Origin of the sequence: Streptomyces aurantiogriseus (assembly GCF_014649375.1) — a bacterium.
GTDB classification, from domain to species: Bacteria; Actinomycetota; Actinomycetes; order Streptomycetales; family Streptomycetaceae; genus Streptomyces; species Streptomyces aurantiogriseus.
In genome coordinates, this window is the sequence record NZ_BMSX01000022.1 from 1 (window position 1) to 194,785 (window position 194,785).

At 72.0% G+C, this 194,785-nt stretch carries 174 protein-coding genes and 3 pseudogenes; 89 read left to right on the forward strand and 88 right to left on the reverse strand.

The annotated features are described in order from the left end of the window. The 4 genes from IE263_RS36135 to IE263_RS36150 all read left to right on the forward strand — a co-directional run. Positions 1-299, forward strand: a 299-nt coding sequence (locus IE263_RS36135) for an alpha-glucosidase C-terminal domain-containing protein (protein ID WP_189942291.1), incomplete at its 5' end; no start/stop codon positions are given. Positions 300-327: 28 nt separating this feature from the next. After that, positions 328-1,689 (forward strand): maltokinase N-terminal cap-like domain-containing protein, encoded by a 1,362-nt coding sequence (locus tag IE263_RS36140; protein WP_189942292.1) that lies wholly within the window; start codon positions 328-330, stop codon positions 1,687-1,689. A gap of 3 nt (positions 1,690-1,692) precedes the next feature. After that, positions 1,693-3,897 (forward strand): 1,4-alpha-glucan branching enzyme, encoded by a 2,205-nt coding sequence (glgB, locus tag IE263_RS36145; protein ID WP_189942293.1) that lies wholly within the window; start codon positions 1,693-1,695, stop codon positions 3,895-3,897. Positions 3,898-3,954: 57 nt separating this feature from the next. After that, positions 3,955-5,043 carry a glutamate--cysteine ligase 2 gene (locus IE263_RS36150; RefSeq protein ID WP_189942294.1) on the forward strand — a complete coding sequence of 363 codons (1,089 nt, stop codon included), beginning with the start codon at positions 3,955-3,957 and terminating at the stop codon, positions 5,041-5,043. Between the two features lie 19 nt (positions 5,044-5,062). On the opposite strand, the gene IE263_RS36155 is transcribed toward IE263_RS36150, so the two are convergent. Next, positions 5,063-5,296 (reverse strand): DUF6480 family protein, encoded by a 234-nt coding sequence (locus tag IE263_RS36155; protein ID WP_189942295.1) that lies wholly within the window; start codon positions 5,294-5,296, stop codon positions 5,063-5,065. A 151-nt stretch (positions 5,297-5,447) separates the two neighbouring features. Between IE263_RS36155 and IE263_RS36160 the strand changes: the two genes are divergently transcribed. Together IE263_RS36160 and IE263_RS36165 are read left to right on the forward strand one after the other, a co-directional pair. Next, complete coding sequence (locus IE263_RS36160; protein ID WP_189942296.1) at positions 5,448-7,349, forward strand: AMP-dependent synthetase/ligase; 1,902 nt, start codon at positions 5,448-5,450, stop codon at positions 7,347-7,349. A 354-nt stretch (positions 7,350-7,703) separates the two neighbouring features. After that, a complete protein-coding gene (locus IE263_RS36165) occupies positions 7,704-8,138 on the forward strand; it encodes an ATP-binding protein (RefSeq protein WP_189942297.1) in 435 nt (144 codons plus the stop codon). A 21-nt stretch (positions 8,139-8,159) separates the two neighbouring features. On the opposite strand, the gene IE263_RS36170 is transcribed toward IE263_RS36165, so the two are convergent. Next, positions 8,160-8,618: an ATP-binding protein gene (locus tag IE263_RS36170; RefSeq protein ID WP_229911354.1), complete on the reverse strand. Its 459-nt coding sequence runs from the start codon at positions 8,616-8,618 to the stop codon at positions 8,160-8,162. Positions 8,619-8,634: 16 nt separating this feature from the next. Beyond that, positions 8,635-9,006, reverse strand: coding sequence for a PRC-barrel domain containing protein (locus IE263_RS36175; RefSeq protein WP_189942298.1), 372 nt, complete (start codon positions 9,004-9,006; stop codon positions 8,635-8,637). 290 nt (positions 9,007-9,296) lie between these two features. Here IE263_RS36175 and IE263_RS36180 point away from each other — a divergent pair, with 290 nt between their 5' ends. The 6 genes from IE263_RS36180 to IE263_RS36205 all read left to right on the forward strand — a co-directional run bounded on the left by IE263_RS36180 (position 9,297) and on the right by IE263_RS36205 (position 14,502). Further along, positions 9,297-9,689 (forward strand): STAS domain-containing protein, encoded by a 393-nt coding sequence (locus IE263_RS36180; RefSeq protein ID WP_189942299.1) that lies wholly within the window; start codon positions 9,297-9,299, stop codon positions 9,687-9,689. A 311-nt stretch (positions 9,690-10,000) separates the two neighbouring features. Next, on the forward strand, positions 10,001-10,900 hold the full coding sequence (locus IE263_RS36185) for an STAS domain-containing protein (protein ID WP_189942300.1): 900 nt from the start codon (positions 10,001-10,003) through the stop codon (positions 10,898-10,900). Next, the gene (locus tag IE263_RS36190; protein ID WP_189942301.1) at positions 10,897-11,313 is read left to right on the forward strand and encodes an STAS domain-containing protein; all 417 of its coding nucleotides are present in this window, start codon (positions 10,897-10,899) and stop codon (positions 11,311-11,313) included. The genes IE263_RS36185 and IE263_RS36190 overlap by 4 nt, the downstream gene beginning before the upstream one ends. Further along, positions 11,310-11,753 (forward strand): anti-sigma regulatory factor, encoded by a 444-nt coding sequence (locus IE263_RS36195; RefSeq protein ID WP_189942302.1) that lies wholly within the window; start codon positions 11,310-11,312, stop codon positions 11,751-11,753. Before IE263_RS36190 ends, IE263_RS36195 begins: the two co-directional genes overlap by 4 nt. Then, positions 11,753-12,796, forward strand: a complete 1,044-nt coding sequence (locus tag IE263_RS36200) for an ATP-binding SpoIIE family protein phosphatase (RefSeq protein WP_189942303.1) — start codon at positions 11,753-11,755, stop codon at positions 12,794-12,796. The genes IE263_RS36195 and IE263_RS36200 overlap by 1 nt, the downstream gene beginning before the upstream one ends. Continuing rightward, a complete protein-coding gene (locus IE263_RS36205; RefSeq protein WP_189942304.1) occupies positions 12,793-14,502 on the forward strand; it encodes a PP2C family protein-serine/threonine phosphatase in 1,710 nt (569 codons plus the stop codon). The genes IE263_RS36200 and IE263_RS36205 overlap by 4 nt, the downstream gene beginning before the upstream one ends. 12 nt (positions 14,503-14,514) lie before the next feature. Here the strand turns inward: IE263_RS36205 and IE263_RS36210 are convergent, their stop codons facing one another. Next, entirely contained in the window at positions 14,515-14,988 is a 474-nt protein-coding gene (locus IE263_RS36210; RefSeq protein ID WP_229911355.1) for a MarR family winged helix-turn-helix transcriptional regulator, read from the reverse strand. 242 nt (positions 14,989-15,230) lie between these two features. On the opposite strand from IE263_RS36210, the gene IE263_RS36215 reads away from it, so the two are divergent. Together IE263_RS36215 and IE263_RS36220 are read left to right on the forward strand one after the other, a co-directional pair. After that, positions 15,231-16,598 carry an NAD(P)/FAD-dependent oxidoreductase gene (locus IE263_RS36215; RefSeq protein ID WP_189942305.1) on the forward strand — a complete coding sequence of 456 codons (1,368 nt, stop codon included), beginning with the start codon at positions 15,231-15,233 and terminating at the stop codon, positions 16,596-16,598. 36 nt (positions 16,599-16,634) lie between these two features. Next, positions 16,635-18,869, forward strand: coding sequence for an FUSC family protein (locus IE263_RS36220; RefSeq protein WP_189942306.1), 2,235 nt, complete (start codon positions 16,635-16,637; stop codon positions 18,867-18,869). 23 nt (positions 18,870-18,892) lie between these two features. Here IE263_RS36220 and IE263_RS36225 read toward each other — a convergent pair whose 3' ends face one another. The 5 genes from IE263_RS36225 to IE263_RS36245 all read right to left on the reverse strand — a co-directional run bounded on the left by IE263_RS36225 (position 18,893) and on the right by IE263_RS36245 (position 22,484). Continuing rightward, on the reverse strand, positions 18,893-19,324 hold the full coding sequence (locus tag IE263_RS36225) for a hypothetical protein (RefSeq protein WP_189942307.1): 432 nt from the start codon (positions 19,322-19,324) through the stop codon (positions 18,893-18,895). Between the two features lie 29 nt (positions 19,325-19,353). Then, positions 19,354-20,193: a DUF1206 domain-containing protein gene (locus IE263_RS36230; protein WP_189942308.1), complete on the reverse strand. Its 840-nt coding sequence runs from the start codon at positions 20,191-20,193 to the stop codon at positions 19,354-19,356. A gap of 402 nt (positions 20,194-20,595) precedes the next feature. Beyond that, positions 20,596-20,838, reverse strand: a complete 243-nt coding sequence (locus tag IE263_RS36235; protein ID WP_189942309.1) for a DUF5133 domain-containing protein — start codon at positions 20,836-20,838, stop codon at positions 20,596-20,598. Between the two features lie 65 nt (positions 20,839-20,903). Further along, a complete protein-coding gene (locus IE263_RS36240; protein ID WP_189942310.1) occupies positions 20,904-21,740 on the reverse strand; it encodes a SigB/SigF/SigG family RNA polymerase sigma factor in 837 nt (278 codons plus the stop codon). Positions 21,741-22,040: 300 nt separating this feature from the next. After that, on the reverse strand, positions 22,041-22,484 hold the full coding sequence (locus tag IE263_RS36245) for an ATP-binding protein (protein ID WP_189942311.1): 444 nt from the start codon (positions 22,482-22,484) through the stop codon (positions 22,041-22,043). Between the two features lie 313 nt (positions 22,485-22,797). On the opposite strand from IE263_RS36245, the gene IE263_RS36250 reads away from it, so the two are divergent. From IE263_RS36250 to IE263_RS36260, 3 genes are all read left to right on the forward strand, one after another. Beyond that, a complete protein-coding gene (locus IE263_RS36250) occupies positions 22,798-23,019 on the forward strand; it encodes a hypothetical protein (RefSeq protein WP_189942312.1) in 222 nt (73 codons plus the stop codon). A 56-nt stretch (positions 23,020-23,075) separates the two neighbouring features. Then, a complete protein-coding gene (locus IE263_RS36255; RefSeq protein WP_189942313.1) occupies positions 23,076-24,554 on the forward strand; it encodes an aminotransferase class I/II-fold pyridoxal phosphate-dependent enzyme in 1,479 nt (492 codons plus the stop codon). 361 nt (positions 24,555-24,915) lie between these two features. After that, positions 24,916-25,371: a cyclic nucleotide-binding domain-containing protein gene (locus IE263_RS36260; protein ID WP_189942314.1), complete on the forward strand. Its 456-nt coding sequence runs from the start codon at positions 24,916-24,918 to the stop codon at positions 25,369-25,371. Positions 25,372-25,445: 74 nt separating this feature from the next. Here IE263_RS36260 and IE263_RS36265 read toward each other — a convergent pair whose 3' ends face one another. Both IE263_RS36265 and IE263_RS36270 read right to left on the reverse strand, forming a co-directional pair. Then, positions 25,446-26,747: an MFS transporter gene (locus IE263_RS36265; RefSeq protein ID WP_189942315.1), complete on the reverse strand. Its 1,302-nt coding sequence runs from the start codon at positions 26,745-26,747 to the stop codon at positions 25,446-25,448. A 117-nt stretch (positions 26,748-26,864) separates the two neighbouring features. Continuing rightward, positions 26,865-27,479, reverse strand: coding sequence for a LysE/ArgO family amino acid transporter (locus IE263_RS36270; protein WP_189942316.1), 615 nt, complete (start codon positions 27,477-27,479; stop codon positions 26,865-26,867). Between the two features lie 69 nt (positions 27,480-27,548). Here IE263_RS36270 and IE263_RS36275 point away from each other — a divergent pair, with 69 nt between their 5' ends. After that, positions 27,549-28,448 (forward strand): LysR family transcriptional regulator ArgP, encoded by a 900-nt coding sequence (locus tag IE263_RS36275; RefSeq protein ID WP_189942449.1) that lies wholly within the window; start codon positions 27,549-27,551, stop codon positions 28,446-28,448. Positions 28,449-28,464: 16 nt separating this feature from the next. On the opposite strand, the gene IE263_RS36280 is transcribed toward IE263_RS36275, so the two are convergent. Continuing rightward, positions 28,465-29,175 (reverse strand): TetR/AcrR family transcriptional regulator, encoded by a 711-nt coding sequence (locus IE263_RS36280; RefSeq protein WP_189942317.1) that lies wholly within the window; start codon positions 29,173-29,175, stop codon positions 28,465-28,467. Between the two features lie 146 nt (positions 29,176-29,321). On the opposite strand from IE263_RS36280, the gene IE263_RS36285 reads away from it, so the two are divergent. Together IE263_RS36285 and IE263_RS36290 are read left to right on the forward strand one after the other, a co-directional pair. Further along, positions 29,322-30,539, forward strand: coding sequence for a saccharopine dehydrogenase family protein (locus IE263_RS36285; RefSeq protein WP_189942318.1), 1,218 nt, complete (start codon positions 29,322-29,324; stop codon positions 30,537-30,539). 129 nt (positions 30,540-30,668) lie between these two features. Continuing rightward, complete coding sequence (locus IE263_RS36290; RefSeq protein ID WP_189942319.1) at positions 30,669-30,917, forward strand: WhiB family transcriptional regulator; 249 nt, start codon at positions 30,669-30,671, stop codon at positions 30,915-30,917. A 42-nt stretch (positions 30,918-30,959) separates the two neighbouring features. Here the strand turns inward: IE263_RS36290 and IE263_RS36295 are convergent, their stop codons facing one another. The 5 genes from IE263_RS36295 to IE263_RS36315 all read right to left on the reverse strand — a co-directional run bounded on the left by IE263_RS36295 (position 30,960) and on the right by IE263_RS36315 (position 36,285). Beyond that, the gene (locus tag IE263_RS36295) at positions 30,960-31,406 is read right to left on the reverse strand and encodes a DUF6098 family protein (protein WP_189942320.1); all 447 of its coding nucleotides are present in this window, start codon (positions 31,404-31,406) and stop codon (positions 30,960-30,962) included. Positions 31,407-31,479: 73 nt separating this feature from the next. Continuing rightward, the gene (locus IE263_RS36300) at positions 31,480-33,315 is read right to left on the reverse strand and encodes a sensor histidine kinase (protein ID WP_229911356.1); all 1,836 of its coding nucleotides are present in this window, start codon (positions 33,313-33,315) and stop codon (positions 31,480-31,482) included. Then, positions 33,312-34,010 (reverse strand): response regulator transcription factor, encoded by a 699-nt coding sequence (locus tag IE263_RS36305; protein ID WP_189942321.1) that lies wholly within the window; start codon positions 34,008-34,010, stop codon positions 33,312-33,314. Before IE263_RS36305 ends, IE263_RS36300 begins: the two co-directional genes overlap by 4 nt. Before the next feature lie 70 nt (positions 34,011-34,080). Next, a complete protein-coding gene (locus IE263_RS36310) occupies positions 34,081-34,845 on the reverse strand; it encodes a L,D-transpeptidase family protein (protein WP_189942322.1) in 765 nt (254 codons plus the stop codon). 42 nt (positions 34,846-34,887) lie between these two features. Further along, the gene (locus tag IE263_RS36315) at positions 34,888-36,285 is read right to left on the reverse strand and encodes a M1 family metallopeptidase (RefSeq protein WP_189942323.1); all 1,398 of its coding nucleotides are present in this window, start codon (positions 36,283-36,285) and stop codon (positions 34,888-34,890) included. 165 nt (positions 36,286-36,450) lie between these two features. On the opposite strand from IE263_RS36315, the gene IE263_RS36320 reads away from it, so the two are divergent. Continuing rightward, positions 36,451-36,798, forward strand: a complete 348-nt coding sequence (locus IE263_RS36320; RefSeq protein ID WP_189942324.1) for a DUF488 domain-containing protein — start codon at positions 36,451-36,453, stop codon at positions 36,796-36,798. 36 nt (positions 36,799-36,834) lie between these two features. Here the strand turns inward: IE263_RS36320 and IE263_RS36325 are convergent, their stop codons facing one another. Beyond that, entirely contained in the window at positions 36,835-38,508 is a 1,674-nt protein-coding gene (locus IE263_RS36325) for an FAD-binding dehydrogenase (protein WP_189942325.1), read from the reverse strand. A 33-nt stretch (positions 38,509-38,541) separates the two neighbouring features. Then, positions 38,542-39,174, reverse strand: a complete 633-nt coding sequence (locus IE263_RS36330) for a TetR/AcrR family transcriptional regulator (protein WP_189942326.1) — start codon at positions 39,172-39,174, stop codon at positions 38,542-38,544. A 124-nt stretch (positions 39,175-39,298) separates the two neighbouring features. On the opposite strand from IE263_RS36330, the gene IE263_RS36335 reads away from it, so the two are divergent. The 4 genes from IE263_RS36335 (at position 39,299) to IE263_RS36350 (ending at position 43,273) form a co-directional block, all read left to right on the forward strand. After that, positions 39,299-39,928: an alpha-ketoglutarate-dependent dioxygenase AlkB gene (locus tag IE263_RS36335; protein WP_189942327.1), complete on the forward strand. Its 630-nt coding sequence runs from the start codon at positions 39,299-39,301 to the stop codon at positions 39,926-39,928. Positions 39,929-40,004: 76 nt separating this feature from the next. Continuing rightward, positions 40,005-41,228 carry an acyltransferase family protein gene (locus IE263_RS36340; RefSeq protein WP_189942328.1) on the forward strand — a complete coding sequence of 408 codons (1,224 nt, stop codon included), beginning with the start codon at positions 40,005-40,007 and terminating at the stop codon, positions 41,226-41,228. 50 nt (positions 41,229-41,278) lie between these two features. After that, positions 41,279-42,028: an MBL fold metallo-hydrolase gene (locus tag IE263_RS36345; protein ID WP_189942329.1), complete on the forward strand. Its 750-nt coding sequence runs from the start codon at positions 41,279-41,281 to the stop codon at positions 42,026-42,028. A gap of 9 nt (positions 42,029-42,037) precedes the next feature. After that, a complete protein-coding gene (locus IE263_RS36350) occupies positions 42,038-43,273 on the forward strand; it encodes a DUF4032 domain-containing protein (RefSeq protein WP_189942330.1) in 1,236 nt (411 codons plus the stop codon). 1 nt (position 43,274) lies between these two features. Here IE263_RS36350 and IE263_RS36355 read toward each other — a convergent pair whose 3' ends face one another. After that, positions 43,275-44,147, reverse strand: coding sequence for a universal stress protein (locus IE263_RS36355; RefSeq protein WP_189942331.1), 873 nt, complete (start codon positions 44,145-44,147; stop codon positions 43,275-43,277). A 67-nt stretch (positions 44,148-44,214) separates the two neighbouring features. Here IE263_RS36355 and IE263_RS36360 point away from each other — a divergent pair, with 67 nt between their 5' ends. The 4 genes from IE263_RS36360 (at position 44,215) to IE263_RS36375 (ending at position 48,228) form a co-directional block, all read left to right on the forward strand. After that, the gene (locus tag IE263_RS36360; protein ID WP_189942332.1) at positions 44,215-44,568 is read left to right on the forward strand and encodes a VOC family protein; all 354 of its coding nucleotides are present in this window, start codon (positions 44,215-44,217) and stop codon (positions 44,566-44,568) included. A 161-nt stretch (positions 44,569-44,729) separates the two neighbouring features. After that, positions 44,730-46,406, forward strand: a complete 1,677-nt coding sequence (locus IE263_RS36365) for an NAD(P)/FAD-dependent oxidoreductase (RefSeq protein ID WP_189942333.1) — start codon at positions 44,730-44,732, stop codon at positions 46,404-46,406. Next, positions 46,403-47,878 carry an ATP-binding protein gene (locus IE263_RS36370; protein WP_189942334.1) on the forward strand — a complete coding sequence of 492 codons (1,476 nt, stop codon included), beginning with the start codon at positions 46,403-46,405 and terminating at the stop codon, positions 47,876-47,878. Before IE263_RS36365 ends, IE263_RS36370 begins: the two co-directional genes overlap by 4 nt. After that, positions 47,875-48,228: a UBP-type zinc finger domain-containing protein gene (locus IE263_RS36375; protein WP_189942335.1), complete on the forward strand. Its 354-nt coding sequence runs from the start codon at positions 47,875-47,877 to the stop codon at positions 48,226-48,228. The genes IE263_RS36370 and IE263_RS36375 overlap by 4 nt, the downstream gene beginning before the upstream one ends. A 98-nt stretch (positions 48,229-48,326) precedes the next feature. On the opposite strand, the gene IE263_RS36380 is transcribed toward IE263_RS36375, so the two are convergent. Then, entirely contained in the window at positions 48,327-50,126 is a 1,800-nt protein-coding gene (locus tag IE263_RS36380) for a M4 family metallopeptidase (protein WP_189942336.1), read from the reverse strand. Between the two features lie 326 nt (positions 50,127-50,452). On the opposite strand from IE263_RS36380, the gene IE263_RS36385 reads away from it, so the two are divergent. The 4 genes from IE263_RS36385 to IE263_RS36400 all read left to right on the forward strand — a co-directional run bounded on the left by IE263_RS36385 (position 50,453) and on the right by IE263_RS36400 (position 56,152). Then, positions 50,453-51,664, forward strand: coding sequence for a serine hydrolase domain-containing protein (locus IE263_RS36385; RefSeq protein WP_189942337.1), 1,212 nt, complete (start codon positions 50,453-50,455; stop codon positions 51,662-51,664). Positions 51,665-51,788: 124 nt separating this feature from the next. Then, positions 51,789-53,132: a CAP domain-containing protein gene (locus IE263_RS36390; RefSeq protein ID WP_189942338.1), complete on the forward strand. Its 1,344-nt coding sequence runs from the start codon at positions 51,789-51,791 to the stop codon at positions 53,130-53,132. 162 nt (positions 53,133-53,294) lie between these two features. Then, complete coding sequence (locus IE263_RS36395) at positions 53,295-54,254, forward strand: threonine/serine dehydratase family protein (RefSeq protein ID WP_189942339.1); 960 nt, start codon at positions 53,295-53,297, stop codon at positions 54,252-54,254. Positions 54,255-54,511: 257 nt separating this feature from the next. Next, positions 54,512-56,152: a serine/threonine protein kinase gene (locus IE263_RS36400; protein WP_189942340.1), complete on the forward strand. Its 1,641-nt coding sequence runs from the start codon at positions 54,512-54,514 to the stop codon at positions 56,150-56,152. On the opposite strand, the gene IE263_RS36405 is transcribed toward IE263_RS36400, so the two are convergent. After that, positions 56,144-57,586 (reverse strand): serine hydrolase domain-containing protein, encoded by a 1,443-nt coding sequence (locus IE263_RS36405; protein ID WP_189942341.1) that lies wholly within the window; start codon positions 57,584-57,586, stop codon positions 56,144-56,146. The two genes, IE263_RS36400 and IE263_RS36405, sit on opposite strands and share 9 nt — an antisense overlap. Before the next feature lie 95 nt (positions 57,587-57,681). On the opposite strand from IE263_RS36405, the gene IE263_RS36410 reads away from it, so the two are divergent. Both IE263_RS36410 and IE263_RS36415 read left to right on the forward strand, forming a co-directional pair. Then, positions 57,682-58,653, forward strand: a complete 972-nt coding sequence (locus tag IE263_RS36410; RefSeq protein ID WP_189942342.1) for an LLM class F420-dependent oxidoreductase — start codon at positions 57,682-57,684, stop codon at positions 58,651-58,653. Positions 58,654-58,775: 122 nt separating this feature from the next. Then, the gene (locus tag IE263_RS36415) at positions 58,776-59,810 is read left to right on the forward strand and encodes a hypothetical protein (protein ID WP_189942343.1); all 1,035 of its coding nucleotides are present in this window, start codon (positions 58,776-58,778) and stop codon (positions 59,808-59,810) included. Between the two features lie 78 nt (positions 59,811-59,888). On the opposite strand, the gene IE263_RS36420 is transcribed toward IE263_RS36415, so the two are convergent. From IE263_RS36420 to IE263_RS36435, 4 genes are all read right to left on the reverse strand, one after another. Further along, positions 59,889-60,314, reverse strand: a complete 426-nt coding sequence (locus IE263_RS36420) for a DUF6328 family protein (protein WP_229911367.1) — start codon at positions 60,312-60,314, stop codon at positions 59,889-59,891. Between the two features lie 161 nt (positions 60,315-60,475). Beyond that, positions 60,476-61,459 carry an aldo/keto reductase gene (locus tag IE263_RS36425; protein WP_189942345.1) on the reverse strand — a complete coding sequence of 328 codons (984 nt, stop codon included), beginning with the start codon at positions 61,457-61,459 and terminating at the stop codon, positions 60,476-60,478. A 162-nt stretch (positions 61,460-61,621) separates the two neighbouring features. Continuing rightward, positions 61,622-63,103 (reverse strand): MFS transporter, encoded by a 1,482-nt coding sequence (locus tag IE263_RS36430; RefSeq protein ID WP_189942346.1) that lies wholly within the window; start codon positions 63,101-63,103, stop codon positions 61,622-61,624. Positions 63,104-63,201: 98 nt separating this feature from the next. Then, positions 63,202-64,413: an FAD-dependent monooxygenase gene (locus IE263_RS36435; RefSeq protein ID WP_189942451.1), complete on the reverse strand. Its 1,212-nt coding sequence runs from the start codon at positions 64,411-64,413 to the stop codon at positions 63,202-63,204. A gap of 354 nt (positions 64,414-64,767) precedes the next feature. Here IE263_RS36435 and melC1 point away from each other — a divergent pair, with 354 nt between their 5' ends. From melC1 to IE263_RS36450, 3 genes are all read left to right on the forward strand, one after another. Next, a complete protein-coding gene (melC1, locus tag IE263_RS36440) occupies positions 64,768-65,202 on the forward strand; it encodes an apotyrosinase chaperone MelC1 (protein ID WP_189942347.1) in 435 nt (144 codons plus the stop codon). Positions 65,203-65,234: 32 nt separating this feature from the next. Next, entirely contained in the window at positions 65,235-66,059 is an 825-nt protein-coding gene (melC2, locus tag IE263_RS36445; protein WP_189942348.1) for a tyrosinase MelC2, read from the forward strand. 74 nt (positions 66,060-66,133) lie between these two features. Then, positions 66,134-66,586 carry an SRPBCC family protein gene (locus IE263_RS36450; RefSeq protein WP_189942349.1) on the forward strand — a complete coding sequence of 151 codons (453 nt, stop codon included), beginning with the start codon at positions 66,134-66,136 and terminating at the stop codon, positions 66,584-66,586. Positions 66,587-66,601: 15 nt separating this feature from the next. On the opposite strand, the gene IE263_RS36455 is transcribed toward IE263_RS36450, so the two are convergent. Next, on the reverse strand, positions 66,602-67,309 hold the full coding sequence (locus IE263_RS36455) for a ribonuclease H family protein (protein ID WP_189942350.1): 708 nt from the start codon (positions 67,307-67,309) through the stop codon (positions 66,602-66,604). 31 nt (positions 67,310-67,340) lie between these two features. Continuing rightward, positions 67,341-68,138: a VOC family protein gene (locus IE263_RS36460; protein ID WP_189942351.1), complete on the reverse strand. Its 798-nt coding sequence runs from the start codon at positions 68,136-68,138 to the stop codon at positions 67,341-67,343. A gap of 214 nt (positions 68,139-68,352) precedes the next feature. On the opposite strand from IE263_RS36460, the gene IE263_RS36465 reads away from it, so the two are divergent. Next, on the forward strand, positions 68,353-69,246 hold the full coding sequence (locus IE263_RS36465; protein WP_189942352.1) for an aminoglycoside phosphotransferase family protein: 894 nt from the start codon (positions 68,353-68,355) through the stop codon (positions 69,244-69,246). Between the two features lie 71 nt (positions 69,247-69,317). Here the strand turns inward: IE263_RS36465 and IE263_RS36470 are convergent, their stop codons facing one another. Further along, positions 69,318-69,800: a VOC family protein gene (locus tag IE263_RS36470; RefSeq protein ID WP_189942353.1), complete on the reverse strand. Its 483-nt coding sequence runs from the start codon at positions 69,798-69,800 to the stop codon at positions 69,318-69,320. Between the two features lie 134 nt (positions 69,801-69,934). Here IE263_RS36470 and IE263_RS36475 point away from each other — a divergent pair, with 134 nt between their 5' ends. The 3 genes from IE263_RS36475 to IE263_RS36485 all read left to right on the forward strand — a co-directional run bounded on the left by IE263_RS36475 (position 69,935) and on the right by IE263_RS36485 (position 72,544). Beyond that, the gene (locus IE263_RS36475) at positions 69,935-71,152 is read left to right on the forward strand and encodes an epoxide hydrolase family protein (protein ID WP_189942354.1); all 1,218 of its coding nucleotides are present in this window, start codon (positions 69,935-69,937) and stop codon (positions 71,150-71,152) included. A 134-nt stretch (positions 71,153-71,286) separates the two neighbouring features. Further along, entirely contained in the window at positions 71,287-71,940 is a 654-nt protein-coding gene (locus IE263_RS36480) for an ATP-dependent Clp protease proteolytic subunit (RefSeq protein WP_189942355.1), read from the forward strand. Between the two features lies 1 nt (position 71,941). Next, complete coding sequence (locus IE263_RS36485; protein ID WP_189942356.1) at positions 71,942-72,544, forward strand: ClpP family protease; 603 nt, start codon at positions 71,942-71,944, stop codon at positions 72,542-72,544. 23 nt (positions 72,545-72,567) lie between these two features. On the opposite strand, the gene IE263_RS36490 is transcribed toward IE263_RS36485, so the two are convergent. Continuing rightward, entirely contained in the window at positions 72,568-72,972 is a 405-nt protein-coding gene (locus tag IE263_RS36490) for a helix-turn-helix domain-containing protein (protein WP_189942357.1), read from the reverse strand. A 129-nt stretch (positions 72,973-73,101) separates the two neighbouring features. On the opposite strand from IE263_RS36490, the gene IE263_RS36495 reads away from it, so the two are divergent. Then, a complete protein-coding gene (locus IE263_RS36495) occupies positions 73,102-73,881 on the forward strand; it encodes a class I SAM-dependent methyltransferase (RefSeq protein ID WP_189942358.1) in 780 nt (259 codons plus the stop codon). 6 nt (positions 73,882-73,887) lie between these two features. On the opposite strand, the pseudogene IE263_RS49815 reads toward IE263_RS36495, so the two are convergent. Then, positions 73,888-74,244, reverse strand: a pseudogene (locus tag IE263_RS49815) (mycothiol transferase); the annotation flags it as partial. Here IE263_RS49815 and IE263_RS36505 point away from each other — a divergent pair. Beyond that, the gene (locus tag IE263_RS36505) at positions 74,172-75,059 is read left to right on the forward strand and encodes an RNA polymerase sigma factor SigF (protein WP_189942359.1); all 888 of its coding nucleotides are present in this window, start codon (positions 74,172-74,174) and stop codon (positions 75,057-75,059) included. The pseudogene IE263_RS49815 and the gene IE263_RS36505 overlap by 73 nt on opposite strands. 41 nt (positions 75,060-75,100) lie before the next feature. On the opposite strand, the gene IE263_RS36510 is transcribed toward IE263_RS36505, so the two are convergent. Together IE263_RS36510 and IE263_RS36515 are read right to left on the reverse strand one after the other, a co-directional pair. Continuing rightward, positions 75,101-75,556, reverse strand: a complete 456-nt coding sequence (locus tag IE263_RS36510; RefSeq protein ID WP_189942360.1) for an ATP-binding protein — start codon at positions 75,554-75,556, stop codon at positions 75,101-75,103. A 108-nt stretch (positions 75,557-75,664) separates the two neighbouring features. Next, the gene (locus IE263_RS36515; RefSeq protein ID WP_229911357.1) at positions 75,665-76,912 is read right to left on the reverse strand and encodes a DUF6777 domain-containing protein; all 1,248 of its coding nucleotides are present in this window, start codon (positions 76,910-76,912) and stop codon (positions 75,665-75,667) included. Positions 76,913-77,070: 158 nt separating this feature from the next. Here IE263_RS36515 and IE263_RS36520 point away from each other — a divergent pair, with 158 nt between their 5' ends. Next, entirely contained in the window at positions 77,071-78,348 is a 1,278-nt protein-coding gene (locus IE263_RS36520) for a streptophobe family protein (RefSeq protein ID WP_189942361.1), read from the forward strand. 129 nt (positions 78,349-78,477) lie between these two features. Here the strand turns inward: IE263_RS36520 and IE263_RS36525 are convergent, their stop codons facing one another. The 5 genes from IE263_RS36525 to mgrA all read right to left on the reverse strand — a co-directional run bounded on the left by IE263_RS36525 (position 78,478) and on the right by mgrA (position 84,265). Continuing rightward, on the reverse strand, positions 78,478-79,470 hold the full coding sequence (locus IE263_RS36525; protein ID WP_189942362.1) for a serine/threonine-protein kinase: 993 nt from the start codon (positions 79,468-79,470) through the stop codon (positions 78,478-78,480). Continuing rightward, on the reverse strand, positions 79,470-80,012 hold the full coding sequence (locus IE263_RS36530) for an SH3 domain-containing protein (protein ID WP_189942363.1): 543 nt from the start codon (positions 80,010-80,012) through the stop codon (positions 79,470-79,472). Before IE263_RS36530 ends, IE263_RS36525 begins: the two co-directional genes overlap by 1 nt. A 5-nt stretch (positions 80,013-80,017) precedes the next feature. Further along, on the reverse strand, positions 80,018-82,357 hold the full coding sequence (locus IE263_RS36535) for an ABC transporter ATP-binding protein/permease (protein WP_189942364.1): 2,340 nt from the start codon (positions 82,355-82,357) through the stop codon (positions 80,018-80,020). A gap of 69 nt (positions 82,358-82,426) precedes the next feature. Further along, positions 82,427-82,837 carry a hypothetical protein gene (locus IE263_RS36540; RefSeq protein ID WP_189942365.1) on the reverse strand — a complete coding sequence of 137 codons (411 nt, stop codon included), beginning with the start codon at positions 82,835-82,837 and terminating at the stop codon, positions 82,427-82,429. A 435-nt stretch (positions 82,838-83,272) separates the two neighbouring features. Next, complete coding sequence (gene mgrA, locus IE263_RS36545) at positions 83,273-84,265, reverse strand: L-glyceraldehyde 3-phosphate reductase (protein WP_308430792.1); 993 nt, start codon at positions 84,263-84,265, stop codon at positions 83,273-83,275. A 125-nt stretch (positions 84,266-84,390) separates the two neighbouring features. Here mgrA and IE263_RS36550 point away from each other — a divergent pair, with 125 nt between their 5' ends. After that, a complete protein-coding gene (locus IE263_RS36550; protein ID WP_189942367.1) occupies positions 84,391-85,275 on the forward strand; it encodes a LysR family transcriptional regulator in 885 nt (294 codons plus the stop codon). Between the two features lie 51 nt (positions 85,276-85,326). Continuing rightward, entirely contained in the window at positions 85,327-85,842 is a 516-nt protein-coding gene (locus tag IE263_RS36555; RefSeq protein ID WP_189942368.1) for a mycothiol transferase, read from the forward strand. Here the strand turns inward: IE263_RS36555 and IE263_RS36560 are convergent. Together IE263_RS36560 and IE263_RS36565 are read right to left on the reverse strand one after the other, a co-directional pair. Next, on the reverse strand, positions 85,824-86,894 hold the full coding sequence (locus IE263_RS36560) for an adenosine deaminase (protein WP_189942369.1): 1,071 nt from the start codon (positions 86,892-86,894) through the stop codon (positions 85,824-85,826). The genes IE263_RS36555 and IE263_RS36560 overlap by 19 nt on opposite strands. Before the next feature lie 52 nt (positions 86,895-86,946). Then, the gene (locus tag IE263_RS36565) at positions 86,947-87,342 is read right to left on the reverse strand and encodes a VOC family protein (protein WP_189942370.1); all 396 of its coding nucleotides are present in this window, start codon (positions 87,340-87,342) and stop codon (positions 86,947-86,949) included. Positions 87,343-87,495: 153 nt separating this feature from the next. Here IE263_RS36565 and IE263_RS36570 point away from each other — a divergent pair, with 153 nt between their 5' ends. Together IE263_RS36570 and IE263_RS36575 are read left to right on the forward strand one after the other, a co-directional pair. Next, entirely contained in the window at positions 87,496-87,975 is a 480-nt protein-coding gene (locus tag IE263_RS36570) for a pyridoxamine 5'-phosphate oxidase family protein (RefSeq protein ID WP_189942371.1), read from the forward strand. A 176-nt stretch (positions 87,976-88,151) separates the two neighbouring features. Continuing rightward, positions 88,152-88,508: a carboxymuconolactone decarboxylase family protein gene (locus IE263_RS36575; protein WP_189942372.1), complete on the forward strand. Its 357-nt coding sequence runs from the start codon at positions 88,152-88,154 to the stop codon at positions 88,506-88,508. 67 nt (positions 88,509-88,575) lie between these two features. Here IE263_RS36575 and IE263_RS36580 read toward each other — a convergent pair whose 3' ends face one another. The 3 genes from IE263_RS36580 to IE263_RS36590 all read right to left on the reverse strand — a co-directional run bounded on the left by IE263_RS36580 (position 88,576) and on the right by IE263_RS36590 (position 90,588). After that, positions 88,576-89,007: an aldo/keto reductase gene (locus tag IE263_RS36580; RefSeq protein ID WP_189942373.1), complete on the reverse strand. Its 432-nt coding sequence runs from the start codon at positions 89,005-89,007 to the stop codon at positions 88,576-88,578. Positions 89,008-89,035: 28 nt separating this feature from the next. Beyond that, on the reverse strand, positions 89,036-89,926 hold the full coding sequence (locus IE263_RS36585; protein ID WP_189942374.1) for a glycoside hydrolase family 19 protein: 891 nt from the start codon (positions 89,924-89,926) through the stop codon (positions 89,036-89,038). 224 nt (positions 89,927-90,150) lie between these two features. Then, positions 90,151-90,588 carry a MarR family winged helix-turn-helix transcriptional regulator gene (locus tag IE263_RS36590; RefSeq protein WP_229911358.1) on the reverse strand — a complete coding sequence of 146 codons (438 nt, stop codon included), beginning with the start codon at positions 90,586-90,588 and terminating at the stop codon, positions 90,151-90,153. A gap of 48 nt (positions 90,589-90,636) precedes the next feature. Here IE263_RS36590 and IE263_RS36595 point away from each other — a divergent pair. The 7 genes and pseudogenes from IE263_RS36595 to IE263_RS36625 all read left to right on the forward strand — a co-directional run. Then, positions 90,637-90,941 (forward strand): annotated as a pseudogene (locus IE263_RS36595) (hypothetical protein); the annotation flags it as partial. 224 nt (positions 90,942-91,165) lie between these two features. Continuing rightward, on the forward strand, positions 91,166-92,425 hold the full coding sequence (urtA, locus tag IE263_RS36600) for an urea ABC transporter substrate-binding protein (protein WP_373312202.1): 1,260 nt from the start codon (positions 91,166-91,168) through the stop codon (positions 92,423-92,425). Positions 92,426-92,489: 64 nt separating this feature from the next. After that, positions 92,490-93,386: an urea ABC transporter permease subunit UrtB gene (gene urtB, locus IE263_RS36605; RefSeq protein WP_189942375.1), complete on the forward strand. Its 897-nt coding sequence runs from the start codon at positions 92,490-92,492 to the stop codon at positions 93,384-93,386. Continuing rightward, positions 93,383-94,474 (forward strand): urea ABC transporter permease subunit UrtC, encoded by a 1,092-nt coding sequence (urtC, locus tag IE263_RS36610; RefSeq protein ID WP_189942376.1) that lies wholly within the window; start codon positions 93,383-93,385, stop codon positions 94,472-94,474. The genes urtB and urtC overlap by 4 nt, the downstream gene beginning before the upstream one ends. Continuing rightward, positions 94,471-95,244 (forward strand): urea ABC transporter ATP-binding protein UrtD, encoded by a 774-nt coding sequence (gene urtD / locus IE263_RS36615; protein WP_189942377.1) that lies wholly within the window; start codon positions 94,471-94,473, stop codon positions 95,242-95,244. The genes urtC and urtD overlap by 4 nt, the downstream gene beginning before the upstream one ends. Continuing rightward, positions 95,244-95,936: an urea ABC transporter ATP-binding subunit UrtE gene (urtE, locus tag IE263_RS36620; RefSeq protein ID WP_189942378.1), complete on the forward strand. Its 693-nt coding sequence runs from the start codon at positions 95,244-95,246 to the stop codon at positions 95,934-95,936. Before urtD ends, urtE begins: the two co-directional genes overlap by 1 nt. Positions 95,937-95,986: 50 nt before the next feature. Next, on the forward strand, positions 95,987-97,027 hold the full coding sequence (locus tag IE263_RS36625) for an acyl-CoA dehydrogenase family protein (protein ID WP_189942379.1): 1,041 nt from the start codon (positions 95,987-95,989) through the stop codon (positions 97,025-97,027). Between the two features lie 92 nt (positions 97,028-97,119). Here IE263_RS36625 and IE263_RS36630 read toward each other — a convergent pair whose 3' ends face one another. From IE263_RS36630 to IE263_RS36640, 4 genes are all read right to left on the reverse strand, one after another. Beyond that, a complete protein-coding gene (locus IE263_RS36630; RefSeq protein ID WP_189942380.1) occupies positions 97,120-98,259 on the reverse strand; it encodes an LLM class flavin-dependent oxidoreductase in 1,140 nt (379 codons plus the stop codon). Between the two features lie 158 nt (positions 98,260-98,417). Further along, the gene (ssuE, locus tag IE263_RS36635) at positions 98,418-98,972 is read right to left on the reverse strand and encodes an NADPH-dependent FMN reductase (protein ID WP_189942381.1); all 555 of its coding nucleotides are present in this window, start codon (positions 98,970-98,972) and stop codon (positions 98,418-98,420) included. A gap of 248 nt (positions 98,973-99,220) precedes the next feature. Next, positions 99,221-99,304, reverse strand: a complete 84-nt coding sequence (locus IE263_RS50165) for a putative leader peptide (protein WP_350284076.1) — start codon at positions 99,302-99,304, stop codon at positions 99,221-99,223. A gap of 246 nt (positions 99,305-99,550) precedes the next feature. Then, positions 99,551-99,718 (reverse strand): DUF8839 family protein, encoded by a 168-nt coding sequence (locus IE263_RS36640; RefSeq protein ID WP_189942382.1) that lies wholly within the window; start codon positions 99,716-99,718, stop codon positions 99,551-99,553. 260 nt (positions 99,719-99,978) lie between these two features. On the opposite strand from IE263_RS36640, the gene IE263_RS36645 reads away from it, so the two are divergent. Beyond that, the gene (locus tag IE263_RS36645) at positions 99,979-101,343 is read left to right on the forward strand and encodes a cryptochrome/photolyase family protein (protein WP_189942383.1); all 1,365 of its coding nucleotides are present in this window, start codon (positions 99,979-99,981) and stop codon (positions 101,341-101,343) included. Here IE263_RS36645 and IE263_RS36650 read toward each other — a convergent pair. Beyond that, on the reverse strand, positions 101,274-102,125 hold the full coding sequence (locus IE263_RS36650; protein ID WP_189942384.1) for an SGNH/GDSL hydrolase family protein: 852 nt from the start codon (positions 102,123-102,125) through the stop codon (positions 101,274-101,276). The two genes, IE263_RS36645 and IE263_RS36650, sit on opposite strands and share 70 nt — an antisense overlap. A gap of 83 nt (positions 102,126-102,208) precedes the next feature. After that, positions 102,209-103,129, reverse strand: coding sequence for a LysR family transcriptional regulator (locus IE263_RS36655; RefSeq protein ID WP_189942385.1), 921 nt, complete (start codon positions 103,127-103,129; stop codon positions 102,209-102,211). A gap of 144 nt (positions 103,130-103,273) precedes the next feature. Here IE263_RS36655 and IE263_RS36660 point away from each other — a divergent pair, with 144 nt between their 5' ends. Further along, positions 103,274-103,969, forward strand: coding sequence for a type 1 glutamine amidotransferase domain-containing protein (locus IE263_RS36660; protein ID WP_189942386.1), 696 nt, complete (start codon positions 103,274-103,276; stop codon positions 103,967-103,969). 160 nt (positions 103,970-104,129) lie between these two features. After that, complete coding sequence (locus IE263_RS36665) at positions 104,130-104,570, forward strand: SPW repeat protein (RefSeq protein ID WP_189942387.1); 441 nt, start codon at positions 104,130-104,132, stop codon at positions 104,568-104,570. Between the two features lie 76 nt (positions 104,571-104,646). Here IE263_RS36665 and IE263_RS36670 read toward each other — a convergent pair whose 3' ends face one another. Then, positions 104,647-105,414 carry an ArsR/SmtB family transcription factor gene (locus IE263_RS36670; RefSeq protein WP_189942455.1) on the reverse strand — a complete coding sequence of 256 codons (768 nt, stop codon included), beginning with the start codon at positions 105,412-105,414 and terminating at the stop codon, positions 104,647-104,649. Between the two features lie 86 nt (positions 105,415-105,500). After that, a complete protein-coding gene (locus IE263_RS36675; protein ID WP_189942388.1) occupies positions 105,501-106,253 on the reverse strand; it encodes a phosphotransferase family protein in 753 nt (250 codons plus the stop codon). A 104-nt stretch (positions 106,254-106,357) separates the two neighbouring features. On the opposite strand from IE263_RS36675, the gene IE263_RS36680 reads away from it, so the two are divergent. Further along, positions 106,358-106,924 (forward strand): nucleoside/nucleotide kinase family protein, encoded by a 567-nt coding sequence (locus IE263_RS36680; protein ID WP_189942389.1) that lies wholly within the window; start codon positions 106,358-106,360, stop codon positions 106,922-106,924. A gap of 85 nt (positions 106,925-107,009) precedes the next feature. Further along, positions 107,010-107,273 carry a GlsB/YeaQ/YmgE family stress response membrane protein gene (locus IE263_RS36685; protein ID WP_189942390.1) on the forward strand — a complete coding sequence of 88 codons (264 nt, stop codon included), beginning with the start codon at positions 107,010-107,012 and terminating at the stop codon, positions 107,271-107,273. 19 nt (positions 107,274-107,292) lie between these two features. On the opposite strand, the gene IE263_RS36690 is transcribed toward IE263_RS36685, so the two are convergent. Then, complete coding sequence (locus IE263_RS36690; protein WP_189942391.1) at positions 107,293-108,069, reverse strand: GNAT family N-acetyltransferase; 777 nt, start codon at positions 108,067-108,069, stop codon at positions 107,293-107,295. Between the two features lie 543 nt (positions 108,070-108,612). Here IE263_RS36690 and IE263_RS36695 point away from each other — a divergent pair. Next, complete coding sequence (locus IE263_RS36695) at positions 108,613-109,089, forward strand: nucleoside deaminase (protein WP_189942392.1); 477 nt, start codon at positions 108,613-108,615, stop codon at positions 109,087-109,089. 64 nt (positions 109,090-109,153) lie between these two features. Here the strand turns inward: IE263_RS36695 and IE263_RS36700 are convergent, their stop codons facing one another. Then, positions 109,154-109,879 carry a chaplin gene (locus IE263_RS36700; RefSeq protein WP_189942393.1) on the reverse strand — a complete coding sequence of 242 codons (726 nt, stop codon included), beginning with the start codon at positions 109,877-109,879 and terminating at the stop codon, positions 109,154-109,156. A 269-nt stretch (positions 109,880-110,148) separates the two neighbouring features. Between IE263_RS36700 and IE263_RS36705 the strand changes: the two genes are divergently transcribed. Together IE263_RS36705 and IE263_RS36710 are read left to right on the forward strand one after the other, a co-directional pair. Further along, entirely contained in the window at positions 110,149-111,744 is a 1,596-nt protein-coding gene (locus IE263_RS36705; protein WP_189942394.1) for an alpha/beta hydrolase, read from the forward strand. Then, the gene (locus tag IE263_RS36710) at positions 111,745-113,214 is read left to right on the forward strand and encodes an FMN-binding glutamate synthase family protein (protein ID WP_189942395.1); all 1,470 of its coding nucleotides are present in this window, start codon (positions 111,745-111,747) and stop codon (positions 113,212-113,214) included. Between the two features lie 6 nt (positions 113,215-113,220). On the opposite strand, the gene IE263_RS36715 is transcribed toward IE263_RS36710, so the two are convergent. The 5 genes from IE263_RS36715 to IE263_RS36740 all read right to left on the reverse strand — a co-directional run bounded on the left by IE263_RS36715 (position 113,221) and on the right by IE263_RS36740 (position 133,529). Then, positions 113,221-113,997, reverse strand: coding sequence for an alpha/beta fold hydrolase (locus IE263_RS36715; RefSeq protein ID WP_189942396.1), 777 nt, complete (start codon positions 113,995-113,997; stop codon positions 113,221-113,223). Between the two features lie 63 nt (positions 113,998-114,060). Next, positions 114,061-115,194 carry an alpha/beta hydrolase gene (locus IE263_RS36720; RefSeq protein WP_189942397.1) on the reverse strand — a complete coding sequence of 378 codons (1,134 nt, stop codon included), beginning with the start codon at positions 115,192-115,194 and terminating at the stop codon, positions 114,061-114,063. Further along, positions 115,191-117,788, reverse strand: coding sequence for a thioester reductase domain-containing protein (locus tag IE263_RS36725; RefSeq protein WP_189942398.1), 2,598 nt, complete (start codon positions 117,786-117,788; stop codon positions 115,191-115,193). Before IE263_RS36725 ends, IE263_RS36720 begins: the two co-directional genes overlap by 4 nt. A 59-nt stretch (positions 117,789-117,847) precedes the next feature. After that, positions 117,848-131,680: a type I polyketide synthase gene (locus IE263_RS36730; RefSeq protein WP_229911360.1), complete on the reverse strand. Its 13,833-nt coding sequence runs from the start codon at positions 131,678-131,680 to the stop codon at positions 117,848-117,850. 139 nt (positions 131,681-131,819) lie between these two features. Then, positions 131,820-133,529 (reverse strand): fatty acyl-AMP ligase, encoded by a 1,710-nt coding sequence (locus IE263_RS36740; protein WP_189942399.1) that lies wholly within the window; start codon positions 133,527-133,529, stop codon positions 131,820-131,822. 350 nt (positions 133,530-133,879) lie between these two features. Between IE263_RS36740 and IE263_RS36745 the strand changes: the two genes are divergently transcribed. Both IE263_RS36745 and IE263_RS36750 read left to right on the forward strand, forming a co-directional pair. Then, positions 133,880-134,974, forward strand: coding sequence for a baeRF3 domain-containing protein (locus tag IE263_RS36745; RefSeq protein ID WP_189942400.1), 1,095 nt, complete (start codon positions 133,880-133,882; stop codon positions 134,972-134,974). 65 nt (positions 134,975-135,039) lie between these two features. Next, complete coding sequence (locus IE263_RS36750; RefSeq protein ID WP_189942401.1) at positions 135,040-136,053, forward strand: Gfo/Idh/MocA family protein; 1,014 nt, start codon at positions 135,040-135,042, stop codon at positions 136,051-136,053. 11 nt (positions 136,054-136,064) lie between these two features. Here IE263_RS36750 and IE263_RS36755 read toward each other — a convergent pair whose 3' ends face one another. After that, the gene (locus tag IE263_RS36755; protein WP_189942402.1) at positions 136,065-136,487 is read right to left on the reverse strand and encodes an SsgA family sporulation/cell division regulator; all 423 of its coding nucleotides are present in this window, start codon (positions 136,485-136,487) and stop codon (positions 136,065-136,067) included. Between the two features lie 419 nt (positions 136,488-136,906). On the opposite strand from IE263_RS36755, the gene IE263_RS36760 reads away from it, so the two are divergent. After that, entirely contained in the window at positions 136,907-138,316 is a 1,410-nt protein-coding gene (locus tag IE263_RS36760; protein ID WP_189942403.1) for a PP2C family protein-serine/threonine phosphatase, read from the forward strand. A 71-nt stretch (positions 138,317-138,387) separates the two neighbouring features. Here IE263_RS36760 and IE263_RS36765 read toward each other — a convergent pair whose 3' ends face one another. Beyond that, positions 138,388-139,887, reverse strand: a complete 1,500-nt coding sequence (locus IE263_RS36765) for a DNA-binding protein NsdB (protein WP_189942404.1) — start codon at positions 139,885-139,887, stop codon at positions 138,388-138,390. A 230-nt stretch (positions 139,888-140,117) separates the two neighbouring features. On the opposite strand from IE263_RS36765, the gene IE263_RS36770 reads away from it, so the two are divergent. Together IE263_RS36770 and IE263_RS36775 are read left to right on the forward strand one after the other, a co-directional pair. Then, complete coding sequence (locus tag IE263_RS36770) at positions 140,118-141,260, forward strand: aminoglycoside phosphotransferase family protein (RefSeq protein ID WP_189942405.1); 1,143 nt, start codon at positions 140,118-140,120, stop codon at positions 141,258-141,260. A 264-nt stretch (positions 141,261-141,524) separates the two neighbouring features. Continuing rightward, positions 141,525-143,489: an N-acetylmuramoyl-L-alanine amidase gene (locus IE263_RS36775; RefSeq protein WP_373312206.1), complete on the forward strand. Its 1,965-nt coding sequence runs from the start codon at positions 141,525-141,527 to the stop codon at positions 143,487-143,489. 5 nt (positions 143,490-143,494) lie between these two features. Here the strand turns inward: IE263_RS36775 and IE263_RS36780 are convergent, their stop codons facing one another. From IE263_RS36780 to IE263_RS36820, 9 genes and pseudogenes are all read right to left on the reverse strand, one after another. Further along, on the reverse strand, positions 143,495-143,992 hold the full coding sequence (locus IE263_RS36780) for a hypothetical protein (protein WP_189942406.1): 498 nt from the start codon (positions 143,990-143,992) through the stop codon (positions 143,495-143,497). Between the two features lie 76 nt (positions 143,993-144,068). Further along, a complete protein-coding gene (locus tag IE263_RS36785; RefSeq protein WP_189942457.1) occupies positions 144,069-144,578 on the reverse strand; it encodes an SMI1/KNR4 family protein in 510 nt (169 codons plus the stop codon). Between the two features lie 123 nt (positions 144,579-144,701). Then, positions 144,702-145,184, reverse strand: a pseudogene (locus IE263_RS36790) (CGNR zinc finger domain-containing protein); the annotation flags it as partial. Between the two features lie 144 nt (positions 145,185-145,328). Continuing rightward, positions 145,329-146,231 (reverse strand): universal stress protein, encoded by a 903-nt coding sequence (locus IE263_RS36795; RefSeq protein WP_189942407.1) that lies wholly within the window; start codon positions 146,229-146,231, stop codon positions 145,329-145,331. Between the two features lie 155 nt (positions 146,232-146,386). Continuing rightward, entirely contained in the window at positions 146,387-146,629 is a 243-nt protein-coding gene (locus IE263_RS36800) for a DUF397 domain-containing protein (protein WP_189942408.1), read from the reverse strand. 82 nt (positions 146,630-146,711) lie between these two features. After that, positions 146,712-147,878, reverse strand: a complete 1,167-nt coding sequence (locus tag IE263_RS36805; RefSeq protein ID WP_189942409.1) for a thiolase family protein — start codon at positions 147,876-147,878, stop codon at positions 146,712-146,714. Further along, complete coding sequence (locus IE263_RS36810; protein ID WP_189942410.1) at positions 147,875-148,924, reverse strand: thiolase family protein; 1,050 nt, start codon at positions 148,922-148,924, stop codon at positions 147,875-147,877. The genes IE263_RS36805 and IE263_RS36810 overlap by 4 nt, the downstream gene beginning before the upstream one ends. Next, on the reverse strand, positions 148,921-149,868 hold the full coding sequence (locus IE263_RS36815; protein WP_189942411.1) for a Zn-ribbon domain-containing OB-fold protein: 948 nt from the start codon (positions 149,866-149,868) through the stop codon (positions 148,921-148,923). The genes IE263_RS36810 and IE263_RS36815 overlap by 4 nt, the downstream gene beginning before the upstream one ends. A 132-nt stretch (positions 149,869-150,000) precedes the next feature. After that, positions 150,001-150,801: a crotonase/enoyl-CoA hydratase family protein gene (locus IE263_RS36820; protein ID WP_189942458.1), complete on the reverse strand. Its 801-nt coding sequence runs from the start codon at positions 150,799-150,801 to the stop codon at positions 150,001-150,003. Positions 150,802-150,987: 186 nt separating this feature from the next. Between IE263_RS36820 and IE263_RS36825 the strand changes: the two genes are divergently transcribed. Further along, positions 150,988-152,598: an acyl-CoA synthetase gene (locus IE263_RS36825; RefSeq protein WP_189942412.1), complete on the forward strand. Its 1,611-nt coding sequence runs from the start codon at positions 150,988-150,990 to the stop codon at positions 152,596-152,598. A gap of 9 nt (positions 152,599-152,607) precedes the next feature. Here the strand turns inward: IE263_RS36825 and IE263_RS36830 are convergent, their stop codons facing one another. Beyond that, positions 152,608-154,119 carry an esterase/lipase family protein gene (locus IE263_RS36830; RefSeq protein ID WP_189942413.1) on the reverse strand — a complete coding sequence of 504 codons (1,512 nt, stop codon included), beginning with the start codon at positions 154,117-154,119 and terminating at the stop codon, positions 152,608-152,610. Positions 154,120-154,205: 86 nt separating this feature from the next. Next, positions 154,206-155,072, reverse strand: a complete 867-nt coding sequence (locus IE263_RS36835) for an alpha/beta fold hydrolase (RefSeq protein WP_189942414.1) — start codon at positions 155,070-155,072, stop codon at positions 154,206-154,208. 166 nt (positions 155,073-155,238) lie between these two features. Between IE263_RS36835 and paaK the strand changes: the two genes are divergently transcribed. Then, positions 155,239-156,537 carry a phenylacetate--CoA ligase PaaK gene (gene paaK, locus IE263_RS36840; RefSeq protein WP_189942415.1) on the forward strand — a complete coding sequence of 433 codons (1,299 nt, stop codon included), beginning with the start codon at positions 155,239-155,241 and terminating at the stop codon, positions 156,535-156,537. 96 nt (positions 156,538-156,633) lie between these two features. Here paaK and IE263_RS36845 read toward each other — a convergent pair whose 3' ends face one another. Both IE263_RS36845 and IE263_RS36850 read right to left on the reverse strand, forming a co-directional pair. Beyond that, positions 156,634-158,127: an acyl-CoA synthetase gene (locus tag IE263_RS36845; protein WP_189942416.1), complete on the reverse strand. Its 1,494-nt coding sequence runs from the start codon at positions 158,125-158,127 to the stop codon at positions 156,634-156,636. 58 nt (positions 158,128-158,185) lie between these two features. Continuing rightward, on the reverse strand, positions 158,186-158,569 hold the full coding sequence (locus tag IE263_RS36850; protein WP_189942417.1) for a hypothetical protein: 384 nt from the start codon (positions 158,567-158,569) through the stop codon (positions 158,186-158,188). Positions 158,570-158,669: 100 nt separating this feature from the next. Here IE263_RS36850 and IE263_RS36855 point away from each other — a divergent pair, with 100 nt between their 5' ends. The 3 genes from IE263_RS36855 (at position 158,670) to IE263_RS36865 (ending at position 162,378) form a co-directional block, all read left to right on the forward strand. Next, a complete protein-coding gene (locus IE263_RS36855; RefSeq protein ID WP_189942418.1) occupies positions 158,670-159,143 on the forward strand; it encodes a MarR family transcriptional regulator in 474 nt (157 codons plus the stop codon). Positions 159,144-159,241: 98 nt separating this feature from the next. After that, the gene (locus tag IE263_RS36860; protein ID WP_189942419.1) at positions 159,242-161,671 is read left to right on the forward strand and encodes a penicillin acylase family protein; all 2,430 of its coding nucleotides are present in this window, start codon (positions 159,242-159,244) and stop codon (positions 161,669-161,671) included. Between the two features lie 140 nt (positions 161,672-161,811). Beyond that, positions 161,812-162,378 (forward strand): antibiotic biosynthesis monooxygenase, encoded by a 567-nt coding sequence (locus IE263_RS36865; protein ID WP_189942420.1) that lies wholly within the window; start codon positions 161,812-161,814, stop codon positions 162,376-162,378. Between the two features lie 158 nt (positions 162,379-162,536). Here IE263_RS36865 and IE263_RS36870 read toward each other — a convergent pair whose 3' ends face one another. From IE263_RS36870 to IE263_RS36895, 6 genes are all read right to left on the reverse strand, one after another. Next, entirely contained in the window at positions 162,537-164,090 is a 1,554-nt protein-coding gene (locus IE263_RS36870; RefSeq protein WP_189942421.1) for an acyl-CoA synthetase, read from the reverse strand. Continuing rightward, positions 164,087-165,196 carry an NAD(P)H-dependent flavin oxidoreductase gene (locus tag IE263_RS36875; protein ID WP_189942422.1) on the reverse strand — a complete coding sequence of 370 codons (1,110 nt, stop codon included), beginning with the start codon at positions 165,194-165,196 and terminating at the stop codon, positions 164,087-164,089. The genes IE263_RS36870 and IE263_RS36875 overlap by 4 nt, the downstream gene beginning before the upstream one ends. 126 nt (positions 165,197-165,322) lie before the next feature. Beyond that, entirely contained in the window at positions 165,323-165,514 is a 192-nt protein-coding gene (locus tag IE263_RS36880; protein WP_189942423.1) for a DUF2795 domain-containing protein, read from the reverse strand. Between the two features lie 75 nt (positions 165,515-165,589). Next, a complete protein-coding gene (locus IE263_RS36885; RefSeq protein WP_229911361.1) occupies positions 165,590-167,194 on the reverse strand; it encodes a phytoene desaturase family protein in 1,605 nt (534 codons plus the stop codon). Positions 167,195-167,260: 66 nt separating this feature from the next. Then, positions 167,261-167,962 (reverse strand): class I SAM-dependent methyltransferase, encoded by a 702-nt coding sequence (locus tag IE263_RS36890; RefSeq protein ID WP_189942424.1) that lies wholly within the window; start codon positions 167,960-167,962, stop codon positions 167,261-167,263. Between the two features lie 105 nt (positions 167,963-168,067). Beyond that, positions 168,068-168,910, reverse strand: a complete 843-nt coding sequence (locus IE263_RS36895) for an oxygenase MpaB family protein (RefSeq protein WP_189942425.1) — start codon at positions 168,908-168,910, stop codon at positions 168,068-168,070. A gap of 317 nt (positions 168,911-169,227) precedes the next feature. Here IE263_RS36895 and IE263_RS36900 point away from each other — a divergent pair, with 317 nt between their 5' ends. Then, on the forward strand, positions 169,228-171,420 hold the full coding sequence (locus IE263_RS36900; protein WP_189942426.1) for an MMPL family transporter: 2,193 nt from the start codon (positions 169,228-169,230) through the stop codon (positions 171,418-171,420). A gap of 836 nt (positions 171,421-172,256) precedes the next feature. Here the strand turns inward: IE263_RS36900 and IE263_RS36905 are convergent. Together IE263_RS36905 and IE263_RS36910 are read right to left on the reverse strand one after the other, a co-directional pair. Beyond that, positions 172,257-173,063, reverse strand: coding sequence for an SGNH/GDSL hydrolase family protein (locus tag IE263_RS36905; RefSeq protein ID WP_189942427.1), 807 nt, complete (start codon positions 173,061-173,063; stop codon positions 172,257-172,259). Between the two features lie 532 nt (positions 173,064-173,595). Further along, the gene (locus IE263_RS36910) at positions 173,596-175,056 is read right to left on the reverse strand and encodes an aldehyde dehydrogenase family protein (protein WP_189942428.1); all 1,461 of its coding nucleotides are present in this window, start codon (positions 175,054-175,056) and stop codon (positions 173,596-173,598) included. Between the two features lie 369 nt (positions 175,057-175,425). Here IE263_RS36910 and IE263_RS36915 point away from each other — a divergent pair, with 369 nt between their 5' ends. Then, positions 175,426-176,370 carry an NHL repeat-containing protein gene (locus tag IE263_RS36915; RefSeq protein WP_189942429.1) on the forward strand — a complete coding sequence of 315 codons (945 nt, stop codon included), beginning with the start codon at positions 175,426-175,428 and terminating at the stop codon, positions 176,368-176,370. A 68-nt stretch (positions 176,371-176,438) separates the two neighbouring features. On the opposite strand, the gene IE263_RS36920 is transcribed toward IE263_RS36915, so the two are convergent. Further along, positions 176,439-177,920 carry an aldehyde dehydrogenase family protein gene (locus IE263_RS36920; protein WP_189942430.1) on the reverse strand — a complete coding sequence of 494 codons (1,482 nt, stop codon included), beginning with the start codon at positions 177,918-177,920 and terminating at the stop codon, positions 176,439-176,441. Between the two features lie 220 nt (positions 177,921-178,140). On the opposite strand from IE263_RS36920, the gene IE263_RS36925 reads away from it, so the two are divergent. Beyond that, positions 178,141-178,932, forward strand: coding sequence for an IclR family transcriptional regulator domain-containing protein (locus IE263_RS36925; protein WP_189942431.1), 792 nt, complete (start codon positions 178,141-178,143; stop codon positions 178,930-178,932). A 54-nt stretch (positions 178,933-178,986) separates the two neighbouring features. On the opposite strand, the gene IE263_RS36930 is transcribed toward IE263_RS36925, so the two are convergent. From IE263_RS36930 to IE263_RS36940, 3 genes are all read right to left on the reverse strand, one after another. Continuing rightward, positions 178,987-179,898, reverse strand: a complete 912-nt coding sequence (locus tag IE263_RS36930) for an SDR family NAD(P)-dependent oxidoreductase (protein WP_189942432.1) — start codon at positions 179,896-179,898, stop codon at positions 178,987-178,989. 145 nt (positions 179,899-180,043) lie between these two features. Next, a complete protein-coding gene (locus tag IE263_RS36935; RefSeq protein WP_229911370.1) occupies positions 180,044-180,730 on the reverse strand; it encodes a response regulator in 687 nt (228 codons plus the stop codon). After that, positions 180,679-182,331, reverse strand: a complete 1,653-nt coding sequence (locus tag IE263_RS36940) for a GAF domain-containing sensor histidine kinase (RefSeq protein WP_189942433.1) — start codon at positions 182,329-182,331, stop codon at positions 180,679-180,681. The genes IE263_RS36935 and IE263_RS36940 overlap by 52 nt, the downstream gene beginning before the upstream one ends. Before the next feature lie 370 nt (positions 182,332-182,701). Here IE263_RS36940 and IE263_RS36945 point away from each other — a divergent pair, with 370 nt between their 5' ends. After that, a complete protein-coding gene (locus tag IE263_RS36945; protein WP_189942434.1) occupies positions 182,702-184,342 on the forward strand; it encodes an AMP-binding protein in 1,641 nt (546 codons plus the stop codon). Between the two features lie 14 nt (positions 184,343-184,356). Here the strand turns inward: IE263_RS36945 and IE263_RS36950 are convergent, their stop codons facing one another. Then, positions 184,357-185,010, reverse strand: coding sequence for a GntR family transcriptional regulator (locus IE263_RS36950; protein WP_229911363.1), 654 nt, complete (start codon positions 185,008-185,010; stop codon positions 184,357-184,359). A 74-nt stretch (positions 185,011-185,084) separates the two neighbouring features. Here IE263_RS36950 and IE263_RS36955 point away from each other — a divergent pair, with 74 nt between their 5' ends. From IE263_RS36955 to IE263_RS36995, 9 genes are all read left to right on the forward strand, one after another. Continuing rightward, positions 185,085-185,660: a PIG-L deacetylase family protein gene (locus IE263_RS36955; protein ID WP_189942435.1), complete on the forward strand. Its 576-nt coding sequence runs from the start codon at positions 185,085-185,087 to the stop codon at positions 185,658-185,660. Positions 185,661-185,731: 71 nt separating this feature from the next. Then, on the forward strand, positions 185,732-185,995 hold the full coding sequence (locus IE263_RS36960; RefSeq protein ID WP_229911364.1) for a hypothetical protein: 264 nt from the start codon (positions 185,732-185,734) through the stop codon (positions 185,993-185,995). Between the two features lie 144 nt (positions 185,996-186,139). Beyond that, complete coding sequence (locus tag IE263_RS36965; protein WP_229911365.1) at positions 186,140-187,177, forward strand: PDR/VanB family oxidoreductase; 1,038 nt, start codon at positions 186,140-186,142, stop codon at positions 187,175-187,177. A 60-nt stretch (positions 187,178-187,237) separates the two neighbouring features. Continuing rightward, a complete protein-coding gene (locus IE263_RS36970; protein WP_189942438.1) occupies positions 187,238-188,284 on the forward strand; it encodes a Rieske 2Fe-2S domain-containing protein in 1,047 nt (348 codons plus the stop codon). Then, a complete protein-coding gene (locus tag IE263_RS36975) occupies positions 188,281-188,997 on the forward strand; it encodes an alpha/beta hydrolase (protein WP_189942439.1) in 717 nt (238 codons plus the stop codon). The genes IE263_RS36970 and IE263_RS36975 overlap by 4 nt, the downstream gene beginning before the upstream one ends. Positions 188,998-189,001: 4 nt before the next feature. Continuing rightward, positions 189,002-189,298, forward strand: a complete 297-nt coding sequence (locus tag IE263_RS36980) for a muconolactone Delta-isomerase family protein (RefSeq protein ID WP_225877192.1) — start codon at positions 189,002-189,004, stop codon at positions 189,296-189,298. Then, positions 189,295-190,038 carry an SDR family NAD(P)-dependent oxidoreductase gene (locus IE263_RS36985; protein WP_189942440.1) on the forward strand — a complete coding sequence of 248 codons (744 nt, stop codon included), beginning with the start codon at positions 189,295-189,297 and terminating at the stop codon, positions 190,036-190,038. Before IE263_RS36980 ends, IE263_RS36985 begins: the two co-directional genes overlap by 4 nt. A gap of 32 nt (positions 190,039-190,070) precedes the next feature. Beyond that, complete coding sequence (gene ligA / locus IE263_RS36990) at positions 190,071-190,427, forward strand: protocatechuate 4,5-dioxygenase subunit alpha (protein WP_189942441.1); 357 nt, start codon at positions 190,071-190,073, stop codon at positions 190,425-190,427. A gap of 1 nt (position 190,428) precedes the next feature. Next, positions 190,429-191,268: a class III extradiol dioxygenase subunit beta gene (locus IE263_RS36995; protein ID WP_229911371.1), complete on the forward strand. Its 840-nt coding sequence runs from the start codon at positions 190,429-190,431 to the stop codon at positions 191,266-191,268. Between the two features lie 7 nt (positions 191,269-191,275). On the opposite strand, the gene IE263_RS37000 is transcribed toward IE263_RS36995, so the two are convergent. Continuing rightward, positions 191,276-192,151: an LLM class F420-dependent oxidoreductase gene (locus tag IE263_RS37000; RefSeq protein WP_189942443.1), complete on the reverse strand. Its 876-nt coding sequence runs from the start codon at positions 192,149-192,151 to the stop codon at positions 191,276-191,278. A gap of 97 nt (positions 192,152-192,248) precedes the next feature. Then, positions 192,249-192,824 (reverse strand): TetR/AcrR family transcriptional regulator, encoded by a 576-nt coding sequence (locus IE263_RS37005; protein WP_189942444.1) that lies wholly within the window; start codon positions 192,822-192,824, stop codon positions 192,249-192,251. Between the two features lie 104 nt (positions 192,825-192,928). Here IE263_RS37005 and IE263_RS37010 point away from each other — a divergent pair, with 104 nt between their 5' ends. After that, positions 192,929-193,894 carry an SDR family NAD(P)-dependent oxidoreductase gene (locus tag IE263_RS37010; RefSeq protein WP_189942445.1) on the forward strand — a complete coding sequence of 322 codons (966 nt, stop codon included), beginning with the start codon at positions 192,929-192,931 and terminating at the stop codon, positions 193,892-193,894. 125 nt (positions 193,895-194,019) lie between these two features. Further along, positions 194,020-194,727, forward strand: a complete 708-nt coding sequence (locus IE263_RS37015) for a YceI family protein (protein WP_189942446.1) — start codon at positions 194,020-194,022, stop codon at positions 194,725-194,727. Positions 194,728-194,785: the final 58 nt, after the last annotated feature.

Sequence of the window (194,785 nt, forward strand, 5' to 3'; positions counted from 1 at the left end):
TCGGCTCCTACACCGAGCTGTCCTCGTCCAACCCGGCCGTGCTCGCCTTCCTGCGCGAGGCCCCCTCGTCAGAGGAAGGAGGGGACGACCTGGTCCTGTGCGTCCACAACTTCTCGCGCTTCGCCCAGCCCACCGAGCTGGACCTGCGCCGCTTCAAGGGCCGCCACCCGGTGGAGTTGTTCGGCGGGGTCCGCTTCCCCGCGATCGGCGAACTGCCGTACCTGCTCACCCTCGCAGGGCACGGCTTCTACTGGTTCCGGCTCGTCCGAGCCGCATCCCGCGTCGGCCGGCGCCTGTGAGCGTGCGCCGAGGAAAGGACGCGTCACCATGCCGAAGACCGCATCTCTGAGCCCCGGCAGTGCCGTCGGCGTCCGCTCCGGCGGGACGCTCAGGGCGCTGCTGCGCGAGTGGCTGCCGCGGCAGCGCTGGTTCGCGGGAAAGGACCGGCCCCTCAACGACCTGCGGCTGCTGTCGATGACGGAGCTGTATCCGGGCTGTCTGCATCTGCTGGCGCACACCGGCCAGTCGGGCGTGCCCTCCCCGGGCGGCACTCCCCCGCCCGGCGACTGCTACCAGTTGCTCCTCGGACTCCAGGAGCATCTGTCGCCGCGTCTGGGCCGGGCCCTGATCGGCAGGGTGGAGGAGGGGCCGCTGGCCGGTCTGGCGGTCCACGACGCGTTGCAGGACCCCCGGTCGGCTCACCTGCTGCTGGAGCGCATGCGGCACCCTGGCCCGCTCGGCCCGCTGTGCTTCGAGTCCGACCCGTCCGCGCATGTGCCGGCCGGGCTGGCGCCACGTCTGCTGGAGGCCGAGCAGTCGAACACGTCCCTGGTGTATGGCGACGCCTTCATCCTGAAGGTGTTCCGGCGCATCCAGCCCGGGGTGAACCCCGACCTGGAGGTGCCGGTCGCGCTGGCCGGGCAGGGGTGTGGACGAGTGCCCGCCCCGGTGGCCTGGTTCCGGACGACGCATCCCCAGGAGGCGACGCTGGGCGTGCTGCAGCCGTTCCTGCCCGACGCCTCGGACGGCTGGACACTGGCGTTGGCAGCCCTCGCCCACGGTGACGACTTCACGACGGAGGCCCATGCGCTGGGCGGTGCCACCGCGGAGGTGCACCTCGCGCTGGCCGCGGCCTTCCCGGTCGGCCCGCGCGGCGACAACGTACGCACGGCGAAGGCGATGACCGAGCGGCTGGAGGCCGCCGCACACCACGTGGCGGCACTGCGCCCGCATGTCTCGGGCCTCACCACGGCCTTCGCCGCGCTCACCACCTGCGATCCGGGCCCGCCGGCCCAGCGCATCCACGGCGACCTGCACCTCGGGCAGGTGCTGCGGGCCGGACGCGAGTGGTTCGTCATCGACTTCGAGGGCGAGCCGTCCCGTCCGCTGGCCGAGCGGCGCAGCACGCACTCCCCGGTCCGGGACATCGCCGGCATGCTGCGTTCCTTCGACTACGCCGCCCGACAGCGCCGGCCCTGGCGGCCGGAGTGGGCGCGCCGTTGCCGGGAGGCGTTCTGCGCCGGCTACGCGGCCCGGGCCGGCTGGGACCCCCGCAAGAAGCACGCCCTGCTGCGTGCCTACGAAACCGACCGGGCGGTGTACGAGGTGCTGTACGAGGCCCGGCACCGCCCCAACTGGCTACCCGTACCCATGGCGGCGATCGAGCGACTCGCCGTCCGAGGAGGCTGACCCATGGCGCCGCGCGACCTTTCTCTGCCCGAGTCGGCCGGCCCTCGCCCGCCCGGGGCACCCGCGCTCGACCCCTCCGACCGGGGCCGTCTGCTGGCGGGCGCCCACCACGACCCGCACGCCCTGCTGGGGGCGCACCCGGTACCGGGCGGGATCGTGTTCCGGGCGCTGCGCCCGTTCGCCCGCTCGGTGGCCGTCGTGGTGGACGGCGAGCGCACCCCGCTCGCGTCGGAGGGCGACGGCCTCTTCTCGGCCGTGCTGCCGCTCGGCGCGATCCCGGTGTACACGCTGCTGGTGGCGTACGACGGTGATGAGCAGGAGGTGCACGACCCGTACCGTTTCCTGCCCGCCCTGGGCGATCTCGATCTGCATCTCATCCGGGAGGGCCGGCACGAGCAGTTGTGGAAGGCGCTCGGTGCGGAGCCGATGACCCACCAGGGCGTGACCGGCACCCGGTTCACCGTGTGGGCGCCGAACGCCCAAGGGGTGCGTCTCGCCACGGACTTCACCTACTGGGACGGGACCGCCTTCCCGATGCGCTCCCTCGGCGCGTGCGGGGTGTGGGAGCTGTTCCTGCCCGGGATCGGCGAGGGCACCCGGTACAAGTTCGAGATCACCTCTCGCTACGGCCACCGCTTCCTCAAGGCCGACCCCATGGCGCGGCGCACGGAGGCCCCGCCGAACACGGCGTCGATCGTGCACGCCTCGCACCACGAGTGGGGCGACGCAGAGTGGATGGCGCACCGGGGTGACGTGCCCGTCCATGCGGCGCCGTTCTCGGTGTACGAGGTCCATCTCCCCTCCTGGCGACCGGGACTGACGTATCGGCAGCTTGCCGAGGAGCTGCCGTCGTACGTGAAGGAGCTGGGCTTCACGCATGTCGAGTTCATGCCGGTCGCCGAGCACCCCTTCGGGGGTTCGTGGGGTTACCAGGTCACCGGGTTCTACGCGCCGACCGCCCGGCTCGGCACGCCGGACGACTTCAAGTACTTGGTGGACGCCCTGCACCGGGCCGGGATCGGCGTGATCATGGACTGGGTGCCGGCGCACTTCCCCAAGGACGACTGGGCGCTGGCGCGGTTCGACGGGGATCCGCTGTACGAGCCCGGGAACTCCCAGCGGGCCGAGCACCCGGACTGGGGGACGTTCGAGTTCGACTTCGGGCGTACCGAGGTGCGCAACTTCCTGGTCGCCAACGCCACGTACTGGTGCGAGGAGTTCCACATCGACGGCCTGCGGGTGGACGCGGTCGCCTCGATGCTGTACCTCGACTACTCGCGGGACTCGGGGCAGTGGACGCCGAACGTGTACGGCGGCCGGGAGGACCTGGACGCGATGGCGTTCCTCCAGGAGATGAACGCGACGGTCTACCGGAGAAACCCGGGTGTGGTGACGATCGCGGAGGAGTCGACGGCCTGGGGCGGGGTGACCCGGCCGACCGACAGCGGCGGTCTGGGCTTCGGGCTGAAGTGGAACATGGGCTGGATGCACGACTCGCTGGAGTACATCGGCAAGGAGCCGGTGCATCGCAAGTACCACCACCACGAGATGACCTTCTCGATGATCTACGCCTACAGCGAGAACTACGTCCTGCCCATCTCCCACGACGAAGTCGTCCACGGGAAGCAGGCGTTGGTGTCGAAGATGCCGGGCGACTGGTGGCAGCGGCGCGCCAACCATCGTGCCTATCTCGGGTTCATGTGGGCGCATCCCGGCAAGCAACTGCTGTTCATGGGCCAGGAGTTCGCCCAGGGCGCGGAGTGGTCCGAGGAACACGGACCGGAGTGGTGGCTCCTCGACCCCGGGTACGTCGCCGCGGGCGACCACCGGGGCGTGCAGGACCTGGTCCGCGACCTCAACACCCTCTACCGGGCGACGCCGGCCCTGTGGCAGCGGGACACCGACCCCGGCGGCTTCCGGTGGGTGCTGTGCGACGCGGCCGACGACAACGTCTTCGCCTTCCTGAGGTACGACGCCGACGGCACACCTCTCCTGGCGGTGAGCAACTTCTCCCCCGTCGTCCGCCACGACTACCGCCTCGGCGTCCCCGACGAGGTCCCCGTCTGGTACCAGGCCCTCAACACCGACGCCGCCCGCTACGGCGGCAGTGACGTCACCCATCTCGACGGGATCAAGCCGGAGAACGGGGGGATCACTCTCACGCTGCCGCCGCTCGCCACGGTGTGGCTGACGCCGTCGTCCGTGTGAAGGGGGCCCGACGGGGCAGTCGGGTGCGTACCACCTGCCAGAGAAAGGCTGCATGCCGTGCGCACCGTCGGAGTGGAGGAGGAACTCCTCCTGGTCGACCCGGAGACCGGAGAACCGCAGGCCCTGTCCGCAGCGGTTCTCGCCCGCGCCACGCGGGAGCTGGCCGAACAGGACGTCTTCGAGAAGGAACTGCACAACCAGATGCTCGAGTTCGCCACCCACCCGCAGTCGGGCATGGACGAGCTCGCCGAGGAGATCGTCCGCATACGCGGGGAGGCGGCCCGGCACGCCGGGGAGATCGGCTGCACGGTGGCGGCGCTGGCCACCTCTCCGCTGCCGGTGCGTCCCTCCATCGGCATGAACCGGCGCTACCAGTGGATGGCGGAGCAATACGGCATCGCCACCCGCGAGCAGCTGGTGTGCGGCTGCCATGTGCATGTGTCCGTCGAGTCCGACGAGGAGGGGGTCGCGGTCGTCGACCGGGTGCGGCCGTGGCTGTCGGTGCTGTCGGCGCTGAGTGCCAACTCGCCGTTCTGGCAGGGAAAGGAGACGGGGTACAACAGCTATCGCAGCCGGGTGTGGCAGCGCTGGCCGTCGGCCGGTCCGACCGAGCTGTTCGGGTCGGCGGAACGCTACCACCAGCGGGTGGCGGCCATGGTGGCCACGGGCACGATCCTCGACGAGGCCATGGTCTACTTCGACGCCCGGCTGTCCGCGCGTTATCCGACCGTGGAGGTCCGGGTCGCGGACGTCTGTCTGCGCGCGGAGACCGCCGTGCTCGTCGCCACGCTGGTGCGCGGGCTCGTCGAGACCGCCGCGCGGGAGTGGAAGGCGGGCGAGGATCCGGTGGACCACAGTGTGAGCCTGCTCAGGCTGGCCGACTGGCGGGCCGCCCGCTCCGGTCTGACCGGGGACCTGCTGCACCCGGCGACCATGCGGCGCACGCCCGCCGAGACGGTGGTGCGGGCGCTGCTGGACCACGTCGAGGAGGCGCTGGCCGACAGCGGGGACCTGGAGCGGGCCCGCGCGGCCTGCGCCGAGCTCCTGCGCCACGGCAACGGGGCGCGGGTCCAGCGTGAGGTGTGGGAGCGTACGGGCAGCCTGCGCTCGGTCGTGACCACCTGCGTCCGGCAAACCCAGAGCTGAGCCCCCGTCGGTCCCCCCGCTAGAGCAGGAGGACCAGGGCGTACGCCAGGAAGAAGGCCGCGACGAGCACGGCGAGGACGAGGATCAGGGTGAGCGGGCCCTTGGCCCAGCCCTTGGGGGGATTGTGCGTCTCCCGGGGTCCGGCCTCGGGCATGCTGCTCTCCGCGGGCGGGGTCTCGCCCGGGGGAACACCGCCGCCCGGTTCCAGGCCGGTGCTGCGTTCCGGTTCGGGATCGGGGCTGATGTGGGTCATGCCCTCCGAGTCCCCCGGACCGGCCGAGATCATCAACGCGGAATACTTATCCGTTCGCGGCCACAGCCGGTCTCACCTGGGCTACATTCGACCACCGTCGATAACAGTCCTCATCGGCGGAGTCACACCCCGTACATGTCAGGAGCAGCGCATGCGCAACGTCGCCCTCGCTCCCCCAGCCGCCTCGCCCCTGACCGGAGGGCTCGCCGACAGCCTCTTCGAGGCAGCCGCCCGCACCCCCGCTCTCCCGGTGCTCGCCCGCCGTTCCGCGGGCTCGGACGGGTGGGAGGAGGTGACGGCCGTCGAGTTGCGCGACGAGGTGGTCGATCTGGCCAAGGGGCTGATCGCGTCGGGGATCTCGCCGGGGCACCGCGTGGCGATCATGGCGCGGACCCGTTACGAGTGGTCGGTGCTCAGCTACGCGCTCTGGGCGGTGGGCGCCGAGGTGGTGCCCGTCTATCCGACGTCCTCACGCGAGCAGGTCGAGTGGATCCTGCGGGACTCGGGCTGTGTGGGGGTCGTCGTCGAGGACGAGCAGAGCGTCATGACGGTGGGCTCGGTGTGCGCGGGCCTGACCTCGCTGCGCCACGTCTGGCAGTTGGACGCCGGCGCGCTCGAGGACCTCGCCCGGCTCGGTGAGCCGATCCCGGTGACGACGGTGGACTCGCTGCGCCGCATCGTGATGCCGGACTCCACCGCGGTGATCGCCTACACCTCCGGCACCTCGGGCCGTCCCCTGGGCTGTGCGCTGAGCCACCGCAGTCTGGCCGCTCCCTGCGACACCCTGCTGGCCGGCTGGAGGCACACGGCGGCGCCCCCGGGGCAGCAGCCGTCCGTCCTCGCCTTCCTGCCGTTCTCCCATGTGTACGGTCTGATGATCCAGGGTCTGTGCATCCGCGGCGGCATCCTCATGGGCCATGAACCCGACCTGAGCGCGGCCGCGCTCGCGGAGGCCCTGCGGACCTTCCGGCCGACGTATCTGTACGCGGTGCCGTCGGTCTTCGAGAAGATCTACAAGAACTTCCTGCGCACGGCCCAGCAGGCGGGCCGGGGCGCGGTGTTCGAGCGGGCGGCGGAGACGGCCCGGGACTTCGCGGCGGCCGTCGAACGGCAGCGGCTCGGCCGGGGCTCGGGTCCCGGCTTCGACCTGCGGCTCCAGCACGCCCTGTTCGAGCGCACGGTCTACCGCAGACTGCGCGCCGCCCTGGGCGGCCGGGTGCACCGCGCCACCTCCGGCGGCTCACCACTCCACCGCGACCTGTCCCTCTTCTACGAGGGCATCGGCATCTACGTCCACGACGGCTACGGCCTGACCGAGACCAGCGGCGGGATCACCATGCAGCCGCTGGGCCGGGAGAAGTCGGGCACCGTCGGTCAGGCGCTGCCGGGCACGGAGATCCGGGTGGCGGACGACGGGGAGATCCTGGTGCGCGGCCCGTCGGTGTTCCAGGGCTACGTCAACGACGACGCCGCCACCCGGGCCGCGCTGCGGGGCGGCTGGCTGGCCACCGGGGACCTCGGATCCCTGGACTCCGACGGCTATCTCACGATCACCGGCCGCAAGAAGGACGTCATCATCACCAGCAGCGGTAAAAGCGTGGCGCCGACGGCGCTGGAGCAGCGGCTGCGGCTGCATCCGCTGGTCCACCAGGCGGTGGTCGTGGGCGACAACCGGCCCTGTGTGGGCGCGCTGATCACCCTGGACCCGGACTTCCTGGCGCACTGGCGCGGAGGGCTGTCCATCCAGGGCGACACGCCGAGCCGGGAGGCGCGCGAGGAGAACGCGCTGCGGGACGAGATCGGGCGGGCGGTGGCGGCGGCCAACAGCTCCGTGTCCCGCTCGGAGTCCATCCGCTGCTTCCGGATCCTGCCGGAGCAGTTCGACCAGTCCAACGGGTTGCTGACCCCGTCGATGAAGCTGCGGCGCGACTCGATCGTCCAGCACTACGCGGCGGAGATCGACGCCATGTACCAGGCGCGGGCGCGTCTGCCCCGGCAGAGCATCCACGAGGAGGTCCTGAGCTGGGACGACGCGGACGACGTGTTCCGGTGAGCACAGCCGCGGGGCGCCGTCAGCCGACGGGTCCCGTGGCCGGCCCCGTCCGTGACGCCGGCCTCCCGCCGGAGGGTGGCGCCGTCGGGCAACGTGGACACGACCTGGGCTGGTTGGTCCCCTTCGGGGCCCAGGAGGGCCACGTGTGCTTCTCCTGCGGCCAGGTCCCGGCCGACAGCTGGTGCGGGCCGGACACGCTGCGTGTCCGGAGGATCGCCCGGCGTATCACGTCCCCGTCGGCATACGCCGGACGCGTAGGCTGCGCGGCCTCGGGAACCCTGAAGAGTGGCGACGCGAGAGTAGCCGCACGAGAAAGGACGACGGCCCCGGCCTCAAGGGGGCCGCACTGACGACATGGCAACCGAGCCCCGTGGTAACGACTCACTGGCCTCCTGGGCGATCCCGAGCCGCACCGCCCGTTTCGCGGGCGAACCGCAGGACGTGACGGGTGCGCGCCTGGCCGCGGAGGAGTTCCTTCGCGACCTCTCACGGGCGTCCCCGCCCTCGGCACCGGAGTACTGGCACGACATCGTGCTGATCGTCACGGAACTGGCCTCCAACGCGGTCCAGTACGCGCCGGGTCCTTTCGCGCTGCACCTGCGCCCCACCTTCGACGGGGTGCACGTGACGCTGCACGACACCAATCCCACCCCGCCGGCTCCCCGGCCGTTCCGCCCCAACAGCGGGGGCGGCGGCATCGGCTGGCATCTGGTCCACACGTTGTGCAGCCAGGTCAGCGTCGTGCCGGACGAGGACGGGAAGGACGTGCACGTCTTCCTGCCCTGGTGAGCGGTCGCCGGCGAGCGGTCGTCAGTGCGGGAGGTGGGTGCCCCGCGCGGGGGCGGTGGTCCGGATCGGTACGAACACGCTGATCGTCTTGCCGCCCGACGGCCGTCTGTCGACGGTGATGTCCCGGGCCAGCCGGATGATCAGCGGCCAGCCGTAGCCGCTGCCGTGGTGGACCCCGGGAGGGGCGCCGGATCCGTACGCCGCGGAGGGGACGACGTCGCTGTGGTCGCGCACGGTCAGGCGGATCCCGTCGTGCAGCGGCACGGCCTCGAACCCGGCAAGGCCGCCGCCGTGCCGGATGGCGTTGGTGACCATCTCCGAGACGACCAGCAGGAGGTCGGTGACGTCCTCCTCGCGCGCCGGCCCTGCGGAAGGGTTCCAGCGGGCGTCCACCATCGCGCGTGCGTGGGCCCGTGCGGACGCGGCGGTCGTCACCGGGGCGACCGCCGGTCCCGAGGGCGCGAGTTCGTCTCCTCTCACGGCTGGGTCCGGCCGGTCAGGCCGGCGTGGTTCCGCGCGGGGTCAGCCGGTGGTAGTGGTCGCCGACGGCCGCCAGATACGCGGGGTCCATGGTCTCGCTGTCGGTCCGGAAGCGGGGTGCCTCCTTGACCTCGTCCCTGGTACAGGCCAGGGATATTCTGCGGCCCGCCTCGTCGACGGCCGTGACGACGCCGACCGGGACGACGGCGCTCCTGCCGAACAGCCAGACGCCCGTGTCGACGACCAGATGCCGCATGCCGTGGTGACCGGCCTCGCGTTCGACGTGCCCCAGGGTGCCGTCGGTCGCCACCACGCTGTACCCCGTCAGGTCCTGCCCGTCGACGTGCCCACTGTGCGGCGCGTAGGACCAGATGCTGTCGATGGTCACGCTGCTCCCTTCTCGCGTTCCACAGCACCAGATACCCTCCCGCCGCGGCCGCATTCGGGACGGGTCGGTCCGTTCCGGCCCGTTGCCCGAAGCGGCATCAGGGGGAAGGGGTTCCGCTCGTCGAGTCCTGGTGCATGGGCGTCGGGTTCGTGGGTATCCGCTGGGCGCGGTGCGAGGGGGAGCGACACCGGGGCGGGGCCGGCCGGACGCCCGCCGTCGTCCGGCCTCGCGTCGCATCGCAGTCGCCCGCCGGGGTACGCAGCCCGGACCGTCAGCTTTCGGAGGTACTCGTGTCCATCGCCCAGAACCCGCTGTCCGTCGAGGTCTCCTTGCCCCGCGAGGACGTGGCCCTGGTCACGGTCGAGGGCCATCTGGATCTCGACACCGCGACCGAGTTCCAGGCCCATCTGGCGAATCAACTCCATCACGGCCGGCAGCACTTCGTCCTGGACCTCTCGGCGGTGCCGTTCATGGACTCGTCCGGGATGAACATCATCCTGCGGGTGTACCAGGAAGCCCGGGACCTGCCCGGCAGCGTGCACGTCGTCAATCCGACGCCTGCGGTGCGCCGGATCCTGGACCTCACCGGGGTCAGCCTCACGGTGCCGGTCTCCGAGAAGGTGGACGACGCCCTGGCGCTCATCGACCGTCAGGAGGCGTCGCCGCAGGACCGGAACGTCTGACGGGGCTCAGCCGCACGCCGCGAATCCGCAGGTGTGCGGCCAACGACCACCCTATAGTTGCCATTTGACAACTGTATGCGCGAGGCAAGAGAGTGAGCGGGCCGGCCGGACCGGAGGGACGGGTTCACCGAACACGCGTTGCCCCTTCGGGTACTTGTCGCGCCGACGCCGCACGAGCGGGTTGCCGGGCCGGAGCGGGGTGTCGTACGAGATCGGCCCGTGGTTAGGGTTGTCGCCCGGCAAGGGTCACCCCGCCCTCCCGTCATCCGCGTCGGGAGCGCGGCGGCAGGACGCAGATGAGGAGTGAGGCAGTGCCGGAGCACGAAGCGGCCGCATCGTACGGAACACCGACGGACGAGGTCGGGGCCTTCCTGAGCCGCCGCCGGGAGCAGATCGCCCAACGCTGGGCCGACGAACCCCTGTTCCGTACCGTGTTCACCGTCTCCCGCGACGAGGCGGTGGAAGCGTGCCGGAGCGTGGTCGACGCCCTCGCCCAAGTCGCCGACTCCGGCCGGGTGGAGGACTCCGACAGCGCCGGATTCACCGTGGTGCGTGAGCAGCTGGCGCGGATGACGGCCGCCCGCTCCCGTTCCGGAATGAGCACCGCCCAGGTGTCCGGCGAGGTGGACGCCCTGCGGGCGCCCGTCGTGAACCTGCTCGTCGCCGATCTGCCGGACGCGCCGCCGGAGCACCTCCGGGAGTGCGCCACGACGTTGACCGTCCTCATGGGCACGCTGCGGCTGGTGGTCATGGAGACCGCGCTGACGGAGGTTCAGGCCCTCATCGACCGGCAGCAGATGCAACTCCTGGAGGTCGCCACGCCCGTCATCCGGCTCTGGGACGGCGTCGTCGCCGTTCCGCTCATCGGCACGCTCGACAGCGCCCGCAGCCAGGTGGTGATGGAGACGCTGCTGCAGGCGGTCGTCGACCAGCAGGCCCGGTACGCGATCCTGGACATCACCGGTGTGCCGACGGTCGACTCGCTGGTCGCGCAGCATCTGATGAAGACGGTCGCCGCCGTGCGGCTGATGGGTGCGGAGTGTGTGGTCTCGGGCATCCGGCCCGCGATCGCCCAGACCATCGTTCATCTCGGCCTGGACCTGGGCACCGTGGTCACCCGGGCCGGCCTCGCCGACGCCCTGGCGTACGCCCTGCACGGGCTGGGTGCCGACATCGTGCACGCGACGCCCGGCGGTGCGGGTCAGCGGTGAACGACGACTTCTCCCGCACCGGCGCGGCCCCCGTGCCGGTCCTCAGGCTCGGCGACATCCTGCTGGTCACGCTGCAGGGGGATCTGCACGACGGCACGGCGGAGCAGCTCCAGCAGGACATCGTGGAAGCCATCGCCCGCAGCCGGGTGACCGGCGTGGTCATCGACATCTCGGGGGTGGAGATCGTCGACTCCTTCCTCGGGCGCGTGCTGGCCGAGATCGGCGCCAACGCCCGGCTGCTCGCCGCGCAGACCGTCGTGGCCGGCATGCGGCCGGCGGTCGCGATCACGATGGTGGAGCTGGGGCTGACCCTGCCGGGGCTGCGGACCGCGCTGAGCACCGAGGCGGCCCTGGAACTCCTTGGACGGCCGGACGCTGCGGCCCCGCGCGCCCCGCGCCAGGAGCCGCGGTGAGCGGGACGGCCGCGGGCGTCGAGGCCCGCCTGCCGATCGGCTCCGACCTGGACCTGGTGTGGGTGCGGCAGCATGTGCGCCAGGCCGCCGCCGCGCTCGGCTTCGGACTGGTCGAGCAGACGAAGCTGGTCACCGCGGCCAGCGAACTGGCCCGCAACACGCTGGTGTACGGCGGGGGCGGGGAGGTGGAGACCGTGCGCGTCTCCGACGGGCGCACCCAGGGGCTGCGGCTGACGTTCACGGACCACGGGCCGGGCATCGCCGACCTCGAGCAGGCGCTGAGCGACGGCTACACCTCGGGGGACGGACTGGGGATGGGCCTGGGCGGGGCACGGCGGCTGGTGCACGAGTTCGCCATCGACAGCACGCCCGGGGCCGGTACGACGGTCACGGTGACCTCGTGGGTGGCCCGGCCTCCCCGGCAGCGCGAGGAGTCCTGATGCCGCGCGTGTGGGACGTCCCGGTGTACGACCCGACGCGGGTGCGCGACGCGCGGGTGGCCGCGGAGGAGGCGGCGGCGCTCGTGGGCCTCGACGACTCGCGTACGGCGGCCGTCGCGCTGGTGGCGACCGAGCTGGCCACCAACCTCCTCAAGCACGCCCGCGGAGGCCAGGTCCTCGTGGACACGGTCGCGCCGCCGAGCGGGCGGGGCGGGCCGGCCGTGCAGATCGCGGCCGTCGACCACGGGCCGGGCATGGCCGACGTCGCGGCCGCGCTCGGCGACGGGTTCTCGACGACGGGCTCGCTGGGGGCCGGGCTGGGGACCTGTCGACGGGTGGCCGACGACTTCGACCTGCACAGCGTCCTGGGGCGTGGCACGGTCGCGCTGGCCCGGGTCGGCGCCGCCGCGAGGACCGCCGCCGCGGAGCCGCTGCCCGCGCGGGCCGGCGGGGTGAACATCCCGTTCGCCGGTGCCGACTGCTCCGGGGACGCCTGGACCTGGGTGTGCGCGGACGACCGGCTGACCCTGTTGCTGGCCGACGGGCTGGGCCACGGCCCGCAGGCAGCCCGGGCCTCGACCGCGGCGGTCGAGGAGCTGCACCGCTCGGCCCGCCTCGCGCCCGCCGAGATGCTGCGCCGCCTGGACGGCGCGCTGCGCGGCACGCGGGGTGCGGCGGTCGCGCTGGCCCAGCTCGATGTGCGGGCGGGGCGGCTGCGGTTCGCCGGGATCGGGAACGTGGGGGCACGGCTGTGGGAGGGCGGCTCCTGGCGTCATCTGCTCTCCCGGCCCGGCATAGTCGGCGTGCACCGCCCGGCGACGCTGCCCGCGACCGAGGTGCCCTGGGGCGCGGACCGGCTGCTGGTCCTGTACAGCGACGGTCTGCCCAGCCGCTGGGTGCCGCCCTCCGACACCCGCCTGTTGGCGGCCGACCCGGCCGTCACCGCCGCGGTGATCGTGCGCGACGCCAGCAGTTCCGCGCGCCCGGTGCGTGACGACACCGCCGTGGCTGTCCTGTCCCCGACCCCGCCGGACCGCCCATGATGCGTACCTGGCAGATCAGCGCCGTCACCGACGCGGCGCGCGCCCGGATCGAGACCGCGCGGCTGGCCGCCGCGTTCGGCGTCACGCCCCTGGAGCGGACGCGGCTGGCGGCCGCGCTCAGCGGCCGTCTGCGCCAGTGTCTGACCAAGGGCGGCACCTGGCGGCTCGCCCTCGAGACGGCCGGTGGCCGCCTGCACGTCGAGGTCGCCCCCTCCCTCACCGCCGGTGAACCGCCGTGGCGCGTCACCGTGGACTGCCCCGAGCCGGTGGCCGCCGCCGTCTCCGCCGGGGTGACCGACGATCCCGGGGTCCTCGCGGAGGCCCTGCTGGGCGCCGACGAGGACACCGCGCTCGTCCTGGACAGGCTGGCCGAGCAGGAGGAACTGGTCACCTTCCACCGGGAGGAGCTGCACCAGACCAACCAGGGCGTCCTGGCGCTGCACGCCGAGCTGGACGCGGCCGGGCGGGCCCAGCGCGAGGCGTTCGCGGCGGAGCGCGCGGCCCGGCAGGAGGCGGAGAGCGCCCGGCGCCGGCTGACGTTCCTGGCCGACGCCAGCGCGGTGCTGACGGCCTCCCTCAACCACGAGGAGATCGTGCGCCGGCTGCCTGAGCTGCTGGTGCCGGAGTACGCCCGCACGGTCGACGTCTGGCTCTTCGACGCCGAGGACGACCGGCACCCGCCCGCCCCGCACCCGGCGGCCGCCGTGGTCGCCGCCCGCACCGGTCGGCCCCAGTACGCGGCCGACCATCCCGGCGGTCTGCCCGGGGTGGACGACCAGCCGCCGTCGGCGCTGCATCCCACCCTGCCGCTGCTGTGCGTCCCGCTGCCGACGCGGCGTGCGCCGCTGGGCGTGCTGACGCTGACGCCGCCGGGCGAGCGCTGGGACCCGGACGACGCCGTCATGCTGATCGAGCTGACCCGGCGGGCCAGCATCGCGCTCGACAACGCACGGCGCTTCGAGCACAACCGGGACATCGCCGAGACGCTCCAGCGCGCCCTGCTGACCGACCTGCCGACGACGCCGGGGCTGCGGCTGGCGGCCCGCTATATGCCCGCGACGTACGGGCTGAACATCGGCGGCGACTGGTACGACGCCTTCCGCCAGCCCGACGGCAGCCTGATCACCGTCATCGGCGACGTCACCGGGCACGGGCTGCACGCGGCGGTGATGATGAGCCAGCTGCGGACCGCGCTGCGGGCGTACGCCGTGGACGGCGGCAGCCCCGGCGTGCTGCTGACCCGGCTGCACACCTTCCTGCACCACCTCCAGCCCGATCTGTACGCGACGGCCGTGATCGCCCGCTTCCAGCCCGGCGAGCCGGTGCTGACGTGGGCGGCAGCGGGCCATCCGCCGCCCGTCCTGCGCGACCCGGACGGGCGGGTGCGGACGCTGGACGCCAAGCCCGGGGCGATGCTGGGCATCCCGCTGCGGCAGGAGATCGCCGACCACACGGTCCCGCTGGTGCCCGGTTCGACGCTGGCGCTGTACACGGACGGGCTGGTCGAGCGACGCGCCCAGGGCATAGACCCGGGCATCGAGCGGCTCGCGGCGGCGCTCGGCGGGTTCCGCACCGAGGAGCTGGACACGGACCTGGACGGCTCGGCGGAGCGCATCCTGGACCCGATGCTGAGCGACTCCGAGCGCGACGACGACGTGTGTCTGCTGCTGTGTCACATCGACAGCCGCACGGCGTCGGCGCCGTGAGGGGCGGTCAGGTCAGTCGTCGGCCCTCGCGGTGTGTGCCTGCTCGAAGGCGCACAGACCGTGCTCCAGGGCGGTGCGCTGCGCCGTGGTCATGCCCTCGAACACGGCTGCCAGCCGTCGTACGCGCCGCTCGGTGACGTCGGCGAGGACGCGCCGGCCGTAGGCGGTCAGGACGAGCTGCACCTCGCGCCGGTTGCGCGGCTGCACGGTCCGCTCCAGCATTCCGGCCGCCTCCAGCCGGTCGCACAGACGGCTCGCGGTGGGCAGACCGATGCCGAGGTGCTCGGCCAGGGCGGTCAGATTGAGCTCCGGCCGGCGCCGGACCGTCCTCAGGGCGAGCAACTGCCGGGCGGGCAGCTGCGGCGTGGTCTCCTCGGCCGCCGCGAGCCAGCCGGCCACCAGGCTCTCCACCGCGTCGACGACCCTCCGGGCCATCGCCTCCCGGCTCTCCCGCCGGCCGTCGTCGGAGCCCTCCGCGCACCCCACGTCACTACCCTCCGGCCACCGCACTTGTCATGTACGTCGGCCTACCCGAAGGTACGGGGGGTACACGGGCCGTTCCACGGGTACGACGGGGATCTCGGAAGAAACGTTCGTCTGCACGCGCCCTCCGGCTGGCGGAACGGCTTCGGTCGCGGTGGGATCGATGGGATGGACCAGGTGCGAAGGCGCCCTCCGGCGGGCACGCGCATGACGTCGAGGCAGACCGCCTGGAGCCGCAGAAAGGGATGGACATCGTGACACGACCCAGGATCCTGGTGGTGGGCGCGGGTTTCGCGGGAGTGGGGTGCGTTCGACGCCTGGAACGCAAACTCTCCTCCGACGAGGCCGACGTCACCCTGGTGACGCCGTTCAGCTACCAGCTCTATCTGCCGCTGCTGCCGCAGGTCGCCTCCGGCGTGCTGACGCCCCAGTCGATCGCTCTGTCGCTGCGCCGCAGCAAGAAGTACCGCACCCGGATCATCCCGGGCGGCGCGATCGGCGTGGACCTCAGGTCGAAGGTCTGCGTGATCCGCACCATCACCGACCGGATCGTCAACGAGCCGTACGACTACATCGTGCTGGCTCCCGGCAGCATCACACGGACCTTCGACATCCCGGGGCTGACCGAGCACGCCTTCGGGATGAAGACGCTCGCGGAGGCCGCCTACATCCGCGACCACGTCATCACCCAGCTCGACCTCGCCGACGCCAGCCAGGACCCCGCCGAGCGGGCCTCCCGGCTGCAGTTCGTGGTCGTCGGCGGCGGCTACGCGGGCACCGAGACCGCCGCCTGTCTGCAACGGCTCACGCACAACGCGGTCAAGCGCTACCCCCGGCTGGACCCGAGGCTGATCAAGTGGCACCTGATCGACATCGCCCCGAAGCTGATGCCGGAGCTCGGCGACAAGCTCGGGCGCAGCGCGCAGGAGGTGCTGCGCAAGCGCGGGATCGAGATCTCGCTGGGCGTCTCCATCGCCAAGGCCGGGCCGGAGGAGGTCACCTTCACGGACGGTCGGGTGATCCCGACCCGCACGCTGATCTGGACCGCGGGCGTCGTCGCGAGCCCGCTGATGGCCACCCTCGGCGCGGAGACGGTCCGCGGGCGCCTGGCCGTCACCTCCTCGATGAACCTGCCCGGCCACGACGGGGTGTTCGCGCTCGGGGACGCCGCCGCGGTGCCCGACGAGGCCAAGGGCGAGGAGGGCGCGGTCTGCCCGCCGACCGCGCAGCACGCGATGCGGCAGGGCAAGGTCGTCGCCGACAACGTCATCGCGACGCTGCGGGGCCAGTCGATGAAGCCGTATGTGCACAAGGATCTCGGGCTGGTCGTCGACCTCGGCGGCACCGACGCCGTCTCCAAGCCGCTCGGCGTCGAGCTGCGGGGGCTGCCCGCGCAGGCCGTGGCCCGTGGCTACCACTGGTCGGCACTGCGCACCAACGTGGCGAAGGCGCGCGTGCTGACGAACTGGACGCTGAACGCGCTGGCGGGCGACGACTTCGTCCGCACCGGCTTCCAGTCGCGCCGGCCCGCCAGGCTGAAGGACTTCGAGTACACCGACAGCTATCTGACGCCGGAGCAGGTGCGGGCACAGGTGGAGGGCGCGGGTTCCTGAGGCCGGGTGAGACGGTCCGGGAGAGGGTACGGCGGCGTGAAGGCGGCGGCACGGTCGTTCCGGACGGGGTGGCGGGACCGGATCGCGGCGTCGGATCCCGGGCTGCTGCGGCTGGCGGCCGGGCTGCGGACGGTGGGGGCGATCGCCCTGACGCTGGCCGTGCTCTCCCTGCTGGGCGCGACCTTGACGCACCTGGTCGCGGGGGCCATCGCGGCGATGGTCGCCACCTTCGCCATCCGGGAGAAGCAGCGCGACCGGCAGGCGGTCACCCTCGCCCTGGGGCTGCCGGTCGCGCTGGCCTCGCTGTCGCTGGCGGCGCTGCTCAGCTCCCGGCTGATCGCCGGTGACGTCTTCTTCGTCGCCCTCATCTTCTGCGCGGTCTACGGCCGGCGGTTCGGCGACCGCGGCATGGCACTCGGCCTGGTCGCCTTCCAGGTCTACTTCCTGGCCCTGTTCGTGGGTGCCAGCAGAGCGACGCTGCCCGGGTTCTGCGGGGCGGTCGCCGTCGCGTTCGTGTGCAGCGCGGTGGCGCGCTTCGCGCTGGTGCCGCAGACCCCGGCGGGGGTCTTCCAGCGGCTGCGGCGGGCCTTCCGGGCGCGGCTCGCGCGGTTGCTCGACGCCCAGCTCGAGCTGTTCGACGCCGGCCCGGACGAGGTGGAGAAGGCGCTGGCACACGTGCGGGAGGGCACCGCCCGGCTGCACGAGACGGCCATGATGATCCAGAGCCGGCTGGCCGAGGGCACCCCGGACGAGGCGACGGCGCGACTGGTGCAGCGCCGGATCGCCGACGCGGAGATCGCCGCCGAGCGGCTCGGTCTGCTGCTGCTCACGGCGCGCAGCGCCGAGCGGGCGGACACCCTGACCCTGCACCTGCCCGGCGCACCGGTTCCGGAGGCCGGGCGGCTGCCGGTGCGGGAGGAGGCGACCGAGGTCCTGCGACGCGACCTGCAGGCGCTGCGTCTGCTCGTGCGGCATCCCGTCGCCGGCGGCAGCGGGCTGGCGCAGCTCCGCAACCGGCTGCTCGGGTACCGGGAGGAGGAGAACCTGCCGGGCGCGTCACCGGCCGTGCAGGACGTCTTCCGGGGCGTCGGTGAGGCGGCCCGGGCGGTGCTCGGGCTGCGGGTCGCGCTCGACGGGCCGCAGGACGAGTCCGACGACAGCCCCGAGACCGCCCGCTCCCGCGAGGAACTGGACGCGGAGGACGCGGCCATCGAGGGGCACGAGACGGAGACGACGGAGGCCACGGGCCTGCGTCGGCCCACGACCCGGGCAGCCGTGCAGGTCGCCGTCGGATCGTCGCTGGCGATCGTCGGCGGCGAGCTGCTCTCCACGCACCGCTGGTACTGGGCGGTGCTGACCTGCTGGATCGTGTTCATCAACACCGCGTCCACCGGCGAGATCATGGTCAAGGGCTACGGGCGGCTGCTCGGGACCGTGCTCGGGGTGGTCGCGGGCATCGGGCTCGCGGGACTGGTGGGCCACCACACGTGGACGGCGTTCGCGGTGGTGCTGCTGTGCGTGTTCGCGATGTTCTACACGGCGCCGCTGTCGCACACACTGATGTCCTTCTTCGTCACCGCGGCGCTGGGCGTGCTGTACACGCTGCTGCACACCTACAGCCTGTCGGTGCTCGTGCTGCGGGTGGAGGAGACGGCGCTGGGGGTGGCCTGCGGAGTCGTGGCGGCGGTGCTGGTGCTGCCGGTGCAGACGGACCGGCGTACGAACGAGCTGCTGACGACCGTCCTGGACCGGCTGGCAGATGTCACCGAGGGTGCCGTGGACCAGCTCAGCGGTGGACCCCCGGCCGATCTGCTGGACCGGGCGCGGGACCTGGACCAGGCGCTGGCCGATCTGCGGGCGGCCACGCAGCCGCTGACCCATCCGGTCACGCCGCTGCGGACCCGGCGGGACACCGCCCGCTACGTGGTCGCCCTGCTGGAGACGTGCGCGTACCACGCACGATCGCTGGCGGCCACGGCCGAGCTGCTGCCGACCCATCCGTCGATCGCGGCGGAACCGCGGCTGCGTGGGGCCGGGCGACGCATCCTGCACAACATCGGCGCGATCGCCGCGCACGTCGCGGACGAGCGCAGCACCGCCCAGGTGCGGACCGGTGCGAGCATCGCCTCGCTGCTGAAGCCCGGCGTGCCCGGGACCCCGCGCTACGACCGGGTCACCGACCGGGTGCTACGGCACCTGCAACGCTTGGACGAGGCGGTGGTCGGTCTGGCCCGGCCGTTGAAGGTTGCGGTGGAGCAGCCGAAGCAGTGAGTGAGGCCGGCCGGCCCACGGCGTCAGAAGTCCGTGGGCAGACCGCTCGCGGCGGCGATGCCGCGCAGTTCCTCGGTGTCGCTCTGGCGTCGGCGGATACAGCCGGCGATCTCGGCGAGGCGCGTCGGGTCGGAGGCGGTGACCGCATCGGTGACCACCCGGACCGGGCCGGTTCCGTCGACGTGGATCTCCACCAACTGGTTGTCGAGCCGGCCGGTCACGGCCGTGGCGATGACCAAGGCGGCCTCGTCGCGGATCTCCTGAGGCAGGTCCTCCGTGTCCTGCGGATCCAGCGCGAAATCGAGGCTCTCGGGGGGTTGTTCGTCGAGGGCACGCAGGGCGGGCGCGACGACCTTGAGCAGCATCTCGTAGTCCTCGCTGTCCATGCGGACGCGGAGGAGGTCGAGGTACATGTCCACGGGTCGTCCGTCCGGCGGGAACTCGGATTCGTTCATTTCCCCCGGGTTCCCCCGCAGCCGGATGTTCAGACCTTGCGCCAGCGGGCCATGGCGAACGAGAACAGCCCGAAGAGCACGAGCCCGGCGGCGACGCAGGCCAGCAGCCCCGGCCCGACGGGGGTGCCGGCGAAGGAGCGGAGGGTGTCGTCGAGGCCCTTGGCCTTGTCCGGCTCGTAGTCGACCGCGGCGCGTACGGCGAAGGCGCCGACGGCGGCGAACACCAGGCCGCGGGCCACGCCGCCGGCGACGCCGGTGACGTCCACGACGCGGCGGACGCGCGAGGACATCTCCCCCAGCCGCAGCTTGTCCCGGTAGGCGCGCATCAGGGCCCGCGCGCCGAGCCAGACGCCCGCGACGACGACGGCGACACCCGCCACCCCGACGATCCACTGGCCGCCGGGTACCTCCAGCAGGCGGGCCGTGACGTCCCGGGACTGCTCGTCGCTGGACCCGCCCCCGCCACCCGAGCCCGCGGCGAACGCGAGGACGGAGTAGGCGACGAAGGAGTAGAAGGCGCACCGGACGAGCGCCAGCAGCCGCTTCTTCGCCGTCCTGCCTTCGGGCCCCACCGAGCCGAAGGCCACCTCGGACAGGCGCCACAGCGCCATGCCGACCAGGCCGACGCCGAGGGCCCACAGCAGGACGGAGCCGAAGGGCTTGGCGGAGAGTTCCGCCAGGGCGCCCTGGCGGTCGGCCTGCTGTTTCTTGTCCTCACCGAAGGCGATCTGCAGGGCCAGCACCCCGACGAGCAGATAGATCACACCGCGCGCGGTCAGCCCCGCCTTGGCGGCCCACCTGGTGCCCGACCCCCGCGCGGCCCGCTCGGCCTCGGCCTTGCCGTTGCTCGCCAGGACACCAGCGTTCATCTCGACCTCCCCTGAAAACTCCCGGAAATCCGAATGCCCCGGCTCGGGCCCGACACACCCGGGCGCGGGGCGACTACCGGACGCGATGGCAGCGGGGGGAGCGGGGTTCTCCGCCGGGCTGGTCGGTCCCGCCTGCCCGCGCGGGGCCTGCCCGCCGGTGCGGGCCGACCCATCGGTGCGGGGCTGGCCCATCGGTGCGGGGCCCGGCCGCCGGTGCGGGCCCTGCCCAGAGCGATCCAGCGTCCGCCGAAGACCCATGCCCCGATCCACAGGACACTGTCGCCGGCCCGGCTACGGCGCGCATTCTCGAACCGGGTCTTCTCCTCCCCCGCGTGTTCGCCTCCCCCACACACGGGCGCCCCACCGCGGTGACCCACCGCGATGGGGCGCCCCCTGCCCCGCTCAGGCGTACACATGAGGCCCTTCGTCCGTACGCGGCCGCGTCCCCGCGTCGGCGTCCGCCGCTGCGGCGAGCCAGCGGTGGGCCACTTCCAGGGCGAGGGTGACGTCACGGGTCCCGGTGGAGACGCACAGGGTGTAGGCGAGGTCCTGTGCCCGGGCGTTCGACTCGACGGATCCGGTCGCCGTCTCGGCCTCGTACTCGTCGATGAGGGTGCGCAGGACGGCAGGGTGGGGCATCAGCATCGGTGTGCTCCTTGTCCGTGACGAAGTCGGTGACGCAGGGGGGCGGGCGGGCGCCGGTCGCGGGCTCAGCTTCGGTCGCCCTGGCGGCCGAGGGCCTCCTCCCGCACCTGGGCGCAGCTGCGGCTGATGAGGCGGGAGACGTGCATCTGGGAGATGCCGAGGCGGTCGGCGATGCGGCTCTGGGTCATGTCCTCGAAGAAGCGCATGTAGAGGATGGCCCGCTCGCGTTCCGGCAGGCGGCGCAGGCTCTCCTTCGCGGACTCGCGGTCGACCACGACGTCGTAGGAGGCGTCGGGGCCGCCGAGAGTGTCGGCGAGGCTGTAGCCGTCGTCGCCGGCGGGGAGTTCGGCGTCCAGCGACAGGGTGCTGAAGCTCTCCAGGGCCTCCAGTCCGGCGCCGACCTCCTCCTCGGTCAGTCCGGTGTGGGCGGCGATGTCGGCGACCGAGGGCTCGGGCGCACCCGGGTTCTGGGCGAGCTCGCGGCGGGCGAGGCGCACCTTGTTGCGGAGTTCCTGCACCCGGCGCGGGACGCGCAGCGCCCACATCCGGTCCCGGAAGTGCCGCTTGATCTCGCCGGTGATGGTGGGGACGGCGTAACTCTCGAAGGCGCCGCGCTCCGGGTCGAAGCGGTCGACGGCCTTCACCAGGCCGAGTGCCGCCACCTGGCGGAGGTCCTCGATCGCCTCACCCCGGTCGCGGAACCGGCCGGCGATGCGGTGGGCCATGGGCAGCCAGGCCGTGACGATCTCGTCGCGTACGGCGTCCCGCTCGGGTCCCTCCTCCAGGGTGATCAGGCGGGCGAAGAGACGTGCGGTGTCGGGAGCGTCGTCGTGGGTCCGGCGCGACTGCGCGGTCGTGGCGGCAGGCGTGGCAGGACGGCTTGTCGACATGTCGATGAGCATGCGGAATCGCTCCTGAACGGTCGTTTCAGGGAATGGCCACGGGAGGGCCGCTGTCGTCCGGGGCATACGGAGCGCCCCGAAGCAGCGATGCCGCTCCCGATGACGCGCCTCCGGTCCGAAGCACGAACCTCCGTCTGCCCTGCCCCCGGAGGAACAAACTCCGCCCGCCGGAAAGGCGTTCACGCCTTCCGGGCAGGCCGTCGCGGCCGGCCGGAACCACGCCACGGCAGCCCTTCGGACGATCGGTCGGAACCACGCAAGGGCAGCCGTTCGGGGCTCGGGGCAAGGGAACGGCGGCCGTCAGAACACGGGGACCACGGCCGTGATCCGCTTGCCGCCGGAGGGCAGGTCGGACACCCGGACGTCCCGGGCCAGTCGGCAGACGATCGGCCAGCCGCGTCCGCCGGTGCGGCGGCGCCCCTCCTCGTCGAGCGGGTCGCCGGCCACCGGCAGCCGGTCGCTGCGGTCGCTGACGGAGACCCGTACGTCCTGGTCGTCGACGTCGACGTCGAAGCCGGTGACGCCGCCGCCGTGGAGGATGGCGTTGGTGGTGAGTTCCGAAGCCACGAGCAGGGCGTCGGAGAGGGCATCCTCGTCGTACGGACAGCCCATGGCCCCGCAGCGCCCGGCGACGGCGCGCCGGATGGCGGTGCGGACGTCGGACGGCCTGCAGGGCCGCTGTCCCCCGCACCGCATCGGGCCGTCCGGTGCGTCGGGGCGGTCGGTCGAGTGGTTGGTACGCATCCTTTCGCTCCCCTGATGCTTTCCCGGCTGGTCGGTGGGCCGACGGGTCGACCGACGACCTGCCACGTGACCGATCGACCCCGGGTGCTGTGAAGAAACGCTGTGAACAAACAAACGCGCTGGACAAGCGCTCCGCCGGGGACGACGGACGGATCCGCCGGTGCTTCTCCCGGCTCGGCGGCCGCGCCCGGCCCTCTCCCTGCCGGACGGCGCGACCCTCTCTGTTTCGGCTGGCCCCCGAACGCCCTGCCAAACCTGCCGATCGGGCATCGCCAGGAGTCATCGAACAGCCCGGCGTGGGTACGCGGGACACATGGCGGATGTCGTGGACTCGGATGAACTGCTGCGCCGCATCCAGCGCGCCAGGGCCTGCGCGCGCGAGGAACTGCGGACCTGGCGAGGCCGGGGCGAGGAACTCGGGCGGACCGACCCGGACGCGGGGCGTGACGCGCATGTGCGGGCTCTGGCCTACGAGGCGGTACTCGACGTCCTGGACGAGGTCCTGACGCCGGGCCACCACCCGGCAGAGCCCTGACCAGGGCTTCTGCCCCCTGCTCGCATGGCGGCCGGGCTCGCGGGAACCCGGCGCGCATGACAGCCGATCACACCTGCGCACCCGTACTGGAAGCCCTCGTCGACTATCACCGCCAGGGGCGGCTGGCGTTCTCGCCGCCGGGGCACAAGCAGGCCCGCGGCGCCGATCCCGAGGTGCGGGCGGTGCTGGGTGACGCGGTCTTCCTGGGTGACCTGCTGGCGTCCGGCGGGCTCGACGACCGGCTGACCCGGGGCCGGGTCCTGGAGCGGGCCGAGGAGCTGATGGCGGACGCGGTCCACGCCGACCACACGTTCTTCTCCACGTGCGGGAGTTCCCTGTCGGTCAAGGCCGCGATGCTGTCCGTGGCCGGTCCGCACGAGAAGCTGCTGATCGGGCGGGACGCGCACAAGTCGGTGGTGTCGGGTCTGATCCTGTCCGGGATCGAGCCCGTCTGGGTCGAGCCGCTCTGGGACGCCGAGCGGCACCTGGCGCATCCGCCGTCCGCCGAGAAGTTCGAGAAGGCCTTCGAGGTCCACCCCGACGCGAAGGGCGCCCTGGTCACGAGCCCGACACCGTACGGCGCCAGCGCGGATCTGCGGGCGATCGCCGAGGTCTGCCACCGCCGTTCGGTCCCGCTGATCGTGGACGAGGCGTGGGGGGCGCATCTGCCCTTCCACCCGGATCTGCCGTCCTGGGCGATGGACGCGGGCGCCGACATCTGTGTGACCAGCATCCACAAGATGGGCAGCGGCCTGGAACAGGGCTCCGTCTTCCATCTGCAGGGCGACCTCGTCCCGGCGGAGCTGCTGAAGACTCGCGCGGACCTGCTGGGCACCACCAGCCCCTCGGTGCTGCTGTACGCCGGGCTCGACGGCTGGCGGCGGCAGATGTGTCTGCACGGCGAGGACCTCATGGGCGCGGCCCTCGACCTCGCGGCCGAGCTGCGGGCCGCCATCGAGCAGATCGACGGGCTGCACGTCAACGACCGGAACGACTTCTGCGGCCCGGGACGGGCCGACGACCTCGACCCGCTGCCGGTCGTCATCGACCTCACGGGGCTCGGCATCTCGGGCTTCCAGGCCGCGGACTGGCTGCACGAGCACCGGGCGCTGGACATGCACCTGTCCGACCACCGCCGTGTCGGCGCGCAGATCACCCACGCCGACGACCGCGAGACGACCGGCGAGCTGCTCGCCGCCCTCAAGGACCTCGCGCACGCAGCGCCGGACCTGCGGCCCGCCCCGCGGATGGAGGTGCCGGCACCGTCCGAACTGCGGCTGGCGCAGGGGCTGTTGCCCCGGGACGCGTTCTTCGGGCCGGCCGAGCACGTGCCGGTGTCCAAGGCGGCCGGCCGGGTCGCCGCCGAGATGATCACGCCGTACCCGCCCGGGATTCCCGCCGTTCTGCCCGGTGAACGGCTGACCGAGCCCGTGCTGCGCTATCTGCGCACCGGCCTGGAGGCGGGCATGAACCTTCCCGATCCGACCGACCCGGAACTCAAGACCATCAGGGTCGTCACGAGAGACGCGGAGTGAGACGGCAGGGACGCGGCGTGAGGCGGCGAGGACGGCCCGACAGCGGAGTGGAAGACGACGGAGTGAAAGACGACGGAGTGAAACCGGTCACGTGACCCGCTTTTGGTTACGTAGAATCGCCGCGAATGGTTTACCGTTCATTCATACGTGGTGGCGGGGTCGAGGGTACTCCTCCGTACACCACCCCTTGACGGCCCTGGCTGGCTTCCCCCGTCCAGCCAGGGCTTTTTCCTGCCGTCCGCGGAAGTCCCGTCCGCCGAGGTGCCCGGGGCGTCCGCAGCGGCTGAAATGGGTGAGAGGGAAAACCCGGAACCCCCTCCGGTCGCACCCCGGAACCCATCGCCGGCGAGGAGCCCGCGCCATGACCAAAGCGACGAAACTGCTGACCGCCCTCCCCCCGCCCCAGCGCCAGCGTCTGATGGCCCTCGCACGGGAGGTGTCCTTCCCGGAGGACACGCGGATCTTCGAGGCGGGCGGCACGGCCGACCGCTTCTGGGTCATCCGCTCCGGCGCCGTCTCGCTCACCCAGCAGGTCACGTCCATACAGCGGGTCACCGTCGCCAGTCTCGGCGCCGGCGACCTGCTCGGCTGGTCCTGGCTGTTCCCGCCGTACCAGTGGGACTTCGGCGCGGAGGCCTTCAGCCCGGTGCGTGCCTACGAGTTCGAGGCGCAGCCGGTGCTCAAGCTGTGCGAGGAGGATGCGGCGCTCGGTCTGTCGCTGGTGCGGATCGTGGCCGAAATCCTCGCCCACCGACTGGAGATGACCCGGGGCAAGCTCATGGAGCAGTACGGGATGCACCGGCGCGGGGTCGTCTAGGGCCTCAGAGGCGGCAACGGCCGCGGGGACATCCAGTGTCCCAGGCAACAGCGGCCGCGGGGACGTCCAAGGCCTCAGACACGGTAGCGGCGCAGGGCCGGCACCGCTGCCGCCAGGCCCAGCATCACGACGACCACCAGCAGGCCGCCGCCCGCGACGGCCGCCCGTGGGCCGAAGGCGGCGCCCGCGGTACCGTGCAGGACGTCGGCCAGGCGCGGGCCGCCCGCGACGACGACGGTGAAGACACCCTGCATGCGGCCGCGCATCTCGTCGGTGGCGGCGGAGAGCAGGATCGCACCGCGGAAGACCATGGAGACCATGTCGGCCACGCCGGCCGCGGCGAGGAAGACGACGGCGAGCCACAGGCTGCCGCTCAGTCCGAAGCCGGTGATCGACGCGCCCCAGGCGACGACCGCGCCGATGACCATCCAGCCGTGCCGACGGGCCCTGGAGAACGTGCCGGAGAACAGCCCGCCCAGCACCGCGCCGATCGGGATCGCCGCGAACAGCAGGCCGAGGGCGAGGCCTTCGCCGTAGGGCGCGTAGGTCTCGGCGGCGAGCTGCGGGAACAGGGCGCGGGGCATGCCGAAGACCATGGCGATGACGTCGGCGAGGAAGGACAGCAGCAGCACCTTGTGCCGGGATATGTAGCGGAAGCCCTCCGCGATCTCCCGGACCCCGGCGCGCCGGACGGTCGAGCCGGCGAGCGGCGGCAGCGCGGGCAGGCGGACGACGGCCCACAGCGTGAGGCACAGGGCGAGGGCGTCGATGAGGTACAGCTCGGGCAGGCCGATGACCGGGATCAGGGCACCCGCCAGCAGCGGTCCGGCGACCAGGCCGACCTGCATGACGGTGGAGCCGAGGGCGTTGGCGGCGGCCAGCTCCTGCGCCGGAACCAGGCGGGCGATGGAGGCGTTGCGGGCGGGCGCGTTGAGCCCGAAGAACGCCTGCTGCGCGGCGAGCAGCACCATCAGCACCGCCACCGAGTCCAGCCCCGAGACGGCCTGGAGCCAGAACAGCACCGAGGTGACGGCGATGCCGGTGTTGGTGATCAATAGCAGTCTGCGCCGGTCCATGGTGTCGGCGACCGCGCCGCCCCACAGGGCGAAGAGCACCATCGGCAGCAGACCGGCGAGGCTGGCGTAGCCGACCCAGGCGGAGGAGCCGGTGATGTCGTAGATCTGCTTGGGGACGGCGACGGCGGTGAGCTGGCTGCCGACGGCCGTGACGATCGTCGAGGACCACAGACGGCGGTAGGCGGGCCGGCGCAGCGGGCGGGTGTCCATCGCCCAGCGGCGCCAGCCGCGTCGGTGGCGTTCCTGCGGATCCGGGTCGGCCTCGGTCTCGGGTGGGGTGCTGCTCTCGCTCGTGTCCACGGGCTTCCTGATTGCTCGTTACATCTTTCGTGTCCGGCGATCACTATCGCAGCACTTTCTGTGCTGCCGCGGACCCCGTGGACAGGCAATCTCAGCTTTCGGACACTTCGCTTCTCCTCAGGCTCCCGCGACGAGGGTGATGCCGAGGGCGATCATCGTGGCGGCGACCAGTCCGTCCAGGACGCGCCAGGCGGCCGGCCGGGTCAGGAAGCGGCTGAGCAGACGGGCGCCGAAGCCGAGCGCGGCGAACCAGCAGAGGCTGGCGAGCACGGCGCCGAGGCCGAAGGTCCAGCGCAGCGGGCCGCGGTCGGCGGCGACGGTGCCGAGCAGGAAGACGGTGTCGAGGTAGACGTGCGGGTTGAGCCAGGTCATGGCCAGACAGGTGAGCACCGCCCGCCGCCGTGAGCCCGTGGCCTCGCCGTCCACCCTCAGGGCCTCGCCCGGTTTCAGCACCCGGCGGGCGGCGAGGGCCCCGTAGCAGAGCAGGAAGGCGCCACCGATCCACGCGACGGCGGTCAGCGCTCCCGGCCAGGCCACCACGAGCGCTCCCACCCCGGCCACACCGAGCGCGATGAGCACGGCGTCGGACAGGGCGCAGATCCCGACGACGGCGAGGACCGCGTCGCGACGGATGCCCTGACGCAGGACGAAGGCGTTCTGGGCGCCGATGGCGACGATGAGCGACAGGCCGGTGCCGAATCCGGCGGCCGCGGCGGTGAGGGTGGGCGTCATGGCGTCCACGCTAGGGAGCGGATCACTGCAGGTACAGCTAAAGGTTCTTACGTATCATTAGCCCTCGTGATGACAGATCTTCCGCTCGACCAGGTGCGCACGCTGCTCGCGGTGGTCGACGAGGGCACCTTCGACGCGGCGGCCGCCGCCCTGCATGTGACGCCGTCGGCGGTGAGTCAGCGGGTGAAGGCGCTGGAGCAGCGCACGGGCCGGGTCCTGCTGCTGCGCACCAAGCCGGTGCGGCCCACGGAGTCGGGCGAGATCGTCGTCCGGTTCGCCCGCCAGCTGGCCCGGCTGGAGCGCGACACGCGGTCCGAGCTGGGCATGAGCGGCGCCGGGGAGCCGACACGCGTGACCGTCGCGGTGAACGCGGACTCCCTCGCCACCTGGTTCCTGCCGGCCCTGAGCCGCGTACCGCAGGAGCCGGGGCTCTGCTTCGAGCTGCACCGCGAGGACGAGAGGCGGACGGCGGAGCTGCTGCGGGAGGGGCTGGTGATGGCCGCGGTGACCTCCTCGCCCGACCCGGTGACCGGGTGCTCCGTGCGCCGGCTCGGCCGGATGCGCTACCTGGCTGCGGCCGCCCCCGGCTTCGCCGCCCGGCACCTGGCGGGCCGCCCCCTTCGTGAGGTCCTGGCCGAGGCGCCCTTGGTGACCTTCGACCGGGGCGACGATCTCCAGGACGCGTTCGTACGCCGGCTGCGGCGCGGTGCGGGCGGCGCGGGTCCCGTACGACACGCCGTGCCGACCTCGGAGGGTTTCCTCGACGCGGTGGTGGCCGGGCTCGGTTGGGGGATGGTGCCCGAGGTGCAGGCCGGTCCCCTGTTCGCGGCCGGACGTCTGACGTCCCTCGCGCCCGAGCGGCCGCTGGACGTACCGCTCCACTGGCAGCAGTGGAAGCTCGATTCGCCCGCGCTGGCGGCGGTGGCGGACGCGGTCGTCGCAACGGCCGCGGAGGCCCTGCGCGGCTGATGTCCGCGTGTGATGTCTACGCGGCCTCGAGCGCCGTCAGTCGTGCCGCCGCGCTGTCCAGCAGCATCTCCAGGGCCGTCGGATAGGCGCTGGTGACCATGCGCGTCGACAGCAGCGGGGCCGCCTCGGCGATCCGGGGGTGGGTGGTGGCGGGCAGACGGGCGTAGGTCGAGCGCCATATGGCGTCGTCGGCGCGCTGCGAGGCGCGCGGCAGGGCCAGGGACGCCGCGTCCAGGGCGGCGAAGGCCAGCGTCTGGTCGATGAAGGCGTGGTAGATCCGCACGGTGTCCGGCACCGGGAACCCGGCCCTGCGCAGGACGTCCAGGACGGCCTCGTCGGCGGCCAGTTCGTTCGCCCGGCCGGTGACACGGCTCGCGGTGAGCTGGGCGGCCTGCGGGTGGGCGACGTAGGCCTCGTGAATGCGCAGTCCGATGCCGTGCAGGTCCGCTCGCCACTCCCCCGTCGGCTCCCAGCCCCGCAGGGCCTGCCCGATCAGCGCGTCGCCGATGGCGAGGGTGAGGTCGTCCATGCCCCGGAAGTACCGGTAGAGGGTGCTGGGGTCGCAGTCGAGGGCCAGGCCGAGACGGCGGGCGGTGAGCCCGGCACTGCCGTGCTCGTGCAGCAGGCGCAGCGCGGTCTCGACGATGAGCCGCTCGGACAGGACGGTGCCGCTCTTGGTGGGCCGACGCCGCCGCCGCCTCTCCTCGGGTACGACCTGTTTCGGCACGATGTCTCCCCCTGTCTCCCGTTCTTATGCCAACGCCATTGACCTTAAGCGGGCGGACGGCGTTGGATCCAGGGCAAGCGCGCTGACCGACAGACCCATTCATCGACTTATCGACTTGATCGACCTATCGACAGGGAGTTCCCGTCATGCGTGTACTGCTCGTGGGGGCCGGCGGTGTGGGCACCGCGATCACCCGGATCGCGGCCCGGCGTCCGTTCTTCGACGCGATGGTCGTCGCCGACTACGACCCGGAGCGCGCCGCCACCGCGGTCGCGGCCCTCGACGGCGACGAGCGGTTCCTCGCCGAGCGAGTCGACGCGAGCGACGAGGCCGCGGTGGCCCGGCTGCTCGCCCACCACCGCTGCGACGTCCTGCTCAACGCCACCGACCCGCGCTTCGTGATGCCCCTCTTCCAGGCGGCCCGCACGGCCGGCGCCACCTATGTCGACATGGCGATGTCCCTCTCGCGCCCCCATCCGGAGCGCCCGTACGAGCAGTGCGGGGTCAAGCTCGGCGACGCGCAGTTCACGCAGGCCTCCGACTGGGAGAAGGCAGGTGCGCTGGCCCTCGTCGGCATGGGGGTGGAGCCCGGCCTGTCGGACGTCTTCGCGCGGTACGCCGCGGACGAACTCTTCGACGAGATCGAGGAGATCGGCGTCCGCGACGGCGCGAACCTCACCGTCGAGGGCCATGACTTCGCGCCCTCCTTCAACATCTGGACCACGATCGAGGAGTGCCTGAACCCGCCGGTGGTCTACGAGGCCGACCGCGGCTGGTTCACCACCGAGCCGTTCAGCGAGCCCGAGGTGTTCGACTTCCCGGAGGGCATCGGCCCCGTCGAGTGCGTGAACGTGGAGCACGAGGAGGTGCTGCTCATGCCGCGCTGGGTCGACGCGCGCCGGGTCACCTTCAAGTACGGCCTGGGCCGTGAGTTCGTCGAGACGCTGCGGACACTGCACCGGCTGGAACTGGACCGCACCGCCCCGGTGACGGTGCCGAGCGCGGCGGGCCCGGTGCCGGTCTCGCCCCGGGACGTCGTCGCCGCCTGTCTGCCCGACCCGGCGTCGCTGGGCGAGCGCATGCACGGCAAGACGTGCGCCGGGACATGGGTGCGGGGCGTGAAGGACGGCGCGCCGCGTGAGGTGTACCTGTACCACGTGGTCGACAACCAGTGGTCGATGGCCGAGTACGGCAGCCAGGCCGTGGTGTGGCAGACGGCCGTCAACCCGGTCGTCGCCCTCGAACTGCTCGCCACGGGCGCGTGGTCCGGCGCGGGCGTGCTGGGCCCGGAGGCGTTCCCGGCCGGCCCCTTCCTCGACCTGCTGACGGCGTACGGCTCGCCGTGGGGCATGCGGGAGCAGTGAACGACCCCGCCGGCGCTGTGAACGCCTTCCGGGGCCGGCGTTGTTTCACTCCCGCCCCGGCGGTGACCCGACCGGGAGCAACCGACGTATCCGGAAAAGCACATACGACTTCGATCGCAGGTGACTTCGATGGACGACTGGCGACAGCATGCCGCGTGCCGCCACGAGGACCCGGACCTCTTCTTCCCGATCGGCACCTCGGGGCCGGCACTGCTGCAGACGGAACAGGCGAAGGCGGTCTGCCGGCGCTGCCCGGTGCGGGAGGCGTGCCTGGAGTGGGCGCTGGAGACGGACCAGACCCTCGGGGTCTGGGGCGGGACGAGCGAGACGGAGCGACGTGCCCTCAAGCGGCGCATCAAGGCGCGACGGAGTTCCTGACCCCGGCGGAGTCCGCGACCGCGGACGTCCCGGGGCCGGACCTCACCGGCCCGTCCGGCGCAGCGGCCCCCACGCGGCCTCCTGCCGCGCCACCTCGGCCCGCGCCTCCTCGATCACGCCGGGGTCGATCCAGCACAGCGGCCTTACGTCGGCCACGAGCGGCTCGTTGTCGGGGCCCCGGCCCGTCTCCCGGCCCGTCAGGATCCAGGGGCGGACACCGGGGCCCTTCTCGTGCGGCAGGTGCGCGTAGTCGTAGAGCCTGCGGGCGACCCACAGGGTGCGGGAGCGGTCCTCCCACCAGTCCTCGACGTCGAGGGGATTGGCGGACAGGCCGGGCATCGGGACGCCGGTGAGCTCGTCCGTGCTGGAGACCGACCCGAGGTCGGTCTCGGGGCCGCGCGACCAACGGACGAACAGGCCCTGTCGTCGTTCGACCAGGCCGGCCAGTTCGGTCAGGGCGTGTGCGACCGGCAGGTCGTCCCAGCTCATGAGTGTGACCTCCCTCTTCGCCGTCCGGCCAACGGGGTACCCGCACCGCCCGAACGGAATCAGTCCCTCCCGCTCAGCCGTCCTGCGGGGGCACGGCGGCGGGCAGCCGCAGGGTGAAGACGCTGCCGGTGCCCGGTGTGCTCGCGGCCTCGGCGGTGCCGCCGTGGGCGGTCATCAGGTGGCGGACGATCGGCAGGCCGAGGCCGCTGCCTCCGGTGCGCCGGCTGCGGGACTTCTCGGCGCGCCAGAACCGCTCGAAGACGTGCGGCAGGTCCTCGGCCGCGATACCGGTGCCGGTGTCGGCGACCTCCAGGGCGACCTGCTCGCCGTCGCTCCGGGCGGTCAGGGTGACCGTGCCGTCGGGCGGGGTGTGGCGTACGGCGTTGGTGACGAGGTTGCCGAGCGCCTGCCGCAGCCGCACCGGGTCGGCGTCCAGCCACGGGGTGCCGACGGTCTCGGTGCGCAGGGTGACGCCCGCGGTGTCGGCGGCGACCCGGTGGGCGGCGGCGACCTGGGCGAGCAGCTCGTCGGCGGCCACGGGCTCGCGGTGCAGGCGCAGCGTGCCGGCGTCGGCGGCCGCGAGGTCACGCAGGTCGTCGATGACGCGCTGGAGGACCAGGGCCTCCTCGTGCAGGGCGGTGAGCAGCTCGGGGTCGGGGTCGACGAGTCCGTCGCGGGTGACCTCCAGCCAGCCGCGGATGTTGGTGAGCGGACTGCGCAGTTCGTGGGCGACGTCGCTGACCAGGGCCTTGCGCTGAGCCTCCAGGCGTTCGCGGCGCTCGGCGAGGTCGTTGAAGGCCTCCGCCAGGATCCCGGTCTCGTCCCGGGTGGTGACGGGGACGCGCGCATGCCGGTCGGGGGGCTGCTGGGCGGCCTCGGTGAGGGCGCGCAGGGGCCGTACGAGGCGGGTGGCGACGACGGCGGTCACGGCGACGGTGACGGCGAGCACCAGCCCGGCCGCTCCGACGACCTTCGTCTTGTTGGCCGGGGACAGGTCCCAGCGGGGTGCCGCGCCGTTGTCCCCGCCGCCGAGGAACAGTTCGGCGACGGGGGCGACGTACGGGTCGAGCTGGGTGCGGCGGGCGTCGTCGTGGCAGTTCTGGGCCGCGCGCGTCATCTTGGCGTCACCCTTCATCAGGAATCCGGGCGTGCGCGCCGGGCCCCACAGGTTTTCGCCGGTGAGGTCGGTGCCGAGGGTCGCCGGCGTGTCGGGGTCCAGTCCCTCCCGGGTCAGGCAGTCGCGCGCGAGCTTCTGGAGCGCGGCCAGCGCCTTGTCCTCCGTGGCCGTCAGGGTGTTGAGCAGGCCGTCGGCGCAGGGCTCGGGCACGTAGTCGGAGTCGAGGCCGCCGTCGGTGCGGTTCAGGACCGTACGGCCGCTCGGTGTCCGGCTGAGGGTGGTGTCGATGCCGTGGCGGGCGAAGCAGCTCTGCCGTTTCCGGGCCAGGGCGTCCACTCTCGTGCCTTCCGCCGCCGTGAGCCGGTAGGGGCCGACGACGCGCGGGTCCGTGCCGCTGAGCTGGGCGCCGGGCTCGCTGAAGGTGTCGGTGCGCAGTGGGTCGACGGTGGCGGCGGCGCGGGGCGGCAGGGAGGTGCCGCGCGGTGCGGAGTCGGCGAGGAGGGTGCGGTCGGTGGTGGTCAGGGCGATGCGCCGGCCGGTGCGCGCGGACAGGTCCCGGACGGTGGCCTGGACGCCCCTCCAGTCGGGGTGGGTGGCCGCGTATCCGCTGAGGCGGGCCAGGATGTCCATGTCGTCGGCGAGGGCCTGGCCCTGCTCCTCCCGCAGGGCGCGGGTGGTGGTCGCCACCGCCAGCCAGGCCGTCGCGGCCACCGAGCACACGGCGATCAGCGCGGACGCGATCAGCAGCCGGACCAGCAGGCGCTTGCGCAGGGGTATGCGGACAGGCTTCACGCGCGTCCGCCGCTGAGCTTGTAGCCGACGCCGAACACGGTCAGCAGCCGGACGGGTCTGCGCGGGTCGGCCTCGATCTTCCGACGCAGGTTCATGATGTGCACGTCGATGGCCCGTTCGGTGGAGGAGCGGTCGAAGCCGCGGGTGCACTGCAGCAACTGCCGTCGGGAGAAGACCCGTTCGGGCTCGCCGACCAGGGCGAGCAGGATCTGGAACTCGGCGGGTGTGCACTCCACGGGCTCCCCGTCGCACCGCACCTCGTGCCGCTCCGGATCGACGGCGAGCCCCGCGGCCCGTACGAGGGGATCCTCCCGCCGGCCGCCCGCGGCGCGCCCGCTGCGCCGCAGGACCGTGCGGATCCGCGCCATCAGCTCACGTGGGCTGTACGGCTTGGTCATGTAGTCGTCGGCGCCCAGCTCCAGGCCGAGCAGCACGTCCTCCTCGGCCGCGCGGGCGGTCAGCATCAGCACCGGGATGTCGTCGCCCCGGCGCAGCACCCGGCACACCCCGAAGCCGTCGATGACCGGCAGCATGAGGTCCAGTACGACGAGGTCGGGCCGGTCCCGCCGCACCGCGTCCAGCGCGGCGGAGCCGTCGTGGACGACGGTGGCGGTGTGGCCCTCGGCGAGCAGGGAGCGGCGGATGAGTTCCGCCTGCATCGCGTCGTCCTCGGCGACCAGTACATGTGCGCACACGCGGCGGTTCCCCTTCGGTCGGCGGATTCGGTCCGGCGGATGCGGCCGGCGGGTTGGTTCAGCGGTTCGTTCAGCGGGCCAGGGAGGCATGGTCGCCCATGACGACAACCGGGTGGAGGGCGGGGTCGAGGGCGCGGAGCAGCTCCTTCATGTGCTGCTCGGCGATGCTCACGCAGCCGTGGGTGGGTCCGCCGTGATCGACGTGGAGCCAGATCCCGCCACCGCGCTTCGCACCCAGCGGACGGGTCCAGTCCAGCGGCGAAGTGCCGGGTTTGCGGTTGTAGTTGATGGCGATCACGTAGTCGAAGGACCCGTCGAGCGGCTCGCCCTCGAAGCCGGTGCCGGGCGAGTCGAAACCGCCGGACGACTGGTCGTACGGCAGCCGGGTGCCGGGGTCGCGCAGCCGTCCGCCGGCGTCGGTGAGGCCGTAGACGCCGATGGGTGAGCGCAGGTCGCCGGCCGTGTGGTGGTCGGTCCAGCCGCGCAGCGCGTTGTGGGCGGGCCAGGCGGGGCCGGCCTTCCAGCCGGTCTCGAAGCGGTGGTACAGGACCACCGTGGAGAGGGGGGAGTCGCGGTCCTGTCCCGTCGCCACGACGACCTGGCGTGCCGAGGCGGGTATGTCGGCCAGGGTCTCGGGGCCGAGGCCGGGGATGTGCCGCGGGGCCGACTGCACGGACATCTCGGGCGCGGGCAGACCGGGCGCCGAGGGGGTGGCGGTGGATGCGGTGTCGGACGAGGCGGTGGCTCGCTGGCTGGAGGAGGCCGCAGCGCCGCCGCATCCGGTGAGCAGGAGGGACGCGGCGAGCAGCGCGGCACGGGCACGGTGCGTGATCATGGGTCGACCCTGGCCGAGAGGTGTGAGGAACTGGTCAGGTTCTTACGGCTGGTTGGGCTTGCCCCGAGCGTACAGCCAGGTCTGGAACAGCCTGCTCAGTTCCTTGCCGGACAGTCGCTCCGCCAGGCGCTCGAACTGGGCGGTGGTGCCGTTGCCGTGGCGGTGTTCCGAGGCCCAGGCGCGCAGGATGCGGAAGAAGGCGTGGTCGCCGACGGCGGTGCGCAGGGCGTGCAGGGTCATGGCGCCGCGGGCGTAGACGGGGGTGCCGAAGATGTGGGCGCCACTGCCGGGGTCGCCGGGCGGGAAGGCCCACACGGGGTCGCTCGCCGGGAGGGCGTACAGCCCGTCGAAGGTCTGCCGGGCGCTGTCGCCGCCGTGCTGCTCGGCGTAGAGCCACTCCGTGTAGACGGCGAAGCCCTCGTTGAGCCAGATGTCCTTCCAGGAGGTGAGGGAGACGGAGTCGCCGAACCACTGGTGGGCGCTCTCGTGGACGAGGGTGCTCAGTCGGGGTGCGCGGTCGTACACGGGCCGGGTCTGGGTCTCCAGCGCGTAGCCGACCTGCGGGGCGCGGTCGACGATCGACCCGGCGGCGCGGAACGGGTAGGGGCCGAACAGCCGGCTCTCCCACTCCAGGACGGACGGGAGCTGTTCGAGGACGGGCGCGGCGGCGGTCGCCTCACGGGGGTCGACGGCGTTGTAGACCTTGATGCCGTCGCGGGTCGTGAACTGCTCGACCTGGAACTTCCCGATGGTCGCCGTGGCGAGGTAGGCGGCCATGGGTTCCGCCTGGCGCCAGCGGAAGGTGGTCTTCCCGGCCTCGGTGCGCCGGCCGAGGAGGACGCCGTTGGCGACCGCCGTGCGTCCTTCGGGGACGGTGATCGTGAAGTCGTAGGAGGACTTGTCGGTGGGGTGGTTGTTGGCGGGGAACCAGGTCATGGCGCCCTGCGGCTCGGCGGCGACGAACGCGCCGTCGTCGGTGGGGATCCAGCCGTCCAGGGAGCCGTCGGGGTCGGTGACCGGGCCGGGGGTGCCGGAGTAGGTGACCGTGATCCGGAACTGCTGGCCCTTGCGCAGGGCGCGGCGCGGGGTGATGACGAGTTCCTGGCCGTCGCTCCGGTGCTCGGCCCGGGCGCGGTCCACCGTCAGGCCGGTGACCTTCAGCCCGTGCAGGTCGAGGTCGAACCGGGTGAGGCGCTGGGTGGCGCGGGCGGTGAGCACGGCCTGGCCGTCGAGGTGACGGCTGCCCGGGTCGTAACGGAGGGTCAGGTCGTAGTGGTCGACGTGGTAGCCGCCGTTGCCGGCGAGGGGGAAGTAGGGGTCACCGACGCCGGAGCTGCCCACCGGGCCGGCCGCGAGAGCGGGGTCGGCCGCGGTGAGCAGCGCCGCCACGGCGACGGGTACGGTCGCGAGGAGGGCGGGGCGTCTGTGGGGGTGTGTCACGTGCGCTCCTTGGGGGTGGCGTGTGAGCGAACGTGCTCACAGTAGGCACCCATCGGACCGGATTGACCCTCCATCAGGTCACGTTCCGCCGCGTCGCCCACCGTGCGGCGCGGTGGTCGGCAGTACGCTCCCGGCACCACCCGCCGCCCCGAGGAAGGCCCGCCCGTGAGCGTCCGCGTGCGCCGCGTCTACGAACCGCCCGAGCCCGAGGACGGTGTCCGCGTCCTGGTCGACCGGCTGTGGCCGCGGGGCCTCGCCAAGGACGCGGCCCGGGTCGACGAGTGGCCCAAGGGCCTGACCCCGTCGACCGAGCTGCGCCGTTGGTACCACGCGGGCGAGGGCTCGTACGAGGAGTTCGCCCGCCGGTACGAGGCGGAGCTGGCCGCCCCGGAGGCGGCCGAACTCCTCGATCACGTCCGTGAGTTGGCGGACGAAGGACAGGTGACCCTGCTGACGGCCGCGAAGGAGCCGGAGCGCAGTCACGCCGCTGTCCTGGTCCGCCTCCTGGGCTGAGAGCCCGGCCTGTCCGAGCTCTCGGCCCGCCCGAGCTCAGCCCGTCTGCCGCGCGGCCGCCCGTCCCGCCGCGCGCCCGGAGAACAGGCAGCCGCCGAGGAAGGTGCCCTCGAGGGCGTTGTAGCCGTGGACGCCGCCACCGCCGAAGCCGGCGACCTCGCCCGCCGCGTACAGGCCCTCGATCGGCCGGCCGTCGGCGCCCAGGGCGCGCGAGTCGAGGTCGGTCTGGATGCCGCCGAGGGTCTTGCGGGTGAGCACGTGCAGCTTGACGGCGATCAGCGGGCCGGCCTCGGGGTCGAGGATGCGGTGCGGGGTGGCGACGCGGCCGAGGCGGTCGCCGATGTAGCGGCGGGCGTTGCGGATGCCCTGTACCTGGGCGTCCTTGGCGTAGGGGTTGGCGATCTGGAGGTCGCGGGCCCGGATCCGGCGGCGCAGTTCCTCGGCGTCGAGCAGCGGCTTCTCGGTCAGGGCGTTCATCTTCTCGACGAGCCGGTCGAGGGTGTCGGCGACGACGAAGTCCGCGCCGTGGTCGAGGAAGGCCTGCACCGGGCCGGGAGCGCCCTTGCCGAGGATGCGGTCGCGCAGGAAGGACTTGCGGTCCTTGGCGGTGATGTCGGGGTTCTGCTCGGAGCCCGACAGCGCGAACTCCTTCTCGACGATCTTCCGGGTGAGGACGAACCAGGAGTGGTCGTGGCCCGCGAGGTCCTCGGTGGTGCGCAGGTGCTTGAGCGTCCCGAGGGTGTCGTAGCCCGGCAGGCAGGGGTCGGGCAGACGGCGGCCGAGGGCGTCGAACCACATCGAGGACGGGCCGGCCAGGATGCGGATGCCGTGGCCCGGCCAGATGGAGTCCCAGTTCTGGACGCCCTCGGTGTAGTGCCACATGCGGTCCCGGTTGACCAGGCGGACGCCGGCGCCGGCGCTGATGTCGAGCATGCGGCCGTCGACGTAGGCCGGGACGCCGGTGACCATCTCGGCGGGCGGGGTGCCCAGGCGCTCCGGCCAGTACCGGCGGACCATCTCGTGGTTGGCGCCGATGCCGCCGCTGGTGACGATCACGGCCTGGGCGGTCAGCTCGAAGTCGCCGGCGCGGTCGCGGTTGGAGGCCACACCGCGCGGCGAGTCGTCGGGCGCGAGAACCGTGCCGCGCACACCGCGGGCGGCGCCGTCCTGGAGGACCAGTTCGTCGACCCGGTGGCGGTGGTAGAAGGTCAGCAGCCCGTCGCGGGCGGCCTGCTTGGCGTGGCGGGCGAACGGTTCGACGACGCCGGTTCCCGTGCCCCAGGCGATGTGGAAGCGGGGTACGGAGTTGCCGTGCCCGTCGGCGCGCAGGTCACCGCGCTCGGCCCAGCCGACGGTCGGCAGGAAGGTGATGCCGTGCCCGGCCAGCCAGGACCGCTTCTCCCCCGCCGCGAACTCGACGTAGGCGCGCGCCCAGCGCACCGCCCAGGAGTCCTCGTCGTCGGTGCGGTCGAACTGCGCGCTGCCCTGCCAGTCGCTCCAGGCGAGGTCGAACGAGTCCTTGACGCCCAGGCGCCGCTGCTCGGGCGAGTCGACGAGGAACAGCCCGCCGAAGGACCAGAACGCCTGGCCGCCGAGGTTGGCGGCGTTCTCCTGGTCGACCAGGGCGACCCGCCTGCCCCTGCTGGTGAGTTCGTGCGCCGCGACCAGGCCGGCGAGGCCCGCTCCGACGACGATGACGTCCGCGTCCATGGCGACCGTTGCCCTTTCTCCTGAAGGTGTCGTTCAGCTGTGCGTCCGGCTTGCGCTGCCGTCGGTCAGCAGCGCGGTGAGCAGCTGCTTGAGCCAGGCGCGGGCGCCGTCCACGTCCTTGTCCAGCAGCAGCTGGGTGGTGACCCCGTCGTACGCGGCGACCACCGCGCGGGCGGCGGCGTCGGCGTCGCCGAGTACGGCGGGCAGTGGGGTGTGGCCGCGGGCGCGGGCGAGCCGGTCGGCGATCGCCCCGCGCAGCCGGGCCCGGTGTTCCAGCAGGGACTGCGCCACGGCCGGGTCACGGGCGGCGTGCACCAGGAAGTCCGTCTTCACCAGCAGCCAGTCGAGGTCGAGGAGCAGCACCTCGGTGACCCGGTCCACGGAGGCGGGCACGTCGAGGTCCGGACCGTCGCCGGCGAGCGCGTCGGCGACCTGCCGGGCGATCAGGTCCGCGCGCTGCCGGTAGAGCGCGAAGAACAGCTCGTCCAGGCTGTCGAAGTTGGAGTAGAAGGCGCCCCGGCTGTAGCCGGCGGCCTCGCAGACCTCCTCGATGGAGACCCGCCCGAAGCCCTTCGCGGCGAACACCTCGAAGGCGGCGTCGAGCAGGTTGGCGCGCGTGCGCACGCGGCGTCTGGTGACGCGCCCGGCCGTCTGCTCCGTCGCCATCTCGGACCTCCGTTCGATACGCGAATGTATCCGATACACCGATGTATCGAAAGAGTCTTCGCCCGAGCCCGCCGCGAGCCCACTCCCGGGAACATACTTTCGATTTCAGAGTTACGCTGAACCCATGACCAGGCACCTGCAGGGCTCCCTCTTCGACCAGACCGACGAGGTGCAGCTCGGCCCGCTCGACGGGATGCGCCGGACCGTGCTGGGCTCGGGCGCCTGGATCGACGTGCTGCCGGGCTGGCTCACGGGCTCGGACCTGCTGTTCGAACAGCTGGCGACCGAGGTGCCGTGGCGCGCGGAGCGCCGGAAGATGTACGACCACACGGTCGACGTCCCCCGGCTGCTCGCCTTCTACGACGCGGACCGCGAGCTGCCCCACCCGGTCCTGGCAGAGGCCCGCGACGCCCTCGGCGCGCACTACGCCGACGAGCTGGGCGAGCCCTTCGTCACCGCCGGCCTGTGCTTCTACCGCGACGGACGGGACAGCGTGGCCTGGCACGGAGACCGGATCGGCCGGGGCGCCCACGAGGACACCATGGTCGCCATCCTCTCGGTGGGCGCGCCCCGCGATCTGCTTCTGCGCCCGGCGCACGGCGGCGGCAGCAGCGTGCGGCGCCCGCTGGGACACGGCGATCTGATCGTGATGGGCGGCTCCTGCCAGCGGACCTGGGAGCACTGCGTCCCCAAGTCGACGCGTGCCGCCGGCCCGCGCATCAGCATCCAGTTCCGCCCGCGGGGCGTGCAGTAGGGACACATGACGGCAGACGAATGAGGGGTGTGCATTCCGCGTTTACGTACCCCTCGGGGGTACGTACGTTGCCCCCATGACGAACCCACCGGAGCACGTGTCCGTGCCCGACCGGCCCGAGACCGCATCCCGGCGTACGGAACTGGACGTGCTGCGTGCCCTGGTCGTGGTGGGCCTGGTCTTCTTCCACGCCGCGCTGGTCTTCTCCCCGGACGACGACTTCTACGTCAAGAACGCCGACACGACCGAGGCCGTGACCGTCGTCGCCGGTCTCGGCGTGGTCTGGGCGATGCCGATGCTGTTCCTGGTCGCAGGGCTCGGCGCACGCCACTCGGTCCGCCGGCGCGGCCCCGGCGGCTTCGCCCGCGAGCGTCTGCTGCGCCTGGGCGTCCCGCTGGTCTTCGCCACGGTCGCCCTCGACCCGCTCCCGCAGTGGCTGCGGCAGCGCGCCGCCGACCCCGCCTACGACGAGTCGTACGGGCACTTCTGGCTCCGCTTCTTCGACGTCCACCTGGACCTTGCCGACTTCCCCTTCGTCCTCGACGGGGAGCACTTCGAGACCGGCCATCTGTGGTTCGTGGTGCTCCTGCTCGTCTTCTGCCTGCTGGTCGCGGCGGTTGCGGGGCCGGTGGCGACGGCCGGCGAACGCGCCGCCTCCGCTCTCGCGGACCGCCCGGCCCTCCTGCTGCTGCCCGCCCTCCCGCTGGCCCTGCTCAATGTCCTGCTCGGCATGGAGGAAGGCTTCGCCGGCTGGAACCGCTGGACGTACCTGCTGTTCTTCCTCTACGGCTACGCCCTCGCCGACGACGAGCGCAGCCGCGCCGGCATGCGTCGCCTGGCCGTGCCGGTCGGTGTCGCCGGGCTGGTCCTCTTCCTGGCGACCGCGCCCGGATTCTCGGCGGCGGACGACCCGTTCACCGACCGGACACCGCTCGCGCTGCTCACCCGCGCGCTGTTCAGCGCGGCGGGCTGGTGCTGGGTCGTGGCGATCCTGGGCCTGCTGGACAGGCGCCGTGCCCGACGGCGTCCGGCGCCGGTCGGCCGGGGCCGCGGCGGTCCCGTCCTCGGCTATCTCGTCGTCGCCGCGCTGCCGTTGTACGTGCTCCACCAGCCGGTCGTCGTCGCGTTCGCCTACGGCGTGGTCGGCTGGAGCGCGCCGATCGCCGTCAAGTACGCGGCGATCGTGACCGCTTCGCTGGCGGCGACGCTCCTGGTGTACGAGTTCCTGGTGCGCCGGACGCCGGTGACGAGGTTCCTGTTCGGCATGCGCACCGCCCCGCCGCCCGCGCCCCCGTCCTGATCTGCTTTGCTGTCCCCGTCGGGCACGGACCTCACCCCCACGGGACAGCGATGCGGGCAGACGTACAGCAAGTGGCGGACGGCACCTATCTGGTGCACGGCAGCAACACCAACTGGGTCATCCTCACCGAGGGGGACGCCGTCACCCTCATCGACACCGGGTACCCGGGGGACCGGCAGCTCGTCCTGGACTCCCTCGCGGCGGTGGGCAGTTCACCCGAGGCGGTCGCGGCGGTGCTGATCACCCACGCCCACAACGACCACCTGGGCTCCGCCGAGCACCTGCGCGCGACGTACGGCACGCCCGTCTACCTCCATCCGGCCGAAGTCCCCCACGCCCGGCGGGAGTTCCTCCAGCAGGTGACCGTCGGCGAGGTGCTGAGGAACGTCTGGCGTCCGGGTGTGCTGCCGTGGATGGTGCACGTGCTGCAGTCCGGCGGCACCGAGCAGCACCCGGTCACCGCTCCGGAGCCCTTCCCGGCCGCCACCGGCCCACTGGACCTGCCCGGCCGGCCCGTGCCCGTGCACACCCCCGGCCACACGGACGGCCACGCCGTCTTCCATCTCCCGGAGGCCGGGATCGTCGTCTCCGGCGACGCGCTGGTCAGTGGCCACCGCACCTCCCGGGTGCAGGGGCCGCAGCTGCTGCCCGACATGTTCCACCACGAGCGCGCCCGCGCGGTGGCGTCCCTGGACACGATCGAGGAACTGGACGCGGACGTCCTGCTGCCCGGCCACGGGCCGGTGCACCGGGGCTCCGTGCGGGAGGCGGCGCAGCGGGCACGGGAACGGGCCGTCTAAGGTCAGGCCATGGCTTTGCAGATCAGCGCCACCAACCCGGAGCACCCGGCCCTCCTGCTGGAGCTGCCCTGGCACGTGCCCCTGGAGCAGTGGCCCGAGGAGGTCCTCGTGCCGCTGCCCCGGGGCATCTCCCGGCACGTGGTGCGCTACGCCCGCGCCGGCGACGAGGTGATCGCCGTCAAGGAGCTGGCCGAGCGCCCGGCGCTGCGCGAGTACGAGCTGCTGCGCGACCTCGACCGGATCGGCATCCCGGCCGTCGACCCGCTGGCCGTGGTCACCGGGCGCACCGACAGCGCGGGCGATCCACTGGAGTCCGTGCTGGTCACCCGGCATCTGGGCGGCTCGATGCCGTACCGGTCGATGTTCGAGACGACCATGCGGCCGGCCACCATGCACCGGCTGATGGACGCCCTCGCCGTGCTGCTGGTACGGCTGCACCTGGCCGGGTTCGCGTGGGGCGACTGCTCGCTGTCCAACACGCTCTTCCGGCGCGACGCGGGCGCCTACGCCGCCTACCTCGTCGACGCCGAGACCGGCGACCTGCACCCGCAGCTGAGCAACGGGCAGCGCGACTACGACCTCGAACTCGCCCGGGTGAACATCAGCGGCGAGCTGCTCGACCTGGAGGCGTCCGGGGCGCTGCACCCGTCGGTGGACCCGGTCGAGTTCGGCATGGAGATCTGCGCCCGCTACCAGAGCCTGTGGCAGGAGCTGACCCGCACCTCCGTCTACCCCGCGGGCAAGTACCACTACATCGAGCGCCGGATCCGCCGGCTCAACGACCTCGGCTTCGACGTGGCGGAGATGCAGATCGAGCACTCCTCCAACGGCGACACGGTCACCTTCGTGCCCAAGGTCGTCGACGCGGGCCACCACCAGCGGCAGCTGCTGCGCCTGACCGGCCTGGACACCGAGGAGAACCAGGCGAGACGGCTGCTGAACGACCTGGAGAGCTGGATGGCGACCCAGGACGACTACGCGCCCGGCGACCCCCTCGCCGCCCGCCCCGAGGTGCTCGCGCACCGGTGGGTGCGCGACGTGTTCCGGCCGACCGTGCGGGCCGTGCCGGTCGAGCTGCGCGGCTCCATGGACCCGGCGGAGATCTACCACGAACTCCTCGAACATCGCTGGTACCTGTCGGAGCGGGCGCAGCACGACATCGGGCTGGACACGGCCGTCAAGGACTACATCGAGAAGATCCTGCCCAAGGCGCGGGAGACGCTGGAGCCGACCCTGCCGGAGTGAGTCAGGCGTGCGGGACGACGGCGACCGGGCAGTCGGCGTGGTGCAGCATGCCGTGCGCCACCGAGCCGATCCGGGCGCCGACCGCGGTGCGGTGGGCTCGGCGGCCGACGACCATCAACTGGGCCCGCCCCGACACCGACAGCAGCACCTGCCCCGCGCTGCCGATCTCCACGTGCTCGACGACCGGCACGTCCGGGAAACGCTTCCGCCACGGCTCCAGGGCCGCGGCCAGCGCCTGCCTCTCGTACGGCTCCAGGCCGCCGGCGTCGTCGAGGAGCTTGAGCGAGGCGGGGCTGTAGGCGAACACCGGCGGCAGCGTCCAGGCGCGGACGGCGCGGACGGTGGCGCCGCGGGCGGCGGCCGTCTCGAACGCGAACCGCAGGGCGGGGGCGCTGTCCTCGGGGGCACCCTGCTGGCCGACGACGATCTCGTGCCCGGCCACCTCGGTACTGGGCTGGTCACCGGCGCGGACCAGGACCACCGGGCGGGTGGCCTCGGCGATCACCTGCTGTCCGACGGAGCCCAGCAGGAACCCGACGACGGCGCCGTGCCCGCGTGAACCGAGGACCAGCATCTGCGACTCCGCCAGGGCGGCGACCAGCGTCTCCACCGCGTCGCCCTCCAGGACGTCGGTGGTGATCGTCAGCCCGGGGTGCCGCTCGGCGACGGCCGCGACGGCCTCCTGGACGGATTCCCGCACCCACCGTTCCTGATCGTCCCGGCCCGCCACCTCGGCCGCCGCGGCCGACTGGAACCGCCAGGCGTGCACCACCCGCAGCGCCAGGTCCCGCCGGACGGCCTCCCGGGCCGCCCAGGCGAGCGCCGCGCGGCTCTCGTCCGTCCCGTCGACCCCTGCCGTGATCGGGCCCGTCATCCCGCTGCCTCCCTGGTCGTAAGAAAATGCGATCCTTCTGCCCTCAGTCTTCACTACGCTGCCCGTCATGACCTTGGAATGGGAACAGGTAATCGTCGACGCGGCCGACCCGGTCGCCCTGGGCCGCTGGTGGGCGGAGGCCCTCGGCTGGGTCACGGTCGACGAGGGGACCGACGAGTACGAGATCCGCCCCGCACCGGACAAGCTCCCGGGTCTGCTCTTCGTACGGGTGAAGGATGCCAAGACGGTCAAGAACCGGCTGCATCTGGACTTCCGCCCCGACGACCAGCGCGCCGAGGTCGAGCGGCTGCTGGCCCTGGGGGCCCGGCACGCGGACGTGGGGCAGGGCGAGCAGACCTGGGTGACGCTGGCCGACCCCGAGGGCAACGAGTTCTGCGTGCTGGGCGCGCGGCAGGGCTGACCCCCGATCCCGGTCGCGTCTGCCTCCGCGTGCCCTGGCGTGTGCCGTGAGCGCACTGCCTCCCGCCTCCCGGCGCGAGTCGGGCCGATCAAACATACGATGGGCGGAGCCGGCGCGGGATTCGCCGTGTCGCGAGCCGGAACCACTCGGGGTGGAAACGTATGGCACAGGCCGCCGAAACAGCGCGGACCGTCATCCTGACCGTGGACGACGACCCGGGGGTCTCCCGCGCCGTCGCCCGAGACCTGCGGCGCCGCTACGGCGCCTCGTACCGAATCGTGCGCGCGGAGTCCGGCGAGTCCGCGCTGGAGGCGCTGCGCGAGCTGAAGCTGCGCGGGGACCTGGTGGCCGTGATCCTCGCCGACTACCGCATGCCGCAGATGAACGGCATCGAGTTCCTCGAACAGGCCCTGGACGTGTACCCGGGCGCACGGCGCGTGCTGCTCACCGCGTACGCCGACACCAACGCGGCCATCGACGCGATCAACGTCGTCGACCTCGACCACTACCTGCTCAAGCCGTGGGACCCACCCGAGGAGAAGCTCTACCCGGTCCTGGACGACCTCCTCGCGGCGTGGCGCACCAGCGACTACCGGCCGGTGCCCAGCACGAAGGTGGTCGGGCACCGGTGGTCGGCGCGCTCCTCGGAGGTGCGGGAGTTCCTGGCCCGCAACCAGGTGCCGTACCGCTGGTACTCCGCCGACGAGCCCGAGGGGCGCCGGCTGCTGGCGGCGGCCGGGGCGGACGGGCAGAGGCTGCCGCTGGTGATCACCCCGGAGGGGACACCACTGGTCGAGCCGGACGCGCCGGAACTGGCCGCCCGCGTGGGGCTGGCGACGACGCCGACCGCCGATTTCTACGACCTCGTGGTGATCGGCGGCGGCCCGGCCGGGCTCGGCGCGGCCGTGTACGGCGCCTCCGAGGGGCTGCGCACGGTGCTGGTGGAGCGGTCGGCGACCGGCGGGCAGGCCGGGCAGAGCTCCCGGATCGAGAACTACCTCGGCTTCCCGGACGGCGTGTCCGGCGCGCAGCTCACCGACCGGGCCCGCCGTCAGGCCACCAAGTTCGGCGCCGAGATCCTTTCCGCGCGCGAGGTCACGGGACTGGAGGTCAACGGCGCCGCGCGCGTCGTACGGTTCTCCGACGGCTCGGCGATCGCCGCGCACAGCGTGATCCTGGCGACCGGCGTGTCGTACCGGCAGCTCCAGGCGCCCGGCACCACCGAACTGACCGGCTGCGGGGTGTTCTACGGGTCGGCGCTGACCGAGGCGCCCTCCTGCCAGGGCCACGACGTGTACATCGTCGGCGGCGCCAACTCCGCGGGGCAGGCGGCCATGTACCTGGCGCGGGGCGCCAAGTCGGTGACGCTGCTGGTGCGCGGGCCGGACCTGTCGGCGTCCATGTCGTACTACCTGATCCAGCAGATCGACGAGGCGCCCAACATCTTCGTGCGCCCCACGACGGTCGTCGAGTCCGCGCACGGCGACGGCCATCTGGAGCAGCTGACGCTGCGCGACACACAGACCGGACACACCGAACGCGTCGACGCGCAGTGGCTGTTCGTGTTCATCGGCGCGGCGCCGCTGACCGACTGGCTGGACAGGACGGTCCTGCGCGACGACAACGGGTTCATCCTCGCCGGGCCCGACCTCACCCCCGACGGACGGCCGCCCGTGGGCTGGGAGCTGGACCGGCCGCCGTACCACCTGGAGACCAACATTCCCGGCGTGTTCGTGGCGGGCGACGCCCGTGCCGAGTCCGCCAAGCGGGTCGCGTCCGCCGTCGGAGAGGGAGCCATGGCCGTGATGCTCGTCCACCGGTATCTGGAGCAGTCGTGAGCGGGCAGCTGCTGCCGTGCAGCCCGCAGGAGGTCGGCTCCCTGTTCCTGTTCGAGAAGCTCTCCCCGGAGCAGCTCGGGCGGTTGTGCGCCGAGGGGCGGGTGGAGCGGTTCGAGACCGGGCCCGTGTACACCGAGGGTGATCCGGCGACCTGCTTCTACGTGATGATCGAGGGCACGGTCGTGCTGTACCGCCGGGTCGGCGGCGACGACGTCGAGGTCAGCCGCACCTCGCAGCGCGGGGTGTACGCGGGGGCCATGCAGGCGTACCTCGGGGACCGGGTGCCGCAGGTCTACAACAACTCGATGCGGGTGACGGAGCCGACGCGCTTCTTCGTGCTGCCCGCGCAGTCGTTCGCGGACATCATGCAGGAGTGGTTCCCGATGGCCGCCCATCTGCTGGAGGGGCTCTTCTTCGGTTCGAAGAACACCCAGCGGGCCATCGGGCAGCGGGAACGGCTGCTCGCCCTGGGCTCGTTGTCGGCGGGGCTCACGCACGAGCTCAACAACCCCGCGGCGGCGGCCGTGCGGGCCACCGCGACGCTGCGGGAGCGGGTGGCGAAGATGCGGCACAAGCTCGCCGTCATCGCCCAGGGCCCCTACTCCCCCGAGGCCCTCGCCGAGCTCATCGAGATCCAGGAGCGCACGGCCGAACGGGTCGCCAAGGCACCGGCGTTGAGCCCGCTGGAGGCCTCGGACCGGGAGGACGAGCTCACCGACTGGCTCGACGACCACGGCATCCCGGAGGGCTGGCGGATCGCGCCGACCTTCGTGCAGGCCGGGCTCGACGTGGACTGGCTCGAGCAGGTCGCGGCGGCCGTGGACGCGGACATCCTGCCGGGGGCGATCGGGTGGCTCAACTACACGGTCGAGACCGAGCTGTTGATGGACGAGATCGACGACTCCACCAACCGGATCTCGCACCTCGTCGACGCCGCCAAGCAGTACTCGCAGCTCGACCGCGCCCCCTACCGGGTGGTCGACGTGCACGAACTCGTCGACAGCACCCTGCTGATGCTGTCCGGGAAGATCGGGCAGCGCATCGAGGTCGTCAAGGACTACGACCGCACGGTCCCGCCGGTCCCGGCCTACCCGGCGGAGCTCAACCAGGTGTGGACGAACCTGGTCGACAACGCGGTCTTCGCCATCAACAGCACCGGTGGAGAGGGCACGTTGACGGTCCGGACGGCGCGGGAGGGCGACCGGCTGCTGGTGGAGTTCCGCGACACCGGCCCCGGCATCCCCGCGGACATCCGCAGCCGTATCTTCGACCCCTTCTTCACCACCAAGCCGGTGGGTGAGGGCACCGGGCTGGGCCTGGACATCTCCTGGCGGATCGTGGTCAACAAGCACCACGGCAGCCTCCAGGTCGAGTCGGTGCCGGGCGACACCCGCTTCCAGGTCCTCCTGCCGCTGACCGCCCCCGAGTCCGAGACCGCACCGGAACCCGAGACCGCCGAGGAGCCCGTATGACCGACGCCACCGGAATCGACCCGACCGTCCCGCCCAGCGGTACCGGCTGCGTCGACTGCGACGCGGTCGGCGGCTGGTGGTTCCACCTGCGGCGCTGCGCGGCCTGCGGCCACATCGGCTGTTGCGACTCCTCCCCCGCCCAGCACGCCACGGCCCACTGGAGGGCCACCGGGCATCCCCTGGTGCGCAGCTTCGAGCCGGGTGAGGAGTGGTTCTGGGACTACGACAACGACGAGCTGTACGAGTCCGGACCCGAGCTGGCGCCGCCGGTCAGCCACCCGGCGGACCAGCCGGCGCCGGGTCCGGCGGGACGCGTGCCGGCGGACTGGACGCGGTCGCTGCACAGCTGAGGGGCCCGCCCCGCAATCGCCGCGGCACCGGAGCCGGAACCGGTCGACGGGGGTGCGCCCGGGCTCCCGGCGCGGGCGCACCCCCTGTCGTCCCGGCGTCAGCGCCCGCCGGCCGGCGTGTTCGCGGCGGTCACGTTGACGGCGGCCCAGGCCCGGTTGACCGTCTTGTACTCCGTGCCGGCTGCGCCGTAGAGGTCCTTCGCCGCCTTCAGCGTCGCGACGCGCGCGTCGTGGAAGTCGGTCGAGGAGACCATGTAGCGGGTCAGGGCGCGGTAGAAGATCGCGGTGGCCTTGGCGCGGCCGATGCCCTTGACGGGAACGCCGTCGTAGGTCTGCGAGTCGTAGGCGACCCCGCGGATCGTCTTGCGGCCGCTGCCCTCGGCGAGCAGGTAGTACGCGTGCGAGGAGACGCCGGAGCCGGCGTGGACCTCGGCGTCGCGCGTGGCCGGTGACCAGTAGTCGATGGCGCCTTCGAGCTTGTCGAGGGAGGGCTTGTCCAGGCGGCGCAGGAACTTCTGGTCGAGGCCGAGCTTCTCGCCGATCAGGTAGTTCGGCGGGTTCTTGGGGTTGTCGGTGCTGAACTCGACGTTGGCGCCGAAGATGTCGGCGAGCGACTCGTTCAGGGAGCCGGGCTCGCCGTACTGGTTGCCCTGCGCGTCGACGTACGTGGGCTCCAGGCGGGCGGTCGCGTCGACGACGCCGTGGGTGAGCTCGTGGCCGGTGACGTCGAGGACGACGAGCGGCTTCTTGATCATCTGGCCGTCGCCGTCGCCGTACAGCATGCAGACGCAGGCCGGGTCCCAGAAGGCGTTGGCGACCTTGTCGCCGAAGTGGACCATGGCGCGGGCGCCCTTGCCGTTGTTCGCGATGCCCTTGCGGCCGAAGGACTTCTTGTAGAAGTCGAGGGTCTTGGTGATGCCGTACTGGGCGTCGACGGCGGCGCTGGCGCGGCTGGAGACGGCGCCGTTGCCCCACTTGTTGGTGGTGCTGGTGAACGTCCTGCCGCGGGCGAAGTTCTCCAGTTCCTGGTTCTTCGCGTCGCGTGTCTCGGTGCCCCAGTGTGTGGGGTCCTTGAGCAGGTAGCTGGTGCGCGCGGTGCGGGTCGTGGTGAGCGGGACCTTGCCGGCGAAGAGGGAGGTGCCGGTTCCGGTGGCCGTGGACGGGTAGCGGGCGGCGGCCCCGGCCGAGGGTGCCGCGGTGAGGCCGGCGGACTGCGGGGCGGTGCCGGTGGCCGGGTCGAGCGTCTCGCCGCGCTCGCGCAGCGCGTCGATGAGGTGCGGTGAGAGGAACTCGTCACTGTCGGGCACGTTGCTGCGGACCGTGCCGGTGAGGGCGTCGACGACGACCGTGCGGGAGCCGCCGGCCTCGGTGGTGTCGCTGCCGGTCACACGGACCTGGTAGGCGAGGGCGCCGGCGCCGCCCCGGGCGTCCACGACGAGTTCGGCGCTCTCCGCCTCGCCCTCGGCGACGGCGGCGGCCTTCTCCTCGGCCTGGCGGGCCGTCAGCTTCGCGCGGGTGACGGCCGGGGCGACGGTGTGGTCGGCGGCCCGGGTGACACCCGCGTACGTGAGCCGCTCGGTGAGGTGGACGACGAGGTCGCCGCCGAGGACGGGCATCCCCTGGTGGGTCCGGACGAACCGGACGTGACGTGCGCCCTCCGGGTCGATCATCACGTCCTGGGCCTGCAGGTCGTCACCCCGGCCGACGCCGGTCGCCGGGGCGTGGGCGAAGGCGGCGGCGCGGGCCGCCTTCACCACGGAGGTCGCCGGGGAGGCGGTCGTGGCGGTGGCGTGGGCCTCCCCCGCGGGCGGGGCCGCGAAGGCCGTGCCCGTCAGGCCCGTGGCGGCCGTGGTCACGGCGACGGCGACCGCCAGGCTGCGTATGTGTGCTCTCCGCACTGGTGAGGATTCCTTCTGCGTTCCGGCGGTTCGCGGCTGCGCAACCGCCTTGGGACATGGCGCCGTTGGGCGCCAAGGGGGCTGGTCGGACCCCTGGAACCGCACCCTTACGGGTGAGACATGTCCATGTAAAGCGGAAATCGTCGCTTTCGACCGCTCCCGCCGCAATACTTTGGCCGACCCCGTCGCACAGTGATCAGCGAGTGGCCATCTGTGCGTCGGCTGTGGAGATGTGACGGAACGGAAGAAGGTTGCCTGGGGTGAATGTGACCGATCTCGCATCAGCGGACGACCGGCGGAGACGGGGAAGGAGGAGCTCACAGGCGGTGCGCAGGAGTGCGGCGCTCGGGGTGGCACTGCTGTCCCTCCTGACGGTTCCGGCCCATGCCGCTTCCCCGGAACCGCGCCCCGCCGCGGCCTCCGTCGCGCTGGCGAAGCCCGACCTCGCGGGCCTGCGGAGCAGTCTCCGTACGGCGCTGAGCCAGGGTGCGCCCGGCGCGATGGCGCGCCTCGACGACCAGGGCACGGTCCACCAGGTGGCCGTAGGAGTCGCCGACCGGGGGACGGGCCGGGCGCTGACTACCGCCGACCGCTTCCGCATCGGCAGCGTCACCAAGACCTTCTCCGCCGTCGTCCTGCTGCAACTCGCCGACGAGGGCAGACTCAGCCTGGACGCGCCGGTCAACCGGTACCTGCCGGGGCTCCTGCCCGACGACCGGATCACGGTCCGGCATGTGCTCAGCCACCGCAGCGGCCTGTACGACTACACCGACGACCTGTTCGCGAGCAGCGTCTCCGGCTTCGAGGCCGTCCGCACCAAGGTCTTCACCTACCGTCAGCTGGTGGACCGCTCACTGCGCCACGCGCGCACCACGGCCCCCGGCGGCGCCTACTCCTACTCCAACACCAACTTCGTCGTGGCGGGCATGCTCATCGAGACGCTCACCCGCCACCCCGTGCGCACCGAGTACCAGAACCGGATCATCGAGCCGCTGAAGCTGCGCGACACCTTCTACGTCCACCCGGACACCCAGATCCCCGGCCGCCACAGCCGCGGTTATCTCACCCCCGACGCCCCCGCCACGGCCCTGGTCGACGCGACCAGGCAGACCGTGTCCTGGGCGCAGAGCGCGGGCGCGCTCATCTCCAGCGCGCGGGACGTCAACACCTTCCTGTCGTCACTGCAGCGGGGCCGGCTGATGTCCGCCACGGGGCTGAAGCAGATGCGCCGGTGGGTCCCGGCGGGCACCAAGCAGGCGTACGGGCTGGGGCTGCGACGCCGCGACCTGTCCTGCGGGGTGTCCGTGTACGGGCACACGGGTGCCGTACAGGGCTACTACACGTACGCGTTCACGTCGCAGGACGGGCGGCGCAGTCTGACCGCGCTCGCGAACGCCTCCAACAACGCGCGCGTGCACAACGCGATGCTCCGCACGCTGGAGTCCGCGTTCTGCGGGACGGCAGCGGGGGCACGCAGGGGTGTGGTGCTGCCCTACGAGCGGGCCGAGGACATCGCTGCCGTGGGACGGCGCACCTGACCTCGCAACCGGCGGACGGGCCGGCGGGGGCCGGCAGCGGCGGGAACCCGCCGGCCTTGTCGGCCGTTCTCCGGACAGACCCCCAGGCCCCACGGGGCCGGGACGACGACACCAGGGTGGCAGGATGAACGAGTTGGTCCCCGGGGGCAACACGCCCCTCCCGGGCGGCGCCCTGGCCGTCCGGGTGCCCGGCCCCTTCGACGTCAGCGCGCTGGTCACGGACGACAGCGGCAAGGTCCGGGGCGACGGCGACTTCGTGTTCTACAACCAGCCGACGGCCCCGGGAGCCCGGCTCCAGGGCGACACGCTCACGCTGGACCCGGCCGGCCTGCGGGCCGGCGCCACCCGCGTCACGGTGGTGGTCAGCGCCGCCGAGCCGGGCACCCCACTGGCCCGCCTGCCCGCCCCCACCCTCCATGTCACCGACCCGCGCGGCCGCCCGCTCGCCCGGTTCGCGCCCCCACCCGCACAACAGGAGACGGTCCTGCTGCTGGCGGAGGTCTACCGACGAGGCGGAGGATGGAAGCTGCGGGCGCTCGGGCAGGGGTACGCGGACGGCCTGGCGGGCCTGGCACGGGACTTCGGGGTGGACGTCGTGGAGGACGAACCCACGCCGCCGTCCCGCCCCGCTCCCGCACAGCCCTCCGCCCCCACCCTCTTCGTACAGCCCTCCACCCCGACCGCCGCCCCCGACCCGGACGACTTCCTCTCGCTGGTCAACCCCGCGCGGGCCACGGCCGGTTCCCCTCCCGTCTCCCTCGACGCCCGGCTGGTCTCCGCGGCCCGGTCGCATGCCGCCGCCATGGCCGCGGCCGGGCGGCTCGGCGGCGAAGGACGGGACGGCGTCTCGGTCCACCAGCGAGTCACGGCCGCCGGATTCCAGTACCTCGCCGTGGGCGAGCACCTGGTCTCCGGGCCCCGCACACCCGCCGCGTTCGTCGCGTACTGCCTGCGCACCGACCGGCCCCGGCGCACGCTCCAGGACCCGGTGTTCACACACGTCGGCCTCGCGCAGGTCAGGGACGAGCGCTCCGGCGACATGTACTGGACCGCCCTGTGGGCGAGCCCGCTCACACCGGGCGGGCTGGCCCGGACGGAGGCGGAGGTCGTCGACCTCACCAACCGGGAGCGGGCGCGGTCCGGACTGCGCCCGCTCGCCGTCGACCCGCTGCTCGCCACGGCCGCGCGGGCGCACAGCGCGGACATGGTGGCGCGCTCCTTCTACTCCCATACCTCGCCCGAGGGCGGCCAGCCGTGGGACCGCGCCGCGGCGGCGGGGTCCACCCGGCGGACGATCGGCGAGAACATCGCCTGCGGCCAGCGTTCCCCCGCGGAGGTGGTGGAGGGCTGGATGAACAGCCCCGGTCACCGCGCCAACATCCTCAGACCCGCCTTCACCCACATCGGCGTCGGCTTCGCGGGCGGCGGCCCGGCGGGCACGTACTGGACACAGCTCTTCGGCGCCTGACGCTCCGTCGGCCCCCTGTTTCCGGTGCGGCGCGATCCCTGACGGTGCCTCGGCCTCGCTGGCCACGCTCCCTGTTGCCCTGCCCGCAGTTGACCTTGACCGCGCCGCACGACAGGGTGCGAAGCGGTGCGCCGGGACGGGCGTGCCGGAAAGGTGGTCGTCTTGATCGGCATCTCGGACATCGAAGCCGCGGCGGAGCGGATCGCCGGGCACGTCGTCCGCACCCCGACTCTCCCCAGCCCCGGGCTCTCCACGCTGCTCGGCGCCCCCGTCACCGTCAAGCTGGAGTTGCTCCAGCGCACCGGCTCCTTCAAGGCGCGCGGAGCCACCGCGAAGCTGCTCTCGCTCGGCGAGGCCGAGCGGGCGGCCGGCGTGGTGGCGGTCAGCGGCGGGAACCACGGGATCGCCGTGGCGGTCATGGCCGCCGCCCTCGACGTCAAGGCCACGGTGGTCATGCCGCGTTCGGCGCCCGTCCGGGCCGTGCAGCTCGCCGAGGAGGCCGGCGCGTCGGTACGGCTGACGGACGGCATGGACACCGCCTTCTCGCTGGTGACCCGGTTGCGGGACGAGGGGCTGACGCTGCTCCATCCCTTCGACGATCCGGTGGTCGTCGCCGGTCAGGGTACGGTCGGGCTGGAGTTCGCCGCCGACGCCGGGGAGTTGACGGACGTCCTGGTCAGCGTCGGGGGCGGCGGGCTGATCTCCGGTGTCGCGGCGGCCCTGCGGGACCGCCGGCCGGGCGTGCGGGTCTGGGGCGTGGAGACCGAGGGCGCGGAGGCCATGTCCGAGGCGCTGGCTGCGGGCGGGCCGGTGCCGGTGAAGCTGTCGTCCATCTCCTCCACGCTCAGCGCGCCCGCGGTCTCGCAGCTGACGTACGACCATGTGTCCGCGCTGGTGACCGAGGTGCTCGTGGTGCCGGACCGGGAGGCGGTGCGGGGTTGTGTGGAGCTCGCCGAGCACGCCAAGGTGTGGACCGAGCCGGCCGCCGGGTGTCTGCTTCCGGCGGCCCGGCGCGTCCTGGAGCGGGTCGGGGACGGGGCCCGGCTGGGACTGGTCGTCTGCGGCGGCAATGCGACGACGACGGACATGTCGTCCTGGGTCGAGCAATTCGGGCTGCGGTGAGAAAGGAAAAATCTTCCCTGAGGCCTCCGCCGGGAAATTGACGGCTCCCGTCGGAGGGCTCGTCCGAAGGCACCTCAGAGGCGTTTACCGCTGGTTACACCGCAGGACGACCCCCGGTAATTTGTTTTCCTCGCACATATGCTCGGCGTTCTTGAATGAAAGACAGGAATCGCAACGGAGTTGCCGATCCCTTGAACGGATCCCCTCTCGGCGGTCGTACCACTGGGAAAGGTGAGCAGCCGGGGGTTCAGCGAGGGATGACCATGGTCAAGGCGCACGTCTCCACGCACGAGTTCGTCGCCGGGCGGTACCGGCTCCTCGATGTCGTCCATCAGGAGACGAACCGGGTCAGCTGGTACGGGGAGGACGTCGAGGATGCGCGGCCGTGTCTGGTCACCCGCATCGGGCTGCCCGTCGGCCAGAGCGCGGAGGACGCGGGGCAGGCCGCCGACCGCGTGCTGCGCATGTCCGAGACGATGGCGCAGGTGTGCCCCGGCCGGGTCGCCACGGTGCTCGACGCCGTGCCGGAGGAGGGTTCCCTGTGGATCGTCACCGAGTGGATCGACGGGCTGCCGCTCGGTCAGCTCCTCGAGCAGAAAGGCGGTTTCAGGCCCTCCCGGGCGGCGGCGATCGGGCTGGAACTGCTGGACGTGCTGGAGGCGGCGCACGGCGAGGGCATCACCCACGGGGAGCTGAGTCCCGGCCAGGTGTTCGTGCGGGCGCGCGGCCCGGTCGTCGTCACCGGCTTCGGACTCGCGGGCGCGACGCTCGCTCCGCGCCTGGCGGCCCCCGCGTACGCCTCTCCCGAGCAGGCCCGGAACGAGCGGATCGGGCCCGCGGCCGACCTGTGGGCGCTGGGCGCGATCCTCTACACGATGGTCGAGGGGCGGCCCCCGTACCGGGACCGGGACCGGCCGGAGACCACGCTGAAGGGCGTGGACCGGCTGCCGTTGCGGACGCCGCTGCGGGCCGGTCCGCTGGGCCCGACGGTGCAGGGGCTGTTGCGCAAGGACTCGCGGGAGCGGCTGACCCGGCCGGTCGTGCGGCAGGCCCTCACCCGTGTCCTGGACGAGGACCCGGACCTGGTGCCCGCGCCGCGGATGCGGCGGGCGGTCGCGGTCACCCGGCTCGCCGCTCCCCCGTGGAGCGGGCGGGCGATGGTGGCCGGGACGGCGCTGGCCGTCGTCACGGTGGCGGTCGCCGCGCTCACCGCGACCGGCCAACTGCCCGGCACCGAGGAAACGGCGTCCGGCGGCGCCCAGGCCCGTCCCTCCGCGTCCCCGACCCCGACCGGCGACGACGTCGGCGACAGAGTGACGGACACGCCGGCCCCGACGCCCACCGCCACCGTCACTCCGTCGTCCCCCGCGGCGTCACCGAGCCCCTCGGCCCCCTCTCCCTCCCCCTCCGCCACGGCCCCCGCCGACGCCCTGCCGGCCGGCTTCCGCGTCTACCGCGCGCCCGAGGGCTTCTCCGTCGCCCTCCCCGACGGCTGGAAGCGGCTGGACACCTCGCGCAGCTCCGACCTCGCCTACCGCATCACCTTCGGGGCGGCCGGCGACCCGCGCACGCTCGCGATCACCTACAGCGAACGCCTCGGCCCGGACCCGGTGGCCGTCTGGCGTGACACCGTCGAGCCCGGTCTGCGCCAGGCGTACGGCTTCCGGCGCATCGGTGAGATCGAGGCGACGACGTACCAGGGATACAAGGCGGCCGACATGGAGTGGCTCGTCGACGACGACGGCACGCGCATGCGCACGTTCGGCCGTGGCTTCCTCCTCGGCGGGAACCGGGGTTTCTCGCTGCGCTGGTCGACGCCCGCCGCGGACTGGGAGAAGGCCGCGAACCAGCAGGCCCTGACGACGTTCCTGAAGACCTTCCGGCCCGGCTCAGACTGACGGGCGTGGCGCCCGCAGCGAGCGCAGCGGCCCGCCGTGCAGCGGCTCGGTGGCCCAGCGCGCGGTGAAGGTCCGCCCGGCGAGGGAGCACGTCACCCGCAGCCGGTGCGGGGTCTCCAGGAACATGATGTCCACGGCAAGGGTGTCGCCGTCGGTCCAGCCGCCGCTCACCGCGGTCGGCACCGGCTCCTCGGCCACGCTCCAGCCGCCGGAGTCCAGGCGCACGTCCAGCCGGTCGCCCTCCTCGACGAGGGTCAGCGTCCAGCCGTCCGCGTCCGCCGTGACGGCGGCGCCGGTCAGGCTCGGCTGCTCGGCGCGGACACCGCCCTGCGGAGTGAACTCCGCTGCCGACCACTCCCCTGCCCGGTCCGGCGGCGCGGGCTTGCCGGGGGCCGGCGGCAGGGCGAGGCGCGTCAGCCGGTCGGCGAGGGCCGTGTCGGCGGCTTCGCGGCCGGTCAACGGCCCCGGCCGGAACGCCGGCAGCAGGTGCTGCCAGACCAGCTCCAGCAGGCCCTGCATGTCGCCGGTCGCCGCCGTCGTGGCGATGACGGCGTCCTGCTCGGGCAGGACGAGACAGAACTGGCCGTAGGCCCCGTCGCCCCGGTAGCCGTGCCGCGACCGCCAGAACTGGAAGCCGTACCCCTGCGCCCAGTCCGGCCACCCGGCGTTTACCGTGGTGCCCGCCGTCGGAACGTGCGCGCGGACCGCCTCGGCGACCCACTCCCGCGACAGCACCCGCTTCCCCTCCCACACGCTCTCGCGCAGGTACAGCAGGCCGAGCCGGGCGATCGCGTCGGTCGTCCCGTGCAGGCCGCTGAATCCCAGCTCGCGGCCGTGCCAGGTCAGCCACGCGACCTCGCCGATGCCGAGCGGATCAAGCAGACGCGGCCGCAGGTAGTCGGTGAGCGACTGGCCGGTGACCCGCTGGAGAATCGTGGCGAGGGTGTAGGTGGCGGGCTGGTTGTAGGCGAACACCGTGCCGGGGTCGCGCTCCGGCGGCAGCAGCAGAAAGCCGCGGACCACCTCGTCCGGGTCCAGCGCGGCCGCCCGTTCGTAGGTCTCGTCCTCGTGCCCGCTCGCCATCGACGCCACGTGCCGCACCCGCATCGCCCGGCTGCGCGGGTCGGTGATGTCGGCCTCGAACTCCGGGAAGTACGAGATCACCGGGTCGTCGAGTCCGATCAGTCCCTCGGCGACGGCGAACCCGGCAGCCGTGGCCGTGAAGCTCTTGCTGAGCGAGTACAGCAGATGGAGGCGTTCGGGGGCGTACGGCGCCCACCAGCCGGCGGCGACGACGTGGTCGTGCCGCAGGATCATCAGGCTGTGCAGCTCGATGTGCTCGGCCGCGTCGACGGCGTCGAGGAAGGCGAGGACGCCGGAGGCGTCGACACCCTGGGCGGACGGAGTACTCGAAGGCAGCGGGCGCGCACTCATGCCCGCATCCTTCCCCGTGGACCGAAAGCCCATCGACCGGTTTTGTCGCGCCGCCCCGCCGGTTTCCTCCCCTGCCCGCCGGGGACTCGGCACGCATGGTGCGAATCGGATACACGATGATGACCGAACAGGCCGGCCCTCGTGAACTGGTCGACCATCTGGTACGGGCCGAGGAGACCGGGTTCGACTTCTCGGTGACGTCGGACCACTACTTTCCGTGGCTGCGTTCGCAGGGCCACGCGCCCTACGCGTGGAGTGTGCTGGGCGCGGCCGCGCAGGCGACGTCCCGCATTCCGCTGATGACGTACGTGACGTGCCCGACCGTCCGCTACCACCCGGCGATCGTCGCGCAGAAGGCGGCGACGGTGCAGTTGCTGTCGGAGGGCCGCTTCCGGCTCGGGCTGGGCTCCGGGGAGAACCTCAACGAGCACGTGGTGGGCGGTGGTTGGCCCTCCGTGGACGTCCGGCACGAGATGCTCGAGGAGGCCGTGGAGATCATCCGCGCGCTCTTCGAGGGCGGGCATGTGACACGGCACGGCACGCACTTCGACGTGGAGTCGGCGCGACTGTGGGACCTGCCCGACGAGCCGCCCGAGATCGGCATCGCCGTCTCGGGGGAGCAGTCGTGCAGGATCGCGGGCCGGCTCGCCGATCTGGTGATCGCCACCGAGCCCAAGTCGGGCCTGCTGGAGGCGTTCGACCGGCACGGCGGCTCGGGCAAACCGCGCGTGGGCCAACTCCCGGTCTGCTACGACCCCGACCGGGAGACGGCGGTGAAGCGGGCGCACGCGCAGTTCCGCTGGTTCGGCAGCGGCTGGAAGGTGAACTCCGAACTGCCGCATCCGGACTCCTTCGAGTCGGCGACCCAGTTCGTGACCCCCGACGACGTCGCCTCCTCGATTCCGTGCGGGGACGACCCGGACGACTTCGTCGAGGCCGTACGGCCGTACGCGGAGGCCGGGTTCACCGAAATCGCCCTGGTGCAGATCGGCGGCGACTCGCAACCGGCGTATCTGGACTGGTCGGAGAAGACGCTGCTGCCCGCGCTGCGCGACGCGTTCGGCTGACGCGGCCGGCGGGAGGGGGCTCGGTCCTGTCCGGCCGTCGCCGACGGGTCCCCTAGGCTGCTGGTCTGCACGCTCGCATTCCCGAGTCGTGTGTTCCAGCAGTCTGTACAGGAGAGTCATCCGTGACCCTTGCGATCGACCCGTCCGAGACGTCCGCCGACCCGTCCCCCGCGCCCCTGTCCGACCTCGTGGCGCGGGACGCGCGCGAGTTCGGCGTCTACGCGCGGACCGGCGGGTGGGCCTTCGGGCTGATGGTGGCGCGCAGCGTCCGGCCGGGCGGGCAGAGCGCGGACGAGACGCCGAAGGTGTCGGCGAAGGAGTTCGCCGAACTGGCCGGCTGCTCCCCCGAGCGCGTCATGCGCTACTACAAGGCCTGGGACCGGGCCGCCGACGACGGTCTCGTCCCGCACTTCGAGGAGCTGGCCCCGGGGCAGCAGGTGGAGCTGCCGGACGCCGACGTCTGGCTGACGTACTACGTCTCCCGCTCCAGCGCCACCTCCGAGCGCGGCACCGCGATCACGGAGGCCGCCGAGGCGGAGGGCATCCGGCCGACCAAGGCGCTGGAGGTCGCGGAGAACCCCACGGCCCTGCGCGCGGCGATCCTCGCCGACCCCTCCACGGCCCGGGCGGCCCGCGCCGCGCTGCTGGACCGCATCAAGGAGGACCCGGAGCTGCAGACCGAGCTGGCGCGCGACGTCGTGCGCACCGACGACCTGAAGAAGGCCGTCGCCAGCGAGAGCCGCTCGGCCGACCGTATCGGCTACGTCCGCCAGATCGCCGAGTCCGGGCAGATCAGGACGCCCGCGGGTCAGACCGTCGACGCGCCCGTCGCACTGCGCCAGGAGGCCGAGCGCCACCTGTCGCTCATCGACGAGCTGGACGAGGGCGAGGACGCCGGCGAGTGGGCGAGCGAGGCCTACGACACGCTGAAGAGCCTTGTCGTGGAGGCCGTGGAGGCCGACCCCGAGCTGCGGGTGCAGGAGCAGCGCACGAAGTTCTACAGCAGCCTCCAGAAGGCGACGAAGGCGTTCGAGGAACTGACCTTCGACGACGCCCAGGACTTCTACGAGGACGACATGGTCCAGCAGTTGGAGGAGCTTCAGCAGGCGATCGGCAGCTGCATCACGGCGCTGCGCGGAGCCCGGGGCACGCACTGAGCGCCCGGCCGGGCGGGCGCTGAGGAGCGCCGGCTCCCGACGGCTGCACGGCTGTGGACCTCACCGCCTTCGCCGCGCTCACCGCGTGGTGTAGCGGTGCCGGGTCCACAGCGGCAGCGCGAACCAGCACAGCACGTACCACAGGACCACGCCCGCGACGAGCCAGGGCACGAAGTCGTCGTGGGTGGCCACGCGCAGGATGAGCAGCAGCGCGGCGGTCATGGTGGCGAGCAGCAGGAGCAGGCCCACGAAGGTCAGCCGGGAGGCCCACCGCACCGCCTGCGGCTTCACCCTTCGCCCGGAGACCAGTCGGTGCAGGGAGACGGGGCCGATGAGGGCCCCGGTCGCGCAGGCGCCCAGGACGACCGTCACGATGTAGATGACCTGGGACGTGTCGTCCAGGCCCGGGTAGCGCGGCGTGAACACGACCGTGAGGAGGAAGCCGAAGAGGATCTGAACGCCCGTCTGGGCGACGCGGACCTCCTGGATCAGCTCCCCCCACATGCGGTCCGCTCTCTCCTCCTCGGTCTCGTTGCGTCCCCTGCGCCGCTCGACGCCGTCTCCGATGCCCGCCACCTGTCCTCCCGGTTCGAGTGACTTTCCGTCTTCTCTCCCCGCGAGTACCCCCGGAGCGGCGATGTTCTCCGGTCGCCGCCCGGGGCCGGCTACCAGCGTCCCTCGACCTGCTCCTTGATCCGCCGCTCGTACAGGTCCCGGATCGCCGCCAGCGTCTCGTCGGAGAGGTCCGGCAGTTTGGCGGCGGCCGCGTTGGCGCGGGCCTGCTCGGGCGAGCGGGCACCCGGGATCACGGTGGTCACGCCGGGCTGCTGGACGATCCAGCGCAGCGCCAGTTGGGCCGGGGTGTACCCCTCGGGGGCGAGGGCGGCGAACGCTGCGGCGGCCTCGACACCGGTGGTGTAGTCGACGCCGGAGAAGGTCTCGCCCTGGTCGAAGGACTCGCCGTGCCGGTTGTAGGTGCGGTGGTCGTTCTCCGGGAAGACGGTGTCCTTGGTGTACCTGCCGGACAGCAGGCCGGAGGCGAGCGGGACCCGGGCGATGATGCCGACGCCGGCCTCACGGGCCGCGGGCAGCACCTCGTGGAGGGGCTTCATGCGGAAGGGGTTGAGGATGATCTGCACGCTCGCCACGCCCGGTCGGGCGATCGCGGTGAGGGCCTCGGCGCAGGTCTCCACGCTGACGCCGTAGTGCGCGATGCGCTCCTCCTCGACCAGGGTGTCGAGGGCGTCGAACACCTCGTCCGAGGAGTAGACGGGGGTGGGCGGGCAGTGCAGCTGCACGAGGTCGATGCGGTCGACGCCGAGGTTGCGGCGGGAGCGGTCGTTCCAGGCGCGGAAGTTGTCCAGGACGTAGTTCTCGGGGATCTGCTCGACGCGGCGGCCCATCTTGGTGGCGATCAGCACGTGCAGATCGGGGCGGCTGCTCAGGAACGTGGCGATGGTCTGCTCACTGCGTCCGTCGCCGTACACGTCGGCGGTGTCGAAGAAGGTGACTCCCGACTCGGCCGCCGCCTCCAGCACCGTCAGGGCCTGCTTGTCGTCGACGTCGCCCCAGTCGGCGCCCAGCTGCCAGGTGCCGAGACCGACGACGGATGCGTGCTGACCAGATCTACCGAATACTCGCTCGTCCATGGTGTCAGTCTGTCATCCGGCCCGGCCCTGCACGGAACCGACCACTCCGGCCCGTCACCTGTGGCTCTTTCACCCACAAGGCTTCCTTCAACTGAGCCCGGCGGCACCGCTGGACGGTGCGCCCGCGGGACTGTTCCCCGGACGAGGAAGTACTCACCGCGCTCATGCTCCTTCCATCGCCCCGTCCTCGACGGGCCGGGTACGGCCACCGGCCCGCCTGCCCTCCGTCTCCGGATCGCCGGGGATCGTCAGCGCCACCGCGCACGCCGCCAGGGCACCCGCGCCCGCGACGCCGAACGCCAGCACATAGCCGTGCAGCGTCGGCAGCGGCGCACCCCCGACGAGGCCGGTGTGGTGGACGAGGACCGCGGTGACGGCGGCACTGGAGGCGGCCTGCCCGATCGTCCGCATGAGCACGTTGACGCCGTTCGCGGAGGCGGTCTGGTCGGCCGGGACCGCGCGCAGGATCAGCACCGGCAGCGCCGAGTAGGCGAGGGTGGTACCGATCGCCACGACAGCGGCCCCCACCACGATCATCCCGAGGTCGCGGCTGTCGACGACGCGCACGGCGTACCCGGCGGCGATGACGGCGGCCCCGAGGGCGAGGGTGACACGCGGACCGTGGGCCTCGGAGATACGGGCGGCGAGCGGGGAGACGAGCAGCATGACGATGCCGCCGGGCAGCAGCACCAGGCCCGTCTGGACGATGGACAGTCCGAGCCCGTAACCGCTGGCCTCGGGTGCCTGCACCAGTTGGGCCGTGACCAGCGAGTTGGCGTAGAACGCGAAACCGGTGAGAAGCCCGGCCACATGGATGAGGCCGACATGGGGACGTGCCGCCAGCCGCAGGTCCACCAGGGGCTCGGCCGTGCGCAGTTGCTGCCGCCACCACAGGCCCAGCAGGACGACGGCGCCGACGGACAGGGCCCTGACCGGGGCACTGCCCCAGCCCCACTGGCCGCCCTGGGAGACGACGAGCAGCAGGCAGATCAGTCCGGCGGCCAGCCCCAGCGCACCCGTCACATCGAACCGTCCGGGGCGGCGCACCGGTGACTCGGGCACCGCCCACCGGATCAGCGCGACACCGGCGGCGCCGAGGGCCGTGGTCACCCAGAACATCACGTGCCAGTTGGCGTACTGCACCACCAGCGCCGCGGCCGGCAGCCCCAGCGCGGCGCCGGTCCCGACGGTGGCACTCATCAGCGCCACCGCCGATCCGCGGCGCTGCGGCGGGAGTTCGTCGCGCAGGATGCTGATCGACAGCGGGACGACGGAGGAGGCGGCGCCCTGGAGGGTGCGGGCCGCGATCAGCACACCGATGTCGGAGGTCAGGGCGCAGATCGCCGAGCCGACGGTCATCAGAGCGAACGAGAGGAACAGCACCCGCCGCTTGCCGTACATGTCCCCGGCGCGGCCGAGGACCGGGGTGAGGACGGCGCCGGACAGCAGGGACGCCGTCACCGTCCAGGAGACCGCCCCGGGCGAGGCGCCGGTCAGGCGCGGCAGGTCGGGCAGCAGGGGGATGACGACGGTCTGCATGACGGCCATGAGGGTGCCGCAGTACGCCAGGACCGGGATGGTGAGGCGTGCCCGCGGCCGGCCGGTGCCGGTGCTGGGGGCGAGTATCGGAGCAGGTGACGGCATGGGCACTCCAGCGGCCGGCGGGCAGAGAAAATGAGGGGAACGGCAATTCAACATAACGACGAACTGCCGTTCCCCCCACCGCAGGAGGTCCGTGCGGGTTACTTGCCCGAGGTCAGAGCCCGTGCGTGCGCCGTCCGCGCGAGCTTCGGGCCGAGCCAGCGCTTGAACCGGCGCAGCGCCTCCAGCTGCCCCGCGGCCCGGTCGAGCCGGTAGTACAGCTGGGGCGGGACGTAGGGCAGCAGAGGTGAGTGGCGCTGACCGAGGAGGGCGAACATCTGCTCCGGGGGCAGGTGGATGTAGCGGGTCAGGTTCTCGTACCACTGGGCGCTGTAGCGGGCGGCGCTCTGCAGGGAGAGCAGAGCCGACTTGCGTTCCCGCTCGTACCGCGCGAGTGCCTGGGGGAGGTCGGCGCACGTCCGCAGGGCGTCGGCCAGCGCGAAGGCGTCCTCCAGGGCGAGGGTGGTGCCGGCGCCGATGGAGTAGTGGGTGGTGTGGGCGGCGTCGCCGAGGAGGACGAGGTTGTCGCGGTACCAGGTGTGGTTGGTGAGGGTGCGGAAGGTCAGCCACGGGGCGCTGCCGTCGGAGGAGGCGCGCCCGATCAGTTCATGGCCGTCGAGGATGTGGGCGAAGAGCTTCTCGAGGTGGGCCAGTCCGTCGGCCTCGCTCGCCCGGTCCAGGCCGAGTCCGGTCCAGGTCTCGGGGGGGCACTCGATGACGCAGGTGCTGCGCTCGGAGCTGAAGGGATAGCCGTAGCACCAGATCCAGCCGTGCTCGGTCTCCACGAAGGCGAAGGTGAAGGAGTCGAAGACCTTGGTGGTGCCGAGCCAGATGTACGGGTTGCGGCCCGCCGTCAGCTCGGCGCCGAAGTGTCCGGCATGGTGGGTGCGCAGGGCGCTGTGGACGCCGTCGGCCGCGACGAGGAGGTCTGCCTCCGGAGGATCCTCGGCCGTGATCTCGTGCTCGAACTCCAGCCGTACACCGAGGGCGCGGGCGCGGTCGGCGAGGATCTCCAGGAGCTTGTGGCGGCCGATGCCGTGGCCCTCGTCGCCGGGCTGACGGGTCGACATGTCCCGTACGTGCGCGATGCCTTGGTTCCAGCGGACGGAGTGCTTCTCGACGGCGCGGGCCGACTCTGGGTCGTGCGCGTGGAGTTTGTCGAGGAACCCTCGCCAGTAGGTGACGCCCCACCCGTAGGTCGAGCCCTCCGGGTTGCGCTCGTAGACGGTGATGTCGTGGGACGGGTCCTGCCGCTTGAGCAGGATGGAGAGATACAGGCCGGCGGGCCCGCCTCCGACGCAGGCGACCTTCACGCGCACCCCTAGGTATTACGAAACGTGGTCAATTGATGACGCAGGGTAGCAGGCGGGGGCCGCGGTCGAGTCCGGCCCACACTCCCGATTCCGTCACTTTCCGCACGTGAGCCACACCACCGGCCATACGGCGGGGCGCGAGAACCCGCCGAAAGGACCGCTCCCACGGGAAGGAATTCCCCCTTCCGGAGGATCCGGGATACCGCGAACAGCAAGATCATCTTTGTTCAAGATTGCACGACATGTAATTGATTGTCCGGATCGTAGCCAACCCGTCGTGCGGGATTTCTCCCGTTCTCCGGCCGGCCGATAGGCATGCGGGGTCCTCAGCCGAACGAACCCAGGAGGTCCCGTATGCCGGAACTCAGCCGTCGTCGTGCGCTCACCACCGCGGCCGCCCTCACCGCGACCGCCGGCGCCCACACCGCCGTGGCACCCGCCACCCGGGCGAACGACCACCACACCCCCGGCTCTCCCGACTCGCCGGGCTCTCTCGCCTCTCCCGCCTCTCCAGCGTCTTTCGACGAGGTCTACAAGGGCCGCCGGATACAGGGCCGGCCGACGGCCGGCGGCGGTCATCACGGGGACGGTCATCACGGGGGCGGGCACCACGGCGCCGGATACGCCGTGTTCGTCGACGGTGTGGAGCTGCACGTCATGCGCAACGCCGACGGCAGCTGGATCAGCGTGGTCAGCCACTACGACCCGGTGCCCACACCGCGGGCCGCCGCCCGTGCCGCGGTGGACGAGCTGCGGGGCGCCCGGCTCCTCCCCTTCCCCGCCAACTGACCGCCCTGCACGCACACTTGGAGCATCCGCACATGACCGTCCGCAAGAACCAGGCGTCCCTCACCGCCGAAGAGAAGCGCCGCTTCGTCGCCGCCGTCCTCGAACTCAAGCGCAGCGGCCGTTACGACGCCTTCGTCACCACGCACAACGCCTTCATCCTCGGTGACACCGACAACGGCGAGCGCACCGGCCACCGTTCGCCGTCCTTCCTGCCCTGGCACCGCAGATTCCTGCTGGAGTTCGAGCGGGCCCTGCAGTCGGTGGACGCGTCGGTGGCGCTGCCGTACTGGGACTGGTCCGTGGACCGCTCGACGCGGGCCTCGCTGTGGGCGCCGGACTTCCTCGGCGGCACCGGGCGCAGCCTGGACGGGCGGGTGATGGACGGGGCGTTCGCCGCGTCCACCGGGAACTGGCCGATCAGTGTGCGGGTCGACGGGCGGACGTATCTGCGGCGGGCGCTGGGGGCAAGCGTCCGTGAGCTGCCCACGCGGGCCGAGGTGGACTCGGTGCTGGCGATGGCGACGTACGACATGGCGCCCTGGAACAGCGCCTCGGAGGGCTTCCGCAACCATCTGGAGGGGTGGCGGGGCGTGAATCTGCACAACCGGGTTCACGTCTGGGTCGGCGGCCAGATGGCCACCGGGGTCTCCCCCAACGACCCGGTGTTCTGGCTGCACCACGCCTACATCGACAAGCTGTGGGCCCAGTGGCAGCGGCGGCATCCGGGGTCCGCGTACGTCCCTGCCGCGGGGACACCGGACGTGGTCGACCTGAACGAGACCATGAAGCCCTGGAACGACACCACCCCGGCCGACCTGCTCGACCACACCGCGCACTATGCCTTCGACACCGACTGACCGGTGCGCGGTTCGCCGCGCAGGTGGGGGGTACCCGAGCGGCGTACCCGATGAGAGCGAAGGAGGAGACGACCGTGACGAAGGTCGAGGAATCCATCGAGGTCAGTGTCCCCGTGCACACGGCCTACAACCAGTGGACGCAGTTCGAGACGTTCCCCGAGTTCATGAGCGGGGTGGAGCGCGTCGAACAGCGCACCGACACGCTCACGCACTGGGTGACGGACATAGCCGGACAGCACCGGGAGTTCGACGCGGAGATCACCGAGCAGATCCCGGACGAACGGGTCGCCTGGACGACGGTGGCCGGTGAGTCCCGTCAGGCGGGCGTGGTGACCTTCCACCGTCTCGATGACGATCACACCAAGGTGATGCTCCAGCTGGACTACGAGCCGGAGGGCTTCGCCGAGACCGTCGGCGACAAGCTGGGGTTCGTCAAGCGACAGACGAAGGGCGACCTCAAGCGCTTCAAGGAGTTCATCGAGGAGCGCGGCCACGAGACCGGCGGCTGGCGCGGCGCGGTCACCTGACCGACGCCGTCATGGTCACCCGGCCGCCGCCGTACGGCACTCCGGGTGGCCCCAGCCCTGATCGTTCTTGGCGATCGGCTCCCCGGCCGCATAGGAACGCCCGCACACGCAGCGGCCGGGGAACTTGGCCTTGATCGTGCGGGCCGAAGCACCGCCGGACCGTCGGGGCGCCTTGCCCCCGGCGGTCCGGCGACGTGCGCCGGAGGCCGGCGGGGTGTCGGGCGAGGGCGGCGGCTCGGGCGAGCCGAGGGCGCTGCCCGCGGGCTGCTGGACGCTCGCCGCCTGGCTGGCGGCCCGGTCCGCGAAGTCGTTGAGCCGGTCGCCGTCGACCTGGTGGGCCGGCACATAGCGGAAGTCGACCGAGCGGCCGTCGAGCAGCTCGTCGATGCGCACGACCAGCTCCTGGTTGGCGACCGGCTTGCCGGCGGAGGTCTTCCAGCCGTTGCGCTTCCAGCCGGGCAGCCAGGTGGTGACCGCCTTCATGGCGTACTGCGAGTCCATGCGGATCTCGAGCGGCACGGCCGGGTCGGTCGCCGCCAACAGGCGCTCCAGCGCCGTGAGTTCGGCGACGTTGTTGGTGGTCCTGCCGAGCGGCCCCGCCTCCCAGCGGGCCGGCGCCTCACTGTCGTCGGAGATCACCCAGGCCCAGCCGGCCGGTCCCGGGTTTCCCTTCGAAGCCCCGTCGCACGCGGCCACCACACGTTCACGCATGCGCACGATCATGCCATGGCCCGGCGGGGCGCTCGGCCACGGTCTAGGAGACGTCGGTGGTCCTCGGCAGCTCGCCCTCGGTGGTGGTGACGTCGATCACCGAGAAGTTCGCGCCCTGCGGGTCGGTGAGGGCGGCGAACCGGCCGAAGGGGGTGCCCATCGGCCCGAACTGCAGTCTTCCACCGAGCTTGGTCGCCTTGGCGACGGCGTCGTCGCAGTCGGGGACGGTGAAGTAGACGTTGATGTACGGCGGGACCTCGGGCGGGAAGTCGTCCGTCATCTTCATCCGGCCCAGGACGGGGCGCTCGCCCAGGTCGTAGAGACGGAAGTCGATCGCCTCGTCCTCCATCTGCTTCTGCCGGTAGCCGAAGACGGCGGGGAAGAAGGCGTCCGCCTTCTGGGGCTCGCGGGTGAAGACCTCGGCCCAGGCGTAGGCGCCGGGGGTGCCCATCGTGTCGAAGCCCTCGTGGATGCCTGCCTGCCAGACGCCGAACACGGCACCGCTGGGTTCGCGGGCCAGGCACATGGTGCCGAAGTCGCCGATCTCCATCGGCCCCATCAGCACCTCACCGCCGTTCTCGCGGATCTTGGTGGCGGTGGTGGCGGCGTCCTCGGAGGCGAAGTAGAGGCACCACTGGGACTGGCCCTCCTGCCCCGGCATCGGAGGGACGACGGCGGCGACCGCCTTGCCGTCCGCGTAGGCCTGGGTGTAGTTGCCGTACTCCGACGACGCCTCGCCGAAGGTCCAGCCGAGGACGTCACCGTAGAAGGCCTTCGCCCCCTCGACGTCAGTGAACATCGCGTCGGCCCAACAAGGGGCTCCCTCAGGTTGCACGGCCATGACGGCGGCCCTCCCGATGAGATGGATTGTCCGGTTCCTCACGCTAGTCACCCGCCCGTCGCCTCGCGCGCCGAACGCGTCCCTTCGTTACCGGGCCGGGCCGGGACGGGGATCCCGCATCGCGCGGAAGATCACGCCGGCGGTGGCCGACATCAGCTGATGCTCGATCAAATTCGGTGGACGCGCTGCCGGTTGACCCATTGGAATCAGCCTCATGTGTGCTGTGAAGATGCGCCCGGACGAGGTCGATGTCGAGGTCCCCCTGGTGCGCCGGCTGGTCGCCGCGCAGTACCCGCAGTGGGCGTCGCTGCCCGTGGAGCGGCTGACCTCCTCCGGGACGGAGAACGCGATGTTCCGCCTGGGTGAGGACAAGGTGGTGCGGCTGCCCCGGCATCCCGGCGCGGTCGAGAGCGTGGCACACGAGCAGTACTGGCTGGCCCGGCTGGTGCCGAGGCTGTCGGTGGCCGCGCCGGTACCACTGGAGCGGGGCGAGCCCGGCGAGGGATTCCCCTGGCCGTGGTCCGTCTACCGGTGGCTGGACGGCCGTAACCCGGTCGCGGGTGCCGTGGAGAAGCCGGAGGCGCTGGCGGCGGACCTGGGGGCGTTCGTCGCCGAGCTGCGCCGGATCGACCCGCAGGACGGGCCGGCCAACGACCGGGGGGTGCCCCTGCGGGAGCGGGACGCCTTCACTCGCGACGCCATCGCGCAACTGGAGGGACGGATCGACACCGCCTCGGTCACCGCCCTGTGGGAGGAGGCCCTGCGCGTCCCGGACCGTACGGACCCACCGGTGTGGGCGCACAGCGATCTGTCACCCGGGAACGTGCTGGTCGAGGACGGTCGGCTCGCGGCGGTGATCGACTTCGGTGGTGTGGGGGTGGGCGATCCGGCGGTCGACCTGATCGTGGCCTGGAACCTGCTGCCGGCGTCGGCCCGCGCCACCTTCCGGAAGGCGGTGGGCGCGGACGATGCCGAGTGGGCGCGCGGCCGGGGCTGGGCGCTGTCGATCTCGCTGATCCAGCTGCCGTACTACTGGGAGACCAATCCACCGCTGGCGGAGAACTCCCGCCATGTGATCAGGGAGATCCTGACCGAGACCGGCCGGTGACGGACCGTGGCGGGTCGTGACTTGTCGTGACGGCCCCGGTGACGGGCCGCCCCTACTCCCCTTCGTAGGCCCTACTCCCCTTCGTAGGCCTTCCGCAGTGCGGCGATGTCGAGCTTGCCCATGGAGAGCATGGCGCGGGTGGCGCGGGCGGCCTTCTCCTGGTCGGAGTCCGTGACCATGTCGATGAGCTCGGTGGGGACGACCTGCCAGGACACGCCGTACTTGTCCTTGAGCCAGCCACAGGGGCCGGGCCGGCCGCCGCCCTCGATGAGCTTGGTCCAGTAGTGGTCGACCTCCTCCTGGTCGGCGCAGCCGATCTGGAAGGAGATCGCCTCGTTGAACGTGAACTCCGGGCCGCCGTTCAGCGCGACGAACTTCTGGCCGTTCGCCGTGAACTCCACGGTGACGACCGTTCCGGCGGGGCCCGGTCCGGCCTCGGTGTAGCGGGTGATCGTCCCGACGCTGGAGTTCTTGAAGATCGAGACGTAGTGGTGGGCGGCTTCCTCGGCCTGGCCGTCGAACCAGAGACACGTGGTGAAACCGTCGGTGGTCATGAGTACCTCCTGGAGCGGGTACGGGGCGTGGAACGCGGTCATCAGTGTCGACCGGCGCGCGTCCCGGAACTCATCGCTCGGGCCGGGAAACAATCCGGATGGCCGTGGCTCGGTGCCGAACTAGCATCCGGGACATGACGTCCTCATCCGCCGACAGCGGCATCCGGCCCTTCCGCCTCGACGTACCCCAGAGCGACCTCGACGACCTGTACGCACGCCTCGACCGGACCCGCTGGCCCGAGGGACTGCCCGCGACGGGCTGGGCGTACGGCGTGCCCACGGGCTATCTGCGGGAGCTGGTGGAGTACTGGCGGCACGCGTACGACTGGCGTGCCGCGGAGGCCCGGCTGAACGAGTGGCCGCAGTTCACGACCACGATCGACGGGGCGAACGTCCACTTCGCGCACGTGCGCTCCCCCGAACCGCACGCCACCCCGCTGGTGATCACCCATGGCTGGCCGGGGTCGATCGTCGAGTTCCTCGACGTGGTGGGCCCGTTGACGGATCCGGCGGCATACGGCGGGGATCCGGCCGACGCGTTCCATGTCGTCGTACCGAGCATCCCCGGTTTCGGGCTGTCCGGCCCGGTCGCGGAGAGCGGCTGGGAGGCGGGCCGGGTCGCCGACGCATGGGCCGAGCTGATGTCCCGGCTCGGCTACGAGCGGTTCGGGGCACAGGGCGGCGACTGGGGCGCGGCCATCTCCCGCGAGCTGGGCCGCGCGCACCCCGACCGGGTGATCGGCGTGCACCTGAACCTGCTGCCGGGGGCGCAGGCCACGAAAGAGCCCACGCCCGAGGAACTCGACGCGCTGAGTCCCGAGGAGCGGGAGCGGACGCTGACCTCGTGGCGCCGCTGGGCCGCCTTCTCGGCGGAGGGCATCGGCTACTACCACCAGCAGGCCACTCGGCCGCAGACGCTGGCGTACGGGCTCAGTGACTCGCCGGTGGGTCAACTCGCCTGGATCATCGAGAAGTTCCGGGAGTGGACGGACTCCGAGGAGCTGCCCGAGGAGGCCGTGGACCGGGACCGGCTGCTGACCAACGTGATGCTCTACTGGCTGACCGGGACGGCCGGTTCGTCCGCGCGGATCTACTACGAGCGGCAGCACACCACCACCGGCCGCCTCGCCGCGCCGAGGGAGCCGTCGCCTGCGCCGACGGCGCTCGCGCTCTTCCCGGCGGAGCCGCAGATCCCGCTCCGGCGCAAGGCGGAGCGCACGGAGAACCTCGTGCGGTGGACGGAGTTCGACCGGGGCGGGCACTTCGCGGCGATGGAGGAGCCGGACCTGCTGGTGGGCGATGTGCGGGCGTTCTTCCGGGAGTTGAGGGAGAAGGGGATCGGCGCCGGCTGAGCACCGGCGGGGCCGCTCTGCCCTCGGCGAATCTGCCGAGGGCAGGGAAATCCGCCGCTGGGCCGGTCACGGGTCGAGGGTGGAGGCAGCGCGGCACACGACGATGCCGCACCCAGCCTCGACAAGGAGCGCCCATGTCTCCCCGCACCGCCGGCCACGCGCCGGCCCTGCTGCCCCGGGCCGAGGAGGGCGACACCCCTCCCTCCCGCTTCGACGACCAGCTAGCCGCCCAACTCCTGGGCCAGCGCATCGTGTTGCTCGGCACACAGGTCGACGAGGTCTCCGCGAACCGGGTCTGCGCACAGCTGCTCATCCTGTCGGCGGAGGACCCGCGCACCGACATCAGCCTGTACATCAACAGCCCGGGCGGGTCGGTCCACGCGGGCCTGGCCATCTACGACACGATGCAGCTGATCCCCAACGACGTCTCCACGCTCGCCATGGGATTCGCGGCCAGCATGGGCCAGTTCCTGCTGAGCGTCGGCGCGCCCGGCAAGCGGTACGCCCTGCCGAACGCGCGGATCATGATGCACCAGCCGTCGGCCGGGATCGGCGGCACCACCGCGGACATCGAGATCCAGGCGGAGAACCTGGAGTTCACCAAGCGGACCATCGAGCGCATCACCGCCGAGCACACCGGCCAGTCCCCGGAGACCATCTCCCGGGACGGCGACCGGGACCGCTGGTTCACGGCCGAGGAAGCCAGGGAGTACGGCATGGTGGACCGGGTCGTGGAGTCGCTGGCCGACGTCCGCCCGGCCGCCTCGAAGCGACGGATGGGGCTGTGACATGGGGAGCTACACGATTCCGAACGTCGTCGAGCGGACCGCGCAGGGCGAGCGGTCGTACGACGTGTTCAGCCGGCTGCTGTCGGAGCGGATCATCTTCCTCGGCACCGAGATCGACGACGGGATCGCCAACGTCGTCATCGCGCAACTCCTCCATCTGGAGTCGGCGGCACCGGAGAGCGAGATCGCGATCTACATCAACTCGCCCGGCGGCTCGTTCACCTCGCTGATGGCGATCTACGACACGATGACGTTCGTGCAGGCGCCGATCTCCACGGTCTGCGTCGGGCAGGCGGCCTCGACGGCTGCCGTGCTGCTGGCCGGCGGGGATCCGGGGCGGCGGTTCGTGCTGGAGCACGCGCGCGTGCTGCTCGGCCAGCCGGCCAGCGGAGGCCGGCAGGGCACGGTCTCCGACCTCGCGCTCCAGGCCAAGGAGATGGTCCGCATCCGCGCCCAGGTCGAGGAGGTGCTCGCCCGGCACACCCCCCACGACGTCACGACCCTGCGCGCGGACATGGACCGCGACAAGGTGTTCACCGCCCCGGAGGCCGTGGCGTACGGCCTGGCCGACGAGGTGGTGAGCCGGCGCCCCGTACGGGTCTGAGACGCCGGCCCGTGCCCGTGGTGTCAGGCGGCCAGGCAGAGCCCGTCGTACGACGACGTGGTCGCCGTACGGCTCGCGTGGGCGTGCCGGCCGGTCAGCCGGACGAGTTCGCCCTGGGCCCGCGCCAGGAGGTCTCCGAGGCCCAGGCCGAGGGCGTGGGCGGCGGCCGCGAGGACCTCCGAGGAGGCCTCCTTGCGGCCGCGCTCCACCTCCGACAGATACGGCATGGAGATGCGGGCCGCGTCGGCGACGTCCTTCAACGTGCGCTCCTGAGCCTGGCGTTCGCGGCGCAGGACGTCGCCGACGAGGTCGCGCCAGAGGGGCTCTCTCGGGGTGGGCGGCCGGTCGGCGGGGCGGGCGGTTCCCGGGCGTTCGGCCGAGGGACGCAGCGGGATCACGCGGGCTTGGTTCGGCGCTTGGTTGCTCACCCTCCCAGCCTAGGAGCGGCGGCCGCCACGGGAAGGGCCCGGCGTTCCGCCCTCAGGGAAAATCCCGGCCCGCACGCGGTGCGTGCCGGGAGACACTGGTCGGGACTGGTCACGGAAGGGGCGTATCCGATGCTGCGGGACACATTCGACACGGTCGCGGAACGCTACGACCGGGCTCGGCCCTCCTATCCCCCTCCTCTGGTGGGGCAGTTGGCCCGGAGCGCGGGGCTCGGGCCGAGCAGCAGGGTGCTGGAGATCGGCCCGGGAACGGGGCAGTTGACGCGTCCGCTGGCGGAGACGGGCTGCCGGCTGACGGCGGTCGAACTGGGCCCGTCGCTGGCGGCCGTGGCCCGGCGGAACCTCGACGCCTTCCCGCAGGTGGACGTCGCCGTCGCCGACTTCGAGCGCTGGCCGCTGCCCGCCGAGCCCTTCGACCTGGTGGTCAGCGCGACCGCGTTCCACTGGATCGACCCGGCGCTGCGCGTCGCCAAGACCGCCGACGCGCTGCGTCCGGGCGGTCTCCTGGCGCTGGTGACGACCCATCACGTCAAGGGCGGCAGCGTGGAGTTCTTCGCCGACGCCCAGGGCTGCTACGAGCGCTGGGACCCGGCGACCCCGCCCGGGCTGCGCCTCGAACCCGAGGACGACATCGCCTCCGACACGCGGGAGTTGACCCTCGGATCGCGCTACGAGGACGTCACCGTCCACCGTCACGCCCAGGAGGTGACGTACTCGGCGGACGCGTACATCGAGGTCCTGCTGACCTACTCGGGCCACCTCGCGCTCGACGAGCCCGCCCGCCGGGGTCTGCTGGCGTGCATCCGGAACCTCATCGAGAACCGGTACGGCGGCAGTGTCACCAAGCGCTACCTCCACGAGCTCATCACCGCCCGGCGCACAGCGGGGTGAGCCCTGCCGGCCGACCTGCCCGTCGATCCGCTCGCACAGGAAGTCGGCGTGGCCGTTGTGCCGGGCGTACTCCTCGATCATGTGCACCAGCACCTCCTGGAGCGCGATCGGCTCCTCGTCGTCGGCCCGCCGCGGCTGCCGGGCGTCTCCACGGGTTTCGGCCGCTCGGAAACTCGGTGCGCATGTGCCGGCCGACTCGGGGTATTCGCCCCGTGAGCGGGCCTGCACATCGGGTCCGCTCACGGACCGGGAAGAGCAGACGTCGCACCGTGACTTTCTTGGGAGAGGTAATGCACACCGCCGTGATCGGGTCGGAGGCACAGGTCGTCGAGGACACCGCCGGGACCGGTACGGGTGGCGCACCGCTGCCGGGAGTCGAGGACCCGAGGAGCGTGGCCCCCCGCGACGCACGTGAGCTGTCCCGTCAGTTCTTCCAGCGGCTGACGGAACTCGAGGAGGGCACGCACGAGTACCAGTACGCGCGCAACACCCTCATCGAGATGAACATGTCGCTCGTGCGGTTCGCGGCCGGACGCTTCCGGGGCCGCGGCGACGACATGGAGGACATCGTCCAGACCGGGATGATCGGCCTGATCAAGGCCATCGACCGGTTCGAGATCTCACGCGAGGTGGAGTTCACCTCGTTCGCGCTGCCCTACATCGTCGGTGAGATCAAGCGCTTCTTCCGGGACACGACGTGGGCGGTGCACGTGCCGCGGCGGCTGCAGGAGCTGCGCGTCGAGCTGGCCAAGGCGCGCGACGAGCTCGCCAGCCGGCTGGACCGGGAGCCGACGGTGGCGGAGCTGGCCACCCTGATGAACCTCTCCGAGAACGAGGTGATCGAGGCGCAGATCGCCTCCAACGGCTACAACTCCTCCTCGCTCGACGCCGCGCTCACCGGCGACGGCCCCGAGAGCGGCGAGGCGGTCCTGGCCGACTTCATCGGGGTGGAGGAGGACGGGCTGCGGCTCGTCGAGGACTTCCAGTCACTCGCCCCGCTCATGGCCGAACTCAGTGAACGCGACCGGCAGATCATCCACATGCGCTTCGTGGAGGAGGCCACCCAGGCGGAGATCGGCGAGCGGCTCGGTTGCTCCCAGATGCACGTGTCCCGCCTCATCAAGCGGATCATCACGCGGCTGCGCCAGGGGATGCTGGGCGAACTCGGCTGCGCCTGAGCCGGTGAGCCGTGGGGCGGGCCGCCCCACGGCTCACCGGCTCAGTTCCGTACGAGCCTGACCACGGCGCTGACGCGCTTGCCGACCGGCACGCGCTCCGCGGTCACCTCCGTCGCGAGCGCGTGCACGATCTCCAGGCCGTGTCGGCCGACGCGCTGGGGATCCTTGGGGAACCGCAGGGGCAGCGCGTCGCTGCTGTCGTAGACGGACACCGTCACCGAGGCGTCCGTGCCCTCCAGTTCCAGGATGTACGGGCCGTTGCTGTGCCGGTCGGCGTTGGTCACCAGTTCGCTGACGACCAGCAGCACCTCGCCGTCGGCGCGCTCGTCGACGGTGGCACACCACTCCGTGCGGAGCTGGTCGACGAAGTGCGCGGCGAAGGTGCGTGCCTCGGCGATCGACCCGGGTTCACCGGTGTAGTGCGCCGCTCGCCGTAGCGGTTCCACGGGTACGTCGAAACCAGTCGGTATCACTGCCCCGTCCAGGTGCTCGATCATGCGTTTCTCTCTCGGAGGCCGGACTGGCCGGACGCTGCTGCACCTGTGCTCGTACCCCGTGCCGGGCCGCGCAGTCCCCCGCCTTCGGTCGCGCGGCCATGGGCTGCCTCACAGGGAGGGTGGACCGCTGGGGGCCTCCGGAGCGGCGGAGTCGGGGACCGACCGGGTGAGCGTGTCGGTCGTCGGCGGGGCCTCCGGCGGCGAGGGGGCCTCGGTCTCCGGCGGGCTCGTCGGCTCCGGGCTCGGGGGCGGCGACGTCTCCGGGGAGGGCTGCTCCGGGCTCGGCGGCGGCGAGGAGGGGCCGGCCGGCGTAGGCGATTCGGGACTCCCGGACGTCGCCGGGCCGGTGTGGTCCGTCGGGCTCGATGGGCTCGTCGGCTTCGACGGGCTCGTGGGCGAGCTCGGCAGGGAGACGCTCGCGGACGGTTTGGGCGGGTTCACCGGCGGCTTGGTGGGGCGGTCCTTGTCGCAGTCGGTGTCGCCCCGGTGGCGGGCGATCCAGCCGTCGTCGTGGGGGTCGTAGAGCACGAAGACCTTGACGACGCTCGTCGAGGGCGTGACCACGACGACGTTCGAGGGCCGGTACGACGGCCAGGAGTCGCCGGTGAGCGTGGGCGTGGTCGGCTGGGCGACCGGCGGGGTCAGCGGGTTGCCGCAGGCGCAGCGGACCCGGGGCACGCCGTGTCCGTCGACGAGGACGGCGGTGCCGGCCTGCAGGACGGCCTGGTAGCTGGTGGCGGCGCTGTCGCGGTAGCCGTGGTTGGTGACACGGGTGTCCATGCGGAGCTGGACCGGGGTGAGGGAGCGCAGGTGGGCGGGGACCTGGGTGGGGTCCACACCGGCGACGGAAGCGAACGCGTCGTTCTTGGCGGGGGCCTGCTGGAGGAACCTGATCTGCTTCTCGACGTCGCAGGCGGCGACGTTGCGGGTGCCGCCGTACAGGCCGCCGGCTCCGCCGTCGACGCCCCGGACGACGTTCGCGGACTCCGCGGTGGTCGCCGTGGCGGTGGAGGTGGGCGGGGCCGCTCCGGTGGAGGGGGTGAAGGGGTCCGGGCCGGTCTTGCCCGCGGCCTGGAGGAAGACCTCGCTCTTGCGGCCGGAGCCGCCTCCGTCGGTGCGGGTCAGGGCGAAGGCGAGTGCCACCACGACCAGCACGGCGGTGGTGATCAGGGCGATGCGCGGTGCGGACTTCCACCACGGCCGGGAGGGCTCGGGCGTACCGCCCGGGACCGCCCCGCCCGTGGGGCCGCCGGGCGGCCGGGAGGGTGGTCCGGAGGGCGGTGGCGGGGAGGAGCCCGACAGGGGCCCGGAGGGCGGCCCTGTGGGGCGGCCGGGGGACGGAGGTTCGACGCTCACAGGAACTCCCGACGTGGGTCTCCGCGGCTTTTTGCAGGTTATGCGATGTTTTGCTCCATAACGCCACCATTGTGTGCCCCGGCGGGGTCGCACCCGCAAGCGGACGCGGACGGCGCTCCCGGCAGGCGCGTGGGACGGGTGCTGCTTAGCGTGGCAGGGTGAGCTCGCACACCCTGTCCGACCAGGCAGTCGCCCGCCACGGCTGGGTGCAGGCGGTCACCACGGCTCTGGCCACGCTGATCGCCATGGGCGTGGTGGCCGCGCTGGGGCTGTTGTGGGCCGGAGCCGCGGACCTGCCGGACGGCGCCTTCCCACGGGTGGTCGCGGCGACCGTCGTCACGGCGGTCGGCGGCACGGTCGAGCTCTCCGGGGACGCCGGAGGACTGGTGGACACTCGGGCGGGGCTGACCGTCATCCCGTTGTCCGTCACACTCGTCGGGGCTCTCGTGACCGCGGCCGGTTTCCTGCGTCCGCTGCGGCACCGGGCGGTCGCAGGTGTCGCGGAACTGGCAGGCTGGGCGGGGCGGATCGCCGTCGTGTGGCTGCTCGGTCTGCTCGCCGTGTCCCTCGCCGCCCGTCAGACCTTCGCGCTCCCCCTGGGCGACGAGACGCTCAGCGATATCGCCGAACTGTTCGACATCAGTCCGACGGTCGGCTTCACCACCGACGTGCCGCTCACGCTCGTGTTCGGCCTGCTGTGGCTGGCCGGCGTGCTGGTGCTGGCGCTGCTGGTCTCGCGCGGGGCGCCGCTGCCGGCCCGGCTGCTGCGCTTCCAGGAGTCGGTACGGCCGGCCGCGTACGCCATGGTGGTGCTCCTCCTGGCGTGTGTCGCGCTGGGCCTCCTCATCGCCTTCGTGGTCGCGGTGACGCGCGGCCATGCCGCCGAGACCCTCGCGCTGATGCTGCTGGGCCTGCCCAACCTGGTGTGGCTCGTGTTCACCATCGGTCTGGGCGCCACCTGGGAGGGCCGGGTGGAGGGACCGTTCGGGCTGCCCGTGCCGCACGTGCTGGACGAGGTGCTGCGCGGCTCGGACAACGCCACGCTGAACCTGGGCAGCCTCGCCGAGCAGGACGCCCGCGTGTGGTGGCTCGTCGCCGTGGACGCCATGCTGCTGCTGGCGGCGGCCTTCGTGATGGCGGCCCGCTCACCGGCCCGGACACCCGTCTGGCGGCACGGTGTCCACATGGCGGTCGCGCTGGTGCTCACGGTGCTGATGATCTGTCTGGTCGGCCGTGTCTCCGCGCACTACGGCCTCTCCGTGCTCGGCATCACCGACCTGGGCGGCGCCGATCTGACCGGGGACCTGTTCCTGCGCCCCGTGGTGTGGACGGCGCTGGGCTTCGCGGCGCTGTGGGGACTGGTCACCGGGTTCCTGGGCGGGTTGCTGGCACGGGGGAGGGCGGGGCAGGGCAGGGTCGACGAGGGCTCGTGGTGAGGCCTCTGGGATCCCGGTCTCCGAGGCGATCCCGATCTCTGCAGCGATCCCGGTCTCCGCGGCGCTCCCGGCCTCTGCCGCGTTCCCGGCCTCCTGCGGTGGCCGCCCTGAAGCGCGGGCCGTGATCTCTCAGCCCTGGTCACCCGGCCCGAACACCGGCACCGCCCACCTCGGCGGCGGCTTGGGCCGTCCTCCGCCCGCCACCTGAAGGTTCACCTCCGTCGGCGGGTGCCCCGCCTGCGGGCCGCCCGCCCCCGCCGCCCGCAGGTCGCCGACGAACGCGAGGCAGGTGCCGTGGCGGGCGTCGGGCGTCTTGGCCAGGGCCCGGGCGAAGACCTCGTCGACGCGCGGGGGCAGGTCGGGGCGCGCCTCGGTGAGCGGGGGCGGCTCGTCGTACTGGTGGGCCCACAGCAGGGCCATGTCGTCGTCGCGGCGGAAGGGCGGGCGGCCCGCGAGCGTCTCGTAGACGACGCAGGCGAGGCCGTAGACATCGCAGCGGCCGTCGACCGGGCGGCCGGAGATCTGCTCGGGGGCGACGTAGTCGAGGGTGCCGACGAACTGACCGACGGTGGTGAAGCCGGTGAGGGACAGCGACTTCTTCGTCAGGCCGAAGTCGGTGAGGTAGACGTGCTCGGGGTGGTCGCTGTCGGTGCCGCGGGCGACGAGGATGTTGCCGGGTTTGACGTCCCGGTGGACCAGGCCGTGCTCGTGGGCGGCGTCGAGCGCCGAGGCGACCTGTGTGGCGATCCGGACGGCGGTCGGCAGCGGCAACCGGCCCCGGCTGTCGAGGAGGTGGCGCAGGTCGCGGCCGGCGACGTAGCGCATGGCGATGTACAGCAGGCCGTCGGTCTCGCCTGCCTCGAAGACCGGCACGATGTGCGGGTGGTCGATCGCGGCGGCCACCCGGGACTCGTGGGTGAAGCGGTTGCGGAAGGTGTCGTTGCGGGCGAGTTCCGGCGCGAGCAGCTTGAGGGCGACGGTGCGGTCGAGGCGCAGGTCACGGGCGCGGTAGACGACGGCCATGCCGCCGCGCCCGATCTCGGCCTCGAGGCGGTAGCCCGCGACCTGCCGGCCGACGAGTTCGGAGGGTCCGCCGGAGAAGAGGCTCGTCTCGCGGTCCATCAGGGTTCACCGTCGGGGGTGACGGCCCGGGAGCGGGCGCCGGTGTTCTGCGTCGTGGTGGGCGGGTCGTCGGCCGCGTAGGTGCTCAGGCGGGTGCCGTCGCCGTACAGCCAGCGCCCCTGGGCGGGGTCGTAGATCCACATGGACTCGCCGTCGACGACCACGCCGATCCGCAGGCCCTGGGTGCGGTTGCGGAAGGTCTCGCCGTCGAGGGCGCCGCCGGCGAGTTCCTCGACGGCGGCCCGGTAGCGGGCGAGGGCCTGTTCGGCGCGGCCGAGGAGGGGGCGCGGGTCGGTGACGGTCGTGAGGGCACCGTCGGCGAGGGGCGGGTCCTGGGGTACGGCGACCAGGTACCGGCCGTCCACCCAGGCCGACCAGCCGTTGGAGCACAACACATGCCCCCAGTCCCCGCGCCGCTCGACGAGCCGGACGGGCAGCAGCGGGTCGAGGGGGACGGTGGGCCGGGCGGGGTCGGGGGCCTCCCAGGCGGGCATGCCCTGCTGGGGGACGACGTGCGTGGGCCGGAAGCCGGAGGTCGTCATCGCGCCTACTTCCGCATCACGGCGGGTTCGTGTCGGCGCAGCAGCCGGGAGACGACGTACCCGAAGACGACCGAGAGCACCACGAGCATCCCCACGTCGAGCAGCCACACGCTCGCCGAGTGCTCGAACAGGGGGTCTCCGGTCAGACCGCCAGGCACGATCCGGGCCAGGTCGACGGTGCCGGCCATCGCGCCGAACGCCCAGCGGGAGGGCACGAGCCACGCCAGCTGCTCCAGCCCGGGCACGCCGTCCAGCGGCAACAGCGCGCCGCAGAAGACGACCTGGACGATGGCGAGCAGCACCAGCAGCGGCATCGTCACCTCCTCCTTGCGCACGAGCGCGGAGACCAGCAGGCCGAGCATCATCGCCGTGAAGGCCAGCAGGGCGACGGCGAGGGTGATTTCGAGCAGCGGCGGCATCAGCACGCCCTTCCCACCGGGCGCGTCGAGGTCGACGCCGAGCAGGGCGACGAGCGTCAGCACGGCCGCCTGCACGACGGTCACCGTGCCCAGCACGACGACCTTCGACATCAGGTACGCCGATCTGGACAGGCCGACGGCCCGCTCGCGCTGGTAGATCACGCGTTCCTTGACCAGTTCGCGCACGGCGTTGGCCGCGCCGGTGAGGACGCCGCCGACGCACAGGATCAGCAGGGCGTTCATCGCGGTGTCGCGGGTGAGCTGGCTGCCGGCGAGGGCGCGGGCCATGGCCCCCATCACGAACGGCAGGGCGATCATGACGGCCAGGAAGGTGCGGTCGGCGCTGAGCGCGGCCGTGTAGCGGCGGATCAGCGTGCCGAGCTGGGCGGCGCGGCTGCGGGGCTGGGGCGGCGGCAGCATGATGACCGGGCCGTCGCGGGCGAGGTCGGGCTGGGCGCTGGAGCTGACGACGTAGTGCCGGTGGAACGGCGACTCGGCGTACTCCCCGGCCCAGTCCCGGTCGCGGTCCCGGTCGAACGCCTCGAAGGCCTCGGGCCAGTGCTCGAAGCCGAAGAAGGCGAGGGCGTCGTCGGGCTGCCCGTAGTAGGCGACCTTGCCGCCGGGTGCGAGGACGAGGAGGCGGTCGCAGACGTCGAGGCTGAGGACGCTGTGGGTGACGACGATGACGGTGCGGCCGTCGTCGGCGAGGCCGCGCAGCATGTGCATCACCGAGCGGTCCATACCGGGGTCGAGGCCCGAGGTCGGCTCGTCGAGGAAGAGCAGCGACGGCTTGGTCAGCAGTTCCAGGGCCACGCTGACCCGCTTGCGCTGGCCGCCGGAGAGGCTGTGCACGTGCTGGTCGGCGCGCTCCTCAAGGCCCAGTTCGCGGATGACCTCCTCGACGCGCTCCCGGCGCTCGGCCTTGGCGGTGTCCTGCGGGAAGCGCAGTTCGGCGGCGTAGCCGAGGGCGCTGCGCACGGTGAGCTGGGCGTGCAGGATGTCGTCCTGCGGGACCAGGCCGATGCGCTGGCGCAGTTCGGCGTAGTCGCGGTACAGGTCGCGGCCGTCGTAGACGACGGTGCCGTGGTCGGCGGGGCGCTGTCCGGTGAGGGCGTTGAGCAGGGTGGACTTTCCGGCGCCGCTGGGTCCGACGACCGCGAGCAGGCACTTCTCCCCGACCGGGAACGACACATGGTCGAGGAGGACCTTGCGGCCGTGGTCGACGGAGACCGTGAGGCCCTGGACGTCGAGGGAGATCTCGCCGGTGTCGACGTACTCCTGGAGTTCGTGGCCGACCAGGCAGAACGCCGAGTGGCCGATGCCGACGATGTCGCCCTGGCCGATCGGGGCGGTGGTGACGGGCAGGCCGTTGAGGTAGGTGCCGTTGTGACTGTCGAGGTCGGCGATCTCGTAGGTGCCGTCGGGCAGGGCGCGCAGTTCGGCGTGCCAACGGGAGACGACCAGGTCGTCGATGACCAGGTCGTTGTCGGCGGCGCGGCCGATGCGCACGGTGCGGGCGGGCAGTGGGCGGACGCAGGTGGGCTGCCGGAAGGCTCCCGTCGCTTCGGGGTGCGACACCGCGGAGGGCCGCTCGGGCGAGGGCGGGGGGCGGTCGGTCAGGACGGCGCGGGGGCCGTCGGTGGGGCTGCCGAAGCGGATCACGGTGCCGGGGCCGACGTCCGAGGCGTGGATGCGGCGGCCGTCGGCGTAGGTGCCGTTGGTGCTGTGCTCGTCCTCGAGGGTCCAGTGGCCTCCGTCGGGCCGCAGGACCGCGTGGTGCCAGGAGACGCGGGCGTCCTCGAGGACGATGTCGCTGAGCGGGTCCCTGCCGACGCGGTAGGCGTGGTCCGGGATCATCACCGTGGAACCCGTCTCGGTCTCCAGCACGAGTTCGGGCGCAGTCGAGGCGACAGGCCGCTCCGCCATGCCGGAATTCTATCGATTCGTACCCCTGTGCGCCCCACCGGAGATCCGTTGGGGGCCCTCTGTCACGTGTCAGCCGACGGGAAGCACGAGGGCCGGGATGGTCCGCTGCATACGCAGGGCGTCGACGGACTCGGCGAGCAGTTCGTACTCGGTGGTCTCGTCGCTGGCGGCGATCCGCACCAGCCGTCCCCCGGCCAGTTCGTCGGCGACCAGTTCCTGCTGTTCCACGTCGGCACACCAGGCCCGCAGCACCCCGGGCACGTCCGGGACGGTCTCGGCGACCGGCACGAGGGCGTTCGGCGGGAAGTGCGCGTCGTCGGGCTGCGGGTCGAGCCGCCCGGCGATCCAGGAGGCCCGGTCCCGCAGCCACCACAGGGCGAGGGCCAGCGTCGGCGCACGGTAGGTGCCCAGCGGTACGCCGATGCGCCGGCCGTCGCAGACGCCGTACGCGGTGACATGGCACAGGAATTCGTCGTGCACGACCTTCTCCCCCGTCGCTCGCTCGCCGGTGTGCGGCCTCGCTTTCCGTGCGGCTCCTGTGGGGTGAACTGCCCCCTGACGTTCGAGTATGTTCACTACTGAAACACTGTCACCATGACTTTCCGGCCAGTCTCCTGGCATATTCATCGCCACTCTTGGCCGAAATACGGCGGGCGCGGGATTCCGTACGGGACCGGCGCGGACCGGGGTCCGCGCCCTGACCGGAGCGGATGCCCTCCGGCCGGAAAGGGAGCCATGAATTCCACCGCCCGCGGCGGTCCATCCCCGGAAAGGCGGAAAAGATCGCTGCGGGTGGAGGACACCATGAGCACCGGCGGAAAAGTGGACGCGGAATTCACCGCCGTCCCGCGCAGGCACCCGTCCGGAGTTCGTTCATGGCTCGCGGCTGTGGGGGCGTGCGCCTGAGGAAACGGCTCAGCCCTTGATCACCGCGTCGATGCGGGCCAGCTCGTCCGCGTCGAAGTCCAGGCGGTCCAGGGCGCCGACGCTGTCCTCGATCTGGCGGGCGCTGCTCGCGCCGACCAGGGCGGAGGTGACGCGGCCGCCGCGCAGCACCCAGGCCAGGGCGAGCTGGGCCAGCGACTGGCCCCGGGACTCGGCGATCTCGTCGAGGGCGCGCAGCTTGGCGACCAGTTCCTCGGTGACCGCCTCGGAGTTCAGGAAGGGGCTGTCGCTCGCGGCCCGCGAGTCCTCCGGGATGCCGTCGAGGTAGCGGGCGGTGAGCAGGCCCTGCTCCAGCGGGGAGAAGACGATGGAGCCGACCTGGAGCTCGTCCAGGGCGTCGAGCAGGCCCTCGCTCTCGGGGCGACGGTCGAGCATCGAGTAGCGCGGCTGGTGGATGAGGAGCGGGGTGCCCAGCTCGGCGAGGATGCGGGCGGCCTCGCGGGTCTGCTCGGCCGAGTAGTTGGAGACGCCGACGTACAGCGCCTTGCCCTGCTGGACCGCGGAGTGCAGGGCACCCATCGTCTCCTCCAGCGGAGTCTCCGGGTCGGGGCGGTGCGAGTAGAAGATGTCGACGTACTCGAGCCCCATCCGCTTCAGGCTCTGGTCGAGGGAGGACAGCAGGTACTTGCGCGAACCCCACTCGCCGTACGGGCCGGGCCACATCAGATAGCCGGCCTTGGTGGAGATGACCAGCTCGTCGCGGTACGGCGCGAAGTCCGCCTTCAGGAACTCGCCCAGCGCGGATTCGGCGGCGCCGGGCGGCGGGCCGTAGTTGTTCGCCAGGTCGAAGTGGGTGACGCCGAGGTCGAAGGCGCGGCGCAGGATGGACCGCTGGGTCTCGACCGGGCGGTCCGGGCCGAAGTTGTGCCACAGTCCGAGCGACAGCGCGGGGAGCTTCAGGCCGCTGCGTCCGGTGCGCCGGTAGGGCATGTCCGCGTAGCGGTCGGGGTGTGCGGTGTACAACGCGACTCCATGAGGGGTTGGCTCGGAAGATCGGTTCATGGGAACCGCTACCCACTCTTCCGCGACCTGCGGGTAGTGGTCCAACAGAAGAATCCGATGGAATTCAGCGGATAGGCTTCTCAATCATGGAACTGCGCCACCTCCAGCACTTCGTCGCGGTCGCCGAGGACCAGCACTTCACCCGGGCCGCCGAGCGCCTGATGGTCTCCCAGTCGGGCCTGTCGGCGTCGATCCGAGCCCTGGAGCGGGAGTTGCGGGCGCCCCTGTTCGTACGGACGACCCGCCGGGTGACGCTGACGGAGGCGGGCCGGGCACTGCTGGCGGAGGCGGAGCGGATCCTGGCGCAGGTGCGGGCCGCGCACGAGGCGGTGGCCGCAGTGCAGGGTGTGGTGCGGGGCACACTCGCGGTGGGCACCGAGCAGTGCATCGCGGGCGTGCATGTGGCGGGGCTGCTGGCTGCCTTCCGGCGGCGGCATCCGGACGTGGAGATCCGGCTCAGGCAGTCCGGCTCGGGCGCGCTGGCCGAGGAGGTGGCGGCCGGGCGTCTCGACCTGGCCTTCGCCTACCGCACCCAGGCGGACAGCGACCAGTTGCGCTCCGCGCCGCTGGCCTGTGAGCCGATGTACGTGCTGTGCCACCCCGACCACCGCCTCGCCGACGCGGCGGCCGCGCTCACGCCGGCCGACGTCTCGGACGAGGTGTTCGTCGACTTCCACCCGGACTGGGGCCCGCGTCGCGCCACCGACGCGGCCTTCGCCGTCGCGGGCGCCCGCCGTACGGTCGCGCTGGAGGTCAACGACGTGCACAGCCTGCTCGACCTGGTGGACGAGAACCTCGGCATCGCCGTCGTACCGCGCCACTTCCGGCACAAGCGGGAGGCGCTCACCGCGCTGCCCCTGAAGGGCACGGGCGAGGTGGTGTACGAGACGGTGGCCCTGCTGCCGCCCCCGGAGGCGACCAGCCCGGCGGCGCGGGCACTGATGGCGCTGCTCGATGCGGAGGGCGGGTAAGGGTCTGCCCAAGAAGCGGCGGCGGGGCGGCGGGTGCGCGATGGTGGACGTATGCACGCGAAGGACATCCTCATCGACGGTTACCACCGCATCCAGGAAGAAGTCCACGCCGCCGTCGAGGGCCTGGACCCCGACGACCTCAACGCCCGCCCCACCGCCGAGACCAACTCGGTCGCCTGGCTGGTCTGGCATCTCACCCGTGTCCAGGACGACCACATCGCCGACGCCTTCGAGCTCGACCAGGTGTGGCTGTCCCAGGACTGGGAGAAACGGTTCGGCCTGGACCTGCCGCGCCACGACACCGGGTACGGGCACAGCGCGGCGAAGGTCGCCAAGGTGCAGGTCTCCGAGGCCGAGCTGCTGACCGGCTACTACGACGCCGTCCACGCACAGACCCTGCAGGCGCTGCGCGGGCTGACCGCGGCGGACCTGGAGCGGATCGTGGACGAGCGCTGGGATCCGCCGGTCAGCCTGGGCGTACGGCTGGTCAGCGTCCTGTCCGACGATCTCCAGCACGTCGGACAGGCCGCCTATGTGCGCGGGCTGCTTCAGAGCGCGGCCGCGTAACCCGGCAGGACGACGTCCTCGATGAGGGCCTTGCGCTCGTCGAACGGGACGAACGCGCTCTTCAGGGCGTTCACCGTGACGGTGCGCAGGTCCTCGACGGTCCAGCCCGCCTCCTCGACCAGCAGGGACATCTCGCGGGTCATCGTCGTCCCCGAGACCAGACGGTTGTCGGTGTTGAGGGTGACCCGGAAGCCGAGGTCCTTCAGCGCGGTGATCGGGTGCTCGGCGATGGAGGTGGCGGCGCCGGTCTGGAGGTTGGACGTCGGGCACATCTCCAGGGCGATCCGGCGGTCGCGGACCCAGCCGGCGAGGCGGCCGAGCTTGCCGTCGACGATGTCGTCGGTGATGCGGACGCCGTGGCCGATGCGCTGGGCGCCGCACACCTGGAGCGCCTGGTGGATGCTGGGCAGGCCGTGGGCCTCGCCGGCGTGGATGGTGAACGGCACGTTCTCGCGCCGCAGGTGCTCGAAGGCGTCCAGGTGGTCGGCGGGCGGGAAGCCGTCCTCGGCGCCGGCGATGTCGAAGCCGACGACGCCCGCGTCCCGGAAGGCGACCGCCAGGTCGGCGGTGGCCCGGGTGCGGTCGAACATGCGCATGCCACAGAGCAGGGTGCCGACCCGGACGGGGGTGCCGGCCGCGGCTGCCTTCGCCATACCGGCCGCGAGCCCCTCCTGCACGGTCTCGACGACCTCGGCCAGGGTCAGCCCGCCGTTCAGCATCAGCTCGGGGGCGTAGCGGACCTCGCCGTAGACCACGCCGTCCGCGGCCAGGTCGAGCACGTACTCCTCGGCGGTGCGCAGCAGGCCCTCGCGAGTCTGCATGACGGCGAGGGTGTGCTCGAAGGTGGCTATGTAGCGGACCAGGTCACCGGAGTTGGCGGCCTCGAAGTACCAGGCGGCCAACTCGTCGGGGTCGGTGGTGGGCAGGGTGTGGCCGACCGCGTCCGCGAGCTCGACGACGGTGGCGGGGCGCAGGCCGCCGTCGAGGTGGTCGTGCAGGACGGCCTTGGGGAGCCGGCGGAGGGTGTCGGTGTCGGGGCGGGGCGCGGTCATGGGCGGTCTTTCTCTGACTTTCTCTGGGCTTTCTCGGGCAGCTGGGCCGGGACTACCGCTGGGCGGGCTGGAGCAGGTCCCAGCGGTTTCCGTACAGGTCCTGGAAGACGGCGACGGAGCCGTAGGGCTCGTGGCGGGGCTCCTCCAGGAACGTCACGCCGGCGGCGACCATCCGGGCGTGGTCGCGGGCGAAGTCGTCGGTGTGCAGGAAGAAGCCGACGCGGCCGCCGGTCTGGTCGCCGATCCGGTCGCGCTGAACATCGCCCTTGGCGCGGGCGAGGAGCAGGCCGGTGCCGTCCTGATGCTCTCCCGGCCGTACGACGACCCAGCGGGAGCCGTCGGGGCGCGGCGCGTCCTCGACGAGGCGGAAGCCGAGGGCATCGGTGTAGAAGCGGATAGCCTCGTCGTAGTCGTCGACGACGAGGGTGACCAGGGCGATGCGGGTCATCGGGGCCTTTCGGGAGGGCTGATTGACGGGAGAGGTTATACGTAAAACTACTGGGACGCCAGTCGCTGCCGAAGACCTAGGGCTCCAGCCCGAGCCGTGGGTGGGACCGCGGCCCGACGCGGGGAGGGCGTGCCTGCGGCTAGCGTCGCGGCCATGAAGATCACCGAGCCGCCTCGCGGCCCTGAGCAGCGCAAGCGGGACGTTCTGAACCGGCTGGAGGAGGAGCTCGACGTCTGGGTCGCCACGGCGGACGCGGACGGGGTGCCGTGTCTCGTCGCCCTGTGGTTCGTCTGGGACGGCGCGGACCTGTGGCTGTCGACCCGGCTGACCAATCCGACGGGCCGCAATCTCCGGGACGGGCGGCGGGCACGGCTGGCGTTCGGGGCCACGCGGGACGTCGTCCTCATCGACGGTGAGGCGGAGACCTTCACGGCGCGGGAGGTCCCGCCGGAAGCGGCCGACGCGTTCCTCGCGCGAACGGGGTGGGATCCACGCGAGGACGCCGCGTCCTACGCGTACTTCAGGGTGCGGCCGCGCGTGGTGCAGGCATGGCGGGAGGTGCACGAGATGCCGGGGCGGCACGTCATGCGGGACGGGGTGTGGGTCGTCAACCAGCCTGGCATCAACTCATAGCCGGTTCAAAGGGGTTGGAGACACCTCGAAGGCTCCCCGGTTCACCACCTCATCCCGACATGCGCGAGCCCGGCGACGCTCCTACGGTTGAAGGGCAAGCCGCCGACACGTGAGATACGCCCGTGTTCAGCGGGTGAAGCGTGTCGGCTCCGCGCGCACGGCAAGGCGGTTCGGACATGCCCACAACGTCAGACGCTCCCGTTCTCGACACGCTCGCCGCCATGACAGTCGACTCGCTCGAGCGCTGCGGACTGGATGAGCGCACGCTCATCCTCACCCGTATCGCCGCGCTCGTGGCCATGGACGCACCCGCGATTTCCTACCTCGCCCATGTCGATCCCGCCGTCAGGGCCAACCTGACCACCGAGCAGGTGCAGGACGTCCTCGTCGCGGTCGCTCCCGTGGTGGGCACGGCACGCGTCATGGCGGCCGCGAGTCACATAGCCGAGGCACTCGGCTTCGCCGTCGCGTTGGCCGAGACCGAAGCCGAGGCCATCTCCGGGGCCGAAGCCCGCGGCCGGGGCAAGTCCTGAGTGACGTACCGGAACTCTGAAGTCGGCGGCCGGTCATCGCGGATCAGGGGCGAGCCGACCCGCCGCTTCAACCCGCCTTCCTTCGCAGTCCGTCGAGGCGCTGCATCTCCTCGTCCGTGAGCCGCAGGCCGCCCGCGGCCACGTTCTCGATGAGGTGGTCGGGGTTGCCCGTGCCGGGGATGGCCAGGACGTGGGGGCCCTGGGACAGGATCCAGGCGAGCCTGATGAGGTCGTCCGGGTAGGGGGACAGCGCGCTGTTGATGAGCTCGTTGGCGGAGCGGAGGGAGGAGAAGTAGAAGGCGGCCGTGTCGATGTGGTTCACGCCGAGGTCGATCGCCTTGCGCAGGACGGCGATCGAGCGATCGCGGTCGGTCGGTGTCCCGAGGTGGAAGGCGGCGCTGCCCGTCAGCCGCATCGCGCCGAAGCCGATGCGGTGGACGGGCAGGTCGCCGACGGTCCAGGTGCCAGCGGCGTCCGCGGTGATCGTTCCGGAGGTCATCGGCGGAGTGTCGCACACCGATGCGACGTCAGCAGTAGAGATTCCCTCCCGGCGTCACGCCGAGGATCTGCGTGAACTGCTGGTACTTGGTGACCCGGCTCTGCACCTGCGCGGGGTTCTTGCCGTCGCACTCCAGGGAGCCGTTGATGGAGCGGATCGTCTGGCCGAAGCCCGCGCCGTTCACCATGGCGTTGTGCGGGGTCATGGTGCCGGGACCGGACTGGGTGTTCCAGTACCACAGGGCGGTCTTCCAGGCCACGGCGGCGTCGTTCTGCACCAGCCACGGATTGTTGAGCAGGTCGATGCCGAGCGCGTCGCCCGCGGCCTTGTAGTTGAAGTTCCAGCTGAGCTGGATGGGGCCGCGTCCGTAGTAGGCCGCCTGGCCGGCCGGGCAGCCGTAGGGCCGGCTCCAGTCGCAGTAGTGCGGGTAGTTGGCGGTGTTCTGCTCGACGACGTGCACCAGTCCGCCGGTCTCGTGGCTGACGTTGGCGAGGAAGGCGGCCGCCTCCTGCTTCCTGGTCGTGTCACCGCCGGTGGTGGTGAAGCCGGGGTAGGCGCTGAGCGCGGCGGTGAGGCCGCGGTAGGTGTAGAAGCCGTTCCGGTTCGGGAACATCTGGTTGAACTGGGCTTCGGTGACCACGAAGCTGCCGACGGGCGTCCCGGGGCCGCTGTCGCAGGCGTACGGCTCCCAGTACCAGGTGCTGATGGTCGGGTCGTAACCAGGGTTGTCGTGCTCGGCGATGTACGCCTTGCCATCCGTGTAGCGGACGATGTCACCGGTGCGGTACGCCTTGCCGGCCACCCAGTTGGGATAGCTCGAGCACACGGCGGCGGACGCGTTCGTGGCCGGCAGCAGGACCGGCACCGTGCCGGCGAGCACGAGGGCGGTCACGACGGCGGAGATGCGGCGCCTCGACACGGGATCAACTCCTTCGCGGAGCACGGCCGCTCCCCGACAAGGGCAGGGTGAAGCAGAGCCTTGTGCGCACGTGCCGGACGGAACCGGCCACGGCGTGGAGGGCGGCCGTGGTGGGGGGTGTGGAGGCACACTCAACCGCTTTGGTCTGTACCAGTCAAGGGTGTAGACCAGTCAACACGCCCTGCCCACAGCCGGATCGGCCTCGCGCCCGCCCGAGCTCGGCCTCACACCCGCGACGACTCTCCCAGCGTCTCGGCGAGCCGGCCCAGCAGGGCCCGCAGCAGCTCCTCGTCACCGTCGCCGTGCGCGGGCCAGGCGGTGTGTACGGCGCGGTCGACGCGCCGCCAGTGGTCCTGGCCGCGCGGGGTGAGGTGGACGAGGATGCGGCGCCGGTCGAGGGGGTCGACGCGGCGGTGGACGAGGTTCTGGTCGACGAGGTGGTCGATCAGCTTGGTCAGGGTGGGCGGTGGCAGGAAGGCGGCCTCGGCGATCGCCGTCATGTGGTGGCCCGAGCCGTCGGAGAGCAGGGCGAGCACCCGCCAGGCGTCGAGCGAGCAGCCCTCCTCCTCGAGGGCGGCCTGGAGCCGGCGCGCGGCCAGCCGCTCGGCCCGTGTGAGGAGCTGCATCAGGTGGTGTGGGCTGCGCGGAGAGGGGGTGGGCACCAGGCATCCGCTCCTAGGTCACGAGGTGTGTACATCGTAGGAGACGGACTCGAGTTCCCCGGGCGGTACGCGGACCGCTTCTGCATCGACGCACGGGCGCCGGGCAGTCTCGGTGAATCCTGTTACGGGGGCGTCCTGTTGCCGGCCGCACTCCTCAACGCTCACCGAGGAAGGCGGGCACGCCGGACGTCACGGCGATCGGGGCGGCGGCCGACACCGTGTCCTACGAAGGCTCGCGCGGCCTGCTGCACCTGCGGGGCAGCCACGTCCGCCGGCGGATCCACCTCGCCCGCGCCGACGGGCCGGACTTCGACGTACTCACGGAACTGGATCTTCACGGTTCCCGCCCTTGACAGCCCTCGACGCCGTCAAGACACTTCCCGCAGAAAGTAACTAGAATGCCGCGGGCGAATTGCGAATACAGATGATTGCCCCGTTCCGAATGCCCCTGCGCGTCACGCAGGGGCCTTTTTTGTTGCCTCGGGGAAAGTCCCGCGAAACGCCTCGGAAACAGGGTCACTTGAAGCTGTGGACCGCACTTCAGGAGGTTGTCTCCTCCAGACCCGAGGGGGTTGTCTTGTCCAGCGGTTCACCCATTCTCCGCCGTCGCTTCCTGGCCGGCGGTGCCGCGCTCGCGGCCGTCGTCGCCCTGTCCGCGTGCGGCGCCAAGACCGACGCGGCCGGCTCGTCGTCCGACAAGGCCGCGAAGATCGACGTCAGCGGCGACACGGTCAAGGTCGGTCTGCTCAACTCGCTCTCCGGCACCATGGCGATCAGCGAGGTGACCGTACGCAACTCGCTGCTGCTGGCCATCGACGAGATCAACGCCTCCGGCGGGGTGCTCGGCAAGAAGATCAAGCCGATCAGCGAGGACGGTGCCTCCGACTGGCCGACGTTCGCCGAGAAGGCGACCAAGCTCATCAAGGAGGACCAGGTCGCGGCCACCTTCGGCTGCTGGACCTCGGCCAGCCGAAAGGCCGTCAAGCCGGTCTTCGAGAAGAACAAGTCGCTGCTGTTCTACCCGGTGCAGTATGAGGGTCTGGAGGAGTCCCCGTACATCTTCTACACGGGCGCGACCACCAACCAGCAGATCGTCCCGGCGCTCGACTACCTCAAGAGCCAGGGCAAGAAGAAGCTGTACCTGGTCGGCAGCGACTACGTCTTCCCGCGTACCGCCAACAAGGAGATCAAGGCGTACGCCGAGGCCAACGGGATGACGATCCTCGGCGAGGACTACGCGCCGCTCGGCTCCACGGAGTTCTCCACGATCGCCAACAAGGTGAAGGCGTCGAAGGCGGACGCCGTCTTCAACACCCTCAACGGCGACTCCAACGTGGCCTTCTTCAAGGAGTACAAGTCGGCGGGCCTGACCGCGAGCAGCATGCCGGTCGTCTCGGTGTCGATCGCCGAGGAGGAGGTCAAGTCGATCGGACCGCAGTACCTCGCGGGCCAGCTGACGGCCTGGAACTACTACCAGACCACCCCGGGCGAGGCGAACGAGAAGTTCGTGGCGGCGTACAAGGCCAAGTACGGCGAGGACAAGCCGACCAGTGACCCGATGGAGGCCGCGTACACCTCGGTCTACCTGTGGGCGGCGATGGTCGAGAAGGCCAAGTCCTTCGACCCGGAGAAGGTGAGGGCCGCCTCCGACGGCATCACCTTCGACGCCCCCGAGGGCAAGGTCACCGTCGACGGCGCCTCGCAGCACATCTACAAGACCGCGCGCATCGGCAGGATCGGCACCGACGGTCTCATCACCGAGGTGTGGAACTCCGGCAAGCCCGTCAAGCCGGACCCGTTCCTCAAGGGCTACTCCTGGGCCTCCGGCCTGTCCTGACCGCCCACGCACGGGGGCCTGTGCGCACAGGCCCCCGCAGCATGCCTCCCTACGGAGCCGCCGTATGACCGTGATCCTCGGTCAGACCTTCACCGGCATCTCGATCGGTGCCGTCCTGCTGCTCATCGCGCTCGGCCTCTCGCTCACCTTCGGCCAGATGAACGTCATCAACATGGCGCACGGCGAGTTCATCATGGCGGGCGCGTACACGACGTACGTCCTGCAGAAGTCCATTTCGAGTGCGGGAATTTCGCTGCTCGTCGCTCTTCCTGTCGCTTTTCTCGTCTCGGGCGCCCTCGGTGCCCTTCTGGAATGGCTGCTGATACGCAGGCTGTATCTCCGTCCACTCGACACGCTTCTCGTCACCTGGGGCGTCTCGTTGATGCTCCAGCAACTCGCCCGGGACATTTTCGGCGCCCCGAATGTGCAGACGCGCGCACCGGACGCCCTGACCGGGAACCTCACCCTGATCGGCGGCGACGATCCGCTCACCGTCGCCACCAGCCGGCTGTTCATCCTGGGGCTCGCGATCGCGGCCGTGGTCGCGCTGTCGCTGACGCTGCGGCTGACGCCGCTGGGCCGCCGCATCCGGGCCGTCGTGCAGAACCGGGACCTGGCGGAGGTCTCCGGCATCTCCACGTCCCGGGTGGACCGCACCGCCTTCTTCATCGGCTCCGGGCTCGCCGGCGTGGCCGGGGTGGCCCTCACCCTGGTCGGACCGATCGGCCCGACGATGGGGACCAACGTCATCATCGACGCCTTCCTGGTGATCGTGGTCGGCGGGATCGGCCAGCTCAAGGGCAGTGTGATCGTGGCCTTCGTGCTGGGCGTGCTGCAGTCGGTGCTGGAGTACTCCACCACTGTCAGCGTCGCGAAGGTGCTGGTCCTGGTCGCCATCGTCGCGTTCCTCCAGTGGCGGCCCCAGGGGCTGTACACGCTGCGCACGAGGAGTCTCGTATGAACGTTCTCAAGGGACGGTCCACGCGCGCGTGGACCGGTTTCGCGGGCGCCGCCGTGCTGCTCTTCGCCGTCGCCCCGGTCGCCCTGTCCGACTTCCGGCTGGGGCTGCTCGCCAAGTACCTGTGCATGGCCATGGTGGCGGTCGGCATCTGCCTCGCCTGGGGCCGCGGCGGGTTGCTGACGCTGGGGCAGGGCGTGTTCTTCGGCCTCGGTGGCTACGCCATGGCGATGCACCTGAAGATCGCCGACGCCGGCCCCGGCAACCTCCCCGACTTCATGCAGCTGTACGGCACCGCCACCGAACTCCCCTGGTGGTGGAAGCCCTTCGAGAGCCCGGTCCTCGCCCTCGCGGCGACCATCCTGCTGCCGATGACGGTCGCGGCCCTGCTCGGCCTGTTCATCTTCCGCCGCCGGGTCAAGGGCGCGTACTTCGCGATCCTCAGCCAGGCCCTCGCCTCGGCGTTCGCGATCTGGCTGGTCGGCCAGCAGGCCACCACCGGCGGCACCAACGGGCTCACCGACATCCAGGGCTTCTTCGGCTACGACCTCAACGACCCGGTCAACCAGCGGATGGTGTACTTCGTCATCGCCGCGGCCCTGCTGCTGCTGATGCTCCTCGCCCGCCAGCTGATCCACAGCCGGTACGGCGAACTCCTGGTCGCCGTACGGGACTCGGAGGAGCGGGTGCGTTTCCTGGGGTACGACCCGGCGAACGTCAAGCTCGTCGCGTATGTCGTCGCCGCGGGGATGGCGGGCCTCGCGGGCGCGCTGTTCGTGCCGGCCGTCGGCATCATCTCGCCCGCGCTGATCGGCATCGTCCCGTCGATCGAGTTCGTGATCGGCGCGGCCGTCGGCGGGCGGGCCAGCCTGGTCGGGGCCGTCCTCGGAGCGATCGCCGTGGCCTGGGCGAAGACCGCGTTGTCGGAGGAGTTCCCGGCGGCCTGGACGTACTTCCAGGGTCTGCTGTTCGTCGTGGCGCTGGCGTTCCTGCCGGGTGGACTCGCCTCGCTGACGAAGGTCGTCCGCCGGCGCCGGTCCGCGCGGACGGAGCAGACCGCACCCGTCGTTCCCGTGGGAGAAGCGGCATGAGCGAGTTCGCAGGGCTTGAGATACGTCGACTGCGGGTGTCCTTCGACGGGTTCACGGCCGTGGACGGAGTCGACCTGGACGTGGAGCCGGGTGATCTGCGGTTCCTCATCGGGCCGAACGGCGCCGGCAAGACGACGCTCGTCGACGCCGTCACCGGGCTGGTGAAGGCACAGGGGTCGGTACGGTTCGGCGGCGAGGAGCTGCTGGGGCGCAGTGTTCACCGGATCGCCCGGTCCGGGATCGGACGCACCTTCCAGACGGCCACGGTCTTCGAGGAGTTGACGGTACTTCAGAATCTGGACATCGCGGCCGGCGCGGGCCGCGGCATGTGGACCATGCTGCGCCGCCGCAAGGGAGTCCCGGAGCCCGTGGCGCAGGCGCTGGAGACGATCGGACTGACGGCACTGGCCGACTCCCCCGCCGGGACACTGGCCCACGGCCAGAAGCAGTGGCTGGAGATCGGCATGCTGCTCGTCCAGGACGTGCGGCTCCTGCTGCTCGACGAGCCGGTGGCCGGCATGAGCCACGACGAGCGGCAGGCCACCGGTGTGCTGCTCCAGCGCATCAGCGAGGAGCGGACGGTCGTCGTCATCGAGCACGACATGGACTTCATGCGCTCCTTCGCGCGCAGCGTCAGTGTGCTGCACGCCGGCAAGGTGCTCAGCGAGGGCACGGTGGCCGACGTACAGGCCGATCCGAAGGTGCAGGAGGTGTACCTCGGGCACACGGCCGCCGAGGACGCCACGGACGTGGCCGTGCGGGAGGCGTGATGCTCCAGATCGAGGACGTCCGGGTCGGCTACCACCGCAGTACCGTCCTGCACGGCGTCTCCGTCGAGGTCCCGGAGGACGGGGTCGCCGCGGTGCTCGGACACAACGGCGCCGGCAAGAGCACGCTCCTGCGCGCGGCCGTCGGCCTGCTCACCCCGACGAGCGGCACCGTCCGTCTCGACGGCGAGGACATCACCCGCCGCAGGCCGCACGAGCGCGTGGCGCGCGGAATGGCGTACGTCCCGCAGGGCCAGCAGGCGTTCCCGCACCTCACCACCGCGGAGAACCTCCAGCTCGTCGCGGACGGCCGCAAGCGGGGCAAGGAGGCGGTCGCCGAGGCACTGGACCTCTTCCCCGCGCTCAGGGCACTGTCGGGGAGGCGCGCGGGCCTGCTCTCGGGCGGCCAGCGACAGCAACTCGCCATCGCCCGCGCCCTGGTGACGGAGCCTCGGATCCTGCTCCTGGACGAGCCGACCGAGGGAATCCAGCCCTCGGTGGTCGCCGAGATCGAGGAGACGATCCTTGCCCTGGCCGCCCGCGGCGGGCTCTCGGTCCTGCTGGTGGAGCAGCACGTCGGCTTCGCGATGCGGGCGGCACAGCGGTACCACATCCTGGAGGCGGGCCGGGTCACCTCGTCCGGGGCGGGCGGCCGGGACGCGGAGCGGTCGGTGCGGGCGGCGCTGAGCGTGTGATGTGGGCGGCGCGGCGGGCGCGGGGGCGCTGATCCGGAAGAATCATGCGCATGACCGCATCGGACCACCCTCTCGTCACCCGCGCCCGCCGCCTGGCGGACGACCTGCTCGCCCCGCATGCCGCACAGGTCGACCAGGGAGAGGTCCCCGCGAGCCACCTCACCGAGATCAGGCGCTCGGGCCTGCTGGGGCTGAACGCCCCGAAGAAGTACGGCGGGTCGGCGGCCCCTGCCGCGGTGGTGCGCGAGACGGCGGAAATCCTGGCCGGGGCCTGCTGCTCGACCTGGTTCGTGCAGACCCAGCACCACACGCCGGTGCTGACACTGGCGAAGAGCGAGAGCCCCGTACGCGACCGTCTGCTGGGCCCGCTGGCACGGGGTGAGCTGCTGTCCGGGGTGGCCTACGCCCATCTGCGGGCGTACCCCCGTGTCCCCGTCCGGGTGACCCGGGAGCGGGGCGGCTGGCGCTTCGACGGGACGGTCCCCTGGTACACGGGGTGGGGCCTGAACGACGTCATGCTCCTCGCCGGGGTGACCGACACGGACGAGGCTCTCTTCGCCTTCACGGACGCCCGGGAGCAGCCGGGCCTGCGCGCGTCGGAGCCGCTGCGCCTGGCGGCCCTCACCGCGGCCCGGACGGTCTCCCTGGACCTGGACGGCCTCTGGCTCCCCGAGGAGGCGGTGGCCCTGCGGACACCGTACGAGCGGTGGGCGGCGACGGACCGCCCGAAGACGGTGGCCGCCGGCCCCGCGGTGTTCGGTGTCGCGGAGGCGGCGCTGACCTTGCTGGACGAGGAGACGGCGGCACCCCTGCGCGCCCGCCTGACCGACGTCCGCCGCCAGGCCTACGCCCTGGCCGACCACCCCGAGCCGCACGCGTACCTGGAGACGAGGCTGGCCCTCAGGACACAGGCGTACCAGGTCCTTGAAGCGGCGACCACGGCGGCGGTGGTGGCGGGCGGCGGCCGCTCGATGCTGCTGACGAGCAAGGCCCAACGCCTGGCGAGAGAGGCCCTCTTCCTCCTGGTCCAGGGCCAGACGCCGGAGTCACGGACAGCGCATCTCAACGCCCTTGCGAGCAGTGCGCTTTAGGGACGCGGGGCCGTGTCGAGGTGCGGCTCCGCCGCGGGGGCGCGACCGGCCACCGGCGATCCGAGGCCGCCCAAGACCCCGAACGCGCCCGCTCAGCTCGCGAACGGCACCTGCGCGGACGTCACCCGATCCCCCGCCGGATGCTTCCAGAGCCCTTCTTCGGCCAGCCGCGGCAGCACCCCCTCCCCGAACCAGTACGCCTCCTCCAGATGCGGATACCCGGACAGCACGAACTCCTCGATCCCCAGCGCCGCATACTCCTTGATCCGCTCGGCCACCTCCTGATGGCTCCCCACCAGCGCCGTCCCCGCGCCCCCACGCACGAGCCCGATCCCGGCCCAGAGGTTGGGATGGATCTCGAGCCCGTCCCGGCTTCCCCCGTGCAGGGCGAGCATCCGCTGCTGCCCCTCGGACTCGCTGCGCGCCAACCCGGCCTGCACGGACCTGACGATCTCCGGGTCGAAGCCGTCCAGCAGCCGGTTCGCCTCCGCCCACGCCGCCGCGGAGGTGTCCCGAGTGATGACGTGCAGCCGGATACCGAACCGCAGCGTCCGTCCCTCCTTCGCCGCGAGCCCCCTGATCCAGGCGATCTTCTCGGCGACCTGGGCGGGCGGCTCGCCCCAGGTGAGGTAGACGTCGACGTACCGGGCGGCGACCTCGCCGGCGACCGGCGAGGAGCCCCCGAAGTACACCTCGGGCACGGGATCCGGCACCCGCGCCAGCTGCGCGTCCTCGACCCGGAGGTGCTCGCCGGCGAGGTCGACGGTCCTGCCCTCCCACAAGCCCCGTACGATCTCCAGGAATTCACCGGTACGGCGGTACCGGGCGTCCTTGTCGAGGAAGTCCCCGTAGGCCCGCTGCTCGTGGCTCTCGCCGCCGGTGACGACGTTCAGCAGGAGCCGTCCGCCGGTCTGCCGCTGGAAGGTGGAGGCCATCTGCGCGGCGAGCGTCGGCGAGACGAAGCCGGGCCGGAAGGCCACGAGGAACTTCAGCCGCTCGGTGTTCTGGCTGACCATCGCGGTGGTCAGCCACGCGTCCTCGCACCAGGCGCCGGTCGGGGTGAGCGCACCCACGAAGCCGAGGTCCTCCGCGGCGCGGGCGATCTGGCTCAAGTAGGCGACCGTCGGCGGCCGGTCCCGTCCGGAGGCCGTGGCGGGGGTGCCGTGGCCGCCGCCGACGACATGGCGGCTGTCGCCGTTGGTGGGCAGGAACCAGTGGAAGACGAGGGACACGTGGGGTCTCCGATCAGGAACGTCCGTCTGTCGGCGGGGTGTTCGGCTGCAGCAGGCCGTGGCGGGGAGGCCGGGTGCCGCACCGCGCGCACCTTCGCAGCGGCGACGGCGAGGGCCTCGGCGTCGTCGGCGATCACCTGCACGCGGTCACGGTCACCTCAGCCGGCCGCGGCCAGGTACGGCGTACGGCCCAGGGCCGTGGAGAACTGGTCGACGACCTGGGTGAGCGCCTCGGTGGCGGCCGGGGTGACCGTGATCGAGCCGTCCTCGTGGGAGGTGATGTCCTGGTCGAGGGTGAACCAGCCCTGCACGATGTGGGCCGCCCCCATGGAGGTGAGGACCGGCCGCAGCGCGTAGTCGATGGCGAGGACGTGCGCGACGGAACCGCCGGTGGCGAGCGGCAGCACGGTCTTCCCGGTCAGCGCGTACTGCGGCAGCAGATCGAGGAGCGCCTTCAGGACACCGGAGTACGACGCCTTGTAGACGGGGGTGCCCACGACGACGCCGTCGGCGCGCGCGAACAGCTCGGTGGCCTCGACGATCGCGGGGTGGCGGAAGTCCGCACCGAGCAGGGCCTCGGCCGGGATGGTGCGCACGTCGAGCGGGATCACCTCGTGGCCCTGGGCGATCAGCCGCTGGTCGAGGTGGCGCAGCAGCCGGCCGGTGCGGGAGGCGGCGGAGGGGCTGCCGGAGACGGACAGGACGGTGGCCATGGGTCCTCTTCTTTTCCTGAGGCGGACGTGGGTGTGGTCAGGCACTGCGCCGGAAGGGACTCGGCAGGCGAATTTCACGGGCGCTGCGGGCATATGGAAATCCTGGTGCGGCACAATTTCGGGCACGCCGAATTCAAGGGGCGTAAAGGTGCGGATAATCCAGGCGGTGAGGGGAAAACAGAGCGCACCACCGTCCGGGCACGGGGCGGTCGAGGTGCGGGAGAGAGTGCGGCGGATCGAGGAAGGGATCAGGCCGCGGCGCGACAGGAGGCGCTGGAGACGCGTGCGAGGTCGACGTGGCGTCGCCGCGTGAGGTCCAGTCGCATCTTCATGCCGTCGATCGTGGCAGCCGCCGGTCGGGGCAGTCAAGGAAAACCCGACCGGTCTCGTATCGCGGACCACTGAATTTCACGAAGGTGCGACAGGAAACCCTTGAACCGGCCGGGAATGCGCCCGCATTCTTCCGGCGTACGGACAGAACAGCTGGAATGCACTGCTCGGTGTGGAGGGTGCGCGCCGGACGGCGCGGGCGCTGGACGGGGCCGGCCGCTGAGAGCGGGACCGCCGGCCCCGGCGTGTCACTCCTCGTCACCCGTCGGCACCACGACGAGGAACGCGTCGGAGTTCAGATCCATGACCACGGTCGCGGGCTCTCCCTCGGCCCGCCGCCGCGCCGCGTACTCCTCCGCCGGCCACGATCCGCGCGGAGCTCCCGCAGGAAAACGCTCCAACACCTTCGCGCCCATAGCGGCAGACACCTCCCGGTCGAAACGGACAACTCCTTCGCTCTGCGTTTTCCCGGGATCGGCGCGAGCATGTTCCCGTGCACCCGACCGGTCCAACGCGGTCGTTGCCGCCGATCACTCGTTCGCGGTCACAAGCCCCGGTCGTCACAGCCGTCGCCCCCGTCCGCATGGCAGCGTTCACCGGTGACCACCGACGCGAAGGAACAAGGCCTCATGACCGGAGCGGCCACGGTCCGATCACCTCACCGGGAGTGGGTGTCATGAATGTCTCGGTCGTCCTGTTCACGTCCGACCTGCGCCTGCACGACCATCCGCCGCTGCGGGCGGCGCTCGACGCAGCCCGCGAGGTGGTCCCGCTGTTCGTACGCGACCGGGCGGTGGACGGCGCCGGGTTCGCCGTCCCCAACCGGCTGGCATTCCTCGCGGACTGTCTGCGGGACCTCGACGCCGGGCTGCGCGAGCGGGGCGGGCGGCTCGTCGTGCGCTCGGGTGACGTGGTCGAGGAGGTGTGCCGGGTGGCCTGCGAGACGGCGGCCGGCGAGGTGCACCTGTCGGCCGACGTGAGCGGGTACGCGCAACGCCGTGAGGAACGGCTTCGGCGGACCCTGGCGGCACAGGGTGTGCGCCTGCACGTCCATGAGGCGGTGACCACTGCCGTAGCGCCCGGCACGGTGACCCCGGCCGCCTCGGACCACTTCGCCGTCTTCACGCCGTACTTCCGCCACTGGTCGCGGCAGCGGCTGCGGGACGCCCTCGGTGCGCCCCGCACCGTGCGGGTCCCGGACGGCGTCGGCTCGGCCGGACTCCCCTCGCACCGGGGCGTGTCGGTGGGGCTGGCGTCCGGCGGCGAGACGGAGGGCCGCAGACGGCTGAGCGCCTGGCTGCGCGGCGGGATCGCCGACTATGCGGACCGGCACGACGACTTGGCCGGCGACGCGACGTCCCGGCTCTCGCCGCACCTGCACTTCGGCACGCTCTCCCCCGTCGAACTGGTGCACCGGGCGCGCGCGACGGGCGGCCCGGGCGCCGAGGCGTTCGTACGGCAGCTCGCCTGGCGCGACTTCCACCGCCAGGTGCTGGCGGCCCGCCCGGACGCGGCCTACGCCGACTACCGCACCCGGCACGACCGTTGGCGTACGGAGGACACGGCACGGGAGGAGGTCGAGGCGTGGCGGGAGGGCCGTACCGGCTACCCGGTCGTGGACGCGGCGATGCGGCAACTGCGCCACGAGGGCTGGATGCACAACCGGGGCCGGCTGCTGACCGCGAGCTTCCTCGCCAAGACGCTGTACATCGACTGGCGGGTCGGCGCCCGGCACTTCCTGCAGCTGCTGGTCGACGGGGACGTGGCCAACAACCAGCTCAACTGGCAGTGGGTGGCGGGGACCGGCACCGACACCCGGCCGAACCGGGTTCTCAACCCGGTCGCCCAGGCGAAGCGTTACGACCCGGACGGGGCGTACGTGCGGCGCTGGGTGCCCGAACTGGCGGGGATCGAGGGCCCCGTGGTGCACGAGCCGTGGAAGCTGCGGGGCCGGGACCGGGCGGCGGTCGGCTATCCGGAGCCGGTCGTCGACCTGTCGGTGGGGCTCGGCCGGTTCCGGCGGGCGCGCGGGCTCGGCTGATCACCCCCGTCGTACAGGGGCAGCAGCGTCGGCCGTTTCGCCGTCCGGCCGTCGCCGGAGGAGCGTCCGCGCAGGCGGCGGCCGAGCCAGGGGCCCAAGAAGGCGGCGGCCCAGCGGAGTTCGCCGAGAACGGTGGCGGTGGGGCGGTCCGGGGCGGGCAGCGGGTGGGTCCAGGAGTCGTCGCTGCCGGGCAGGGCGAGGGCGTGCGCGACGGCGGCGGCGATGCGGGCGTGGCCGAGCGGTGAGGCGTGCAGCCGGTCGGGACTCCACAGGCGCGGGTCGGTGACCACGGGGTGCTCGCTGGTCTCGGCGACGACGACGCCGTGCCGGCCGGCCGCCTCTCGGATGCGGGCGTTCAGGGCGACGACTCGGGGGGCGAGGGGCCGGGCGAGGGGGGTGAGGCGGGCGACGTCGGGAAAGGTCAGGGTGGCGACGTGGGCGCCCTGCGCGGTGAGTGCGGCGAACACGGCCTCCAGGTGGCCGGCGACCTCGTCCGCGTCGAAGCGGGGGCGCAGCAGGTCGTTGACCCCGGCGACGACGGTGGCCAGGTCGGGACGGAGCGCGAGCGCCGGGGCCAGTTGCTCGGTGCGCACCTGCCCGGCCAGCCTCCCGCGTACGGCCAGGTTGGCGTACCGCAGGCCGGAGTTGTGGCGGGCGAGGTGCTCGGCGAGGCGGTCCGCCCAGCCGCGCAGGCCGATGGTGTCGTCGCCGTCCCCGAGCCCCTCGGTCTGGCTGTCGCCGAGGGCCACGTAGCGCTCGTACCGGATCTCCGTGCCGGGCATGAACGGCTCCCTCCTCCATCGACCGCCCTCACCCTACTCGCTTTTTTGACTATTCAGATAGACGCATAACCAGAAGCTGTCTCTCACCAGGTGCGGCCCACGCTCAGCAGGAGGTCGCGGACACGCGCGACGTCCGGGTGGGCGACGACACCGGGGCGTTGGACGAGGAAGCCCGTGTTGAGGGGCGGGTCGTCCGGTTCGTGGAGCGCCACGAGGGCGCCCGAGGCGAGTTCGTCGAGGCAGAGGTAGCGGGGCAGCACGGTGAATCCCGCGCCCGCGACCACCGCCGCCAGCACACCGCGCAGGTCCGGCACGGTCACCGCGGCGGGGCTCGACAGCCGCCGACCGAAGACGTGCCGCCAGTAGCGGCGGGCGATCGGCAGGTCCTCCGCGTAGGTGATCAGCGGCAGGGAGTGGAGCGCCGCGGGCAGGCCGGCGGCGGGCCCGTCGCCGAGCCGTTCGGCCCGCACCGGGGCGGCGACCAGGACGAACTCCTCGTCCGTCAGGGGCGTCGCGGTGAGGGTCCGGCCGCGCGGGCGGGTCGTGGCGATGACCAGGTCGTGCCGTCCGGCGCGCAGTTCGTCGAGCAGCGGGTCGGTCAGGCCGGTGGCCACCCGAAGCCGGACGCCCTCGGCCACCAGGGGCGCCAGGGCGGGCAGGGCGCGGGTGCACAGCAGCTCGGCGGGTCCGGCGAGGTGCACGGGGTCGGCGCGACCGGTCGTCGCCGGGCCCGGGCCGGCCACCGTGGCGAGCTCGTCGAGGGGTGTGGCGACGCGGGCGGCCAGTTCGTCGGCGACGGCGGTGGGGGCGACGCCGCGCGGAAGGCGCTCGAACAGCTCCCGTCCGGTCTGCCGCTCCAGCGTGCGCATCTGCGTCGTCACCGTCGGCTGCGACAGTCCGAGCAGTTGCGCGGCGCCGGTGAAGGAGCCCGAGCGGTAGACCGCGAGGAACGTCCTCAGCAGGTTCAGGTCCAGGTGATGGGTGTGCTCCACCGGCCCCAGCATTCCCGCCCGCCCATCAATATTCCAATGCCCGGCATTGAAGTCCCCATTGGATACCTATGGCTGGACCCCCTAAGTTCGAGGGAGACCGACACGCTGACACTCCGCATCCGGAACGTCGGCAACGAAACCCTTGGAGACCACACCATGGCCAAGATCCTCTTTGTGATGACCGGCGCCGACCACTGGACGCTCAGGGACGGCACCCGCCACGCCACCGGCTTCTGGGCCGAGGAGGCCGTCGCCCCGTACGAGGCCTTCCGGGCGGCCGGCCACGAGGTCGTCGTCGCGACGCCGGGTGGCGTGGTCCCGCCGGTGGACAAGGGCAGCCTCGCCGCCGAGGCCAACGGGGGTCAGGAGGGCGCCGACCGGATCGCCGCCGGGCTCGCCGCGATGACCGAGCTGGAGCACCCGGTCCGCCTGGAGGACGTGGACCTCGGCGACTACGCGGCCGTCTTCTACCCGGGCGGGCACGGTCCGATGGAAGACCTGGCCGTCGACGCCACCTCCGGCCGGCTCCTGGCCGAGGCGCTCACCTCGGGCAAGCCGCTCGGCGTCGTCTGCCACGGTCCCGCCGCGCTGCTCGCCGCGGTCGAGGAGGACGGCTCCAACGCCTTCGCGGGCTACCGGGTCGCCGCCTTCACCAACGCCGAGGAGCTCCAGGCCGGCCTCGGCGAGAAGGCCAAGTGGCTGCTCCAGGACCGGCTGACCGAAGCGGGCGTCGACGTGCGGGTCGGCGAGCCCTGGGCGCCGAACGTGGTCGTGGACCGCAACCTGGTCACCGGCCAGAACCCGGCCTCCTCCACGCCCCTCGCCGCTGAACTGCTGAAGAAGCTCGGCTGAGCCGGCGGGGCGCCCACCCGGCGCGCCCGTACTCGCAGGTATCCCCTCGACCCCTCTGACCTCTACACATAAAGGCCAAATAAGCGCAGAATGAACATGCGCGGCGCTTACCGCACACCGCACCAGACGCGGTCGGCCTGCAAGTCAAAGGAGACGAGTCATGGCCAACGTCTCGCCCACCAGAGGCGACATGTCGACTCACCCCGATGTTTCCGAGATGGGGGCGCGGTACGCCCGCATGCTCGGTGGTCGTGATGTGGCACTCGTCGACGGACCGGTGTTCCTGCTCGGTCTGTACTGTGCCGTATCCCCGTGGATCCTCCACTACACCGCCAGCCAGCCCGCGCTCGTGACCCACAACCTGATCGTCGGTACAGCGATCGGCCTGCTGGCACTCGGGTTCACGGCGGCTCCCGCGCGCATGTACGGCCTCAGCTGGGCCATGTGTGCGCTGGGCATCTGGATGATCATCGCCCCGTGGGTCGTAGGTGACAGCCCGGACGCCGGGGTCGTCCTGAACAACATCATCATCGGCGCCCTGGCCTTGGTCCTGGGGCTGATGTGCGCTGGTGCGGCGGCGAGGAGCGCCCCGAAGGCCTGACACCCTGGAGAACGGCAAGGCGGCCCGACCGGCCCGCGCGCAGCGGACCGGCCGGGCCGCCTCGTGCCGGGGCCGTTCAGCCGCTGGGCACCAGCCACGGCTCCTGCGGCAGCGTCCTGCCGGTCTCGAGGAGCGATTTCAGGTTCGACAGCACCGCGGGCCAGCCCAGCGACACGTCGGCGAGGTCGCGCTCGGTGGGGAGGTCCTCGTGGGTCACGGTCAGGCGGACGATGTCGGCGTGCTGCCGGATGTCGAAGGTGACCCGGGAGTGCCGATCCTCCTGCCCCTCCTCGTCGGGCGAGGCCCAGGTGGTGACGAGCCGGGTCGGGCGCTCACTCTCCACGACGGTGCCGACGACGTCGGCGATGCCGGAACCGTCCGTGCGCACGTGCTCCCAGCGCGAGCCGGCCTGCCAGTCCGAGACGTTGCTGTGCCCCCAGTAGGCGGCGGTGAGGTCGGCGTCGGTGAGCGCGTCCCATACCTTCTCGGGCGTACTGGCGATGTAGGTGACGTAGACGAATGTGGGCTTGTCGGTCATGGCTTCCTCGGCTCGTCGCTTGACGTCGGTGAGCACGCGCAGCCGCGGGCGCTCGAACTTGTCGATCCACCGCTCCTGGATCTCGTGGAGCGGGACCGGGTTGAGGTAGTGCAGCTTCTCCCGCCCCCGCCGCGCCGTCGCCACCAGGTTGGCGGCCTCCAGGACGGCCAGGTGCTGTGTCACCGACTGGCGCGTCATGTCGATGTGCTCGCACAGCTCACCGAGCGTCTGCCCGGCCCGCTCGTGCAGCCGGTCCAGCAGCCGCCGGCGGGTGCCGTCGGCCAGCGCCTTGAACACCTGGTCCATCGCGGAGTCGCTCTCTGATCGCACACTCAACGTTATGCAGGCAGTTACTTGCATGTCAACGATGATGGTGCCAGGCCCCTGGTACCTCACTCCAGCCCGGCGGCCAGCTCACCACGGTGCGCGGCGACCCAGTCGTACGCGCGCCGCACCTCGTCCACGGCGCCACGCTCGCGCAGGCCGGTCATGGCCGGTTCACCGCGCGCGGCGCCGGCCTCGATGCCTCGGGCACACCGCTCCTGCCACCACAGGACGGTGTCGAGGAGGCGGTGGCGGTCGGTCAGTCCGTAGGCGTCGCAGACGAGCCGGACACGGCGGGCGGTCTCGGGTACGTCGGTGACGTCGGGGCCGAGGTCGAGGTACTGCCAGCACAGGTGGGCGACGTCGTGGATGCGCTCGCCGGGGGCGGCGAGGTCCCAGTCGATGTAGGCCACGGGCCGCCAGACGGAGCCGCGGACCGCGTACACCGTGTTCTTCGGCGCGAGGTCGTTGTGGCACACGACCTCCTGGTCGCCGGCCACCTCCGTCCCTTCCGTCAGGTCGTGGAAGGCGCGCAGCAGGCCGGCGGTGTCGACGAGACTCGCGTCGCTGCGGGCCGCCGCCCGTTCCCCCGGCGTCAGAGCCGCCCGCCCGTCGATGTGGTCGAGGATTTCCCGGCCCCGTTCGTCCGTCCCGAGGAAGCGCGGCGCGCCCCGCCACCCGCGCCGTTCGAACAGCGTGAGCACGTGGTGCACGTAGGCCGCACGCGGCGCCGGCGTCCGCCGTACGGTGGCGCCGACGCGCACGGCCCCGCTCACCGCTCCCCCGCCGAGGGCGAACTCGTCCTCGTCCCGCACCGTCATCTCCCTTGATCCACCAGGCCGTTGACAGGTTCGACCCCGACGAAAAGCGCTGGCTCGGCGCAGCCGCCGCCTGCCAACCTGACCGCATGACTCACCGTGACCACATGACTCGCTCCGAGGCCCTGCTCATCGGTGGACGCGCCGGGGTCGGCAAGACCACCGTGGGCTGGGAGGTCTCGGCCCTGCTGCGGGCGGCCGCCGTGCCGCACGCCGTCATCGACGGCGACTTCATGGGGCAGGTACACCCGGCGCCGCAGGGTGATCCCAGCCGGGCCGCGATCGGGGAGCGCAACCTGACCGCCGTGTGGGGCAACTACGCCGACCTCGGCTACCGGCGCCTCGTCTACACCAACACCGTCTGCGTGCTCGACGAGTTGGGGGACTCCTTCCGCCGGGCCCTCGGCAACGACGCACGTCTCGTACGGGTGTTGCTCACGGCCACCGACGCGACGACGCGACGGCGGCTGGCCGGGCGGGAGTTGGGGTCGGAGTTCGGCAGTGAGCTGGCCGGCAGCGTCCGCAAGGCGCGGATGCTCGACGCGCGGGCGCCCGCGGACACCGTCCGGGTGGCGACCGACGGGCGTACGGTGCCCGACATCGCCGGTGAGGTGCTGGCCGCCACCGGCTGGACCGCGCCTCAGGACGCACCCGACCGGCCGGGTCCCGGCTGACGGCACGACGTCAACCGGAACGGACTGTCCCGGTCTGCGGCGGGCAGATGCAGAGCATCGGGGGTCCCGACACAGAGGGGCGAAGATGGAGATCGACGGCATCATCAGCGCCATTTTCATCGGCATCGTCATCGGTGTGCTCGGCCGGCTCGTCGTCCCGGGGCGCCAGCGCATCGGCGTCCTGTGGACGATCGCCGTCGGCATCGTGGCCGCGCTCATCGGTTCGGCGCTCGCGGCGGGAATCGGCGTGGCCGACACCGAGGGCGTGGACTGGGTCGAGTGGCTGATCCAGATCGGTCTCGCCGCGCTCGGTGTGGCGGCCCTGGACCGGGCCAAGGCGCGGCACTGACAGAACCTGCCAGCGGCCCTTACGGCACGTACACGTACGGCGTCGTCGTGCTCAGAGCCGCGAAGCCGAGCCGTTCCAGGATGGGGCGGCTCTGGTCGGAGGCGTCGACCTGGAGGTAACGGTAGCCGCGGTCGGCGGCGGCGCGGGCGCGGTGGGCGACCAGGGCACGGTAGATACCGCGGCCGCGCCAGCCCTCGACGGTGCCGCCGCCCCACAGGCCGGCGAACCGTGTCCCGGGCACCAGCTCCATCCGCGCCGAGCTCACGGGCTCGTCCCCGGCCAGCGCGACGACGGCGACGACCGTGTCCGGGTCGGCGGTGAGGCGGGCGAGCATCTGGTGGCGCAACCGTGAGGCGTCGGTGCCGAACGCCTTCTCGTGCACGTCGGCCACGAGGTCCACGCCGGCCCGGTCGGTGACGGGGACGATACGCACGCCGTCGGGGAGGTCGGCGTCGAACAGCAGCTCACGGGTCTCGCCGATCATCAGCGTCTCCTCGGGCTCGGAGGTGAACCCGGCCGCCAGGAGCCGCTTGCCGAGATCGGCCGGACGGTCGTGACCGTACAGCTTCCACTCGAACTCCCGGCCGAGCCCGGTGAAGTACGCGACCTGCTCGGCGATCGCCGCGTCGGCGTCCCGCGCGTCGAGCGAGGACCAGACGATCCCGTTCCATCCTTGCGGGGAGGCGACCTGCCGGACCACACTCCCGGTGTGTTCGACGCGGGCGTCGGGGCCGTCGGGGCGTGCGCCCTCGCGCACGTCCCGGTCATAGAGGGCAAGCACCGTGGCATGATCCATGCGCCCACTCCAGCATCCCGGCGGGCCTGTCTCAACGGAATTACGGGGAGCCACGCCGTCCGGCCGCACGGCCGTGAGACACGCGCTCGGCCGGACCCGGTTGCGGGCAGGGCAGTCGACACGGGCCTGTTGCGGTCGGTGCGGCCCTGGAGAAGGGCGGCGGTCCCGGGGTCAGTGCGCGGCGGGCAGGATGATCTCGTCGGGCCGGGAGAGGTGGGGCGGGATCGCGCGGATCACCTCGGTGGTGAGGCCGGGTCGAGCAGCCTGCGGATCCACCGGATCTCCGGAGGGCTGATCGCCGCCGGCATGGCGGCCTTGCTGCAGAGCTCCGTGCACAACGGGGCCCGGGCGGTCGCTCGTCGACCGGCGGAGTCGCGCCGGCAGATCCAGGCGCGTGGGCGCCGCCCTGGACCGCGCACCCGCTGATCGCCCTCGTCCTGACGGCGGTTGCCCTCGGCCCCGGCACACCTGCCCGGTGATCCGGGGCTGCCCTAGGCTGGGCCCCGAAGATCAGCCCCGTCTGCGGAGGAGGTCCACTGCGCCATGGTGAAGGACGACGAACTCCCGCATCTGCGCCGTTGCGTCGAGCTTGCCGCGGAGGCGCTGCGGGCCGGAGACGAACCGTTCGGTTCGGTGCTGGTGGGCGGGGACGGCACCGTGCTCGCCGAGGACCACAACCGGGTGGCGTCGGGTGACCGCACCCGCCACCCCGAGTTCGAGCTGGCCCGCTGGTCGGCGGCCCGTCTCTCGCCCGAGGAGCGGGCGGCGGCCACGGTGTACACGTCCGGCGAGCACTGCCCGATGTGCGCGGCCGCCCACGCCTGGGTGGGCCTGGGTCGCATCGTGTACGTCGCTTCCTCAGCCCAACTCGCGGAGTGGCTGAACGAGTTGGGCGTACCGGCCCCGCCGGTACGCACGCTGCCCGTCCAGGAGATCGCGCCCGGGGTGACCGTGGAGGGGCCGGTCCCCGGACTGGTGGAGGAGGTGCGAGGGCTCCATCGGCGGTTCTACGGCGCCTGAGGGCGGGGGCGAGGAGCCGCCCGCCCGGCGCGATCCGAAGGACGCCCCCTGTCGAAGGGGCGGATCAGAGTCCGGCCGTCGGCCGGAACCGGCGGTACAGGACCGCTCCGCCCAGGATCAGGGCCGCGCTGCCCGCGAGGCCCGCCACGGTGGTGTCCGCGCCCGTGTGGGCCAGGGTGGAGTGGTCCGCCGCGGGCGCCGGGGCCTGAGGCGCCGAGGCCGGGGGTGCCGGCTTCTGGGGTGCGGGCTCCTGGGGTGCCGGGGCCGACGGGACGGGCCTCGGCTCCGGGTGCGACGCGGCGGGCGGCGGGTCCTCCCTCGGCGGCTCGGGCCGGGGCTCGGCCGGGGGCGGGGGCTCCTCGCCCGGGATCTCCTCGTAGTCGTCGTACTCCGGGTTCGGAATGCCGACGATGTTCACGTTGTTGCCGGTGACGCTCACGGGGGCGTCGACCGGCGCCTCGACGCTGTTGCCGGGGGCGCCTCCCGGCAAGCGCCCCGTGGTGCTGGACGCGTCCGCGGCACCGTCGGACGCCGCCGACGCGGGGGCCGAGCCGTAGTCGCCACAGGTGGCGCCCGCGGCGCGGTCCAGCGCGCCCACCGCGTTCACGGTGTTCCCGCACAGTTCCACCGGGAGATGAACCGGTGACTGGGCGCTGTTGCCGGAGATCATCCCGGGCGGGCCGGCCGCGGTGCCGCTCATCGCGGCGTCGGCGAACGCCGGCATCGTCACGGCCATCGCGCCCGAGGCGGCGGCGACGGCGATCACACCGTTTCGGGTAACCCGTCTCATGGGTCCCTGCCTTCCAGACATGGTCGCGGGCGCTCGCCCGCACCCCATAGAACGCGGGCGAACCGTCCGAGTTATGCCTATTCGGCCTTTCACCCGTTTGGGCGCCCCCTTCGTCGAACATCCGGCGAAACGATCCGTCACTCCCGGCGTGGGCGCTGAGCAGGAGCGCCGACCGCTCCCACCCGTCCGGAGGCGGGCCCTCCGCGGCCCGCCTATCGTGGGCGGGGGCGCCGGACCCCGGTCCGTTGTGGGCGCCCCTGGAGGCACTGATGCTGGCCAAGCTGTCGAGGCGGCCCGCGTCGCGGCGTTGCGCGCTCGCCGCGGCCGCCGTACTGACCCTGCTGGGCGCGGGACTGCCGACGACGACCGCGGACACGGACGGTGACCGTGACCCCCAGCTGTCCCGGTTCTACGAGCAGAAGGTCTCGTGGAAGAAGTGCGAGGGCGACCAGATGCCCGCCGATCTGCAGTGCGGCAAGGTGACCGTCCCCGTCGACTACGCGCATCCCAAGGCCGGCACCCTCGACCTGGCGCTCGCCCGCTACCGGGCCACGGGCGACAAACGCGGCTCGGTGCTGCTGAACTTCGGCGGTCCCGGCGGCCCGGGCGTCCCCGAGCTCGCCTACGGCGGCAAGGACTTCATGGAGCTCACCGACCGCTACGACGTGGTGACCTTCGACCCGCGGGGCGTCGGCCGGTCCTCGCCGGTCAGCTGCGGGGACAACGCGGACGGCTTCGCGGCCCTCGGCGACGACCCGGCCGACCTCAGCGACCCGCAAGCACTGCTGGCCAAGCTGAAGAAGGCGGCCGCCGCGTGCGCCGAGCACTCCGGGCCCGTCCTGCCGCACATAGGCACGGTCAACGCGGCGCGGGACCTGGACGTGATGCGCGCGGCGCTGCGCGACAAGAAGCTGAACTTTCTGGGCTTCTCCTACGGCACCCGGCTCGGCGCGGTGTACGCCGCCCAGTTCCCCGACCGGGTGGGCCGGCTGGTCCTGGACGGCGTCGACACCCTGACCGAGCCGCTCGCCGAGCAGGGCATCGTGGGCGCCCGGGGGCAGCAGGTGGCGCTGGACGACTTCGTGAACTGGTGTGCGGAGGACATCGCCTGCCCGTTCGGGCAGGATCCGCGCAGGGCCCGGGAGGAGGTCGTACGGCTCGTCCGTTCGCTGGACGAGGATCCGGTGCCGACGGACTTCGGTGAGGCGTTCAGCGGGCAGGACCTGGTGGGCGCCATCGGGCAGGGGCTGTACAGCAGGGACCTGTGGCCGGCCCTGGAGCGGGCGCTCGCCCAGCTCGTCGAACACGGGGACACCAGCGGTGTCGTGGCGTTCGCGACCGGAGGCCTGGCGCTGCCGGTGCGCGACCCGGACGGGAGCGAGCCCACCGGGAGTCTCGCGGACGAGGAGGACATCCCCCTCGACAACCTGCCGGCGGCCCTGATGGCGATCAACTGCGCGGACGACCCCGACCGGCCCGGCGCCGAGCAGGTCACCGCCGACCTGAAGCGGCTGCGCGCCGCCTACGACCAGGCCTCCCCGGTCTTCGGCGAGTACCGGCTCATCCAGGTCCTGATGTGCTACGGCCGCCCCAAGGGCACCGACTACATCCGCGAGAAGGTGAAGGATCTCGACACGCCGAAGATGCTGCTGATCGGCACCCGCGGCGACCCGGCGACGCCGTACCACTGGACCGTGGAGACGGCGGAGCGGCTCGGGCCGTCGGCGGTGGTGCTCGACAACCGGAGCGCGGGCCACACCGGGTACGGCTCGTCGAAGTGTGTGCACCGCAAGGTCGACGACTTCCTGCTGTACGGCTCCCTGCCGCCGAGCGGCAGCTCCTGCGGGGCGGACGAGGACGACTGAGTGCGCCGGTATCTGCCCCTGCTGTTCGTCGCCCTCGGCGCGGCCGGCACGACGCCCGCCTCGTGCGCCGTGTCCGCCTGGTGGTGGTGCGCGGCCGGGCCGTTGCTGGCGCTGACCGGCCTGGGCTGCCGGGATCTGGTCCAGCGCCGGGATTCCGTGCTGCGCGCCCGTCCCCTGGTCGGCCGTCTGCCTCGTCCGCCCCGACCGAAGCGCGATGAAGGTGTCAGGGACGTGTACGCCGTCGGGCACGAGTTCCTGGTGCCGTCGATGCGGCCGGTGGAGCCGCCCGAGGAGGCACCGGTGGTGCGGGTGGGCGGGCCGGACTGCCGGCTGCCGTACGACATGGCGTTGCTGAACGTGTCCGGGATGAGCTTCGGGGCGCTGTCGCCGCGGGCGGTGCTCGCGCTCGGCCGGGGTGCGGCGCTGGGGCGCTTCGCGCAGGACACCGGGGAGGGCGGACTGTCGGAGTACCACCTGCGCGGGGGCGGGGATCTGATCTGGGAGATCGGGACGGGGTACTTCGGCTGCCGGACCGAGGACGGGGGTTTCGACGCGCGGGAGTTCGCGGACAAGGCGGCCCTGCCGGAGGTCAGGTGCGTGTCGCTGAAGGTGTCGCAGGGGGCCGCGCCGGGCGGCGGCGGAGTGCTGCCGGGGGTGAAGGTGAGCGCGGAGGTCGCGCGGGAGCGGGGCGTGCCGGTGGGCGGGGCGGTGGTGTCGCCGCCGCACCACCGGGTGTTCTCGACGCCACGGGAGCTGGTGCTGTTCCTGGCCCGGCTGCGGGAGCTCGCGAGTGGCAAGCCGGTCGGGATCAAGCTGTGCGTGGGGTCGCGGCGGGAGTTCCTCGCGGTGTGCCGGGCGATGGTGGCGGAGGGGGTGACGCCGGACTTCGTGGTGGTGGACGGGGCGGAGGGCGGGACGGGCGCTGCGCCGGCGCAGTCCCCCGGCCGGCTGGGCATGCCGCTCACCGAGGGGCTGATCACGGTGCACAACGCGCTCGTCGGCGCCGGCCTCAGGGACCGCGTCCGGATCGGGGCGAGCGGCAAGGTGGCCACGGGCGCGGACCTCGTCACCCGCCTCGTCCAGGGCGCCGACTACACCAACTCCGCCCGCGCGATGATGCTCGCCCTCGGCTGTGCCCGGGCCCACCGCTGCCACACGAACACCTGTCCGACCGGCATCACGACGCAGGACCCGCTCCGGACGCGCGCCCTGCACGTGGGCGACAAGTCCCGGCGGGTCCACCACTACCAGCGCGCCACGGTCCACGACGCCCTGCGGATCATGGCGGCGATGGGCGTACGGGGGCCGGGCGAGCTGAGGCCCGCCCACCTGGTGCGGCGGACGGGGCCGACGACGGTCCGTTCGTACGCCGAACTCCACGAGTGGCTGGAGCCGGGCGCGCTGCTCGCCGGGCCGCCGGAGTCCTGGGCCGCGGACTGGAAGGCCGCGGACCCGGACAGCTTCAGCTAGGGGGTGTCAGCCGGCGCTCACGAAGGCGTCGATCGCGGCTGTGAGCTCGGCCGGCTTCTCCACGGGCAGTTCGTGGCCGGCGTCGAGGACGCGGACGGTGGCGTCCGGGTAGGCCTTGGCCATCCGCAGCATCTGCTTCAGCGGCAGCTGGATGTCGTGGTAGCCGTGGATCATCAGGGTCGGGGTGCGGATCTCCCCCACCCGGTCCAGGACGTCGAAGGCCCGCATGGCGCCGTAGAGCGTCATGACGACCTCGCGCGGGGTGTCCGCGGAGGACTTGACGTACGCGCGGATCTCCTCGCGCGGGTATCCGGGGGCGAAGGCGCGCTGGATGTTGGTGGCGACGAACAGCTTGAAGGGGACGAGCGTGGAGGCGGCCATCAGCAGGCCTCTGCCCCGGTTGTAGGTCATGCGGCCGATGGAGTTCACCAGCACCATCCGCTCGACCCGCTCGGGGTGCGCGAGGGCGATGGTCTGGGAGATCATCCCGCCCATCGAGTGGCCGATCAGCACGCCCCGCTCGATCTTGAGGTGGTCGAGGAGGGCGAGAACGTCCTTCGCCAGCTCGTCGATCGTCTTCACGCCCGCCCCGCCGCTCTCGCCGTGCCCGCGCAGGTCGAGCCGGATCACCCGCCGCTTCTCGGAGAAGTGCGCGATCTGATGGTCCCAGCGGTGCCGGTTCGCGGTCCAGCCGTGCACGAACACCAGGGGCACCCCGCCGCCGTCGCGCGGGCCCTCGTCGTCGTACGTCAGTCTCGCGCCGTCGACTTCGAGCTGCGGCATGGGTGCCTCCTGCGGTACGTCCCGGTTACTGACGCGTACGGTAACCGGCGGGTGGGGTCCCCGTCACCGTCGTTCGCCGAGGAAATCGAGGATGTGTCCGAAGACGTCGAGGGCGGCGCCCCGGCCCAGGAAGGTGTCGAGGTGGCCGTAGCCCGGGATCTCGGTGTACCGGACGTCGAGCTGGGGCTGTCGGTGGGCGAGGACCTCGTGGCAGAGCTTCTGGGAGTCGAGCCACAGGCCGTTCTCGCTGCCGGCGAGCAGCAGGACGGGCGTGTCGATGCGGGCGGCCGCGTCCAGGGCGTTGGGCGGCAGGGCCCGGTAGCGGTGGTCGGTGTCGTGCCAGCGGACGACGCTGCGGGCGAGCTCGATGCGGCGCAGGTGGGGCAGGATCCACAGCGGCGCCGGGCCGAGCAGCTCGGCGAGCCGGTCGTGGGTGGCCTCGGACAGGTTCTCGTGGACGAAGAGGGAGGCGCCGGTCCCCCAGGCCGAGTTGTGCAGGATCTGGCAGGTGGGGTCCGGGCAGCTCGCCCTGCGGGAGGCGAGGGCGAACAGGGGCGTGTACCTGGACCAGAGGCCGACCTTGCGGAAGTCGACCGGGATGTGGTCGATACGGGTTTTGAGCAACTCCCCCGCCACGGACATGCGCAGGGAGGTCCGGCCGGCCAGCTTCGGGGTGAGGAAGACGCCCTGGGAGACCACTCCCGCGAGACCGGGGACGAGTCCCGCGGCCATGCTCAGGGAGAGGGTGAGGGAGCCGATGCAGTGGGCGACCACGAACAGCGGGCGCTCGCCGATGCGTTCGCGGATGTGGGTGACGGCCGCCGGGATGTCGTACAGGGCCACGTCGTCGTACGTGTACCGCCGGCCGGTCTCGTTGTACGGCAGGCGGCAGCTGCCCCGCCAGTCCAGCAGCCAGGGCTCGTAGCCGTCGTCGAGGAGGGCGTCGACGAGGTTGCGGGTCTCGGGGAGCAGGAACATGTCGGCGGACGCGGTGTGGCCGTGCAGCAGGAGGACGGCGGGGCGGCCACCGTCGCCGGTGTCGACCCGGGTGAGGCCGAGGCGGACGCCGTCGGCGGCGCGGAACGGGATGTCCTCCACGCGGGCCGGGTCGAGGCGGTGGCGCAGGGGGCGCAGGGCGGTGGTGGTCCTGACCCTGCGAAGTGGCCGCCGGGGGGCCGGGGTCGTCTTGAAGATCATCGGTGGTGCTCCGTGGGGGTCGGGGTGCGGCGCAGGTCGAGCAGGTCCGCGGCGGCGCGGGCGAAGGGGCCGAGGAGGCCGCGGCCCATCTCCAGGCCGAACCAGGCGAGCCAGGTGAGTTTGGCGGCGCGCTTCTCCTGGCCGGTGAGGTGCGGGGCGACCTGGATGCCGTCGATCTGGTCACGGACGTAGGAGTCGGCGGGGACGACGACCTCGCCGGTCAGCGTCGCCGGTTCCCCCTCGCGTCCGAGTTCGATCGTGAGCGCGCGGGTCTGGCGCCACAGGTCGCGGCGGGCGCGGGCGTACTTGTGGCCCTCCAGCCACCAGTGCCGGCCGTCCGCGTCCCGCAACCGCAGCCGGTACCGCAGGAGTTGGTGCCTGAGGCCGTGCTGCCGCGGGATCCCCTCCTCGGGGCGGACCCAGACGTCGCCGCGTTCGACGGTGAGCGGTTCGGGGTGGAGCGCGGGGCAGGTGACCTCGCCGGTGACGTCCACGCGGCGCTCCTTCACGAGCTGGTACATGCTCGCGATGGAGAGGGTGAGGGCCATCGAGCAGGGGCTGACGGTGCCGTCGTCGACCGTGCGCACACTGCCCTCGGTGGTCTCGGCGAACCACAGGTACGGCTGGTCGTCCTTCTGCGGCAGCCGGGCGAGTCCGTCGCCGGCGAGCTTCTCGAACGTCTTCAGCTGGGCCCGGGCGTCGTAGCGGGCGGCGGGCTGCAGGCCGAGGGCCTCGACGAGGGCGTCGGTGCGTTCGCCGGTGGCGGCCGGGCCCGTGAGGGTGGCCTCGCACAGCTTCAGGGCGGTGGGGCTCTGCAACACGCGGCTGAGGAAGGTGAGTTCGGGGACCGGCTCGGCCTCCAGGCGGGCCAGGGTGTCGGTGCGCCACTCGTCCCAGTCCTGGACCCTGACGTGCATGCCGCCGAAGGCCATGTCGCGGACGACGTCGTCGAGGGTGTTGGGGACGCCGGTGAGGTGGTAGTCGAAGCCCCAGGCGTCGGGTTCGCAGACGACGGCGACGGCGACCCGGCTCACCCAGTCGACCGGGGCCGCGTTGAGGTAGCGGAACGCCGGGACGGTACGGAAGCGGCCGAAGGCCGAGATCAGGCCGCTGCTGAGGTCCTGCGGGTTGTAGGCGCCGGTCCTGCTGTGGCCGCTGATGCCGCCGGGGCGCAGGGCGGAGACGATCAGGCCGTGGTCGCGGGCACGGCGCAGGGCGACCTCGGCGGCCCACTTGGACTGGTCGTAGCCCGCGATGAGGCGGTCGACATGGGCGAACGGGTCGTCCTCGCCCATGGAGGTGATGCCGACCTCGTTGAAGACGGCGATCGAGGAGATGTGGTGCAGCGGCTTCGGCCGTCCGGCGGCGGCGAGTTCGGCGAGGGTGAGGGTGCCGAGGACGTTGCTTGCCCGCAGCGACTGGTAGCCGCGCAGGAAGTCCACAGCCGCGGCCACGCCGACGATGCTGTCCAGCTCGTGGGCGAGGGTGTGCCACAGCTCCTCGGACAGGCCCAGGCGGGGCCTGCGGATGTCGCCGGGGAGGACGGTGACCCGGCGGCGCACCTCGGCGTTCCACGGCAGCCGGTAGCTGCGCAGCTGCTCGGCGAGCCGGGCGGTCGCCGTCTCCTCGTCGGCGCCGCGGACCAGGCAGTACACATGGGCGTCGCTGTGCCTCAGCAGGTCGAGCAGCATGTGGCTGCCGAGGAACCCGGTCGCGCCGGTGAGCAGGATCCGGCGGGGTGGCAGCGGCTCGGGCGAGTGGACGAAGGGGAGACGGTCGGTGAGGGCGAGGTCGGCCAGGATCTGGTCGAGGTCCTCGCGGCGGGCGGTGGTGTGAGGGGGGCCTTCCGGGAGGGGGAGGGTGGTGATCGGTTGGGGGGAGCGGGGGGCGGGGGACGTGAGGCCGACCGGGGGCGTCGGAGCAGCGGAGGCTGTGGTGCCTGTCGTCGCCGTGGAGCCGGTGGAAGAGGGGGTGCCGGTGGAGGTCGGGGTGCCAGTAGAGGTCGGGGTGCCAGTAGAGGTCGGGGTGCCGGTGGCAACCGTGGTGACGGTGGTGGCCTTGCTGGTCGCGGTCCTCATGGCGGTCGTGACGTCCGCCTCGTGACCGGCGGCCTCCAGCCAGCGCCGGGCCAGACTGATGGGCCGTGCGTCGGCGAACACGTCGTCGAGGTTCAGCTCCACGCCGAGATCTCGCTCCAGCTCCGCCGCGAGTTCCACGGCGTGCACGGAGCTGCCCCCGGCATCGAAGAAGTCGGCGTCCGGGTCGAGGTGGCCCTGGGGAAGGTAGCGGCCCGCCGCGGTGGCGATGGCGGCGGCCAAGCCGTCCACGTCCGGCACGAGAGCCCCGTGCGCGGGTTCCGGGACGGAATCTTCGTACGCGGGATCCGGGACAGGAACCTCGTACGCGGGATCCGGGACAGGAACCTCGCGCGCGGGTTCCCCGTCCGTGCCGTGCGCCGGCTCCGCAGCCGGATCCGCCGGCGTGACCGTGGCCAGCAGCTCGGTCACGCTGAGCCCGCTTCCGCCCCGCTCGATCGACTCGGCGGTCGCTCGCTGCCCGGCGTTCGCCGCCGCGTCCTCGTTCATGTCACGCATCAGAGCCCTTCACGGTGTGCACGGTCCTTTCCTCCCTACGGCGCCGCCGCCCGACGCCGTCACTGCTCCCAGGACCGGAACGCCCGCAGGTGTTCCGGTGTCGCCACGGTCTCCAGCCGTTCGTCGTCCTGGTCGCCCCCGCCGAGGGCGGCCACGATCCGGCGGGCGGGTGCGTTGCGCGGGGTGCGCTCGGCCGTCAACCGGACCTTGGTGCAGCCCAGTTCGTCGGCCCGGTCGGCGAGCCAACCCAACAGCCGTTCCTCGACGCCCCGTCCGAGAGCCCGGCAGCTCATCAGCCAGGCCAGTACGTCGAGTTGGTCGCCGTCGGCGCGGACGGCGAGGAGACCGATCTGGCCGTAGTCGCCGAAGCGGTCGCGGGCGGCGGCCGTCCACACCTCGCCGCGCTGCCGCCACCGGTCGAGGTCACCGCCGCCGGCCGAGCGGGCGCGGAGGGTGAACTGGTTGGTGCGGCGGACGAGTTGCTCGGCCCGCTGCACGTCCTCCTCCCCCAGGGGCCGGATGTCGACCTCCAGTTCCAGCTGGGTGAGGAACTCCTCGAAGCCGGCCTGTTCGCGGACTGCGTCCCGCTCCCGCTCCTGGTCGTAGAAGCGGGCCCGCAGCGCGTCCTCGGCGGTCGCGGCGGCCGGGACCAGGGGCCACAACCGGCGCAGAAACTCCTCCAGTTCGGCGACCGGTGGGCAGGTCACCGACAGCACCTCGGGCAACGCCGTACGCATCTTCCCGATCTCGGCCGGGTTGTCGTCCAGGAAGAGGAAGCTGTCCACACCGAGGTTGAGGGTGCGGGCCGCCTCCGTCAGACGGGTCGGCTTCGGGCCCCACGCGGCGGACAGCACGCTGAAGTGCTCGGGCTTGAGCAGGCTGTCGGGCCGGTCGAGGACGGCACGGACGGTCTCCTCGTCGTTGTTGCTGACGAGCGCCAGCAGCGCCCCGGCGTCACGCCACTGCACCAACCGGCGCGCCAGCAGGGCACGCGGCCCGGACAGGTCCACGGCCTCGGGGCCGATCTCCCCGGCCACGCCGCTCCACAGCGTCTCGTCGCCGTCGACGGCGATCACCTTCGGCGCGGGCCGCAGCACCGCGCGGACGACGTCGGCGAGGGTCAGGGCCACCGCCGCCTGGAAGGGCGGCGTGAAGGGCAGGTGGGCCAGCCGTTCGGTGCGCTCGTCGAAGCGTTCCTCGACGGCGTGGTGGCGGGTCCAGTCGTCGGGCCCGAGCACCGCGAGGCCCGGTAGCCCGGCCAGCTCCTCGGCGATCCCGCGCTCCCACCGAGCGAGGCGTTCGTCGGCGCGGTCGGAGGGCAGGAAGCCGACGACCAGCGGCTTGCGGGTCCGTTCGGCCACGGCGCGCAGCGCGGCCGGGTACTCCGTGCGCAGCTCGGCGAGGAGCACGTCATCCACCGGGCCGAACTGCTCCAGGTCCCGCGCCCGCAGGAGCACGACGCCGACCGCCGTGCCGGGGTCGGCGAAGACGCCGACGGGGTCGCGCAGGGCGGCGAGCACCTGGTGGTACGGGGCCTCCGCGACCGTGGGACCGCCGTGCGGACCGTCCTTGAGGGCCGCCTCGCACATCAGCGGCAGGTTGCCGAGGGCGAAGGTGGCGGCGAGGGCCAGGGAGCGCGGCGACTCGGCGGGCACCGGCGCCGTACGCACCGGAACATCGGCGTCCGCGGCCACCTCGCCCAGCAGCCGCACGAACTCCTCCCCCAGCCCGGTCACGGCCGCCGCGTCGAGGATGTCCAGGTTGTGGTCGAGCCGGAGGCGTCCCGCGTCCGGGGTCATGGTGATCATCAGGTCGAGGTCGGAGTACCCGGTGCCGGCCGGCAGGACGTCGAGCCGTTCCAGGCGGCCTCCGTAGCGGACGTAGTTGAAGTAGACCTCCACCAGCGGGGCGTTCGCCCGGTGCAGCCCCTGCCGGGCCAGTGTCGCCAGGACGTCGGAGAACATCGCGCCCTTCGCCAGCAGCCGCTCCATACGGCCGTCCGTGCGGCGCAGCACCTCCGCCACCGGTTCCGCCGCGCGTGCCTCGGCCGGGAACGGCACCGGTACGCCGAAGAAGCCCACCGCGTCGAAGGCGTCGGCGTGGATGCGGGTGTCCACCGGCACGGCGAGCACGAACCGTTCCTTCTCCCGCTTCCGCGCCAGCAGCACGGTCAGGGTGCCGAGGCAGAAGGCGGCGGGAGTGACGGCGAGCCGGCTCGCGGTCTCCGCCACGCGGTCCATGAGCCCGTCGGGAAGGGAGACGGTGACGCTCCCGGCCCGGTACGACCGCTCGGCCGGGCGGGGCTTCGACAGCGTCAGGTCGAGCCGCTCGCTGCCGTCGAAGGCCGCACGCCAATCGTCGGTCACCGCGCCCTCGCCGGTCTGGGCCTCGATCAGGAGGCGGACGTCCCGGTTCGTGACGTCGCCGTCGAGCGGGGTGCCGGACAGCTCGGCGTCGATCTCGCCCGCCACGAGCAGCAGGGACTGCAGATCGCTGACCGCATGGTGGGCGCCGAAGACCAGGATCTGGCACTGCGGGTCCGGTACGTCCAGCAGTTCGAACCGCCACAGGGGCGCGGTCGCGAGGTCGAACGGCGGTTCCAGCAGCTCCCGGAGCCGCTCGGCCGCGTCCGGCTCCGCCGTCACGGGCGTCCAGCGCAGCAGGGGCTCCGCCGGCTCCCGGACGACCTTCAGCTCCCGCCCCTCCACGCCGGTCACGACGGCCGTCCGCAGGGCGGCGTGCCGTGCGGTGAGCCGGGCCACGATGCCGGTGAGCGTCTCGCGATCCGTCGCAGTGGTGAGACGTACGGCGAGACCGACGGCGTGGGCGGCCTGCGGCATGTCCGGGCGCGCGCTGCGCAGCAGGCGTACGACGTCGCGGGTGGCCGGGTGGGCCTCGGTCTCCGGCACGTCCGTGACCGGGGCGACGGCCGGCTGGTCCACCGCCCGCTCGGGCAGGGCGGCGGCCAGGGTCCGTGCCAGGCCGCGGATGTCGGCGGCGGCGAACATCTCGGCGGTGGGCAGTTCGACGCCCAGTTCGCGGGCGAAGGAGTTGCGCAGCCGCACCAGCATGAGGGAGTCCAGGCCCAGCTCCTTCAGCGCGGTGCTCGCGGTGGCGTCCACGACGCCACCGGAGACCTCGCCGACGCGGGCTCGGACGTAGGCCTCGAGCCAGTCGGCGCGGTCCTCGTCGGTGGTGGCGGCGAACACCTTCCGCACCAGTCCGTCCGCGTCGCCGGTGCCGGTGGGCGCGGTGACGAGGTCGGCGAGAAGGGGGCGGGTGCGGACCGCGTCCGGGGCGAGGGCGAGCAGCTCCCCGTCCAGGGCCATCGGGGCGAGCTGGCGGCGGGAGGTGGCCAGGACGCGGTCGAACAGCTCGCCGCCCTCCTGCGGGGAGAAGGCGACCAGTCCGGAGCGGCCCGTCTCGGCGGCCCGGGTGCCGAACTCGGCGACCATGCCGACGCCGGACCAGGCGCCCCAGTCGAGGCTGAGCGCCCGTCGCCCGGTGCGGGAGAGGTGGTGGGCCCAGGCGTCGAGGAAGGCGTTGGCTGCCGAGTAGGGGCTCTGTCCGGGCGAGCCGAGCAGACCGGCCGCCGAGGCGAACAGGATCAGGTTGCCCGCTTCCGGGGCGAGTTCGGTGAGCAGGGCGGTGCCGAGCACCTTGGGCGCGAGGACCCGCAGGACACGCTCGTCGGTCAGGTTCGCCACGGTCGCGTCGTCGAGGACGCCGGCCGCGTGCACGATCCCGGCGATGGACCCGGCTTCCTGTCGTACGGCGTCCAGGGCGGCCGTGAGGCCGTCGCGGTCGGCCACGTCGGCGCGGGCGAGATGCACGGTGACCCCGCGCTCCTCCAGCCCCCGGATCCAGCGCAGGGCGTCCGGGGCGGGCGTGCCCCGGCTCATCAGGGCCAGGCGGCGGGCGCCGCGCCGGACGAGCCGCTCGGCGACGACGCGGCCGAGACCGCCGAGACCGCCCGTGATCAGGTGGACGCCCTCGGGGGTGATGCCGTGCTCGCCGTCGGTGTCCGGGCGGGTGCGGGCCAGGCGCGGGACGAGACGGCCGGACTCGCGCAGGGCGACGAGGTGTTCGTCGTCTGCGTGCCGCAGCTGTGTCCACAGGGCGTCGGCGCCGTCTGTGGGCGGCAGGTCGACGAGGGTGGTCGACAGCTCGGCGTACTCCTGCGCGACCGCGAGCCCGAAGCCCCAGGCGAGTGCCTGCTGTGGGTTCACGACCTGCCCGCTGTCCCCGGCGGCCTGGCTGCCGCGGGCGACGACGAACAGGCGCGGGGCACGGCCGCGCGGGCGGTCGGCGAGGGCACGCACCAGGTGCAGGGTGCTGAGGCAGCACAGCCGGGCCGCCTCCTCGGCCGTCCGCTCGTCGGCGACGGCCGGGGCGTCGAGCGCGGTGAGCTGGACGACCCGGGCGGGCAGGGCGTCGGGATACGCCTCGTCGAGCAGCCGGGCCAGGTGGCCGGCGTCGGCGGGGTCGAGGACGTACTGTCCGGGACCCTCGACGGCGAACTCCGCTCCCCCGCGCGCGACGACGTGCGGCACCTCGGAGGAGCCGAGACGGGCGACGAGGTCGTCGGCGGTTCCGGTCCCGTCGGCGAGGATCAGCCAGCTCCCCTCGGCGGGCGGTTCCTGGGCGGCCGGGCGGGGCTGCCAGCGGGTCTCGAAGAGGGCGCCGTCCAGCGGGGAGAGGGCGGCGAGCCGGAACTCCTCGGCCTCCAGGACGAGTTGCTCGTCCTCGTCCCACAGCCGCAGGTCGAGGGTGGCGGTGTCACCGAAGAGCGACCGCAGCTCACAGCTCACCCAGACGGGCGCGGTACGGCGCCCGGTGAAGCGGACCCGGCCGAACCCCGCGGGCACGAACGCCCGGCCCTCGGGCGCGTCGCCGGGCAGGGCGGCCGTGTGGAAGGCGGAGTCGAGGACAGCGGGGTGGAACAGGTGTCCGGCGGCGGGCCGCTCGGCGAGCCGGCCGAGGGCGGTGGTGCCGCCGCGGTGACCCGACTCCAGGTTGCGGAAGGCGGGACCGTAGTCGATGCCGAGGGCACCCATCTGGGCGTAGACAGACGCGAGTTCGACGGTCTCCGTGCAGTTCTGGCGTACGTCGGCCAGGTGCGGCCCGGGGACAGCTGTGCCGTCGACGACGACGCGACCGATGACGTGCCGCTCCCAACGCCGTCCGCCGACGGGAGCCGAGTGGACGGTGAACTCCCGGGAACCGTCCTCCCCGGCAGGCCGCAGTACGAGCTGCAGCCGCACGGGCTGGTCCTCCTGGAGGCGCAGCGGCTGGACGAACCGCACGTCCGCCAGCTGCACCTCACCGCCCTCGCCCACGGTGGCGGCGGCTTCCAGGGCCATGTCGAGGAAGGCGGCGCCGGGCAGCCAGACCTCTCCGGTGACCTGGTGGTCGGTGAGGTAGGCGAAGCGGCTGTCGCGCAGGTCGAGGTCGCTCTGGAAGAGGTGGCGGCCGGGTTCGTCGCCGGCCTCGAGGTGCGTGCCGAGCAGCGGGGAGGCACCGGACGCGGTGGCCGGGGCGGGGGCGAGCCAGTGGCGTTCACGGGCGAAGGCGTAGGTGGGCAGGTCGACGCGGCGGCCCTGCGGGAACAGCGCCGTCCAGTCGGGTGCGTGCCCGGCCGTGTACAGCTCGCCGGCCCGGCGCAGCAGGATGGCGTGGCCGTCCTGCTGGCGGCGCAGCGAGCCGACGCCGACGGCGTCGGTGCCGGCCTCGGCGGCGACGGCCTCGATGGCGGCGGTGAGCGACGGGTGCGGGCTCAGCTCGACGAAGTAGCGGTAGCCGTCGTCGAGCATCCGGCGGACGGTGTCCGCGAAGCGTACGGGCTGCCGGAGGTTGGCGAACCAGTACCCGGCGTCCAGGCGGTCGCCGTCCACGGGCTCGGCCAGCACCGCCGAGTACAGCGAGGTGTCCGTCCGTGTTCCCCGGACACCGGAGAAGCGGTCGAGCAGCTCGTCGCGCAGCGGTTCCATGAGCGGGCTGTGCGAGGCGAACGGCGTCGACAGCCGGCGGACGGTGACGCCCCGCTCCGCCAGCCGGCGGCCCAGCTCGGCCAGGGCGGCGGCTTCGCCGGAGACGGCGGTGGAGCGGGCGCTGTTCACGGCTCCGACGAACAGCCGTCCGGCGTAGGGGGCGAGCAGTTCCTCGACCTCCGCGTGCGGGAGGTCGACGGCGACCATGCCGCCGCGTCCGACGAGCGGGACGACGGCGTGGGCGCGCCCGGTCACCACGGTCACGGCCTCGTCGAGGGTGAGGGCGCCCGCGTCATGAGCGGCGGCGATCTCGCCCAGGCTGTGTCCGACCACGGCGTCCGGGGCGACGCCGAGCGCGCGCCAGGCGGCGGCCAGCGCCGCATTCACCGCGAACAGCACCGGCTGGAGGTACTCGGTGCGCTCCAGCGGCGAGAACTCCTCAGGAGCGCGCAGGACGTTGAGCACGGACCAGCCGACGTGCCGCTGCACGGCCTCGTCGATCCGGGTCAGCTCCGCACGGAACGCCTCGGAGTCGGCGTACGACTCCAGCCCCATGCCGGGCCATTGGCCGCCGTGCCCGGCGAACACGAAGGCGACCTTCCCGCCCTGCTCCTCGCGGGGCGCGGCCAGGGGCGCCCGTCCGGACGCCAACGCGTCGAGGACGGTGCGTAGTTCGCCGTGGTCGCCGGCCACGACAGCGGCACGCCGCTCGAAGTGGCTGCGGTGGTGGGCGAGGGTGTGGGCGAGGTCCGGCAGGACGGTGTCCTCGGTGACCTGTGCGGAGAGCCGCGCGGCCTGTCCGCGCAGGGCGGCCTCACTGCGTCCGGACAGGACGAACAGCCGCTTGCCCTCCGGCACGTCGGCCTCCGGCGGTGGCTCGTCGGCAGGTGCGTCGGCAGGTGCCTCCTCCACGATCACATGGGCGTTCGTGCCGCTGATCCCGAAGGCGCTCACCCCGGCGCGCCGGACCCGCTCCCCCGTCGCCGGCCAGGGCCGCGCCTCCCGGACCAGCCGCAGTCCGCTGTCGTCCCAGTCCACATGACGGCTGGGGGTGTCCGCGTGCAGGGTGGCCGGTAGTGTCTCGTGGCGGAGCGACTGGACCACCTTGACCAGCCCGGCGATGCCTGAAGCGGCCTGGGTGTGACCGATGTTGGACTTGAGGGATCCCAGGTACAGCGGCCGCTCACGGGGGCGGGTCGCGCCGAAGACCTGGGAGAGGGCGTTCGCCTCGATGGGGTCGCCGAGGGTGGTGCCGGTGCCGTGCGCCTCGACGTAGTCGATGTCGTCGGGGGCGAGCCCGGACTGTTCCAGGGCGCGCCGGACGACCTGCTCCTGGGCGGGCCCGTTGGGGGCGGACAGCCCCTGGCTGCGGCCGTCCTGGTTGACGGCCGTGCCGCGCAGCACCGCGAGCACCCCGTCGCCGTCGCGCCGGGCGTCGCTCAGCCGCTTCAGGACGAGCATGCCGGCGCCCTCGGCCCAGATCGCGCCGTCGGCGTCGTCGGAGAAGGAGCGGCAGCGGCCGCTCGCGGACAGCCCGCGCAGACGGCTGAACTCGACGAAGGTCTGCGGGGTCACCATCAGGGTGACACCGCCGGCGAGCGCGAGGTCGCACTCGCCCGACCGCAGCGCCTGGGCCGCGAGGTGGGTGGCGACCAGGGAGGACGAGCAGGCCGTGTCGACGGTGAGCGCGGGCCCGTGCAGGCCGAGGGCGTACGCGAGCCGGCCGGAGGCCACGCTCAGCGCGGAGCCGGTGCCGACGTAGCCGTCGAGCTGGTCGAGGCGGGTGCCGGCCAGGTAGTCGCTGCCGAACATGCCGACGTACACGCCGGTGGTGCTGCCGGCGAGGGAGGCGGGCACGATCCCGGCGCGCTCCAGCGCCTCCCACGCCGTCTCCAGCAGCAGCCGCTGCTGCGGGTCCATGGCGGCGGCCTCCTTCGGGGTGACGCCGAAGAAGCCCGCGTCGAAGGACTCGATGTCGTCGAGGAATCCGCCGTCCCGGGCGTAGGACTTGCCGGGGGCGTCCGGGTCGGGATCGTAGAGGGACTCCACGTCCCAGCGCCCGGCCGGGAAGGGGCCGACGGCGTCCCGCCCGTCGGCGACCAGCCGCCACAGGTCGTCGGGGTCGTGCACACCGCCGGGCAGACGGCAGGCCATCGCCACGACGGCGATCGGCTCGTCGGTCGGGGCCTTGCCGCGGGCCGGTCGTACGGCGGCCGCCGCCTTGGTGGTCTTCATGCCGAGCGCGGTGTCGAGCAGGTGGCGGGCGAGCCGGGCCGGGGTGGGGTGGTCGAACAGCAGAGTGGCCGGGAGCTTGACGGCGAGGCGCGCGCCGATGCGGTTGCGCAGTTCGACCGCCGTCACCGAGTCCATGCCGAGTTCGCGCAGCGGCTGGTCGGGCCGGACGGACTCCGCCGAGCGCAGGCCGAGGGCGCGGGAGACCTCCTCGCGGACGAGGGCGAGGACGCGGTCGGTGCGTTCGGCCTCGGGCAGCGCGGCCAGCCGGTCGGCGAGGCCGCCGTCCCGGCCGGTGGTGCGGGGCGCGGGCAGCAGTGAGCGCCACAGAGCGGCCCCTGCCACCGTCTCGCGCAGACGCGGCAGGTCGAGGGCGCAGGCGACCAGGTGGGGCGTGCCGCGCCGCAGGGAGAGTTCGACCAGGTCGCGGCCCTGGTCGGGGGTGAGGGCGCGGTGACCGAGGCGGGCCATGCGCGCCAGGTCGGCGTGTTCGGCGGCGAGGCCCTCGCCGGCCCAGGCGCCGAAGGAGACGGAGACCGCGGGCAGCCCCTGGGCGCGCCGGTGGTGGGCGAGCTGGTCGAGGAAGACGTTGGCGGCCGCGTAGTTGCCCTGACCGGCGTTGCCGAGCACGCCGGCGGCCGAGGACACCAGCAGGAACATCTCCAGCGGCAGTCCGGCGGTGAGCCGGTGCAGATGGGCGGCGCCGTCGGCCTTGGGCCGCAGCACCCGCGCGAGCCGCTCGGGCGTCAGCTCGGCGATCACTCCGTCGTCCAGGACGCCCGCGCAGTGGACCACTCCCCGCAGGGGTGTCTTCACGCGCGCGAGGACATCGGCCAGGGCGTCGGCGTCCGCGACATCGCAGGCGGCCACCTCGGCCTCGGCGCCGAGGGAGGCCAGTTCGGCGATGGTGTCGGCGGCGCGTGGATCGTCGGCTCCCTGACGGGACGTCAGCATAAGGCGAGGCACGCCTCGTTCGGCGAGCAGGCGCGCGATGTGCCGTCCGACGGCACCGAGGCCGCCGGTGATCAGGACGGTGCCGTCGGTGGGCAGGGTCCCGCTGTTCGCAGTGCGGGCGCGGATCAGCCGAGGGGCAAGCAACTCGTCGCGTCGGCAGGCGAGTTCGGGTTCGCCGACGTGTGCGACGGCGGCCCGGAGCGCGTCCACGCAGTCGGGGCCGTCGACGTCCAGCAGGGTCAGCCCGAGGTCCGGATGCTCGGCGCGCGCACTGCGGGCCAGCCCCCACAGCACGGACTGCGCGAGCCCCGCAACGGCGTCGCCCGCACCGGCGGCGACCGCGCCCCGCGTCACCCAGACTGTCCGCGCGGGCGCCTGCCCCGGCGGAAGCGCGACGAGCGCCTGCAACTCGGCGAGTGCGGTGGCTGCCAACTCCTGGGTGACAGCGGCGGGTTCACCGCCGGACGCGGACTGCGGCCAGAACCGTACGACGACATCGGCGGCGTCCGTGTCGCTCAACCGGACCCCGGCCGCCTCCAGCCGGCGCACGGCCGCCGGATCACCGACGACGGCCCACTCCCCCTGCGGATCCTCAGCCGGAAGGCCCACGGCCGTCCACGCCACCTCGTACAGGTGCCGTGCGTTCTCCGAGCCGCCGCTGAGGTCGGCCGGGGTCGCCGTCCGCAGCCGTACGTCCTCCAGACGGCCGGCCGGGAAGCCGTCGGCGTCCCACAGGGTGAGGTCGAGGGTGAGGTCGGTGGCCGTCGCGCCCGTGCGCCGGACGGAGGCGGTCAGGTCCGTGGCTCCGCCGGGCGGCAGGGTGCAGCGGCCCACGGCGACGGGCAGCAGGACCCGGTCGTCGGAGGTGTCGAGTGCGGCGGCGACGTGCAGGGCGGCGTCCAGCAGCGCCGGGTGGACCGGGTAGGGGTCGGCCACGTCCTGGGCGGTGGGCGGCAGGGACAGGCGGGCGAGCAGTTCCCCGTCGCCGGTGAGCACCGCTTCCCGTACGCCCTGGAAGGCGGGGCCGTAGGCAAGGCCGGTCCTGGTCAGCCGCTCGTACGTCTCCGGGGTCCAGGCCGGTGCGGCGCCCTCGGGCCACGCCGGTGGCCGGTCCCCCTCCTCCACGGCCGGCTCGGAGCCCGACGCGGTGGCGTGCAGCGTCCAGCCCGCCGCCTCCTGGCCGCGCGGGCGGCTGTGCACGGTGACCTCGGGCGCGGGACCGTCGGCGACCACCTCCACGGACACCTCGACCGTGCCGGAGGCGGGCAGGACGAGGGGGGCGAGGAGGAGCAGGCCGGTGACGTCGGCGGGCTCGTCGGGGCGGGCGGCGGCGAGGGCGGCACGGCACAGTTCGAGCAGGGTGGTGCCCGAGACGACGGTGCGGCCGAACACGGTGTGGTCGGGCAGCCAGTCGGCGGTGGCCGGGGACCATTCGTTGCGGAAGGTCCAGCGGGTCTCGTCCGCCGACTGGAGCTGGATGCCGAGCAGCGGGTGCGCTGCGCGGTCGAAGAGTCCGGCGGCTGTGCCGGTGGCGCCCTCGGGCTCGATCCAGTACCGCTGCGTGTCCCAGGCGTACGTGGGCAGTTCGGCCGGGCCCGTCGGGGGAACGAGGCGGCGCCAGTCGAGGTGCCGCCCGTGGACGTGGAGTTCGGCCGCCGCCCGGTCCAGGCAGGCCGGTCCGTCGGCATCCCGGCGCAGCGAGCCGACGGCGACGAGATCGTGCCCGGCCTCCTCGCCGATCGTGCGCACGGCGGTCAAGAGGGAGGGATGCGGGCTCAGTTCGACGAAGTACCGGTGTCCGTCGGCCGCCATGCGCTCCACGGTGGGCGCGAAGCGGACGGGCTCGCGCAGGTTGGTGTACCAGTAGTCGGCTTCCAGTTCCTCGGTGACGGGCTCGCCGGTGACCGTGGAGTACCAGGCCACGGAGCTCGGATACGTGATCACGCCGTCGAGTTCGTCGAGGATGTCGGTGCGGACCGGTTCCACCTGGGCGCTGTGGGAGGCGTAGTCGACGTCGAGCCGGCGGACGAACACCTGCTCGCGGTCCAGGGTGTCGAGGAGTGCCTGGAGCGGCCCGACCTCTCCGGCGATCACCGTGGAGCGTCCGCTGTTGACGGCGGCGACGGACACCCGGCCGTCCAGGTCGGCGAGACGGGCCTCGACCTCGGTGGGGGGCAGGGCGACGACGGCCATGGTGCCGGTGCCGGACAGCGCGGTCAGGGCCTGGCTGCGCAGGGCGACGACGGCGGCCGCGTCGTTGAGGCTGAGGGCCCCGGCGACGCAGGCCGCGGCGACCTCGCCCTGGCTGTGTCCGATCACCGCGTCCGGGCGGATGCCGCGGGCCCGCCACACGGCGGCCAGGGACACCATCACGGCGAAGAGGACCGGCTGGACGACGTCGACGCGGTCCAGGGAGGGCGCGCCCGCGTCGCCGCGCAGCACGGCGGCGACGGACCACTCGGTGAAGGGGCGCAGGGCGCCGTCGCAGCGGTCGAGTTCGTCCGCGAACACGGGGTCGTGCGCGAGCAGGTCACGGGCCATGCCGGGCCACTGGGCCCCCTGGCCGGGGAAGACGAAGGCCACCTTGCCGGGCGGAAGGGTCTGCTGGGGGCCCGCGGTACGGTCGGGGTCGGGCTGTCCGTCGGCCAACGCGGAGAGCGCGGCGAGGAGTTCGTCGCGGTCGGCCGCCTGGACGACGGCCCGGTGCTCGAAGTGGGTGCGATGGTGGGCGAGGGTCGCGGCGACGGCAGGGAGGGGTGACTCGGGTCGCTCGCGCAGGGTCGCGGCGAGTCGCTCGGCCTGTCCCCGCAGGGCGGGCAGGCTGCGCCCGGAGAGCGGGAAGAGGGTCTGCCCTGCGAGGCCGGCCGCGGACACCCCGTCCTCCCGGATCGCCCCCTCCTGCGGAGGCACCACGCCCTGCGGAGGCACCCCACCCTGCGGAGGCACCACGCCCTGCGGAGGCACCCCACCCTGCGGAGGCACCCCACCCTGCGGTGGCATCCCGCCCTGCTGAGGCACCCCACCCTGCGGTGGCATCCCGCCCTGCTGAGGCACCCCACCCTGCGGTGGCATCCCGCCCTGCGGAGGCACCTCCTCCTGGCGCAGCCCTTCCTGCCCGGGCGCCTCCTCCAGCACCACATGCGCGTTCGTCCCGCTGATCCCGAAGGCGCTCACGCCCGCCCGCCGCACCCGGTCCGCGCGACGCGGCCAGGCCACCGCGCCGGTGGCCACGCGCAGCCCGCTCCCGTCCCAGGCGATGTGCTCGGTGGGCGTCTCGGCGTGCAGGGTCGCCGGGATCCGCTCGTGCCCGAGGGCCAGTACCGTCTTGATGACACCGCCGATGCCCGCCGCGGCCTGGGTGTGTCCGATGTTCGACTTCAGGGAGCCGACGCCGAGGGGCCGGTCGGCGGGCCGTCCCGGCCCGAAGACGGCGGCGAGCGCGTTGCCCTCGATCGGGTCGCCGAGCCGGGTGCCGGTGCCATGGGCCTCGACGTGGTCGATGTCCTCCGGGCGCAGTCCGGCGGCGTCCAGGGCGGCCCGCAGCACCCGTTCCTGCGCGAGCCCGTTGGGGGCGCTCAGCCCCTGGCTGCGGCCGTCCTGGTTGAGGGCCGAGCCCTTGACGACGGCGAGGACCCGGTCGCCGTCCCGCCGCGCGTCGGCGAGCCGCTTGAGCAGCACCAGCCCGCAGCCCTCCGCCCACACCACACCGTCCGCGTCGGCGGAGAACGGGCTGCACCGACCGGACGGCGACAGCCCGCGCAGCCGGCTGAACTCGACGTGCCCGCGCGGCGTCACCAGCAGCGTCGCGCCGCCCGCCAGGGCGAGGTCGCACTCCCCGGCCGCGAGCGCCCGCGCCGCGAGATGCAGCGCGACCAGCGAGGAGGAGCAGGCGGTGTCGACGGTGACCGCGGGTCCCTGGAGGCCGAGCGTGTAGGCGATGCGCCCGGAGGCCACGCCGGCGGCCGAGCCGGTGCCGACGTGCCCGTCGAGCTGCCCGAGGGAGGCCGCGCCGAGGTATCCGCTGTCGTAGAGGCCGATGTAGACGCCCGTGGAGCTGCCGTTGAGCGTGTCGGGGACGATGCCGGCGCGTTCGAGGGTCTCCCAGGCGGTCTGGAGCAGCAGCCGCTGCTGCGGGTCCATGGCGGCTGCCTCGCGCGGGGAGATGCCGAAGAAGGGCGCGTCGAAGCGGTCGATGCCGTCGAGGAAGCCGCCGCGCAGCGTGTAGGCCTTGCCGGTGGCCTCCGGGTCGGGATCGAACAGGCCCCGCGTGTCCCAACGGCCCGCCGGCACCTCGGAGATGACGTCCTGTCCGGCGTCGAGGATCCGCCACAGAGCCTCGGGGTCCTCGGCTCCGCCGGGAAAGCGGCACGCCATGGAGATGAGGGCGATGTCGTCGTGCTCGCCCCGCCCCGGCTGCTCGGATACCTGCTCGACGGCCCGTTCCTCGAAGAGCGCGTCGGCGAGCGCCGCGATCGTGGGGTGGTTGAACACGAGGGACGGCTCCAGGGTGCGGCCGATCCGCTCGGAGAGGGCGACTCCGAGAGCAACCAACTGACGTGATCCCAGGCCGAATTCGGCCATCGGGCGGTGCGGGTCGACGGTCAGCGGATCGAGTCCGGCCGCCTCGGCCACGGCCGTCGCCAGCCAGGCGCGCACGCCCTCGACGGTCGTCACGGACGGATCGGGGATCTGGTGCTGGGACGCGTTCGCAGGCATCGGGAAAGGAGTCCTCGTGAACTGGGTGCGCGGCGGGATCCGTACGCCATGAGGGGCACGGCCGGAGTGAGGAGTGGGATACGACGGCCGGGGGACAGCCGCCCCGTCGGCCGAACGGGCGGGCCGAGGGCGGCCGTTGTCATCCGTGGGCGGGTGCGCCGATCACGGAGAGGCTGCCGTCGAGGTAGGCGGCGCGGGAGGCGCGGCGCTGGATCTTGCCGCTGGAGGTCTTGGGAATCGTGCCGGGCTGGACCAGGACGACGTCGTGCACGGGCAGTCCGTGGGCGTCGCCGATCGCGGCCCGGATCAGATCGGTGATCTTCTCGGCCTCGCCGGCCGCGTCGGGGGCCACCTCGGCGACGAGGACGGGCAGTTCTCCCTCGACGCCGTTGTCCACGGAGAAGGCGGCGGTGCAGCCGGGCCGCAGCGCGGGGTGGGACATCTCCGCGGCGAGTTCCAGGTCCTGCGGGTAGTGGTTGCGGCCGTCGATGACCATCAGGTCCTTCAGCCGGCCGGTCACGAACAGCTCGCCGCCGCGCAGGAATCCGAGGTCGCCGGTGCGCAGGAAGCGGCCCTCGTGGCCGGGCAGGGTGGCACGGAAGGACTCCCGGGTGGCGAGGGCGTTGCGCCAGTAGCCCTTCGCGACGCTCGCGCCCCGCACCCAGATCTCGCCGGCCTCGCCCTCGGGCAGCTCCTGCCGCCGCTCGGGGTCGGCGACGACGACGGTCACCCCTTCGCCGGGCTTCCCGCAGCCCACGGCGGCGGCGTCGGTTGTGTCGCCGTCCGCGTCCAGCAGGACGGGGGGCTGCCCCACCGTGCCGCCGGTGACCATGACGGTGGCCTCGGCCAGCCCGTAGCAGGGGTAGAAGGCATCGCGACGGAACCCGGCCGGGGCGAAGGTCTCGGTGAACCGCCGCAGGGTGGCTGCGCGCACCGGTTCGGCGCCGTTGAAAGCGACCTTCCACGAGCTCAGGTCGAGGTCGTCGACGAGTTCGGGGGTGGCGTGCCTCAGACACAGCTCGTAGGCGAAGTTGGGGCCGCCGCTGGTGTGCGGGCGGTAGTGGCTGACGGCCCGCAGCCAGCGGTCGGGGCGCTGCAGGAAGTGCAGCGGGGAGAAGAGGGTGGTGGTGAGGCCGAGGTAGACCGTGTTCAGGACCGGGCCGATGAGCCCCATGTCGTGGTAGACGGGCAGCCAGCTGACGATCAGTTCGTGGCCGTACTCCTCGATGACCTCCGGGGTGTGGCCCATGCGTTCGGTGATGACCCGCTCGTTGTCCAGCAGGTTGCCGTGGGTGACGACCACGCCCTTGGGTGCGGAGGTGGAACCGGAGGTGTACTGGAGGAAGGCGACGGAGTCGGCGGTGAGGTCGGGCTCGCGCCAGGCCGCGGCCGTGTCGTCGGCTATGTCCTCGGTGGCCACGCAGGTGATCCCGGCGAGTTCGGGCAGGTGCTCGGTCATGGTGCCGAGGGCGGCGATCACCTCGCGGCCGCCCAGGATCACCTTGGCGTCCGCGTCGGCGATCAGGCGCTTCATCCGGGTGAGGGCGCGGTGGTTCTGCGCGCGGCCCTGCGGGGGCACGCCCGGTACGGCGACGACTCCGGCGGAGAGGCAGCCGAGGTAGCCGCAGACGAACTCCAGGCCGGGCGGGTGGAGCAGCATCGCGCGGGAGCCGGCGAGACCGCGTTCCTGGAGCCAGGCGGCGACGGCCCGGGAGCGGGTGGCCAGGCGGGCGTAGGAGATCTCCTGGATCTCTCCGTCCGGGTCCCCCGTGACGAGGTAGCGGTAGGCGGTCCGGTCGGGCTGGTGCGTGGCGTGCGTGGTCAGCAGATCGACCAGGGAACGAGCCATGTTGACGAGTCTCACCTGTCTGGATGTGGGCGAGGGAACTGGAGTTCGAGATGCGTCATCCGCGTCCGCGCGGACTCCGGGTCCGCGTTCCCCTCGTTCAGCTTGCTACCGGCGAGTAACACTCTAGCAAGTCCCCGCATACGATGGGTCGAACGTATGTAAACCCTGCGTATCCAACACAGTTGGTGCGTCCGAACAGGCAACCGTACGAGGTCGGGACTCTACGGGATCCGCCACGAAGGGGCACACAGCACCCCGCCCGCCGCCACACCCTCACCGGGACCGCGCATGACGCCCTCGCCCCAATTGCCCCGTATGCCGTACATGCGAATCGGACCTATCGTGCTGCTATGGAGCACGCACTCAGCCCCGCGACCCTCTCCGAACTGCGCCGCCCGCGTCCCTATCCGGCGGTGTCCGTGCTGACGCCGACGCACCGCCGCGAGCCCGAGAACACCCAGGACCGGGTCCGGCTGCGCAATGTCGTGGCCGCAGCGAAGAAACAGCTGGAGGCCGATCCGTCGGTCACCCGGGAGCGGCGCGCCGACGTCGCCGAGCAGCTCGACCGGGCCCTGGCCGAGGTCGATCTGGCGCATGCCGAGGACGGCCTGGCGATCTTCGCCGCGCCGGGCGAGCACCAGGTGTGGTCCCTGGCCCGGCCCGTGCCCGAGCGCGTCGTCCTCTCCGACACCTTCCTCACCCGCAACCTGGTCTCCGCGCACGCGGCCGAGCGGCCGTTCTGGGTGCTGTCGATCTCCGCCGACCGTGTCACGCTGTGGAGCGGCGGCGCCGACCGGGTCACCGAGGACCACTCCGGCGGCTTTCCGCTGACCAGGGATCGCCTGAACTTCGACGCCGAGCGCCAGGAGCAGATCGGCGACATCCCGAGCACCTTCCGCGACGAGGACACCCGCCACTTCCTGCGCGACGCCGACACGGCGATGAGCCGTCTGCTGCGCGAGGACCCGAGGCCGCTGTACATCACCGGCGAGCAGGCCGCGCTGTCCGCCCTCGACGAGATCGGTACCGTCACCAGGGACGCGGTGCACGTCCCGCACGGCGGACTGTCCCACGGGACCCCGGACGCGGTGTGGCAGGCCGTGGGGCCCCTGATTGCCGCCGAGGCCCGCAAGAGCGTGGACACGGTCAGCCAGGAGCTGGTATCGGCCCTGGGGCGCAAGCAGTTCGCGGCCGGTGTCGACGAGGTCTGGCAGAGCGCCCGGGAGGGCCGGGTCCGGCTGCTCGCCGTCGAGGAGAACTACCGCGTCACCGTGCGCGACGACGGCGCCCACCTGATCCCGGCCGAGAGCAGCGATCTCGACGCCCGCGACGACATCGTGGACGAGATCGTCGAGCAGTGCCTGGAGACGGGCGCCGAGGTGCGCTTCGTCCCCGACGGCACGCTGGGCGACGCGGACGGTATCGCGGGAGTACTCCGCTACTAGCGCGCTTCGCGTTTTCCCAGGCGGCGTACGCTACGGCGTGATCGTCGGCCGGAGGGAGAGCGCACGTGGGTGACCTGCTGGGTGTGGCAGTACTGGGCGCCGGCCACATGGGCGCTGACCACATACGACGCCTTGATCGCGTGGTGAGCGGGGCCAGGGTCGCCGCCGTGGCCGATCCCGACGCCGCCCGCGCGAAGGAGGCCGCCGCCGGGATCGAGGGGGTCTCGGTCCACAGGGAGGTGGAGTCCGCGCTGGACGCCCCCGGCGTCGAGGCCGTGCTGATCGCCTCCCCCGGTCCCGCGCACGAGGAGGCCCTGCTCGCGGCCTTCGCCCGCGGTCTGCCGGTGCTGTGCGAGAAGCCCATGGTGCCGGACTCCGCCGGCGCGCTGCGCGTCCTGGAGGCGGAGGCACGGCTGGGCCGGCGTCTGGCCCAGATCGGTTTCATGCGGCGCTACGACACCGAGTACCGCAGGCTGAAGGCCCTGCTGGACGACGGGCGCCTGGGCCGGCCGCTGATGCTGCACTGCACCCACCGCAACGTCTCCTCGCCGCCCGGCTTCACCAGCGCCATGCTGATCGACAGCTCGGTGTCGCACGAGATCGACGCCGCCCGCTGGCTGCTGGGCCAGGAGCTGACCGCCGTGACCGTGCTGCGGCCGCGTTCCTCGTCCGGCGCCCCGGAGGGCCTGCTCGACCCGCAGTTCGTGCTCTTCGAGACCGACGGGGGAGCCCTGGTCGACGTGGAGGTGTTCGTCAACTGCGGCTTCGGCTACCAGGTGCGCTGCGAGGCCGTGTGCGAGGCGGGCAGCGCCCGGATCGGCGACGATCACGGCCTGCTCGTGACCGCGCGGGGCAGCGCCGGCACGGACGTGCCCCAGGACTACCTGGTCCGCTTCGTCGACGCCTACGACCGCGAGGTGCAGGCCTGGGTCGACGCCACCCGCCGGGGCCGGGTCACCGGCCCGTCCGCCTGGGACGGCTACACGGCCTCCGTCGTCGCCGAGGCCGGGGTCCGGGCGCTGGAGAACGGCACGCGCGTGGCCGTGGACCTCGCCCCGCGCCCGGAGCTGTACCGCTGACGCCGGAGCCCTCAGACGTTGCCGAGCAGAGCGTTCAGCCCCTGGTCGACCGCGGCGCCGACGTCCTCCCGTCCCGCCGCGACCACGGCGTAGCTGCGCAGCAGGAAGCGCCGCAGGGCCGCCGTGTCGAACTGGAGCAGGGCCAGCCCGAGCGGGGAGTGGAGCTCCATCACCGTACGGGACCGGCCGCACGGCCAGATCTGCACGTCACCGCTGCCGGCCGGACCACGCAGCCCCTCCTCCAGCAGCGCCCGGCCGAAGGTCCAGGTGACCGGCTCGCCCTGCAGACAGGCCTCCGACGGGAAGTCGAGATGCACGGCTAGGGGGTCGGTGGAGGTGTAGCGGAGCGTGGCGGGGACGGGCAGCTCCTGCTCCTGCGCGGTGATGAGCTGGGCACGGGCGGTCTGTCGGACGGTGACGTGGGCGAGGTCCATGGTCGGTCTCCGCAGCGGTGAAGGGTCGGCCGTTTCGGCGTGATGCTTGTAGGACCTCGCAAAGGCCGTTCGCATTACGCAAAAGCGGTGGTGAATTGATGTGACCTGCGTCACGAGTGCACAGCCCGACCCCTCATGACCCCACACTCTGGAACACGCGGCCGTCGAACGTCCGGGCGACCCCCCTCGAGCGACCCCCCGAACCCACCAAGTGGCGTACGCCGCCTACGACTTGACCCACCGACGCGGGTACACCCTCCACACCACTCAATACCCCTGTGAAGACTGTGGCATATGCCAAACGCATCACCGTATCGTGTGTTGCCAAATCCCTTACACGGAGTCGCGGGCTGTGCAACAGTCGTAACGGCCCTTCCGTCAGCCTTTGGTCGTCCCCGTCCCCCGCATCGGAGTGCGTCATGCCACCCCACCTCTCTGCGGACCGCCCAGCCGCCCAGCCGCCAGGACGCGGCTCGGTCGACGCGCTGATCACGCAGACGCGACGGCTCAAGGGCGAGGTGGACGCCGTACGACGGGACGCACAGGACGACGGGACGGACCCCCAGGGACGCTGGCAGCGCGCGCTCTACGACCTGGCGCTGCACCAACTCAACGACCTCGACGCCCACTTGGCCCAGCTGCGGGACGGCCCACCCCAGACCGAGGCCGCACCCGCACCCACCGCTCCCCGGCGCGGCGGGGTGCTCAGCCGGGTCGGCAGCGCGGAGTGGAACCTGCTGACCGACGAGGCCGTCTGGTCCGGCGAGCTGTACGAGCTCCTGGGCCGCGACCCGGCCGCCCCCCCGCTCACCCTCGACGAACTGCCCTCCCTCGTCCTCGAGGAGGACCGGCCAAAGCTGACGGCTATGGTCACCGACTGCCTCGTCGACGCCCGGCCCATCGACGACGAGTTCCGGATCGTACGGCCGGACGGCGAGGTCCGGACCGTGCACATGATGGGCGAGCCCGTACTCGACGCCGACGGCAGCACCGCCTCGATGTGGGCCGTACTGCGGGACGTCAGCCAACTGCGCCGCAGCCAGCGGACGGTGAGCGAGACCGGTGACTCACTGCAGCGCCACCGGCACGCGGCACAGACCGAGCGCCGGCTCGCGGTCGAGCTGCAGGAAGCCGTGCTGCCGCCCTGGCGGGGCTCCCTGCGGCTCCCGCACCAGGGCCCGCGCTCGCTCGATCTCGCCGCGCACCACCTGCCCGCCTCCACGACGTCACTGATCGGCGGCAACTGGTACGACGCACTCGAACTCCCCGACAGTGAAACGCTGTTGAGCGTCGGCGACCTCACCGGGCACGGCCCGGCCGTCACCTCCACCATGGCGATGATGCTGGGCGCCCTGCGCGGCATGGCCATGGCGGGCACCCAGCCGGCCCAACTGATGTCCTGGCTGAACCAGTTACTGGACGCGGGCGCCCAGCCGGCCCTCGCCGGCGCCGTCTGCTGCCGCTACCGTCCCGGCACCCGCACCCTGATGTGGGCGCAGGCCGGACACCCCGCCCCGCTGCTCTTCCGCGACGGGACGGGGCGCCGGCTCGGCGCACCGGAGGGCGTCCTCCTCGGGGCCACCTCGGGCGCCGCCTACGGGCAGGCCGAGGAGACCCTCGAAGAAGGCGACCTGCTCCTGCTGCACACCGACGGGCTGGTACCCCGGAGCGGCAGTGAACCGGCCGACGTGAGCCCCCTGCTGGACCTGGCCCCGCGCTTCGACGCGGCGCGCACCGCACAGGACTGCGTGCGGATGGTCGTGGAGGAGTTCGGCGCACGCGACCGCGAGGACGACGCCTGTGTGCTCGTCGCCCGGGTGACGCCGTAAAAGACCCACCGGGACCGTGGCAACCGGCCCTGCCAACCGACGTGCGGCCAACCGACCTACGGCCGACCGGTTTACGCCTGGGCGGTGTTGCCGCCCCTCCCCCCCTTCGGCTTCGGCAGCGCCTGCCGGATCTCCTCGCGCAGCTCGCTGATCCGCGGGTAGTTGGCGTACTCCGCGGTGAGCCGGTACATCTGGCGCAGCCGGTCCCAGGTGCGGCGGGAGGAGTTCGAGCCCATCGACATCAGGGCCAGCCGGGCGTACCGGTCCGCCTGCTCGGGGTCGTCCGCGATGAAGCAGGCCGACGCCATGGACAGATGGTCGAAGATCTTCGACCGCTCCCGTCCGTCGACGCGCAGCGCCAGCGCCTTCTCGGCGTAGTACTGGGCGTGCACGGCCGCGCCGGGCTCGAACTCGGCCAGGGTGCGGTAGGCCAGGGCCTGCATGCCGTACAGGTCCTCGTCCTTGAAGGTCTGCATCCAGGCCGGCGGTTCCACATCGCCCTTGTCGGAGACGAACAGGTCCTCCGCCTGACCGAGGGTGCGGCGCATGGCCTGGCCCTTGCCCATCGACGCCTGCGCCCAGGCCTCGATGGTGTGGAACATGGCCCGGGTCCGCGGCAGCACCTCGTCGCCGGAGCCGGACTGGGCGAGCTTCATCAGATCGAGGGCGTCGTCGGGCCGGCCGAGGTGCACCATCTGACGGGCCGCCCGGGAGAGCGCCTCGCCGGCGCGGGGCCGGTCACCACCCTCTCGCGCGGCATGGGCGGCGATGACGAAGTACTTCTGGGCCGTGGGCTCCAGGCCGACGTCGTGCGACATCCAGCCCGCGAGGACGGCGAGGTTGGCCGCGACGCCCCACAGGCGCCGCTGGAGGTGGGGTGGGTGACGGTAGGCGAGCATGCCGCCCACCTCGTTGAGCTGGCCCACCACGGCCTTGCGCTGGAGCCCGCCTCCACGGGCGGCGTCCCAGGCTCGGAACACCTCGACCGAGCGCTCCAGTTCGTCGACCTCCTCCGTCCCGATGGGGGCGGCCTCGTAGCGGTCGAACCCGGCGGAGTCGGCGTGCAGGAGGGGATGGTCGATGACGGGAGCGTCGGCGGAGAGGATGGGGTCGGTGTGCAGCCAGTCGTACATGGCGCTGCTGAGTGCTGATCCCGCGGCGAGCGCGGCACCCGCGCCCACCAAGCCGCGTCGGTTGAGCATGAGGTCCATTCCCGTGAATTCGGTGAGGACCGCGGCGGTCCGTTCGGGCGCCCACGGCACGCCGTCGGGATGTTCCGCACTCCCGCCGCCCTGCCGTTTCCCCGTACGCCCGTGCCGGACCAGACCGAGGTCCTCGATGGTCACGACACGGCCGAGTCGCTCGGTGAACAGAGCCGCCAGCACCCGCGGCACCGGATCGCGCGGGATCTCTCCCATGTCGATCCACCGCCGCACCCGGGAGGTGTCCGTCGCCAGCTGCGGGTGGCCCATGGCCGCCGCCTGCCGGTTGACCTGCCTCGCGAGTTCGCCCTTGGACCAGCCGGCCAGGCCGAACAGGTCCGCGAGCCGGGTGTTGGGTTGTCCGCTCACGTAAGCCCCCAGGTTCTCGGCTGAGTTGACAGTAGCCCGGTGAGGGTTGCCGGGCGACTATTCGCCAGGGTTCGCCATGCCTCGCCAGATGGTGTGCCACTGGGCGTCCGGTGTCAGGTAGGAACGCGCCACCCCGCCCCGGTCGCCGAGGGACATTCCCCAGGGTGCACCCGGGAGGCCGGGCCGGGCAGCGCTTTGTCTCGCAGGCACACGAAGGGATCTGTCCGCCCATGTACGCAGCATCGTCCTCCGTGTCCGCCCCGCCCCGGTCGCTGCACACCCGCCCGGGCGGCGGCGGCCCCTACCTCGACCCCGCGCGGTCGGCGTCCCCCGGGCTCGGCGCGGGCCGCGGCCGGCGTCCCGCGGGGCTCCCCGGCACGCAACCGCTCAGCGGGAGGCTCGACCTGTCCGGCCCCCAGGGCGCCCAGCTGCGCACGGCGATCGCGTCCGTGCACCGGATCTGCCCGGAGTTCGCCCCGGTGCAGGTGCTGCGCCGCAGCGGACGCTCCGTGCTCCTGGTCGGGACGACGGGGCGCAGCACGGCCGTGGCGAAGTGTTTACTGGACCACTCGCCCGTGTGGACCGAGCGGATCCGCCACGAAATAGCCGCATACCGCGCGTTCGTCCGGCACCGCCCCCCGGTGCGGGTGCCGAGACTGATCGCGGCGGACCCGGACAACTGCACGCTCGTCGTCGAACGGATGCCGGGACGAGTGGCGGCACTGCAGCGGCATCCGGCGGAGGCCCCCCCGCGCGCGGACATCAGGGCGGCGCTCGGCGCGATCTGCCGGCTCAACTCCTGGCGGCCGCCGGCGGGCACCTTCGACGCGCCGCTGGAGTACGCGGCGCGGATCTCCCGCTACCACGAACTGGGTCTGCTCACCGACCGTGACCTGGGCGACCTGCAGAAGCTGCTGCACGGCATCGCGGCGACCGCGGGCCGTCAGGGCATGGGCCAGTTCTGCCACGGCGACGCCCTCCTGTCGAACATCCTTCTGTCACCGGCCGGTCCAGTGCTGGTGGACTGGGAGCACGCGGGGTGGTACCTGCCCGGCTACGACCTGGCGACGCTGTGGTCGGTGCTGGGCGACGCGCCGGTGGCGCGCCGTCAGATCAGCCAGATCGCCCAGTCGGCGGGCCCGGCCTCACGGGACGCGTTCCTGGTGAACCTGATGCTGGTCCTGACCCGGGAGATCCGCACCTACGAGACAGCCGTGCAGCGTTCGATGCACGACACGACCCCGACGGCTCCGGGGGTGGCCCACCCGGGTGTCGCGCCGTCCGGCGAGGAGCAGCGGCTGCTGCTGCGGCGGCTGCACGACGACTGCCAGATGGCTCGGCGAGCCGTGCGGGCAGCGGTCGGCACTCGCTGAGGGGATGAAGGTCCGCGGTGCGCCAGAGCGGCGGCGCACCGCGGACCTTCGCATGTCCGGTCCCCCGGATGTGCTCGCCCATCGGTGTACTCCACCGGCGCCCCGCAGGCCCGGACGCCGCCGCCACGAAACTCGCCGGACCCCTGTTGACATGGGAAATCCCCTGGCTGTGGGCATGATTGACGGATCGTCGGCAAGCCGATACCACTGCCCCACGTTCGGCCCCGCACGCCCCGCCCCGCTCGCTCGTCCCAGGAGGCTGCCTTGCGAGGATCCGTCACCCACCCCAGACCTCTCCCCGGTACCGCACGCACCCGCAGAGCCGCCGGCGCCATGGTGTCGGCGGCTCTGCTGCTGCCCCTGCTCGGCGCGACCCCCTCCACGGGCGCGACCGATGACTCAGGGACCGGGCTCCAGCGGGCGTTCGAAGACGCGGCCGCCGAGTACCAGGTACCGCAGAGCGTGCTGCTGGCCGTCTCCTACCTCCAGTCCCGGTGGGACGCGCACGCCGGAGCGCCGAGCGTGACCGGCGGCTACGGCCCGATGCACCTCACCGACACCCGCATGGCCCTCTCCACGGCCCTGCATCACGGCGAGGGCAGGGAGGACCCGCGCGGCGACGACGCCCGTAGGCCCCTGCACCCCGTGGCGGAGCTCCCGGAGGACGCCGAGTTCCCGGCGCGTCTCAGGACGCTTCCGAAGGCGGCGGAACTTACCGGGCTGAGCACCAGGGAACTGCGGTCGGACCCGGCGGCGAACGTGGCCGGGGGCGCCGCGCTGCTCGCCTTCGCACAGCGCGACCTGGGGGAGCCGCTGAGCACCGACCCTGCGGACTGGTACGGCGCGGTGGCGGCCTTCTCGGGTGCCGACGACAGCGCGACGGCCGCCGCCTACGCGAACGACGTGTTCGACGTGATCCGCACCGGCGCGAAGCGCACCACGGACGCGGGGCAGCGGGTGGCCCTGGCGGCGCAGCCGGACCTGGTGCCCGAGACGAGCCGGCTGCGGCGCACGGGCCTGCGAGCGGCCTCCGCCGCGGGCACCGAGTGCCCGCGGACCGTCTCCTGCGAGTGGATCCCGGCGCCGTACGAGCAGTTCGGCGACAGCGACTACGGCAACCACGACCTGGCGGACCGGCCGGCGTCCCAGCCGATCAAGTACATCGTCATCCACGACACCGAGGGCGGCTGGGAAGGCGTCATCAACCTGGTCCAGGACCCGACCTACGTCTCCTGGAACTACTCACTGCGCTCCACCGACGGCCACATCGCGCAGCACGTGAAGGCGAAGGACGTGGCCTGGCACGCGGGCAACTGGTACGTCAACGCCAAGTCGATCGGTCTGGAGCACGAGGGCTTCCTCGCCTTCCCGGACTCCTGGTACACGGAGGCGATGTACCGGTCGTCGGCGCGGCTGGTGGCGTACCTGGCCGCGCAGTACGGCATCCCGCTGGACCGGCAGCACATCCTGGGCCACGACAACGTGCCGGGCCCGACCACGGCGGCCGTTGCGGGCATGCACACCGACCCCGGCCCGTACTGGGACTGGGCGCACTACTTCGAGCTGCTGGGCAGTCCCTTCACCGCCACGGCCCGCAGGAGCGGCGGCCTGGTGACGATCCGGCCCCAGTACCCGGCCAACCAGCCGGTGTACACGGGCTGTGTCGCCAAGGGCGAGACGTGCGCGGCGCACGGCTCCAGCGAGGTGCGGCTGTACTCCGACCACGACGAGAAGTCCGCCCTGATCAAGGACGTCGGTCTGGGCACGACCCCGACCACGGGCGTGAACGACATCTCCTCGCGGGTCTCCACCGGCCAGCAGTACGCGGTCGCCGGCCGGTGGGGCGACTGGACGGCGATCTGGTACCTCGGGCAGAAGGCGTGGTTCAAGAATCCCGCGAAGCAGCCGACGGCCGTGCCTGCGTCCGGCCTGGTGGTCACCCCGAAGGACGGCGTGGACAGCGTCCCGCTCTACGGACGGGCCTACCCGGAGGCGTCGGCCTATCCGGCGGGAGTCCCGGCCCAGGCGGTTTCTCCGCTGCCGTACCGGCTGCCGAAGGGCCAGAAGTACGTGGTCGGTGACACGGTGCCGGGCGAGTACTACTACGCGGTCACCTTCGCCACCGACGCGCACAGGGTCGTGGTGGGCAAGGACCTGTACTACCAGATCCAGTACGGGCACCGGGTGGCGTTCGTCCGGGCGGCGGACGTACGCCTGGCGTCCTCCTAGATCCCTCAGCCCTGCTGGAAAAGCTCCGCCGGGAGCGGCTTCAGCAGGGCGTACAGGTCGTCGGTGATGGGCCGGTCCCAGGCCGCGATGGTCACCAGGACGTTGTCGCTGCGGTCGAACTGCACGCAGGAGATACGGCTCTCGGAGAGCTTGAGGCGGCGCACGATCAGGAGGTTGTCGCCCTGCATCACCGGCATGTCCTCGGTGCCGACGACGGTCACCTCCTCGTCGTTCTCCAGCGCGAGCAGCAGCTGAGCCACCTCGAAGGGGACCTCGCCCTCGGCGACCTCGCGGGCCGGGGAGCCCTGGGGAAGGTTGCCGATGATCATCGCGGGGCCGCGGCCGCCGAAGAGGTCGTAGCGCAGGAAGACGCCCTGGCAGCTGCCGTCGGGCGCGGGCAGCAGCCCGGCGCCGAGATTGCCGGGCCAGTCACCCGGGTCCATGGCCAGTACGTCGAAGTCGGGCCCGGCGGGCGTGGCGCTACGGCGGCGGAGGAACGACATGCCGCCATGGTACGTGTACCGGGGCCACCCGCGTCGGCCGGGAGGCCGCCTGTTCGCGGTGGTGCCGCGGCTCTTCTCAGGGGTGCGGCCGGGCCGCTGCGAAGGACGCCGGCTCCGGCAGTTCCACGCTGATCGTCTCCTCCTGGAAGCCGGGGTCGGCGAGCAGTCTGTGGAGGAACTCGGCCATGCCGAACGGGTGCAGCTGGAAGGCGGGGCTGGTGTGCCGCCCCCAGATGAGCACCGGCCAGCGGTCCGGGTCGTCGTCGGTGGTCAGCCAGCAGTACAGGTCGGCGCCGGAGGTGACGCCCCAGGCCAGGATGGTGGCGGGGTCGGCGTCGAAGTCGGCGTCCTCCCCTTCCATCTCCCAGGTAAGGCGGGCGTTCTCCGTCTCCTCCAGCAGGCCCGAGCCGTCCCTGGGCCGCTCGGGCCGTGGTACGGGGTCCAGCACCACGACAGCCTCGCTGACCAGTCCGGGGCCGTATGCCTCCATGAAGCGGACGTAGTCCGAGGGGAAGCGGATGTCCCAGATCTGCTCGACGCGGGACCAGTCGATCCGCGCGCGGCCCTCCTGCGCCGCCGCTCCCATGAGGCGTCCGAGTGCCACCACCGGGTCTTCCGCGTCCACCGTCCCGCTCCCCTCCCCTGCCGATGCGTCCGTGGGCCGAACCCTAAGGCCTCCGCACTCCGCCCGGTCGGTCAGGGCCTTCCATGAGGCCTGCTTGTGGCGTTCGTGGTGGCGGGCCACTCGGGCGCGGTTGCCGCAGGACGGCTGGCACCACTCCTGGCGGGGATGGTCCTTGAGGAAGTAGCGGACACAGCGGGGGGCGTGGCAGGCGCGCAGAGGGTGCCGGTCGGGGCCCGCGAGGAAGGCGATCGCGGCCTGCGCGAGGGTGGCCGTGAGGTCGGCGTGGTCCGGTACGGGACGACGTTGGACGACGGGGTCGGCGTCCTCGGCCCAGCGCAGGACCGGGAGGGTGGGGGTGCGGGCGGCGGCCGCGTCGAGACGCTGCAGGGCCTCGGGTACGGGCAGCAGTCGGGTGGCGTCGGCGGGGCTGGGGGCACCGGGCCGCACGGTGTGCGCGAAGAGGGCGCGGACGGCAGTGAGGGCGGTGTCGTCCGGGACGTGTCCGGCGGTGTCCGGAAGGTCGTCGGCGTGGGCCCGCACCCAGGCGGTGAGACGACAGGGGCCCGCACCGACCGACCCGCCCGACGCCCGGCCCCGCCTCACCCCTCTCGTCACCCCTCTCCCGACACCGGCGACACCACCGGACACACCACGTGCCCGCCCCCGAAGGTGGCCCACATCGACCGGCCCGCAGGGTGCCTGGTCCCCGCCTCACTCCTCTCCCGGCGCCGGCGGCACCACCGCCACCGGGCTCGCCGCGTGGAGCAGGACGGCGTGCGTGACGGAGCCCAGCATGCGGGCGGGGGCCAGCAGGCGGCGGCGGTGGCGGCCGACGACGGTCAGGTCGGCGTCCTTGGAGGCCGCGACGAGGTGGCCGGCCGCGTCGCCGGGAACCGGGTACGGCTCGGCGCGGACACCGGGGTGGCGCTCCCGGTGTGCGGCGAGGAAGCCCTCGGCGAGGGTGCGCGTCTGGTGCTCGAGGACGTCCTGGTCGACGGCCGGCGGCAGCAGCTCGCCGGGGGCCACCCAGGTGGGGAGGGGCCAGGGATAGGCGGTGACCACCTGCAGGCGGGCGTCGCGCAGGGCGGCCTCGGTGAAGGCGAAGTCGAGGGTGGCGTCGTCGGGGCCGTCCACCTTGAGGCCCACGACCACACGGGGCCCGGGCTCGGGCTGCGGCGGCCCGTCGACCTCGCGGCCCGGCCGGGGGACGACCACGACCGGGCACTCGGCGTCGCGCGCGGCGGTCAGGCCGTTGGAGCCGAGCAGCAGGCTCCGGAAGCCGCCCCGGCCCCGGGAGCCGAGGACGAGCAGTTCGGCCTCGGCTCCCAGCTCGGGCAGCAGGGCACCCGGCGCCCCGTCCAGGCCGAGGTACTCCACGTCCGTGCGGTCCGCGCCCCCCGCCAGCCGGGCGCGGGCGTCGGCGAGCACCGGGTCCTGGTCCGGGGGCGGGGGTACGACGACGGGGGCGCCGGGCTGCGTCCAGGCGGCGTACTGGCGTACGTGCGCCACACGCAGCGGCACCCCGCGTCGGCGGGCGGCGTCGAGGGCCCAGTCGAGGGCGCGCCAACTGTCCTCGGAACCGTCGACCGCCGCGACGACCGGCAGGGTGCTCATGGTCCTCACCTCCGGGATACGACCCTCGTCCTGCTGGAGCCAGCCTGGCTCAGGCCGCGGCCCCGGCCGGGTCCGAGACGTCGCGTGTCCGGAAAATCAGGGAGAACACCGCCGGTTCGGCCCGCCGCGGCCGAACGGGGGTGACTGAGGGGACGTCAGGTCAGATCGAACTCCCCTTCCCGCGCGCCCGACACGAACGCGCCCCACTCCGCCGGCGTGAAGATCAGGGAAGGGCCCTCGGGGCGGCCGCTGTTGCGCATCGCGATGAATCCCTCGACGAAGGCGATCTGGACATCCCCCAGGCCCCTGCTACTGGACTGCCACTCGGCGTTGCTGAGGTCCAGTTCGGGCTTGTCCCAGCCCGCGAACGGCTGATGCTGGATGGTGGTCTCGGCCACGTCCGTGCTCCTCCCGGTTCGTCGTCCGCGGCCAGCCTAGCGATCGGTCCCGGACGCGGACAGAGCACATGAGGCGGACCTCTCAGGACTCGGGCGGGCGCGCTCCCACCAACCACATGGAGAAGAACTGCGAGCCGCCGCCGTAGGCGTGGCCGAGGACCCTCCTGGCCCCGTCCACCTGGTGTTCCCCGGCCTGGCCGCGCACCTGGAGCGCCGCCTCCGCGAAGCGGATCATGCCGGAGGCGCCGATGGGGTTGGTCGACAGCACACCGCCCGACATGTTGACGGGCAGGTCGCCGTCGAGCTCCGTCACCCCGGACTCGGTGAGCTTCCAGCCCTCGCCCTCGGCGGCGAAGCCGAGGTTTTCCAGCCACATGGGCTCGTACCAGGAGAACGGCACGTACATCTCGACGGCGTCGATGTCCCGGCGCGGGTCGGAGATCCCCGCCTGCCGGTACACGTCGGCCGCGCAGTCCTTGCCGGCCTGCGGGGAGACGGCGTCCTTGCCCGCGAACAGCGTCGGTTCGCTGCGCATGGCGCCGCCGAGCATCCAGGCGGGCGGACGCGGGGAACGGGCCGCCCCCGCACGGTCGGTGAGGATCATGGCGCAGGCACCGTCGGAGGAGGGGCAGGTCTCCGAGTAGCGGATCGGGTCCCAGAGCATGGGTGAGGCCTGGACCTTCTCCAGGGTGATGTCGTGCTCATGGAGATGGGCGTAGGGGTTCTTGAGGGCGTTGCGGCGGTCCTTGTACGCGACGAGCGAGCCGATGGTGTCGGGCGCGCCGCTGCGCCGCATGTACGCGCGCACATGCGGCGCGAAGAAGCCGCCGGCACCGGCGAGAAGGGGCTGCTGGAAGGGGATCGGCAGGGACAGGCCCCACATGGCGTTGGACTCGGACTGTTTCTCGAAGGCCAGGGTCAGCACGGTGCCGTGGACGCGGGCGGCGACCAGGTTCGCGGCGACCAGCGCGGTGGATCCGCCGACGGAGCCCGCCGTGTGCACGCGCAGCATGGGCTTGCCGACCGCGCCGAGGGCGTCGGCGAGGTACAGCTCCGGCATCATGACGCCCTCGAAGAAGTCGGGCGCCTTGCCGATGACGACGGCGTCGATGTCGGCCCAGGTCGACTCGGCGTCGTCGAGGGCGCGTTGCGCGGCCTCGCGCACCAGTCCGGCGATCGACACGTCCCGCCGGGCGGCGACGTGCTTGGTCTGGCCGATCCCGACGACGGCCACGGGCTCCTTGCTCATCGCGGATCCCCCTCGAGTACGGCGACCAGGTTCTGTTGCAGGCACGGTCCGGACGTGGCGTGGGCGAGGGCGCGGTCGGACTCGCCCCGATGGACGCGGGCGGCGGCCTCGCCGATGCGGACGAGTCCGGCGGCCATCATCGGGTTGGCGGCGAGGGCGCCGCCGGACGGATTGATCCGCACGTCGTCGCCGAGCTCGAGGGCCTTGCGCAGGACGACCTCCTGAGCGGTGAACGGGGCGTGCAACTCGGCGGTGTCGACGGGCCGTTCGAAGGCTCCGGCCTTCTCGGCGGCCAGGCGGGTGGAGGGCGAGTCGGTGAGGTCGCGCACCCCGAGCGAGTGCGCCTCGATGCGGTGGTCGATGCCCCGGATCCAGGCGGGGCGTGCGCACAGCTCGCGCGCCCGGTCCTCCGCCGCGAGGATCACGGCGGCGGCGCCGTCGCCGATGGGCGGGCAGTCGCCGATGCGCAGCGGGCGTACGACGTACTCGCCCTGCGGGAGCGAACCCCGTAGCTGGGCGTGGGGGTTGGAGGTGGCGTCCGACCGGCTGCGGGCGGCGATCGCGGCGAGGGCCGGCTCGTCGGTGTCGCCCGCGTCGATGAGAGCCTGGGCCTGGAGGGCGGCGAGGGCGACGGAGTCGGGCCACAGGGGGGCGACGTAGTACGGGTCGAGCTGGCGGGTGAGGACGTCGCGCAGCGAGCCGGGTGAGGACTTGCCGTACGAGTACACCAGCGCGGTGTCGGCTTCCCCCGTCAGCAGCTTCGTCCACGCCTCGTACAGCGCCCACGCGCCGTCCGTCTCGACGTGGGACTCGGAGATCGGCGGCCAGGCGCCGACGCCGTCTAGGGCGAGGGTGAAGGAGAAGGCGCGGCCGGCGAGGTAGTCGCTGGAGCCGGAGCAGGTGAAGTCGAGGTCGGCGGTCTTCAGGCCGGTCCGGTCGAGCACCTCGTGCAGGACCGGCATCAGCATCTCGACCTCGGAGAGCTCGTCGCTGGTGCGCAGGACGTCGGTCTGCGCGAAGGCGACGACGGCGATGTCCCGCGTCACAGCAGCTCCTTGTAGGTGTCGTAGTCCGCGTCGGGTTCGCCGGTCGGCCGGTAGTGGTCGGGGTAGCGGGCGCCTTCCGTCCACACCGGTTCGACGCGCAGGCCCATCCGCACCTTGTCGTAGGGGATGCCGCCGATGCGGCCGTGCAGGGCGAGGCCGGCGCCGTCGAGGGCGATGTGGGCGTAGACGTAGGGGACTTCGATGTCCAGGTTCTTCGCCTTGATGTTGACGATGCAGAAGGTGGTGACGGTGCCTCGGGGGCCGACCTCGACCTGTTCGGCGGTGGGGACGCCGCAGGTGGGGCAGGCGCCGCGGGGCGGGACGTACACCTTGCGGCAGGAGGGGCAGCGTTCGCCGACCGTGCGCTGCTCGGAGAGCGCGGTGATGTAGGCGGACTGGGCGCGGCCCGGGGAGTAGGTGTAGTCGAGGCGGGCGGGGGCGACGATGCCGGTGATCCTGTCCTCGAACTCGCCGGTGTGGTCGGTCGGTCGGGCCGGTTCCCCTTCGTGATCGTACGGTTCGAAGCAGGCGATGTCGGTGATGGCACCGGTGCGGTCCTCGGCCCAGCGGACGCGGACGCGCAGTCCGGTGTGGACGGCATCGGGGCCGGGGACGTCGAGGGCGTGGAGAAGGGCGGTGTCGGCGCCGTCGAGCCGGACCAGGGCCCAGGCGAAGGGGGTGGCGAGGGGCTGGCCGCGGCGGGGCCCGGGGTTCCAGGCCCAGGTGGTGACCGTGCCGGTGGGGGCGACCTCGACCAGCTCGCGGATCTCCTCGGCGGTGACGGGGTCGTACTCGACGGGTGGGACGAGGGTGCGGCCGTCGGTGGTCTTCACCCCGAGGACGACCCGCTCGCGCAGTCCGGTGAGGAAGGCGCTCTGCACGGGACCGAGGGAGCGGGTGAAGGGGAACTCGACGACGAGGGGGGCTTTGAGGACTTCGGGCATCGGAGGCTGCTTCCTCGGGAAGTCGGCGTGCTGGGGGCGGGCCCCGAAGGGGCGCGAGGAACTGCGCGACCGGCCCACGGCGGCCCGCAGTCTTGCGAACGGCGTCTGCCGACCCGCTCGCCGGCGGAGCGCCTACGCGCGCTTGTAGACGGGTGGCCGCTTCTCCGCGAAGGCACGAGCACCCTCCTTGGCGTCGGCGGTGTCGAAGATGGGCCAGCCCCGCTTCAGTTCGGCGGCGAGCCCGTCGGTCTCGGTCATCTCCGCCGTCTCGTACACGGAGGCCTTGACGGCCTCGACGGCCAGTGGGCCGCAGGCGTTGATCCGTTCGGCGATCTCCAGTGCCTTCTCCCGTGCGGTGCCGTCCGGGACGACGTGTCCGATCAGGCCGATGTCGGCGGCCTCGCGCGCGCTGTAGGGCCGTCCGGTGAGGAGCATCTCCAGGGCGTGGGTGCGTGGGATCTGGCGTTGCAGGCGGACCGTGGAGCCGCCGATCGGGAAGAGGCCGCGTTTGACCTCGAAGAGACCGAAGGTGGCGGACTCGCCGGCGACGCGGATGTCGGTGCCCTGGAGCATCTCGGTGCCGCCCGCCACGCAGTGCCCCTCGACGGCGGCGATCACGGGTTTGCGGGGGCGGTGGTGGCGGAGCATCGCCTTCCAGTGCAGGTCGGGGTCGGCCTTGAGCCGGTCGCGGTACTGCTCGCCCTCCATGCCCTTCCCGGCGAGGGCCTTGAGGTCCATGCCGGCGCAGAACGAGCCGCCGGCGCCGGTGAGCACGATCGAGCGGACCGAGTCGTCCTCGTCGGCCTCCACCCAGCCGTCGTGGAGGCCGACGAGCATGGCGAGTGAGAGTGCGTTCTTCGCCTCGGGTCTGTCGAGCGTGAGCACGAGTGTGGCGCCTTCGCGCTCCACGGTGAGGTGTTCGGTCCCGCCCATCGCCGTCTCCCGTCCGTCCACCACGTCCAGAACGAGAACAGGTTGCAGGAGGCGGCAAGGCACTTCAAGGGTTTTCTGACAGTCAGTCAGATTTCTTCGGCACGGGCCCTTCACACTTGGGGCGCCCTTTGCTCTGATGACCGGCGAACCGTCAGGGAGCCAGGCCGTCCGAGGTCAGGAGGAGCGGTGGAGTACAACCTTGCCGACCTGTTCGAGTCGGTCGTCGACGTGGTGCCGGACCGCGAGGCGCTGGTGTACGTCGACCATCCGGGTACGGGTGCGGAGCGCAGGCTGACGTACGCGGAACTGGACGCGGCGGCCAACCGCATCGGCCACCACCTCCTCGACAGCGGTGTCCGCCCCGGTGAGCATCTCGGGCTCCACCTCTACAACGGAGTCGAGTACCTCCAGACGGTGCTGGGCTGCCTCAAGGCGCGGATCGTGCCGGTCAACGTCAACTACCGGTACGTGGAAGAGGAGTTGGTCTACCTCTACCGGGACGCCGACCTGGTCGCGCTGGTCTTCGACACGGAGTTCACGGACCGGGTGGCGGGCGCGCTTCCGCAGGCGCCCTCGCTGCGGCATCTGATCCGGGTGGGGGCCGAGGCGGAGGGGGTCACCGCCGTCTCCTTCGCGGACGCGGAGGCGAGCGGCTCCCCGGAGCGGGGGTTCCCGGCGCGCTCGGGCGACGACCAGTTCATCATCTACACCGGCGGCACGACCGGGCTGCCCAAGGGCGTGATGTGGCGTCAGGAGGACCTGTTCTTCGCCGGGTTGGGCGGTGGAGCGCCCACCGGGGAGCCGGTGAAGAAGCCGGAGGAGGTCGCGGAGCGGGTGGCGGCCGGCGGGTCCGGGATCACCTTCTTCCCCACTCCCCCGCTGATGCACGGCACCTCGACCCTGACCTCGTTCATCGGCTTCCACTTCGGCCAACGGGTCGTCATCCACCGCAAGTTCGTGCCCGAGGAGGTGCTGCGAACCGTCGAGAAGGAGAAGGTCACCAGCATCTCCCTGGTCGGCGACGCGATGCTGCGGCCGCTGATCGACGCGCTGGAGGGCCCGATGAAGGGCACGGACTGCTCGTCCGTCTTCAGCGTCTCCTCGTCCGGGGCGATCATGTCGGACACGGTCCGGCGGCAGTTCCAGGCGCTCGTGCCGAACGCGATGCTGCTGGACAACTTCGGCTCCTCCGAGTCCGGCTTCAACGGCACGGCGACGGACGACGCGGGCCCCGAGCGGGGCTTCCGTATCCGCGTCAACTCCCGTACTCAGGTGGTCGATCCGGTGAGCCATGAGCCGGTCGCGGCGGGCGAGGTGGGGCGGGTCGCCCAGCGCGGGCACGTCCCGCTCGGCTACTACAACGACCCGGTGAAGACAGCCGAGACGTTCTTCGAGAAGGACGGCGAGCGCTGGGTGTTGCTCGGCGACATGGCCACGGTCGACGAGGGCGGTGTCGTCATCGTCCTCGGCCGTGGCTCGCAGTGCATCAACACCGGGGGCGAGAAGGTGTACCCGGAGGAGGTCGAGCAGGCGCTGAAGTCGCATCCGGATGTGTACGACGCCCTGGTGGCCGGCGTGCCGGACCCGACGTGGGGCAACCATGTGGCGGCGGTGGTCCAGGTGCGCACGGGCGCGCCGCAGCCGTCCCTGGAGGACATCCAGAGCCACTGCCGTACCCGCCTCGCCGGGTACAAGATCCCCCGCCAGTTGGTCATCGCGGAGGCCATCCGCCGGTCGCCGAGCGGGAAGGCGGACTACCGGTGGGCGCGGGAGGTGGCGGTGGCGGCGGACCGGTGACCCAGGGGTTCACTCCCAGGGGGTGACGGTGAGCCGGATCCGGGCCCGGTCACCGAGGAGGGGGCGGGCCGAGTCGGGGAAGGCGACATGGGCCACCCAGACGCCGCTGCGCGGATCCTCGTCGCCCAGCGGGTCCCCGGAGGGTTCGTGGGCGCGGAGGGAACCGGCGATCTCCGAGTTCCAGGCCGCCCAGACGCCCGGGCTGCCCGTCTCGCGGGTGCCCACGTCGACGACGAGGATGTCGGCGAAGTCGGCGGTCTGTTCGAGGTGGTCGTCGAACCAGAGGATTCCGTCCTTCTCCCGGAGGGACAGCAGTCGCACGTGCAGCACGTGGCGCAGGGTGGCGGTGTCCTCGGGCCGTGGCGCACCGCCGCGCAGGAAGGCTGTCGCCAACGGCACGGGTGCGGCGCCGCCGCCGTCCGGCTTCGGCAGCTGGATCGGGCACCAGTGCTTGGCCAGCCGTTCGTGCATCACGACGGGCAGCCCGCGTACGGAGAGTTTCACCTCGGCCTGCCACGTGGTGTCGCCGTCACCGACCGGCAGCCGGTGGTCGACGAGTTCGGCCTGCACCCTCAGGTCGCCGAAGAGGAAGCGCCGGAGGTTCTGGTAGCCCTCCTCGGAGTTGACCAGGCCGTACCGGCCGCTGTGGCTGCGGTGGACGAACGCCTGGTGGGCTCCCGGCACACGGGCGTTGTCGATCTGCACCAGCCCGTCACTGCGCGCACCGACGGCGGCGGATGAGAGGCCGTGGGCGACGTCGTAGTCGGCGGGGTTGGTCCCCACCAGGCAGAACACCCGGTGCAGCGGGAAGGCGCCCTCCCCCACGGGCATCTCACGCGCGCTCCAGGAGGACGGCGGTCCGTCCTCGCGCTGCTGGGCCACGGGGGTGAGGTACTCGTACATGCGCTCCGGGCCGAAGATGTCGGCGCCGTTGATGCCGACGGCGTCGCGCAGCCGCTCCAGGAGGCCGAATCCGAGGTCGAAGGTGATGCCGCCGTGCGGGGTACCGTACGTGAAAAGCTTCCCGATGTGATCGGCCGGATTCTCGCCGAGGTCGGGAAGGATTTTCTGGATCAGGCAGCGGCATACGAGCCCGCCCATGGAATGGGCGACGAGATGGACGCGTGGTGCGCCGCTTTTCTCCTTGAGTCTTCTGATGAGACGGAGGAGATCGGTGGCCGCGTCCTCGATCCGGAATTCCCGCGGTTTCGTACCCCATGTGCTCGCGGAGACGTCGTAGAAGCGGTGAATCCACATGCTGTCGGGCGGAATCCGCTCATGGGTGTCGAGGTACGCCTCCTGCCCGCCCTGGACGAGGATCTGGTAGCCCTCGTCCAGGTGCAGCCGGAGCAGGGGGCTCTCGAACTGGTGGAATGCGGGCTCGTTGTCCGGCCCCACGCGCACATGCGTCGATCCCTCGTTGAATCCGTAGAAAGGATCGTGGACCACGCGGTTGATTCCCGAGGTGTCGCCCGCGAATCCCCGGACATAGACGATGGGGAGTTTTGCTTGATCCGGCATGGCCACTCCGCGGCTCGTCCGGCCACTCACTGGTGGGGGCGATTTCAGTATAGGAGGGTCACGCCGAACCGGCGCGGGATCGGCCGCTACTCCGCCGACGGCAGAGGAGAACCGTCGAGAAAGGCGGTGGTGCGGCGGACGAACCATTCCGGGTCGTCCAGCCACGGATAGTGGCCGGCGCCGGGCTGCACGGCGAACTCCGCGTGCGGGAAGGCGTCGGCGGCGAGGCGGGCGAGTTCGGGGCGCGGGCCGCCGTCGGCCTCGCCGGCGAGCACCAGGACCGGGGCGGTGACGCGGACGAGGGCGGCCCGGAGAGCGGGCGGGTCGTAGGCGTCCGGACCGTGGAAGCGCTCCTCCGCCTCGTGGTTGGCCCGCTCCGCCATGGCGGCCGCGTGGGCCCGGGCGGTGTCGTCCCAACGGCCGTAGAAGAAGCCGCCGAAGGCCGCGAAGTCGTCGTCGCCCTCGTCCTCACCGGTCAGCCAGGCCTCGAAGGCCGGGAAGGCGGCCGCGAACCACGGCTCGTCCTTGCGCAGGCGCGCCGCCGCCAGCCGGTCCTCGGGCGTGGCCGGCCTGCCGAGCGCCCACGGGATGGTGGTGACCAGCACGAGCCGCGCCACCCGCTGCGGATACCGCGCCGCGTACAGCATCGCGAGGCTGCCGCCCGCCGAGTGCGCGAGCAGGTCCATCCGCTCCAGCCCCAGACGGACGCGGAGCGCCTCCACATCGTCGACCTGCCGGTCGCAGCGGTATGTCGCCGGATCCGCCGGGACCGCGGAGTCGCCGGTGCCGCGCAGATCGAGGAGGAGCAGACGGCGGTGGGCGGTGAGTCCGCCCAGGTCTCCGAGGTACACGGAGTCCTGCCCGGGCCCGCCCGGCAGGACGACGAGGGGGTCACCCTCACCCCGGACGTGGTAGGCGAGCTCGGTTCCGTCGGGTGCGGTGAAGGTCGGCATGCGCCGATCTTCGACGGGGGTGACAGTGCGGTGCAACGGACTTCTCGGGGCTCGGAAAGTGCGTGCCGCCCCCTTGCCTCCTCCCCGCCCGCCTGGATCATTGACACGAGAGGGGCGACCGAATGATCGGTCGGCCGAATGGACATGGCTGGCGAGGGAGGCGTCCGTGAGGGGTGCACAGGACTTCCTGGACGAGGGCGAACGGCTCGACGTGGACGCGCTGCGCGCTCTCCAACTGGACCGCCTGCGGGCCTCGTTGCGCCACGCGTACACCCACGTCCCCTTCTACCGCGAGTCCTTCGACAAGGCGGGCGTCCATCCCGACGACTGCCGCGACCTCGCCGACCTGTCCCGCTTCCCCTTCACCACCAAGGCGGACCTGCGCGAGCACTACCCGTACGGCATGTTCGCCGTGCCCCGCGACCGCATCCGCCGCATCCACGCCTCCAGCGGCACCACCGGCCGCCCCACGGTCGTCGGTTACACGGAGAACGACCTCTCCCTGTGGGCGGACATGGTGGCCCGTTCCCTCCGGGCGGCGGGCGGCCGGCCCGGCGACACGGTCCATGTGGCCTACGGCTACGGCCTGTTCACCGGCGGCCTCGGCGCCCACTACGGCGCCGAACGTCTCGGCTGTACGGTGATCCCCGCGTCCGGCGGGATGACGTCCCGTCAGGTCCAGCTGATCCAGGACCTGAAGCCCGGGGTCGTCATGGTGACCCCCTCCTACATGCTGACGCTGCTCGACGAGTTCGAACGCCAGGGCGTCGATCCACGCGGCACCTCCCTGCGGGTGGGCGTCTTCGGTGCCGAGCCGTGGACGGAGGAGATGCGCCGGGAGATCGAGGAGCGGTGCGCGATCGACGCGGTCGACATATACGGGCTGTCGGAGGTGATCGGTCCGGGGGTCGCCCAGGAGTGCGTGGAGACGAAGGACGGACTGCACATCTGGGAGGACCACTTCTATCCGGAGGTCGTCGACCCGATCACCGGTGAGGTACTGCCGGAGGGCGAGGAGGGAGAGCTGGTCTTCACCTCGCTCACCAAGGAGGCGATGCCCGTGATCCGGTACCGCACCCGGGACCTGACCCGGCTGCTGCCCGGTACGGCGCGGGTCTTCCGCCGGATGCGGAAGGTGACGGGCCGCAGCGACGACATGGTCATCCTGCGCGGGGTGAACCTCTTCCCCACCCAGATCGAGGAGATCGTGCTGCGCACCCCGGGCGTCGCCCCGCACTTCCAGCTCCGCCTGACCCGAGAGGGCCGCCTCGACGCCCTGACCGTACGCGCGGAGGCGCGCCCCGACGCGGGCCCCGAGAGCCGGGAGGCGGCCGCGCGGGCCATCGCGGCGGCCGTGAAGGACGGCATCGGTGTGTCGGTCGCCGTCGAGATCGTCGAACCCGAGTCGTTGGAGCGGTCGGTGGGGAAGATCAGGCGGATCGTGGACCTGCGGCCGCGCCGATGACGCCGTACCTGTTCCGTCAGCTCACCGACCTGCACCACCCCTTCCGGCTCCCCGCCGCCTTCCGGGCGCACTCGTTCGAGAGCTGGAACGGCTGATTCAGCGGAACCGGTCCCGCAGCTCCCGTTTGAGGATCTTGCCACTGGCGTTGCGCGGAAGTTCGTCCACGAAGAGGACGCGCTTCGGCGCCTTGAAGGGGGCGAGTTGCTCGCGGGCGTGGGCGATGAGTTCGTCCTCGGTGACCTCGCCCCGGGGCACGACGACCGCGGTGACCGCCTCGATCCACTTCTCGTCGGGCAGGCCGACGACGGCCACCTCGGCGACGGCCTCGTGGGTGTAGAGGGCGTCCTCGACCTGGCGTGAGGCGACCAGGACACCACCGGAGTTGATGACGTCCTTCACCCGGTCGACGATCGTGAAGTAGCCGTGGGCGTCGCGGACAGCCAGGTCGCCGGAGCGGAACCAGCCGTCGCGGAAGGCCTCGGCGGTCTCCTCGGGCTTGTCCCAGTAGCCCTCGCACAACTGCGGGGAGCGGTAGACGATCTCACCCGGTGTGCCGTCGGGGACGTCCTCGCCGTTCTCGTCGACGACCCGCGCCTCCACGAACAGCACGGTGCGTCCGCAGGAGTCCATGCGGCCCTTGTGCTCGTCGGGGGCGAGGACGGTGGCGAGGGGGCCGATCTCGCTCTGGCCGAAGCAGTTGTAGAAGGCGAGCTTCGGGAGGCGTTCACGCAGCCGTTCCAGGACGGGGACCGGCATGATCGACGCGCCGTAGTACGCCTTGCGCAGCCCGCTCAGGTCGCGGGTGGTGAAGTCGGGGCGGTTCGTCAGGCCGATCCAGACGGTGGGCGGGGCGAAGAGGCTGTCGACCCGGCCCGCCTCGACGAGGTCGAAGAGTGTGTCGCCGTCCGGCGCGTCGAGGATGATGTTCGTCGCGCCGACGGCGAGGTACGGCAGCAGGAACACGTGCATCTGCGCCGAGTGGTACAGCGGCAGCGAGTGGGCGGGGCGGTCGCCGGCGCTCAGGTCGAGGGCGGCGATGGCGCTCAGGTACTCGTGCACCAGGGCGCGGTGGGTCATCATCGCGCCCTTGGGCAGGGCCGTCGTGCCCGAGGTGTACAGCAGTTGGACCAGGTCCTCGGTGCGCGGTTCGGGCCCCTCGTACGGCGGGGTCGCGGCCAGCAGGCCGAGGAGCGAGTCGTCGGTGTCGCGCAGGGGCAACGCCCGTACGCCGTCCGGGAGTCGGTCCGCCAGGTCGGGGTCGGTGAGGACCAGCGCGCTGCCCGACTGGCCGACGATGTACGCGAGGTCGTCGCCGGTGAGGTTCTGGTTGACGGGGACGTGCACCAGGCCGGCGCGGGCGCAGGCGAGGAAGGCGATGAGGTAGGCGTCGGAGTTGTGGCCGTAGGCGCCGACCCGGTCGCCGGGGGCGAGGCCCTGACCGAGCAGGGCGCTCGCCGCGCGGGAGACGGCCTCGTCGAGTTCCTCGTAGGTCCAGGTGCGGTCGCGGTACTCGACCGCGACGCGTGCCGGGGTGCGGCGGGCGCTGCGCCGCAGCGCCCCGTCGACCGTACTGCCATGTCCGGGCGTCATGACTCATGATCCTCGGGCGGCGGCCGGGGGAGGTCAAGTCGCCCGCCCGTCACCGGGGTCAGGCCACCTCGCCCGCCACTCCGGTACGCCCGTCCGGGACCCCTTCGACGGTCACGATCGTCTCCGCGCGGATGTCCTCCCCGAGGACCGCCGCCACCGCGTCGGCCGTGGCGCCGATCAGCCGGGCGGGGGCGTCCGGGACCTGGGGGAGGTGGTAGGCGGCCTCACGCATGCTGAGCGTGACCAGCGGCGCGATCCTGTCGGTGGGGACGCCGCCGATGCCCCGCCGGTGCCGTGGCAGGCCGACCAGGTCGACGCCGACGAGGCGGCGGAATCCCTCGCCGTAGACGGAGCCGACCGCGTCGGCCAGGGCGCCGATCAGCTTGGGTTCGACCGTCCCGTCGAGGGCTTCCTCACTGATGTGCACGGTGTAGTGCGGCATGGCGGTTCTCCGTTCGCGTCGGTACGTACCATGGCGGGGATTCTCTAGCCGAACAAAATAGCTTTGATGACAAAGGTAATGCGAGGGGTGCCGGATGTCCATGCCCGAGTCCCGTGACGACGCCGAGGACAGCGGTGTCGACGCGACCGTCCGGGAGTTGCTGCTCCTCATGCCGCGCCTGGTGGGCAGGGCGAAGAAGATCCCCGTACCCGAGCCGCTGCGGACGTTCTCCCTCGCTCCACGCCACCTCTCCCTGTTGGCGTACCTGCTGTTCGACGGCCCGATGACCGTCAACGAGCTGGCCACTCGCCTCCAGGTCGCCCCGACCACGGTGAGCCTGCTGATCGGCGACCTCAGCCGGAAGGGGATCCTGGAACGGCGGGAGGACGAGCGGGACCGGCGCCGGCGCATCGTGGCCATCGCGGCCGACCACGAACCGGCGATCTCCGCGTGGCTCGCCCCGGGCGCGGCGGCCTGGCGTCACGCCCTCGCCCCGCTGACCCCCGATCAACGGCGGCTGTTCGTCGACACGTTGTCCGCGTACGAGACCGCGGTGGAGGCGGAGACGAACTGAGTCCGGATCGCGCTCAACCTTCAACTCACCGCTCTCACCAAGGACATACCCGCTGGTACGCTCGGCCGCTCCTTCCCCCGACGATGTTGGGAGGCACGATGCGCACCCGCCTGAGACGACTCGTCGTCGCCGCCGTCGCCCTGCTGACCGCCGCCACGGGCACGCTCCCGGCGACCGCGGCCGGGCGCCAGGACCACCGGCCCCGTCCCGGACACCCCTCCGCCGGCGGCCTGTCCGCCGACATCCGTTACACCGAGTACGGCATTCCACACATCCTCGCCAAGGACTACGCGTCCCTCGGCTTCGGCACCGGTTGGGCGCAGGCCGCCGACCAGGTGTGCACGCTCGCCGACGGGTTCGTGACCGTGCGCGGCGAGCGTTCGCGTTTCTTCGGCGCCGAAGCGGCGACCGACTTCTCGCTCTCCTCGGCCTCGAACAACCTCGGCAGCGACCTGTACTTCCGCGGTGTGCGGCAGACGGGCACGGTGGAGAAGCTGCTCGCCGAACCGGCGCCGCGTGGTCCCAGCCGTCAGGTCGAGGACCTGATGCGGGGTTTTGCGGCCGGGTACAACGCCTGGCTCAGGCAGAACCGGATCAACGATCCCGCGTGCAAGGCCGCCGCCTGGGTGCGTCCGGTCACCACGCTGGACGTGGCCACCCGCTTGTACGCCCTCTCCGTGCTCGGCGGCCAAGGCGGCGCTGTGGACGACATCACGGGCGCTCAGCCGCCCTCCGGTTCCGCCGGCCGCGCCAGGGGCATCGGGGCCGACCCTGACGCCGAGGCCCTGATCCAGGCCGTGCGCGAGCGGTCCGCGGACGCGGCCATGGGCTCGAACGCGGTCGCCTTCCGCGGTGACACCACGGCGAACGGCAGCGGTCTGCTGCTGGGCAACCCGCACTACCCGTGGCATGGCGGACGCCGGTTCTGGCAGTCGCAGCAGACCATCCCCGGCGAGCTCGACGTGGCCGGCGGCTCGCTGCTCGGCTCGCCGACCGTCTCCATCGGCTACAACTCCGGGGTGGCATGGAGCCACACCGTCGCGACCGGTGTCCCGTTCAACCTGCATCAGCTGAAGCTGGACCCGGCCGACCCCACCGTCTATCTGGTGGACGGCAGGCCGGAGCGGATGACGAAGCGGACGGTGACCGTCGCGGTCAAGGACGGCGCACCGGTGACCCGCACCCAGTGGTGGACCCGCTACGGCCCGGTCGTCGCCTCCACCGACGGCGACCTCCCGCTGCCCTGGACGGCCACGACGGCGTACGCGCTGGGCGACCCCAACGCGGCCAACCTGCGCTTCGCCGACACCTCGCTCGGCTTCGGCAAGGCACGCGACACGAAGGGCATCCTCGCATCCCTCGCCCGACACCAGGGGCTCCCCTGGGTGAACACCGTCGCCGCGGACTCCTCGGGGCACTCGCTCTACACCCAGTCGCAGGTGCTGCCCCGGATCACCGACGATCTGGCGGCGCGCTGTTCCACAGCCCTCGGCAAGGCCACCTACCCGGCGGCGGGGCTCGCGGTGCTGGACGCCTCCCGCGGCGACTGTGCGCTCGGCAGCGACGCCGACGCCGTCCAGCCCGGGATCTTCGGGCCCGCCCGTATGCCGACGCTGAAGGACGCGCCGTACGCGGAGAACTCCAACGACAGCGCCTGGCTGGCCAATGCCGACCGGCCGCTCACCGGCTACGAGCGGATCTTCGGCACCATCGGCACGCAGCGTTCGCTGCGCACCCGGGGCGCGCTCGAGGACGTGGCGGAGATGGCCGAGCGGGGCGATCTGACCGTCCGGGACCTCGAGCGTCAGCAGTTCGCGAACCGGGTGACCGCGGGCGAGCTGGCCGCCGCCGACGCGGCGAAGGCGTGTGCCGCGCTGCCGGGTGGTACGGCGACCGGCAGTGACGGCAAGGTCGTCGACATCACCGGGGCCTGCTCGGTGCTCGCGGCATGGGACCGCACCATGGACACCGACAGCCGGGGTGCCCTGCTCTTCGACCGGTTCTGGCGGAAGCTGACCGCGAAGGTACCGGCCGACCGACGGTGGAAGGTGCCGTTCTCGGCGTCGGATCCGGTCCGCACCCCGAACACCCTCAACACCGACGCACCCGGCTTCGCCCCGGCCCTCGCGGACGCGGTCGCCGAACTGAGGGCGGCGGGCATCCCGCTGGGTTCCCCTCTCGGGGAGCACCAGTTCGTCGTACGGAACGGTCGGCGCATCGCCGTTCCCGGCGGCACGGAGGGGCTGGGCGTATGGAACAAGATCGAGCCGGTGTGGCGTCCGGCGCAGGGCGGCTACGCGGAGGTGACCACCGGCTCCAGCCACATCCAGGCGGTCGGCTGGAACGGCAGCCGCTGCCCGACGGCCCGCACGCTGCTGACGTACTCCCAGTCCTCGAACACACAATCGCCCTACTACAGTGACCAGACCCGGCTGTTCTCCGGTGAGAAGTGGGTGACCGCCCGCTTCTGCGAGAAGGACATCCTGTCCTCGCCCGCACTGAAGGTCGTCCACGTGCGCGAACGCTGAGCAAGGGTGGTCCCGTCCCCCATGGGGCGGGACCACGCACGGCACACGCTTCACGGCATGTGATCACCATGGCTGCCGGCACCGTGATCACCCACGGCCACGAGGCATGACCCGCGCCGTACGTGGGACACGTGGTGAGCATGAGCACCACCGACGTACGGCGGGGTGAGCCGATCACCACGGTCCTCACCTGGGAGGTGCGCCCCGGTCGCGAGCAGGAGTTCGAGGAGTGGACGCACGGCATCACCCGCTGTGCCAGACGGTTCCCGGGCAACGAGGGCGTCTCGTGGCTGCGTCCCGAGGAGGGCCACCGCTTCCACGCGGTGCTGCGCTGGTCCGATCAGCATCGGCTCGCCGCGTGGCTGGAGTCGGACGAACGAGCGGAATGGCACGCGCGGATCGCGGGCGTGGCCAAGGAGATCGGCAGCGAGCGGCAGTCGACGTCCGGGATGGAGACCTGGTTCAGTCTGCCCGGCACCACCGTGCAGGCCCCGCCCCGCTGGAAGATGGTGCTCACCACCTTCCTGGGTGCCTATCCGTTCACGTTGCTGATCCAGTGGCTGGTGACGCCCCGTACGGGCGCCTGGCCCCTGCCGCTGCGGGCCGCCGTCTTCCCGCTGGTGCTGCTGCCGACGCTGACGTACCTGGTCATGCCACGGCTGAGCCGCCTGCTGCGGCGGTGGCTGTACCCTCCGCCGGACCGGTGATCACGTGGTGCACCCGGAGCGCGGCTGAGGACGCCGGTGCTGCGATCAGCCGACCTGGGCGGCGATGGTGCGCGCAGACACCAGGGACTCGGTGTGCGTCCGAGAATGATCACCTGAGGCGTCACCGCGCCACAGCAGGGCGCCGGGTACGACACCGCTCACACAGGACGTGTACGCCCCTCCCAGTACGGCTCCCGCAGCCGCCGCTTGTACAGCTTGCCGTTGGGGTCGCGGGGCATCTCGGTGATGAAGTCGATGCTCCTGGGCCGCTTGTAGCCGGCGAGTCGCCCGGCGCAGTGGTCGAGGAGGGCGGCGGCGAGGTCGGGGCCGGGCTCGTGGCCGGGGGCGGGTTCGACGACGGCCTTGACCTCCTCGCCCCAGTCGTCGTGCGGGATGCCGAAGGCGGCGGCGTCGGCGACGGCGGGGTGGGCGAGCAGGGCGGACTCGATCTCGGCGGGGTAGATGTTGACGCCGCCCGAGATGATCAGGTCGATCTTGCGGTCGCGGAGGAAGAGGTAGCCGTCCTCGTCGAGCACACCGAGGTCGCCGACGGTGAAGAAGTCGCCGATGCGGTTCTTCCGCGTCTTCGCCTCGTCCTTGTGGTAGCTGAAGCCGCCCGTGGTCATCTTCATGTACACGGTGCCGAGTTCGCCGGGCGGGAGCCGGTTGCCGTCGTCGTCGAAGATCGCGAGCTCGCTGATGGGCCAGGCCTTGCCGACGGTGCCGGGTTTCTTCAGCCAGTCCTCGGTGGTCGCGAAGGCGCCGCCGCCCTCGCTGGCCGCGTAGTACTCCTCGACGCAGTCGCCCCACCAGTCGATCATGGCCCGTTTCACGTGGTCGGGGCAGGGCGCGGCGCCGTGGATGGCGTGCCGCATGGCGGAGACGTCGTAGCGCGCCTTCACGTCGTCGGGGAGGGCCAGCAGCCGGTGGAACTGGGTCGGGACCATGTGGGTGTGCGTGCACCGGTGGGCGTCGATGAGGCGGAGCATCTCCTGCGGGGTCCACTTGTCCATGAGGACCAGCTGGTGCCCGATGTGCAGGGACGCGCCCGCGAACTGGAGGACGGCCGTGTGGTAGAGCGGCGAGCAGACCAGGTGCACGTTGTCGTCGAAGGGCCTGATGCCGAAGATGCCGAGGAAGCCGCCGAGGTAGGCCTCCTCGGGGAGTTTGCCGGGCAGCGGGCGCCGGATGCCGCGCGGGCGGCCCGTCGTGCCCGAGGTGTAGTTCATGACCCAGCCGAGGGTGCGGTCGGCGGGCGCCGACTCCGGTTGACCCTCGAGGAGTCGGTCATACGGGCGGAAGCCGTCGACCTCGCCGACGGCGTACCGGTGGGTGGGCGGGAGGCCGGCCTCGTCGGCGGCGCGGCGGGCCTGTTCGGCGAAACGCTCGTGGGCGAGGAGGACCTTGGCGCCGGAGTCGGAGACGATCCAGGCGATCTCGGGGCCGACGAGGTGGTGGTTGACGGGGACGAGGTAGAAGCCGGCCTGGGTGGCGGCCAGGTACGCGGTGAAGAACTCGGCCGAGTTGGGGAGGACGACGGCGAAGGCGTCGCCGCGTTCCATACCGGCCGCGCGCAGGCCGTGGACGAGGCGGTTGACGGCGGCGTGCAGGCGTCCCGCGGTCCACTGCTCGCCGTCCGGCGCGATCAGGACCGTACGGCCGGGGTTCTGGGTGGCCTGGGCCCAGAAACCGGCGGGGGGTGTGCTCGTCACTGGCCGCTCCTTCCGGCGATGCGGTTGACGCGGTCCACGGCCTGCTCGAAGCCGCGGGTGAGGTCGTCGAAGACGGCCCGGACGCTGCGCACGTCGTTCATCCGGCCGACGATCTGACCGACGGGCGTGCCGAGCAGGGGGTCGACCTCGTACTTCTGGATGCGGGAGACGGCCTCGGCGACGAGCAGGCCCTGCAGCGGCATCGGCAGGGTGCCGGGGCCGTTCGGGTCGTCCCAGGCGTCGGTCCATTCGGTACGGAGCTGGCGTGCGGGTTTCCCGGTGAGCGCGCGGGAGCGGACGGTGTCGCCGGAGCCGGCGGCGAGGAGTTTGCGGGTGAGGGCGGGCGAGTGCAGGTCGGCCTCGGCGGTGGTCAGCCAGAGGGAGCCGAGCCACACGCCCTGGGCACCGAGGGCGAGGGCGGCGGTGATCTGGCGTCCGCTGCCGATGCCGCCGGCGGCCAGCACGGGCAGCGGGGCGACGGCGTCGACCACCTCCGGGGTGAGCACCATGGAGGCGATCTCGCCGGTGTGGCCGCCGGCCTCGTAGCCCTGGGCGACGACGATGTCGATCCCGGCGTCCTTGTGCTTCAGCGCGTGCCGGGCGCTGCCCGCGAGCGCGGCGACGAGGACGCCCCGCTCGTGGGCGCGGGCCACGACGTCGGCGGGCGGGGAGCCGAGGGCGTTGGCGAGCAGCCGGATCGGGTAGTCGAAGGCGACGTCGAGCTGGCTGCGGGCGACCTGTTCCATCCACCCGGTGATGCGCCACCCGGACGCCTCGCCCTCGGGCAGTTCGGGCACCCCGTACTTGGCGAGGGTGTCCCGCACGAACTGCCGGTGTCCCTCGGGGATCATCGCCTCGACGTCGGCCTCACTGACGCCCTCCACCTTCTTCGCGGGCATCACGACGTCGAGCCCGTACGGCCGGCCGTCGACGTGTGCCTCGATCCAGTCGAGGTCGCGCTTGAGATCGTCGGGGGCGGTGTAGCGGACCGCGCCGAGCACGCCGAAGCCGCCGGCGCGGCTGATGGCCGCGGCGACGGCGGGGAACGGCGTGAAGCCGAAGACGGCGTGCTCGACTCCCAGTTGGTTGCTCAGCTCCGTCTGCATGGGCGCAGGATGCCGCAGGCACCCGGACGACGGAAGAGGTTTTCTGATGCTCCGTCAGATTTCTGGGTCTCCCGGGCGGCCGAGGACGGTTCCCCGGCCGCCCGGGGCGAGCTCCGCTCGGGCCGACTACTCGTTGAAGACGGCCTTCTGCACCTCGTTCGGCCCGTCGAAGTGGTCCTGCTTCAGACCGTTGAGGCGGCTGACGACCTTGTCGTCGGCCTTGTTCTTCCGGGCACGCTCCACCAGGTGCTGCTTGTCCGTCGGGTAGTCCATGCCGCTGAGGGCTTTCTGCAGGTCGATGGGGCTGAGTTCCGCCATGACAGCCTCCTGTCACAAATGCGGTCTTCTTCCGTTGTGCCGCAGTACCCCTCCCCGCCCTGCTCATGCGACACATCAGCCCTCTCCTGCCTCCAGCACCGCCATCGCCGCGTTGTGCCCCGGCACCCCGCTCACCCCTCCCCCGCGCACCGCGCCCGCTCCGCACAGCAGGACGTTGGCGTGCCGGGTCTCCACGCCCCAGCGGCCGGTGCCCTCCTGGGCGTACGGCCAGGTCAGGTCGCGGTGGAAGATGTTGCCGCCGGGCAGGCCGAGGTCGCGCTCCAGGTCCAGCGGGGTCTTCGCCTCGATACAGGGGCGGCCGTCGGAGTCGGTGGCCAGGCAGTCGGCGAGGGGTTCGGCGAGGTGGGCGTCGAGCTGGGCGAGGGTCGCCGTCAGCAGTTCCTCGCGTACGGCGTCGTTGTCCCGTGCGAAGAGCCGGGCGGGGGTGTGCAGGCCGAACAGGGTCAGCGTCTGGTAGCCCTGCGAGACGAGGTCCGGGCCGAGGATGCCGGGGTCGGTCAGGGAGTGGCAGTAGATCTCGGAGGGCGGGGCGGCGGGCAGGTCACCGGCGGCGGCCTGGGCGTGGGCGGCGGCCAGCTGCTCGTAGCCCTCGGCGATGTGGAAGGTGCCGGCGAAGGCCTCGCGTGGGTCGACGGAGGTGTCCCGCAGCCGGGGCAGCCGCTTGAGCAGCATGTTCACCTTGAGCTGGGCGCCCTCGGCGGGGGCGGGCGGTTCGTCGCCGGTGAGGGCGGCGAGCGCTTGCGGGGAGGCGTTCACGAGGACGTGCCGGGCGGCGGCGACACCCTCGCCGTCGGCGGTGCGGTAGGTGACCTCGGCGCCGCGGCCGTCCGTGGCGATCCGTACCGCCTCGTGACCGGTGGCGATGACGGCGCCGGCCTCGCGGGCCGCGGTGGCCAGGGCGTCGGTCAGGGCGCCCATACCGCCGACGGGGACGTCCCAGGCGCCGGTGCCGCCGCCGATGACGTGGTAGAGGAAGCAGCGGTTCTGCCTGAGGGAGGCGTCGTGGGCGTCGGCGAAGGTGCCGATGAGCGCGTCGGTCAGGACCACGCCCCGCACCAGGTCGTCCGCGAAGTGCTCCTCGACGGCGACGCCGATCGGCTCCTCGAAGAGGGTCCGCCACGCCTCCTCGTCGTCGACGCTCCGACGCAGTTCCTCCCGGGTGGGCAGCGGTTCGGTGAGCGTCGGGAAGACCCGCTGGGCGACGCGCCCGGTCATGCCGTAGAAGCGCTGCCAGGCCGTGTACTCCCGCTCGCCGCCCGTGAGCCGCGCGAAGGCCTCCCGCGTGCGCTCCTCGCCCCCGCCCACGAGCAGCCCGGTCGGCCGCCCGCCGCGCTCCACGGGCGTGTACGAGGAGATGGTGCGGCCCTGGACGCGGAAGTCCAGGCCCAGGTCCCGCACGATCTTCTGCGGCAGCAGGCTGACCAGGTACGAGTAGCGCGACAGCCGGGCGTCCACGCCGGCGAACGGGCGGGTGGAGACGGCGGCTCCCCCGGTGTGGTCCAGCCGCTCCAGCACCAGCACGGACCGTCCGGCCCGGGCCAGGTAGGCAGCGGCGACGAGCCCGTTGTGGCCACCGCCGACGATGACGGCGTCGTAGGCACGGTGGCTCTGGTGCCCCTCGCGCCCCTCGTGTCCTTCATGTCCTTCGTGTGCAGGCATGGTTCTTCGTAACACGAGGTGATCAAGGTCGGCCAGGGGGCGGGCGCCCGTCGGACGGGGGCGCGGTCAGGGGCGGCGCAGACGTACGGCCACGAAGGTGGGTGCGCGGTGCGTCTTCTCGTACCGGCCGGGGTCCAGCCGCCGGGCCTCCTCCGTGGCCCGCGGCTCCGCCAGCTCCTCGAGGACGTATCCGGCGGCCAGCAGCTCGCCCAGGAACGTCTCCAGCGTCATCCGCCGGTAGGTGATGGCGTACCCGGTGCCGAACGGCAGGGTGACCCGGTCGTCGGCGAAGTAGGAACCGCCGAAGTAGGTCCAGTCGGCCGTGGGATGGGTGGTGGAGACGAGAAGGGTGCCGCCCGGGCGCAGGACGCGGCGGATCTCCGCGAGGAGCTGTGCGCGGGCGTCGACGTGGTGGTAGACGAGGGCCATCACGACCAGGTCGAACGACCCGTCCGCCAGGAACGTCAGCGGCTCCTCCAGGTCGTGGTGGTGCAGGGCGGCCGCCGCCCGGTCGCCGAGGCGTGCCCGCGCCGCCCGCAGCAGGCTCTCGCTGCCGTCCACGCCGACGACCCGCGCGGCGCCTCTCTCCAGCAGTTCGGCGGCGTAGTGCCCGGCCCCGCAGCCGAGGTCGAGCACCCGCAGCCCGCCCAGGTCACCGGCGAGCCGGAGCATGGCCGGACGGTCGGTGTAGGCGTTGTACGCGCTCGTCGTCGCGCGGGCGGCGAACTGCTCGCCCATCTCCCCGTGGTACGCGGTCTCGGCTTCCATACGCTCAGGATGCCCTCAAGTACCTTCAGCCCGGCTGTGATTGAGGGCCCCGGCACCAGGCACTGGGCCTCGGCGTTGCGGCCGGCGAGGGTGTCGGGGGGCCTGTCACCCGACTTTGTACGGTGCGGGACGCGCTTCGGGCCCCAGCCGGGCCATGGCGCGGAGGATGTGTTTGGGCGGCAGCTGCCACCGCAGACGTGCGGGAACGCAGCGCAGCAGGGTGCCCGCGGCGCGCAACTGCCGCGTGACGGTGGCGGGTCGCGGGGCCCGTCTGCCGTACAGCTCGTGCGCGTACGGCGGCAGGGAGGCGTACGCCAGACCGGCGACGTGCCGCCACAGCAGGGCGCGTGCCGGGACGAGCAGGGGGTGTGTCGGCGGGCGGAGCAGGAAGTCGTCCACCGCGCGTGCGTCGTCCCCGGCGGCGAGTTCGGGACGCACCTTCTCGAAGTAGGCGTCCATCTCGGCCCGGTCGACCGGTACGGCGTCGGGGTCGAGGCCCACGAGGCGGGCGCTGACCCGGTGTTCGGCGAGGTAGCGGTCGGCCGCCGCGTCGCTGAGGGGGTAGCCGGAGCGGCGCGCGACGTGCAGGTAGGAGTCGATCTCGGCGCAGTGCACCCACAACAGCAGTTCCGGCTCGTCGACGCCGTACCGCTCCCCCGTGTGCGGGTCGGTCGCCGACAGCATGCGGTGGATCTTCCGGACGCGGGCGCCGGCCTTCTCGGCGGCCGCGCTCGTGCCGTACGTCGTGGTGCCGACGAAGTCGGCGGTCCGCATGAGGCGGCCCCACGCGTCGTTGCGGAAGTCGGAGTTCTGCATGACGCCGCGCACCGCGCGTGGGTGCAGCGCCTGGAGGTAGAGCGCGCGGACTCCGGCGACCCACATCATCGGGTCGCCGTGCAGCTGCCAGGTCACGGAGGTGGGACCGAAGAGCCCTGGGTCACCCGTCATACCGGCAGTGTGACCAGGATTGCCGGTTGGCACCAGCCAATTCCGGTCACCTGTACGAGCGCGGAACTCGTACTGTGCATGACAGGCCCTGGCCAGCAGGCGCAACGCTCCTGAGGGCAGGACGAGGGCCGCCGGCTGAAGCGTCACCAGGCCTGTTCGCGTCAGAAAATGCCTGATGAGTGATCCTCTGGTTACTACCATAAGAGCCCAAGACAACCATTCGACCGGCGCGGTTGATGAGGGCCGGTCGAGGTCGCCGATGCCAGGGTCCGCTCCCCGGGCTGTGGTGATTTTCCTTCCCAGGAGGACCCCCTCGCATGTTCCGACGTATAGGCAGCGCTGTCGTCCGACATCCCGTCTGGACGATCGTGGCATGGCTGATCGCTGCGGTGGCCATCGTCGCCACCGCTCCCAGCCTGCCCTCCAGCAGCGACGAGAGCAGTTTCCTGCCCAAGAGTTACGAGTCCATCAAAGCGGCGGAACTCCAGGAGAAGGCGTTCCCCAGCGCCTTCACCCCGTCCGCGATCGCGCTGTACCAGCGCGCCGACGGCGGCAAGTTAACCGCCGCCGATCAGCAGGATGTCGCCCGCATCACCTCCGAACTGGGCAAGAAGAACATCGACCAGGTGCAGAAGGTCGTCCCCGGCCAGCCGTCCCAGGACGGCAGGTACACCATGACCCTGGTCCAGATGGACAGCAAGAACGCCGGCCAGCCCAAACAGGCCGACGCCGCCAAGGTGTTACGCGAGACCGTCAAGGAACTGGCCAAGGGCACAGACCTCGAAGTCAAACTCGGCGGCTCCGCCGCACAGGCCCTCGACCAGCAGGACTCGTCCAAGCGCGGCGAGGCGCTGATCGGCATCGGCACCTTCGTGATCATCCTGGTGACGCTGCTCATCATCTTCCGGGCACCGATCCTGGCCGTGCTGCCCCTGATCCTGATCGGCATTGTGTCGGCGATCGCCAACGGGCTGATCGCGTACGCCACCAAGCTGTTCGACCTGCAGGCCAACAGTTCGATCTCGTCGATGCTGATCGTCGTGCTCTTCGGCGTGGGCACGGACTACTTCCTCTTCCTGATCTTCCGTTACCGCGAGCGCCTGCGCGCCGGCGACGAGCCCAAGCAGGCCATGGTCAACGCGGTCGACCGGGTCGGCGAGGCCATCGCCTCGGCCGCCGGAGCGGTCATCATCGCCTTCCTCGCGCTGGTGCTGTCCACGCTGGGCTTCCTCAAGCAGATGGGCCCGGCGCTGGCCATCGCGGTCGGCGCGACCCTGGTCGCGGGCCTGACCCTGATCCCGGCCGTGGTCTCGCTCATCGGGCCGAAGGTCTTCTGGCCTTCCAAGTCCTGGCAGCGGGAGCCGGACAACGCCCGTTTCGCCGCCCTCGGCCGGGGCGTGCAGCGTCGCCCGGCGTTGACCGCCGTGGTGTCCGGCCTCGTCCTGCTCGTGTTGTCGCTCGGTACGTTCGGCTACAAGGCCACGTTCGACCTGGCGTCGGGCTCCATGCCGAAGACCAAGGAGTCCATGGTCGTCCAGGACGAGATGCAGAAGGCGTATTCGGCGGGTGCCGCCGCCCCGACCGACGTCTACCTGTCCAGCACCGACGGCAAGCCGTTGGACAAGGCCTCGTTCGACGCGTACGCGGAGAAGCTCGGTGCCGTGGACGGCGTCGCGAGCGCCCGTATGACCCAGGTGAACAAGGAGGGCACCACCGCGGACTTCACCGTCACCCTCGAGTACGAGGCGTCCACGGACAAGGCGATCGACGCCGTGGGCAGGGTCCGCGACGTCGCGCACTCCGACGCCCCTGAGGGCACCGAGGCCCTGGTCGGCGGCATGTCCTCGATCTACCAGGACATCGACACCGCGGTCAATCACGACTACCGGACGGTCTTCCCCGTCGCCGCCGTCCTGATCATGATCATCCTGGGGTTGCAGCTGCGCAGCGTGGTCGCTCCCTGGTATCTGATGGCCTCGGTGGGTCTCGGATTCGGTGCCACCCTCGGTGCGACGGTGTGGATCTTCCAGGAGGGTGCGGGGCATTCGGGCCTGATGTTCATGCTGCCGGTGATCATGTATCTCTTCGTGGTCGCCATCGGTACCGACTACAACATCCTCATGATCGCCCGGCTTCGCGAGGAGGCCCGAGAGGGCCGCGAACCGCGGGAGGCGGCCGGCATGGCGCTCAGGCACGCCGGTCCGACCGTGGCCGCGGCGGGCTTCATCCTGGCGGCGACCTTCGCCACGATGATGCTGGCGGGCAACTCGCTGCTCTCGGAGATGGGTTTCGCCGTCTCCTTCGGCATCGCGATCGCCGCGTTCGTGATGGCGATGTTCTTCACCCCGAGCCTCACCGCGCTGATCGGCCACGCGGCGTGGTGGCCGGGACACGGGGACCGGGCGAAGGAACCGGCAGCCGGCGCAGGCACCGGATCCATCGCCACCGGCGTAACTTCCGGCGCGGAACGGGACCCGGTCGCGAACGATCCGGCGAGGCGCCGCTCCTGAGCGCTCGCCGGGAAACGGCACCGTGACGGGACAGGTCTGCCGAGCCGCAGGGCCCGGCAGACCTGTCACAGCGGTCACGGCGTTGCCCCTGCCGTCCTGGTGGGTGCCGTTCGTCCAGCCCGTATGCCGACCGAAACGCCTCGTCACAGGCCGGTGTGACCAGGATCGATAGTTGGCACCAGGCACCGTTTGTGACCTGCACTGATGCCAACTAGGTTCGGCGACTGGAAGTACGGAATCAGAGGGCCGCAGACGACGAGGACGAGCGAGTAGGAGAAGGCACTCAGGCCCAGGCCGCTGTGGGAGTCGAGCGGATGCCCCGTCCCCGACCTGTGCCACGGTCGGGTCGGTCAGCAGCAGGAGCACGGCAACGGCCAGCTCTGCCTGAGCGGTCAGCTCCCTGCCTACCTGCGCATAGGCCGACTGGCCAGCACGGTGAGTGTCGGGCGGACGGCGTTGCGCGCCGCCTCGGGGCTGGTGAGTGCGGCGACGGTGAAAGTGTCGCGGGGCGACGAGCGCGCCGAACAGCTTGCCCTTGCCGAGCTCCTCCGTCATCTCCTTCTCGTCCACCACCTTCCATCTGCCACCGGCCTTCGCCCCCTCGTCCGCGCTGGCCAGCCGATGAGCAGCTTGTGGAGGTGACTGGCGGGGTCGATGTTGGACTGACGTAGAACACGGTGAACAGCAGTGCCACGACGCCTACGACCACGTCGCTGACGATCCGCAGACGCTTCGCGCGCAGTACGCGAAGGGATGGATGTCACTCATTTCCAGCTCCCGCCCGGTGAAGAGCAGTTCAGCACGAGGAGCCGCCGGCGTCGTCGCAAGCCAGAGCATCACACCGATGGGGAGGTGTCCCCAGCGGACGCGGCCACCGGAAGCAGCGCCGGCCGCTTGGCCTGGCGGCCGTCGCCAGAGGAGCGGCCACGCAGGCGGCGGCCGACCCAAGGGCCGAGGAAGGTGCCGGCCCAGCGCAGTTCGGCACCCACGGTCCCCCAGACAGAGATGTCTGTCCCCTCGGCCGGAAGGGGAAGGGTCCACTTGTCGTCGCTGCCCGGCAGACCGAGCGCCTGGGCCACGGCAGCCGCGATGCGCGTGTGTCCCAGCGGGCCGGCGTGCAGCCGGTCAGCACTCCACAACCGCGGATCGGTCGCCGCCGCGTGCGCGGCCGTCTCCGCCACCACCACGCCGTGGCGGTCGGCGGCCTCCCGGATGCGCGCGTTGAGTGCGAGAACACGGTGACCGATCGGGCGGGCCAACGGCGTGATACGCCCGACATCGGGAAACATGAGGGTCGCGACGGTGGCGCCCTGCGCGGTGAGGGCGGCGAACATCGCCTCAACATGGCCGGCCACCTCGTCGAGGTCGCAGCCCGGGCGCAACGCATCGTTGACCCCAGCCACCACGGTGGCGAGGTCGGGCCGCATCGCGAGAGCCGGAGCCAGCTGCTCGGCGCGCACCTGACCGGCCTTACGGCCGCGCACCGCGAGGTTGGCGTAGAGCAGGCCGGGGCTGTGGCGGGCGACCTGCTCGGCGAGCCGGTCCGCCCAGCCCCGAAGACCACGGACGTCGTCGCCGTCCCCGAGCCCCTCGGTGTGACTGTCACCCAGGGCGACATAGCGCAGATACCCACTGCTCGACACGGGGCCGACCGCCTCTCGTCAACGCTGCTGATAGAAGTGGCACACGGCCATTGCTAAACAACTAGGCACTTAGTCGCATTGTTGAATATGACGATAGCGCGGGCTCACCTTCCTGCAAAGTGACGCCGCTCAGGCATGAGCTGAGGCCGTCGAGGGCGGTCCACCGCCGCACTCCACCGCCTTGGTCCCGCGCCGACCTCACCGCCCATTGCCTCTTCAGACCTGAGCACCGACCACGGTCTGCGCCGGCACCTGAGCGCCCGGGTCGTCAACGGCATGCACAACGAGGACGCGGTCGGCTTCGCCACCGCCCGCCGTTTCGCGCCGAACCGCCCGTACCGGGCCACCTTCAACGGTGGCGTCCACGGCCCGGGCGACAACGCCTACTGCCAGGCCACCATGCCCCCGGCTCACCTCCGGCTCTCAAGAGCCGGGGACGGAGTTCACCCGGCCGATCCGGCCGATCCGGCCGATCCGGCCGGGAGGGCCCGCCGGCGGCGGCCGGGCGCTCGGAGCAGGCCCTGTCGAGGGGTCAGACGAGGGAAATAACGACCGACTTGGTCCTCGTGTACGCCTCCAGCGCCTCCGGCCCGGATTCGCGTCCGTAGCCGGACTGCTTGACGCCGCCGAAGGGCACGGCGGGGTCGAGCATGGCCCAGTCGTTGACCCAGACGATGCCGGCGTCCAGTCGCGCGGCGACCCGATGGGCGCGCGCCAGGTCGGAAGTCTGCAGACCGGCGGCGAGTCCGTACGGCGTGCTGTTCGCCAGCGCGATCGCCTCTTCCTCGGTGTCGAAGGGCTGAACCGTCAGCACCGGGCCGAAGATCTCCTCCTGGACGGTGCGGGCGTCGTTGTCCAGGCCGGCGATGACGGTGGGCTTGAAGTAGTAACCGCCGTTGAGTTCCAAGCGCTCACCGCCGACGACGATGCGGCCGCCGTCCTCGACGGCCGCTTTCACGAAGCGCTCGACGTTCTCCACGTGCCGCTCGCCGGCCATCGGCCCGACGACGGTGGCCGGGTCGAAGGGGTCGCCGACGGGGACCGCCGGAACCGCGTCGGCGAGGATGCCCAGCGTGGTGTCGTACAGGGACCGGTGGACCAGCAGCCGGGGTCCGCCCATGCAGAACTGTCCGGTGTTGAAGACGAAGGCCTTGATGATCGCGCCGATCGCCTTCCCGACGTCGGCGTCCTCGAAGACGATATGCGGCGCGTTGCCACCCAACTCCATGGTGACCGGCTTGAGTTGCTTGCCCGCCGTGCTCGCCGCCAGGCGGCCGACCCTCGTCGACCCGGTAAAGGCGATCTTGTCGACGCCCGGATGACGCAGCAGCGCCTCACCCAGGACGGGGCCGCTGCCGGTGACGACGTTCACCACACCCGCGGGAACGCCGGCGTCGGCGAGGATCTCCGCCATCAGCAGCGCGCTGAGGGGGGTCTCGTCCGCCGGTTTGTGGACGATGGTGTTGCCGGCCGCCAGGGCGGGGGCGAACTTCGACGTGCTCAGGATCAACGGGAAGTTGAACGGGGTGATCGCTCCCACCACGCCGATGGGCTCCCTACGGGTGTAGGCGTGGGAGGGGAGGGGGATCTCTCGCGTGGCCCCGTCGACCGACTGCGCCAGCGCCGAGTAGTACTCGTACGTCTCGGCCACGGTCTCCACGTCCACCCCTCGGCTGAACGAGACGGGCTTGCCGACGTCGAGGCTCTCCACGGCGGCGATCTCGTCCGCCCGTTCGCGCACCAGATCGGCCACCCGGTGCAGCACACGGGCGCGCTCGCGGGCCGGCGTCCGGGGCCACGGCCCCGCGTCGAAGGCCTCGCGGGCGGCGGCCACCGCGACGGCGAGATCGGTCCCGTCGGCCTCCGCGACCGTGGTGACGACTTTGCCGGTGGACGGGTCGATGACGTCGCGCCGCTCCTTGGACTCCGCGTCCCGCCACTCTCCGCCGATGAACAGCCTGCCCGGTTCGATGTGCGGTCGCTGCACGCTCATGGCCCGCTCGCCCTCCCGGTGCGGCACGCAGCCGTCACCGTGCTCACGCCGGTCGCGCCAGTGCGGCCGGCAGGTTTTCGGATGATGGCCCAGCGGTGACGGCCTGGACAGAGAGCCGGGAGGCGAGCGCTGGAAGTAAGGACGAATGACGTATCTCGTGCACGTCGTTCAGCCTTGTCAGGTCGGCCTGCTGTCGAGTGGCGCGCCTTCGCGGTCCGTGCTCCCACCGGCCCGGCAGCTTTCCGTCCGATGGACCGAGGAGAGTCAGGACATTCGTCGCTGTGCACAGATACTTGAACTCTCAAGAATTGGTCCAGGAGCCCAGCCGGACCGGCACGGCCCGTCTTGTTTTCCGTGGAAGGACGATCGATGACAAGTTCTCTCGCACGCAGGCAGCTTCTCGGCGCGGGCATCGCCCTGGGAGCGACGGCCCTGATCGGTGGTACGGCACAGGCCGCCCCGGGCACCGCCAGATCCTGGCCCGGGGAGTTCTCGCTGCCCAACGGCTGGGGGCCGGAGGGAGTCGCGATCGGCTCCGCGCCGTACGCCTACTTCGGATCGATCGCCACCGGCGGCGTGTACCGGGTGAACCTCGCGAGCGGCAAGGGCAAGGTCGTCCACCGCGGCCTGGGGCGCATGACGGTCGGCCTGAAGGTCGACTCCTGGGGCCGGCTGTTCCTGGCCGGCGGCAGCAGTGGCGAACTGCGGGTCGTCGACGCCCACAGTGGTGCGCTGCTCGCCAATCACGTGGTCGCCGGAGAGAACAGTTTCGTCAACGACGTCCTGCTCACCCGCGACGCCGCCTGGTTCACCGAGTCGTTCAGCGCACAGCTGTTCAAGCTGCCCCTGGGCAGGCAGGGCCGCATCGGCGCCCCGGAGAGCCTCACGCTGAGCGGTGACTGGGTGCAGTCCGGTTTCACGTCCAACGGCATCTCGCTCACCCCCGACGGCAGCGCCCTGCTCGTCACCAACGCGGCCGTGGACGGCGGTTCGCTGATGCGCGTCAACCCCCGCACCGGCGTAGCCCGCAAGGTAGACCTGGGTGACACCACACTGCCCAGCGGCGACGGGCTCGTACTCGTCGGCCGCACCCTCTACGTCGTCCAGCCCAACCCCAACCAGGTGGACGTGATCCGGCTCAACCGGTCGGGTACGCGGGGCACCGCGGTCGGGGTGATCAGGGACGATCGCTTCGACCTGCCCACCACGGCCGCCGCCTACCAGGGTCGGCTGTACCTCCCCAACTCCCGCTTCACCACCCCGGACCGGGATGAGAACACCCCTTACAACGCGGTGTCCGTGCCGTTGGTGTGACGTGCGGCCGGAGCACGGCTGGACCCTGTCCGCTCGAAGCGGGCGGGGTCCAGCCGTGCTCGCAGTTTCTATCCGTGCGTCGTGATGGTGTGCGCTTCGGTGAAGGAGAGCAGACCCTCGGGGCCCATCTCGCGTCCGATACCGCTCTGCCGGAAGCCGCCGAACGGAGCCCGGTCGTCGCATGCGACGGCGTTGGCGTGGTTGATCCAGGTGGTGCCGGTACGCAGTCGTTCCGCGAGGGCTGCCGCGCGGGCGGCATCGGCGCTCCAGACCGAGGAGCACAGTCCCGACCAGTCGTTGTTGACATGGTGCAGTACGGAGTCGACGTCGTCGAAGGGCAGGATCGGCAGGGCGGGGCCGAACTGTTCCTCGGTGACGATCCGCAGGCCGGTGTCCGGGTCGAGGACGAGGGTGGGGCGCAGGAAGTGGCCCTTGGAGGTGGCCGCGCCGGGGGCCAGGGTGCCCAGTTCGCGCACCTCGGCTCCGGCTCCGGCCGCCTGGGCGAGCATGGCCGCCACCTTGTCGCGCTGGCCGGCGCTGTTGAGGGGGCCCATGGTCGAGGCAGGATCGTCTCCGGGCCCCACACGCTGGGTGTCGAGGGCGGAGGAGAGCGCGTCGACGAGTTCGTCGTAGCGGGAGCGGTGGACGTACACCCGCTTGACGGCCATGCAGACCTGGCCGCTCGTCAGGAAGGCGCCCTGGACGAGCCGTCCGATGTGCTCCTGGTCCAGTACGGCGTCGTCGAGGACGATCGCGGGATCGTTGCCGCCGAGTTCGAGCGTCACCGAAGCGAGGTTCTGTGCGGCGGCGGCCATGATGTGCTTGCCGGCGGCCGTGCTGCCGGTGAAGACGATCTTCCGTACGCGAGGGTCGGTGAGCAGCGGGGCGACCGCTTCGTTGCTGCCCGTCACGACGTTCAGCACCCCGGCCGGGAGCCCTGCGGCGAACAGCTCCAGCGTGCGCACCAGAGCCAGCGGCACGGTGGGCGGGGGCTTGACCACGGCCGTGTTCCCGGCAAGCAGCGCGTACGGCAGGCTCGCTCCGAGGATCGCGATCGGCCAGTTGAACGGCACGATGACGGTGACCACGCCCATGGGGAGGCGGTGGATGTACGAGGTCAGCGGCGGGCCGTCGAGACGCCGCACCTGGTCCAGGGAGTCGACCAGGTCGATCGCCGCCCGGGTGCGGGCCACGAAGACCCCCATCTCAACCTGGCTCTCGAAGGAGATCTTGCCGTTCTCGCGGGTCATCAAGGCCGCCCGCTCGGCCTCACTGCCGTCGAGCAGGGTGAGCGCCTCACTGATGATCTCCGCTCGCCGACGGGCGGGCATCGCGGCCCAGGCGGGGAACGCGGCATCCGCGGCCGCGACTGCCGCGCGGGCTTGCTCCGGGGTCGCCGCGGCTGCGTGGCCGACGACCAGGTCGGGGGCGGCGGGGTTGCGGACGGCCGTCCACTCCTCGGTCTCGACGGTCTTGCCATCGATGAGCAGTCCGGTCCGGACGGGCGCCTCCCCGGTCTCCTGCGGTGCTGTATGGATTCTTTCGGACATGCGACTCTCCAGGAAAGATCAAGAAGCGCGGGAAAGAAGGACTTGCGACGCCTGGCGGACAATCATCCGCATGGCGGACATGGTCGGCTCAGGGTCACTTTGGACAATTGACCGTGTCAACCCCTCGGATGCGGAAGCCTCGCAGGCACCGCTGTCCGCATCACGGACACACGTTAGGCTGACCGGTCAGAGACCACCGCGACCGCAGCCGAGGAGCCACGTGCCACGCCACGGAACAGGACCGGATTTCATCGAGGCGCTGGCGCGGGGGCTGGAAGTCATCGCCGCGTTCCGGCCGGGGCACCCGCGGATGTCGCTGGCTCAGGTCGCCGGCGCCACCGGACTCGCCAGGCCGACCGCCCGGAGGATTCTGCTGACTCTGGAGGAACTCGGCTATGTGCGCTCGTGCGAGACAGGGTTCGCGCTGACCCCCCGGGTGCTCGAACTCGGGGTCGCCTACGTACGCTCCATGGGCTTGTGGGACATCGCGCGGCCCCACATGGAGCGGCTGGTGGAGCGGACCGACGAGTCGTGCTCCGTGGCTCAGCTGGATGGATCGGACATCATCTATGTGGCCCGGGTGGCCGTCCCGAAGCTGGTGACCCTGTCGGTGCAGATCGGAACGCGGTTTCCGGCACTGCAGACCTCCCTGGGAAAGGTACTGCTGGCGGCACTGCCGGGGAATGAGCTGGAAAAGGTGCTCGCCGAACCCTCACGCTCGGGGCTGACGCCGTGCTGGCAGCCCAGCCCCGACGAACGCGACGCGGTCCTGCGCGAGGTGCGGGCTCGTGGGTGGGCGCTGACGGACCAACAGCTGGCGCCCGGCATTCGGTCGGTCGCGGCACCGTTGCGTGACGGCTCCGGCCAGGTCATCGCGGCACTCAACGTCAACTGCCACGCGGCCGAAACATCGGTCGAGCGGCTTGTCGAGGAGCATCTACCGCTGCTGTTGCAGACCGCGGGAGACATCAGCGCGGATTTCGCCCGCGTCGCCGCCGTCCCGCAGACCTGAGCAGTCACTGCCCCTGGCACGGACCTGAGGGCCGTAAGAGGGGCCGCGTGCGCGTCACGCCTCCTCAACGGCTTCCAGATCGAGGGGTGTGGGCCTGAAGTCCTGGAGTCGGTCCGCATAGGCGCCTGAGAAGAGTTCCGCGACCGATCCGGCGGTCCAGCCGCCCTGCCCGAACCGCTCCTCGACCTCACCGGGGTGCGTCCACAGGGCGATCCGGTCGCCTCCCGCCGCGATGGCCTGTCCGGTGACGTGGGCAGACTCCTTGGACGCGAGGTACACGATCACCGGTGCCACGTCTTCCGGCGATCCCAGCCCCTGCCGCCGGATGGCGTCGGGAACGGGCTCCCCGGCATCGACCTTCGCCACGAGGTCACCGACCCGGGGCATGGTCGCCACCATGCGGGTCAGCGCGGTCGGCACGATGGCGTTGACGGTGACATCGATCTTCGCGAGCTCGAGCGCCCAGGTGCGCGTCATCGCGACGATCGCGCCCTTGGACGCCGAGTACGCGGTCTGGCCGAAGCTGGCGCGCTGCCCCGCCGGTGATCCCACCAGGATGAGACGACCGCCCTCGCCCTGTTCGCGGAAGCGGGCAGCCGCCGCGCGACCGCAGGTGAACGTACCGCGCAGATGGCTGTTGACGACGAGGTCGAAGTCGTCGTCGGTGGTGTTGCGCAGGGTCCGGTCGCGCAGCGCACCGGCGTTGGTGACCATCACGTCCAGTCGGCCGAACTCGTCGACCGCGCGCCGCACCAGCGCGTCGGCGAACTCGGAACCTCCGACCGCACCGACATGGGCGACGGCCGTTCCGCCCGCGTCCGTGATCAGGTCGACCGTCTCCGTGGCCACATCGGCGTCCAGGTCGTTCACGACGACGGCGGCACCCGCCGCGGCCATCGCGCGAGCATAGGCACGTCCCAGGCCTCGGCCCGAACCTGTGACAATGGCGACTTTGCCGTCGAGCATGCTGTCCTCCTGAACGGGGGGGGCGATAGGGCGACTCCCCTGAGCGTAGGAACGCCTGGGCCCGTGAGGATCCCGCTGATGACGGCACCTGCGGCCGACCTGTGTCCCGGCCGGTCCGGGACATCCGTCGCGGTCGGCAGGGCGGTCAGCCCTTCGGGGGCACCAGTCCTTGCCGCACCGCGAGCAACGCGGCCTGGGTGCGGGAGGTGAGCCGGAGTTTGCGCAGAACGTTGCTCACGTGGGTGCGGGCGGTGCGCTCGCTGATCACCAACTCGTCGGCGATCTGCTGGTTCGACCGGCCCTCGGCGACGAGGACGAGGACGTCGCGTTCCCGGCTGGTGAGCGAGGCGAGCCCGGTCGGCGGCGAAACGATCTCCTGGGTGAGTCCTCTGGCCACCGCGGGGTCGAGGAAGACCTCGCCCCGGGCGGCCGCGCGGATTGCGGCGACCACCTCACTTGCGTCGGCGTCCTTGAGCAGGTAGCCGGCGGCCCCCTGCGCGAGCGCCGCATGAACGCGTTCCATCTCGCCGAAGCTGGTGAGCACCACAAGTCGGAGACCAGGGTGGCGCTGCTTGATCGCTCCGATCGCCGTCGCCCCGTCCATCTTGGGCATGAGCAGGTCAATCAGGACCACGTCCGGCAGTTCCTGGTGAGCGGCCATCGCGTCGAGCCTGGTGAGTGCCTCCTGACCGTCGGCGGCCTCCGCGGCCACTTCCATGTCGTCCAGGACTTCGAGGTAGGCGCGGATTCCGCGGCGTACGACGGCGTGGTCGTCGACGATCAGGACCCGGACCGGGCGGGGTTCTCCGTTTTCCGGAGCGGAACCGCCGATGGGATGCTCCCTGATCCCCCCGAGCCTGGGGGCGACTCCGGCACTCGTACGGGAAGGGGTATGACGACCCGTACGGTCGTGCCGCTCCTCGCGCCGGATCTGATCCTCATGGTGCCGCCCCATCGCTCTGTCCTTTCCCGCATGGTCCTCAGTCCGTAGCCGTGGTGTCCGGTGGCAGTCGCCGCCTCGCCGTCCTCGTTCTCCTGTGCGGCCCGTCGCCCGCCGGATTCCGTGATCCCGCGGCCGTCGTCGCGGATGGCGGCGGTCAGGGTGTGGTCGTGTACGGCGAGGCGGATGGTGACGGTGGTGGCCTCCGCGTGCTTGACCACGTTGTGGATGGCCTCCCCGACGATCCGGTACATGTCCTCGGCCAGTTCCGGTTCGACCGTGTCCACTTGTTGTCCGCACTCCAGCCGGATGCTGAGGCCCGTCCGGTTCTCGGTGCTTTTGACGAGCGTGGTCACCGCGTCCTCAAGGCCGAGCCGGAGGGAGGAGGCGGGACGCAGTTCGTGCACCATGGCCCTCAGGTCGGCGAGGACGGTTCGCGAGAGGGCCCCGACCTCGTCCGCGAAGGCCCGGACCGCTTCCGCCGGCACCGCTTTGTCCCGCGCGCCCAGCACTCCGACGGCGTTGGCCTGCATGCCGATGGAGAACACCTGCTGCACGATCGAGTCGTGCAGGTCGCGGGCGAGGCGCTGACGCTCGTTGCGGCGGGCGCCCTCGCGCTCACGCTGAAGCAGTGTGGCGTAGTCGACGGCGAGGGCGGCCTGTTCCGCCATGGCGGCGAGGAACTCCAGGGTCCGGCTCCCGATCTCCTGCCCGGGGGCGAAGTAGGCGTTCAGCACCCCTTCGGGACGACCGCGCGCCATCAACGGCACACTGACGAAGGAGTCCCAGTTCAGCTCCCCGAGGTAGGCGTGCAGCGGTTCCCAGGCCGGGTCCTCGAGGATCTGGGCCCACCGGTGCGGGACGACGATCGGCTTGCGTTCCTTCAGGGTGTCCAGCATGCACAGCCGGGCGCCCCGGTCACGGCACTCCAGCAGACGGTCGAGGAACGCGTCCCAGTGGCGCAGTCCCGCGGAGCCCATCAGCCGCAGTTCCCGGCCGGTGCTGTCGAGGGTGAGGATCTGCACGCCGGCCAGGCCGTCCGCCTGGACGATCTGCTGGGCCACAGCGTCCAGTGTGGAGCCGAGCGAGCCCTCCGAGGCCAGTGCGATCGACGTCCGGGCGATCGCCGCGATCCTGCGCTGCCGGTGCCATTCGTCGGTGACGTCGCGGAACGACACCACCGTGAACTTCGGGTCGGCCGGCAGACTGCGGGCGCGGTAGGCGAACTCACGTCGAGGTCCGCGGGCGGGCTCCCAGTGGGCCACCTGCTCGTCCGACCGGACCTCCAGCAGCCCCGCGCGGCACTCGGCTGCTCCCTCCACCAGGGTGAACGGGGACGGCGCACCGATGAGGTCGCCCTCTGCGTCCGCCCGAAGCAGCGCGGCCGCCGCCGGGTTCAGCCGTACGAACCGGCCCACGCAGTCCAGAACGGCGAGGCCGTCCGGCGCGACGGCGGCGATGTCGTCCCACCCCACGAGCGGCGACGCGGACATGACCGATCTCCCTCAACATCGACGAAGAACCCGCCCCGCAGACCTGCTGTGCGACAGGGACGCGTTCGAAAACCGCGCGCCTGCGTCGTACGCGTCGGCCGGTTTGGGGACGAAGGCGACTTGCGCCCGGCCACAGCATCGTAGCCCGGCGTATTCGAGGTGGTCCTACGTCATTCGACCTGTTCGTCGGCAGGTCGCAGCGCCGAGCCGCTTCAGTCATTGCTCGCGTTCCCCGCGGGGAGGCCGCCTGCCTAGGTTGAGAGGACGCCCCGCGGACCGTTACGCCCCCGAAAGGATCCGCGGGGCCCCACGAGCCGCCTGTTCGGCCGTGCGCTCCGCGTAAGCCATCGAGGACGAGGAGGTCCGAGACGTGAACGTGTCCATCGGCACGATCTGGGAGGCGGTCTGCCGCGCGCTGCCCGACGCCGTCGCCATCACGGAACCCGGCCGTGAGACCACGTACCGCGACTTCGACGAGCGTGCGTCACGGCTGGCCGCCGCACTGGAAGCGGCCGGGGTGGGCGAGGGCCACACCGTGGCCTGCTATCTGTACAACGGCGCCGCCTACCTGGAGACGGTCTTCGCCGCCTTCAAGCTCGGTGCCGTACCGGTGAACGCCAACTACCGCTACACCGGCGAGGAACTTTCCGAACTGCTGACCGACGCCGACGCCGCCGCGGTCGTCTTCAGCGGCGCCTTGGCCGACCGGGTCGCGCATGCCGCGAAGCATGTGCGCACACTGAAGCTGCTGGTGAGGGTGGGCGAGCCGCCCGCCGACGGTCCGGGCGGGCCCGCGGTGCCCGAACTGGAGGAGCTGCTGACCGCGCACGCGCCACGCGAGCCTCAGCGACGGCCCGGAACGGACCAACTGTTCATGTACACCGGCGGGACCACGGGCAAGCCGAAGGGCGTCATATGGCAGCTGAGCGACCTGCTGCGTGCCCACGTAGTCCCGTTCTACCACCCGCTCGGAGTCACCGAACTCCCCGCAAGCCTCGACGAGGCCGTGGCCATCGCCGTCAAGGCTCGCCACGAAGGCCGCGCGCCGACCACGATGCCTGTCGTACCCCTGATGCACGCCACCGGGCTGTTCAACACCATGGGCGCTCTGATGACAGGAGGCCGGGCGGTCACCGCACGATCGGGCGGCCTCGATCCGGAACATGTCTGGCGCATGATCGCCGAGCAGCAGGTCGATACGGCCATCATCGCGGGCAACGCCGTGTGCCGCCCGCTCGTCGACGAACTCCTGCGGGCTGAGAAAGCCGGGACGCCGCACGACCTGCGCTCGTTGCGCAGGATGATCAGCTCCGGCACCGCGCTCAGCGATCCGCTCAAGAGGGCACTGCACGAACGTGCCGACGTCACCATCACCGAAGCCATCGCATCGAGCGAAGGGGGCCCTTTCGCCTTCGCGATCACCTCCTCGGTAGAGGATCTGCCCTCGCGTTTCCACCCCGTTCCGGCGACGCGGGTGATCGGCTCCGATGACCGCTTTCTCGAACCAGGCAGCGACGAGACGGGCGTCCTCGCCTATTGCGGGCCCATGCCGCTCGGCTACTACAAGGACACCGAGAAGAGCGCGAAGGCGTACCGCACCATCGAGGGGGTCCGGTACGCGATCCCCGGCGACCTGGCTCGACTTGAGGCCGACGGCGCGATCCGGTTCCTCGGACGTGGTTCGGGCGTGATCAACACGGGTGGGGAGAAGGTGCACCCGCAGGAGGTGGAGAACGTACTGCTGGGGCATCCCGAGGTGACGGACTGTGCCGTCGTCGGCGTCCCCGACGAGACCTGGGGCGAGCGTGTGGCGGCCGTCGTGGCGGTCCAGCCGGGCAGTACCGTCACCGGTGACGAACTGCGCGACCTGGTCCGGCAGAGTCTCGCCGGGTACAAGGTGCCGCGTTCCATCGTCCTGACGGACAGACTGCCGCGGACCCCGACCGGCAAGCTCGAGACCGCCTGGGCCAGGAAGACGGCCCAGGAAGCCGGCTCGGGCGACGGAATGTGACCGTGGCGTCTGCCTCAGCTCGCGCGGTGCCGACCTGCTTCGAGCATCCGGATGGCCTCCACCGCAGTGGCGACATGGTCCCGCACGGCCGCTTCGGCCGCCGTCGGGTCCTTGGCGATGATCGCCTCGATGATCCGCTGGTGCTGGGGCAGCGACACACGGGCCCGCCCCGGCACCAGGGAGAGCACGAATGGGTGCCGCACCACCTGGGCCCGCAGCCGTTCGAGAACCTGGTCGGCCGTCTCGTGGCCGGCGATGTCGCGCACACAGCGGTGCAGACGGGCGTTGAGGTCGCTGTACGTCATCAGTTCGCCGTCGGCGACCGTCCTAGCCATGCTCGCGCCGATGCCACGCAGTTGTTCGGCCTGCGCCCGGTCGACCCGCTCCGTCGCACGAGCGGCGATCAGCCCCTCCACGACCATCCGCACCTCCGTGATCCGGACGGCCTCGGCGAAGCTGTTCTCCCGGACGCGCGCTCCGCAGTTGCGCTGGATCTCGACCAGCCCCTCCGCCGCCAGCAGCCGGAGTGCCGACCTGACGTCGGCGCGGCCGGCGCCGAACCGTTCGCAGAGGTCCGCCTCGATCAGGCGCTGTCGCGGCACGTACTCACCGCTCAGGAGCGCGTCCCGGACCGCACCGGTGACGTCGGTTTCCACAGGAAGGCTCACGGTGCTCAGTCGCCCTCCACAGGGCACGGCACTTCGCACCACGCCGGTCACCCACTCGATCCCAAGGAGTCCTGATGACCTCCCACACCTCCACTCCGTCCGAAGGGGCGCTGCTGGTGATCAGCGCGCACGCGGGCGACTTCGTCTGGCGGGACGGTCTCGCCCTGGACGAGATCAAGGCACTGCGCCGCACCGAAGCCACGAACGCCGCGGCCCCGCTGGGCGCGGAGATCGAGTTCCTGGACGCCGGGGACTACCCCCTGCTGGAGACACCGGAGTTGGTGGACCGCATCGTGCGCGTGTACCGGGAGGTGCACCCCGCGGTCGTCCTCACCCACACCCTCGCCGACCCCTACAACGGCGACCACCCGGCCGCCGCCCGCATGGCGCTCCAGGCTCGCGTGCCGGCTCAGGCCGTCGGCTACGACGCGCCCGGTGAACCGCTCGGTGCTCCCCCGGTGTTCTTCTGCGAGCCGCACCAACCGGAGCAGTGCGACTTCAAGCCGAACGTCCTGCTGGACATCACCCCGGTCTTCGACAAGAAGCGCAAGGCCATGCGCAACGCCGGCCCCCATCTCGGCCTCTCGCACGGAACCATGGGAGAGGCGTACGTGCGGCTCTACCCGCAGACGACGGGTGTTCCGGCGTGACGGCACAGGGCGGGACGGGTGTCCGTGGGGCTACGCACATCTGGGTTCCCTTCCGGGACACGTCCCTTTACGTGCAGTTCGCGGACGAACCCGACGGGGCGAACGGACCGGCCCCGACGTACGACCGCCGGAGCCTGTTGGCCGATGCTGTCGCCGAGGACGCGCTGACACGCGACGACCGCTACGGCGTACCGATGTGGCGCACCGACGTCCGACAGCTGCACGCCGTCGTGGAAGCCCTCTGGAACGAGGACGACCGCCAGGTGCGGATCCATCTCGACCAGGCTCCGCAGCTCGACGGGCGTGCCGGGACACCCGGCCCGCGCGACGGATGACGTAGTCGGGGCCACGACCATGCGCCGCCCCGATCCGGTCATTCGAGCGATGACCTGGGCGTTGTCCGGTGGCTAGCGTCGATCGTGGCGCCGCCGACCGCGGCCGGAGCGATCCCTGCCGACCATACCGAGGAGATGACGAACGTGACGAGCCCCCCAGCCGCCGCCCCGGATACGCACACCCTCGGTTTCGCCGAGGCCGGAACGCCGTCCGCCGCCCGGCGCGGCACCGAGTTCGAAGGCACCGCCACCGTATTGGCCCGCCAGACGGTGGCTGATGGTGTCGTGTCGCTGGAACTCGCAGCGAGCTCCGGCGAACCGCTGCCGCCCTGGCAGCCGGGAGCACACATCGACGTCATCCTGCCCACGGGCGTCACCCGGCAGTACTCGCTCTGCGGCCCGGTGAAAGACACGGCCCGCTGGCGCGTGGCGGTGCTCCGAGAGCCCGACGGACGCGGCGGATCGCAGTGGATCCACGACCACCTCGTGGAGGGCGGCGAACTCCGGGTGCGCGGGCCGCGCAACAACTTCCCGTTGCGGCCGGCGGCCCGGTACCTGTTCGTCGGCGGCGGGATCGGCATCACCCCCCTGCTCCCGATGATCGCCGAGGCCGAGGCGGCGGGGGCCGAGTGGTCCCTGCTCTACGGCGGCCGCACGCGCGCGTCCATGGCGTTCCTGCCCGAACTGGAGGGCTACGGCGAGCGCGTGACCGTACGTCCGCAGGACCAGTACGGTCTGCTCGACCTCGCCGGTTTCCTCGGCGATTCCGACCCGTCCGCCCTGGTGTACTGCTGCGGTCCCGCGGGGCTCATCGACGCGGTCGAGGCACACTGCGCCGGCTGGCCGACCGGAGCGCTGAACGTCGAGCGGTTCGCCGCGGCGGCCGTGCGACAGCCGGCGGACGATGAGGCCGAGCAGCCGATCGAGGTGGAACTGCGGGCGTCCGGGACGAGGCTGACCGTGCCGCCCGGGCTGTCGGTCCTCAAGGCCGTGGAGCAGGCGGGCGTCCCTGTCCTGTCGTCCTGCGAGGAAGGCATCTGCGGCTCGTGCGAGACCTCCGTCCTGGAGGGCGAGGTCGACCACCGCGACTCACTGCTCACCGACGACGAGCGGGCAGCGAACGACACGATGCTGATCTGCGTCTCCCGCGCGCGGGGCCGACGCCTCGTCCTGGATCTCTGATACTTCGTCAATTCGACAGGCGGACTGCCCTGTTGGGCCGACGTCAAAGGAAGGACCGCCATGACACTGACACAGCACGTGCGCAACGGCTGGTACCTGGGAGCCTGGTCCGACGAGATCGGCCGAACCCTCAAGCAGCGCTGGATCACCGACATTCCGGTCTGCTTCTACCGGCTGCCCGACCAGACCGTCACGGCCGTCGAGGACCGCTGCCCCCACCGCAAGTACCCGCTGTCGCTGGGCCACCTCGACGACGACGGAACCCTCCAGTGCGATTACCACGGCTACCGCTTCGACGGCCAGGGCGTGTGCGTCGGGGTCGCCGAGCAGGCCGACAAGCCCAAGGCGGCGCTGCGTCGCTTCCCCCTCGTCGAGCGGGACGGCGCCGTATGGATCTGGCCCGGGGACCCCGAACTGGCCGACGAGAGCCTCCTGCCCGACACCTCGTGGCTGAACGACCCGAACTGGACCCATGTGCACGGGGTCGTCCCGCTGAAGGCCCGGCACCTGCTGCTCCTGGAGAACCTGCTCGACCTCACCCACGAGACGTTCCTGCACCCGACCAGCATCGGAAACGCCGCCGTCGCCGCGACCCCGATCGACGTGACGGTGGACGGCGACCGGGTCGGCTTCAGCCGCCGCATGATCGGCATCGAGGCGCCGCCGTTCTACGAGAAGTCCTGCGGACTGACCTCTCCGGTGGACCGCTGGCAGGACGGCGACTTCTACCCGCCGGGCATCTTCGTCCTCAACATCCGCGTCGCGGCCACCGGCACCGAGGAGCCGGACGGCTTCCACATGAAGGTGCTGTACGGGATGACGCCGGGGCGCGGCAACGAGACGCACGACTTCTACGCGCTCGGCCGCGACTACCTCATCGACGACGAGGAGCTCACGAAGTTCCAGCACGAGCAGCAACTGGCCGTGATGCAGGAGGACGTCGACGCCCTGGAGGCGCAGGAGATCATGTACGCCACCGACCCGGGCGGCACCGCCGAGTCCAGCATCAAGTCCGACCTCGCCGCACTCCGCGGACGCCGGGCGGTGGCGAAGATGCTCACCCGCGAACAGCAGGCCGACGGCACGCGTCCCCGGGCGTCCGCATGAGCGGCCGCCACGTCTTCGTACTGCTCCACGGAGCCTGGCACGGCGGCTGGGTGTGGCAGCGGGTCGCCCCGCTGCTGCGCGCGGCCGGACACGAGGTGCACACCCCCACGTTGACCGGGGTGAGCGACCGCGCCCATCTGCTGAGTCCGCAGATCGGACTCGGCACGCACGTCGAGGACGCGGTGGCGCTGATCGAGGCCCACGACGCCCGGGATGTCGTGCTCGTCGGCCACAGTTACGCGGGCCAGGTCGTCACCGGCGTCGCGGACCGGATCCCGGATCGGCTTGCGAAGCGGGTCCACCTCGACGCCTTCGTCGGCGACGACGGTGACGCGGCGATCGATCTGCTGCCCGACCGCATCGCCGGGCACTACCGGGAGTCCGTGGCCGGACCCGGGTTCGGCTGGCTCATCCCGGTGCGCTCGCTGAGCGTGCTCGGCGTCGAGGACCAGGCGGACCTCGACTGGCTCGGCCCGCGACTGACCCCGCACCCGTGGCTGACCTACACCGAGCCACTGCGGCTGACCGGCAAGGCCGACCAGGTCCCCGGCGCCTTCGTCGAGTGCACCGACTGGATGCGGGTGTTCACCCCGCACGCCGAGCGCGCCGCCGCCCGCGGCTGGCCGGTCCACGAGATCGCCACCGGACACGAAGCGATGGTCACCGCCCCCGGCCGACTCGCCGAACTGCTGCTGGAGATCGCGGCAGCCTGACCCCGTGAAGGACATCCCCGTGGAATTCCTCGTCCGCACCGAGAACACCTTGCCCCCGGACACCCCCGACGACGTACGCGAGGAGCTGCGCAAGGGCGAGCGCGAACGGGCCATGCAGCTCAGGGAGGCCGGCATCCTCAAGCGGCTGTGGCGGGTGCCTGGCCGCAACGCGACCATCGGTCTCTACGAGGCGGCCGACCCGGCACAGCTGCATGACGCGCTGGTCTCCTTGCCGATGTGGAAGTGGATGGACATCACCGTCGAGGCACTCGCCACCCATCCGCAGGAGAAGGCACCATGACCGGCCCGGCGAACCGCAGCCCCCGGGTCGCCGTGGTCACGGGCGCCGCCGGCGGCCTGGGGCTCGCCATCGCCCGCAGACTGGCCGGGGACGGTTTCACGGTCGCCGCCCTCGACGTCGACGAACCCGACGACACCAGCTCGATCCCGGGCGGCCGGGCCTGGCGTTGCGACGTCGGGGACCCGGCCGCGACCCGCCAGGCCGTATCCGAGATCGCCGAGGCGTACGGCGGGGTCGACGTCCTCGTCAACAACGCCGGCCTGCTCTCCGGCCGGGCGCCGCTGCTGGAGACGACCCCGGAGGAGATGCACCGCTTCTTCGCCGTCAACGCCGTCGGCCCGCTGCTCATGGTGCAGGCGTGCGTGCCCTGGCTGCGCGGAAGCCCGCACCGCGGGCGGGTGGTCAATGTCGCGTCCCGCACCTTCTTCACGGGGTCCCCGGGCCAGATCGCCTACGTCGCGAGCAAGGGCGCGCTCATCGGGATGACCCGGGTGATGGCACGCGAACTGGGCGAGCACCGGATCACGGTCAACGCGGTGGCGCCCGCGCAGGTGGCCACCCCGGGCACCCGGGCGCACTCCGGCGACGAGGTGTTCGCCGCGACCATGAGCCGGCAGGCGATCAAGGAGTTCGTCACCCCGGAGCAGTTCGCGGGGCTGGTCTCCTATCTCGCCTCACCGGAGGCGTCCATGGTCACCGGCCAGACGCTCGTGTGCGACGGCGGCGGGCTCCTGCACTGACCGTCATCAACACCGGAGAGGAGAAAAACAGCATGTCCAGCACCACACCCCGGGTCCCCGGCACCTATGTCTTCGACGCCGCGGAGAACCGCCGCGGCCGAGCGTTGAACCGGCTCTGCGGGTCCCTCAAGGACGCCGAGAACCGGGAGAGGTTCAAAGCCGACGAAGCCGCGTACTGCGAGGAGTACGGGCTCACGGCCGAGCAGCGGGACGCCGTTCTGCGGCGGGACTGGAACCGGATGATGGAGCTGGGCGGTTCCATCTTCTACGTCTTCAAGCTCGCCATGGTCGACCAGAAGTCCATGCAGTACCTCGGCGGGGTGTTCACCGGCATGACCACCGAGGAGTTCGCGCAGGCGCTGAAAGCGGGAGGGCGGAACTTTGGCTGAGGTGATATGGGGTCTGGCGACCTCGCACGTGCCGTCGATCGGTGCGGCCATGGACCACGAGAAGACACAAGACCCCTACTGGAAGCCGCTGTTCGACGGATACGCACCGGCGCGGGAGTGGATGGCCCGCCACACCCCTGACGTCGCGGTCGTTGTCTACAACGACCACGCCAACGCCGTCGACATGAGCGTCACCCCGGCCTTCGCGCTCGGGACGGCGGAGTCGTACCGGGTGGCCGACGAAGGATGGGGCAGCCGCCCGGTGCCCGCTGTCACGGGCGCCCCCGAGTTCTCCGACCACCTCGTCAAGAGCCTGATCGACGCCTCTTTCGACCTCACCGTCTACCAGGAACTCGACGTCGACCACGGCCTGACCGTTCCCCTGTCGGTGTACTGCCCCGACCCCGGCGAACGCTGGCCCTGCGCGGTGGTCCCCCTCCTGGTCAACGTCATCCAGTATCCGCAGCCGACCGCCGCGCGGTGCCTGGCCCTCGGCCGCGCGCTCGGCGAGGCCATCCGCTCCTTCCCCGAGGACCTCAAGGTCGCCGTCTTCGGCACCGGCGGCATGTCCCACCAGCTCGCCGGCGCCCGCGCGGGACTGATCAACCAGGACTTCGACCGGATGTTCCTCGACGCGATCGAGCACGACCCCGAGAAACTGGCCGCGCTGACGCGCGAGGAGTACATCCGCGAGGCCGGCTCCGAGGGCATCGAGCTGATCATGTGGCTGATCATGCGCGGCGCGCTGGGACCCCGTATCCGCCGTGTGTACGAGTCCTACCACGTACCGGCGTCCAACACGGCGGCCGGGATGGTGCTGTTCGAGAACCTGAGCCGGTGATACGCCGTCAGCCCAGCTGGGCCAGCGCGCGTGCCGCGGGGGCTACATGGCGCTCGATCCACTGGGCGGGAGCCCCGTCCGGCGGCGCGACGATGGCCTCGTCGATGCCCAGCTCGGCATACTCGGCCATGGCCTCGGCAAAGCCGTCGAGCGTACCGCTGGGGTCCATGTAGAGCACGGTCTTGCGGATGGCGGCGTAGTCGCGGCCGACGTCGTCGCAGTGGTCGCGCAGGACCCGTAGCTTGTGCGCGACCTCGTCGGGGCTGGAGACAAAGAGGTTGCAGGCGTCTCCATACTGAGCGACGAGCCGCAGGGTCTTCTTCTCCCCGCTGCCCCCGATCATGATGTGGGGGTGCGGTGAGCTGATCGCGGGCGGTACGCAGAGCGTCTCGGCCAGATGGTAATGGTCGCCCGCGAAGGGGCCGTTGTCCTGCGGGTCCCACATCTGCTTGCAGATCCGCAGGGTCTCCTCCAGCCGCTCGAAGCGCTCGGCGACCGGCGGGAACGGCACGCCCAGACCCGTGTGCTCGCGCTCGTACCAGGCCGCGCCGATCCCGAGGAAGGCCCGGCCGCCGGAGAGCACGTCGAGAGAGGTGACGATCTTGGCCAGCAGGCCAGGATGACGGTAGGTCACCCCGGTGACCAGCAGCCCCAGTCGTGTCGTCGACGTATGGGCAGCAAGGTGGCCGAGGGTGGTGTAGCCCTCCAGCATGGGCTCCGTCGCGCTCAGCCCGTAAGCCTCCATCTGGAAGTAGTGGTCCATGACCGAGAGCCGACTGACGTCCGCCGCCTCCGCCGCCTCACCCGTCGCCGCCAGCTCGGGGCCGAGGGCGGCCGGGCCGTCCGGGTGGTTGAAGCGGGTGATGTGTACGCCCAGCCGCATGGTTTTCTCCTGTTCGTCGTTCTCCGAGTCGGTGTGCACCGCCGCAGGCGTGCCGTCAGGCGAGGCCGAGCGCGGACGCCTTCCCCGCCTGGACGCATCAGCCGGAGCGGTAGCGGAGCCCGTCGAGCAGGAGGTCGAGCATGCGGCCCGCGCGGTCGCGCAGCCCCTTGTCGCTCGTGATCAGCAGGACACCCCCGAGACTGAACCCGACATCGAGCGGGTCCACGTCCGAGCGCAGAACTCCCACTTCGGCCCCGGCGTGCAGCAGTGTGCTGATGGCCGTGCTGATCCGGTCGAGACTCTCGGCGAACGGATCCTCGTCGCCGGAGGCGATGACGGCCTTCAGTGCGTCCCCCATGCCCTGCTTGGTGGCCAGGTAGTCGATGAACAGGTCCATCCACCTCCGCATGGCCTGGTCGGGCGGGAGCTGTGCGAGCAGTTCCGTGACGCTGTCGCAGACCCGGGCGAGTTCGTTGCGGTAGGCGGCCTCGAGCAGGGCCTCGCGGGTGGGGAAGTGCCGGTAGAGCGTGCCGATGCCCACGCCGGCGTCCTTGGCGATGGACTCGAGGGACGCGTCGGTGCCGGTCTCGGAGAACGCGCGCCCTGCGGCTTCGAGCAGGCGTTCCCGGTTGCGTCGCGCGTCAGCACGCAGTCCGCGTGTGGTGGCGGTCACAGCTTTCCTTCCTTCTGGACAATCGGAGGACCCTCCGCTTAAGGTCTGGAAGTAATCGGAGGCACCTCCGGTTTCGAGAGTAGCAAACAGGGAGCATGGCGAGAATGGCCACGAGGACAGGCATCACCAGTCCGTTCACCAGCCGGTCCACGGCTGCCGACGTCATCGCGGGCATCGATCTCACGGGCCGCCGCGCTGTCGTCACCGGGGCGGCGTCCGGCATCGGCGTGGAGACCGCCCGAGCGCTGGCCGGCGCCGGCGCGGAGGTCACTCTGGCCGTGCGGGACACCGCCGCCGGCGATCGCACCGCGAAGGACATCCGGGCCACCACCGGCTCCGAAGGCGTACGGGTCGCCGCCCTGGACCTGACCGATCCGGCGTCCGTCCGCGCGTTCACCGCCGCCTGGCACGGCCCGCTGCACATCCTCGTCAACAACGCCGGGGTCATGGCGGCCCCGGAGAGCCACACACCCCAGGGCTGGGAGTTGCAGTTCGCCACCAACCACCTGGGGCACTTCGCCCTGACCACCGGGCTGCACGAGGCACTCGCGGCGGCCGGCGGCGCCCGAGTGGTGTCGGTGAGTTCCAGCGGGCACCTGTTCTCACCCGTCGTCTTCGACGACCTCCACTTCACCGAGCGGCCCTACGACCCGTGGCTGGCGTACGGCCAGTCCAAGACCGCAAACGTGCTGTTCGCGGTCGAGGCCGGCCGGCGATGGGCCGCCGACGGGATCACGGTCAACGCACTGATGCCCGGAGGGATCCAGACCAACCTGGGACGCTACATGGACGACGCCCGGATGGACCTGTTCATGACCCACCTGCGAGCCCTCCTCGGCGAAGGAACGCCCCTGCCCGAGATGTCCTTCAAATCGGTCGAACAGGGCGCCGCGACCTCCGTCCTGCTGGCCACCTCACCCTTGCTCGACGGCATCAGCGGCCGGTACTTCGAGGACTGCAACGAGGCACCACTGCACCAGCCGGGCACCAACACCGGGGTCGCGCCGCACGCCCTGGATCCGGAGGCGGCCGAGCGACTCTGGCAGGTCTCCGAGCAGCTCCTGGACTGACCCCATCCCGCTCGCCGCCCACGGCTGAGCCCGCGCACGCACGTAGCGACCCCTCACGTCCCAGGGCGACCCGCGACCAAATACTTGAAACTTCAGTTGAATTACGAAAACACATAGGAGACACCATGGCAGGCAGCATCCGCAGGCACTGGAAGCGCTGGCTCATCGCCGGTGTGGCCACCGTCGCCGTGCTGTGCACGGCGGGCCCCTACATCTACATCAACTACGTCCAGGACAAGCCACCGGCCGCCCTCTCGCTCGACGACCCGCCAGGCTCGAACCCCTCCGGCAGTTCCTCGGGTTCCGGGGAGGATGTCGAGGGTGCCTGGCGGGTGGGCAGCGGTTCGCAGGCCGGTTACCGGGTCGACGAAGTCCTCTTCGGCCAGAACGTCACGGCAGTGGGCCGTACCGAAAAGGTCACCGGAGAGCTGGAGATCGAAGGCAACCGGGCGGTCAGCGGATCCTTCACCGTCGATCTTGCTTCGGTGAAGAGCGACTCCGACCAGCGCGACGGCCAGTTCCGCGGCCGGATCATGAACACCGAGCGGTACCCGGAGGCCACCTTCGAGCTCACCGAGCCCGTCGACTTCGGCTCTGCGCCGGCAGTGGGCGAGCAGGTCAGCGCCAAGGCCACAGGCGAGCTGACCGTCCACGGTGAGACCAACTCGGTCTCCTTCGAGCTCGACGCCCAGCGCACCGCCGACGGCTTCCGGGTCAACGGCTCCATTCCGGTCACCTTCGCCGACTACGGCATCGAGGCACCCAACTTCGGCGGGATCGCGGTGGAGGACGAGGGAAACATCGAGTTCCTCCTCGCCTTCGACCGCGCCTGACTGGCTCTAACAAAAGCTGTTGATCATGTGACTGTCGGCATGCTCGATCGTTGATGTG

What these genes read in the sequence shown, in the direction of transcription:
- IE263_RS36900 (WP_189942426.1), top strand. Translation starts at nt 169,228, where the DNA reads ATGTTCCGACGTATAGGCAGCGCTGTCGTCCGACATCCCGTCTGGACG.
- IE263_RS36225 (WP_189942307.1), bottom strand. Translation starts at nt 19,324, where the DNA reads ATGAACGAATCCGAGTTCCCGCCGGACGGACGACCCGTGGACATGTAC.
- IE263_RS36580 (WP_189942373.1), bottom strand. Translation starts at nt 89,007, where the DNA reads ATGACCTCCGGAACGATCACCGCGGACGCCGCTGGCACCTGGACCGTC.
- IE263_RS36705 (WP_189942394.1), top strand. Translation starts at nt 110,149, where the DNA reads ATGCTGGCCAAGCTGTCGAGGCGGCCCGCGTCGCGGCGTTGCGCGCTC.
- IE263_RS36230 (WP_189942308.1), bottom strand. Translation starts at nt 20,193, where the DNA reads ATGAACGCTGGTGTCCTGGCGAGCAACGGCAAGGCCGAGGCCGAGCGG.
- IE263_RS36250 (WP_189942312.1), top strand. Translation starts at nt 22,798, where the DNA reads ATGGCGGATGTCGTGGACTCGGATGAACTGCTGCGCCGCATCCAGCGC.
- IE263_RS36890 (WP_189942424.1), bottom strand. Translation starts at nt 167,962, where the DNA reads ATGGAAGCCGAGACCGCGTACCACGGGGAGATGGGCGAGCAGTTCGCC.
- IE263_RS36310 (WP_189942322.1), bottom strand. Translation starts at nt 34,845, where the DNA reads ATGATCACGCACCGTGCCCGTGCCGCGCTGCTCGCCGCGTCCCTCCTG.
- IE263_RS36985 (WP_189942440.1), top strand. Translation starts at nt 189,295, where the DNA reads ATGACCGGCCCGGCGAACCGCAGCCCCCGGGTCGCCGTGGTCACGGGC.
- IE263_RS36680 (WP_189942389.1), top strand. Translation starts at nt 106,358, where the DNA reads ATGACTCGCTCCGAGGCCCTGCTCATCGGTGGACGCGCCGGGGTCGGC.
- IE263_RS36570 (WP_189942371.1), top strand. Translation starts at nt 87,496, where the DNA reads ATGAAGATCACCGAGCCGCCTCGCGGCCCTGAGCAGCGCAAGCGGGAC.
- IE263_RS36895 (WP_189942425.1), bottom strand. Translation starts at nt 168,910, where the DNA reads ATGACGGGTGACCCAGGGCTCTTCGGTCCCACCTCCGTGACCTGGCAG.
- IE263_RS36955 (WP_189942435.1), top strand. Translation starts at nt 185,085, where the DNA reads ATGACCTCCCACACCTCCACTCCGTCCGAAGGGGCGCTGCTGGTGATC.
- IE263_RS37015 (WP_189942446.1), top strand. Translation starts at nt 194,020, where the DNA reads ATGGCAGGCAGCATCCGCAGGCACTGGAAGCGCTGGCTCATCGCCGGT.
- IE263_RS36400 (WP_189942340.1), top strand. Translation starts at nt 54,512, where the DNA reads ATGACCATGGTCAAGGCGCACGTCTCCACGCACGAGTTCGTCGCCGGG.
- IE263_RS36910 (WP_189942428.1), bottom strand. Translation starts at nt 175,056, where the DNA reads ATGAGCGTGCAGCGACCGCACATCGAACCGGGCAGGCTGTTCATCGGC.
- IE263_RS36695 (WP_189942392.1), top strand. Translation starts at nt 108,613, where the DNA reads ATGGTGAAGGACGACGAACTCCCGCATCTGCGCCGTTGCGTCGAGCTT.
- IE263_RS36215 (WP_189942305.1), top strand. Translation starts at nt 15,231, where the DNA reads ATGGACATCGTGACACGACCCAGGATCCTGGTGGTGGGCGCGGGTTTC.
- IE263_RS36940 (WP_189942433.1), bottom strand. Translation starts at nt 182,331, where the DNA reads ATGTCCGCGTCGCCGCTCGTGGGGTGGGACGACATCGCCGCCGTCGCG.
- IE263_RS36205 (WP_189942304.1), top strand. Translation starts at nt 12,793, where the DNA reads ATGATGCGTACCTGGCAGATCAGCGCCGTCACCGACGCGGCGCGCGCC.
- IE263_RS36235 (WP_189942309.1), bottom strand. Translation starts at nt 20,838, where the DNA reads ATGCTGATGCCCCACCCTGCCGTCCTGCGCACCCTCATCGACGAGTAC.
- IE263_RS36160 (WP_189942296.1), top strand. Translation starts at nt 5,448, where the DNA reads ATGCGCAACGTCGCCCTCGCTCCCCCAGCCGCCTCGCCCCTGACCGGA.
- IE263_RS36795 (WP_189942407.1), bottom strand. Translation starts at nt 146,231, where the DNA reads ATGAGCACCCTGCCGGTCGTCGCGGCGGTCGACGGTTCCGAGGACAGT.
- IE263_RS36915 (WP_189942429.1), top strand. Translation starts at nt 175,426, where the DNA reads ATGACAAGTTCTCTCGCACGCAGGCAGCTTCTCGGCGCGGGCATCGCC.
- IE263_RS36295 (WP_189942320.1), bottom strand. Translation starts at nt 31,406, where the DNA reads ATGAGCTGGGACGACCTGCCGGTCGCACACGCCCTGACCGAACTGGCC.
- IE263_RS36690 (WP_189942391.1), bottom strand. Translation starts at nt 108,069, where the DNA reads ATGGATCATGCCACGGTGCTTGCCCTCTATGACCGGGACGTGCGCGAG.
- IE263_RS36420 (WP_229911367.1), bottom strand. Translation starts at nt 60,314, where the DNA reads ATGTGGGGGGAGCTGATCCAGGAGGTCCGCGTCGCCCAGACGGGCGTT.
- melC2 (WP_189942348.1), top strand. Translation starts at nt 65,235, where the DNA reads ATGACCGTCCGCAAGAACCAGGCGTCCCTCACCGCCGAAGAGAAGCGC.
- IE263_RS36645 (WP_189942383.1), top strand. Translation starts at nt 99,979, where the DNA reads ATGAATGTCTCGGTCGTCCTGTTCACGTCCGACCTGCGCCTGCACGAC.
- IE263_RS36350 (WP_189942330.1), top strand. Translation starts at nt 42,038, where the DNA reads ATGGCTTTGCAGATCAGCGCCACCAACCCGGAGCACCCGGCCCTCCTG.
- IE263_RS36550 (WP_189942367.1), top strand. Translation starts at nt 84,391, where the DNA reads ATGGAACTGCGCCACCTCCAGCACTTCGTCGCGGTCGCCGAGGACCAG.
- IE263_RS36375 (WP_189942335.1), top strand. Translation starts at nt 47,875, where the DNA reads ATGACCGACGCCACCGGAATCGACCCGACCGTCCCGCCCAGCGGTACC.
- IE263_RS37000 (WP_189942443.1), bottom strand. Translation starts at nt 192,151, where the DNA reads ATGCGGCTGGGCGTACACATCACCCGCTTCAACCACCCGGACGGCCCG.
- ssuE (WP_189942381.1), bottom strand. Translation starts at nt 98,972, where the DNA reads ATGGCCACCGTCCTGTCCGTCTCCGGCAGCCCCTCCGCCGCCTCCCGC.
- IE263_RS36785 (WP_189942457.1), bottom strand. Translation starts at nt 144,578, where the DNA reads ATGGGAGCGGCGGCGCAGGAGGGCCGCGCGCGGATCGACTGGTCCCGC.
- IE263_RS36885 (WP_229911361.1), bottom strand. Translation starts at nt 167,194, where the DNA reads ATGCCTGCACACGAAGGACATGAAGGACACGAGGGGCGCGAGGGGCAC.
- urtC (WP_189942376.1), top strand. Translation starts at nt 93,383, where the DNA reads ATGAACGTTCTCAAGGGACGGTCCACGCGCGCGTGGACCGGTTTCGCG.
- IE263_RS36290 (WP_189942319.1), top strand. Translation starts at nt 30,669, where the DNA reads ATGGACGACTGGCGACAGCATGCCGCGTGCCGCCACGAGGACCCGGAC.
- IE263_RS36760 (WP_189942403.1), top strand. Translation starts at nt 136,907, where the DNA reads ATGCCACCCCACCTCTCTGCGGACCGCCCAGCCGCCCAGCCGCCAGGA.
- IE263_RS36200 (WP_189942303.1), top strand. Translation starts at nt 11,753, where the DNA reads ATGCCGCGCGTGTGGGACGTCCCGGTGTACGACCCGACGCGGGTGCGC.
- IE263_RS36755 (WP_189942402.1), bottom strand. Translation starts at nt 136,487, where the DNA reads ATGGACCTCGCCCACGTCACCGTCCGACAGACCGCCCGTGCCCAGCTC.
- IE263_RS36670 (WP_189942455.1), bottom strand. Translation starts at nt 105,414, where the DNA reads ATGGACCAGGTGTTCAAGGCGCTGGCCGACGGCACCCGCCGGCGGCTG.
- IE263_RS36405 (WP_189942341.1), bottom strand. Translation starts at nt 57,586, where the DNA reads ATGAGTGCGCGCCCGCTGCCTTCGAGTACTCCGTCCGCCCAGGGTGTC.
- IE263_RS36745 (WP_189942400.1), top strand. Translation starts at nt 133,880, where the DNA reads ATGGAGCACGCACTCAGCCCCGCGACCCTCTCCGAACTGCGCCGCCCG.
- IE263_RS36475 (WP_189942354.1), top strand. Translation starts at nt 69,935, where the DNA reads ATGACGTCCTCATCCGCCGACAGCGGCATCCGGCCCTTCCGCCTCGAC.
- IE263_RS36325 (WP_189942325.1), bottom strand. Translation starts at nt 38,508, where the DNA reads ATGGACGCGGACGTCATCGTCGTCGGAGCGGGCCTCGCCGGCCTGGTC.
- IE263_RS36345 (WP_189942329.1), top strand. Translation starts at nt 41,279, where the DNA reads ATGCGGGCAGACGTACAGCAAGTGGCGGACGGCACCTATCTGGTGCAC.
- IE263_RS36270 (WP_189942316.1), bottom strand. Translation starts at nt 27,479, where the DNA reads ATGACGCCCACCCTCACCGCCGCGGCCGCCGGATTCGGCACCGGCCTG.
- IE263_RS36575 (WP_189942372.1), top strand. Translation starts at nt 88,152, where the DNA reads ATGCCCACAACGTCAGACGCTCCCGTTCTCGACACGCTCGCCGCCATG.
- IE263_RS36850 (WP_189942417.1), bottom strand. Translation starts at nt 158,569, where the DNA reads ATGCCGCACTACACCGTGCACATCAGTGAGGAAGCCCTCGACGGGACG.
- IE263_RS36700 (WP_189942393.1), bottom strand. Translation starts at nt 109,879, where the DNA reads ATGAGACGGGTTACCCGAAACGGTGTGATCGCCGTCGCCGCCGCCTCG.
- IE263_RS36640 (WP_189942382.1), bottom strand. Translation starts at nt 99,718, where the DNA reads ATGGGCGCGAAGGTGTTGGAGCGTTTTCCTGCGGGAGCTCCGCGCGGA.
- IE263_RS36970 (WP_189942438.1), top strand. Translation starts at nt 187,238, where the DNA reads ATGACACTGACACAGCACGTGCGCAACGGCTGGTACCTGGGAGCCTGG.
- IE263_RS36780 (WP_189942406.1), bottom strand. Translation starts at nt 143,992, where the DNA reads ATGTCGTTCCTCCGCCGCCGTAGCGCCACGCCCGCCGGGCCCGACTTC.
- IE263_RS36390 (WP_189942338.1), top strand. Translation starts at nt 51,789, where the DNA reads ATGAACGAGTTGGTCCCCGGGGGCAACACGCCCCTCCCGGGCGGCGCC.
- IE263_RS36730 (WP_229911360.1), bottom strand. Translation starts at nt 131,680, where the DNA reads ATGCCTGCGAACGCGTCCCAGCACCAGATCCCCGATCCGTCCGTGACG.
- IE263_RS36650 (WP_189942384.1), bottom strand. Translation starts at nt 102,125, where the DNA reads ATGCCCGGCACGGAGATCCGGTACGAGCGCTACGTGGCCCTCGGCGAC.
- IE263_RS36240 (WP_189942310.1), bottom strand. Translation starts at nt 21,740, where the DNA reads ATGCTCATCGACATGTCGACAAGCCGTCCTGCCACGCCTGCCGCCACG.
- IE263_RS36820 (WP_189942458.1), bottom strand. Translation starts at nt 150,801, where the DNA reads ATGGGCGGGACCGAACACCTCACCGTGGAGCGCGAAGGCGCCACACTC.
- ligA (WP_189942441.1), top strand. Translation starts at nt 190,071, where the DNA reads ATGTCCAGCACCACACCCCGGGTCCCCGGCACCTATGTCTTCGACGCC.
- IE263_RS36425 (WP_189942345.1), bottom strand. Translation starts at nt 61,459, where the DNA reads ATGGACGAGCGAGTATTCGGTAGATCTGGTCAGCACGCATCCGTCGTC.
- IE263_RS36510 (WP_189942360.1), bottom strand. Translation starts at nt 75,556, where the DNA reads ATGATCGAGCACCTGGACGGGGCAGTGATACCGACTGGTTTCGACGTA.
- IE263_RS36725 (WP_189942398.1), bottom strand. Translation starts at nt 117,788, where the DNA reads ATGCGTGACATGAACGAGGACGCGGCGGCGAACGCCGGGCAGCGAGCG.
- IE263_RS50165 (WP_350284076.1), bottom strand. Translation starts at nt 99,304, where the DNA reads ATGAAGATGCGACTGGACCTCACGCGGCGACGCCACGTCGACCTCGCA.
- IE263_RS36535 (WP_189942364.1), bottom strand. Translation starts at nt 82,357, where the DNA reads ATGGCGGAGCGGCCTGTCGCCTCGACTGCGCCCGAACTCGTGCTGGAG.
- IE263_RS36830 (WP_189942413.1), bottom strand. Translation starts at nt 154,119, where the DNA reads ATGCCGGATCAAGCAAAACTCCCCATCGTCTATGTCCGGGGATTCGCG.
- IE263_RS36740 (WP_189942399.1), bottom strand. Translation starts at nt 133,529, where the DNA reads ATGGCTCGTTCCCTGGTCGATCTGCTGACCACGCACGCCACGCACCAG.
- glgB (WP_189942293.1), top strand. Translation starts at nt 1,693, where the DNA reads ATGGCGCCGCGCGACCTTTCTCTGCCCGAGTCGGCCGGCCCTCGCCCG.
- IE263_RS36835 (WP_189942414.1), bottom strand. Translation starts at nt 155,072, where the DNA reads ATGCCGACCTTCACCGCACCCGACGGAACCGAGCTCGCCTACCACGTC.
- IE263_RS36815 (WP_189942411.1), bottom strand. Translation starts at nt 149,868, where the DNA reads ATGCCCGAAGTCCTCAAAGCCCCCCTCGTCGTCGAGTTCCCCTTCACC.
- IE263_RS36675 (WP_189942388.1), bottom strand. Translation starts at nt 106,253, where the DNA reads ATGACGGTGCGGGACGAGGACGAGTTCGCCCTCGGCGGGGGAGCGGTG.
- IE263_RS36360 (WP_189942332.1), top strand. Translation starts at nt 44,215, where the DNA reads ATGACCTTGGAATGGGAACAGGTAATCGTCGACGCGGCCGACCCGGTC.
- IE263_RS36155 (WP_189942295.1), bottom strand. Translation starts at nt 5,296, where the DNA reads ATGACCCACATCAGCCCCGATCCCGAACCGGAACGCAGCACCGGCCTG.
- IE263_RS36855 (WP_189942418.1), top strand. Translation starts at nt 158,670, where the DNA reads ATGCCCGAGTCCCGTGACGACGCCGAGGACAGCGGTGTCGACGCGACC.
- IE263_RS36880 (WP_189942423.1), bottom strand. Translation starts at nt 165,514, where the DNA reads ATGGCGGAACTCAGCCCCATCGACCTGCAGAAAGCCCTCAGCGGCATG.
- IE263_RS36495 (WP_189942358.1), top strand. Translation starts at nt 73,102, where the DNA reads ATGCTGCGGGACACATTCGACACGGTCGCGGAACGCTACGACCGGGCT.
- IE263_RS36555 (WP_189942368.1), top strand. Translation starts at nt 85,327, where the DNA reads ATGCACGCGAAGGACATCCTCATCGACGGTTACCACCGCATCCAGGAA.
- IE263_RS36525 (WP_189942362.1), bottom strand. Translation starts at nt 79,470, where the DNA reads ATGGACCGCGAGACGAGCCTCTTCTCCGGCGGACCCTCCGAACTCGTC.
- IE263_RS36485 (WP_189942356.1), top strand. Translation starts at nt 71,942, where the DNA reads ATGGGGAGCTACACGATTCCGAACGTCGTCGAGCGGACCGCGCAGGGC.
- IE263_RS36140 (WP_189942292.1), top strand. Translation starts at nt 328, where the DNA reads ATGCCGAAGACCGCATCTCTGAGCCCCGGCAGTGCCGTCGGCGTCCGC.
- IE263_RS36335 (WP_189942327.1), top strand. Translation starts at nt 39,299, where the DNA reads ATGACCAGGCACCTGCAGGGCTCCCTCTTCGACCAGACCGACGAGGTG.
- IE263_RS36930 (WP_189942432.1), bottom strand. Translation starts at nt 179,898, where the DNA reads ATGCTCGACGGCAAAGTCGCCATTGTCACAGGTTCGGGCCGAGGCCTG.
- IE263_RS36480 (WP_189942355.1), top strand. Translation starts at nt 71,287, where the DNA reads ATGTCTCCCCGCACCGCCGGCCACGCGCCGGCCCTGCTGCCCCGGGCC.
- IE263_RS36660 (WP_189942386.1), top strand. Translation starts at nt 103,274, where the DNA reads ATGGCCAAGATCCTCTTTGTGATGACCGGCGCCGACCACTGGACGCTC.
- IE263_RS36920 (WP_189942430.1), bottom strand. Translation starts at nt 177,920, where the DNA reads ATGTCCGAAAGAATCCATACAGCACCGCAGGAGACCGGGGAGGCGCCC.
- IE263_RS36355 (WP_189942331.1), bottom strand. Translation starts at nt 44,147, where the DNA reads ATGACGGGCCCGATCACGGCAGGGGTCGACGGGACGGACGAGAGCCGC.
- IE263_RS36260 (WP_189942314.1), top strand. Translation starts at nt 24,916, where the DNA reads ATGACCAAAGCGACGAAACTGCTGACCGCCCTCCCCCCGCCCCAGCGC.
- IE263_RS36255 (WP_189942313.1), top strand. Translation starts at nt 23,076, where the DNA reads ATGACAGCCGATCACACCTGCGCACCCGTACTGGAAGCCCTCGTCGAC.
- IE263_RS36685 (WP_189942390.1), top strand. Translation starts at nt 107,010, where the DNA reads ATGGAGATCGACGGCATCATCAGCGCCATTTTCATCGGCATCGTCATC.
- IE263_RS36465 (WP_189942352.1), top strand. Translation starts at nt 68,353, where the DNA reads ATGTGTGCTGTGAAGATGCGCCCGGACGAGGTCGATGTCGAGGTCCCC.
- IE263_RS36715 (WP_189942396.1), bottom strand. Translation starts at nt 113,997, where the DNA reads ATGCCGCAGCTCGAAGTCGACGGCGCGAGACTGACGTACGACGACGAG.
- IE263_RS36460 (WP_189942351.1), bottom strand. Translation starts at nt 68,138, where the DNA reads ATGGCCGTGCAACCTGAGGGAGCCCCTTGTTGGGCCGACGCGATGTTC.
- IE263_RS36860 (WP_189942419.1), top strand. Translation starts at nt 159,242, where the DNA reads ATGCGCACCCGCCTGAGACGACTCGTCGTCGCCGCCGTCGCCCTGCTG.
- IE263_RS36770 (WP_189942405.1), top strand. Translation starts at nt 140,118, where the DNA reads ATGTACGCAGCATCGTCCTCCGTGTCCGCCCCGCCCCGGTCGCTGCAC.
- IE263_RS36470 (WP_189942353.1), bottom strand. Translation starts at nt 69,800, where the DNA reads ATGACCACCGACGGTTTCACCACGTGTCTCTGGTTCGACGGCCAGGCC.
- IE263_RS36875 (WP_189942422.1), bottom strand. Translation starts at nt 165,196, where the DNA reads ATGCAGACGGAGCTGAGCAACCAACTGGGAGTCGAGCACGCCGTCTTC.
- IE263_RS36665 (WP_189942387.1), top strand. Translation starts at nt 104,130, where the DNA reads ATGGCCAACGTCTCGCCCACCAGAGGCGACATGTCGACTCACCCCGAT.
- IE263_RS36340 (WP_189942328.1), top strand. Translation starts at nt 40,005, where the DNA reads ATGACGAACCCACCGGAGCACGTGTCCGTGCCCGACCGGCCCGAGACC.
- IE263_RS36565 (WP_189942370.1), bottom strand. Translation starts at nt 87,342, where the DNA reads ATGACCCGCATCGCCCTGGTCACCCTCGTCGTCGACGACTACGACGAG.
- IE263_RS36455 (WP_189942350.1), bottom strand. Translation starts at nt 67,309, where the DNA reads ATGATCGTGCGCATGCGTGAACGTGTGGTGGCCGCGTGCGACGGGGCT.
- IE263_RS36720 (WP_189942397.1), bottom strand. Translation starts at nt 115,194, where the DNA reads ATGATCTTCAAGACGACCCCGGCCCCCCGGCGGCCACTTCGCAGGGTC.
- urtE (WP_189942378.1), top strand. Translation starts at nt 95,244, where the DNA reads ATGCTCCAGATCGAGGACGTCCGGGTCGGCTACCACCGCAGTACCGTC.
- IE263_RS36275 (WP_189942449.1), top strand. Translation starts at nt 27,549, where the DNA reads ATGACAGATCTTCCGCTCGACCAGGTGCGCACGCTGCTCGCGGTGGTC.
- IE263_RS36165 (WP_189942297.1), top strand. Translation starts at nt 7,704, where the DNA reads ATGGCAACCGAGCCCCGTGGTAACGACTCACTGGCCTCCTGGGCGATC.
- IE263_RS36625 (WP_189942379.1), top strand. Translation starts at nt 95,987, where the DNA reads ATGACCGCATCGGACCACCCTCTCGTCACCCGCGCCCGCCGCCTGGCG.
- IE263_RS36245 (WP_189942311.1), bottom strand. Translation starts at nt 22,484, where the DNA reads ATGCGTACCAACCACTCGACCGACCGCCCCGACGCACCGGACGGCCCG.
- melC1 (WP_189942347.1), top strand. Translation starts at nt 64,768, where the DNA reads ATGCCGGAACTCAGCCGTCGTCGTGCGCTCACCACCGCGGCCGCCCTC.
- IE263_RS36430 (WP_189942346.1), bottom strand. Translation starts at nt 63,103, where the DNA reads ATGCCGTCACCTGCTCCGATACTCGCCCCCAGCACCGGCACCGGCCGG.
- IE263_RS36285 (WP_189942318.1), top strand. Translation starts at nt 29,322, where the DNA reads ATGCGTGTACTGCTCGTGGGGGCCGGCGGTGTGGGCACCGCGATCACC.
- IE263_RS36560 (WP_189942369.1), bottom strand. Translation starts at nt 86,894, where the DNA reads ATGACCGCGCCCCGCCCCGACACCGACACCCTCCGCCGGCTCCCCAAG.
- IE263_RS36330 (WP_189942326.1), bottom strand. Translation starts at nt 39,174, where the DNA reads ATGGCGACGGAGCAGACGGCCGGGCGCGTCACCAGACGCCGCGTGCGC.
- IE263_RS36805 (WP_189942409.1), bottom strand. Translation starts at nt 147,878, where the DNA reads ATGAGCAAGGAGCCCGTGGCCGTCGTCGGGATCGGCCAGACCAAGCAC.
- urtD (WP_189942377.1), top strand. Translation starts at nt 94,471, where the DNA reads ATGAGCGAGTTCGCAGGGCTTGAGATACGTCGACTGCGGGTGTCCTTC.
- IE263_RS36505 (WP_189942359.1), top strand. Translation starts at nt 74,172, where the DNA reads ATGCACACCGCCGTGATCGGGTCGGAGGCACAGGTCGTCGAGGACACC.
- IE263_RS36975 (WP_189942439.1), top strand. Translation starts at nt 188,281, where the DNA reads ATGAGCGGCCGCCACGTCTTCGTACTGCTCCACGGAGCCTGGCACGGC.
- urtB (WP_189942375.1), top strand. Translation starts at nt 92,490, where the DNA reads ATGACCGTGATCCTCGGTCAGACCTTCACCGGCATCTCGATCGGTGCC.
- IE263_RS36845 (WP_189942416.1), bottom strand. Translation starts at nt 158,127, where the DNA reads ATGACGCCCGGACATGGCAGTACGGTCGACGGGGCGCTGCGGCGCAGC.
- IE263_RS37010 (WP_189942445.1), top strand. Translation starts at nt 192,929, where the DNA reads ATGGCCACGAGGACAGGCATCACCAGTCCGTTCACCAGCCGGTCCACG.
- IE263_RS36530 (WP_189942363.1), bottom strand. Translation starts at nt 80,012, where the DNA reads ATGACGACCTCCGGCTTCCGGCCCACGCACGTCGTCCCCCAGCAGGGC.
- IE263_RS36410 (WP_189942342.1), top strand. Translation starts at nt 57,682, where the DNA reads ATGGTGCGAATCGGATACACGATGATGACCGAACAGGCCGGCCCTCGT.
- IE263_RS36865 (WP_189942420.1), top strand. Translation starts at nt 161,812, where the DNA reads ATGAGCACCACCGACGTACGGCGGGGTGAGCCGATCACCACGGTCCTC.
- IE263_RS36655 (WP_189942385.1), bottom strand. Translation starts at nt 103,129, where the DNA reads ATGCTGGGGCCGGTGGAGCACACCCATCACCTGGACCTGAACCTGCTG.
- IE263_RS36365 (WP_189942333.1), top strand. Translation starts at nt 44,730, where the DNA reads ATGGCACAGGCCGCCGAAACAGCGCGGACCGTCATCCTGACCGTGGAC.